General features: G+C 74.7%; 192 protein-coding genes and 2 pseudogenes (1 of these 194 running past the window's edge). 110 read left to right on the top strand and 84 right to left on the bottom strand.

Annotation, left to right across the window (positions count from 1 at the left end; genetic code table 11):
• The 9 genes from HDA31_RS16935 to HDA31_RS33030 all read left to right on the top strand — a co-directional run.
• Nucleotides 1–365, top strand: the end of a protein-coding gene (locus tag HDA31_RS16935; protein WP_219825042.1) for an alcohol dehydrogenase catalytic domain-containing protein. It extends 652 nt beyond the left edge of the window; 365 of the gene's 1,017 nt are visible here — the last part of the coding sequence; its start codon lies beyond the left edge, outside the window; the stop codon is at nucleotides 363–365.
• The gene (locus HDA31_RS16930; protein WP_219825043.1) at nucleotides 362–1,822 is read left to right on the top strand and encodes an amidohydrolase family protein; all 1,461 of its coding nucleotides are present in this window, start codon (nucleotides 362–364) and stop codon (nucleotides 1,820–1,822) included. Before HDA31_RS16935 ends, HDA31_RS16930 begins: the two co-directional genes overlap by 4 nt.
• A 14-nt stretch (nucleotides 1,823–1,836) precedes the next feature.
• The gene (locus tag HDA31_RS16925) at nucleotides 1,837–2,916 is read left to right on the top strand and encodes a BMP family ABC transporter substrate-binding protein (RefSeq protein ID WP_074477765.1); all 1,080 of its coding nucleotides are present in this window, start codon (nucleotides 1,837–1,839) and stop codon (nucleotides 2,914–2,916) included.
• Nucleotides 2,917–2,952: 36 nt separating this feature from the next.
• The gene (locus HDA31_RS16920) at nucleotides 2,953–4,542 is read left to right on the top strand and encodes an ABC transporter ATP-binding protein (RefSeq protein ID WP_178064455.1); all 1,590 of its coding nucleotides are present in this window, start codon (nucleotides 2,953–2,955) and stop codon (nucleotides 4,540–4,542) included.
• Entirely contained in the window at nucleotides 4,542–5,759 is a 1,218-nt protein-coding gene (locus HDA31_RS16915; RefSeq protein ID WP_178064456.1) for an ABC transporter permease, read from the top strand. The genes HDA31_RS16920 and HDA31_RS16915 overlap by 1 nt, the downstream gene beginning before the upstream one ends.
• Nucleotides 5,756–6,670: an ABC transporter permease gene (locus HDA31_RS16910; RefSeq protein ID WP_178064457.1), complete on the top strand. Its 915-nt coding sequence runs from the start codon at nucleotides 5,756–5,758 to the stop codon at nucleotides 6,668–6,670. The genes HDA31_RS16915 and HDA31_RS16910 overlap by 4 nt, the downstream gene beginning before the upstream one ends.
• 237 nt (nucleotides 6,671–6,907) lie before the next feature.
• A complete protein-coding gene (locus HDA31_RS16905) occupies nucleotides 6,908–7,852 on the top strand; it encodes an alpha/beta fold hydrolase (protein WP_178064458.1) in 945 nt (314 codons plus the stop codon).
• 34 nt (nucleotides 7,853–7,886) lie between these two features.
• Entirely contained in the window at nucleotides 7,887–9,119 is a 1,233-nt protein-coding gene (locus HDA31_RS33035) for a sensor histidine kinase (protein ID WP_178064459.1), read from the top strand.
• A complete protein-coding gene (locus HDA31_RS33030) occupies nucleotides 9,116–9,718 on the top strand; it encodes a response regulator transcription factor (protein WP_178064460.1) in 603 nt (200 codons plus the stop codon). Before HDA31_RS33035 ends, HDA31_RS33030 begins: the two co-directional genes overlap by 4 nt.
• 85 nt (nucleotides 9,719–9,803) lie before the next feature.
• Here the strand turns inward: HDA31_RS33030 and HDA31_RS16890 are convergent, their stop codons facing one another.
• From HDA31_RS16890 to HDA31_RS16860, 7 genes are all read right to left on the bottom strand, one after another.
• Complete coding sequence (locus HDA31_RS16890) at nucleotides 9,804–10,028, bottom strand: hypothetical protein (RefSeq protein WP_074477775.1); 225 nt, start codon at nucleotides 10,026–10,028, stop codon at nucleotides 9,804–9,806.
• A gap of 105 nt (nucleotides 10,029–10,133) precedes the next feature.
• Entirely contained in the window at nucleotides 10,134–11,216 is a 1,083-nt protein-coding gene (locus tag HDA31_RS16885; protein WP_178067326.1) for a sporulation protein, read from the bottom strand.
• A gap of 431 nt (nucleotides 11,217–11,647) precedes the next feature.
• Nucleotides 11,648–12,628, bottom strand: a complete 981-nt coding sequence (locus HDA31_RS16880; RefSeq protein ID WP_178064461.1) for a phosphotransferase — start codon at nucleotides 12,626–12,628, stop codon at nucleotides 11,648–11,650.
• A 106-nt stretch (nucleotides 12,629–12,734) separates the two neighbouring features.
• Entirely contained in the window at nucleotides 12,735–14,387 is a 1,653-nt protein-coding gene (locus HDA31_RS16875; protein ID WP_074477779.1) for a glycoside hydrolase family 27 protein, read from the bottom strand.
• Nucleotides 14,388–14,726: 339 nt separating this feature from the next.
• Entirely contained in the window at nucleotides 14,727–16,733 is a 2,007-nt protein-coding gene (locus HDA31_RS16870; protein ID WP_178064462.1) for a beta-galactosidase, read from the bottom strand.
• Nucleotides 16,730–18,256 (bottom strand): alpha-L-fucosidase, encoded by a 1,527-nt coding sequence (locus HDA31_RS16865; protein ID WP_178064463.1) that lies wholly within the window; start codon nucleotides 18,254–18,256, stop codon nucleotides 16,730–16,732. Before HDA31_RS16865 ends, HDA31_RS16870 begins: the two co-directional genes overlap by 4 nt.
• Nucleotides 18,257–18,361: 105 nt before the next feature.
• A complete protein-coding gene (locus HDA31_RS16860; protein WP_178064464.1) occupies nucleotides 18,362–19,387 on the bottom strand; it encodes an aldo/keto reductase in 1,026 nt (341 codons plus the stop codon).
• A gap of 221 nt (nucleotides 19,388–19,608) precedes the next feature.
• Between HDA31_RS16860 and HDA31_RS16855 the strand changes: the two genes are divergently transcribed.
• The 3 genes from HDA31_RS16855 to HDA31_RS16845 all read left to right on the top strand — a co-directional run bounded on the left by HDA31_RS16855 (nucleotide 19,609) and on the right by HDA31_RS16845 (nucleotide 21,321).
• On the top strand, nucleotides 19,609–20,022 hold the full coding sequence (locus HDA31_RS16855) for a VOC family protein (protein WP_246384583.1): 414 nt from the start codon (nucleotides 19,609–19,611) through the stop codon (nucleotides 20,020–20,022).
• Nucleotides 20,010–20,420, top strand: a complete 411-nt coding sequence (locus HDA31_RS16850) for an ester cyclase (RefSeq protein WP_246384584.1) — start codon at nucleotides 20,010–20,012, stop codon at nucleotides 20,418–20,420. Before HDA31_RS16855 ends, HDA31_RS16850 begins: the two co-directional genes overlap by 13 nt.
• A 133-nt stretch (nucleotides 20,421–20,553) precedes the next feature.
• Nucleotides 20,554–21,321, top strand: coding sequence for an IclR family transcriptional regulator (locus HDA31_RS16845; RefSeq protein ID WP_074477788.1), 768 nt, complete (start codon nucleotides 20,554–20,556; stop codon nucleotides 21,319–21,321).
• A 26-nt stretch (nucleotides 21,322–21,347) separates the two neighbouring features.
• On the opposite strand, the gene HDA31_RS16840 is transcribed toward HDA31_RS16845, so the two are convergent.
• Nucleotides 21,348–22,202 carry an IclR family transcriptional regulator gene (locus HDA31_RS16840; protein ID WP_178064466.1) on the bottom strand — a complete coding sequence of 285 codons (855 nt, stop codon included), beginning with the start codon at nucleotides 22,200–22,202 and terminating at the stop codon, nucleotides 21,348–21,350.
• A gap of 49 nt (nucleotides 22,203–22,251) precedes the next feature.
• Complete coding sequence (locus tag HDA31_RS16835) at nucleotides 22,252–23,568, bottom strand: zinc-binding metallopeptidase family protein (protein WP_178064467.1); 1,317 nt, start codon at nucleotides 23,566–23,568, stop codon at nucleotides 22,252–22,254.
• Nucleotides 23,569–23,741: 173 nt separating this feature from the next.
• Between HDA31_RS16835 and fdxA the strand changes: the two genes are divergently transcribed.
• Genes fdxA through HDA31_RS16800 form a run of 7 tightly spaced genes read left to right on the top strand, consistent with a single transcriptional unit; the run spans nucleotide 23,742 to nucleotide 29,319 of the window.
• Nucleotides 23,742–24,053 carry a ferredoxin gene (fdxA, locus tag HDA31_RS16830; protein ID WP_077937509.1) on the top strand — a complete coding sequence of 104 codons (312 nt, stop codon included), beginning with the start codon at nucleotides 23,742–23,744 and terminating at the stop codon, nucleotides 24,051–24,053.
• An 8-nt stretch (nucleotides 24,054–24,061) separates the two neighbouring features.
• The gene (locus HDA31_RS16825) at nucleotides 24,062–25,033 is read left to right on the top strand and encodes an NAD(P)/FAD-dependent oxidoreductase (RefSeq protein WP_219825103.1); all 972 of its coding nucleotides are present in this window, start codon (nucleotides 24,062–24,064) and stop codon (nucleotides 25,031–25,033) included.
• Complete coding sequence (locus HDA31_RS16820; RefSeq protein ID WP_178064469.1) at nucleotides 25,030–26,007, top strand: fumarylacetoacetate hydrolase family protein; 978 nt, start codon at nucleotides 25,030–25,032, stop codon at nucleotides 26,005–26,007. The genes HDA31_RS16825 and HDA31_RS16820 overlap by 4 nt, the downstream gene beginning before the upstream one ends.
• Entirely contained in the window at nucleotides 26,004–27,182 is a 1,179-nt protein-coding gene (locus tag HDA31_RS16815) for an amidohydrolase/deacetylase family metallohydrolase (protein ID WP_178064470.1), read from the top strand. The genes HDA31_RS16820 and HDA31_RS16815 overlap by 4 nt, the downstream gene beginning before the upstream one ends.
• 7 nt (nucleotides 27,183–27,189) lie before the next feature.
• Nucleotides 27,190–28,005 carry an HpcH/HpaI aldolase family protein gene (locus HDA31_RS16810; protein WP_178064471.1) on the top strand — a complete coding sequence of 272 codons (816 nt, stop codon included), beginning with the start codon at nucleotides 27,190–27,192 and terminating at the stop codon, nucleotides 28,003–28,005.
• Nucleotides 28,006–28,031: 26 nt separating this feature from the next.
• Nucleotides 28,032–28,406: a cupin domain-containing protein gene (locus tag HDA31_RS16805; RefSeq protein WP_074477804.1), complete on the top strand. Its 375-nt coding sequence runs from the start codon at nucleotides 28,032–28,034 to the stop codon at nucleotides 28,404–28,406.
• Nucleotides 28,407–28,413: 7 nt separating this feature from the next.
• A complete protein-coding gene (locus tag HDA31_RS16800; RefSeq protein ID WP_178064472.1) occupies nucleotides 28,414–29,319 on the top strand; it encodes a ribokinase in 906 nt (301 codons plus the stop codon).
• 52 nt (nucleotides 29,320–29,371) lie between these two features.
• Here HDA31_RS16800 and HDA31_RS16795 read toward each other — a convergent pair whose 3' ends face one another.
• Nucleotides 29,372–30,478 carry an acetamidase/formamidase family protein gene (locus HDA31_RS16795; protein WP_178064473.1) on the bottom strand — a complete coding sequence of 369 codons (1,107 nt, stop codon included), beginning with the start codon at nucleotides 30,476–30,478 and terminating at the stop codon, nucleotides 29,372–29,374.
• Nucleotides 30,479–30,824: 346 nt separating this feature from the next.
• Here HDA31_RS16795 and HDA31_RS16790 point away from each other — a divergent pair, with 346 nt between their 5' ends.
• From HDA31_RS16790 to HDA31_RS16775, 4 genes are read left to right on the top strand one after another with little or no spacing between them, the layout of a single operon-like run.
• On the top strand, nucleotides 30,825–32,204 hold the full coding sequence (locus HDA31_RS16790) for an aromatic ring-hydroxylating oxygenase subunit alpha (RefSeq protein WP_178064474.1): 1,380 nt from the start codon (nucleotides 30,825–30,827) through the stop codon (nucleotides 32,202–32,204).
• Complete coding sequence (locus tag HDA31_RS16785) at nucleotides 32,201–32,737, top strand: aromatic-ring-hydroxylating dioxygenase subunit beta (protein ID WP_219825044.1); 537 nt, start codon at nucleotides 32,201–32,203, stop codon at nucleotides 32,735–32,737. Before HDA31_RS16790 ends, HDA31_RS16785 begins: the two co-directional genes overlap by 4 nt.
• A gap of 22 nt (nucleotides 32,738–32,759) precedes the next feature.
• Nucleotides 32,760–33,077: a Dabb family protein gene (locus HDA31_RS16780; protein ID WP_178064475.1), complete on the top strand. Its 318-nt coding sequence runs from the start codon at nucleotides 32,760–32,762 to the stop codon at nucleotides 33,075–33,077.
• Nucleotides 33,074–33,967, top strand: coding sequence for a VOC family protein (locus HDA31_RS16775; protein ID WP_178064476.1), 894 nt, complete (start codon nucleotides 33,074–33,076; stop codon nucleotides 33,965–33,967). Before HDA31_RS16780 ends, HDA31_RS16775 begins: the two co-directional genes overlap by 4 nt.
• A gap of 52 nt (nucleotides 33,968–34,019) precedes the next feature.
• On the opposite strand, the gene HDA31_RS16770 is transcribed toward HDA31_RS16775, so the two are convergent.
• The 4 genes from HDA31_RS16770 to HDA31_RS16755 form a co-directional block, all read right to left on the bottom strand.
• Complete coding sequence (locus HDA31_RS16770) at nucleotides 34,020–34,763, bottom strand: YqjF family protein (protein WP_178064477.1); 744 nt, start codon at nucleotides 34,761–34,763, stop codon at nucleotides 34,020–34,022.
• A gap of 84 nt (nucleotides 34,764–34,847) precedes the next feature.
• Nucleotides 34,848–35,996 (bottom strand): RBBP9/YdeN family alpha/beta hydrolase, encoded by a 1,149-nt coding sequence (locus tag HDA31_RS16765; protein ID WP_178064478.1) that lies wholly within the window; start codon nucleotides 35,994–35,996, stop codon nucleotides 34,848–34,850.
• Nucleotides 35,993–37,651, bottom strand: coding sequence for a CHAT domain-containing protein (locus HDA31_RS16760; protein WP_178064479.1), 1,659 nt, complete (start codon nucleotides 37,649–37,651; stop codon nucleotides 35,993–35,995). Before HDA31_RS16760 ends, HDA31_RS16765 begins: the two co-directional genes overlap by 4 nt.
• Nucleotides 37,652–37,654: 3 nt before the next feature.
• Complete coding sequence (locus tag HDA31_RS16755; RefSeq protein ID WP_178064480.1) at nucleotides 37,655–38,968, bottom strand: CHAT domain-containing protein; 1,314 nt, start codon at nucleotides 38,966–38,968, stop codon at nucleotides 37,655–37,657.
• Here HDA31_RS16755 and HDA31_RS16750 point away from each other — a divergent pair.
• Nucleotides 38,939–41,017, top strand: coding sequence for an NACHT domain-containing protein (locus HDA31_RS16750; RefSeq protein ID WP_178064481.1), 2,079 nt, complete (start codon nucleotides 38,939–38,941; stop codon nucleotides 41,015–41,017). The genes HDA31_RS16755 and HDA31_RS16750 overlap by 30 nt on opposite strands.
• Before the next feature lie 7 nt (nucleotides 41,018–41,024).
• On the opposite strand, the gene HDA31_RS16745 is transcribed toward HDA31_RS16750, so the two are convergent.
• The 7 genes from HDA31_RS16745 to HDA31_RS16715 are packed head-to-tail and all read right to left on the bottom strand — an operon-like array spanning nucleotide 41,025 to nucleotide 50,422.
• Nucleotides 41,025–41,780 (bottom strand): PP2C family protein-serine/threonine phosphatase, encoded by a 756-nt coding sequence (locus HDA31_RS16745; RefSeq protein WP_178064482.1) that lies wholly within the window; start codon nucleotides 41,778–41,780, stop codon nucleotides 41,025–41,027.
• Entirely contained in the window at nucleotides 41,777–42,400 is a 624-nt protein-coding gene (locus HDA31_RS16740) for an FHA domain-containing protein (RefSeq protein ID WP_178064483.1), read from the bottom strand. Before HDA31_RS16740 ends, HDA31_RS16745 begins: the two co-directional genes overlap by 4 nt.
• Nucleotides 42,388–43,032 carry a 4Fe-4S single cluster domain-containing protein gene (locus HDA31_RS16735; RefSeq protein ID WP_178064484.1) on the bottom strand — a complete coding sequence of 215 codons (645 nt, stop codon included), beginning with the start codon at nucleotides 43,030–43,032 and terminating at the stop codon, nucleotides 42,388–42,390. Before HDA31_RS16735 ends, HDA31_RS16740 begins: the two co-directional genes overlap by 13 nt.
• Complete coding sequence (locus HDA31_RS33025) at nucleotides 43,029–44,879, bottom strand: AAA family ATPase (RefSeq protein ID WP_178064485.1); 1,851 nt, start codon at nucleotides 44,877–44,879, stop codon at nucleotides 43,029–43,031. The genes HDA31_RS16735 and HDA31_RS33025 overlap by 4 nt, the downstream gene beginning before the upstream one ends.
• Nucleotides 44,876–46,123 carry a hypothetical protein gene (locus HDA31_RS16725; RefSeq protein ID WP_178064486.1) on the bottom strand — a complete coding sequence of 416 codons (1,248 nt, stop codon included), beginning with the start codon at nucleotides 46,121–46,123 and terminating at the stop codon, nucleotides 44,876–44,878. Before HDA31_RS16725 ends, HDA31_RS33025 begins: the two co-directional genes overlap by 4 nt.
• Before the next feature lie 34 nt (nucleotides 46,124–46,157).
• Nucleotides 46,158–48,683 (bottom strand): protein kinase domain-containing protein, encoded by a 2,526-nt coding sequence (locus HDA31_RS16720; protein WP_178064487.1) that lies wholly within the window; start codon nucleotides 48,681–48,683, stop codon nucleotides 46,158–46,160.
• Nucleotides 48,680–50,422 carry an ATP-binding protein gene (locus HDA31_RS16715; protein WP_178064488.1) on the bottom strand — a complete coding sequence of 581 codons (1,743 nt, stop codon included), beginning with the start codon at nucleotides 50,420–50,422 and terminating at the stop codon, nucleotides 48,680–48,682. Before HDA31_RS16715 ends, HDA31_RS16720 begins: the two co-directional genes overlap by 4 nt.
• Before the next feature lie 390 nt (nucleotides 50,423–50,812).
• On the opposite strand from HDA31_RS16715, the gene HDA31_RS16710 reads away from it, so the two are divergent.
• The 10 genes from HDA31_RS16710 (at nucleotide 50,813) to HDA31_RS16665 (ending at nucleotide 67,269) form a co-directional block, all read left to right on the top strand.
• On the top strand, nucleotides 50,813–51,991 hold the full coding sequence (locus HDA31_RS16710) for a sensor histidine kinase (RefSeq protein ID WP_178064489.1): 1,179 nt from the start codon (nucleotides 50,813–50,815) through the stop codon (nucleotides 51,989–51,991).
• Complete coding sequence (locus HDA31_RS16705; RefSeq protein WP_074477844.1) at nucleotides 51,988–52,629, top strand: response regulator transcription factor; 642 nt, start codon at nucleotides 51,988–51,990, stop codon at nucleotides 52,627–52,629. Before HDA31_RS16710 ends, HDA31_RS16705 begins: the two co-directional genes overlap by 4 nt.
• 340 nt (nucleotides 52,630–52,969) lie before the next feature.
• Nucleotides 52,970–55,003, top strand: coding sequence for an amino acid adenylation domain-containing protein (locus HDA31_RS16700; RefSeq protein ID WP_178064490.1), 2,034 nt, complete (start codon nucleotides 52,970–52,972; stop codon nucleotides 55,001–55,003).
• Entirely contained in the window at nucleotides 55,000–57,909 is a 2,910-nt protein-coding gene (locus HDA31_RS16695; protein ID WP_178064491.1) for a hypothetical protein, read from the top strand. The genes HDA31_RS16700 and HDA31_RS16695 overlap by 4 nt, the downstream gene beginning before the upstream one ends.
• A gap of 17 nt (nucleotides 57,910–57,926) precedes the next feature.
• Entirely contained in the window at nucleotides 57,927–59,315 is a 1,389-nt protein-coding gene (locus tag HDA31_RS16690) for a hypothetical protein (RefSeq protein WP_178064492.1), read from the top strand.
• 13 nt (nucleotides 59,316–59,328) lie between these two features.
• Nucleotides 59,329–60,837 (top strand): vWA domain-containing protein, encoded by a 1,509-nt coding sequence (locus HDA31_RS16685; protein ID WP_178064493.1) that lies wholly within the window; start codon nucleotides 59,329–59,331, stop codon nucleotides 60,835–60,837.
• Nucleotides 60,838–60,868: 31 nt separating this feature from the next.
• Entirely contained in the window at nucleotides 60,869–63,958 is a 3,090-nt protein-coding gene (locus HDA31_RS16680; RefSeq protein WP_178064494.1) for a tubulin-like doman-containing protein, read from the top strand.
• A gap of 201 nt (nucleotides 63,959–64,159) precedes the next feature.
• Complete coding sequence (locus HDA31_RS16675) at nucleotides 64,160–65,590, top strand: pectinesterase family protein (protein WP_246384585.1); 1,431 nt, start codon at nucleotides 64,160–64,162, stop codon at nucleotides 65,588–65,590.
• Between the two features lie 97 nt (nucleotides 65,591–65,687).
• Nucleotides 65,688–66,086: a nuclear transport factor 2 family protein gene (locus HDA31_RS16670; RefSeq protein WP_178064495.1), complete on the top strand. Its 399-nt coding sequence runs from the start codon at nucleotides 65,688–65,690 to the stop codon at nucleotides 66,084–66,086.
• Nucleotides 66,087–66,369: 283 nt separating this feature from the next.
• A complete protein-coding gene (locus tag HDA31_RS16665) occupies nucleotides 66,370–67,269 on the top strand; it encodes a hypothetical protein (RefSeq protein ID WP_178064496.1) in 900 nt (299 codons plus the stop codon).
• Nucleotides 67,270–68,349: 1,080 nt separating this feature from the next.
• On the opposite strand, the gene HDA31_RS16660 is transcribed toward HDA31_RS16665, so the two are convergent.
• The 6 genes from HDA31_RS16660 to HDA31_RS33020 form a co-directional block, all read right to left on the bottom strand.
• Nucleotides 68,350–68,823, bottom strand: a complete 474-nt coding sequence (locus HDA31_RS16660; protein ID WP_178064497.1) for a hypothetical protein — start codon at nucleotides 68,821–68,823, stop codon at nucleotides 68,350–68,352.
• 14 nt (nucleotides 68,824–68,837) lie between these two features.
• Nucleotides 68,838–70,139: a WXG100-like domain-containing protein gene (locus HDA31_RS32295; RefSeq protein ID WP_246384586.1), complete on the bottom strand. Its 1,302-nt coding sequence runs from the start codon at nucleotides 70,137–70,139 to the stop codon at nucleotides 68,838–68,840.
• Nucleotides 70,136–70,456 carry a type VII secretion target gene (locus HDA31_RS16650; RefSeq protein ID WP_178064498.1) on the bottom strand — a complete coding sequence of 107 codons (321 nt, stop codon included), beginning with the start codon at nucleotides 70,454–70,456 and terminating at the stop codon, nucleotides 70,136–70,138. Before HDA31_RS16650 ends, HDA31_RS32295 begins: the two co-directional genes overlap by 4 nt.
• Nucleotides 70,443–70,844, bottom strand: a complete 402-nt coding sequence (locus HDA31_RS16645) for a YbaB/EbfC family nucleoid-associated protein (protein WP_178064499.1) — start codon at nucleotides 70,842–70,844, stop codon at nucleotides 70,443–70,445. Before HDA31_RS16645 ends, HDA31_RS16650 begins: the two co-directional genes overlap by 14 nt.
• Before the next feature lie 89 nt (nucleotides 70,845–70,933).
• Nucleotides 70,934–72,007, bottom strand: a complete 1,074-nt coding sequence (locus HDA31_RS16640; RefSeq protein ID WP_246384587.1) for a LacI family DNA-binding transcriptional regulator — start codon at nucleotides 72,005–72,007, stop codon at nucleotides 70,934–70,936.
• Nucleotides 72,008–72,207: 200 nt separating this feature from the next.
• On the bottom strand, nucleotides 72,208–72,408 hold the full coding sequence (locus HDA31_RS33020) for a hypothetical protein (RefSeq protein WP_311774362.1): 201 nt from the start codon (nucleotides 72,406–72,408) through the stop codon (nucleotides 72,208–72,210).
• Between HDA31_RS33020 and HDA31_RS33015 the strand changes: the two are divergent.
• Nucleotides 72,401–73,063 (top strand): annotated as a pseudogene (locus HDA31_RS33015) (glycoside hydrolase); the annotation flags it as partial. The gene HDA31_RS33020 and the pseudogene HDA31_RS33015 sit on opposite strands and share 8 nt — an antisense overlap.
• A gap of 356 nt (nucleotides 73,064–73,419) precedes the next feature.
• On the opposite strand, the gene HDA31_RS33010 reads toward HDA31_RS33015, so the two are convergent.
• Together HDA31_RS33010 and HDA31_RS33005 are read right to left on the bottom strand one after the other, a co-directional pair.
• Nucleotides 73,420–73,854, bottom strand: a complete 435-nt coding sequence (locus HDA31_RS33010; protein WP_311774361.1) for a hypothetical protein — start codon at nucleotides 73,852–73,854, stop codon at nucleotides 73,420–73,422.
• A 51-nt stretch (nucleotides 73,855–73,905) separates the two neighbouring features.
• Complete coding sequence (locus HDA31_RS33005; RefSeq protein WP_311774360.1) at nucleotides 73,906–74,172, bottom strand: hypothetical protein; 267 nt, start codon at nucleotides 74,170–74,172, stop codon at nucleotides 73,906–73,908.
• Here HDA31_RS33005 and HDA31_RS33000 point away from each other — a divergent pair.
• Nucleotides 74,159–74,269, top strand: a pseudogene (locus HDA31_RS33000) (RICIN domain-containing protein); the annotation flags it as partial. The gene HDA31_RS33005 and the pseudogene HDA31_RS33000 sit on opposite strands and share 14 nt — an antisense overlap.
• Before the next feature lie 124 nt (nucleotides 74,270–74,393).
• Nucleotides 74,394–75,197, top strand: coding sequence for a discoidin domain-containing protein (locus HDA31_RS32285; protein WP_311774359.1), 804 nt, complete (start codon nucleotides 74,394–74,396; stop codon nucleotides 75,195–75,197).
• Between the two features lie 57 nt (nucleotides 75,198–75,254).
• Here HDA31_RS32285 and HDA31_RS32280 read toward each other — a convergent pair whose 3' ends face one another.
• Nucleotides 75,255–76,352 (bottom strand): DUF5919 domain-containing protein, encoded by a 1,098-nt coding sequence (locus tag HDA31_RS32280; protein ID WP_178064500.1) that lies wholly within the window; start codon nucleotides 76,350–76,352, stop codon nucleotides 75,255–75,257.
• Between the two features lie 426 nt (nucleotides 76,353–76,778).
• Between HDA31_RS32280 and HDA31_RS16625 the strand changes: the two genes are divergently transcribed.
• From HDA31_RS16625 to HDA31_RS16600, 6 genes are read left to right on the top strand one after another with little or no spacing between them, the layout of a single operon-like run.
• Nucleotides 76,779–77,081, top strand: a complete 303-nt coding sequence (locus HDA31_RS16625) for an urease subunit gamma (protein WP_074477867.1) — start codon at nucleotides 76,779–76,781, stop codon at nucleotides 77,079–77,081.
• Complete coding sequence (locus HDA31_RS16620) at nucleotides 77,078–77,431, top strand: urease subunit beta (protein ID WP_074477868.1); 354 nt, start codon at nucleotides 77,078–77,080, stop codon at nucleotides 77,429–77,431. Before HDA31_RS16625 ends, HDA31_RS16620 begins: the two co-directional genes overlap by 4 nt.
• Nucleotides 77,428–79,131 carry an urease subunit alpha gene (locus tag HDA31_RS16615; protein WP_178064501.1) on the top strand — a complete coding sequence of 568 codons (1,704 nt, stop codon included), beginning with the start codon at nucleotides 77,428–77,430 and terminating at the stop codon, nucleotides 79,129–79,131. The genes HDA31_RS16620 and HDA31_RS16615 overlap by 4 nt, the downstream gene beginning before the upstream one ends.
• A gap of 5 nt (nucleotides 79,132–79,136) precedes the next feature.
• Nucleotides 79,137–79,814: an urease accessory protein UreF gene (locus HDA31_RS16610; RefSeq protein WP_178064502.1), complete on the top strand. Its 678-nt coding sequence runs from the start codon at nucleotides 79,137–79,139 to the stop codon at nucleotides 79,812–79,814.
• Between the two features lie 10 nt (nucleotides 79,815–79,824).
• Nucleotides 79,825–80,529 carry an urease accessory protein UreG gene (gene ureG, locus HDA31_RS16605; protein ID WP_425488122.1) on the top strand — a complete coding sequence of 235 codons (705 nt, stop codon included), beginning with the start codon at nucleotides 79,825–79,827 and terminating at the stop codon, nucleotides 80,527–80,529.
• Nucleotides 80,529–81,329 carry an urease accessory protein UreD gene (locus HDA31_RS16600; RefSeq protein ID WP_178064503.1) on the top strand — a complete coding sequence of 267 codons (801 nt, stop codon included), beginning with the start codon at nucleotides 80,529–80,531 and terminating at the stop codon, nucleotides 81,327–81,329. Before ureG ends, HDA31_RS16600 begins: the two co-directional genes overlap by 1 nt.
• A 45-nt stretch (nucleotides 81,330–81,374) precedes the next feature.
• Here the strand turns inward: HDA31_RS16600 and HDA31_RS16595 are convergent, their stop codons facing one another.
• Nucleotides 81,375–81,848 (bottom strand): MarR family winged helix-turn-helix transcriptional regulator, encoded by a 474-nt coding sequence (locus HDA31_RS16595; protein WP_178064504.1) that lies wholly within the window; start codon nucleotides 81,846–81,848, stop codon nucleotides 81,375–81,377.
• A gap of 97 nt (nucleotides 81,849–81,945) precedes the next feature.
• Between HDA31_RS16595 and HDA31_RS16590 the strand changes: the two genes are divergently transcribed.
• The 6 genes from HDA31_RS16590 (at nucleotide 81,946) to urtE (ending at nucleotide 88,342) form a co-directional block, all read left to right on the top strand.
• Nucleotides 81,946–83,082, top strand: a complete 1,137-nt coding sequence (locus HDA31_RS16590) for a substrate-binding domain-containing protein (protein WP_178064505.1) — start codon at nucleotides 81,946–81,948, stop codon at nucleotides 83,080–83,082.
• A gap of 441 nt (nucleotides 83,083–83,523) precedes the next feature.
• Nucleotides 83,524–84,768, top strand: coding sequence for an urea ABC transporter substrate-binding protein (urtA, locus tag HDA31_RS16585; protein WP_219825046.1), 1,245 nt, complete (start codon nucleotides 83,524–83,526; stop codon nucleotides 84,766–84,768).
• A 55-nt stretch (nucleotides 84,769–84,823) separates the two neighbouring features.
• Nucleotides 84,824–85,711 (top strand): urea ABC transporter permease subunit UrtB, encoded by an 888-nt coding sequence (gene urtB, locus HDA31_RS16580; RefSeq protein ID WP_043963236.1) that lies wholly within the window; start codon nucleotides 84,824–84,826, stop codon nucleotides 85,709–85,711.
• Nucleotides 85,708–86,892: an urea ABC transporter permease subunit UrtC gene (gene urtC, locus HDA31_RS16575; RefSeq protein ID WP_178064506.1), complete on the top strand. Its 1,185-nt coding sequence runs from the start codon at nucleotides 85,708–85,710 to the stop codon at nucleotides 86,890–86,892. Before urtB ends, urtC begins: the two co-directional genes overlap by 4 nt.
• On the top strand, nucleotides 86,889–87,650 hold the full coding sequence (urtD, locus tag HDA31_RS16570) for an urea ABC transporter ATP-binding protein UrtD (RefSeq protein ID WP_074477993.1): 762 nt from the start codon (nucleotides 86,889–86,891) through the stop codon (nucleotides 87,648–87,650). The genes urtC and urtD overlap by 4 nt, the downstream gene beginning before the upstream one ends.
• Nucleotides 87,650–88,342: an urea ABC transporter ATP-binding subunit UrtE gene (gene urtE, locus HDA31_RS16565; protein ID WP_074477882.1), complete on the top strand. Its 693-nt coding sequence runs from the start codon at nucleotides 87,650–87,652 to the stop codon at nucleotides 88,340–88,342. Before urtD ends, urtE begins: the two co-directional genes overlap by 1 nt.
• A 97-nt stretch (nucleotides 88,343–88,439) precedes the next feature.
• Here the strand turns inward: urtE and HDA31_RS16560 are convergent, their stop codons facing one another.
• From HDA31_RS16560 to HDA31_RS16515, 10 genes are all read right to left on the bottom strand, one after another.
• A complete protein-coding gene (locus HDA31_RS16560) occupies nucleotides 88,440–90,440 on the bottom strand; it encodes a GH39 family glycosyl hydrolase (RefSeq protein ID WP_246384588.1) in 2,001 nt (666 codons plus the stop codon).
• The gene (locus HDA31_RS16555; protein ID WP_246384589.1) at nucleotides 90,437–91,990 is read right to left on the bottom strand and encodes a glucoamylase family protein; all 1,554 of its coding nucleotides are present in this window, start codon (nucleotides 91,988–91,990) and stop codon (nucleotides 90,437–90,439) included. Before HDA31_RS16555 ends, HDA31_RS16560 begins: the two co-directional genes overlap by 4 nt.
• 67 nt (nucleotides 91,991–92,057) lie before the next feature.
• Nucleotides 92,058–92,891 carry a carbohydrate ABC transporter permease gene (locus tag HDA31_RS16550; RefSeq protein ID WP_246384590.1) on the bottom strand — a complete coding sequence of 278 codons (834 nt, stop codon included), beginning with the start codon at nucleotides 92,889–92,891 and terminating at the stop codon, nucleotides 92,058–92,060.
• Between the two features lie 10 nt (nucleotides 92,892–92,901).
• Entirely contained in the window at nucleotides 92,902–93,894 is a 993-nt protein-coding gene (locus tag HDA31_RS32995; protein WP_246384591.1) for a carbohydrate ABC transporter permease, read from the bottom strand.
• A gap of 1 nt (nucleotide 93,895) precedes the next feature.
• A complete protein-coding gene (locus HDA31_RS16540; RefSeq protein ID WP_178064507.1) occupies nucleotides 93,896–95,167 on the bottom strand; it encodes a sugar ABC transporter substrate-binding protein in 1,272 nt (423 codons plus the stop codon).
• Between the two features lie 35 nt (nucleotides 95,168–95,202).
• Nucleotides 95,203–96,339, bottom strand: a complete 1,137-nt coding sequence (locus tag HDA31_RS16535) for a LacI family DNA-binding transcriptional regulator (protein ID WP_074477890.1) — start codon at nucleotides 96,337–96,339, stop codon at nucleotides 95,203–95,205.
• 241 nt (nucleotides 96,340–96,580) lie between these two features.
• A complete protein-coding gene (locus HDA31_RS16530) occupies nucleotides 96,581–97,564 on the bottom strand; it encodes a DUF8189 domain-containing protein (protein WP_178064508.1) in 984 nt (327 codons plus the stop codon).
• Nucleotides 97,565–97,731: 167 nt separating this feature from the next.
• Complete coding sequence (locus HDA31_RS16525) at nucleotides 97,732–99,465, bottom strand: ABC transporter ATP-binding protein (protein ID WP_178064509.1); 1,734 nt, start codon at nucleotides 99,463–99,465, stop codon at nucleotides 97,732–97,734.
• Nucleotides 99,462–101,240, bottom strand: a complete 1,779-nt coding sequence (locus HDA31_RS16520; RefSeq protein ID WP_219825106.1) for an ABC transporter transmembrane domain-containing protein — start codon at nucleotides 101,238–101,240, stop codon at nucleotides 99,462–99,464. Before HDA31_RS16520 ends, HDA31_RS16525 begins: the two co-directional genes overlap by 4 nt.
• Nucleotides 101,241–101,365: 125 nt before the next feature.
• Complete coding sequence (locus HDA31_RS16515) at nucleotides 101,366–102,262, bottom strand: NAD(P)-dependent oxidoreductase (RefSeq protein WP_178064511.1); 897 nt, start codon at nucleotides 102,260–102,262, stop codon at nucleotides 101,366–101,368.
• 118 nt (nucleotides 102,263–102,380) lie between these two features.
• Between HDA31_RS16515 and HDA31_RS16510 the strand changes: the two genes are divergently transcribed.
• Nucleotides 102,381–102,776, top strand: a complete 396-nt coding sequence (locus HDA31_RS16510; protein ID WP_311774358.1) for a winged helix-turn-helix transcriptional regulator — start codon at nucleotides 102,381–102,383, stop codon at nucleotides 102,774–102,776.
• Nucleotides 102,777–102,869: 93 nt separating this feature from the next.
• Here HDA31_RS16510 and HDA31_RS16505 read toward each other — a convergent pair whose 3' ends face one another.
• Complete coding sequence (locus tag HDA31_RS16505; RefSeq protein ID WP_178064512.1) at nucleotides 102,870–104,984, bottom strand: cellulose binding domain-containing protein; 2,115 nt, start codon at nucleotides 104,982–104,984, stop codon at nucleotides 102,870–102,872.
• A gap of 311 nt (nucleotides 104,985–105,295) precedes the next feature.
• Nucleotides 105,296–105,901, bottom strand: a complete 606-nt coding sequence (locus HDA31_RS16500) for a TetR/AcrR family transcriptional regulator (RefSeq protein WP_178064513.1) — start codon at nucleotides 105,899–105,901, stop codon at nucleotides 105,296–105,298.
• A gap of 111 nt (nucleotides 105,902–106,012) precedes the next feature.
• Here HDA31_RS16500 and HDA31_RS16495 point away from each other — a divergent pair, with 111 nt between their 5' ends.
• The gene (locus HDA31_RS16495; RefSeq protein ID WP_246384592.1) at nucleotides 106,013–106,507 is read left to right on the top strand and encodes a MarR family transcriptional regulator; all 495 of its coding nucleotides are present in this window, start codon (nucleotides 106,013–106,015) and stop codon (nucleotides 106,505–106,507) included.
• On the top strand, nucleotides 106,504–108,150 hold the full coding sequence (locus HDA31_RS16490; RefSeq protein WP_178064514.1) for an MDR family MFS transporter: 1,647 nt from the start codon (nucleotides 106,504–106,506) through the stop codon (nucleotides 108,148–108,150). The genes HDA31_RS16495 and HDA31_RS16490 overlap by 4 nt, the downstream gene beginning before the upstream one ends.
• A gap of 133 nt (nucleotides 108,151–108,283) precedes the next feature.
• On the opposite strand, the gene HDA31_RS16485 is transcribed toward HDA31_RS16490, so the two are convergent.
• The 6 genes from HDA31_RS16485 to HDA31_RS16460 all read right to left on the bottom strand — a co-directional run bounded on the left by HDA31_RS16485 (nucleotide 108,284) and on the right by HDA31_RS16460 (nucleotide 113,743).
• The gene (locus HDA31_RS16485; protein WP_178064515.1) at nucleotides 108,284–108,916 is read right to left on the bottom strand and encodes a CG0192-related protein; all 633 of its coding nucleotides are present in this window, start codon (nucleotides 108,914–108,916) and stop codon (nucleotides 108,284–108,286) included.
• A gap of 122 nt (nucleotides 108,917–109,038) precedes the next feature.
• The gene (locus HDA31_RS16480) at nucleotides 109,039–109,950 is read right to left on the bottom strand and encodes a hypothetical protein (RefSeq protein ID WP_178064516.1); all 912 of its coding nucleotides are present in this window, start codon (nucleotides 109,948–109,950) and stop codon (nucleotides 109,039–109,041) included.
• Entirely contained in the window at nucleotides 109,947–111,026 is a 1,080-nt protein-coding gene (locus tag HDA31_RS16475) for a hypothetical protein (protein ID WP_178064517.1), read from the bottom strand. Before HDA31_RS16475 ends, HDA31_RS16480 begins: the two co-directional genes overlap by 4 nt.
• A gap of 271 nt (nucleotides 111,027–111,297) precedes the next feature.
• Complete coding sequence (locus HDA31_RS16470; RefSeq protein WP_178064518.1) at nucleotides 111,298–111,948, bottom strand: response regulator; 651 nt, start codon at nucleotides 111,946–111,948, stop codon at nucleotides 111,298–111,300.
• Complete coding sequence (locus HDA31_RS16465) at nucleotides 111,936–113,207, bottom strand: sensor histidine kinase (RefSeq protein ID WP_178064519.1); 1,272 nt, start codon at nucleotides 113,205–113,207, stop codon at nucleotides 111,936–111,938. Before HDA31_RS16465 ends, HDA31_RS16470 begins: the two co-directional genes overlap by 13 nt.
• A gap of 191 nt (nucleotides 113,208–113,398) precedes the next feature.
• Complete coding sequence (locus HDA31_RS16460; protein ID WP_178064520.1) at nucleotides 113,399–113,743, bottom strand: hypothetical protein; 345 nt, start codon at nucleotides 113,741–113,743, stop codon at nucleotides 113,399–113,401.
• A 125-nt stretch (nucleotides 113,744–113,868) separates the two neighbouring features.
• Here HDA31_RS16460 and HDA31_RS16455 point away from each other — a divergent pair, with 125 nt between their 5' ends.
• The 12 genes from HDA31_RS16455 to HDA31_RS16400 all read left to right on the top strand — a co-directional run bounded on the left by HDA31_RS16455 (nucleotide 113,869) and on the right by HDA31_RS16400 (nucleotide 125,043).
• On the top strand, nucleotides 113,869–114,777 hold the full coding sequence (locus HDA31_RS16455; protein ID WP_178064521.1) for a helix-turn-helix domain-containing protein: 909 nt from the start codon (nucleotides 113,869–113,871) through the stop codon (nucleotides 114,775–114,777).
• On the top strand, nucleotides 114,774–114,968 hold the full coding sequence (locus HDA31_RS16450; protein WP_178064522.1) for a DUF397 domain-containing protein: 195 nt from the start codon (nucleotides 114,774–114,776) through the stop codon (nucleotides 114,966–114,968). The genes HDA31_RS16455 and HDA31_RS16450 overlap by 4 nt, the downstream gene beginning before the upstream one ends.
• 198 nt (nucleotides 114,969–115,166) lie before the next feature.
• A complete protein-coding gene (locus HDA31_RS16445; RefSeq protein ID WP_178064523.1) occupies nucleotides 115,167–115,364 on the top strand; it encodes a DUF397 domain-containing protein in 198 nt (65 codons plus the stop codon).
• Nucleotides 115,365–115,497: 133 nt separating this feature from the next.
• On the top strand, nucleotides 115,498–116,121 hold the full coding sequence (locus tag HDA31_RS16440) for a DUF2238 domain-containing protein (protein WP_219825047.1): 624 nt from the start codon (nucleotides 115,498–115,500) through the stop codon (nucleotides 116,119–116,121).
• Nucleotides 116,122–116,750: 629 nt separating this feature from the next.
• Nucleotides 116,751–117,518 (top strand): class I fructose-bisphosphate aldolase, encoded by a 768-nt coding sequence (locus HDA31_RS16435; protein ID WP_178064524.1) that lies wholly within the window; start codon nucleotides 116,751–116,753, stop codon nucleotides 117,516–117,518.
• A gap of 22 nt (nucleotides 117,519–117,540) precedes the next feature.
• Entirely contained in the window at nucleotides 117,541–118,662 is a 1,122-nt protein-coding gene (locus tag HDA31_RS16430) for a 3-dehydroquinate synthase II domain-containing protein (protein WP_184871969.1), read from the top strand.
• Nucleotide 118,663: 1 nt separating this feature from the next.
• Nucleotides 118,664–118,915, top strand: a complete 252-nt coding sequence (locus tag HDA31_RS16425) for an acyl carrier protein (protein ID WP_077937596.1) — start codon at nucleotides 118,664–118,666, stop codon at nucleotides 118,913–118,915.
• The gene (locus HDA31_RS16420; protein ID WP_178064526.1) at nucleotides 118,908–119,960 is read left to right on the top strand and encodes a hypothetical protein; all 1,053 of its coding nucleotides are present in this window, start codon (nucleotides 118,908–118,910) and stop codon (nucleotides 119,958–119,960) included. The genes HDA31_RS16425 and HDA31_RS16420 overlap by 8 nt, the downstream gene beginning before the upstream one ends.
• The gene (locus HDA31_RS16415; protein ID WP_178064527.1) at nucleotides 119,957–121,195 is read left to right on the top strand and encodes an aspartate aminotransferase family protein; all 1,239 of its coding nucleotides are present in this window, start codon (nucleotides 119,957–119,959) and stop codon (nucleotides 121,193–121,195) included. Before HDA31_RS16420 ends, HDA31_RS16415 begins: the two co-directional genes overlap by 4 nt.
• A complete protein-coding gene (locus HDA31_RS16410; RefSeq protein ID WP_178064528.1) occupies nucleotides 121,188–122,582 on the top strand; it encodes a beta-ketoacyl synthase N-terminal-like domain-containing protein in 1,395 nt (464 codons plus the stop codon). The genes HDA31_RS16415 and HDA31_RS16410 overlap by 8 nt, the downstream gene beginning before the upstream one ends.
• Nucleotides 122,579–123,571, top strand: coding sequence for a beta-ketoacyl-[acyl-carrier-protein] synthase family protein (locus HDA31_RS16405; protein ID WP_178064529.1), 993 nt, complete (start codon nucleotides 122,579–122,581; stop codon nucleotides 123,569–123,571). The genes HDA31_RS16410 and HDA31_RS16405 overlap by 4 nt, the downstream gene beginning before the upstream one ends.
• Nucleotides 123,568–125,043 carry a class I adenylate-forming enzyme family protein gene (locus HDA31_RS16400; RefSeq protein WP_178064530.1) on the top strand — a complete coding sequence of 492 codons (1,476 nt, stop codon included), beginning with the start codon at nucleotides 123,568–123,570 and terminating at the stop codon, nucleotides 125,041–125,043. Before HDA31_RS16405 ends, HDA31_RS16400 begins: the two co-directional genes overlap by 4 nt.
• Nucleotides 125,044–125,137: 94 nt before the next feature.
• Here the strand turns inward: HDA31_RS16400 and HDA31_RS16395 are convergent, their stop codons facing one another.
• The 9 genes from HDA31_RS16395 to HDA31_RS16355 all read right to left on the bottom strand — a co-directional run bounded on the left by HDA31_RS16395 (nucleotide 125,138) and on the right by HDA31_RS16355 (nucleotide 134,715).
• Nucleotides 125,138–126,400: a glycosyltransferase gene (locus HDA31_RS16395; RefSeq protein WP_178064531.1), complete on the bottom strand. Its 1,263-nt coding sequence runs from the start codon at nucleotides 126,398–126,400 to the stop codon at nucleotides 125,138–125,140.
• Nucleotides 126,397–127,341 carry an ACP S-malonyltransferase gene (locus HDA31_RS16390; protein WP_178064532.1) on the bottom strand — a complete coding sequence of 315 codons (945 nt, stop codon included), beginning with the start codon at nucleotides 127,339–127,341 and terminating at the stop codon, nucleotides 126,397–126,399. Before HDA31_RS16390 ends, HDA31_RS16395 begins: the two co-directional genes overlap by 4 nt.
• A complete protein-coding gene (locus tag HDA31_RS16385) occupies nucleotides 127,338–128,072 on the bottom strand; it encodes an SDR family oxidoreductase (protein WP_178064533.1) in 735 nt (244 codons plus the stop codon). The genes HDA31_RS16390 and HDA31_RS16385 overlap by 4 nt, the downstream gene beginning before the upstream one ends.
• Nucleotides 128,069–129,214: a hypothetical protein gene (locus HDA31_RS16380; protein WP_178064534.1), complete on the bottom strand. Its 1,146-nt coding sequence runs from the start codon at nucleotides 129,212–129,214 to the stop codon at nucleotides 128,069–128,071. Before HDA31_RS16380 ends, HDA31_RS16385 begins: the two co-directional genes overlap by 4 nt.
• Nucleotides 129,211–129,960 (bottom strand): HAD family hydrolase, encoded by a 750-nt coding sequence (locus HDA31_RS16375; RefSeq protein ID WP_178064535.1) that lies wholly within the window; start codon nucleotides 129,958–129,960, stop codon nucleotides 129,211–129,213. Before HDA31_RS16375 ends, HDA31_RS16380 begins: the two co-directional genes overlap by 4 nt.
• Complete coding sequence (locus HDA31_RS16370) at nucleotides 129,957–130,937, bottom strand: NAD-dependent epimerase/dehydratase family protein (RefSeq protein ID WP_178064536.1); 981 nt, start codon at nucleotides 130,935–130,937, stop codon at nucleotides 129,957–129,959. The genes HDA31_RS16375 and HDA31_RS16370 overlap by 4 nt, the downstream gene beginning before the upstream one ends.
• 109 nt (nucleotides 130,938–131,046) lie before the next feature.
• Nucleotides 131,047–132,063 carry a Gfo/Idh/MocA family protein gene (locus tag HDA31_RS16365; protein ID WP_219825048.1) on the bottom strand — a complete coding sequence of 339 codons (1,017 nt, stop codon included), beginning with the start codon at nucleotides 132,061–132,063 and terminating at the stop codon, nucleotides 131,047–131,049.
• Nucleotides 132,060–133,805, bottom strand: a complete 1,746-nt coding sequence (locus HDA31_RS16360) for an N-acyl-D-amino-acid deacylase family protein (RefSeq protein WP_178064537.1) — start codon at nucleotides 133,803–133,805, stop codon at nucleotides 132,060–132,062. The genes HDA31_RS16365 and HDA31_RS16360 overlap by 4 nt, the downstream gene beginning before the upstream one ends.
• Nucleotides 133,798–134,715 carry an FkbM family methyltransferase gene (locus HDA31_RS16355; protein ID WP_246384593.1) on the bottom strand — a complete coding sequence of 306 codons (918 nt, stop codon included), beginning with the start codon at nucleotides 134,713–134,715 and terminating at the stop codon, nucleotides 133,798–133,800. The genes HDA31_RS16360 and HDA31_RS16355 overlap by 8 nt, the downstream gene beginning before the upstream one ends.
• 285 nt (nucleotides 134,716–135,000) lie before the next feature.
• Between HDA31_RS16355 and HDA31_RS16350 the strand changes: the two genes are divergently transcribed.
• Together HDA31_RS16350 and HDA31_RS16345 are read left to right on the top strand one after the other, a co-directional pair.
• Nucleotides 135,001–135,843 carry a nucleotidyltransferase domain-containing protein gene (locus HDA31_RS16350; protein ID WP_178064538.1) on the top strand — a complete coding sequence of 281 codons (843 nt, stop codon included), beginning with the start codon at nucleotides 135,001–135,003 and terminating at the stop codon, nucleotides 135,841–135,843.
• A complete protein-coding gene (locus HDA31_RS16345) occupies nucleotides 135,830–136,432 on the top strand; it encodes an AAA family ATPase (RefSeq protein WP_178064539.1) in 603 nt (200 codons plus the stop codon). The genes HDA31_RS16350 and HDA31_RS16345 overlap by 14 nt, the downstream gene beginning before the upstream one ends.
• Here HDA31_RS16345 and HDA31_RS16340 read toward each other — a convergent pair.
• The 5 genes from HDA31_RS16340 to HDA31_RS16320 all read right to left on the bottom strand — a co-directional run bounded on the left by HDA31_RS16340 (nucleotide 136,411) and on the right by HDA31_RS16320 (nucleotide 141,156).
• A complete protein-coding gene (locus HDA31_RS16340) occupies nucleotides 136,411–137,199 on the bottom strand; it encodes an ABC transporter permease (RefSeq protein WP_178064540.1) in 789 nt (262 codons plus the stop codon). The two genes, HDA31_RS16345 and HDA31_RS16340, sit on opposite strands and share 22 nt — an antisense overlap.
• Nucleotides 137,200–137,203: 4 nt before the next feature.
• Complete coding sequence (locus HDA31_RS16335) at nucleotides 137,204–137,992, bottom strand: ABC transporter permease (protein ID WP_178064541.1); 789 nt, start codon at nucleotides 137,990–137,992, stop codon at nucleotides 137,204–137,206.
• Nucleotides 137,992–139,020 carry an ABC transporter ATP-binding protein gene (locus HDA31_RS16330; protein ID WP_178064542.1) on the bottom strand — a complete coding sequence of 343 codons (1,029 nt, stop codon included), beginning with the start codon at nucleotides 139,018–139,020 and terminating at the stop codon, nucleotides 137,992–137,994. The genes HDA31_RS16335 and HDA31_RS16330 overlap by 1 nt, the downstream gene beginning before the upstream one ends.
• A gap of 50 nt (nucleotides 139,021–139,070) precedes the next feature.
• Nucleotides 139,071–140,147, bottom strand: a complete 1,077-nt coding sequence (locus HDA31_RS16325; RefSeq protein WP_178064543.1) for a hypothetical protein — start codon at nucleotides 140,145–140,147, stop codon at nucleotides 139,071–139,073.
• A gap of 169 nt (nucleotides 140,148–140,316) precedes the next feature.
• A complete protein-coding gene (locus tag HDA31_RS16320) occupies nucleotides 140,317–141,156 on the bottom strand; it encodes an endonuclease/exonuclease/phosphatase family protein (protein ID WP_178064544.1) in 840 nt (279 codons plus the stop codon).
• Between the two features lie 264 nt (nucleotides 141,157–141,420).
• Here HDA31_RS16320 and HDA31_RS16315 point away from each other — a divergent pair, with 264 nt between their 5' ends.
• The 8 genes from HDA31_RS16315 to HDA31_RS16280 all read left to right on the top strand — a co-directional run bounded on the left by HDA31_RS16315 (nucleotide 141,421) and on the right by HDA31_RS16280 (nucleotide 151,281).
• Entirely contained in the window at nucleotides 141,421–142,737 is a 1,317-nt protein-coding gene (locus tag HDA31_RS16315; RefSeq protein ID WP_178064545.1) for an alkaline phosphatase PhoX, read from the top strand.
• A 199-nt stretch (nucleotides 142,738–142,936) separates the two neighbouring features.
• Nucleotides 142,937–143,968, top strand: coding sequence for a 3-oxoacyl-ACP synthase III family protein (locus HDA31_RS16310; protein WP_178064546.1), 1,032 nt, complete (start codon nucleotides 142,937–142,939; stop codon nucleotides 143,966–143,968).
• Nucleotides 143,965–144,723 (top strand): glycosyltransferase family A protein, encoded by a 759-nt coding sequence (locus HDA31_RS16305; RefSeq protein ID WP_219825050.1) that lies wholly within the window; start codon nucleotides 143,965–143,967, stop codon nucleotides 144,721–144,723. The genes HDA31_RS16310 and HDA31_RS16305 overlap by 4 nt, the downstream gene beginning before the upstream one ends.
• Nucleotides 144,724–144,753: 30 nt before the next feature.
• Nucleotides 144,754–146,247, top strand: coding sequence for a class I adenylate-forming enzyme family protein (locus HDA31_RS16300; protein ID WP_178064547.1), 1,494 nt, complete (start codon nucleotides 144,754–144,756; stop codon nucleotides 146,245–146,247).
• Entirely contained in the window at nucleotides 146,240–147,400 is a 1,161-nt protein-coding gene (locus HDA31_RS16295; protein WP_246384594.1) for a cytochrome P450, read from the top strand. Before HDA31_RS16300 ends, HDA31_RS16295 begins: the two co-directional genes overlap by 8 nt.
• Nucleotides 147,401–147,432: 32 nt before the next feature.
• A complete protein-coding gene (locus HDA31_RS16290) occupies nucleotides 147,433–148,392 on the top strand; it encodes an NAD-dependent epimerase/dehydratase family protein (RefSeq protein ID WP_246384595.1) in 960 nt (319 codons plus the stop codon).
• A gap of 101 nt (nucleotides 148,393–148,493) precedes the next feature.
• On the top strand, nucleotides 148,494–150,494 hold the full coding sequence (locus tag HDA31_RS16285) for a putative bifunctional diguanylate cyclase/phosphodiesterase (RefSeq protein ID WP_246384673.1): 2,001 nt from the start codon (nucleotides 148,494–148,496) through the stop codon (nucleotides 150,492–150,494).
• Nucleotides 150,495–150,549: 55 nt separating this feature from the next.
• The gene (locus HDA31_RS16280; protein WP_178064549.1) at nucleotides 150,550–151,281 is read left to right on the top strand and encodes a VOC family protein; all 732 of its coding nucleotides are present in this window, start codon (nucleotides 150,550–150,552) and stop codon (nucleotides 151,279–151,281) included.
• Between the two features lie 37 nt (nucleotides 151,282–151,318).
• On the opposite strand, the gene HDA31_RS16275 is transcribed toward HDA31_RS16280, so the two are convergent.
• Nucleotides 151,319–152,020, bottom strand: a complete 702-nt coding sequence (locus tag HDA31_RS16275) for an alpha/beta fold hydrolase (protein ID WP_178064550.1) — start codon at nucleotides 152,018–152,020, stop codon at nucleotides 151,319–151,321.
• A 116-nt stretch (nucleotides 152,021–152,136) separates the two neighbouring features.
• On the opposite strand from HDA31_RS16275, the gene HDA31_RS16270 reads away from it, so the two are divergent.
• The 3 genes from HDA31_RS16270 (at nucleotide 152,137) to HDA31_RS33360 (ending at nucleotide 154,786) form a co-directional block, all read left to right on the top strand.
• The gene (locus HDA31_RS16270) at nucleotides 152,137–153,246 is read left to right on the top strand and encodes a PIN domain-containing protein (protein ID WP_178064551.1); all 1,110 of its coding nucleotides are present in this window, start codon (nucleotides 152,137–152,139) and stop codon (nucleotides 153,244–153,246) included.
• A gap of 141 nt (nucleotides 153,247–153,387) precedes the next feature.
• The gene (locus HDA31_RS16265; protein WP_178064552.1) at nucleotides 153,388–153,744 is read left to right on the top strand and encodes a hypothetical protein; all 357 of its coding nucleotides are present in this window, start codon (nucleotides 153,388–153,390) and stop codon (nucleotides 153,742–153,744) included.
• Nucleotides 153,731–154,786 carry a T3SS (YopN, CesT) and YbjN peptide-binding chaperone 1 gene (locus tag HDA31_RS33360; RefSeq protein WP_178064553.1) on the top strand — a complete coding sequence of 352 codons (1,056 nt, stop codon included), beginning with the start codon at nucleotides 153,731–153,733 and terminating at the stop codon, nucleotides 154,784–154,786. The genes HDA31_RS16265 and HDA31_RS33360 overlap by 14 nt, the downstream gene beginning before the upstream one ends.
• A gap of 126 nt (nucleotides 154,787–154,912) precedes the next feature.
• Here HDA31_RS33360 and HDA31_RS16255 read toward each other — a convergent pair whose 3' ends face one another.
• From HDA31_RS16255 to HDA31_RS16200, 12 genes are all read right to left on the bottom strand, one after another.
• Nucleotides 154,913–156,208, bottom strand: coding sequence for a sulfate adenylyltransferase subunit 1 (locus HDA31_RS16255; RefSeq protein WP_178064554.1), 1,296 nt, complete (start codon nucleotides 156,206–156,208; stop codon nucleotides 154,913–154,915).
• The gene (cysD, locus tag HDA31_RS16250; RefSeq protein ID WP_178064555.1) at nucleotides 156,208–157,122 is read right to left on the bottom strand and encodes a sulfate adenylyltransferase subunit CysD; all 915 of its coding nucleotides are present in this window, start codon (nucleotides 157,120–157,122) and stop codon (nucleotides 156,208–156,210) included. Before cysD ends, HDA31_RS16255 begins: the two co-directional genes overlap by 1 nt.
• On the bottom strand, nucleotides 157,119–158,003 hold the full coding sequence (locus HDA31_RS16245; protein WP_178064556.1) for a 3'(2'),5'-bisphosphate nucleotidase CysQ: 885 nt from the start codon (nucleotides 158,001–158,003) through the stop codon (nucleotides 157,119–157,121). Before HDA31_RS16245 ends, cysD begins: the two co-directional genes overlap by 4 nt.
• Before the next feature lie 40 nt (nucleotides 158,004–158,043).
• Nucleotides 158,044–158,868: an ABC transporter permease gene (locus HDA31_RS16240; RefSeq protein ID WP_074479079.1), complete on the bottom strand. Its 825-nt coding sequence runs from the start codon at nucleotides 158,866–158,868 to the stop codon at nucleotides 158,044–158,046.
• Nucleotides 158,865–160,043 carry an ABC transporter ATP-binding protein gene (locus HDA31_RS16235; protein ID WP_178064557.1) on the bottom strand — a complete coding sequence of 393 codons (1,179 nt, stop codon included), beginning with the start codon at nucleotides 160,041–160,043 and terminating at the stop codon, nucleotides 158,865–158,867. Before HDA31_RS16235 ends, HDA31_RS16240 begins: the two co-directional genes overlap by 4 nt.
• Nucleotides 160,044–160,126: 83 nt before the next feature.
• Nucleotides 160,127–161,200 (bottom strand): extracellular catalytic domain type 1 short-chain-length polyhydroxyalkanoate depolymerase, encoded by a 1,074-nt coding sequence (locus tag HDA31_RS16230; protein ID WP_260422045.1) that lies wholly within the window; start codon nucleotides 161,198–161,200, stop codon nucleotides 160,127–160,129.
• A gap of 118 nt (nucleotides 161,201–161,318) precedes the next feature.
• A complete protein-coding gene (locus tag HDA31_RS16225) occupies nucleotides 161,319–163,154 on the bottom strand; it encodes a hypothetical protein (RefSeq protein WP_178067351.1) in 1,836 nt (611 codons plus the stop codon).
• Between the two features lie 105 nt (nucleotides 163,155–163,259).
• Nucleotides 163,260–164,222, bottom strand: coding sequence for a sulfotransferase domain-containing protein (locus HDA31_RS16220; protein ID WP_074479083.1), 963 nt, complete (start codon nucleotides 164,220–164,222; stop codon nucleotides 163,260–163,262).
• Between the two features lie 26 nt (nucleotides 164,223–164,248).
• Nucleotides 164,249–165,073: an alpha/beta fold hydrolase gene (locus tag HDA31_RS16215; RefSeq protein ID WP_221487402.1), complete on the bottom strand. Its 825-nt coding sequence runs from the start codon at nucleotides 165,071–165,073 to the stop codon at nucleotides 164,249–164,251.
• A gap of 2 nt (nucleotides 165,074–165,075) precedes the next feature.
• Nucleotides 165,076–165,381 carry an acyl carrier protein gene (locus tag HDA31_RS16210; RefSeq protein WP_074479085.1) on the bottom strand — a complete coding sequence of 102 codons (306 nt, stop codon included), beginning with the start codon at nucleotides 165,379–165,381 and terminating at the stop codon, nucleotides 165,076–165,078.
• Nucleotides 165,382–165,461: 80 nt separating this feature from the next.
• Nucleotides 165,462–170,411 carry a type I polyketide synthase gene (locus tag HDA31_RS16205; RefSeq protein WP_178064560.1) on the bottom strand — a complete coding sequence of 1,650 codons (4,950 nt, stop codon included), beginning with the start codon at nucleotides 170,409–170,411 and terminating at the stop codon, nucleotides 165,462–165,464.
• 52 nt (nucleotides 170,412–170,463) lie between these two features.
• Nucleotides 170,464–178,236, bottom strand: coding sequence for a type I polyketide synthase (locus HDA31_RS16200; RefSeq protein WP_260422043.1), 7,773 nt, complete (start codon nucleotides 178,234–178,236; stop codon nucleotides 170,464–170,466).
• Nucleotides 178,237–179,081: 845 nt separating this feature from the next.
• On the opposite strand from HDA31_RS16200, the gene HDA31_RS16195 reads away from it, so the two are divergent.
• Complete coding sequence (locus HDA31_RS16195) at nucleotides 179,082–180,005, top strand: sulfite exporter TauE/SafE family protein (protein WP_178064563.1); 924 nt, start codon at nucleotides 179,082–179,084, stop codon at nucleotides 180,003–180,005.
• A 181-nt stretch (nucleotides 180,006–180,186) separates the two neighbouring features.
• Here HDA31_RS16195 and HDA31_RS16190 read toward each other — a convergent pair whose 3' ends face one another.
• On the bottom strand, nucleotides 180,187–181,542 hold the full coding sequence (locus HDA31_RS16190) for an extracellular catalytic domain type 1 short-chain-length polyhydroxyalkanoate depolymerase (RefSeq protein WP_178064564.1): 1,356 nt from the start codon (nucleotides 181,540–181,542) through the stop codon (nucleotides 180,187–180,189).
• Between the two features lie 224 nt (nucleotides 181,543–181,766).
• On the opposite strand from HDA31_RS16190, the gene nhaA reads away from it, so the two are divergent.
• Nucleotides 181,767–183,080, top strand: a complete 1,314-nt coding sequence (gene nhaA / locus HDA31_RS16185) for a Na+/H+ antiporter NhaA (protein ID WP_178064565.1) — start codon at nucleotides 181,767–181,769, stop codon at nucleotides 183,078–183,080.
• 21 nt (nucleotides 183,081–183,101) lie between these two features.
• Here the strand turns inward: nhaA and HDA31_RS16180 are convergent, their stop codons facing one another.
• Nucleotides 183,102–183,671, bottom strand: a complete 570-nt coding sequence (locus HDA31_RS16180; protein WP_178064566.1) for an STAS domain-containing protein — start codon at nucleotides 183,669–183,671, stop codon at nucleotides 183,102–183,104.
• A gap of 237 nt (nucleotides 183,672–183,908) precedes the next feature.
• Between HDA31_RS16180 and HDA31_RS16175 the strand changes: the two genes are divergently transcribed.
• From HDA31_RS16175 to HDA31_RS16155, 5 genes are all read left to right on the top strand, one after another.
• A complete protein-coding gene (locus HDA31_RS16175) occupies nucleotides 183,909–185,447 on the top strand; it encodes an ABC transporter substrate-binding protein (RefSeq protein ID WP_178064567.1) in 1,539 nt (512 codons plus the stop codon).
• A 16-nt stretch (nucleotides 185,448–185,463) separates the two neighbouring features.
• A complete protein-coding gene (locus HDA31_RS16170; protein ID WP_178064568.1) occupies nucleotides 185,464–186,408 on the top strand; it encodes an ABC transporter permease in 945 nt (314 codons plus the stop codon).
• A gap of 101 nt (nucleotides 186,409–186,509) precedes the next feature.
• Complete coding sequence (locus HDA31_RS16165) at nucleotides 186,510–187,367, top strand: ABC transporter permease (RefSeq protein WP_178067353.1); 858 nt, start codon at nucleotides 186,510–186,512, stop codon at nucleotides 187,365–187,367.
• Complete coding sequence (locus HDA31_RS16160; RefSeq protein ID WP_246384596.1) at nucleotides 187,364–188,401, top strand: ABC transporter ATP-binding protein; 1,038 nt, start codon at nucleotides 187,364–187,366, stop codon at nucleotides 188,399–188,401. The genes HDA31_RS16165 and HDA31_RS16160 overlap by 4 nt, the downstream gene beginning before the upstream one ends.
• The gene (locus tag HDA31_RS16155) at nucleotides 188,398–189,432 is read left to right on the top strand and encodes an ABC transporter ATP-binding protein (RefSeq protein ID WP_178064569.1); all 1,035 of its coding nucleotides are present in this window, start codon (nucleotides 188,398–188,400) and stop codon (nucleotides 189,430–189,432) included. Before HDA31_RS16160 ends, HDA31_RS16155 begins: the two co-directional genes overlap by 4 nt.
• Before the next feature lie 49 nt (nucleotides 189,433–189,481).
• On the opposite strand, the gene HDA31_RS16150 is transcribed toward HDA31_RS16155, so the two are convergent.
• Nucleotides 189,482–190,495: a LacI family DNA-binding transcriptional regulator gene (locus HDA31_RS16150; protein WP_074479096.1), complete on the bottom strand. Its 1,014-nt coding sequence runs from the start codon at nucleotides 190,493–190,495 to the stop codon at nucleotides 189,482–189,484.
• Between the two features lie 876 nt (nucleotides 190,496–191,371).
• On the opposite strand from HDA31_RS16150, the gene araB reads away from it, so the two are divergent.
• The 9 genes from araB to HDA31_RS16105 all read left to right on the top strand — a co-directional run bounded on the left by araB (nucleotide 191,372) and on the right by HDA31_RS16105 (nucleotide 206,328).
• Nucleotides 191,372–193,069, top strand: coding sequence for a ribulokinase (araB, locus tag HDA31_RS16145; RefSeq protein ID WP_178064570.1), 1,698 nt, complete (start codon nucleotides 191,372–191,374; stop codon nucleotides 193,067–193,069).
• Nucleotides 193,066–193,755 (top strand): L-ribulose-5-phosphate 4-epimerase, encoded by a 690-nt coding sequence (locus HDA31_RS16140; protein WP_178064571.1) that lies wholly within the window; start codon nucleotides 193,066–193,068, stop codon nucleotides 193,753–193,755. The genes araB and HDA31_RS16140 overlap by 4 nt, the downstream gene beginning before the upstream one ends.
• 158 nt (nucleotides 193,756–193,913) lie before the next feature.
• Nucleotides 193,914–194,921, top strand: a complete 1,008-nt coding sequence (locus HDA31_RS16135; protein ID WP_074479098.1) for an ABC transporter substrate-binding protein — start codon at nucleotides 193,914–193,916, stop codon at nucleotides 194,919–194,921.
• Between the two features lie 72 nt (nucleotides 194,922–194,993).
• Entirely contained in the window at nucleotides 194,994–196,538 is a 1,545-nt protein-coding gene (locus HDA31_RS16130; protein ID WP_178064572.1) for a sugar ABC transporter ATP-binding protein, read from the top strand.
• A complete protein-coding gene (locus HDA31_RS16125; RefSeq protein WP_074479100.1) occupies nucleotides 196,535–197,605 on the top strand; it encodes an ABC transporter permease in 1,071 nt (356 codons plus the stop codon). Before HDA31_RS16130 ends, HDA31_RS16125 begins: the two co-directional genes overlap by 4 nt.
• Nucleotides 197,602–198,594 carry a galactofuranose ABC transporter, permease protein YjfF gene (gene yjfF, locus HDA31_RS16120; RefSeq protein ID WP_074479101.1) on the top strand — a complete coding sequence of 331 codons (993 nt, stop codon included), beginning with the start codon at nucleotides 197,602–197,604 and terminating at the stop codon, nucleotides 198,592–198,594. Before HDA31_RS16125 ends, yjfF begins: the two co-directional genes overlap by 4 nt.
• A 28-nt stretch (nucleotides 198,595–198,622) precedes the next feature.
• Nucleotides 198,623–200,128: an L-arabinose isomerase gene (gene araA, locus HDA31_RS16115; RefSeq protein ID WP_184871967.1), complete on the top strand. Its 1,506-nt coding sequence runs from the start codon at nucleotides 198,623–198,625 to the stop codon at nucleotides 200,126–200,128.
• 142 nt (nucleotides 200,129–200,270) lie between these two features.
• On the top strand, nucleotides 200,271–201,296 hold the full coding sequence (locus HDA31_RS16110; RefSeq protein WP_178064574.1) for a LacI family DNA-binding transcriptional regulator: 1,026 nt from the start codon (nucleotides 200,271–200,273) through the stop codon (nucleotides 201,294–201,296).
• Between the two features lie 220 nt (nucleotides 201,297–201,516).
• The gene (locus HDA31_RS16105) at nucleotides 201,517–206,328 is read left to right on the top strand and encodes a family 43 glycosylhydrolase (protein WP_178064575.1); all 4,812 of its coding nucleotides are present in this window, start codon (nucleotides 201,517–201,519) and stop codon (nucleotides 206,326–206,328) included.
• 97 nt (nucleotides 206,329–206,425) lie between these two features.
• On the opposite strand, the gene HDA31_RS16100 is transcribed toward HDA31_RS16105, so the two are convergent.
• Nucleotides 206,426–207,985 carry a pectate lyase family protein gene (locus HDA31_RS16100; protein WP_178064576.1) on the bottom strand — a complete coding sequence of 520 codons (1,560 nt, stop codon included), beginning with the start codon at nucleotides 207,983–207,985 and terminating at the stop codon, nucleotides 206,426–206,428.
• Nucleotides 207,986–208,326: 341 nt separating this feature from the next.
• Here HDA31_RS16100 and HDA31_RS16095 point away from each other — a divergent pair, with 341 nt between their 5' ends.
• Nucleotides 208,327–209,289 (top strand): ion transporter, encoded by a 963-nt coding sequence (locus HDA31_RS16095; protein WP_178064577.1) that lies wholly within the window; start codon nucleotides 208,327–208,329, stop codon nucleotides 209,287–209,289.
• 75 nt (nucleotides 209,290–209,364) lie between these two features.
• Here HDA31_RS16095 and HDA31_RS16090 read toward each other — a convergent pair whose 3' ends face one another.
• On the bottom strand, nucleotides 209,365–210,384 hold the full coding sequence (locus HDA31_RS16090; protein ID WP_178064578.1) for a DUF1996 domain-containing protein: 1,020 nt from the start codon (nucleotides 210,382–210,384) through the stop codon (nucleotides 209,365–209,367).
• A gap of 321 nt (nucleotides 210,385–210,705) precedes the next feature.
• Between HDA31_RS16090 and HDA31_RS16085 the strand changes: the two genes are divergently transcribed.
• From HDA31_RS16085 to HDA31_RS16075, 3 genes are all read left to right on the top strand, one after another.
• Nucleotides 210,706–211,005: a hypothetical protein gene (locus tag HDA31_RS16085; RefSeq protein WP_074479107.1), complete on the top strand. Its 300-nt coding sequence runs from the start codon at nucleotides 210,706–210,708 to the stop codon at nucleotides 211,003–211,005.
• Nucleotides 211,005–212,663, top strand: a complete 1,659-nt coding sequence (locus HDA31_RS16080; protein ID WP_246384597.1) for an amidase — start codon at nucleotides 211,005–211,007, stop codon at nucleotides 212,661–212,663. The genes HDA31_RS16085 and HDA31_RS16080 overlap by 1 nt, the downstream gene beginning before the upstream one ends.
• Before the next feature lie 154 nt (nucleotides 212,664–212,817).
• Nucleotides 212,818–213,393 carry an NADPH-dependent FMN reductase gene (locus HDA31_RS16075; RefSeq protein ID WP_074479109.1) on the top strand — a complete coding sequence of 192 codons (576 nt, stop codon included), beginning with the start codon at nucleotides 212,818–212,820 and terminating at the stop codon, nucleotides 213,391–213,393.
• Between the two features lie 121 nt (nucleotides 213,394–213,514).
• Here the strand turns inward: HDA31_RS16075 and HDA31_RS16070 are convergent, their stop codons facing one another.
• The gene (locus HDA31_RS16070; RefSeq protein ID WP_178064580.1) at nucleotides 213,515–214,444 is read right to left on the bottom strand and encodes a diacylglycerol/lipid kinase family protein; all 930 of its coding nucleotides are present in this window, start codon (nucleotides 214,442–214,444) and stop codon (nucleotides 213,515–213,517) included.
• Nucleotides 214,445–214,590: 146 nt separating this feature from the next.
• Between HDA31_RS16070 and HDA31_RS16065 the strand changes: the two genes are divergently transcribed.
• The gene (locus tag HDA31_RS16065) at nucleotides 214,591–216,219 is read left to right on the top strand and encodes an alkaline phosphatase D family protein (protein ID WP_178064581.1); all 1,629 of its coding nucleotides are present in this window, start codon (nucleotides 214,591–214,593) and stop codon (nucleotides 216,217–216,219) included.
• 79 nt (nucleotides 216,220–216,298) lie between these two features.
• Here HDA31_RS16065 and HDA31_RS16060 read toward each other — a convergent pair whose 3' ends face one another.
• Nucleotides 216,299–217,126, bottom strand: coding sequence for an amidohydrolase family protein (locus tag HDA31_RS16060; protein ID WP_178064582.1), 828 nt, complete (start codon nucleotides 217,124–217,126; stop codon nucleotides 216,299–216,301).
• A gap of 110 nt (nucleotides 217,127–217,236) precedes the next feature.
• Between HDA31_RS16060 and HDA31_RS16055 the strand changes: the two genes are divergently transcribed.
• Genes HDA31_RS16055 through HDA31_RS16030 form a run of 6 tightly spaced genes read left to right on the top strand, consistent with a single transcriptional unit; the run spans nucleotide 217,237 to nucleotide 223,165 of the window.
• On the top strand, nucleotides 217,237–218,556 hold the full coding sequence (locus tag HDA31_RS16055) for a M20 metallopeptidase family protein (protein WP_178064583.1): 1,320 nt from the start codon (nucleotides 217,237–217,239) through the stop codon (nucleotides 218,554–218,556).
• On the top strand, nucleotides 218,553–219,554 hold the full coding sequence (locus HDA31_RS16050) for a Gfo/Idh/MocA family protein (protein WP_074479114.1): 1,002 nt from the start codon (nucleotides 218,553–218,555) through the stop codon (nucleotides 219,552–219,554). Before HDA31_RS16055 ends, HDA31_RS16050 begins: the two co-directional genes overlap by 4 nt.
• Nucleotides 219,555–219,567: 13 nt before the next feature.
• Nucleotides 219,568–220,869 carry an ABC transporter substrate-binding protein gene (locus tag HDA31_RS16045; protein WP_246384598.1) on the top strand — a complete coding sequence of 434 codons (1,302 nt, stop codon included), beginning with the start codon at nucleotides 219,568–219,570 and terminating at the stop codon, nucleotides 220,867–220,869.
• A gap of 60 nt (nucleotides 220,870–220,929) precedes the next feature.
• Nucleotides 220,930–221,886, top strand: a complete 957-nt coding sequence (locus HDA31_RS16040) for a carbohydrate ABC transporter permease (protein WP_074479115.1) — start codon at nucleotides 220,930–220,932, stop codon at nucleotides 221,884–221,886.
• Nucleotides 221,883–222,716: a carbohydrate ABC transporter permease gene (locus HDA31_RS16035; RefSeq protein WP_178064584.1), complete on the top strand. Its 834-nt coding sequence runs from the start codon at nucleotides 221,883–221,885 to the stop codon at nucleotides 222,714–222,716. The genes HDA31_RS16040 and HDA31_RS16035 overlap by 4 nt, the downstream gene beginning before the upstream one ends.
• A complete protein-coding gene (locus HDA31_RS16030; protein WP_178064585.1) occupies nucleotides 222,713–223,165 on the top strand; it encodes an L-rhamnose mutarotase in 453 nt (150 codons plus the stop codon). The genes HDA31_RS16035 and HDA31_RS16030 overlap by 4 nt, the downstream gene beginning before the upstream one ends.
• 110 nt (nucleotides 223,166–223,275) lie before the next feature.
• Here HDA31_RS16030 and HDA31_RS16025 read toward each other — a convergent pair whose 3' ends face one another.
• Nucleotides 223,276–224,406: a mandelate racemase/muconate lactonizing enzyme family protein gene (locus HDA31_RS16025; RefSeq protein WP_178064586.1), complete on the bottom strand. Its 1,131-nt coding sequence runs from the start codon at nucleotides 224,404–224,406 to the stop codon at nucleotides 223,276–223,278.
• A gap of 130 nt (nucleotides 224,407–224,536) precedes the next feature.
• Between HDA31_RS16025 and HDA31_RS16020 the strand changes: the two genes are divergently transcribed.
• The 6 genes from HDA31_RS16020 to HDA31_RS15995 all read left to right on the top strand — a co-directional run bounded on the left by HDA31_RS16020 (nucleotide 224,537) and on the right by HDA31_RS15995 (nucleotide 230,633).
• Nucleotides 224,537–225,472 (top strand): thiamine pyrophosphate-dependent dehydrogenase E1 component subunit alpha, encoded by a 936-nt coding sequence (locus HDA31_RS16020; protein ID WP_178064587.1) that lies wholly within the window; start codon nucleotides 224,537–224,539, stop codon nucleotides 225,470–225,472.
• Complete coding sequence (locus HDA31_RS16015) at nucleotides 225,465–226,445, top strand: alpha-ketoacid dehydrogenase subunit beta (protein ID WP_178064588.1); 981 nt, start codon at nucleotides 225,465–225,467, stop codon at nucleotides 226,443–226,445. Before HDA31_RS16020 ends, HDA31_RS16015 begins: the two co-directional genes overlap by 8 nt.
• Nucleotides 226,442–227,278 (top strand): SDR family NAD(P)-dependent oxidoreductase, encoded by an 837-nt coding sequence (locus tag HDA31_RS16010; protein WP_178064589.1) that lies wholly within the window; start codon nucleotides 226,442–226,444, stop codon nucleotides 227,276–227,278. Before HDA31_RS16015 ends, HDA31_RS16010 begins: the two co-directional genes overlap by 4 nt.
• Before the next feature lie 46 nt (nucleotides 227,279–227,324).
• Nucleotides 227,325–228,647 (top strand): helix-turn-helix domain-containing protein, encoded by a 1,323-nt coding sequence (locus tag HDA31_RS16005; RefSeq protein WP_178064590.1) that lies wholly within the window; start codon nucleotides 227,325–227,327, stop codon nucleotides 228,645–228,647.
• 73 nt (nucleotides 228,648–228,720) lie between these two features.
• Entirely contained in the window at nucleotides 228,721–229,053 is a 333-nt protein-coding gene (locus HDA31_RS16000) for a YciI family protein (RefSeq protein ID WP_178064591.1), read from the top strand.
• A complete protein-coding gene (locus HDA31_RS15995) occupies nucleotides 229,050–230,633 on the top strand; it encodes a hypothetical protein (RefSeq protein WP_184871965.1) in 1,584 nt (527 codons plus the stop codon). The genes HDA31_RS16000 and HDA31_RS15995 overlap by 4 nt, the downstream gene beginning before the upstream one ends.
• The last annotated feature ends 53 nt before the right edge of the window (nucleotides 230,634–230,686 follow it).

Genomic DNA, 230,686 nt, shown 5'->3' with positions numbered 1-230,686 from the left:
GGACCGTCGCCGAGGTGCGTGAGCGCACCGGCGGCCACGGCGTCGACCTCGTCGTCGACCACGTCGGCACCGCCACCTGGCCGGTCTCCCTGGCCAGCCTGCGCACCGGCGGCCGGCTGGTGCTGCTCGGCAACACCAGCGGCGACCAGGTGACCTTCTCCCTGGCCGACGTCTACCACCGGGGGCTGCGGCTGCTCGGCGCGGGCGCGTACGCACCGGCCGACTTCGCCGCCATGCTCGACGCCTTCTACACCGGTGGGCTGCGGGTGGTGCGGGCCACCGAGTACCCGCTGGCCGACCTGCCCGAGGCGTACGCCCGGCAGGAGTCCCGCGACCTCGTCGGCAAGATCCTGGTGCGGCCGTGACCGGCGGCCCGCCGGTGCCCCCGGCCGCCCCCCGCCCCGCCGACCTGCTGATCGTCGACGCCGAGATCGTCACCATGGCCCCCGGCCGCGAGGTGGTCACCGGCGGCGCGATCGCGGTCGTCGCCGGCCGGATCGCCGCGCTCGGCCCCGCCGACGCGCTGCGCGCCGCGTACCCGGGCAGCCCGGAGCTCGACGCCGCCGGCTGCGTGGTCGTGCCCGGCCTGGTCAACGCGCACCAGCACACCACCGCCGACCCCCTCGTGCGCAGCAGCATCCCCGACGACGTCCCCGCCCAGCAGGCCATCTACGACTGGATCGTGCCGCTGCACGCCGCCGTCACCGGCGACGACGACGAGCTGTCGGCCACCCTCACCGCCGTCGAGGCGCTCAGCTACGGCGTCACCACGCTGCTGGAGCCCGGCACCGTGGCCCACCCGCTGCGGGTCGCCCGGGGGCTGCGCGCCGCCGGCATCCGCGCCCGCGTCGGCGGCTGGGGCTGGGACACCCCCGGCGCGCCCTACGCGCTGCCCGCCGCCGAGGCCCTCGCCGCCCAGGCCGACACGGTCGCCGCGCTCGCCGGCGACGACCTCGTCACCGGCTGGATCACCCTGCTCGGGCACGACCTGGTCAGCGACGAGCTGTTCACCGGCGCCGCCGCGCTGGCCGAGCGCCTCGACGTGCCGATGACCTGGCACATCTCGCCCGGCCCGGACGACGTCGCCGCGTACGCGGCCGCCGGCCGCGCCCGGCCCGTGCTGCACCTGCGCGACCTCGGCGTGCTCGGCCCCCGGCTGCTGCTCGGCCACGCCGTCTGGCTCGACGACGCCGAGCTCGCCGCGCTCGTCGACTCCGGCACCGCCGTCGCCGCCTGCCCCGGCGCGTACCTGCGCCTCGGGCAGGGCGTCAGCCGTGCCGGCCGGCACACCGAGCTGCGCCGCGCCGGCGGCCGGCTCGCGCTGGGCTGCGACTCGCACAACGCGGGGGACACCCCCGACGTGTGGCGCGCCGCCCGGCTCTTCGCCGGCCTGGAGCGGGACCGGGGCACGCCCGACCCGCTGCGCGCCGACGAGGTGTTCGCCCTGGCCACCGTCGACGGCGCGGACGCCGTCGGGCTGGGGCGGCTGACCGGCTCTATCGAGGTCGGCAAGGCCGCCGACCTGGTCGTGCTGGACACCCGGACCATCTCCTGGGCCCCGCGCGGCGACCTGGCCACCCAGCTCGTCTGGGGCGCGGCCGGGCACACCGTCCGCGACGTCCTGGTCGACGGTCGGCTGGTGGTCCGCGACCGGCGGGTCACCACCGTCGACGTCGACGCCCTGCGCGAGGAGGCCACCGCACGCCGGGCCGCCCTGCTGCGCCGGGCCGGCATCGACATCCCCCATCGCTGGCCGACCGTGCCCGCGACCGAACACTGCGCGCGCCCGGCCGAGCCGGCCGCCGCAGCGCCCCCACTGTGAAAGGAAAACGCACCATGACACTTCGTACCGCGAAGGGCCCGGCGGCGGTGCTCGCCGGAGCCCTGGCGTTCGCGCTGGTCGGCTGCGCGAGCAACGACGCGTCCGCGCCCTCGGCGGGGGGAACCGCCAGCGGCGGGACCACCCAGGCCGGGCAGCCCGACGTCAACGGCGACGGCAAGGTCGTCATCGGGGTGCTCAGCCCCGGCGACATCAACGACAACGGCTACTACGAGAGCTTCGTCATCGGTGCCGAGAAGTTCGCCACCAGCAAGGGCTGGCAGGTCATCAAGCGCGGCAGCGTCCCGGCCACCGAGGCGCTCGGCGCCGCGCGGGCGCTGTGCCAGCAGGGCGTGGACATGGTCGCCCTCGGCGCGTCCGAGCTCAAGGACGCCATCCCCGCCTCCGAGGAGCCGGTCTGCGCGAAGACCGCCTGGTACGTGCCGTCGTCGGAGAACGTCCCGCAGACCCCGCGCACCGTCATCTCCAGCGACGACCCCAACCAGAGCATGCTGGCCGCCGGCTACGCCACCGGCCTGCTGATGGAGCAGAAGAAGGCCACCAAGGCCGGCTTCGTCACCGGCATGGAGGCCGACTTCTCCGTCAACGCCGCCAAGGCGTTCAAGGCCGGCATCCGCATGGTCGTGCCGAAGGCCGAGCTGGTCACCACCTACACCGGTGACTTCAACGACTCGGCCAAGGCCCGGGAGGCCGTGCAGGCGCAGCTCAGCCAGGGCGTGAAGGTCATCTACCCGTACCTGGGCGGGGCCACCGACGCCGCCGCCAAGCTCGCCGCCGACGGCGGGGCCATCACCCTGACCCCCGGCACCGACCGCTGCGACTCGACCGACCCGCGCTTCGACGTCTCGGTCATCTTCGACCCGGGCGCGTACTTCGCCGCCGCCCTGGAGCTGTTCGCCAAGGGCGAGATGCAGCTCGGCACCACCAAGGTGTGGCACCTCGGCAAGGACGCGTACCCGACGGTCAAGATCTGCTCCCCCACCGCCGAGCAGACCCAGAAGATGGACGCCTTCATCGCCGACGTGGGCGCCGACAAGATCGACACCAAGGCGGAAGTCGCCAAGCTCGGCTCCTGACCCCTGCCGCTCGACGACCAACGAGGTGGACGGACTGTGAACGTTGACGACCAGCTGACGCCGGCTCTCACCCTGCGCGGGGTCAGCAAGCGTTACGGTCCGGTTGTCGCCTGCGACGCCGTGGATCTCGCCGTACGGCCCGGCGAGATCCACGGCCTCCTCGGCGAGAACGGGGCCGGGAAGTCGACCCTGATGAAGATCCTGCTCGGGCTGGTGCACCGGGACACCGGCACCATCCTGCGCGGCACCGAACCGATCGAGATCGACAGCCCGCAGGTCGCCGCCGACCTCGGGCTGGGCATGGTCCACCAGCACTTCAGCCTGATCGAGCCGCTCACCGTCTGGGAGAACGTCATCCTCGGCGACACCGGGCGGGTCGACCGGGCGGCGGCCTGCGCCCAGGTCGAGCAGGTCGCCAAGCGCTACGGGCTGCCGATCGACCCGCTCGCCCGGGTCGACCGGCTCTCCGCCGGGGAACGGCAGCGCGTCGAGCTGATCAAGTGCCTGCGGCGCGACCCGTCCGTGCTGATCCTCGACGAGCCGACCTCCGTGCTCACCCAGGCCGAGTCGGCCGAGCTGTTCACGGTGCTGCGCCGGGTCGTGCAGGCCGAGAACCGCGCCGTCATCCTGATCAGCCACAAGCTCGCCGAGATCATGGCCGCCACCGACCGGGTCACCGTGCTGCGGCGCGGCGCGGTGGCGTTCCACGGCACGACGGCGGACACCACCGCCCAGGAGCTCGCCCGGCAGATGGTCGGCCGCGACGTGTCGCTGCGCGCCGAGGGCGCGGCCCTGGGCCTGCTGCCCGTCGAGCCCCAGGGTCCGGCCGGCGCGCCGCCCCCCGCCGCCCCCGCCGGGGCGGACCCGGCGGCGGGCCCCGCCACGCCGGCCGCGCTGCGGCTGCGCGGGGTGACCCTGCGCGTCGGCGGCCTGCCCGTCCTCGACGACCTGCACCTCGACGTCGCCCCCGGCGAGATCGTCGGCCTCTATGGCGTCGAGGGCAACGGCCAGGCCACCCTCGGCGAGCTGCTGTCCGGGCTGCTGGTCCCCGACGACGGCGCCGTCGAGGTCGGCGGCCGCCCCGTCGACCTGGCCCGGCCGGGCGCGCTGCACGACGCCGGGCTCGGCATCGTCCCCGAGGACCGGCACCACTCCGGGGTGGTCCTCGACATGAGCGTGGCGGAGAACCTCGTCATGAAGTCCCTCGCCGGGGTCTGCACGCGCGGGGTGCTCAGCCGGCGACGGATGCACCGCATCGCCCGGCGGCAGATGGCCGAGTTCAACATCGTGGCCCCCTCGCCGGACACCCCGCTGCGCAGCCTCTCCGGCGGCAACCAGCAGCGGGTGGTGCTGGCCCGGGAGCTGTCCGCCGGACCGAAGGCGCTGGTCGCCGCCCAGCCCACCCACGGGCTCGACGTCGGCGCGATCGAAGACATGTACGTGCGGCTGCGGCAGGCCGCCGCGGAAGGAGTGGCCGTGTTGCTGATCTCCACCGAGCTGGAGGAGGTGATGGCCCTGGCCGACCGGATCGCGGTGATCTCCTCCGGCCGGATCGTCGGGGTCCTCCCCACCGCCGAGGCCACCGCGGAGCGCCTCGGCATGCTGGTCGGCGGGGTGGCGCACTGATGGCCGCCTCCACCGTCGCCGCGCCGCCCGCCGGCCCGAGCGGCCCCGACGCCACGGGCCGCCGGCTGCTGCGCCGGCTCAACCCGGGCGTCGGCGGCTGGCAGGTGGCCGCCGCCACGGCGGCCACCGTGGCCGTCGCCCTCGCCCTGTCCGCCCTGCTGATCGCCGTCACCGGCGGCTCACCGACGGCCTCCGCCAAGGCCATGTACCAGGGCAGCATGGCCAGCCCCGCCGCCTGGAGCACCTCCCTGCTGTACGTCGCGCCGCTGCTGCTGGTCGCCGTCGGCGCCTGCGTCAGCGCCCGCTCCGGCTTCTTCAACATCGGCCAGGAGGGGCAGGTGCTGATCGGGGCGCTGTTCGGCGCGTGGGCCGGGCTGCGCCTGGCGCTGCCCGGACCGCTGCTCGTCGTCAGCGTGCTCGCCGCCGCGCTGGTCGGCGCGGGCGCGTGGGCCGGGCTCAGCGCCCTGATGTACCGCTTCCGCGGCGTCAACGTCGTGGTCAGCACGATGCTGATGACCTTCCTGGCCCAGCAGCTCGTGTCGTTCGCGGTGAACACCCCGTGGCTGCTCCAGGAGTCCCGGCTGGGCCGGGGCACCCTGTCCCCGCAGTCCAACCCGCTGCCCGAGGGCGCCCGGATCGACTCCCTCGGGGAGTACCCGAACCTCCAGATCAACGGCGGGCTCGTCCTGGCCATCGTCGTCGCGGTCGTGTTCAGCCTCGCGCTGGCGCGTACCCGCTGGGGTTTCCGGCTCACGATGACCGGCCTCAGCCCGGCGGCGGCCCGGCACGCCGGCGTGCGCGTCGGCGCCCTCGGCGGGATGGCGCTGGCCATCTCCGGCGGCCTCGCCGGCCTGGCCGGGGCGCTGCTGCTGGCCAGCCCCGTCGGCACCAACCGGCTCCAGCCCGGCATGTCCCTCAACATCGGCTGGGACGGCCTGCTGGTCGCCCTGGTCGCCCGGAACAACCCGCTGCTGGCCGTCCCCGTCGCGGTGCTGTTCGGCGTGCTCCGGGCCGGGGGCAGCTTCCTGGCCGCCACCGGGGTGCCGCCGTTCCTCGTCGACGTGGTCAAGGCGCTGCTGGTGCTGGCGTTCGTCGCGCCGCCGGTGGTGATCGGCATGCTGCGCAAACGCCGCCGCGCCGGCGAGCCGGCGACCACCACGCCCGCCACCGACCCGGCCGTGAGCAAGCAGGACGCTATGGAAGGCAGTCTGGCATGAGCGCCGCCGACAACATCGCCACCATCCTCTCCAGCGGGGCCCGGCTCACCGTCCCCCTGGCCTTCGCCGCCTGCGGCGAGTACGTGGCCCAGCGCGCCGGCACCCTGAACATCTCCGTCGAGGCGATGATGCTCGGTGCCGCGTTCGGGTCGATCGCCGTGGCCAGCGCCACCGGTAGCGCCACCATCGGCCTGGCCGCCGGCGCGCTCGTCGGCGTGGCCGTGGCGTTCGTGCACGGCAACCTGTCGCACCGGGTGCAGATCAACACGTTCGTCGTCGGCCTGGTCCTCAACGCCCTCGTGCTGGGCCTGACCAGCTACCTGATCACGGTGAGCACCTTCACCGGGCACCAGGTGTGGCAGGTGAGCGTGCCGGTGCTGCGGGACATCCCGATCGTCGGCCCGATGCTGTTCGTCCAACGTTGGCCGGTGTACCTGCTGCTGGCGGTGATCCCGCTGACCTGGTGGCTGGTGCAGCGCAGCCGGTGGGGGCTGGAGCTGCGGGCCGTCGGGGAGAACCCGCAGGCCGCCGACGTGAGCGGGATCCACGTCAACCTCCGCCGCCGGCAGGCGCTGCTGTGGTGCGGGCTGCTCGCCGGGCTCGGCGGCGCGTACCTGGCCGTCGGCGAGGTCGGCTCGTTCAACCAGAACATGACCGCCGGGCGCGGCTACCTGGTCATCGCGGCCGTGATCTTCGGCGCCTGGCGGCTCGGCCGCACGCTGGTCGGCTGCGCCGTCTTCGGCCTCGCCGACGCGATGCGGCTGGCGCTGCCGGCGCTCGGGGTCACCATGAACTCGCAGCTGCTGATCGCCGCGCCGTACCTGCTGGCGCTGCTGGCGATGCTGGTGTTCGCCACCGCGCACCGCGAACCCCGGGCGCTGGCCCAGCCCTTCCAACGCGGCACCACCTGACCCCGGCGTCCGACCCCCCGCGGCGCGGCGGCCGCCCCCGGACCGGGGGCGGCCGCCGCGCCGTCCGTGGGCCCGGGTCGACGCCCGCGCGGGCCCAGGGGAGAGGCGGGCGGGCCATGACGTTTTGTCACGGTCGGCCGTGACAGCGGGTCACTTACGCGGCGTACGGGCGCTTGATTGGCTGGTCGTGCATCACGGGAGCGACCCGGATGCTCCGCCGATCCGAAACGAGAACCCATGCGCAAGCCCGTGCGAGCCGTCCTCACCACCCTCGGTGTCCTGGCCGCGATCCCGGTGCTCCTGCTCGCGACGACCTCGGTGGTGAACGTGGTGGCGACGCACCGGGAGGCCGCCGCCATCACCCCTTACGGGCAGCTCGTGCCCGTGGCCGGCAAGCGGATGAACGTCGTGGTCAGCGGTGCCGGCGCCGAGACGATCGTGCTCCTGCCCGGCCTCGGCACCGCGGCCCCCGCGCTCGACTTCCAGCCGCTGATCGCGCAACTCCGGGACAGCTACCGCGTCGTCGCGGTCGAGCCCTTCGGCACCGGCCTGAGCGACCCCGCCGACACCGAACGCACCGCCGCGAACATCAGCCGGGAGGTGCACGAGGCGCTCCAGCACCTCGGCATCGACCGCTACGTGCTGATGGGCCACTCGATCGCCGGGATCTACGCGCTGACCTACAGCGCCACCTACGCCGACGAACTCGTCGCCTTCGTCGGAATCGACAGCAGCGTGCCCGGCCAGCCCGGCTCGGACGAGCCGATCCCGACCGGGCTGATCGTGGCCCTCAGCAGGCTCGGCGTCACCCGCGTGCTCGGCGCGATCGCCGCCGATCCCTACGCGGACCTGCCCTACGACGAGCGGACCAGGGAACAGCTCAGGCTGCTCGGCAGGAGGAACGCGGCGGCGCCGACGATGGTGGACGAGATGGAGCACGTCCCGTCGAACTTCGCCGCGGTCAGCGGGGCCACCTTCCCGAAGGGGCTGCCGGTGCTGTTGTTCGTGCGGTCGAACGACGCCGACGTGCCGGGCTGGGTCGCGCTCCACGAGCGGCAGGCGGCGAGCGTCGACACCGGCCGGGTCGTCACCCTGGAGGGCGACCACTACCTGCACCACACCCGGTCGGCGGAGATCGCGCGGGAGACCAGGACGTTCCTGACGGCGTCCTCGCTACGCTGAGCCGGTGACGGACACCTGGCAGGGTGCGCCGCGAGTGACCGCAGACCTCAGGGCGGTGCGCCTGTCGACCGCGCTCTCGCTGGGGCTGGGGCTGCTGATCGGTGGCGTGGTGCAGGTGCTGCTCGGGGTGGGTGTGGCCACCGGCCCGCGGGCGGTCGCCCTCGCGGTGGCGACGGCCGCCGCCGTCCTGGCCGGGCTGGCCACCGTCCCCCTGCTGCTCCGGGTCCACGAGGACGCGACGCCACGCCATCCACTCGTCCTCGTGCTCCTGGCGCTGTCCGGCGTGGTGTGGGCCCTGGCCGTCGCGCCGCCGTTCGCGGGCTGGGGCTGGGCGTTCACGCTCGCGATGGCCGGCGGGGTGCTCGGTTGTCTCGTCCGCGGCGGGCGGCGGGCGGCGGTGATCCTCGGCTGCTGGGCGGTGATCGGACTCGGCGGCCTCGCCGGCGTGCAGGCATCGTCGCGCGCCGCCGCCGTGCCGTCGCGGGCCGGTGCGGGCGGGGACGCCGTCGTGATCGGCACCCTCGCGTTGTACACGCTGCTGCCGCTGAGCGCGGTCTGGATGCTTCAGGTGGTGCTGCGACTGGAGCACGCCCGCCGGCTCGCAGCCGACCTGGCGGTGACGCGGGAGCGGCTCCGGTTCGCGGCCGACCTGCACGACATCCAGGGCCACCACCTCCAGGTGATCGCGTTGAAGAGCGAGCTGGCGGAGCGCCTCCTGCCCGGTCAGCCCGAGCGGGCCGGGCGGGAGCTCGCCGAGATCCGCCGGATCGCGCAGGTGGCCCTCGACGACACCCGCGCCGTGGTGAACGACTACCGCACCGTCACCGTGGCGGCGGAGGCGCGCAACGCGGCGGCGGTGCTGCGCTCCGCCGGCATCCGGTGCGCGGCGCGCGTCGAGGCGGCGGACCTGCCCGTGGCGCTCGGCGCGATCTTCGCCGTCGCGATCAGGGAGGCGGTGACCAACGTGCTGCGGCACAGCAGGGCGACCGAGGCCACGATGGAGCTGGTCCGCGTCGCGGCGGAGTACCGGCTGACCGTCACCAACGACGGCGCGGGCGTGGCGCGTCCGGAGGCACGCGACGGCACGGGCCTCGTCGGCCTCGCCCAACGCGTCGCCGCCCAGCGTGGAACGGTCGAGACCACCCACGAGGACGACACCTTCGTGCTGATCGTCCGCGTGCCCACGGCGGACGCCGGCGGGCCGGGGCCCGGGGCCGTTCCGGACGAGCCGGCCCCGCCGGCAGGGCGAAGGGGGATGCGCCGGTGATCCGGATCGTGATCGCCGACGACGAGGAGCTCATCCGGGGCGCGCTCGTGGCGCTGCTCTCCCTCGAACCCGACATCGAGGTCGTCGCGGACGTCGCGGACGGCGAAGCCGCGGTCGCGGCCGCCGTCGCCCACCGACCCGACCTGACCCTGCTCGATCTCGAGATGCCCGGACTCGACGGGGTCGACGCCGCCCGACGACTGCTGCGGCTCGTCGCGACGCAGGTCGTGATCGTCACCCGGCACGCCCGGCCGGGAACGTTGAAGCGCGCGCTGAGCGCCCAGGTGCGCGGCTTCGTGCCGAAGTCCACCCCGGCCGCGGAGCTCGCCAGGATCATTCGGTCGGTCGCCTCGGGTGAACGCTACGTCGACGCGCGCCTCGCGGCGTCGGCGCTCACCGAGCAGGAGTGCCCCCTGACGCCCCGGGAGATCGACGTGCTGAGGCTGACCCGGGACGGCCTGCCCACCAAGCACATCGCGAGGCAGCTCGGCCTCGCCCACGGCACCGTCCGCAACCACGTCTCGTCCGCGATGGCGAAGCTGCACGTGGGTTCGAAGGGCGCAGCCGCCGCGACCGCGTGGGAGCAGGGCTGGATCTGAGCGTGGCGGCCCCGGGCGACGGCGAGACGGACGGGTGCCCGGCGCGCCGCGGATCGTCCTCGGTCGCCGGGCACCCGTCGTGGCGCTACTTCGCGGTGCCGGTCAGCGCGACCAGGGCGTTGGCGGTGCGGAAGTAGGGGTTGCGGCCGAGGTCGCCGACGGTGGTGATGTTGAAGGCGTCCTTGAGCAGCTTCGCGTCGCCGTCGCTGACCCCGGCGAGGGCGGACACCGGGGCGTCGACGATCTCGGTGAGGGTCTTGTCCTGGTAGGCCTTGTCGACCAGCTTGGTGAGGTCGGCGGTGACGGGCATGCACACTCCTTCGGAACACCGGCCGGACAATCCGGCCGGATGCGAACAAACCTGACAAATTAGATCATGAAGCGGCGCGCGGATCCACATGGGACCGCCGGCGGCTCACTCCGCCTCGTCGCCGCCCTCGTCCTCGTCGTCGCCGAAGACCTCGTCGGCGATCATCCCGCCGGCGAAGCCGAGCGCCGCGCCGCCGACCACCCCCGCGACGACGCCGCCCATGCCGGGCCCGTCGTGCCGCTCGTGGTGCTCGTCCTTGTGGTGGCCCCCGGGGTGCCCGTAGCCCGGCGCGCCGTAGGCGGGCTGGCCGTAACCCGGTGCGCCGTAGGCGGGCTGGCCGTAGCCGGGCGGCGGGGGCGGCGGCGGGTAGCCGGGAGCGCCGTAGCCCTGGACGGGCGGGGCGTAGCCGTGGCCGGCGTGCAGGCTCTGGTGGCCGTCGAGGACCTGGCGGACCCAGGCGTCGACCTGCGCGGCCCAGTCGCCGTGCTCGGCGCCGCCGTGGGCGACGTGATGGCGGCCGTACGAGTCGTGGCCGCCACCGAACAGGCCGCCGCGCTTGTCGAACTCCAGCACGACGTCGACGCCGTGCTCGTTGGCGACGAAGGTCAGCTCGACCTCGTTGACGGCGTGGGCGTACTGCGGGGCCGCGAAGTACTCGATCTCCTGGTAGAAGGGCAGCGTCTGGTGCAGCCCGGAGATGTGCCCGCGTTCGAGGTCGGCGGCCTTGAACTGGAAGCCGAGCCGGCCGAACGCCTCCAGGATGCGCTCCTGCGCCGGCAGCGGGTGCACGTACACCGGGTCGAGGTCGCCCTTGTCGACCGCGCCGCGGACGGCCACCTCGGTGCGCAGGCCCATCGTCATGCCGTGCAGGTGCTGCCCGTACAGGTCGGTCACCGGGGTCTCCCACGGCATCGCCACCTGGAACGGCAGGGAGAGGTGCTGCCCCTCCCGCAGGTGCAGGCCCCCGGCGACCTGGACGCGATGGAACTCGACGAGCGCGTCGTACTCCTCCTCCGCGCCGTCGACCTCCACCCGGGTGACCAGGCCGACGGTGATGTGGTCGATCTCCACGTCGTGACTGCCGCCGGTCAGGTTCACCTGGCCGCCGAGCAACAAACCCGGGCGGGTGTTCGGGTTGGACAGGACGGTGTCGACGCTGGGGCCACCCACCCCGAACGCGCCTAGCATCTTCTTGAACACTCCGAGCGTCTCCCTTGACAGTCACCATGCGCGCCACCCGGATTCGGTGGAACCTGCACCGGAAACCCTTGTGCCACAACGGATTCAGCGGCGTCCATGGTGGAAGCCGCTGCGCCGGGGAACGTACCAACCCAGCCTGGGAGGTAGCTGATAGCGCTGGTGCGGCTACCCTTCGGTAGGGTCGCGGGGGCCGGTGTGGCCTGCTCCGACGGCGATCCTGTAGCCCCTGCCATGCGGCGTCCGGCCCCTGCCGAGCGTTGATTCGTGACCGCGTCGAAGATCGTGCTCGATCGCGGAACGAGTGGCCTCCGCCGCGGTGCGACACCCCTCTTCCCCCGAACGAGCGCGATCTTGTCCCCACGGCCGACTGATCGTGCGCCACACCCGATCCGGCCCGGCTCGCCGAGAGCGGACCGTGCTCAGGGGTGCGGCAGCAGGCTCAGCGCGGACGGTCCCCACCCGGTCGGGTCCTCGCCGGGCGGCACCATCGCGAGGGCCTGCCAGAGCAGCAGGACGTCCCACCAGCCCGACTCCGCCGGGGTCAGCGGGCGCACGGACTGGTAGCCGGCGAGGAACCGGGCCTGGACCTCAGGCGGCACCGGCCCCCAGTCGTGGTAGCGGGTGCCGAGCAGGACCGTCGCGCGGGCCAGGTCGACGAGCCGGTGGTCGTGCCGGGCTTCCTCGAAGTCGAGGACCGCCGCGACCTTGCCGTCGGCGCACAGGACGTTGGCGGAGCGGAAGTCTAAGTGGACGAGTTGCCGCGGCAGCCGGTCGGGTGGCACGCCGGCGACCAGTCCGTGCAGCGCGTCGCGGGCCGCCGCGGGCAGCGGCGCGGCGCGGGTGTCGAGCCATGCGGTGATCTGCTGTGTCAACGGTGGGGATGCCACGGCGGGCGTGGTGAACCGCTCGGCGTGCGGGTATGCGGCGAGCGCGTCCTGGAGCCGGGCCAGGACGGCTCCGGCCGCCCGCACCTGACCGGGGTCGGTGGTGTCGAGAAGATCGCCCTCGATCACCCGTTGCAGGCCCAGCGAGACACCGTCGGCCTCGACCTGGAGCCGGCCGTCCCGGGTGGGAACCGGCGCCGAGACCGGCAGGCCCCGGCCGTCGAGCCAACTCGTGAGTCGGGCCACCTCGGCCAGGCGCGGGAAACGGCCGGGCAGCACCGACCACTTCGCGAGCCGCCGACCGGACGGCGTGTCGACCCACGCCAGCGCGTTGCCGTCGCTCAGCACGATCCGCTCGCACGAGTCGACGTGTACGCCCCAGTGCTCGTCCAGGACGTCGGCGACCCAGCGGCCCGCCGACTGCGCGTCGCCGAAGCCGAACCTTCCGTCGAGCACGCGGTGCGGATCGCGCGCCTCCCACAGCATCTCCACCACCGGCGCCTGCGATCCGGTCATGCGGCCCAGTGTGCCGGATTCCCGTACGGGAAGGCGGGCGCCCCGGCTGCCGGGCCGTCTGCTGACGGCGGCGGCCGGGGCGCCCGGTCGAGCGTGGTGTGTCAGGTCAGGCCCGGCTCCACCGCTGGTTGGCGGCGGTGTGGCAGGTCCAGGCGAGCACGGTGGTGCCGTTGGCCGTGCCGGAGTTGTTGACGTCCAGGCAGAGCGACGGGAACCGCACGTTGCTGATGGTGCCGTTGCCGTTGAAGGTCCACTGCTGGTTGGTGCCGCCGGTGCAGTCCCAGATCTGGGCGCGGGTGCCGGCGACGGCGTTCGTGGGCAGCTCCAGGCACTTGCCGAGGACCTGAAGGGCCTGGCCGGACTGGGTGAACTGCTGGTTGGCGTTGCTGTGGCAGTCCCAGATCAGCGTGCCCGTGCCGTTGGCCGTGTTGCCGTTGTCGACGTCCAGGCACCGGCCGCTGGACTCGCTGCGCAGCCGGAACGTGGTGGTGGGCGGCGGGGTGGTGGTGCCGCCGCCGCTGACCCGATAGACGACCGTGCCGTGGGCCGGGACGCTGGCGGAGATGGCGCCCGTGGTGGTGGAGGTGCCGTTCGTCCAGGCGTCGCGCAGGGTGAACGAGGAGCCGGACTTGCCGATCGCGGCGGCGGTGGTGGAGATGGTGGTGGTGGAGCCGCCCTGGTTGAACAGGGCGACGGCCACGTCGCCGTTGGCGAGCCGCTTGGCGAGCACCCGGCGGGTGCCGTCGTTGGAGACCTGGGTGGCCTGGAGGCCGAGGGTGTCCTGGTTGATCGCGATGAGGTTGGCGTTCTTGAGGATGGTCTGCGTGGCGCTGTTCATGTTGCGGATGTCGTTGCCGGCGATCAGCGGCGAGGCCATCATCGCCCACATCGCGAAGTGGCTGCGCATCTCGGTGTCGGTCATGCCGCCCCGGCCGACCTCCATCATGTCGGGGTCGTTGAACGCGCCCGGACGCGCGTAACCGGCCAGTGGCACGGTGACGTTGATGATGTTCTGGATGCCCATCGGGTAGCCGTTGGTCTGGCCGGTGTCCCAGGCGTTGGTGATGTCCTCGGTGGTGCGCCAGATGTTGGCGACGTCACCCCAGTTGCGCATGGGGCCGGTCTTCTCGTGGATGCTGTTGGAGTTGATGCTGTAGAGGATCGGGCGACCGGTGGCGGCGAGCGCGTCGCGCATGATGGCGAACCGGTTGACCTGCTCGTTGATGGTGCCGGTGGGGGAGCACCAGTCGTACTTGAGATAGTCGACGCCCCAGGCGGCGAACTGGCGGGCGTCCTGGGCTTCGTGGCCCATCGCGCCGGTGGCCCCGGGGTAGGAGTTGAAGTACTGGGCGCAGGTCTTGTCCAGCGGGGCCTGGTAGATGCCGAACTTGAGGCCCTTGCTGTGGATGTAGTCACCCAGGGCCTTCATGCCGCTGGGGAACCGCGTCGGGTCGCCCTGGAGGTTGCCGGCCGAGTCGCGGTTGGGGTTCATCCAGCAGTCGTCCACGACGACGTACTGGTAGCCGGCGTCCCGCATCCCGGTGCTGACGATGGCGTCGGCCATCTGCCGGATCAGCGCCTCGTTGATGTTGCAGTAGAACGTGTTCCAGCTGTTCCAGCCCATCGGCGGGGTGCGGCCCACCCCGTTCTCCAATGCCTGAGCTGGTTGCGGGGCGGCAACCGTGTCGACCACGGTCAATCCGACTGCTCCCAGGAGTGCGACGCCAAGGGCGGCGAACCATCTCGTACGTGCGCGCATTGACTCTCCATCTTCGGGACGGTGGACGTCGTCGTGCCGCCTGCCAATTGATAGGCCATTCGGCAGGCATGAGGTGTGCACTGGTGACATCTTGGTGGCGGTCACCTGCGATTACGGGGCGGTAATGCGACCTGTCTTCAGCGCTGCACGGAATTCCCCAATGGCCGCGGCTCGATGCGGTAATGCGCATCGCTCCGAGGCCGACGGGGATCCCGATAAGCTGGTTGGAGCAGCCCGGTAGCTCCTCGGGAAAGTTAACATGTGACCGCTCACACGGGCAAGCAAAGGAGCTGTTGTCGATCGTCTGCCGCCAATGGGGTCACGTTCCGTTCCCGGTCGTCAGCCCAGGCGGGCCGATCTGACCACCCGCACCTCGCCGGCCGGCAGGTGCAACTCTCCGCCGACGGGTCGGTCGGTGAGCATCTCCCGGCCCGTGACCGCGACGACGGCATCCGTGTCGGCGTGGTTGACGAAGAAGGTGAAGACCTCGTCGTCGTTGCGCCGCACCAGCACCTCCACCCCGGCCGGCACGCCGGTGGGGGCGGCCACCAACGAACGCGCGAGGGCGAGCAGCGAGTCGCCGTCGAGGCCGGCGGAGACGTACACCGCGCGGCCCCCGCCCGGCAGCGGACGCGACGTGACCGCGGGACGGCCGTCGAGCTGCCCCCCGGAGTATCCGGCCAGCACCTCCGCCTCGCCGACCCGGAGGAGCTCCGTCCACTCCGTGCCGCGCCAGCCGTTGTCGAGGGTGAACGTCTCGCCCTCCTGCAACGGACGGAACTCCTCACACCGGACACCGAGGAGGTCACGGAACGCGCCCGGGTAGCCGCCCAGCCGCACCTGGTCGTTCTCGTCCACGATCCCCGACAGGAAGCTCACCACGACCGTGCCGCCCGCCCCGGCGAAGGCGGCCACCCGCGCCGCCGTGTCGTCGCCGGTCAGGAACAGCGCCGGCACCACCAGCACCTCGTGCCCGGCGAGGTCGGCCCACGGCGGGAGCACCTCGATGCTCGCGTTCAGCCGCCAGAACGCGTGGTGCCAGTCGCGGACGAGGCGGCCGTAGTCGAGGTGGTTGTTCGGCTTGACCCCCTTCGCCATCGCCCAGCCCGCCTCGTCGTCGAAGAGGATGCCGACCCGGGCCCGGGGAGCGCGCGAGCCCAGGACCGGGGCGAGACTGCGCAGGTACGCGCCCAGCCGGCACACGTCGCGGTAGAGTTCGGTGTCCTCGCCGGCATGCGGGACCATCGCCGAGTGGAACTGCTCCGCGCCGGCCCGCGAGGCGCGCCACTGGAAGAACATCACCCCGTCGGCGCCGTGGCCCACGTGGCTCAGGCTGTTGCGGATCAGCTCCCCCCGCGCCTTGGCCCGGTTGCGCGGCTGCCAGCTCACCGCGCTGGTCGAGTGCTCCATGAGCAGCCACGGCCGGCGCTGCGTCGTCATCGCCCGCATCCGGTCGCCGGAGAAGGCGACGTCCTGCTCGGGGACCGGGTCGGCGGAGCGGGTGTAGTGGTCGTTGGCGACGATGTCCATGTGCGCCGCCCAGCGCGGGTAGTCCACGACGTCGGGCTCGGCGCCCACCATGAAGTTCGTGGTGACGGGAAGCTGCGGGGTGACGGCCTTGAGCACCGCGCGCTCGGCGAGATAGTGCGCGAGCAACTCGTCGGAGGAGAAGCGGTCGAAGTCGAGCACGAGCGAGGGGTTCTTCGCGTTGTTGCCGCGCGGCGGCACGACATGGGCGAAGTCGCGGTACGTGTGGCCCCAGAAGGCGGCGCCCCACGCGTCGTTCAGCGCGTCGAGCGTGCCGTACCTGCGCCGGAGCCAGCCGCGGAACGCCTCCGCCGACACGTCGCAGTAGCAGCGGCCGTTGCCGCCGCCCAGCTCGTTGCTGACGTGCCACATCACGACGTGGTCCCGGTGCCCGTAGCGGTCGGCGAGGGCGCGGACGACGCGCAGCGCGTACTCCCGGAACACCGGGCTGCTCGGGCACCAACCGAGGCGGGCGCCGGGCCAGTGCGGCCGCATGTCGTGGTCGACGGGGCGGATCTCGGGGTGCGCCGCCAGCAACCAGCCCGGGGGCGCGGCGGTCGGCGTGGCGAGGTCGATGGCGATGCCGCCCTCGGCCAGGAGGTCGACGACCTCGTCCAGCCAGCCCCAGTCGAACTCCCCGTCCGCGACCTCGACCAGCCCCCACGAGAAGATGCCGAGCGAGACGAGGTTGACGCCGGCCCGCGTCATCAGCCGCACGTCCTCGGCCCAGGTCGCCCTGTCCCACTGCTCGGGGTTGTAGTCGGCCCCGTAGCTCAGGCCCCTCGTGGGCCAGGCGTCGTCGACGTGCGACCAGCTCATCCGGCGACTCCTCGGTCTCGTGGCAGCCACCCGCCGCCCGCCGCGACCACCGCGACCGTGCGGATCGCCGGCAGGCCCCGGGACGCCTCGATCCGCACCCGCACCTCGCTCACGACGCGCGGGGCGAAGCGCAGGATGCGCCGGTAGCCGACCGCACCCGCCTCGGCCAGCACCTCCTCGCGCCCGTCGGCCACGGCGGTCACGACGATCCGTTCCAGCCGCTGCCCGTACGTGATGTCCTCGCCGACGACCACGGCGGCGACCTCGGTGGGGGCGGGCAGGACGACCGAGACGGCCGGCAGCCCGTCGGACGCCGCCGGTCGCCACACGCAGCCCGCCGCCGCGCCCGCCGCCAGTCGCGCGAGCGCGGCCGGGTCGCCCGCCGGCCCGCCGGCGGCCGGACGCACCGCCCCGGAGGACAGCGCGACGTCGGCCGCCAGCACCGCGCCCCGGAACGCACGGATGCGCTCGCCCAGACCCGTCAGGGCCGCCACGTCGGGGTCGGCCACGAGGCCACGGGAGTCGGGCGGCACGTTGAGCAGCAGGCAGGCGTTGCCGCCGACGGCCGCGCGCCACAGCGCGAACAGCTCGTCGGCGCAGCGGACCGCGTCGTCCTCGCGCCGGTGGTGGAACCACCCCGGCCTGATGGACGTGTTGACCTCGGCCGGATACCACACGAGATCGTCGAGGCGGCCCGCGAGAGCCGCCCGGCTGCCCAGGTCCTCCCCGTCGCTGCGCACGAGGCGGGAGAAGACGCCGTCGTCGACGTGCTGGGAGCCCTCGGCGATGCGCTCGGCATCGCGCAGCCCGGCGGGCACGACGCTCCACTCGTCCGCCCGGGTGTGCCCGGCCTCGTTGCCGCACCACCGCACGTCCGGCCCGCAGACCGAGATCACCGCCCCGGGTTGCCGCCGCCGGACGACGGCGTAGTACCGCTCCCAGTCGTAGTCCTGGTGCGGGCCGTCGGGGCCGTTTCCGTTGGCGCCGTCGAACCACACGGAGAAGACCTCGCCGTAGCCCGACAGCAACTCCTCCAACTGGGCGACGAAGAAATCGTCGTACGCCCTCCCCGAGCCGTACGTGGCCTCGCCGCGGTCCCAGGGCGAGAGGTAGACGCCGAACCGCAGACCGTGCCGCCGCGCCGCATCCGCCACGAGCCGCACGAGGTCGCCCCGCCCGTCGCGCCACGGCGAGGCGGCGACGGAGCGCGTCGTGACCCGCGAGGGCCACAGGCAGAAGCCGTCGTGGTGCTTGGCGGTGAGGATCACGCCGGTCATCTCCGCCGCCGCGAACGCCGTCATCCACTGGTCGACGTCGAGCTCGGCCGGATCGAACAGGGCCGGGTCCTCGTCGCCGAGGCCCCACTCGCGGTCGGTCATCGTGTTCATGCCGAAGTGGACGAAGGCGTAGAGCTCCATCGACTGCCACGCCACCTGCCGCGCGCTGGGACGCACGGCGGTCAGCGCCTCGATCTCGTCGAGGGAACCCGGCGCGCGACGCGGGGGAGTGGGGGCAGGGGTCATCCGAACGTCCCGTCCGTGCCGGGGCCGATGCCGTTCGTCACCCTACTTGACGAATTGACCGCTGTCTTCCCGTGGCCGGTCGGTGCCGCTCTGTCACCCGTGGCGTCAGCGCCGCCGCAGGGCCGGGTCGGTCAGCGCCGGCGGCTGGTAGCCGGCGTCGGCCGGGTTGACGTTGTGGCCGGGCGGCACCAGCGCGTCGATGCGGTCCAGCACGTCGGCCGGCAGCCCGTCGAGCTGACCCGCGCCGAGCTGGCTGCGCAGCTGCTCCAGGGTGCGGGGGCCGATGACGGCGCTGGTCACGGCCGGGTGGCTGAGCACGAAGCCCAGCGCCAGTTCGATCAGCGTCAGGCCGCTCTCCCGGGCCAGCGCGTCCAGCTCGCCGACCAGGTCGAGCTTGCGGTCGCGGGCGGCGGCGTCGCGGAAGTCGAAGTGGTCGCCGTTGCGCCCGGCGCGGGAGTCCGCCGGCACGCTGCCCGCGCGGTACTTGCCCGTCAGCCAGCCGCCGTTGAGCGGGCTGAAGACCATCACCCCGAGCCGGTGCCGCTCGCAGGTCGGCAGCACGCCGGCCTCGGCGCCCCGGGCCAGGATCGAGTACGCGAGCTGCTCGGTGGTGAAGCGCTCCCGCTGGCGCTGCTGCGCGACCCACTGCGCCTCGACGATCTGCTCGGCGGGGAACGCGGAGGTGCCGACGAGGCGTACCTTGCCCTGCCGGACCAGGTCGGACAGGGCGCCGAGGGTCTCGTCGACGTCGGTGCGCGGGTCGGGGCGGTGCACCTGGTAGACGTCGATCCAGTCGGTGCCCAGCCGGCGCAGGCTGTCCTCGACCGCCTGCGTGATCCACCGCCGGGAGTTGCCCCGCCGGTTGCGGTCGGCGCCCATCGGCTCGTGGAACTTGGTGGCCAGCACCACGTCGTCGCGCCGCCCGCGCAGCGCCCGGCCGACGATCTCCTCGGACTCGCCGTGCGCGTACACGTCGGCGGTGTCGACCAGGTTGATCCCGGCGTCGAGCGCCTCGGCGACGATCCGATGGCACTCCTTCTCGTCGGTGTTGCCCCACGCGCCGAACATCATCGTGCCGAGGCAGAGCGTGCTGACCTCGACGCCCGTGCCGCCGAGCCTGCGGTAGCGCATGATCTGACCGTCCTCCTGCTGGTGTGTGTGACCACGCTGGCACGCCGGCCCGGCCCCCGGCACTGTCCCGCCGGGTCGAATCGGCCCGACCGGGTTTGTGTCCCCGGCACATCGCCGCCGCGGCCGGGGGACGAATAGGCTGGTGAAAGCGTAGTTCTGGACATTCCGGCACGGTGGAGGTACTCATGGGGACCGGCCTGACCCAAGCCCGATGGACGCACGTGGCACTGCCCACCGGCGACCTCGACAAGGCGATCGAGTTCTACACGACCCTCACCCCGCTCGTGGTGGTGGAGCGGTTCGCCGACGCCGACGGGGAGAGCGTGTGGCTCTCCAACGACAAGCAGGTCGAGACGCCGTTCGTGCTGGTGCTCGTCTCGTTCAACAAGGACAAGGGCGGCCAGCTCGGCCTGCTCCACCCGTTCGCGCACATCGGCATCGAGGTGCCGCAGCGCTCGGACGTCGACGAGATCGCCGCGCGGGCCCGCGACCTGGGCTGCCTGCACTGGGAGCCGCGTCAGATGCCGCCGCCGGTCGGCTACATCTGCGCGCTGAAGGATCCCGACGGCAACGTCATCGAGATCTCCCACGACCAGCAGGTGTTCGACACCGTACGGCGGCTGTGGGGGAACTGACCGCGGCGCGGACCCGGGAGGCGGTGCTGCGCTACCTGGCCGCGTTGAACGCCCACGACGCCGATGCCGTCGCCGCCTGCGTCAGCGTGGGCTTCGTCAACGAGCACACCGCCGGGCTCGGGCGGGGGGTGGTCGGCCGGGCCGGCTACCGGGACCGGCTCGACGGCTTCCTGGCCGAGTTCGCCGACCTCCGCTACGAGGTGGAGGAGCTGGTCGTCGAGGGGGGCCGGGCCGCGCTGGCGTACCGGATGTCCTTCCGGCTGGTCTCCGCGGGCCGGGCCCCCGTGCGCGTGCGCGGGATGTTCCGGTTCCGGGTCGACGCCGACGGCCTGGTCGCGCACCGGGTCGACTACTGGGACAGCGGCGAGGTGCACCGCCAGCTCGCCGTCGAGCAGTGACCTGGCGCGGCCGTCCGGCCGCGCGGGAGGGGACGGCGGCCACGCCGTCCCCTCCGCCGTTGTCGCGTCCCGGCCGTCGCGCTGGGTAGAGTGCGCATCCTGCGGAGGCGACGGGGATGCGCGAGGTGACACGATGGCGGTCGGGGTCGGGGTCGAGGAACACAGCGGCGACGCGCCGGCGATCCAGACCGTGCAGCGGGCCGCCACCATCCTGAAGGCGTTCTCCGCCGAGCGGCCCCGGCTCACCCTGGCGGAGCTGACCGCCGACCTCGCGATCAGCCGGGCCACCGCGCACCGGTACGCCCGTGCGCTGCGCGCGGCCAACCTGCTGCGCTTCGACACGGCCACCGCCACGTACACGCTGGGGCCGCAGATCCTGGCGATGGAGGCCGCCGCGCGCGCGGCGCTGCCCATCGTCACCGCCGCCGAACCCCACCTGGACCGGCTGACCCGGCTGACCAACCAGACCTCGGTGCTCAGCGTGTGGAACGGCGAGAGCCCGATCGTGGTCCGGTGCATGGACAACGTCAGCGGCGACGTGCGGCTGAGCGTGCGTACGGGATCGCCGCTGGATCTGGTGCGCTCGGCGCAGGGCCGGGTGTTCTGCGCGTTCCTGCCGCCCGCCGAGGCCCCGGTGGTGGCCCGCCAGCTGCGCCTGTCGGCCGGGCTGCGGGCGGTGGTCGAGCAGGTGCGCCGCGACGGGTTCGCGGTCAACTCGCCGGAGGACTTCGGGGTGCGGGTGCTGGCCGCGCCGGTGTTCGAGCGTACCGCGGTGGTGGCCGCGTTGGGTGTGCTCGGCACCGACGCGGTGCTCTCCGGCGCGGCGGAGGCCGCGGCGGCGGACGCCCTGCTGCGCATCGCGCGCGAGCTGTCCGAGGGGCTCGGCGCGGCGGTCGGCTGACCCGGCCCGCGTCCGGCCCGCACCGGTCAGCGGCGGCCCGCGCCCCCGCGCGCCGCCGGGGGACGGGTGCCGTTGCCGTTGTCCGGCGTGGGGTGGTGGCCGTTGCCGGTGCCGGCGGTGCTGCCCAGCTCGGCGGTGACCAGGGCGGCGACCTGTTGCAGGGCGATGGCGAGCGGGGTGTCGGTGCCCTCCGGCACGGAGGTGGTGGTGCCGACGATGGCCATCGCGGCGATCAGCGTGCTGCCGCGGAAGATCGGCGCGGCGATGCTGCGCACGCCGTTGGCCGACGGCGTGTTCGCCGAGATGCCGGTGCGGCGGATCTTGTCGACCTCCCGGCGCAGCTCGGCGGAGGCGGCCAGCTCGTCGGCCAGCCCGACCACGTCGTCCTCGGGCAGGAAGGCGCAGAAGACCCGGCCCTGGGCGGACTCGGTGCGCGAGAGTCGGGAGCCGGTGCGGACGCTGACGCGGATGACCCGGTCGGTGTTGTCGTCGGCGCGGACGACCACGGCCGTGTCGCCGTCCCAGACGCTGAGCACCACGGTTTCGTCGATCTCGCGGACGAGCTGCTGCATGTGCGGGCCGGCGATGCTGATCACCGGCATCGCGGCGCGCGCGGCGGCGGAGAGGGTCAGGATCTGCGGGCCGAGCGAGTAGAGTCCCTCCCGCTCGTCGTAGCGCAGCAGGTTGCTCTCCCGCAGCGCCTTGGTGTAGCGGTGGGCCGTCGCCTTGCTGGTGCCGAGGCTGGCGGTCAGTTCGTTGAGGCTGAGTCGTGGGCGCGCCGCGGTGAACGCGTTGAGGATGACCGCCGCGCGCTGCACGGTCTGGATCGCCGGGGCGCTCTGGTCCGCGTTCTTCCCCGGCGAGGGGCTGTCGTCCGCCATCTGGATCCCTCGTTGCGTGAAGTGAGACAGTATCATGGCATATGGCACATCAGGCTGTCGATATCTGCCGGCTTCGTAGCGCGATGTCGGCATAAATCCGGGCGAAACGCACCAGCTCGGCCACCGCGAAGCGGTCCCGCCGGGGGTCGTCCGGGTCCGCCGGCAGCGGCGGCGGGCCCAGCCGGACGGTCGGCACCCCCCGCCCGCGCAGCACCACCCCGTCGGTCGACCCGGTCCAGCCCCGGATGGGCTGGGGCGCGCGGCCGTGGGCGGCCCGCCAGGCGGCGTCGGCCCAGTGGCAGACCGGGGCGTCGGGGTCGGTGGCCGCGGCCGGGTGGACGGGCCAGCCGGTCACGCTCACCCCGCAGTCGCCCAGCGGGGTGCCGCGCAGCTTCTCGGTCAGCGTCGCGGCCAGGGCGTCGGCGATCTCCGCCGGCTCGTCGCCGGGCACCGTCACCAGGTAGAGGTGGAAGTCCAGCCGCCCGGGCAGCAGGTCGGGCTTGCCCGGCTGGCCGGCCCGCACCGCGCCGACGCCCACCTCCGCCCCGACCTGGCCGCCGCGCCCGGCGCGACTGGCCAGGTGCGCGGCGCGGAACGCCTCCAGCGCCGCGACCACCCGGCCGAGGTGCGCCAGCAGGCCCCCCGGCGGGACGGCGGCGTCGCGGAACAGCGCCGGATGGAACCGGCTGGTCAGCCGTACCCGCAGGAACATGGCCCCCGGCTCGGCGGTGAGCACGCCCGGCGGGCCGCTCTTGGCCACGACGGCGGCGGCCGGCAGCGGGTGCCGGTCGAGGTGGTGGGCCACCCCGCCGGGGGTGGGGCCGGCGTCGGGGTCGGTGCGGTGGGTGCCGGCGGCGGCGAGCAGCAGGGTCAGCCGGTGCGGCCGGCCGGCGGCCCGGCACGCGCCGGCCGCCGCGGCGAAGCCGACCAGGGCGGCCGCGGTCGCCGCGCGGGCCACCCCGAGGCCGAAGCCGCTGACCACCGGCTCGGCGTCCGCCCCGTCGGGCCTGCGCAGCTCGGGCGCGGGGGCGTCCCGGCCGGTGATCGGCGCGTCGAAGTCGGCCCCGCCGGTCAGGGAGGTGTCCAGGTGTGAGTAGACGAGCAGCTCCGGCGCGGTGCCGAGGGCGGAAGAGCCGACCAGGTTGGCGCTGTCGGGCAGCGCCGCCGTCGCCGCCAGGGGGTCGACCCGCCAGGACAGCTCCGGCCACCGCGTGGCGGCCCAGTCGGCGAGCCGGCGGGCGGTGGCCCGTTCCCGACCGTACGGGCTGGGCTCCGCCCCCAGCGCGGCCAGCGCGTCGAGGACGCCCGCCTCGTCGATCGCCTGTTCGGCCGCCCGCCGCAGTGCCGCCGGCACCTCGTCGTCCATCCCCGCACTCCCGCCGCCGTGACTTCATTCAAGATGACGTCTCGTATGTTGACATACTTGGGATGGCTTCTCTAGCGTGACCTGACATCAACGACATCGCCCCGCATCCGCCGACGTCCGCGCGACGGTCAGCGGTGCGGATGCGGACGGCCGACCCAACCGCTGGAGGACCGATGACCTACGTGGTCACCGACGAGTGTGTGGACGTGCAGGATCGGTCCTGCGTCGAGGAGTGCCCCGTGGACTGCATCTACGAGGGCGACCGGATGATGTACATCAACCCGGACGAGTGCGTCGACTGCGGGCGCTGCGAGCCGGTCTGCCCCGTCACGTCGATCTTCCACCTGGAGGATCTGCCGGCCGACCGGGCCCACTTCGGCCCGATCAACGCCGAGTTCTTCGGCGAGATCGGCAGCCCCGGCGGGGCCCGCAAGATCGGTCGGGTCGGCCGCGACCACCCGGCCGTCGCGGGGAGCGCCACCTGATGGGCGAGCTGCACGAGGTCGACCTCGCGATCGTCGGCGCCGGCCCCGCCGGCCTCTACGCCACCTACTACGCAGGCTTCCGGGGGATGAGCGTGGCGGTGATCGACTCGCTGCCGGAGCCCGGCGGCCAGATCGCCGCCCTCTACCCCGAGAAGGCCATCTACGACATAGCCGGCCTGCCCTCCGTGCGCGGCCAGGAGCTCGTCGACGCCCTGCTCGCCCAAGCCGCCACCGCCAAGCCGACCTTCCTGCTCGGGGAGAGCGCGGTCGACCTGACCTGCGCCGAGGACCACGTGGTCGTCGGCACCGAGGTCGGCACCCAGGTACGCGCCAAGGCCGTCCTGCTGACCGCCGGCATCGGCACCTTCACCCCCCGCGAGCTGCCCGTCGGCAGCGACTACCTCGGCCGGGGCCTGCGCTACTTCGTGCCCCGCCTCGACGAGCTCGCCGGCCAGGAGGTCGTCGTGGTCGGCGGCGGCGACTCCGCCGTCGACTGGGCCCTCGCGCTGGAGCCGCACGCCCGCAGCGTCACCCTCGTGCACCGCCGGCCGCAGTTCCGCGCCCACGAGCACAGCGTCGCCCAACTGGAGTCCTCCACCGTGCGGGTGGTCACCCCGTACGAGGTGTGCGGCATCGCCGGGGAGGAGAACGTCACCTCCGTGACGATCGCCGAGGTGCGCGGCGAGGGCCGCGAGGAGCTGCCCGCGCAGGCGGTGGTGGCCGCCCTCGGCTTCATCGCCGACCTCAGCGCCATGGAACGCTGGGGCCTGGAGATGCACCGCCGCTACGTCGCCGTCGACCGGTCGATGCGCACCAACCTGCCGCGCGTCTTCGCCGCCGGCGACATCGCCGACTACGAGGGCAAGGTGCGGCTGATCTCCGTCGGCTTCGGCGAGGCCGCCGCCGCCGTCAACAACCTCGCCCCGCTGGTCAACCCGGCGCTGGGCACGGTGCCCGGACACTCCTCGGACGCGGCATGACCGCCCCCCGCGACGACGCCCGGCACACCGCCGGCGACGGCACGCACCTGGTGGCCACCCGGCACGGGCTGGGCCGGCTCACCGGCGACGGCGACGTCGAGCTGCTCGACCTGCCGTACGCCGACGTGGCCGCGCTGCTGCGCGCCGGCGCCGGGCTCGCCCCGGCCCGCGCCGCGGCCGTGCGCCGCCGGCTGCCGCTGGACGCCCTCGCCGGCGACGTCGTCGCCCCGCTGGGCGGGACGCCGGCCGTGTGGGGGGTGGGCCTCAACTACCACTGCAAGGCGCGCACCACCGGGCGGCCCCTGCCCACCCAGCCCGTGCTCTACCTCAAGTCGCCCAACGCCGGCTCCGGCCCCGACGACACCGTGCCGCTGCCCACCTCGGTCAGCGCGCAGTCCGACTACGAGGGCGAGGTCGCCCTGGTCATCGGCGCGCGGATGCACCACACGCCCGCCGAGCGGGCCTGGGCGCACGTCGCGGGGATCACCGCCGCCAACGACCTGACCTGCCGCGACGTGATGGTCGCCTCCGGCAGCCCCACCCTGGCCAAGAGCTTCCCCGGCTTCGGCGCGCTCGGCGCCTCGGTGCTCGGCCTGGACGCCGTCGCCGACCGCGACGCCATCGGCGTGCGGACCACGGTCAACGGGGAGCTGCGCCAGCAGGCCAGCACCGCCGACCTCATCTTCCCGGTGCCCGACCTGCTCGCCTGGATCTCCCGGTACGTGGTGCTGGAGCCCGGCGACGTGGTGCTCACCGGCACCCCCACCGGCACCGGCCAGGACCGGGGCTGTTTCCTGAGCCCCGGCGACCTGGTCGAGGTCACCGTCGCCGGGGTGCTGCCGCTGCGCACCCGGTTCCGCGCCGAGACCCCGGCCCAGGCAGCCGAGACCCCGGCCGCCACGGCCGAGCCCGACCCCCTTCCCGGCGACGCCCGCCCGTCGCCGCCGCTTCGTACAGAGAGTCTGATGCCATGACTGACGACAGTTCCCCGCGCTACGACCTGGTGCTGGCCGGCGGCGAGGTGTTCGACGCCGCCACCGGCGTCAGCCAGGTGACCGACGTCGCGGTGACCGGCGACCGGGTGGCCCGGATCGCCCCCGGCCTCGCTGCGCAGGGCCGGCAGGTGGTCGACTGCTCCGGGCAGTACGTGCTGCCCGGCCTGGTCGAGGCGCACACCCACATCTTCGCCGACGTCTCCAAGGTCGGCGCGCCGCCCGACGAGGCGCACCTGCGCCGGGGCGTCGTCGCGGCCTGCGACGCCGGCACCGTCGGGGCGTCCACCTTCGCGGCGTTCGAGCGGTACGTCGCCGCCCCGGCCCGGATGCGGCTGGTCAACTTCCTCAACGTCTCGGTCCTCGGCCTGATCGACTTCCGGTTCGGCGAGCTGCTCAACCCGGACACGCTGGTGCCGGAGGACGCCCTGGCGGTCGCCGCCGCCAACCCGCACCGGGTACGCGGCTTCAAGATCCGCCTCTCCGAGGACGTCGTGGGGCTGGAGTGGCGCACGCTGCTCAAGCGGTCCCTGGCGCTGTCGGCCGAGGCCGGGCTCCCGCTGATGATCCACATCGGGGAGACCCCGGAGCCGCTGCCGGTGATCCTCGACCTGCTGCGCCCCGGCGACGTCGTGGCCCACTGCTACACCGGCAAGCCGTACGGCATCCTCGGCGACGGCAAGATCCTGCCCGAGGTGTACGCCGCCCGCGAGCGCGGCGTGCTGTTCGAGTCGGCCCACGGCAAGAGCAACCTCAGCTTCGCCGTGGCCCGCCCGGCCATCGAGCAGGGCTTCCTGCCCGACGTGGTCACCTCCGACACCAGCGGCCGCAACTGGCACGGCCCGGTGTTCGACCTGGTCACCAGCATGGCCAAGCTGCGGGCCATGGGCATGACCATGGAGCAGATCGTGCCCCGGGTGACGTCCGCCCCGGCCCGCCTCACCGGCCTCGACGCCGAGGGCTACGGCAGCCTCGTCGAGGGCGGCCCGGCCCACGTCACGGTCCTCGCCGACGCCGAGGAGGCCGAGCTGCCCGACGCCGCCGGCAACCGGATCGTCGCGCCGCGGCTGGAGCCGAGCCTGGTGCTGCTCGCCGGCGAGCAGGTGCCGACCGTGCCGTGGCGCGGCCTGCCGGCGGCCGGCGTCGCCGGGGCCTGAGCCGCTGATGCCCGCCACCGGTTCCGCGCCGTCCGGCGCCGACGCCCCGCCGCCCGGCGGCGTGCACCGCTCCCGCAGGCGGCTGCGGGCGGCGCTGCGCGGTGGCGGGCGGCTCGTCGGCACGTTCCTCAAGCTGCCCGGCCCCGACGTGGTGGCCCTGGCCACCCAGGCGGGGCTCGACTTCGTCGTGGTCGACCTGGAGCACTCCGCGCTGGACGAGCGCACCGCCGCCGACCAGCTCCGGTTCGCCGCCGCGCTCGGCCTGCCGGCGCTGGTCCGGGTGCCGGCGGTCGACCCGGGCCAGGTCAACCGGCTGCTGGAGGCCGGCGCCGTCGGGGTCCAGCTCTCCACCGTCCGCAGCGGGGCCGAGGTCGGGGCGCTGCGCGCGGCCAGCCGGTACGCCCCGCACGGGCGGCGCAGCATCAGTCTCGCCCACCCGGCGGCCGGCTACGGCGTCGGCGGCCTCGACCGGTACCTCGCGGCGGAGGCCGCCGACCCGCCGCTGCTGGTCGCCCAGATCGAGACGGCGACCACCGAGGATCCCCTGCCCGACCTGCTGGCCGACGCGGACGTCGGGTTCGTCGGCACCACCGACCTGGCGGTCAGCCTCGGCCTCGCCGGCACCGACGACCCGACGCCGCTGCTGCGGCGCACCGGCGACGTCGCCGAGGCGGCCCGGGAGACCGGGGCCGCGCTGGGCGGCTGGGTGGCCGACCGCACGGCCGAGGCACTGGCCCGGCACGGCCTCACCGACGCCGGCTACCTGGTGGTCGGCTCGGACCTGCAACTGCTCGGCGCCGGCCTGCGCCGGCTCGCCGGCTGACCCCCACCCGGAAAGGGAGCGCTGACATGCTCAACCCGCAGCTCTACGGCATCGCGGTGAACTGGGACGACATCCCGGCCACCGACGTGCGGCCCGGGGTGCGCCGCAAGGTGTACGCCACCGACGAGGTCGTGCTGGCCTGGCACGAACTGAGCGTGGGCATGACGCTCAACCCGCACCACCACGACGACTTCGACCAGCTCGTGATGATCCTCGGCGGCCGGTGCAACTACTACGTCGACGGGGTGCCGCACCCGATGGGGGCGGGCTCGATGCTGCTCGTGCCGCGCGGCGCGGAGCACTACGTCGAGCCGACCGAGGGCCCCTGCATCAACCTGGACGTCTTCGCGCCGCCCCGGGCGGACTTCCTGGCGCACGCCTGGCGTCCCGGGCAGGGCTGAGGTCGCCGTGACCGACATCGTGGTGGTGGGCAGCCTCAACGTCGACGTGGTGGTGCCCCTGGCCGAGCTGCCCGCGCCCGGCCAGACCGTGCTCGGCGTCGCCGACCACCGGCGCGCCGGCGGCGGCAAGGGCGCCAACCAGGCGGTCGCCGCCGCCCGGCTGGGCCGCCGCGTCGCCATGGTCGGCGCGGTCGGCGACGACCCGGAGGGGGAGTGGCTCACCGGGCTGCTCGCCGCCGAGGGCGTGGACACGGCCGGGGTGCTGCGCGCGCCCCGCCCGACCGGCCAGGCGATCGTGCTGGTCACCGCCGACGGCGACAGCACCATCGCGGTCAGCTCCGGGGCCAACATGTGGCTCGCGCCGGAGCACCTCGCGCCGTCGTACGACCTGATCGCCTCGGCCCGCGCGGTGCTGTTGCAGCAGGAGGTCGCCGCCGAGGTGGTGGCCGCCGCGGTGGCCGCGGCGGGCGGCCTGGTGGTGCTCAACCCGGCCCCGGCCCGGCCGGTGGACGCGGCGACCCTGGCCCGGGTCGACGTCCTGGTGCCCAACCGGGGCGAGCTGGCGGCCCTGGCCGGGGTCCCGGCCACGGCGGCCCCACCCGGCCCGGCGGAGCTGCCCGCGCTGGCCCGCTCCCTGGGCACGCGAGGGCCGGTGGTGGTGACCCTCGGCGCGGACGGCGCGCTGGTGGTCGGCGCCGACCGGGAGTGGCTGGTGCCGGCCGAGCGCGTCGACGCGGTGGACGCGACCGGCGCGGGCGACAGCTTCTGCGCGGCGCTGGCCGACGCGCTGCTCGACGGCGCGGCGATCGACGAGGCGGCCCGCTGGGCGAGCCGGGTGGCGGCGGTGACCGTGACCCGGCCGGGCGCGATGGCCGCCGCGCCCCGCCGCGCCGAGGTCATCGTCGCTGGTTGACAGGGGTCCCCTGCTATGCGGAATGCGTTAACAGGGGACCCCTCCTTGCACCTCAGACGTGGACCGGGAAGTCCGCCTTGCGGATCAGGCAGTGGATGCCCTTCACCCCGTCGACGACCTGGCTGACCTCGAAGTCGGCGGCGGCGCTCAGGTAGGCCAGGGCGGTCTGCGGCGGCATGCCCTGGGTGCGGGCGAGGAAGGCGACGGCGGCGCGCACGGCCCGGCGCATCGCCTCGTCGAGGTCGCTGTGCAGGCCGACGGGCAGCCAGTGGGTCGCGGTCTCGGCGAAGGGGCCGTCGGCGACGCCCAGGGCCCCCGCCTGCGCCTGCGGGACGACCGACAGCCGCAGGGTGGCCCGCAGCGGCGCCTCCAGGGCGGTCAGCGCCACCTCGCCGTCGCCCTGGGCGTAGTGCGGGTCGCCGGCGTAGAAGCCGGCCCCGGGGAGCTGCACCGGAAGGTAGAGGGCGGAGCCGATCTGGAGCTCGTTGATGTCGAGGTTGCCGCCGAACGCGCCGGGCGGCACGGAGTGCACCGGGTCGTCGGTGTCCACCGCCACGCCCATCAGGCCGAGGAACGGGGCGAGGGGGAAGCGGGCGGCCCGCCCGTCGCCGTACGGCAGCGTGCCGTACAGCCGGCCGCCGCTGCTGACCACTGCGGTGAAGTGGCAGACGCTGCCGTACGCGCGGGGCACGTCGCCGCCCGCGCCGGTGTCGGCCGGGGTGAGCGGGAACTCGCCGGGCAGCGCGCCGTAGCCGTGCCGGCTGCTGACGAAGCCGTACGGGGCCCGGACGAGCAGGTCGAGGACCTCGACGCGGAGCACGTCGCCCGGCTCGGCCCCGTCGACCGCGATGGGCCCGGTGACCACGTGCGGCCCGTCGGCGTCGTAGTCGTGGGCGACGTCCGAGGCGGCCAGGTCGCGGGCGTCGGCGAGGACCCCGTCGGCGGGCACGTCGAACTGCTTGAGGTACGCGACCGGGTCGCGGCCCTGGTCCTCCAGGATGCCCTCGTGGCTGAGCGTGTCGATCGTCACCGTCTCGCCCGAGCGGATCCGCAGCACGGGTTCGTGCCGCCGGGTGGGCAGCCGGCCCCACAGGCAGGTCTCGGGCGTGCTCGGCAGGTAGTGGGTTCCAGCGATCGGGCCTTCGTGCGGCTGGAGCATGGGATCCTCCGGGAGGGGTGACACCGGCTGGCGGTGCGATGGGTGGCGCGGCTGGTGACGCGTGTGCCGCCGGCGCGCGGCGGCGGTGGCGGTGGCGTCCGGTGGGTGTGCGGACCGCGGGTGTGCGGGCCACGACGGAGGGGCCCGTACCCGCGGCGCAGCGGCGTGGCCGCGCCCTGTCGACGTTCGGCATCGTGGCCAACGAAACCGCCGTTGCGTGTTGCGCCCGTATTAACAGCGAGTAACCCGGTGCTGGAGTATGTCCTGCTCTTGACAGGTGGCAGGGCCGGATAGCAGCATCGTGGTGCGAGACGCTGTCTCGCATGACGTAGAAGGCGGTGAGGTGATGGCGCAGCAGACGCCGGTACGCCCGCTCGGTGCACCCGGTGACGGCGCGATGATCGACGAGGACTGGGAGGCGCTGCGGTTCCGCGTGCACCGCTCGGCGTACCGCGAGCCGGGGGTGTTCGCCGAGGAGATCGCGCGGATCTGGGGGCACACCTGGCTCTACCTCGGTCACGAGACGGAGATCCCGAAGGCGGGCGACTTCAAGACCCGCACGCTGGGCGGGCGTCCGCTGATCTTCTGCCGCGACGCCGACGGCGAGGTGCGGGTGTTCTTCAACTCCTGCACCCACCGGGGCACCGTGCTGTGCCGGCACAGCGAGGGCAACACCAAGTTCTTCCAGTGCTTCTACCACGCCTGGGCGTTCAGTAACTCCGGCGAGCTGGCCGCGCTGCCCGGCGACGACGCGTACCCCGACGACCCGGCCTTCCGGGCGTCGATGGCGCTGCGTCAGGTGCCCCGCCTCCAGATCCACGAGGGCTTCGTCTTCATCGCGTTCGACCCCGACGTGCCCGACCTGCTGACCCACCTCGGCCCGGCGGCGCACTACATGTCGCTCACGGCCAAGATCGGCGAGCGCGGCATGACCACCCTGCCCGGGGTGCAGCTCTACAGCGTCAAGGGCAACTGGAAGCTGGCCGTCGAGAACGCCATGGACGGCTACCACTTCGCCCCCACGCACAACACGTTCGTCGGCTACCTGCGCGAGACCGGCTTCGCCGTCACCGACGACGACCAGTACGCCTACGACCTCGGCGGCGGCCACGGCCTGCTCGTCCTCACCGGACACAACGGCCGCATCGGTATGGTCTGGGAGCCCCGCTTCGGCGAGGAGGAGAAGGAGCGCACCGCCGTCAAGCGGCGCGAGCTGGAGGCCCGCCTCGGGCCCGAGCTCGCCGCCGAGGTCGCCGACGCCAGCCGCATCCTGTTCGTCTTCCCCAACCTGCTGCTGTTCGACCTGGAGGCGCTGACCATCCGGCAGCTCGAACCGGTCGCCGCCGACCGCACCGACGTGCGGGCGTGGCAGTTCGTCGAGGTCGGCGAGCCGGAGTCGGTGCGCGCGCTGCGCATCAAGACGATGGTCAGCTTCGTCGGGCCGGGCGGCCTCGCCACCCCCGACGACATCGAGGCGTACGAGGCGGTGCAGCGCGGCATCGTCGCCACCGCCGACGCGGCCGACCCCGCCCACGACTGGAGCGACATGTCGCGGGGCATGGCCAACGAGAAGCAGGGCAACCAGGGGCGCTCGATCGACGAGGGCGCGATGCGCAGCTTCTGGCGGCAGTGGGCGCACGTCGTCGGCGCGTCCACCAGCGTGGCCGGCGCGCCGCCGGCCGGTGCCCCGGCGAGCGGCCCGGCCGCCGCCGAGGCGGGGGAGTGAGCGCCGTGACGGCGGGCAACGGCAGCCGTGGGGGAGTGGTGAAAGTGGAGTCGCGCGAGGTCACCCGCGCCGAGGTGGAGGAGTTCCTCTACCGCGAGGCCCAGCTGCTCGACGAGTGGCGCCTCGACGAGTGGTTCACCCTCTTCGAGCCCGACGGCCGGCTGGAGGTGCCGACGACCGACTGGGCCGGCTGGGACGCCACCACCGCCGGATACTTCGTCGCCGACGACTACGAGCTGATCCGGGCCCGGGTCAAGCGGCTCAAGAGCCGCAAGGCGCACGCGGAGAACCCGCACTCGCGCACCCACCGGATGGTCTCCAACGTGATCCTGCTGGAGGCCGGCGCGGAGACCGTCTGGATCACCGCGAACTTCGTCATCCACCGCTACCGCGACGGCGGCGCCTACACCTACGTGGGCCGCTACGAGCACGTGCTCAAGGTCGAGCCCGACGGGCTGCGGTTCCGGGTGCGGCGGGCCGTGCCGGTGATGGAGTCCATGGACCCCGGCGCCCGACTCAGCTTCATCCTCTGAGCCGGCCGCCATGATCACCCACATGCTCGTGTTCCGCTTCCGCGACGACCTGCCGCCCGGCGCGGCCGAGTCCGTCCTGGCCGAGCTGGAGACGTTCCCGTCGCGGTACCCGGCGATGCGCAACTGGCGCAGCGGGGCCAACGTCAGCACCCGCGACGACACCATGAGCCACGGCTTCGTCGTGGAGTTCCCCACCGAGCAGGACCTGCTCGACTACCTGCACAGCGACTCGCACGAGCGGTTCGTCCGGGAACGCTGGCGTCCGGTCGTCGAGCGCCAGGCCATCGTCAGCTTCCCCACCGTGGGGGACCACCAGCACACCGAGAGGGGTAGCAGATGACCACCGAGGCCGCCGCCCGCCGCCGCGGGCCGTACGGCATGGAGTACGCCCGGATCGAGGTGCCGGACCTGGCCGCCTCCATCGAGTTCCTCCAGTACCACGTCGGCCTGCAACTGGAGCAGCACGACGACGAGTACGCCTTCCTGCGCGCCGACATCGAGCACCACAGCATCGAGCTGGTCGCCGCGCCGCAGCGGGAGGTCTCCTGGACCACCGCGGTCGGCTTCAGCGTCGAGTCCGACGCGGTCCTCGACGACCTGCGGGAGCGGGTCACCGCGGCCGGGCACGAGGTGTTCGAGCTGGCCGACCGGGTCAAGGGCCTCGTCCAGCGCGGCTTCGCCGTCAAGGACCCCAACGGCCTGATCGTCGAGCTGTTCACCGAGTTCGCCGAGTACGCCGAGCCGCCGCTGATCGAGCTGCGCCCGCTGGACCTGGTGCACCCGTTCCTCGCCACCGAGAAGTACGAGGAGACCCTGCGCTTCTACACCGAGGTGCTCGGCTTCCTCGTCTCCGACTACGTCGGCGACGTGACGGCCTTCCTGCGCAGCGAGGACCGCTACCACCACAGCCTGGCGATCCAGCGCAACAAGGAGTTCTACGTCGCGCACCTGTGCTTCATGATGAAGAGCTTCGACCACGTGATGCGCGGCCGGGCGCGCGCCCAGTACAAGCAGGTGCCCATCGCCTCGGACCTGGTCAACCACTCCGCGTCGACGTCGATCGCCTTCTACATGCACGACCCGGTGCACGGGCCGCGCTACGAGCTGTGCGACCGGCACCGGGTCTTCACGCCCGAGGAGCACGAGACCCACCGGGCCCGCCGCATGTCGGTGGACCCGCGCAACATCGACGTGTGGCGGCCCGCCGCCGACGACTGGGGCCGGTTCTGACCCCACCGCCTCTCCTCGCGCGCCGGCCCGGCGGCGGGCCCTCGTCGGCCCGTCAGCCGGGCCGGCGCGCGACGGCGGGCAGGCCGAACACGACCGGCACGCCGGGGGAGTAGAGCACGCTCACCGGCTCTCCGGCGGGCGCGGGCAGCCCCGCGGCGGCGACCAGCTCGTCGTCCAGGCTCAGCAGCTCGGCCCGGTGCAGCGGCCAGCGCGGGTGCCAGTTCGGCAGGTGCAGCGTGCGCCCGTACGCCCGGGTGTGCAGCCCCCAGCGGGCGGTGAGGAAGTGCTCCAGCGGCGTCGGGTCGGCGATCGGGTCGCCGACCCGGACCACCAGGCGGCTCGCCGCGCCGGCCGGGCCGGGCCAGCGCCGCCGGCAGCGGTACGTCACCGTGTCGCCGTCGCGGTCCAGCCGCATCCTCGACCACAGGTACGGCAGCCGCAGGCTCGCCCGCGCGACGAGCACCGGGACCAGCCGGGAGGCGTCGAGCGACCGGAACACCACGGCCCGCCGCCCGGCGTCGTCGACGGAGTAGAGCCGGACGTTGGTCTCCCAGAAGGTGCCGAAGTACGGCACCCCCGGGCCCCGGCCGAGGCCCAGCCCGACCATCCGGAAGCCGACGAGGCCGACGTGGGCGGCCCCGTCGAGGGTGTCGGGGCGGGTGCCGGCGGGCAGCAGCGGCGCGACGAGCTCCGGCGCGACCGCCCAGTGCACGAAGGTCAGGTCCGTCCAGCGTTGCCGCAGGCTCGCCCGGGGGAACGCCCGGGCGGGGGCGGCGTCGACGGGCTCGATGTCCACGCCCCCATCCTGCCCGACCCCACCCAGGCCATCCTCCTAGGACGCTCCGCGCGGCGTGTGCCGCCCCGCCCGACCGGCCGGGACTCACCGGTCCGTCGGTTCCGCGAACGTCTCGTGCAGCACCGACACCAGGCGCGGGTTCGTCCAGTACGCCGAGTGCGTGTAGAGCTGGTCCGACAGCAGGTGCTCCACCCGCACGTCCCGGGGCGTGGAGCCGTCCGCCCAGCGGAACAACCGGCTCGCGACGAAGCCCAGCGGGTCCAGCGGATGCCACAGGTTCGCCCACCGGCCCACCGAGTCCGGCAGCAGCACCGGCCCGCTGCCGTCGTACGGGGCGAGCTGGCCGCCGCGCGGGTCGAACAGGTGGAACAGCGGCCACTGGCAGCCGAACGTCACCAGCCCCGCCGTGCGTACCGGGTCCTCGCCGGTGGCCAGGTCCAGCGCGACGACCGCGCCGAGGCTGTGCCCGATCAGGTGCACCGGCTCCTCCCGCCCGGCACGTTCCCCGGCGACGGCGGTGATCTGCTCGCGGATGCGGGCCCGGATCCGCTCGCCGTGGCGCTGGTAGACCAGCACGTCGCCGAGGGTGAGGGCGACGTACCGGGCGCGGGCGATGCGGGCCCAGGTGTAGAAGCGCTCCCCGGCGGCGCCGACGGCCGCGCCGGCCACCCGGTCCAGTTCGGGCAGGCGGCGGCGGATGACGCGGCGGACCGCCCCCGGGTCGCGTACCTCGTGGCCGGCGTCGCCCACGGCGTCCAGCGCCGCCGCCGCGAGCGCCGCGCCCACCTCGGCCAGCAGCGTCGGGTCGTCGGCGTGGCGCAGCCACCGGGTCCGCGGCCACTCCTGCGCGATCGCGTCCAGCACCTCGTCGGTGACGTCCGGCGGGGCGCCCCGCGACTCGACCGGCGGCGGGTCCAACGTCTGCCGGGCCCGCGCCCGGACCAGCTCCAGCCGCTGCGCGGTGGTCAACGGGACCGGGCCGGCGAGCCCCAGGCCGGCGTCGTCGGCGACCGGCGGCGGCCCGCCGTCGCGGACGTCCCAGGACTGCCCGGGGCCGGGCGGCATGGCCAGCTCCACCCCGAGGGTGGACGAGCCGAGGTCACCCCAGTAGGCGGAGTGCATCGTCCACCGGCCGAGGGCGGCGGCGCTCAGCTCCGCCACCCGGCCGGCGACCACCTGCGGGTCCCGGTTGGCGATGCCGTGGATCACGAAGACGGGCCGGTCGTCGCTCATGCGGTCGCTCCTGTCAGGATCGTGGCCTGTGGATCGCCGTAGACGGCGTAGGCCAGGCCGGTCGGGTCGCCGGGGTCGGCGAGCAGCTCGCGGCGGGCGGCGAAGGACGCGGCGGCCAGCGGCGCGCCCCCGCGCAGTTCGGCGTAGAACCGGTCGGCGTAGCGGTGCGCCGATTCGGTGCGGACGGCCCAGGTGGAGCCGACGAACGCGCCCGCGCCGGCGCGGACGAACTCGTTGGCCCAGCCGCCCATGAGCGTGTCGTAGGAGCCGCCGTCGACGCTGCGGCAGGCGTTGAAGAACACCAGCGGGCAGCGGGCGCGCAGGCTGCCCCGGGCGGCGGCGCGGGCCAGCGCGACGGGGCGGAACCGGCCGTCGTCCATCGCCACGCCGCCGTCGGAGTCCGCGCCGGGCTGGTCCTGGTGGCAGGCGAGGTGCAGCAGACCGAAGTCGCCCCGGTCGATGCGGCGCAGCAGCTCCTGCGCCGAGGTGACCAGGGCGCCGGGGACGTCGAGACCGGCGTTGACCTGCCGGATCTCGGCCACGGCGCCGGTGGGCGGGTTGCGGCCGTGCACGAAGACCGCGTCGCTCAGCGCCAGCGACCGGGCGGGGGAGTGGCCGCTGGTCTGCCGCATGACCGCCAGCCGCTCGGCGGGGAACTCGTCCCAGGTGGGTGGCAGGAGCAGCTCCCACGGCAGCTCGCTGACGTCGCTGCAGATGGTCAGGCCGGTGGCGGTGGCCAGCCGGGCCTCGACCTCGCGGCCGATCTCGGGCGGCAGCGCCCGCCACAGCAGCGTGCCGTACCCGGCGAGCTCGCCCCGCACGGCGGCGGGCTGCCCGCCGGTGCCCCGGGCCGCCGCGTTGACGGTGCGCAGCAGGTCCGCGAGCAGCCCGCGGGGGACCGACCCGGCCGTCGCCGTGGGGCCGTCGCGGCCGACGAGCCGGAAGGCGTAGCCGTCGCGGTGCCGGTCGACCTGGAGGGCCACCTCGCCGGGCCGGGGGGCGAGGCGCTCGACGCGGGCGGTCAGCCGGTGCGGCGGCGCGTACGATGCCGAGTCGGTGACCAGGACCGTGCGGACGATCGCCGCGATCTGGCTGCCGCCGCCGTCGACGAAAGCCCGGACGGTGACCTCGTGCCGGCCCTCCTCGGCGGCGCCGAGCACGAACACGACGCCGTCGGGGTCGTCGCCGGGGTGGACCCGCACGACGTGGACGGCGTCCGACTCGATCGACAGCGTCGGCGAGGCGACCGTGACCAGCACGTCGACCCCCCGCTCGGGGACGGGGAACGGCCGGGTGGGGACGCTGCCGGGGCCGCCGTCGCGGCTGATCGTCACGTGCAGCGGGAACCGGGTGCCGGGGCGGGCCTGGCGGGGCAGGGACGTGGTCAGGTAGCGCACCGGCGGGGCGCTGCCGGGTTCCGCGCGGGGCCGGCTCTCGGCGGCGCGTACCGTCTCCATCGCCCACCGTTCCAGCGCGGGGTCGCCGCGCAGGGCGCGGGCGATCGCCAGGTCCGCCAGCGGCCCCGGCGGCCGGGCCAGGGCCTCGGCGAGCAGCTTGTCGATGCGCGCGGCCGTCTCCGCGTCGGCGACGAGGTCGCCGAGGCGGGCGCGGACCTGCTCGGCGACCCAGCGCAGGGTCCAGGTGTCGTCGCGCACCGCTCACGCCCCCGTGAACGCGAAGGCCGCCCACACCGACGGCGCGGACCACGGGCGGGAGTCGCCGCTGCCGCTGCGGAACACCTGCGGCAGCAGCGCCTCGGCGACATCGACCGGCAGCCACGCCTCGCCCGCGTCGAGGGCCAGGGCCCAGTGGTCCTCCAGCTCCGCCGGGGTCACGTCGCGCAGCCACCGCTGGGTGCCGGCCAGCGCCTCGCCGGGCGAGGTGGTGTCGTCGGCCCGCCAGCGCCGGTAGAACTCGGTCATGAGCAGGGCGGTGGCGTGGTCGTCGACGGGCCACATCGACGCCAGCACGCCCGCGACCCCCGCCTGCACCAGGCCCGCCGGCAGCGAGATCACCTCGTCGGGCAGGTCGAGGCCGGGCAGGAACGTCTCGCACGCCGACAGCACCGCCAGGCGCGTGCGCAGCCGCAGCGGCAGCACGTCGGCCAGCCGCAGGCGGGCCTCGCCGGCCAGCCGCAGGGCGCTGCGCAGCGGGTCCCGCTGGTCGGCGGCCCCGTGGCAGCCGAAGTGGGCGACCCGGGCGGCGGGCAGCTCCGCGCGGACCCGCGCGACGGTCGCGTCGGCCCAGGCGAGCGTGGTGACGGGGCCGCCGAAGGTGGCGGCGGCCGCGGCCCCCTCCCACCGGGCGTAGGACAGCTCCGGGTCGGTGACGACGAGCAGGCCCCCGTCGGGCGCGGCGGCGGCCCGCCGCCGGCTCGCGGCCAGGGCCCGGGCGTTCGGCACGTAGCTGAGGGCGAGCGTGTCGGCGAGGTAGCCGAAACCCGTCGGCCGGGCGGCGTCGGCGTACCGGGCGGCGTGCAGGGGCAGCAGGCCGACCAGGCCGCACGGTACGACCGACGCCCGCGCCTCGCCGGCCAGCTCGGCCAGCAGGGGCCCGGCGACGGCCTCCCACAGCCAGTCGCACAGCTGCGCCAGGTGCCGGTCCCAGGCGGCCCGGCGGGAGGCGGGCGCGGCGGCGGTGGGGAAGTGCTCGCGGTGCCGCTCGGCCCACTCGTGCACCCGGGCCGCGCGCAGGTGCGGCAGCGGCACGTCCACGATGTCCTCGCCCCGCACGACGAGCGCGAGGCCGGTGTCGTCGGCCGGTGTCACGTACACCAGGGGGTGATCGGCCGCGCCCGTGACGTCGCCGATCTCGACGGGGGCGAGGAACTGCTCGTAGCCGGGGATCCGCTGGATCTCCCCGATGGCGGCCCGCAGTTCGGTGTGCGCGGCCCGCAACTCGTCGTAGAGCGCGTCTGGACGCGGCCCGCCATCATGAACCGCGTGCGGCGAATTCTGTCGAAGGTCCGTCATCAACCCCTCGTTCCGTACGTCGTCACGGCTGCCGTCGTCGCTGCCGGGTGGGTCATCTGGCGGTCCGACCTGGAGACCGCGGACCGGGTGGCGAGCGTCGGCAGCTTCACGGTCGCGGCGGCGACCCTGCTCCTCGCCGTGTGGGGCGGCCGCGCCCGCCGGCCCGCGCGGTCCCTCGACGAGCACCAGGGCGCGCTGCGGGCGGCCGTGCGCCAGCAGTGGCGGGTGGAGGAGGCGCTGCGTCGGGTGCAGGACCCGATGCCGATCCCGGTGCGGTGGGAGGCGCTTCCCGCCGGGCTGGGCGGCCAGGACCACTGGGCGAACGTCGGGCTGGCGGCGGCGGGCGCGACGGCCGTGGAGATGGCCGTCGCCGGGCGGCTTCCGGAGGCCGCCGCGGTGTTCCGGCGGATCCCGTCGCGGCGGCTGGTGGTGCTGGGGCCGGCCGGCGGCGGCAAGTCGGTGCTGCTGATCCGGCTGGTGCTGGACCTGATCGCCGCCGGTGGGCCGGGCGAGCCGGTGCCGGTGCTGCTGTCGGTGACGTCCTGGGACCCGGGCCGGGCGGGCTTCGCCGACTGGCTGGTGGCCCGGTTGGCCGCCGACTACCCGGCGTTGGCCGCCGGGCATCCGGACTTCGGCACCGTCGCGGCGGCCCTGCTGGCCGAGGAGCGGGTCCTGCCGGTGCTGGACGGTCTCGACGAGTTGCCGGCGGCGGCGCGCCCGGCGGCGCTGCTCGCCCTCAACGCCGCGTCGCCCGGGCTGCCGGGCGTCGTCGTGGCGAGCCGGACCGCGCAGTACCTGGACGCGGTGCGCGGCGGCGACGTGCTCACCGGCGCGGCCGTGGTGCGGCTGCTGCCGCTGGGGGTGGCGGACCTGGCGGCGTATCTGCCGCGTACCGCCCGTCCCACCGGTCGCGCCTCGGCGACCGCGTGGGAGCCGGTGCTGGCCCGGCTCGCCGGCGCGCCCGCCGACGATCGGGCCCGGCTCGTCGGTGGGGTGCTCGCCACGCCGCTGATGACGTCGCTGGCCCGCGCGGCCTACAGCGACACCGGGGCAGACCCGGCGGCGCTGCTGGACGCGGGCCGGTTCGGCACGGCCGACGACCTGGCCGGGCACCTGCTGGACCGGGCGGTCCCGGTCGCCTACACCGAGCACGCGGGCGGGGCGGCGGCCCGGACGGCGGCCCGGGTCGTGCCCTGGCTGGCCTGGCTCGCCGCGCACGCTGGGCCGGACATCGCCTGGTGGCGGCTGTCCGCCGTGGTGCCGCGCGCCGTGCCGGCCGTCGCCGGCGGGGTGTTCGGCGCGGTGGCCCTGGGCGTGGTGGCCGGGGCGGCCGGCGGCGGCGTCGCGGCTGTCCTCGGCGCGGTGGTGGGCGCGGTCGTCAGCGGGTTCGTGATGGTCCGTCAGCCGCTGGTGCCCACCGGGCTGCCGGCCGACGACGGCGGCGGGGCCGGGTGGCACCGGCAGGCGGCCCGCCTGCTGCGCACCGGCGGCGTCGCGTCGGGTCCGCCGGCTCCCGGTCGCGGCGTGGTCACGCCCGGGCTGGTCGGCTGGGTGACCGGTGGGGCGGCGATCGTCGCCGCCGGGTGGCTGTCCGGCGGGGGCGCGGCGGCCGTCGCGGCGGCCGGGGCGCTGCTGCTGGCGTTGTTCCTGGACGCCTGGCTGGACGTGCCGACCGACGTGACGGCCGCGGCGGGCCCGCTGGCGGTGCTGCGCGCCGACCGCCGCACGGCGCTGGCGAAGGCCGTCGTGCGCGGTGGCATCCTCGGCGTCACCACGGCGGCCCTGATCGACGCGGGCACCGGTCTCGCGGTCGCCGCCGCGACCGCCGGGGCGAGCGTGCTGTTCACGGCGTGGGGCCGCTTCGGGGTGGCGCGGGCCTGGTTCGCGGTGCGGGGGGAGCTGCCGTGGCGGCTGCTGGCGTTCCTGGACGACGCGCACCGGCGGGGCGTCCTGCGCCAGATCGGCGGCGTCTACCAGTTCCGCCACGCCCGCCTGCGGGAACGCCTGCTCGTCCCGAGGCCGGAGCCGGTGTCCAGCCGGGGGGCGTGACGTGTGCTCACCCACCGGGCAGGACGTCGACGACGACGGCGGTGAGGTTGTCGGCGGCCCCGGCGGCGTAGACCTCGTCGCGCAGCGTCTCGACCAGCGCCCGGGGATCGGGGGTGCGGCAGATGGCGCGCAGGCGCCGTTCGTCGAGCTGGCCGTGCACGCCGTCGGTGCACAGCAGGAAGCGGGCGCCTGCCGGGTCCAGCGAGGCGAGGGCGACGTGCGGCGCGAGGGGGGCGGCGGGCGGGTCGCCGAGGCACTGGGTGACGGTGGCCCCGTCCGGGCCGGAGTCGTCGACGCTGAGCTGTTCCAGGTAGCCGTCGGTGATCCGGTAGGCGCGGCTGTCGCCGACGTTGAACACGTACGCGCCGTCGCCGGTGAGCAGGACGCCCGCGATGGTGGTCCGCATGCCGGCGGTGCCGGGTTGGCGGGCGGCCGTGTCATGCAGGGCGTGGCCGACGGCGACGATCCCGTCGTGCACGGCGCGGGGGGAGTCCCAGGCGATGTAGCGGTTGGCGAGGTCGGCGGCGGCGAGCCGGCTGGCCAGCTCGCCGGCGCGGTGCCCGCCGAGGCCGTCGGCGACGGCGCAGACCAGGGGCGGGGTCCAGGCGGTGGTGAGGTCGGTGACGCGGGCGCGCGGGGACTGGCTGATCCAGTCGAGGACGAGGACGGCGTCCTCGTTGCCGGTGCGGACGGCGCCGCGGGCGGTGACGGCGCAGACCCGCACCGCCGCGAAGGCGTGTGGGGCCGGTGTGGACGCGGTCATCGGTTTCCTCCGGTGCGGCGTACCCGGGCCCGTACGGTGCTGGCCAGGCGCAGCTCGTCGCCGTCGAAGAGGCGCTGGCGGGTGTGCGGGTCCAGGCGGCGGTCGTTGACGTAGGTGCCGTTGGTGGAGCCGAGGTCCTGCACGTACAGCTCGCCGTGCTCGACCCAGAGCAGCGCGTGCTGCCGGGACACGTTGTGGTGCGCGGCCAGCCGGGCGGCGATGTCGCCGAGGTCGTCGGCGCGGCCGAGGCGGACCTCGGCGCGGCCGACGCCGACCGGCCCGAACGGGAACTCCAGCCGGTACGCTGTGGTGTCCGGGGGCGCGTCGCGGGTGGTGGCGGGCGCGCCGCCCGGTCCGGGGCCGGCGGACCGGTCCGCCGGCCCCGGACCGGGCGGGGGCTCGCCGGCCCAGGTGCCGGCCTCGGTGGCCATCCCGCCCAGGTCGTGCACCGGGCACCGGCCGTCGGCGTCGAGCTGGTTGCCGCAGCCGGGGACGGGGCACACCTTGCCGACGCCCGGGTCCGGTGCCGCGGACTCCGGCACGAGGAACTCCATGCAGATGGGGCAGAACGCGCCGCCGGCCGGCTGCGGCCCGTGGTTCGGGCAGGTCAGGGCCGCCATGACACTCCTTCCAGCCGGATGCCCTGGGCTTCCAGGGCGCGCTGGACGCGGGCGAGGTCGCCGCGTCCGGGGATGCCGACGAGCCAGACCCGGTCGTCGTCGACCTGGAGTTGCAGCTCGGGGCGGTCGCGGCGGGCGTCGACCCACGGCGCGTAGCGGCGTCGGCCGAGCGGCGAGCACGGCACCAGGCGCTGGTTGGCCGAGCCGCGCCAGACGAGGTCCGTCGGTTCCCCGGCGCGGTAGGGGCCCGTGATCAGCGCGTCGATCAGGGGGTACGCCCCGGGGCAGCGGGCCCGGAACTCGTCGAGCTCGACGCCGGTGTAGCACAGCACGTCCCAGTCGTGCCCGGCGCCGAGCGCGCGGAGCCCGGTGAGCAGGGCGGCGAGCGCCTCCGGCTGCTCCGACGGTTCGCCGCCGGTGACGGTGACGCCGGTGAGGGCGGCCGGGTCGAGGGCGGCGACCCGGTCGAGCACGTCGTCGACGTCGGCGTCGTGCCGGGGCTCGGCGACCCAGGTGTCGCGGGAGACGCAGCCGGGACAGCCGATGGCGCAGCCCTGCACCCAGATGCCGACGCGGCGGCCCGGCCCGAGGGTGGTGACCGGGTGGTGCAGCCGGGACAGTCGCAGCCTCACTCCATCACCAGCTCGCGGTTCTGGCCGTCCTCGGCGATCGCGGCGACGCGCAGCGTCTGCCCGGGCGCGGGCGGGTTGGCGAAGACCTCCCGGGCGAGCGGGTTGACCAGGATGCTCTCGATCGCCGCCACGATGCCCCGGCCGCCGTTGGACAGGTCGAAGGTGGCCTCCTTGCGCAGCTCGTCGCGGGCGTCGTCGCTGAACTCCAGCGTCGCCCCGTACGTGCGGTGCACGGCCTCGGCGACGCGGCCGATCGCCCGGTCGGCGATCTCCACGGCCACCTCGGGGCGCAGGAAGTCGAAGACGACGATGCTCTGCTGCACCCGGTTGAACAGCTCGGGCCGGCGCAGCAGGTGGCGGAAGAACACCTCGATGTAGCGGCGCACGCCCTGTTCGATGTCGGGCAGCTCCTGGGCGGGGGTGACGTTCTCCTTCGGCTTGCCGTCCTCGTCCTGGACGACGATGCCCAGGTTGGTGGTGAAGACGATGAGCGCCTCGGTGAAGTAGACGGTGCCGCCCCGGCCGTCGGTGAGCCGGCCGTCGTCGAGGATCTGGAGGAACTTGTCGAGCAGGCGGGGGTGCGCCTTCTCGATCTCGTCGAACAGCACCACCCGGAACGGCTGCTGCCGGATGCCGTTGGTCAGCTCGCCGCCCGCGTCGTGGCCGATGAAACCGGGTGGCGCGCCGATCAGCCGGGCCTCGGTGTGTTCGGCGGCGAACTCGCTCATGTCGAAGCGCAGGTAGGCGTTCTCGTCGCCGAACAGCAGCGCGGCCAGCGCCTTGGCCAGTTCGGTCTTGCCCACGCCGGTGGGGCCGGCGAAGAACAGCACGCCGCGGGGTTTGCTGCGTCCGCCGGTGTGCGCGCCGGACAGCCCGGTGGCCGAGCGGGCCAGGATGTCCAGCACCCGGCGTACGGCGTCGGGCTGCCCCAGCACCCGGTGGCTCAGCTCCTCCTGCGCGGTCCTGAGCCGTTCCCGCAGCCCGGCGCTCTGCCACGGGTTGTCCGGCACGCCCACCCGGAACGCGCGGACGGCGTCGTCGACGCGGGGGCCGGGGATGCCGGCGGCGGTGGCGAGGCGCACCACGTCGCGCATGCTGCGCAGCCGCATGCCGTGGCTGGCCTCGGCGAACCGGCGGGCGACCGCCCACCGCTCGTCGGTGTCCTGCGGCATCCCGGGCAGCGTCGCCACCAGGTCGTTGGCCGTCTGGAGGCGGGCCGCCAGGTCGGGCTCGGGGATCGCGGTGATCCGCAGGGTGTGGTTGCCGGTGGCGAACCACGAGGGCAGGTCGTGCTCGCGGTCGAGCACCCAGAAGACGGTGTTGTAGCCGCTGCCCACCGGGGTGGCGCGGTAGGCGAGCCGGTCGGCGGTGGCGAGGAAGAGGCGTTCCTCGGGGGAGAGCAGCTCGCCGGTGAACAGCCGGGCCGCGTCGACCAGGGCCAGCGCCACGGGTGGGCCGGCGGCGCGCCGCCGGGGCACGTCCACCACCGCGCCGAGCAGGTCGCGCACCTGGGCCAGGTGCAGCGGGCGGTTCGGTTCGACGTCGGCGTCGCGCAGCACGGCCTGGGCGGCCGCCGCGCCGCCGTCGGGCAGCTGCGCGGCGATCTCCACGCCGACGCCGCTGGAGTACGTCAGCAGCGCGGCGTAGTCCCTCGCCCGGGCGACGCTCCACAGCGCCTCGACCAGGCCCATGAACCGGACGGCGCCCGCGCGTTCCGGGTCGGGGAGCCGGTAGAGGTCGCGGACGTTGCCGGTGAGCAGGACCTGCGGGTGCGCGCAGAGGGCGAGGCTCACCTCGCGCAGCCACGCCGGCTGCTGGGTCGTCTCGTCGGTCGGCGGTGTGGTCACAGCCCCTGCCTCCTCTGCTGCCCGGCGGCACGGTGGGCCTGGGCCGGGATCATCTCGTCGGCGACGACCTGCACGGCCTGCCGGCCCGGGTCGACCTGCCCGAACTGGTCGATGGGGATGCCGGCGCGGCGCACCCGCCGTTTGATCACCTCGTAGTCGTCGCAGAACTTCTGCTCGGCGGCGGCGTCCTCGGTGCGCTCGGCCCGGGCGCTGCCGGCGCGGACCACCTGGGTGCGGATCACCGGGTCGTCCCGGTCGAGCAGCACCTTCACGCCGTAGCCGGTGTCACCGTCCATCGCCGCGTACGCCACCCCGGCGCCGGCCAGGGCCGTGTCGAAGCCGTCGCCGACGCGGTAGCCGAGGTCGGTCAGCCCGACCCGGACGGCGTCGGCCACGGCCTTGCGGCGGCGGGCCCGGTCGGCCTGCGCGACGACCTCGTCGGCCTCGGCCCGCAGCCCGTCGGGGACGTGGTCGACGCGGTCGGCGACGAGCCGGGCCACCCGCTTGCGCAGCCGGGCCGCCGCGTCGCCGGGCACCGTCTCCAGCGGGGCGGCGATGGTGAGCAGGTCGCGGCGGGCGAGGGCCACGCGTTCCTCGGCCCGCTGCTGGGCGGTCACCCGCTCCGCCAGGTCCCGCAGCAGCAGGTGGGCGCGGCTGGGCGGGGCCCCGGCGGCGATCTCGGCGACCGCCGCGGCGCACGGCGCGCGGACCTCCTCGGGCGTGGCGGCGGGCAGCCGGGACAGCAGCTCGGCGGCCCGGGTGGCGCGGGCCCGGTGCTGTTCCTGCGCCGCCGCGTCGTCGCGCGCCGGGGCGGCCCGGGTCGCGGTGTCGTCGCGCTGCCGGGTGGCCGGCTCGGCGACGGTGCGCTCGTCCCACTGCCGGCGCGGCCGCGCGGCGGGCCGCGCCGCCCCGGCGGCCGGGGCGGCGAGCAGGCCGCTGACGTCCTGCCGGGAGGCGGCGAGGACCTCGGTGCGCAGCCGTTCCCGTTCGCGGCCGACCAGCAGGGCGACGTCGGCGGTGGCGGCGGCGATCCGACGCGGGGAGTGCTGGGGGCGGGCCCGGGCACCGGCGACGACCCGGCTGATCCGGCTGCCGTAGACCGACCGGTACGCCTCGGCCTCGGCGCGCAGCGCCTCCAGCTCGCCCCGGACCTGCACGAACTGCTGCCACTGGGCCCGCTGCTCGCGGGCGAGGCGCTCGGCGGCCGTCTCCACGACGTACCGGGCGCCGGTGATCCCGCTCATCGCGGCCTCCTCACCATCGCGACCTCACTGACGTTCACAGCAACCACCACACCCGGGTGGGTTCGGGCAGCAGCGGCACCGCCCACCCCTGCCACACGTAGACCGGTTGCAGCAGGTACAGCACCGCCACCAGCGCGATCACCGCGCCGCGCACGCCCCTCGGTACCCGGCCGGACAGCCGCCCGCCCTCGGTGCCGTACGCGCGGGCGGCCAGCCGCCGGCCGAGCCACACCGCCAGGAGCAGGCCGCCGCCCGCGACGTACGGGTAGGCCTCGCCGTAGCCGGTGGCCAGGTCGGTCAGCCACGTCCGTACGCCGGTGTCGAGCACCACCGGGAACTGGAGGAACATCGCGTACGTGCCGTCGTCGGCGGTGAGCAGCGCCCAGACCACCGCCCCGGCGGCCCAGCAGAGCCGGCGGGCCCGGCGCAGCCCGGCCTCCGCGTCGGCGGGGCAGATCACCAGACAGGCGAGCAGCGCCAGCAGGGGCAGCGCGACCGCGGTCTGCACGGCGGCGACGCGGGTGAGCATCACCGCCGGCCGCGCCCACGCGTCGGGGAACTCGCCCAGGGTCCAGAACGCGGCGGCGGCGAACGTGGTGAGATACCCGATCGCGACCGCGAGCAGGTAGTTCACGGCGTCCCGCCAGACGTTGCGCAGCGTGGCCCGGGCCGGCGGCACCCAGCCGGCACGGGCCGCGTCGGCGTTGCGTTCCCGCTGCCTGGCCTCGGCGGCGGCGGCCTTCTCCGCGGCCATCCGCGCGGTGGCGAACGGGATCAGCGCGGCGGCGAGCGCGGCGGCGGCGACCTGCCGGTCGTCGCCGCCGGAGCCGGCCTCCTCGCGCAGCCGCTCCCACCAGTCGCAGCGGCCCGCGGCCCTCTTCTGCCTGGCGAGCGTCGCGCGCAGCCGGCCGCCGTGGTCGGGGTCGACGAGCAGCCGCAGCGCGAGGGCCCGGGCGACCGGCAGCGCCTGGTCCAGCTCCGGCGGCGTCCCGCGCGGCCAGCCGCCCGTGGCCCCGGCGGCCAGCTCGCCGCCGAGCTGCCCGGCGCGGGCGTCGACGGCCGAGGTGACCCGGGCGAGCCGCTCGGCGGTGTCGGCGAGGACCGCGCAGGGGCCGTCCGCGCAGCCGGGGTGCGCCCGGCAGCGGTGCCGGGCCAGGGCCCGCAGGAGCTGGGCGTCGAGCCGGGCGACGATGCCGGCGGCGGCCGGCTCACCGGCGACGGCGCGCGCGGCCAGGCCGGCGAGGCCCGGCCCGTCGGCGGGTTCGTCCTCGAAGACGGGGGGCAGCTCCGGCGCGACGTGGGAGACGAAGCGGACGACCCGGGCGGCGGCGTCGTCGCGCCCGGCGGCCTTCGACTTCATCAGGTTGGTCGGCAGGTCGAGCCGGGGGAAGTTGTCGCGCAGCCAGTCGTCGAGGTCGAGCTGGCTCTCCCGGCGGCGGAACAGCCCCACGGCGGCCTGCCAGTTCTCGGACATCGCCACGCCCACCTCGGCCGGGTTCCGGCAGAGGCGCCCGGCCAGCTCGAACGGGGGCACCGGCCGCTGCTCGGGTTCCGGCGCGGGGTCGGGGTCGTCGACGGCGGGTGTCTCGCCGGCCAGCCAGGCCCGCACCTGGTCCGCGCCCCAGCGCAGCGCGGGCGCCCGGGTCAGCAGCCCCCGGCACAGCAGCAGCCAGCCCAGGTCGGTGACGCCGCTGAGGTCGACGCCGTAGGTGGCGATGTGTTCGAAGATGGTCCGTTCGTTGGCGGTGTCGCCGCCCACGCCGCTGTTGGGGTTGCGGCCGGTGAGCAGCTCGACGACGAGGACCCCGAGCGACCACCAGTCCTGCGCGGGCTCCTGGCTCTTCTGCCACCACGTCTCCGGGGCCTGGTAGGCGGGGGTGCCCGCCCGGCCGGTGCTGCGCCGGGTGGCCCGCAGCTCGGCGACCAGGCCGAAGTCGCAGAGCACCAGCTCCAGCGGGTCCACCGAGCGGACCAGCACGTTCTCCGGCTTGATGTCGCGGTGGGCGATGCCGGTGGCGTCGCCGTGGCGCAGCTGCCCGTGCAGGTAGGCCAGGGCGTCGGTGACCTCCGCGACGACCCGGCGCACCTGCTGCGGCGGGAGCGGGCCGCCGTGGGCGCGGGCCAGCGCGGCGAGCGAGCCGTGCGGCAGGTATTCCAGCACCTCCCAGCTGGTGGGGGTGCCGTACCGGTTGACCTCGGTGCCGTAGTCGAGCATGCGGACCACGTGGCGCTCGTCGGCGGTGCGCAGCGCGTCGAGCAGCCGTGGGTCGGGCCGCACCGAGGTGGGGTAGACCTTCGCCACCCGGGTCAGGCCGGTGGCCCGCTCCTCGACCAGCATGACCAGGTGCGCCTCCCCGCCGGTGGCCAGGTGGCGCACCGGGCTGAACCGCGCCGACACGCCCTGCGGCAGGCCGCTGTCGTCGCCGCCGGTCGCCGGGGCGGCCGGGCCCGGCGGCGGCGTCTCCCGGGTGGTGGCCGGCGCGGTGCCCGGCGTCGGGTCGGCGGTGGTGGGTGCGGCCTGCCGGCCGGGGCCCTCCCGCCGGGTGGGTACGTCGCTCACGCCTGTTCCTCCCCCGTCAGTTCCTCCTCCGTGGCCGCCTCGTCGGACGGAAGGCCCTCCTGCGTCGACGCCTCGCGTTGCGCCCGGTCCTCCAGCTCGGTCAGCCGGTCCACCGCCCGGCGGTAGCGCTCGCGCACCGGGGCGTGCTCCGCGCCGGTGAGGCCGACGAGGTCCCGTTCCAGCGCGGCCGACAGCAGCACGGCCCGGCCCGACTCCAGGGCCACGGCGGCCTCCGGCAGCCGGCGGCGGCGGGTCAGCGCGTGCGCGGCCCGGCCGACCAGCCCGCGCGTGCGCCGGCGCAGGACCAGTTCGCCGTACGCGCGGCTGAGCTGGGCGCGGGCCATCTGGTTGAGCGTCCGCAGGGTCAGCAGGTACGCCTCGGCGGCGTCACCCGTGCGCCCGTGCCGCCAGGACCACTCGGCCCAGTACAGGGCGGTGTCGTACGCCCACACCAGGCTCAGTTCCCCGATCGCCGCCGTCGCCCGGCGCGACGCGTCGGCGGCGTGCAGCAGGTCCTCGGTGGACCCGGTCCCCTCGGCGCGCACGTGCAGGGCGGCGGCGACCCGGGAACTGGCCACCGCGTGCTGCAACGACGCCGGCGGCAGCCGGTCGCGGTGCGCGGTGAGCAGCGCCAGCGCCTCGTCGACCTCGTCCCCGTCGCCGGCGAGCATGCCCCGCGCGAGCAGCGCCTCGGCCAGCGGGACGCGGGCGGCGTTGCGCATCGCCGGGCTGAGGCTGGTGCCGCCGGCGCCCCTGCGCAGCAGTCGGACCGCCTCGTCGAGCACCTGCGGGTCGGGCCGCTCGGGGTGGAGGGAGTCCAGCTTGCAGACGCCCAGCACCAGCCGGGCCTGGTCCTGGCTGCCGCCGCCCGCGGCGAGCGCCTCGGTCGCCAGCTCCTGCGCCCGCAGCCGGTCGGCGCCCGCCGAGGGGTCCTCGGACAGGCCCTTCGTCCTGGCCCGGAGCTGGTAGCACTGGGCCAGCGTGACGAGCTGCGTCGCCGGGTCGGGCTCGTACCGGTCGGGGGCGGCGAGCTCGGCCTCCAACGTGGCGATCTGCGCGTCGAGCGCCTGGAGGTCGCCGGAGGAGCCGAGCCGCCCGCCGGCCCGGATCGCGCCGGCCGTGCTCCCGAGCAGCCCGGTCGCCACGGGGAAGGGCACGTCGTCGCCGATCGAGACCTGCTCGGCCATGGCCATCGGGTCCGCCGACTCGCCCTGGACGAGGCCCCGCTGCAACGCGCGGACCTGGTGCAGCATGCCCGCCATGGACGTGGTCTGCGGCGACAGCCGCTCCGCCTCGGCGAGCAGGGCGACGATCCGCTGCTCGGCCTCCTCGTCGGCGGGGCCGCCACTCTGCCGGCTGTGGTGAGCGAGCGCCAGGTGGAAGCGCGCCATGCCGGCCATGGTGGCCATGACCGCCGTGTGCTGCGGGTTCGCCCGGTCCCGGGCGGCCTCCCCGTCGAGGACGGGCATCGCCCGTTCCAGCCGCTCGACGGCCGCCGTCAGGTCCTCCTCCCGCCGGTGGCGCAGGTAGTGGGGGAGCAGCAGGGCGGCGGTCATGAAGTCGATGGCGGCGTGTTCCACGCTGCCCGGGCGGACGGTCCGCTGGGCGGCGACGAGCACCGCGGACGCCTCCTGTTCGTCGTCGGGCCGGCTGCGCATGCCGAGCAGCGAGGCGAGCCGGATCGCGAGCAGCCGGGCCTCCGGCCGGGCCTTCGGCACCAGCTCCCGCGCGGTCCGCACCGTGTCGATCGCGCTATTCAGGTCGGCGGCGGAATTGGTGCACAGGAATCGGCCCTGCAATGCGTCGCAAAGCCTCCACAGCAACGCGACTCGTTCGGCGGGGGAACGCCTTGCGGCAGTCGCTAGTTGATCTTCGGCGGCGCGAACTGCGGCATCGACCTGATGGCAGGGAATGTGCCCCATCGGTTGCAGCATGAATCATCCGAACGGTTGGCATGGTGAGAGCACTGCGGCACTTCGGCCGTGCCAGCGTGGCAGTCGCCTATTCGATTCGTCAATGCCCGTGCGGCGGCGGATCTGACGAAATCCGCATCGGGTGTCGCGGGCGGTCGTTCGTGTCCGCCGATATGCCGACTGTCCGACGAGGACGCGACATGCCATCGTCGGGACGTGGGGCAGACAGGGGCGCTGACGCGACAGAAGGCGGCGGCACGGGTGAACGTGCTGCTGATCTGGGCGGCCGGCTGCCTGCGGGCGGTGCAGCTCGCCGTCTGGATCCCGGTGCCGCTCATCGGCGGCCTGCGGATGTACCGGCTGCCGGCCCTGGTCCTGGCCGGCTACCTGCTGACGGTCGCCTGGACGGTGCTGCTGTTCGTCCGCGCCGGCCGGGCCGGCCGGATGGGCCACGGCTGGGTCTACGCCGACGTGCTGGTGGCGCTGCTCGGGCTGCTGCTGGTCCCGGCCGCCTGCGTCGCCTCGTGCGACACGGGCTGGCAGCACTGGGTCCTGCCGCCGGCGATGGGCGCGGCGATCGTGGCCGCCGCGTTCGTGCCGCGCTGGCCCGCGACGGCGGCCGTCGCCCTGCTCGTGGCCGGCTACCTGGCCGGCTCCCTGCGCGAGCTGCTCGCCGGCCCGGACGGATTCGGCGCGACCACCGTCAACGCGGTGTCGCTGCTGGGCTTCGCGGTGCTGGCCGCCGTGGTCGCCGGCTACCTGCGCGGCAGCGCCGCCCAACTGGACGCCGCCACCGAGGCGGCGCTGGCCGCCGGGGCCCGGGAGGCCGCGGCGCAGGCCCGCTTCGACGAACGGACCCGCCAGTACGACGCGCTGCACCGGACCGTGCTCACGACGCTGAGCATGATCGCCCGGGGCCGGCTGGACCACCGCCGGGAGGAGGTGCGGGCGCTCGCCCAGCGCGACGCCGACTACCTGCGCGGGCTGGTCACCGCCGGCAGCGGCGGCCCGACGGGGAACCTGGCCAGCGCGCTGGCCGGCGTGGTGCGCGACAAGCAGGCGCTGGGCCTGCAGGTGCACTCGCAGTTCCACGACCTGTCCGAACGCCTGCCCCCGGACGTCGAGCAGGCGTTGACCAACGCGGTCAGCGAGGCGCTGACCAACGTCACCAAGCACGCCGGCACCGACGAGGCCTGGCTGACCGCCGTCGGCGGCGACGGCGGGATCACCCTCACCGTCGTCGACCGGGGGCGGGGCTTCCGGCCGGAGGCGGTCGCCCCCGGCCGGGGGCTCGTGCGCGAGCTGCGGCACTGCGTCGTGGAGGTGGGCGGCCGGGTCGCCATCGACTCCGCGCCGGACCAGGGAACGATGGTGGAGGTCTCATGGCGGCAATGATCGAGATCGGTGCGATCGACAACGACCAGATGCTGCTGGAGGGCATGTCCGCCTGGATGAGCCGCCTGCCGGACATCACGCTCACGGCCCTCGCCGTCTCGGTCGACGAGTTCCTCGCGGCGACGCGGCGGCCCAGGATCGTGATCCTCGACCTCAACCTGGAGAACTTCACCGACCCCGCCGACAACGTCCGCCGGCTGGTCGCCGTCGGGCACACGGTCGTGGTGGTGTCGGTGATCCCCGACCCGGTCTACATCGCGGCGACCACCGAGGCCGGCGCCTCGGCGTACGTGCTGAAGGCCAACAACCTCGGCGTCCTGGCCGACGTGGTCCGGCAGGTCGCCGCCGGGGAGACGCCGATGACCACCGAGCACGCGTTCTGGCTGGGCCGCGACGCCCGGCCCGAACGCCCGCAGCTGTCGGCCCGGGAACGCGAGGTGCTGGTCTCCTACGGCAGCGGGTGCACCGTCGAGGCGGTCGGCCGGGTGCTGGGGATAGCACCCGGAACGGTGCGGACGTACCTCGATCGTATCAAGGAGAAATACGCGCGGGCGGGCCGGCCGATCGAGCACCGGGTGCAGTTTCTCGACCGCGCCCGCGAGGACGGATTCGGCCGCGGCCGGCTGCCGCCGAAGTAGGAGGTCGATGCCGATCACAACTCGTTCGAAACGATCGACAGCGTTCGACCCCGGGCACCTTCCGACGATTACGTCCAGCCATTCGGACGGCGGGACCGGGGCCGTGCGGCTTTTCCTCGACAGCGGCGAAAAAGTGTCCGAAGGCTGACACTGACAATTCCCGGTGCCCGACTACAGTCGGGCCACGCCGACGCCGAGGCGCGGCAATTCCCCTCGCCACCTCCCGATCGTCCCGCGCCCTCTCCCGATCGCCGGTGGCCCGACGCTGGCCGGACGACGGCTGGTCGACCGTACCCCTGACCGGAGGACACCCGTGCCGACACACCGCACAGACCCCGCGGTGCGGACCCGCGAGCGCGCCGAGCGCCTGCTCGCCGCGGTCACCGCGGCCCTGCCGGGCGGCCCGCACGCCGACGCCGCCCGGGCGGCGTCGGAGCGGGTCGTGCGCGTCGCGCAGGCGCCCGTCTCCGTCGCCCTGCTGGCCGAGGGCGACGACGACCACGTCGTCAGCCACCACCTGTGGCCGCCGCTGCTCGGCGGGGGCGCGCCGGCGCTCACCCCGCGGCGGTCCACCCTCGGGTACGTCACGGCGGTGCGCCTGCGCGCCGTCGCCCGGGAACGGGCGGCGGTCCGTGCCGTCTCGGTGTCCTTCCTGGACCGCGCCGGGATCGCGCGCTGCCGGTCCCGGCTGCTCGACCGGCTCGGCGACGGGCCCGCGTCGGCCGCCGACTGGCCGCAGGCGCTGGCGCAGGCCCGGCGGCTCTGGCCCGCCGCCGACGCGCGGTGCCGCGCCGGCCTGACCGAACTCGTCGCGCTGCACCGGGCCGAGGTCTTCGCCGAACACCTGCTCGGCGTCGAGGGGGTCCCGGCGCGACTCGACGCCGTCCACCAGGCGACGATGCCGTTCCACGTCGGCGGGGCGGCCGGCGGCGTCGCGCCGTTCCCCGACGCCACCGCGCCCGGCCCGTACGAGCCCGGCACCGAACTCACCGAGAGCGTCCTGCACCGGGTCTTCCCGGTGGTGCGGCGGGTGACCGTCGAGGTGGACGTGCCGCACGACCGGTGGCCGCTGGCCGACGAGCCCCTGGACCTGATCGACCTGCCGGTGCTCGCCCCCCACCTGCGCACCGGCCGCGCCGACCTGCTGATCGAGGACGAACTCGGCGCGGCCAGCGCGGCCGTGCTCCTGTCGGGGGCGCGGGGCGACGCCGTGCGGGCCGTGCGGGGGTACCCCCAGCTGACCGTCCTGACCGGGCCGGGCAGCGCGGCGCTGCGCGCCGGACCGCCCGCCCCCGCGCCCGCCGACGACCTGCGTGCCGCCCTGCTCGGCGCGGGCCGCGACGCCGGCCGGGCGGCGCGCGCCACCCGGGCCCACGCGGCCCACCTGGACCTGCGCCGGGTGCTGCGCGCCACCGTCGCCGCGCTCGACGAGGAGCCCCCCGCCGCCCCACCGCCGCCCCCGGCCGCGCAGGAGCGGCTGCGCGACCTGGTGGGCCGCATCGGCACGGAACTCACCGCGCTGATCGACGACGTGGGGCGCGGCGTCGCCGGCCCCGAAGCCCGGCTCGACGGGGGGATGACCCCGCAGGACGCCGTCACCCAGCGGGTGGTGGCCCGGGTCCACGCGTGGCCGCAGTGGGCGGTCCTGTTCGCGGCCGTCGCCGAGCAGCACGTGCAGCCCGGCGACGGGTTCGACCGGGAGGAGCCGCCCGCGCGCCCCGACGTGTTCGAGGCGACGTTCCGCGCGACCCTGCGGGAACTGCCGTCGGTGGTCGGCGAGGTCGTCGACGCGACCGTCGCCGCCTGGCGGCAGCGCCGCTCCCCACGGCTCGGCCCGCTGAAGGCCGTGCTGCTCGACGACGTCGAACCGGCCCGCGAGCGGGGGGACGGGGACGGCCGCGACGCGGCGCTGACCACGCTGCGGCGTGCCGTGCAGCTCGACTGGCTGACCCACGCCGGCCCGGCCGACGGGGCGTCGCCCGTCGACGCCGACGCCGCGCGCCAGGCGTTCCCCCTCGCGCCGGACCGGCCCCTGCCCTGGCACGACCCGCACGGGCCCGGCCGGCACCAGGCGACCGTCATGCGGGTGCGCCGCGAACTGGTCGAGGCCGTCCGGCGGCTGGCCGTCGAGGGCCTCGCCGTGGAACAGGCCCGCCGGGTCGACGCCATCCGCCACGCGCTGCGGGAGCTGCGCGCCGCCCTGCCCCGCACCGACGCGGAGATCCGGGCCCTGGCCGGCGTCGACCCCGGCGTCGAGCCGGACCCCCCGCAGGTCCTCGCCCGGCGGGTGGAGGCCCTGCTGGAGGAGGACGACCTGTCGTCGCGCGCCGAGGAGGGCAACCGGATGTCCCGCACCGCCGAGGAGGGCAGATGAGCAGCGAGGACCCCCGCCCGCCCGGCGTCGGGCGACGGATCCGGCCGGGTGTGCGCCGCTTCCCCGACCGGCACGGCGGGCTGGCCGCCGTCGACTTTGGCACCACCAACTCCACCGTCACCCTCTACGACCCGTACCGGCCGCCGCCGCAGTTGCCGATGCCGGCCGACCAGCGGGCCGTCCTGTGCCGGGAGACCGTGGCCCTGCTGCGCGCCGAGCCCGCCGACGACGAGCTCGCCACGCCCCGCGCCGGGGCGTGCCGCGCCGAGTGGGCCGCCCTGCGCGACCGGATCGCCGGCGACCTGACCGGCACCGACGTCGAGGGTCTCGTCGAGGCCGTCGAGAGCGACGAGGCCGCCGGAGGCGGCCTCCTGCACCGGGTGCTGCTGGCGCTCGACCTGGCCCAGCCCGGCGGCACCGCCCCCTTCTCGGCCTGGCTCGCCGGGCGCCTGCACCACTGCTACGACACCGCCTTCGCCACCCCGGCCCTGGAACACCACTGCCTGTTCCCGGTGCGGCTGGACAGCGCGATCGAGGCCGAGGAGGTCCCGAGCCGGCTCGACGTCACCGCCGTCGACCCGGAGCTGCGCGTGCGCCTCGGGCCGCCACTGGGCGACGGCACCCCGCTGGCCTCCGTACGGGGCCTCAAGCACCACCTGGACGACCCCGCCTTCCGCGTCGCGCTGCGCGACGACGACCGCACCGTCGACGTGGAGGCGCTGCTCGGCGGGGCCTTCGGCTTCCTGCTCGACCGCACCGACGAGTTCACCCGGGCCCACCCGGACCGGCTGGAGAGCGGCCACGTCGATCAGGTCGTGGCCACCTACCCGACGATGGCCCCGCCGTCGGCCCGGCAACGCCTGGCGCGGGTCCTCACCGACGTGCTCGGCGTCGGCGAGGCCGACCTGCGCTACGACGAGGCGATCTCCGCCGCGCTCTTCTTCCTGATGCGCGACCTCGGCGCCAACTACGCCATCGGCATCGAGGCCCTGCGGGCCCGGTTCCGCCCGGTCCCCGGCGGGCAGCGGCACTGGATCGAGAACTCCCTCGTCGTCGACATCGGCGGCGGCACCACCGACATCGCGCTCGTCACCGTCCACCTGCGCGACGAGACGCCGCAGCTGCCGGGGGCCGAACCGGGCACCACGGGCCGCTACTACCGGCTGCTGCCCCAGCTGCGCGGCACCAGCGGGCGGGCCCGGCGGGGCGGGGACTTCCTCACCCTCCAGGTCTTCCACCTGCTCAAGGCGATCATCGCCGACCACCTGCTCACCACCGGGCACACCGGCGCCGACCAGCTCGGCGAGGCCGGGGCCTGGCGCGAGTGGCAGGACACCGTAACCGCCGGTCTCGACGCGTCCTGCCGCGAGGACGGCCGGTACGTGCCGGGCCGGCTCGTCCGTCAGGCGCTGGGCGCCCTGCGCCGGGACACCGCCGTCCCCGAGGGGCCCGCCGGCCGGCGGTTCCGCGACAACGTGGAGCGGGTGCTCGGCACCCGCACCGCCGGCGTCGCCGGCAGCCCGCAGGGCCGGGAGCGGACCTTCGGCGACCTGTGGGACCTCGCCGAACGCGCGAAGATCGACGTCGCGCCCGGCCGCCCGTTCCGGCTGCCCGCCGACGTGGTGCAGGACATCGTCAGCCGGGCCGACGGCGTGCCGGCGAAGCTGCCCCCCGGCATCGGCGGCGGGCCGCTCGAACTGTCCTACGCGCACTTCGTCGAGGTGACCGAGCCGATGCTGGTGGAGGTCAGCCGGCTCGCCGCCGGTCTCGCCCGCGCCCGCCTGGACGGGGCGGACCGGCTCGACCGGGTCATCCTCACCGGCAAGGCGAGTCAGCTCGCCCTCGCCGCCGACGTCGTCGGCCGGGAACTGGCCGCCGGCAGCCGGCGCGGCGAGCCGCCGGTGCGGGTCGTGGTGGAGCGGACGTACGCGAAGAACGCGGCGTCGATGGGCGCGGCGTGGGCGGCGTCGCTGGCCTCCCTGGGCGCCCCGGACGCCGACGAGGAACTGCTGCGCCAGGGCGCCACGGAGGTCGCCGTCGAGGTCGACAACATGCTCCAGGCGTTGCCCTGCGCGCTGAGCATGGCCGGGCGCGCCGACCAGGGGCGGGTGCTCCTGCCCGCCGGCACCCCGCTGCGCGAGCAGGCCGACGGCAGCCTGCGCGCCTTCGCCACGATCGGCCCGCTCGGCGACCGGTGCATCATCCGGCGGGAGGTCGACGGCGGGCAGCCCGTGCCGTGGGGGGTGTTCCGGTGGAGCGAGCTCGACTCCCGGCTCGCGGAGTCGGGCGCGTCCCGGCGGCTCGACCGGCGGCTCTGGCCGCGCCAGATCCGGGCCGGCATCGAGGTCGACGCGGCCGGGAACCTCGACCTGCTGCTGTGGCGCGGGGAACGGCCGTACCTGCGGATCGACCGCGCGGAGCCGGCCCCGCGGCTGCCCGCGGAGCTGCGGGGCGACGTCGCCGACGCCACGGCGCACGCCGACCGCCTGCACGTGGCCGGCGCGCGGGAGACGCCGCCGCGCCCCGCGCTGCGGGGCGCCGACGCGGCCCCGGCCTCCCGGGAGACGTTCGTCGACGAGCATGGCGAGACCCGCGCCGGGGTGCTCGGCGTCGGGGCGTTGCCGCCGCCGGGCGACGACGGCCGGTGGGGCCTGCTCTACCGCACCGACGACGGCCGGGACCACCTCGTCGGGACGCTGTCGGCGGTGCCCGGGGCGCGGGGCCCGCACCTGGTGAGCCTGGACGCCGACGGTGTCGTCCGGGTGCACGCCGGCGACCCGCCCCGGTGGACCACCGACGACCCGCTCGACGTGGAGACCCACCCCGGCGTGGTGCTCCGGGTGCGCCTCGGCGCGCCGCAGCTGGACGCCGACGACCACGACAACCCGTTCGACGGGACCCACTGATGGACGGACGAGACCCAGTGACCGACAGCGGAACCCACCTCACCGACGTGCCCTTCGAGGAGCTGCTCGCCACCGTGCTGTGCGCCGAGGGCCGCTACGCCGAGCTGTTCCGGGAACACGTGACCCGGCTCGGTGGGGTCATGCAGGAGGGGCTCCTGCGGGCCGCGATGGACCGGGCCCGCCGCGGCGTCCCCGGCGAGGAGGACGAGATGTGGCAGTGTGTCGCCGAGTTGTACCGCCGCCTGGTGTCCCGTCTGGACCGCCGGCCGGCCCCGGCCCCGCTGACGGAGCCGGCGCCGGCGACGGCGGGGGCGGCGGAGGCCGCGGCGGCGCAGGTGGCGCGGCAGGCCGATCCGGCCGTCGGCACCGTCACCGGCCGGGCCGTCCCGCCCGGTGACGACGGGGCCGTGGCCGGCGCGCCGGCCACCGGCGGGGGCACGCCGCACCGACCGGACGTGGACGGCTGGGCGGTGCCGGGAGCCCGGCCCGTCGCCCCCGAGGTCCGCGAGGCCGGCGAACAGGTACGCCGGGCCATCGAGCAGGTCTTCGTGGAGTTCGCCGACGAGGCGGAGGTGCGCCGCTGGACCGGCGGCCGGCCCGTCCCCGCGGGCTTCGAGCTCGTCGACCGGTGGCGGGCGTTCCACCTGAGCCTGCTGCGGCTGCCCCCGGCGCTGGAGGCGTTCTGGACGGCCCGGATGCGCTCCGCCGCCCCGGCGTACTGGCTGGAGCCGGCCGAGAACTGGCAGCGGGTCCCCGCGCCGGCCACGGTGCCCGGCCGGGTCCTCGTGCCGGCGTGCGGGCGCTACCCCGGCGTCCTGGCCGACCCGCGGGCGTCGAAGGCCGGCGGCGTCGCCGCGCCGCTGTCCGGCAACGAGCCGGGCCACGACCTCGCCGCCGGGCTCGCCCACCAGATGAGCTGGCTGGCCGCGGCCGACGAGGCCGCGCACAGCGCCCGGACCTGGCAGCTCACGCCGCTGCGGGACCCGCACGAGGGCGTCGGCTACACCGAGCTGCTCACCGAGCGGCTGGCGAAGTTCAGCCAGGCGGTCGCCTGGGGCGAGACGGAGCGGTGCGTGCTGCGGGCCGCCCAACTCGCCGAGGGGCTGCGCATGGTCGTGCACCGTCCGCTCGTCGCGCCGGACAGCTGGTGGCACCGGCTGCGCGACGAGACGGTCCGGTTCGTGCGGGAGGTCGCCGCCGAACACGCGCCCCACGTGGTGATCACCGAGATCGCCGGCCGGTACGCCGAGGCCAAGAACAACGGGCTGACCGACGGCCGCGACGACGTGCGGCTCACCAGCGCGTCCGAGTCGGACGGCCTGGTCCTCGACTGCCTACGGCCCCACCTGCGCGGCACCGAGCTCGGCGACAAGCCCGGCCGGGTCGTGTACGGCGCCACGCACTAGAAGGAGGAGCCCCATGCCGAGACGTGCCGTCCGGTCCGCGCTCGCGGCCTGCCTGCTGGCGCTGCTCACGGTCGTCGGCGCGCCCGCCCGCGCCGGCTCCGCCCCCGACCAGGCCACCCTGCCGGAGGTCCTGCGCGGCCTGCGCGTCGACACCCTGCCCGCCGACTACGTCGTCCTGCTCGACGTCTCGGCGTCCATGCAGGAGGGCCGGCGCGACCTGTACGCCGACGCGCGGGCGGCGCTGCGCCCGCTGCTCGACGGCCTGGCCCCGGTGGACCGGCTGCACCTGATCGCGTTCGCCGAGCGCCCCGATCCCGTGTTCAGCGGCGACATCGGCGCGAACGGCGCGGGCGTCCTGGACCGCCTGCCGCGCCGAGCCGAGGGGCAGCGGACCGACATCGGCGCGGCGATCGAGGCCGCGTTGCAGATCGTGGAGCAGCCCGGCGAGGCCGCCCCGGCGACGGTCATCATGCTCACCGACGGCGTCCAGGACCCGCCGCCGGGGTCGAGGTACGCGCGCTCGGGCGACGGCGCCTTCGCCGACCTGCGCAAGCGGGCGCGGGCGGTGGAGGAGCGCCGCTCGGTGCGCGCCCTCGGCGTCCCGCTGACCGGCCGGACCGACGTGCGCCTGCTCGACGAGGTCTTCGACGACACGGTGCTGATGGACCTGCCCCCGGCGCAGGTGGGCGACTACCTCGGCCGGGTGCGGGACCGGATCGCCGTGGAGAAGGCCGCCGCGTACGTGTCCCGGGACCGGCTCGCCGCGACGATCACCCTGGAGCCGCCGTCGGTCGTGGTCGGCGACGCGCCGGTCGACGTGGTGGCCCGCATCCGCAGCGCCGCCACCCGGGTCCCGCTGACCGTCCGCGACCTGACCGTCGAGGTGGACGGCCTGCGGGTCACGGGAATGGCCGAACCGGCGCAGGTCACCCTCGACCCGGGCGCGCCCGAGCAGCGGGTCACCGTCCGGCTCCGGCCGCAGGCGCTGCCCGGCACCTGGGTCGGCGGCGAACGCACCACCGACGGCGAGGTCCGCCTGGTGGGCACCGTCGACTCGCCGTGGCGGGACGTGATCGACCGCGACCTGGGCCTGGAGTTCGGCCCGCAGCCGGTGACCGCGCGGGCGGCCGGGGCCAGGACGGCGAGCGGGATCCCCATCTGGCTGGTGGTCGTGGCCGGGCTCGCGCTGGTGGCGCTGGCCGTGCTGGTGGTGACGCTGCGTCGGCGGCGCTGGAAGCCGATGGGCGGCGGACACCTGCTGGTGGCCGAGCCGGGCGCGGCGGCGCCGTACCGGCAACTGCTCAGCGGCCGGAGGGTGCGCTTCCCGGCGGCCCACGGCCGGGGCGGCACGCAGGGCACGGGCACGGTCCGGGCGCAGCGGCGACGCCGGACGGTGGGCAGCGGCACCGAGCTGGTGCTGCACATCGACTACCGCCGGGCGGGCCGCCGGCAGCGCGTGGTGTGCCGGCCCCGGCAGCCGGTGTCGGCTGCGGACGGCACGACCTTCACCTACCAACCCTGACCACAGCCTCACGGCGGACATGGAGGACATCGTGCTCCCAGCACTGGTGATCGGGCTCGGCGGCACCGGGAGCATCGCCGCCGCCCACCTGAAGCACCGGCTCGCGGTCGAGCAGCGCTGGCAGGACCTGCGCCTCGACCCGGGCGCGTCGGAGCGGACGGCGGGCCGCCCCTACGACTGGCCCGTCCTGCTGCGCGCCCTCGACGTGGACCGGCGCACGCGCCCCCAGGTCGACGGCGTGAGCCTCGACGTCGACACCGAGGACCTGTACCTGGACGGCTCGGTCCGCTCCATGATCGACAAGGTGCGGCAGGGGCGGGACGTCGCGCAGGAGTTCTACCCCACCGTCGTGCCGTGGTTCGGCCCGCAGGACGCGCGGGAGATCCGCGACGACGAGGCCCTGTCCTTCCTGGTGGAGGGCGCCGGGCAGATCCGGTCGTTCGGCCGGCTGGCGTTCTTCTCCGACGTGCTGGGCGCGACGCCGGTGACGAAGCGGCTGGAGGACGCGCTCGACCAGCTCACCCTCGTCGACGCCGACAGCATGCCGAACATCTACGTGGTCAGCTCGACGGCGGGCGGCACCGGCGCGGGCATCCTGCTCGACGTGCTGGCGTACCTCCAGAAGCTGCGCCAGGAGCACGGCGGCGGGTTCACGGTGACGCTGTTCTGCGTGCTCTCGGGCGCGTTCCGGCGGCGGCTCGACGGGCCGCAGCGCACCCGCAGCGAGGCCAACGGGTACGCGCTGCTGCGCGAACTGGACCGCCTGATGAACAGCGACCGCGCCCACCCGGCGGAGTTCCGCTGGTCGGCGCGGAACCGGCACGAGATGACCGCCGCGCCGGCGCAGTACACGTACTTCATCGACGGCCGCCGGTCGCGCTCGTCGGGCCGGCACCTGCCGGCGTACGACACGGAGGCCGTCTGCCCCGTCGCGGTCGCCGACGCCGTCTACGCGCACCTGCTGCCGACGGTCGGGCCCGCGTTCAGCAGCTACCGGGTCAACGCGAAGAAGTACACGCGCGGCGCGACGGACCTCTACTCCACCTTCGGCGTCTACCTCGTCGAGTACGCCTGGGAGCCGGTGATCCGTGGCCTGGTCGACCGGGCCGCCGCCGACGTGCTGGCCGCGCTGCCCACCGCCGTCGGCGACCTGGGCCCGGAGGTGGACCAGTTCCTCTCCGGGGCCACCGACGAGCGGGACGCCGAGGGCGCGCAGCCGCCGCCGGTGCTCCAGGAGCTCGACAGCGAGCCGGCGCGGGAGGGGCTGCTGGCACCGTCGTCGGGCTGGCTGACCGCCCCCGGCGGCGGCCCCCGCCTGCCGGACCTGCCCAACCTGCGCCTGCCCTTCGAGGACATCCGGCCGATGCGGACCGACCACCGGGGGCAGGTCGTCGTCGACGCCACCCAGGAGACGCTGCGGGTGTTCTGGGGCGAGCAGAACGTGCCGCTGACCCTCAAGACGCAGCAGCAGTGGCACCCGGTGGCCGACCACCACGCCCGGGAGACCGACCGGCAGTGGGGGATCGCCCTGCGCGGCGCGGTGGCCCGGATCATGTCCCGGCGCGACGGCGGCCCGCGCGGCGGGCTGGCCTTCCTGGACCGGGTGCAGCAGCGCCTCGACCTGTTCCGCAGCCGGGTCGAGCAGGCCCCCCGCGCGGATCCCGGCGTCGCCAAGGCCGCGCGGGACGAGGCCGAGGAGCGGGTCCGCGAGGACCGGGGCCTGCGCCGTGGCCGGCACCAGCTCGACTACCTGGCGGCCGAGCAGGCGCTGCTGACCGCCCACTACCAGCACGACTGCCAGCTGCGGACGCTGCTGATGCTGGAGCGCATGATGCAGACCGTCGCGGTCGTCCGCAAGGAGGCGCAGGGCTGGCGGGACGCGGTGGACGACGCGACGCGCGTCGTGCGCCTGGCCATGGAGGACGTCCGCAACGAGCGGCGGCAGGCCGAGCGCTTCCCGCTGCGCCGGGTCGTGCCCGCCGTCGACGACCACCACACCGAGGACTGGCTGTACGACCGGTCGGTGGGCGGCGCCGACCGGGAGGGCCGGCGGCCCCGGCTGGCCGACGTGGCCTCGGCGCTGGCCTGGCGGGTGTCGCTCGCCGAGGGCGGGGCGACGCTGGCGCTGGCGTCGACGTCGAGGACCGGGAGCCCGGCGGCGGCGGTGGTGCGGGCGCTGCGCGACCGGGCCCGCCCGCTGATCGCGCCGCTGCGCCAGATCTCGGTGTTCGAGCTGCTGGAGCGGTCCCGGGTGCCGGCCGACGAGTTGGGCCGCGAGCTGCTCGACGGCAGCGACTGGCTGGTCAACTACGACGACGAGGAGCACCGCCGGCTGGTCAACCTGGCCCGGGACGACGACGGCGAGCCGCAGCAGCAGGTGTACGCCTTCGCGGCGCTGCCGCCGACCGGCGCGCCGGGTGAAGCGCTCAGCCGCGACCTGTGGGCGTTCCTGCGTCAGCAGCGGGTCGACCTGAACGACATCGTCCCCTCCAACGAGGCCGAGGAACGGCCGGTCACCGACAAGATCGTGCTGTTCGCCTCCCGGCACTCGCTGCGGCTGGCGGCCTTCGACGGCTTCACCGACCTACGCCGCTCCTACGAGCAGCGGCGGGCCAGCCCGCCGTCGCCGCACGTGCTCGCCGAGGAGAAGAACGCGGCGGTGCTGGAGGCGTACTCGGAGAAGCTGGTCGGCGACGGCGTCCTGGCCCGGCCGCTGGGCCGCCTCGGCGGGGAACTGCTGCTGCTGTGCCGCGACGCCGACCTGCTGCGGGCGGCGGCCGTGGCCCTGGCCAACGAGCGGCTGTCGCCGATCCTCGCCTCCGACGGCGGCGATCACGTTCTGGGCTGGACGACCCGGTCGCAGCGCGGCCTGCCCCACCAGCAGGTCGGCGACGAGGCACGGTTGGGGCTGATCCTGCGGGACCTGGTGGCGCAGTCCACGCGCCTGGCCGAGATCCGCCGGGACGCCGTGCTCGCCGCCGCCGACGAGGCCCGCCGCGACCTCGACTGGGAGTACGGGACCCGGCGCTTCTACGGCCTGCCGTCGGCGCACCGGATCGAACCGGAGCTGTGGCACCTGCTCACCGTCGCGGCCCACCTCGCGATCGACGACCGGCCCTGACGGCCCGGTCCGGTGGCGTCCCCGGCGGGGCGGTCGTCGCGCGGGTCGCGGCGACCGCCCCGGCGGCTCTCCCGGGATACCGCGAAGAGGCTGGGAAAGCGCTTTACAGCTCGTCCGCGACGTGCCACGATATGCCCCCGTAACATAGGCAAGGCTCGATGGCTGGCCCGCCCGCAGGCCAGGACCCCGGGGAGAGTCAGCGTGAACGTTCTGTCGAGGCGGCGGCGAGTCCTGTCGGTGGCCGCCGCAGCCCTCACCACCGCCACCACGGTCGTCGCGGGTGTCGCGACCACCGGCTCCGCGCAGGCCGCGGCCGGCTGCCAGGTCACCTACGCGGTGGCCAGCCAGTGGGACGGCGGTTTCAGCGCCACCATCAAGATCAAGAATCTCGGGGACGCCGTCAACGGGTGGCGGCTGGGCTGGACGTTCACCGCCGGTCAGGCCGTGACCCAGTCCTGGGGCTTCACCGCGAGCCCGGCCAGCGGCAACGTGGTCGCGACGAACGCGGACTACACCGCGTCGATCCCGACCAACGGCACGGTGGACGTCGGCTTCAACGGGTCCTGGAACAACTCCAGCAATCCCGCGCCGACCGTCTTCACCCTCAACGGCACCGCCTGCACCGGCACGACCACGCCCACCACCGCACCCCCGACGACCCCGCCGCCGACCACTGCGCCCCCGACGCCGCCGCCGCCGACCACCCCACCGCCGACCACCCCGCCCGCGACGACCCCGCCGCCGGCCGGGACGCCGACCGTGGCGGCCGACGGCACCGGCACCTACCGCACCGTCCAGGCCGCGATCAACGCGGTGCCGACGAACAACAGCTCCCGGGTCACGATCACCATCAAGCCGGGCACCTACCGCGAGGTCGTCACGGTGCCGGCCAACAAGCCCCACATCACCCTGCGGGGCCTGGGCTCGTCGCCGTCGAACACCGTGCTCGTCTACAACAACTACGCCGCCACCCACGGCACCTTCAACAGCGCCAGCATGTTCGTCTACGGGGCCAACTTCGTCGCGGAGAACCTGACGATCTCCAACGACTACGTCGAGAACTGGAACAACAGCGACCAGCAGGCGGTCGCGCTGCACCTCAACGCCGACCGCGCGGTGCTGCGCAACGTGCGGCTGCTCGGCGACCAGGACACCTTCCTGGTCAACGACAACACCCGCGCCTACGTGGTCGACTCCTACGTGGAGGGCACCGTCGACTTCATCTTCGGCGGCGGCACCGTCGTGCTCGACCGGGCCTCGATCTACGAGAAGCGGTCCACCGGCGGGCCGATCACCGCCGCCCGCACGCCCGCCACCAAGACGTACGGGATGCTGATCTACCGCTCGACGATCACCGGCGCGACCGGCAACACCACCAACCTCGGCCGGCCGTGGGGCCCCACCGCCCAGGTGCTGTACCGGGAGTCGTCGCTCAGTGGCACCATCAAGACGGCCCAGCCCTGGACCGACATGTCCGGCAACGCCTGGCAGAACGCCCGGTTCCTGGAATACCGCAACACGGGTGCCGGCGCGGGCGTCAACAGCAACCGTCCGCAGCTCAGCGACGCGCAGGCGGCCAACTACACGCCGCAGAAGTATCTTGCGGGCTCCGACGGCTGGAACCCGATGTGACCCGCTTCCCCGAGGCCGAAAGGCCGCACCGGAAACGTGAAATCGGCCGATAATGCGATTCACTTGATCTGCCGGATTTGGCTGCCAGACTCGGGGCATGACGACCGATCTGGAACCGGGGGTGACGGAACTGCTCCGCCGCCTGTACGCCTCGTTCAACGCCCGCGACATCGACGACATCGTCACCGTTCTCAGCCCAGAGGTCGACTGGCCCAACATGATCGACGGCGTACGCGCCACCGGCCCGGCGGCGGTGCGCGAGTACTGGCGGCGTCAGTTCGACTCGATCGACCCCCGGGTCGAACCGCGCGCCATCACCCCGGAGCCCGACGGGCGGATCTGCGTCGAGGTGCACCAGGTCGTCAGGACCCTCGACGGGGAGGTGCTGGCCGACCAGATGGTGCACCACCTGTACACCATCCGGGGTGGGCTGGTGGAACGCATGGACGTCCGCGCTCCCGGCGGGCCGTGGCCCACCCCTACTTCGCTTCAGTAATCTGCGTCACACTTCGAACTGCTCGCTCGGCGGGACGGCTCCCACCGTCCACCGGGCGGTGTTTCCCGCTCCCGAAACCCGCAACCGGCGGCCAAAGGGCCCATTCCCCCATCGGAGGCGAATCGCCAGCGCAGCGTGCCACACACGGAAAGTCATGACTCCTGACGTGGCGTGATCGACGTCGGTCACCCACCCCGATCGGGAGGGCGACAATTTGCGCCGCTCACTACCCTGTTTCATGATCCCGTGCCGTGGCACCCGCCGATAGCGATAAGGGCTTCAGATGAGCAACAATCACCCTCCGTACGGAGGGCAGCCGGATCCGAACGTCACCCCATGGAGTGGGCCGCCCGCCCCCGCCCAGCCCGCCGGGTACCCCGCGTACGGCCAGCCGGGCTACGGCCAGCCCGGTTACGGCCAGCCGGGGCCGCCGCAGTTCGGCGCTCCCATCCCGCCGCCGCAGAAGTCGAACCGGGGCCTGATCATCGGCCTGGCCGCCGGTGCCGTGGTCGTCGTCCTCGCGATCTGCGGTGCCGGCATCGGGCTCGCCCTCGTCGGCGACGACGAGGACCCCACCCCGATCGCGTCCGGCCCCGCGACGGCGGGCCCGACCACCGGCAACCCCCAGCCCGGCACGGAGCCCTCGGCCGCCCCCGAGCCGACCGAGTCCCCGGATCAGCCGAACAACAACAACGCGGTGACGGCGCGCTACTCCAGCGACCTGTCGGGCGTCTGCGACGGCAGCCCGATCCTCAACGCGGCGACCTACAGCGGCCCGTCCGGCGCGAAGGCGTACACCTTTGCGAACTCCATCGAACGGCCCACGTTCTGGTCGACGAAGTCGGTCAGTTCCGCGAAGCCGTACTACGCGAAGTCGGCCGACTTCACGTCGGTGTCGGTGGTCGCCTGCCTGAAGGTCGACGAGGGTAGTGAGGGCGCGCCCAAGAAGTGCGACTACAAGGACAACTCCGGCAAGCAGGTCACGATCTCCTACATCTCGTCGCGCTACACCATGACCTTCTACGCGGCGAAGACCGCGGAGAAGATCGGCGACGGCGGCACCGTGAACGCCCCGGCCAACCGGTGCCCGAGCTTCATCTCGTACAACAAGGTCACCATGAAGTCGTACGCCTCGCCGGACAGCGGCACCATCGAGGCGGCCCTGGACAAGTTCCTGTCCTGAGGCGGTGCACCGCAGCGCGGGAAGGGGCGGCACGCCGCCCCTTCCCGCTTTTCGACTCCCGCCACCGGTGCCGTGCACCCGCCAGAAGACCACCGGGAGGCGCTCGGCCCGGCGCGCAGCCCGCGTACGACTTGGACGTCAGTTCGACGTCGGCCCGCCCCCGGGTGTCCTCCAGCGCCTTGGACGGCGACGTGCGGGCCATGAGCGAGCTGTACGGCCTTCGTGGAGCGGGGCACCCAGCCCGTTCCTGCTGCCGGTGGCCTGGTCGGACCGGCGTCGACCTGGGTGGTGCGACCGGTGCAACCGGGAGCCGTGACGGCTGATGCGGTGAACCGGCCCCTATGGAGCTGAGTCGTCTACGACATCACCGGCCAACCCGGCCACGCCACGCCCGCCCCCCGCTGCACCCCGCCCCCGCCCGGCTCGGCCCAGCGAGGCCGGTGCTCAAGAGATCCGGGTCATTGTCGAGATCGACTTTGATGCTCTTTTCTTGATCACCGGACCGGGCTGGGGCGTGGCCGGGCCGGCTGGGGCGGGTTGGGTTGAGACGGGGCGGCCGATCAGGCGGATGCGTCGTTCCTGCCTGCGTGGTCGTCCCCTGGGCCGAGAGCGCGGGGGCATGGTGATGTCGTAGACGGCTCAGCTCCCTATTCGACGGGAGGCAGTCACCCCGCCAGGCGGCTCCCAGGTGGGTACGGATGAACACATGCTCAAAGCTCGTCATGTTTCGCCGACCTGAACGTGCGAACGTCACCTGCGCTGGGAAGTCGCCGGTGGAGCGCCGAATCTGAGCTGTCCGACGCCATCCGCCGCCCGGCCCCGAAGCTCATGCGCATCGCTTCCTTGCCCGCCGTGCGAAGATCCTTGATCCGAAGGTCAGGAACGTGATAGCCGCTCGCGCGAGCGGCCACCATCATGCCCGCGGCACTTTTTGCCCGAACCTTGAACGTCTAACTCCGCGCTTACCGCGTCGATCGGGTTGGGGTCCAACGCAGGCTAGACAATTGAACGCGTTGGCTCCGGGTCGCCGCCCAGTCGACGCCAGGGCTTCAAGACGATGAGGCCAGCCATCTGGCGGGGTCAGGCCTGAGGAGGCTGACGATAAGGCGCCCACAGCGCTCGATGGTCCACGTCGGGGGACGTCCCTGGCGGGAACTCCTGGTAGCCACTGCGAGCGTCCCAGCAGGCAAGGAGAAGATCCAGTCCTTGCAGTAGGACGACCGGCCAGCAGCCCTTCGCCGTCACTTCCTCGAACAACCGCCGCGCCTCGTCGAGCTGCACGTCCCCGTCGCGGCGGCTGTAACCGATGTCCCAGACGAGGTCGTATCCGTCGATGAGCGACTCCTCTTCGGGATCGTTGAGCGGGTACCCGTAGCGGTTGCCGTACAGCTCTCCGCCGACGATGCCCGGCCGGCCGGCCGATGCCGGCCTGTTGAGGTAGACCCTGCCCTCGTCGTCACGGGTGAGTTCAAGGTCCAAGAGCGCAGAGAGTTCCGCCGCAAGGTCTGAGGCTCCCAGCTGGGTGCGGATGAAGACATGCTCAAAGGTCGACATTGCCCGCTCTCCTCCTAGGGGAGATCGAGGATGCGATTGTCGCCGAGGATGATCCGGACCATTGCCGGCATCTGCTGGCCATGTGTCCGAGCTTGTCCGGCGGCGCGTCCATAGCCACGGCGTGCGTCCTCCTCCGTCAAGCCGACGTTGCGTCCGTCGAGCACCGCGACCCCATCGGACCCTGTCTGCTCCGCAGCCTCAAGGATATTGCGGCGGACGCTTGCGCTGCCGCTGCCCACGAGAGTCTTGAACTCCGTGATCACACCCGGATCGTCAGGACCGGACCGCACCATGGCATCCGGGTTCTTCAACTTCTGCACATCGTCGATGCGTTCCCGGGGGTGCACCATATCGCCATCGTCGGCGATGCGGTCGGCGATCGCCCGTTCCTTCGATTCGAACAACCCACGGGGGTCAGCCACTCCAGGGCTAAAGTCGTCGCCGAGGGGGCCACGGTGGCTGCCAGGATCGAAGCCGGGAGACCTTGGCGTGTGCTTGCTGTCGTAGGAGCGGGGTGACCCGGCCGACGGCCGTCCCGGAGTGCCCTGCCGGTTGTGGGAGAACAACCGTCCTAGCGCCTGCTTGAGCTTCTCGATGAGCTCGCCGAGGCGGCGGATCTGCGGCATCAGCCGCCGGAGGCTGGCCAGCAGGCCGCGGAGTAGCCGGGCGATCCGTGCCGCCCACGATGCCACCGTGGTCGTGACCTGTTCCACGACCACGGGCGTGGCGAGGCCGGCGGTGGCGACGAGTTCTCCCGCGTACACGATGAGGCGGGAGACGCAGGTGGCGACGGCGTCGCGGACGAGGAGCCGGACGGCGGCGACGAGGCCGGCGGCGCCCTCGGTGATGGCGGCCAGGGTGTCGGCGGCCTGGGCGAGGCCGCCGATCGCCTGGTGCTGCCCGGTGGCCCAGGCGCGGTAGGCGGGGCCGGCGTCGCCGCCCCAGCCGGCGACCTCGGTGCGTGCGGCGTGGGCCAGCTCGGCGGCGTCGTCGCGCAGCGAGGCGGCGACGTTGCGCCAGGTCTGCGCGTGCGCGGTGATCTGCGCGGGGTCGCCGGCGAGCCAGTCCAGCGCCTCGCTGAGGGGCTTGACGTGCTCGATGAGCCAGGCGATGCCGTATTGCAGCAGGGCGCCGACGGGGTCGGAGACGAAGGCGAGGGCGTCGAGGCCGGCGCTGACCACGCCGAGACTGCCGTCGATCCAGCTGCCGTCGCGGACGCCCTGCGCGATGAGTTCGATGTCCTCGCAGATCCAGATGCCGGCCCAGGCGCTGGGGGCGGCACCATGCGGGGCGGCGACGAGCGGGTTGCCGGTCACCGCGCGTCTCGTACCCGCTGGAGCCGCTGCTCGGCGCGGGCGTCGGCGGCCCGGTAGCCGTCGGCGCCGGAGCGCAGCCGTGCGGCGGTGTCGCGCACCGACCGGGCCGCGGCGTCGACGCCGCCGACCAGGGTCTGCTGGAGGCCGTCGAGCAGCGCCGGCATGATCGCGCACAGTTGGCCGTACGCGTCGGCGCCCAACCGGACGTGCTGGCCGGCCTGCCGGGCGGTGTCGAGGCTGTCGGCGCGGCGTTCCAGGTGGGCGGCGTGGGTGGTCAGGTCGCCGGGGTCGACCCGGATGCCGTCACCGGCGGCCATCGGGCGGGCCCTGGCCGGGGTCGAGCCGCCGCCGGTAGCCGTCGACGATCGCCCGCCCGGCGGGGTCGTCGTCGCCGAGGGTCTGCGTGGTCGCCTCGGTGAGCTGCCGCAGCAGGTCGGCGTGCGCGGCCCGGGTGGTGGCGACGATCTGCCGGGCGGTGTGTGCCGCCGGGTGCTGCCGGGTCTGCTCGTCGAGCCGCAGGTCGACCAGCAGGCCCGTGGCGTCGACGGTGACCTCGACCGTGCGGTCGGGGCTGCGGGCGGTGCCGGTCAGGGCCCGTGTCCGCGCCGACAGCGCCTGCGCGCGGGCGGCCCGGTCGGCGATGGACGACTCCCACTCGTCGAGCCGACGGGTCGCCGCGTCCAGCGCGGCCTCGTCCGCCCACATGCCGACCCTCCCCAGGGGACACACCGGTGACCGTCCCGCACACCGTAGCAACCCGTCACGCACCGCCGCCGGCCGGTCACGCGGCCGGCTCAGCCGCCCGGCGGGGGCGCGGTGCTGTCGCGTACCACGAGGCGGGTGGAGACGAGGGTGGTGCCGGTCTCGGGCACGCCGGTGCGGACCTGGCGCAGCACCGCCTCGACGCAGCGGCGGCCGACCTCGGCGAAGTCCTGGTGGACGGTGGTCAGGGGCGGGATGAACGCCCCCGCGTCGGCGATGTCGTCGAAGCCCACGACGCTGACGGCTCGGGGCGCCGGCCGGCCCCGGTCGTGCAGCGCGCGCAGCACGCCGAGGGCCATCTGGTCGTTGGCGACGAAGACCGCCGTGCAGTCTGCCTCGTCGGCCAGGTCGAGGCCGGCGCGGTAGCCGGACTCCGCCGACCAGTCGCCGCGGCGCACCGGCGGCACCGGGCGGCCGTGCTCCTGCAGCGTCGCACGCCAGGCCAGCGCGCGTCGCTGCGCGGCGAACGACTCGCGGGGCCCCGCCACGTGCCACACGGTGCGGTGCCCGAGGTCGAGCAGGTGGTGCACGGCCTGGCGGGCCCCGTCGGCCTGGTCGGTGTCGACGACCCGGTAGCGGTCGCCGGCGTCGGAGTCGACCACGACGACGTGCACGCCCGGTGGGACGGCGACGGTCGCCGCGTCCAGCAGGTGCACCTCCATGATGACGATGACCGCGTCGACGGCGAGTTCGCCGAGCCGGGTGAAGGCCCCGAGCAGGCGGTCCTGGGTGGGGACCCCGACGGGGATGAGGGTGATCACGTAGCCGGCGTCGGCGGCGTGGGTGGCGATCGCCTCCAGGGTGCGGCTGTTGCCGGTGCTCGACAGGGTGAACAGGATGACGCCGATGGTGCGGAACTCGCCGTACTTGAGCGCGCGGGCGGCGCTGTTGGGACGGTAGCCGAGCTGCCGCATGGCGGCGAGGACCTGTTCGCGCGTGCTGTCGACGACGCCGGGGTGGCCGGTCGAGACGCGGGAGACGGTCTGCGCGGAGACGCCCGCGAGCCGCGCCACGTCGGCCATCGAGACGCCGCGCCGGCGGCCGGCGCGGGGTCGGCCCCCGCCGGCCGGCTCCCGGGTCGCCCCGTCGGGCCCGGACGGACTCATCCCGCCTCGCTCCTCCCGCCCCCGCCTGCGGCCGGTGCCTCGCGGCCCGAGCCACCTCCGCCGCGTGTGGTCGGGGCGCAGCCCAGTATGCCGGGCGTGCTTGACGGGCCACGGGCCGACTGGGAGCATCGCAACCCTCGATGTTTACGTAAACATCGAGGTAGCGCGCCCGCCGCAGGAACGCGGCGCGATCCACCGGCTCACCACCACCCGTCGGAGGAGACCGTCCACATGAGCAGACACCCGTCCCGCCGGGGGCTGGCCGCCACGATCACGGCGGCCGTCGTCACCCTCGGCGTCGCCGCCGCGCCCGCCTCCGCCGCGCCGGGAGCCGGAGCCGCCGCCGGCGCGTCCGCGTCCGCCCCCGCGCCGGCCGCCGGGGCCGCGCCCCCGGTGGTCACCGTCCGCCCCGACCCGTCCTACCAGGGACAGGAGTTCCAGGGCTGGGGCACCAGCCTCGTCTGGTTCGCCAACGCCACCGGCGGTTACCCGGAGGAGATCCGGCAGCGCCTGGCCGACCTCGTCTTCGGCGAGCAGGGCCTCAACCTCAACATCGCCCGCTACAACATCGGCGGCGGCAACGCCCCCGACGTGCCCGACTACCTGCGCCCCGGCGGCGCGGTGCCCGGCTGGTGGCGGGCCCCCGAGGGCACCAACCGCGCCGACACCGACTGGTGGGACCCGGACAACCCGCAGCACTGGAACCCGGACGCCGACCGCGCGCAGCGCTGGTGGGTCGACCGGATCAAGGGCGACGTCACCCGGTGGGAGACCTTCAGCAACTCGCCGCCGTGGTTCCAGACCGTCAGCGGGTACGTCTCCGGCGGCTTCGACCCCGCAGCCGACCAGATCCGCGCCGACCGGGTCGACGACTTCGCCACCTACCTCGTGCGGGTCACCCAGCGCCTCGAGGCCGCGCACGGCATCACCGTCGACACGATCGACCCGCTCAACGAGCCGAACACCACCTACTGGGGCACCCGGCTCGGCGCCGACGGCAACCCGGTCGGCGGCCGGCAGGAGGGCGCGCACGCCGGCCCGGCCCTCCAGCAGCAGGTCCTCCGGGCGGTCGCCGCCGAGCTGCGCGCCGCCGGCAGCGGGACCCGGGTGTCCGCCATGGACGAGACCAACCCGGGCACGTTCGCGACGAACTGGAACGCCTACCCCGACGACGTACGCGGCCTGGTCGACCAGCTCAACGTGCACACCTACGGCACGGGCCAGCGCACCACCGCCCGCGACATCGCCAAGGGCGAGGACAGGCCGCTGTGGATGAGCGAGGTGGAGGGCTCCTGGGGCGACGGGCACAGCCTCACCAGCATGGCCCCCGGCCTCGGGATGGCCCGGCACATGGTCGACGACCTGCGCGAGCTGGAGCCGTCGGCGTGGGTGTTCTGGCAGCCGGTCGAGGACTACGACAACATGAAACCCGGCGGCGAGTTCCCGCAGGGCGCCAACTGGGGCAGCATCCAGCTCCCGTTCGACTGCACCGCCGCCGACACCCTGCGGACCTGCCCGATCCACACGAACACCAAGTTCGACACCGTCCGCAACTTCACCCACCACATCCGCCCCGGCGACCGGCTCGTCGCCGTCGCCGACACCTCCAGCGTCGCCGCCGTGGCCCCCGGCGGGCGGGCCACCGTCGTGCACGTCAACGACGGCGCCGCCGCCCGTACCGTCGCGCTCGACCTGTCGGCGTTCGGCGTCGTCGCCGCGAACGCGACGGTGACCCCCGTCGTCACCAGCGCGGACGGGGCGCTGCGGCGCGGTGCCCCCGTCGCCGTGCGCGACCGCGCCGCCCGGGTGGACGTGCCCGCCCAGTCGGTGACGACGTTCCTCGTCACCGGCGTCTCCGGGGTCGCCCCCGGCGCGGCGCTGGTGCGCGACGGCCACGTCTACCGCCTCACCGGCGTGCAGAGCGGCCGTTCCCTCGCCCCGGCCGGCGGCGTCGCCTCCGGCGCGGTCATCCGCACCACCGACCCGGCGAGCGCGGACCAGCTGTGGCGGCTCACCCGGCTCGCCGGGGGCACCAGCAACCGGGCCCGGTACGCCGTCGCCACCGCCGACGGCGCCCGCCAGCTCGCCGTCGTCGACCAGGCCGTCACCCTCGTCCCCGCCGTCGCCGCGCCCGCCCCGCAGGCACAGTGGATCCTGTCCACCACCGGCGACGGCACCTACACCCTCGTCAACGTCGGCTCCCGCCGCCTGCTGGAGGTCGGCGGCCAGGCCACCGGCGACGGCGCGGCGGTCACCTCCTGGCCGGCCAACTCGGGGGCCAACCAGCGCTGGCGGGTCACCGACGAGACGGTCCTGCGGATCGCGCCCACCGACGCGTTCACGGTCCCCGGGGTCGCCCCGGCGGGGCGCGACGGCGCAGCGCCCGGTGCGCTGGCAGCCGCCGCCCGCCGGCGCGTTCGACGCCCCCGGCGTCGTCACCCTCACCGGGCAGGCCGACGCCGGCGACGGGCGCGCCCTCGCGGCGAGCGTGCGGGTGCAGGTGACCCCGCCGGTGCAGGAGCGGGCCACCCCGGCCGGCGTCACCGCCACCTTCACCGAGCCCGGCTACTCGCCGGACGGCCTGGCCAACGGCGTGCTGACGGACAAGGCATGGTCGAACTGGCGGTCGGGGCCGAAGAACCCCTCCGACACCCTCACGGTCACCCTGCCGGAGCGCCGGACGCTCACCCAAGTCGTCGTCCACTTCTACCGCGACGGCTCCGACAGCTATCCGCAGCGCCTGCGCGCCCAGGTCCGCGACCCGCAGGGCGGCTGGGTCGACGCCGGCGCGCCGGTGGACGTCCCGACGGGCACGGCGGGCGCCCCCGTCGTCGAGGTGCCGGTGCCCGCCGCCACGGACGCGGTGCGGGTCGTGCTCACGGCGTACCCGGACCGGCACATCACGGCCAGCGAGATCGAGGTCTTCGCCGCCGCGCCCGGGACGTCGTCGGACGCCTCCGCCGCCGGCATCTCCCTCGACGGGGTGCCGCTGGCCGGCTTCGACCCGGAGAAGCTGTCCTACACGGTGGCCCGCCGGGGCAAGCTGCCGTGCGTCACCGCGGTGGCCGCCGACCCGTACGCCACCGTCGTCGTGGGCCAGCCGAAGGCCGGCAGCCGCACGGCGACCGTGAAGGTGACCAGCGAGGACGGCTCGCAGTCGCGCACCTACACGATCCGCCTGCGGCGCTGACGCCCGCGTCGGCCGTCGGCGGGTCGACGGGGCGGCGGCCGGCGGTCGCCCTGCTCGTCAGGCGCCGGCGGGGGAGCGGGCGCCGGGCACCCGCCCGTCGTCCGCCCCCTGCGGGGCCAGGCGCAGGATCGTCCGCCCGCCGTCGCGGGGGCCGTATTTCTGGTCGAACAGCCGGGCCACCCGCGCCACCGGGGTGCGGTCGCCGTCGGCCGGCTCCACCAGCGCGTACTCGCGGGGGGCCGCCGTGCGGGCGCGCTCGGGAAGCTGCGCCCGGACGGTGAGCGGGCCGGCCATGCGCAGCGCCCGGCAGTCGACGTAGTGCTGGCCGTCGACCGTCACGAAGTCCGCCGGCAGCTCCACGACGTCGGAGTCCTCGTGGCGTAGCGTGATCGTCGTCGACCAGTACCGCTCCAGGTCCAGGGTGGCCTGCGGCTGCCCCCACAGCTCCTCGAACCGGGCGTGCACGAACCCGCCCCACGGGCTGTCCATGTCGACCTCCAGCTGCGGGACGTTGAACGACAGCTTGCCGATCGGGAAGAACGAGATCAGCGCCCGCGCGTCCCACTGGTAGAGCTGGATCGACGGCGACGCGTCGTAGACCCGGACCTGGAGGCGGTCGCGCAGCGCGGGCTCCAGCGACCGCCGGAAGGCGGCCAGGTGCCGCAGGTTGGCCCGGATCTGCCGGGGGACGTCGATCCGCTGCCGCTCCAGCTCCTCGCCGCGCTGCTGGGCGGCCGTGCAGTCGGGGTCGAGCAGCAGCAGTTGCACCTTCGCGCCCTTGGCCAGCGCCGCCCGCACCGCCGCGAGGGTCTCGTCACGGTTGCGGTGCTCCAGCAGGATCGTCCAGGTGTCGAGGATGCGCACCAGCCGGCCGCTGCGCTCCAGCCGGGCCACGAACGCCGCCCGGTCGAAGCTCAGGTGTTCCTGCACCCGGGCCCGGCGGGCCTCCTCGAAGAGCGGGTCGAAGACCACGTAGGAGATCGCGGCGAGCACCACGCTCGCGCCGAGGTTGAGCAGCAGGTCGCTGAGGAAGCCGGTGCTGCGCCACGCGGCCAGCAGCATGACGACGGCGGCCCCGAGCAGCGCCCCGCCGACGAGGAAGGACCGTCGTTGCCGCCCGGCCCGGCCGGGCCGCCCGCCGCTCGTCCGCCGCATCCCCACCTCCCGATCCCTGCCTTCCCGGTCGCTGCCCTCCGGGTCAGGTCGCCCGCGCCCGCCCCGTCGATCGGCCGGAGAACGAGAGGATACGTGCCCGCTTTGCCGCCCGCTGTCCCGTTCGTGACCGTGGCGGCGGCGGGCCGGTGGCCGAGGGGACCGGGCCGCGGTGACCCGCGCCGCATCGCCGGGACGGCCGTTGCCACCGTCCGGGCGATCCTCTACGGTCTGGTCAGCGGTTGGCGGTGCGGTCCGTTCCCAGCCCCCACACCGCTGCGCGGCCGTAGGATCGGGCCGGGGCCGGTGGGGTCCCGGGGCGAACCGCCGACGGCCGGCGGCGGTCACGTGTGACCCCCTCTCGTCCGGCGCCCGTCGACGCGCGCCGCGACGGCGGGAGCGTGCACGCCGGACCGCCCGGAGGTTTCCGTGTTCCTCAGCCCCCACGAGCAGGATCGCCTGCTCGTGCACGTCGCGGCGGACGTCGCCCGCCGCCGCCGCGAACGCGGCCTGCGCCTCAACTATCCCGAAGCCGTCGCCATCGTCACCGCCTTCCTGCTGGAGGGCGCGCGCGACGGCCGGTCGGTCGTGGACCTGATGTCGGCCGGTCGCGGCGTGCTCACCCGCGACGACGTCCTCGACGGGGTCCCCGAGCTGCTGAAGGAGGTGCAGGTGGAGGCGACGTTCCCGGACGGCACCAAGTTGGTGACGGTGCACCACCCGATCCCGTGATCCCCGGGGAGGTGCTGCCCGGCGACGGCCCGGTCGAGATCAACGCCGGCCTGCCGGTGACCACCCTGCTGGTGGTCAACACCGCCGACCGGCCGGTGCAGGTCGGCTCGCACTACCACTTCGCCGAGGCCAACCCCGGCCTGCGCTTCGACCGCGCCGCCGCGTACGGCCAGCGGCTCGCGGTGCCCGCCGGGACGTCCGTGCGGTTCGAGCCGGGGGTCAGCCGCCGGGTGGAGCTGGTGCCGCTGGGCGGCGCGCGCATCGTCGCCGGCCTGCGCGGCGAGGTCGCCGGCCCGCTCGGCGCGGGCCCGGGCGTCGTCGACCGGGCGGACGGGGGGTCGGACCGGTGAGCGAACTCGACCGGCGGCGCTACCTCGACCTATACGGGCCCACCACGGGCGACCGGATCCGGCTCGCCGACACCGACCTGCTCATCGAGGTGGAGGCCGACCACTGCGTCGGCGGCGACGAGATGGTCTTCGGCGGCGGCAAGGTGATCCGGGAGTCGATGGGCCAGTCCCGGGCCACCCGCGCCGAGGGCGCCCTCGACACGGTGATCACCGGCGCGGTGGTGCTCGACCACTGGGGCGTGGTCAAGGCCGACGTGGGGCTGCGCGACGGCCGCATCGTCGCGCTCGGCCGGGCCGGCAACCCGGACACGATGCCGGGCGTCCACCCGGACCTGGTGATCGGCCCGGCGACCGAGGTGATCGCCGGCAACGGGCGTATCCTCACCGCCGGGGCCGTCGACACCCACGTGCACTTCATCTGCCCGCAGCTCGTGCACGAGGCGCTGGCCAGCGGCGTCACCACCCTCGTGGGCGGGGGCACCGGCCCGGCCGAGGGCACCCGCGCCACCACGGTCACCCCGAACGCCTGGCACCTGGCCCGGATGCACGAGGCGCTCGACGCGTTCCCGGTGAACGTGCTGCTGCTCGGCAAGGGCAACACCGTCTCCGAGGAGGCGATGTGGGAGCAGTTGCGGGCCGGCGCGGGCGGCTTCAAGCTGCACGAGGACTGGGGGACCACCCCGGCGGCGATCGACGCCTGCCTGCGGGTGGCCGACGCCTCCGGCGTGCAGGTCTCCATCCACACCGACACCCTCAACGAGGCCGGGTTCGTCGCCGACACGCTGCGCGCGATCGCCGGCCGGGCGATCCACTCGTACCACACGGAGGGGGCGGGCGGCGGCCACGCGCCGGACATCATCACCGTCGCCAGCGAGCCGAACGTGCTGCCGTCGTCGACGAACCCGACCCGCCCGTACACCCGCAACACCCTCGCCGAGCACCTCGACATGCTGATGGTCTGCCACCACCTCAACCCGGCGGTGCCGGAGGACCTCGCGTTCGCCGAGAGCCGCATCCGCCCGTCGACGATGGCCGCCGAGGACCTGCTGCACGACCTCGGCGCGATCTCCATCATCGGCTCCGACTCGCAGGCGATGGGGCGGATCGGCGAGGTGATCACCCGCACCTGGCAGAGCGCCCACGTGATGAAGCGGCGGGTGGGCGCGCTGCCCGGCGACGGGCGCGCCGACAACCACCGGGCCCGCCGCTACGTGGCGAAGTACACCGTCTGCGCGGCGATGGCCAACGGCCTGGAACGCGAGATCGGGTCGGTGGAGCCGGGCAAGCTCGCCGACCTGGTGCTGTGGGACCCGGCGTTCTTCGGCGTACGCCCGCACCTGGTGCTCAAGGGCGGCATGATCGCGTACGCGCAGATGGGTGACGCGAACGCGTCGATCCCGACGCCGCAGCCGGTGCTGCCCCGGCCGATGTTCGGCGCGCACGGCGTCGCGGCGGCGGCGACCAGCGTCGCGTTCGTGGCCCCGGCGGCGCTGGAGGCCGGGCTGCGCCTCGACGTGCGCCGGCCGCTGGTCCCCGTCGCGGACGTGCGGTCGCGGGGCAAGGCCGACCTGCCCGAGAACGGGGCCATGCCGCGCATCGAGGTCGACCCGGACACCTTCACCGTCCGCATCGACGGCGAGGTGGTCGAGCCGGACCCGGTGTCGGAGCTGCCGATGGCCCAGCTCTACCACCTGTTCTGACGACGATGACGAGCATGCTGCTGCTGCTCGCCGACGGGCGGTTCCCGGCCGGCGCGCACGCCCACTCCGCCGGGCTGGAGGCCGCCGTCGCCGTCGGGCTGGTCACCGACCTGGCGTCGCTGCGCGGCTTCCTGGTCGGCCGGCTGGCCACCGGCGGGCTGGTCGCCGCCGCGTTCGCGGTGGCGGCGCACCGGGCGGCGGCGGCCGGTGACCCCGGCCCCGCGCTGGCCCGGCTCGACGTCGAGCTGGACGCCCGCACGGCCGCCCCGGCGCTGCGCGCGGTCTCCCGCCGGCAGGGCCGGGCCCTGCTGCGGGCCGGGCGGTCGCTGTGGCCGGGCGGGCCGTTCGCCGCCCTGCCCGCCGACCCGACCGGGCCGCACCAGCCGCTGGTGCTCGGGCTGGTCGGGTCGGCCGCCGGCCTCGACCCGGCCGAGCTGGCGACCGCCGCCGCGTACGGGTCGGTGACCGGCCCGGCGAGCGCGGCGGTGCGGCTGCTCGGCCTCGACCCGTACCGCGTGCACGGGCTGCTCGCCGACCTGACGGCCGACGTCGACGCCACGGCGGCGCGGGCGGCGGCCGCCGCCGACGGGCCGCCGGAGTGGCTGCCGGACGGCGCGGCCCCCCTCACCGACATCCATGCCGAAGTCCACACCACCTGGGAGGTGCGTCTCTTTGCGTCCTGAATCCGTTCCCGTGACCTCGTCGCACGACGAGGACGTTCCCCACACCCACCCCGAGCCCGGGGTCGACCCGCACGCCCCGCTGCCGCCGGCCGCCCGGCCGCTGCGCATCGGCATCGGCGGGCCGGTCGGCTCGGGCAAGACCGCCCTGGTCGCCGCGCTGTGCCGGGCGTTCGCCACCGAGCTGCGCCTCGGCGTGGTCACCAACGACATCTACACCACCGAGGACGCGGACTTCCTGCGCCGGGCCGGGGTGCTCGACCCGGCCCGGATCCGGGCGGTGGAGACGGGCTGCTGCCCGCACACGGCGATCCGCGACGACATCGGTGCGAACCTCGACGCGATCGACGAGCTGTGCGACGCGGTCGGCCCGCTGGACCTGGTGCTGGTGGAGAGCGGCGGGGACAACCTGACGGCCACGTTCAGCCGGGGCCTGATCGACCGGCAGATCTTCGTGGTCGACGTGGCCGGCGGCGACAAGGTGCCGCGTAAGGGCGGGCCCGGGGTCACCGCCGCCGACCTCCTGGTGATCAACAAGACGGACCTCGCGCCGATGGTCGGCGCGGACCTCGACGTGATGGACCGCGACGCGCGGGCCCGGCGCGGCGACCTGCCGACGGTCTTCCTGTCCATCGTCGGCGACCCGGAGGCGACCCGGGTGGCCGGGTGGATCCGGCACGAGCTGGCCCACCACCGGGCCGCCGTGGCCGTCGCCTGATGCGCGCGCGGGCCCGGGTGGTGGCGCGGGCCGACGGCCGCGGCGGCACGCGCCTCACGGAGCTGCGCGGCGAGTCGCCGCTGCTGCTGCGGTCCACCACCGCCGAGGGCGGGGTCGCCACGGTGTACGTGGTGGGCGGCGCGGCGGGCCCGCTCGGCGGCGACGACCTGCTGCTGGAGGTGGAGGTGGGCCCCGGGGCGGCGCTGCGCGTCGGCAGCGTCGCCGCCTCGGTGGCGCTGCCCGGCCGCCCCGGCGCGGCGGCGTCCCGGATGCGGGTGCACGCGGTGGTGCACGCCGGGGCCGCCCTGCACTGGCTGCCGGAGCAGCTCGTCGCGGCGGCCGGCTGCGACCACGTCGCCGAGGCGCGGGTCGAGCTGGCCGCCGGGGCCCGGCTGACCTGGCGCGACGAGCTGATCTGCGGCCGGTACGGCGAGTCGCCGGGCGACGCCGTCGTGCGCACGTCGGTCGACCACGGCGGCCGGCCGCTGCTGCGCCAGTCGACGGCGGTGGGCCCGTCCGCGCCCGGCTGGGCGGGGGCCGCCGTGCTCGGCGGGGCCCCGGCGACGGGCTCGCTGCTGCTGGTGGGCCCCGACGTCCCGCCGGGCCCCGCCGCGCAGCCGGGTCTCGGGGCGGCGCCCGGCGTCGGGTTGCCGCCGGGCGGCCTGCCCGTCCCCCGGGCGCGGCCGGCGGGCGACGGCGGCGCGGTGGCCTGGCTGCCGCTGGCCGGCGGCCCGGCGGCGCTGCTCACCGCCACCGCCGCCGACGCGCACACCCTGCGCGAGCGGCTCACCCCGGCCTGAGCGCACCGGCGCGGTGTGTCCGGCCCGGGGCGGCGGCTCCGGGCGTCAGCGGGCCGCGACGCGGACGCGGGCCCCGGCCGCCGCGCCGACCGGGCGGCCGGCGCCCAGCCGGTCGGCCAGCGCGGCGAGCGCCCCGGCCAGGTCGGCGTCGTCGCCGGTGATCAGGTCGGCCAGGTCCGCCCGGACCAGGGCGTCGACGCGTTCCTGCTCGCGGCGGCCCCGGGCGGTCAGGTACGCGCGGATGCGCCGCCGGTCGTGCGGGTCGATCCGCCGGTAGACCAGGTTCTGGTCGACGAGCTGGTCGACCAGCTTGGTCAGCGTCCCCGGCGGCAGGGACTCCTCGGCGGCGACCTCGCTCATCGGGTGCCCCTGCCCGTCGGCGAGCAGGCACAGCACCCGCCAGGCCTCGACGGTGAGGCCCTCGGCGGCCAGGACACCGCCGACCCGCCGCGCGAGCAGCCGCTCGGCACGGGTCAGCACACGCAGCAGATCGACGGGCGTCGCGGGCACCTCGGGCATGACCCTCCCCCGTTCGGTGGGGCTGCCATCGTACCGAAAAGGTCCCGCATCGTGACCGGGTCTGGTGTGGGCACCGGCCGGCGGCAATCATGTCGTCATGTCCGTGCCGGCAGGGCGTTCGGCTGGTGCGCCGCATCCCCAGCCGGGGCAGACGCTCCACCTTCCCGCGCCCTGGCTCACCGTGGACCGGTCGGTGGTCAGCGTCGCGCTGGTCTACCCGATGCGGGGGCCCGCCGGGATGTTCGGCCCGACCTGTGAGCTCTGCGCCCAGCTCGCGGTGGAGGAGATCAACCGTGCCGGCGGGGTGCTCGGCCGCGAGCTGCGGCTGGTGCCCGTCGACGGCGGCGCACCGCCGGCCGAGGTGGCCGCCGAGGTGGAGGCGCTGGTGTCGACCGGCGCGGTGCAGGGGGTGACCGGCTGGCACATCTCGTCGGTGCGGCAGGCGGTGGCCCCGCGCGTCGCGCACCGGGTGCCGTACGTCTACACCGCGCTCTACGAGGGCGGCGAGCGCACCGAGGGGGTCTTCCTCACCAGCGAGACGCCCGACGCGCAGCTCTGGCCGGCGATGCGGCTGCTGGCCCGTGAGCAGGGCGTGCGCCGGTGGTACGTGGTGGGCAACGACTACGTGTGGCCGCGCCGCACGGCCCGCGCCGCCCAGCGGTACGCCCTGCGCAGCGGGGCGCGGGTGTGCGGGCAGCGGTTCCTGCCGTTGGGCGTCCACGACTTCGGTCCCGTCCTGCGCGCCGTCGAGCAGTCCGAGGCGGACGGGGTGCTGATGCTGCTGGTCGGCGCGGACGCGGTGCGGTTCAACCGGGCGTTCGCCCGCAGCGGGCTGGACCAGCGCTGCCTGCGGCTGAGCACCCTGATGGACGAGAACATGCTGCTGGCCAGCGGGGCGGGCGCGACCCGCCGGTTGTACAGCACGGCCGGGTTCTTCGCCGGCCTGGTCACCCGGGAGAACCTCGACTTCCACGGCGCGTTCGCCCGCCGGTTCGGGGTGGAGGCGCCGCCGCTGGGCAGCCTGGGGGAGTCCTGCTACGAGGGTGTGATGCTGCTGGCGGCGCTGATCGCGCGGGCCCGCACGCTGGACGTGCGGGCGATCGGGGCCGCCGCCGACGCGGTGTCCTACCAGGGGCCACGGGGGGAGCTGCGGCTGCGCGGGCGGCACGTGCGCCAGCGGATCTACCTGGCCGAGGCCGACGGGCTCGACTTCGCGGTGCTGGCGGAGCTGTAGGGGCGCTTGACAGCCGGCCGGGGGAGCCCGCTAAAATCCTTCACGCAGGAAGTAACTGGCTCGCCGCCCGATTAGTCGAAATGCGATTCCGGCGCTGGGGCGACCGTTCTTCCGAATGTCTGTCGTGGGCCGTCCCCATTATCCGTGAGTCCTCCGGAGATGGTGGCGGCTTTCGCTGCTTTCCCCCACTGAGCTGGCCTTACCGGCCGTTCGGGAAACAGGCAATTAAGGGCCGGGAAACGTGGCCGCAACGAATCGAGTCGAGGCTTTGCCCTGCCCGAAGTCCACTGCGGATGGTGTGCCGGCGTCCCACCCGCCGGCCGGTCTTTCCGCCCGACGCGACACCCGTGACCGCACCGCTTCACCAATCACCAATGGCAATGCAGCCCGGCCCGGCAGGGCCGGTGGTCGTCGCTCCACGCATACCGCAGGGGAGATTGCATGTCACTGTTCCGGGGCCGCCGCATCCTGGCCGGCACCATGGCCTTCGTCGTCGCGGCCGCGCTGGCCGCGTGCGGCAGCAAGACCTCCGACAGCACGTCGGGCAAGGGCGTCAGCGCCGACGTCTCGGGCGACACCGTCAAGGTGGGCCTGCTCAACTCGCTCTCCGGCACCATGGCCATCAGCGAGGTCACCGTCCGCGACTCGATCATGCTCGCCGTGGAGGAGATCAACGCGGCCGGCGGCGTCCTGGGCAAGAAGATCGTGCCGGTCGGCGAGGACGGCGCGTCGGACTGGCCGACCTTCGCCGAGAAGGCCGAGAAGCTCATCTCCGAGGACCGCGTCGCCGCCGTCTTCGGCTGCTGGACCTCCGCCAGCCGCAAGGCCGTCAAGCCGGTGTTCGAGAAGAACAAGGCGCTGCTGTTCTATCCGGTGCAGTACGAGGGCCTGGAGCAGTCGCCGTACATCTTCTACACCGGGGCGACGACCAACCAGCAGATCGTCCCCGGCCTGGACTACCTCAAGGCGCAGGGCAAGAAGTCGGTCTACCTCGTGGGCAGCGACTACGTCTTCCCCCGCACCGCCAACAAGATCATCAAGGCGTACGCGAAGGCCAACGGGATGACCGTCCTCGGCGAGGACTACGCCCCGCTCGGCTCCACCGAGTTCGGCACCATCGTCAACAAGGTGAAGTCGGCGAAGGCCGACGCGGTGTTCAACACCCTCAACGGCGACAGCAACGTGGCGTTCTTCAAGGAATACACGTCGGCCGGGCTCAACGCGACGAGCATGCCCGTGGTGTCCGTGTCGATCGCCGAGGAGGAGGTCAAGGGCATCGGCACGCAATATCTCAAGGACCAGCTCACCGCCTGGAACTACTACCAGACCACGCCGGGCGGGGCGAACGCGAAGTTCGTTGCCGCCTACAAGGCGAAGTACGGCGCGGACAAGCCCACCAGCGACCCGATGGAGGCCGCGTACGTGGCCGTGTACCTGTGGAAGGAGATGGTCACCAAGGCCGGCTCCTTCGAGGTGGAGAAGGTCCGCACCGCCGCCGGCGGCATCACCTACGAGGCGCCCGAGGGCCTGGTCACCGTGGACGGCCCGACGCAGCACATCGCCAAGACCGCCCGGATCGGCAAGGTCGGCGCGGACGGGCTGATCACCGAGGTGTGGAACTCCGGCCAGCCGATCAAGCCCGACCCGTACCTCAAGAGCTACCCCTGGGCGACCGGCCTGAGCTGACCACCCGGCCCGGGCGGCCCGCGCCGCCCGGGCCCCACCCCTCCTCGGAGCAACCGTGACAGTCCTGTTCGGACAGCTCTTCACCGGCGTCAGCATCGGCGCGGTCCTGCTGCTCGTCGCGCTCGGGCTCGCGCTCACCTTCGGCCAGATGAACGTCATCAACATGGCCCACGGCGAGTTCATCATGGCCGGCGCCTACACCACCTACGTGCTCCAGCAGACGATCACCTCGGCCGGGTGGTCGCTGCTGGTCGCCCTGCCCGTCGCCTTCGCGGTGGCCGGCGCGCTGGGGGTGCTGCTGGAGGTGCTGCTCATCCGCCGCCTCTACGCCCGGCCCCTGGACACCCTGCTCGTCACCTGGGGCGTGTCGCTGATGCTCCAGCAGGCGGCCCGGGACATCTTCGGCAGCCCCAACGTGCAGACCCGCGCGCCCGCGCTGCTCACCGGCAACGTGGCGCTGCCCGGCGGCGTCACCGTCGCCAACAACCGGCTGTTCATCCTCGGCCTCGCCGTGGCGGCCGTGGTGGCGCTGACCCTCGCCCTGCGGCTCACCCCGCTGGGCCGCCGCATCCGCGCCGTCGTGCAGAACCGCGACCTCGCCGCCGTCTCCGGCATCGCCACCGCCCGGGTCGACCGCACCACCTTCTTCGTCGGCTCCGGCCTGGCGGGCGTCGCCGGGGTGGCGCTGACCCTGCTCGGGCCGATCGGCCCGACGATGGGCACCAACCTCATCATCGACGCCTTCCTGGTGGTCGTGGTCGGCGGGATCGGCCAGCTCAAGGGCAGCGTGATCGTCGCCTTCGCCCTCGGCGTGCTCCAGGCCACCGGTGAATACCTCACCACCCTCAGCGTCGCCAAGGTGATCGTCTTCGTGGCGATCGTCGCGTTCCTCCAGTGGCGGCCACAGGGCCTGTTCACCCTGCGTACCAGGAGCCTCGCATGACCACCGTGACCGGCCCGGCCACCGCCGCCGACGAGCCCGCCGCACCGGCACCGCCGCCGCCCGCCCGCCGCACCGGCGGCCGGGCCCGCGCGGCGCTCGGCTTCGCCGCCGGCGCGGCGCTGCTGTACGGCGCGGCCCCCCTGCTGCTGTCGGACTTCCGGCTGGCGCTGCTGGCCAAATACCTCTGCGTCGCGATGGTCGCCGTCGGCATCGGCATCGCCTGGGGCCGCGGCGGCATGCTCACCCTCGGCCAGGGCGTCTTCTTCGGCCTCGGCGGCTACGCGATGGCCATGCACCTCAAGCTCGCCGACGCGGGCCCCGGCGCGCTGCCCGACTTCATGCAGCTGTACGGGCAGCTCGACGAGCTGCCGTGGTGGTGGCGGCCGTTCGCGAGCCCCTGGTTCGCCCTGCCCGCCACCGTGCTGCTGCCCATGGTCGTCGCCTTCGGGCTCGGCTCGCTGGTCTTCCGCCGCCGGGTGCGGGGCGCCTACTTCGCCATCCTCAGCCAGGCCCTCGCCGCCGCGATGGTGATCCTGCTGGTCGGCCAGCAGGGCACCACCGGCGGCACCAACGGCCTGACCGACATCCAGGGCTTCTTCGGCTACGACCTCGACGACCCGGTCAACCAGCGCACCGTCTACTTCCTGATCGCCGCCGCCCTGCTGGGGCTGCTCGCGCTGGCCCGCCAGCTCATTGAGAGCCGCTACGGCGAGCTGCTGGTGGCCGTGCGCGACGGCGAGGAACGGGTCCGCTTCCTCGGCTACGACCCGGCCACCGTCAAGGTCGTCGCCTACGTGGTGGCCGCCGGGATGGCCGGGCTCGCCGGGGCGCTGTTCGTCCCCGCCGTCGGCATCATCTCGCCCGCCCTGATCGGCATCGTGCCGTCCATCGAGTTCGTCATCGGCGTCGCCGTCGGCGGCCGGGCCACCCTGCTCGGCCCGGTGCTCGGCGCGGTGGCGGTGGCCTGGGCGCGTACCGCGCTGTCCGAGCGGTTCCCGGGCACCTGGACGTACCTGCAAGGGCTGTTGTTCGTGCTGGTGGTCGCGTTCCTGCCCGGCGGCCTGGCGTCGCTGTGGGCGCTGCGACGCACCCGGCGCGCGGCAGCCGACCGGCCGCCCTGGTGGCGGCGCATCCCACCCGCCCGCAGCGGCCGGACCCGGACGGAGGCGCCGGCGGCATGACCGACGAACGAACCGACGGCCTGTGCGTGCGGGGCCTGCGGGTCAGCTTCGACGGCTTCACCGCCGTCGACGGCGTCGACCTGGACGTGCCCGCCGGTGACCTGCGCTTCCTCATCGGGCCCAACGGGGCCGGCAAGACCACCCTCGTCGACGCCGTCACCGGGCTGGTCCGGGCCACCGGCTCGGTCCGCTTCGGCGACCGGGAGCTGCTCGGCCGGGACGTGCACCGCATCGCCCGGCTCGGCGTGGGCCGCACCTTCCAGACCGCCGCCGTGTTCGAGGAGCTGACCGTCGCGCAGAACCTCGACATCGCCGCCGGGGCCGGGCGGAGCTGGTGGGCGTTGGCCCGCCGCCGGCGGCGGCTGCCCGACGAGGTCGTCGCCGCCCTCGACACCATCGGCCTCGCCGACCGGGCCGACCACCTCGCCGGCACCCTCGCCCACGGGCAGAAGCAGTGGCTGGAGATCGGCATGCTGCTCGTCTCCGACGCCCGGCTGCTGCTGCTGGACGAGCCCGTCGCCGGGATGAGCCACGACGAGCGCGACGCCACCGGCGCCCTGCTGGAGACCGTCAGCCGGGACCGCACCGTCGTGGTCATCGAACACGACATGGACTTCCTGCGCCGCTTCGCCCGCACCGTGACCGTGCTGCACGCCGGGCGCGTGCTCAGCGAGGGCACCGTCGCCCAGGTCCAGGCCGACCCCCGGGTGCAGGAGGTCTACCTCGGCCACCCCGTCGACGCTCCCACGGAGGCGTGATGTTGACACTGCGCGGCGTGCGCGCCGGGTACGGACGCAGCGAGGTGCTGCACGGCGTGGACCTCGCCGTGCCCGCCGACGGCGTCGCCGCCGTGCTGGGCCACAACGGGGCCGGCAAGAGCACCCTGCTGCGGGTCGCGGTGGGCCTGCTGCGGCCCCGCGCCGGCACCGTCGAGCTGGCCGGGGAGGACGTCACCCGGCTCGCCCCGCACCAGCGGGTCGCCCGCGGCATGGCGTACGTGCCGCAGGGCCAGCAGTGCTTCCCGCACCTGACGGCGGGGGAGAACCTGCGGCTGGTCGCCGACGGCCGGCGCGACGGCGCGGCGGCCACCGCCGAGGCGCTCGACCTGTTCCCGGCGCTGCGCCCGCTGCTGCGCCGCCGGGCCGGGCTGCTCTCCGGCGGCCAACGCCAGCAGCTCGCCATCGCCCGGGCGCTGGTCACCCGGCCGAAGCTGCTGCTGCTCGACGAGCCCACCGAGGGCATCCAGCCCTCGGTGGTCGCCGAGATCCAGGACCGCGTCGTCGAGCTGACCGCCCGCGCCGGCATCCAGGTGCTCCTCGTGGAGCAGCACCTCGGCTTCGCCCTGCGGGTCGCCCAGCGCTACTACGTGCTGGAGTCCGGCCGGGTCACCTCGACCGGCGACGGCGGGGCCGCCGCCGAGCACGCCGTCCGGGCCGCGCTCGCCGTGTGACCCCGCCCCGCCCCCAAGCCGCCGGCCCGGCCCGCCTCGGCCCGGCGTCGCGGGTCGACGGCTCGGCCGCCTCAGCCCGAGGCCACGGGCGGACGGCTCAGCCCGTCTGCTCAGGCGGCGCGAACTCGACGAGCACGACGCCCGGCTGGGGCACCAGCAGCTCCACCGTCGTCACCCCGCCGGCCACGGCCGGCTCGACGGGCTCCGCCGGCAGCGTGTCGGCGGCCCGCAGCGCGTCCCACTGCCCGTCGGTCGGCCAGTCGCCGACGCCGAGCCGGCCCGCGAGGGTGGTGACGTCGCCGTGCTCGCGGTCGAGCCGGGTCACCGTCACGCCGCCGCCCGGCCCGCCGGCCACGCTCAACCGGACCCGGCGGGCCAGCGCCGGGTCGCCGTCGCGCTTCGACTGGTCGAGCGTCGACACCCAGACCAGCACGGCGAGGCCGCCGTCGGCGTGCCGGCTCGCCCACGCCTGCACCAGGCCGTCCGCGCCGTCGCCGGACGCCCGCACCGGCAGTTCCGTGTCGCCGAGCCGGGCGAGCATCCGCAGGGCGTGGTAACGGGGCTTGGCGATGCCGCCGACGGTGATCAGGCCGAACCCGCCGTGCAGCAGCCGGGGCGGCCGGCCCAGCTCCTCGAAGTGGTCGCTGGCCACCCAGTAGGAGAGGGCGTCGACCCGCCCGGCGGCCGACCGCATGCCGCCGAGCAGGAACGTGGCCGCCGACGCGCCGTCGTTGACCGGGTGGAAGTGGGTGGGCGTGACGCCCCACTCCGTCCACAGCAGCCGGGCGTGCGGGAAGCCGAGCCGGCGCAGGGTGGGCCGCAGGTCCAGCGGCGGGCTGCCGTACGTGTGGGTGGAGACGAAGTCGACCGGCGCGCCCGTGCGACTGGCGTGTTCCAGCAGGGCGTCGACCCAGCCGGCGGCGGCCGACGACGGCCCGCCCACCGCGATGCGGTCGTCGACGTCCTTGACCGCGCGGGCGGTGACCTCGTATAGCCGCATCCACTCCTCGCGGGTGCCGGCCCAGAACACCTCCAGGTTCGCCTCGTTCCACACCTCGATGTCCCAGCCGAGCACCGCCTCGCCGTACCGGTCGAGCAGGTGCGCGACGAGCGCGCGGACCAGCTCCGCCCAGCGGTCCCAGTCCTTCGGCGGCGAGATGACCCCCCGGTAGGCGAACACCGTCCGCTCCGGGTCGCGGGCCAGGTCGCGGGGCATGAAGCCGATCTCCACGACCGGCCGCAGCCCGGCCGAGAGCAGCAGGTCGTAGACGCGGTCCACGCGGGTGAAGTCGTGCACCGGCCGGCCGTCGACCTCCCGGTAGACGCCCAGGTCGTCGTGCAGGATCGCGTGCGCCCGCACGGCCTCGACGCCCACCTCCGCGCGGACCCGGCGCAGCGCCGCCAGCAGCTCCGCCCCGATCTCCCGGCCGCCGCTGGTGTCGGCGCACAGCAGCTGCGACAGCCGCTCGCTGCCGATCATCGGCTGCCAGGGACGGTGCAGCGGCGTGCCCGGCGCGGCGGCGTCGACGCGCACGTCCACCGTCGGCGGCGGGCCGCCGGCGGCCGGCGGCGCGGCGGCGACGACCGGGTCGCCCAGCTCGCCGGTGACGGTCACCTCGGGCACGGCGGCCACGGCGTACGCGTAGGGCCGGCCGGGCTCGCCGGTGGTGTCGACGTACCAGGTGTCGGGCACGGCGAGCACGTCGCCGCCCTGGTGGTCGACCGGGGCGAACGGGCCGGCGGGCCGCCCGTCGCGCAGCGGGGCCCGGTGCACCAGGTAGCCGACGGCGTCGGGCACCGGCGACCAGGACAGCCGCACGTGGCCCACCCCGGCGACCGCCGTCAGCCCGGCCGGCGGCGGCAGGTCCGGGATGCCGCCCGTCGCCCCCTGCTCGTCGCTGCGCCGCGCGATGCGCCGCGTCCAGTCGCCCCGGGCGTCGTCGCCGGCGGCCGGGACGGTGCCCGCGTCGTGGTCCCCGCCGGCCTCGCGGCCCGCGCCGCGGTGGCCCGCGGCCTCGTGGCGGCCCGCGGCCTCGTGGCCCGCGGCCTCGTGGCGGCCCGCGGCCTCGTGGCCCGCGGCCTCGTGGCGGCCCGTCACCGCTGCGCCCCACCGCGCGGGAGGGAGAACTCCTCCATCCGCATCAGCGGCGCGACCCGCTGCTGCATCGGCCCCTGCGCGAACGGCCGGCGCAGCACGTCGTGGGCCAGGGCGTTGCCCAGCGCCGCCATCGCCATGCCCTGGTCCAGCGCCAGGTAGCGCTTCGACACCCGCCCGGTGGTCACGTCGACCGAGTCGTAGAACCCGCCCGGCCCGTACGCGTCGAAGTCCCGCCGCAGGTTCGCCAGGTTGCGCAGGGCGTCGTCCGGCGCGTAGCGCAGCGCCAGGAAGGACGCGTGCGGGGTGACCACGCCCCGGCCGTAGCCCGACGGCGGCGGCTGGGCGGGCCGGCACTCGCCGTACCCGGGGTCGACCGAGGTGCGCTCCTGGTCGGAGGTGTAGCCCGGCCCGTCCATGCCGAGCTGGTCCACGCCGTACTCCCGGTAGCCGCCGTCGGGGTCGTTGGCGGGGGAGAAGCCCCAGTAGCCGTAGCCGGCCTCCCGCAGCCCGTGCTCGATCTGCGCCCGCACGTACGCCGGGTGGTTGACCGCCCAGCTACGCGGGCCCCACCGCTCCTCGGGCACGAACAGCGGCACCATCAGCGCCTCGAACATCGACCCGCCCCAGCTCGGCACGAGCTGCAACCCCCGGTAGCGGTAGGCGCCCTCGAACACCCGCACGCCCAGGTACGTGCGCCACTGGCCGACGGCCCGCTGCTCCGTCCACGCCCAGTCGCAGCCCTCCGGGTCGAACGTGCGGTAGGTGCCGAAGTAGTGCTCCGGCGGGATCTGCCCGGCCGCGATGCCGAGGTAGCTGGCGATGCGCGGCTCCGTGTTGAACGCGCCGTAGTGGTGGCAGGTGTAGAACACGTCCGGCCCGGTGCGGTAGTTGCCGGCCAGCGAGCAGCCCGGCGGCGGCTCGACCCAGAAGCCGCCGCGGATCTGCCGCTGCGCCGGGTCGTAGTAGTAGCCGAAGTCCATCCGGCGCAGCAGCGCGTCGGCGCGGCCCGCCAGCTCCGGCACCGCCTGCCGCACCACCGTCAGCGCCGTGGCGAGCCAGCCGTTGTCCACGCTGGACAGGAACGGGTGCACGGCGCTGCCGTCGACCGGCCAGGTGGTCAGCTTCGCCCCGGTCGCCGGGTCGTACCAGTTGTAGTACATGCCGGACGGCTCGTGGACCTCCAGCCGGCCCAGCGTGGCGAGGGTGCGGGCGATGCGGTCGCGGGCCTGGTCGGCGCTGACCAGGCCGGTCTCCCGGGCCGCCACGGTGCTCCACAGGTACGCGCCGACGTTGGTCGGCGACGTGTACCCGGCGCGGTCGGCCGGGTCGAGGTCGCCGCCGACGTTGTCGGCCGCCAGCCCGGTGCCCGGGTCGACCATGGCGGCCATCGACCGCCAGGTGTCGGCGGCGTACTGCCGCAGCGTGGCGGCCGGGGACCCGGCGGGCGCGGCTGTCGGCGGCGCGGCCGCGGCCGGCGGGGCGACGGCGGCGGTCAGCCCGAGGGCCAGCAGCACCGTCGCGGCGCGGAACGGATGGGACCTTGATCGCACGGGGAGACTCCTCACCTGAGGCCGGTCGGTCACTTGCGGTCATGTCTCTCGGGCGGTTCGGGCGGGCTCACTTCAGGCCGGTCGTGGCGATGCCCCGGACGAAGTGCCGTTGCAGCGCGACGAACACCAGCAGGACCGGCACGATGACGGCCACCGAGCCCGCCATCAGCAGCCCGTAGCGGGTGTTGTTCTCGCCGATGGCGTACAGGGCGAGCGCCACCGGCAGGGTGTACCGGTCCTCCGACTGCGCGACGACCAGCGGCCAGAGGAAGTTGTTCCACGACGACAGGAACGTCAGGATGCCGAGGGTGGCCAGGGCCGGCCCGCACAGCGGCAGCACGACCCGGGCGAAGATCCGCAGCTCGCCCGCGCCGTCGACCCGGGCCGCCTGGATCAGGTCGTCGGGCAGCCCGGTGATGAACTGGCGCATCAGGAACACCCCGAAGGGGCTGGCCAGCCACGGCAGGATCAGCCCGGCGTAGCTGTCCACCAGCCCCAGCCGGCTCACGAGCATGAACAGCGGCACGAAGGTGACCATGCCCGGCACCATCAGCATCCCGAGCACCAGCGCGAACACCACGCGCCGGCCGGGGAACTCCAGCTTCGCCAGGGCGTAGCCGAGCATCGAGCAGAACACGAGGTTGCCCACGGTGACGGCGCCGGCCACCAGGACGCTGTTGAGGAAGAACGCCGGGAAGTCCAGCTCGGTGAACAGGTGCCGGTAGTTGTCGAGCGTGGGCGCCTCCGGCAGCCAGGTCGGCGGCGTCCGGCGGATCTCCGCGTCCGGCTTGACCGAGCCGAGCAGCATCCACACGAACGGGCCGACCAGGACGACGAGGCCGCCGGCCAGCACCCCGTACACCCAGGGCTGGCCCCGTCTGCGTCTCACGGTCGTCGGCACGGCGTCCTCCTCACGTCTTCGACCGCATCAGCCGGAACTGCGCGGCGGTGAGCCCGACGACGGCGACGAACAGCACGTACGCGATCGCCGCCGCGTAGCTGTAGTTGCCGAAGCCGAACTGCTGGTAGATGTAGAAGGCCACCGACAGGGTGCTGTCGAGCGGCCCGCCGCCCGTCATCACGAACGGCTCCTCGAAGAACTGGAGGTAGCCGATCCCGGTCACCACCCCGCCGAAGAGCAGCGTGGGCCGCAGCAGGGGCAGGGTGACGTGCCGGAACCGCGCCCAGGCCCCGCAGCCGTCGATGGCCGCCGCCTCGTGCAGCTCGCCGGGGATCGCCTGGAGGCCGGCGAGGAAGACCACCATCAGGAAGCCCATGTTCCGCCAGGCCGCCATCACCACCAGCGACGGCAGCGCCGTGCGGGTGTCGGACAGCCACGCCGGGCCGTCGACGCCGAGGCGGGCGAGCGCGGTGTTGACCAGCCCGCTGTCGGGTTCGAGCAGGAACCGCCAGACCACGGCGACGGCGACGATGCTGGTGACCACCGGCAGGTAGTAGCCGACCCGGAAGAACGTGCGGAACCGGCTGATCCCCGCGTCGAGGGCGACGGCCGCGGCCAGCCCCAGCACCATCGTCAGCGGCACGCCGAGCAGCACGAACCACGCCGTGTTGGCGGCGGCCCGCCGCAGCGTCTCGTCGCCGAGCAGCCGCACGTAGTTGTCCACGCCCACCGGATCGACCGCGAGCGGGTCCCGCAGGTCGGCGCTGCGCAGGTCGGTGAAGCTCATGGCGGCCGAGGCCAGCACGGGGCCCGCCATGAACACGGCGAAGATCAGCAGGAACGGCAGCGCCAGGCCCCACCCCGCGACCCGCTGGCGACGGGTGACACCGCGCCGGCCGGGCCGCCTGCCGGTGACGCCACGCCGGCCGGGCCACCCGGCGTCGCGCCGGCCGGGCCGCGCGCCGCCGGTGGGGGCGGCCTGCCGCGCGAGGGCGGACGCCACCTCAGCTCCCGGTGCCGATGGCCGACGCCTTCGCCTGCATCTCCCGGGTGGCGGTGGCCGGGTCGGTCACGCCCCGCACCACCCGCTCGATGCCGTCGTCGATGACGTCGGCGACCTGCTCCCAGGTGGCCATCGCCGGCGGCGACTTGGCGTCGGCGAGCTGCGCGCCGAACGCCTTGAGCAGCGGGTCGTCGGCGAGCTTGCCCGACTGCCAGGTCGCCGTCACCGCCGGGAGGCTGCCCACCAGGTCGTAGAGCTTCTGCTGGGCGGCCGGCGAGGTGAGGTACCGGACGAACTTCCAGGCCGTGTCGCGGTTGTCGGTGTCCCGGTAGACCACCAGGTCCGCGCCGCCGATGAACGAGGTGCCGGCCTGCTCGCGGGGCATCGGGGCGACGTCCCACTTGCCCTCCAGCGCCGCGCCGCCCTGCTCGCGCAGGATGCTCATGTGCCAGGGGCCGGAGACGAACGCCCCGATGTCGCCGGAGATGAAGCCGCTCTCCTGCGCGCCCGGCGCGACCTGGCCCGGGGCGAGCCCCTGCCGGAAGAACGACGCGTAGTATTCCAGCGCCGTGCGCATCTGCGGGGTGTCCAGGGTGAACTTCCCGTCGGCCAGCACGTCGGCCCCCGCCTGCCAGGCGAACGGCAGGAACGACTGCCACGCGCCGGTGCCACCCGGTTGCAGCGAGATGCCCCACTTCGCCCCGCCGGTCTGCTTGAGCCCCTTGGCGAACGCGGTCAGCTCCTGCCAGTTGGCCGGCTTGCCGACCCCGGCCTTCGCCGCGAGGTCCGTGCGGTGGTAGATCAGCCGCGTCTCGACGTACCAGGGGACGCCGTAGGACGTGTCGTCGACCACCGTCGTGTCCCACGCGCCCGGGAAGAACGCGGCCCGGTCGAACAGCCCGGGGGGCGTCGGGTCCAGGGCCCCGGTCTTGGCGAACTCGCCCATCCAGGTGGAGCCCATCATGCTCACGTCCGGCGTCTGCCGGCCCGCGATCGCGGTGGCGAGCTTGTCGTGGGCGGCGTCGAACGGGAACGCGGTGACGGTGACCTTGGCCCCCGGGTTGTCCCGGGTGAAGTCGTCGGCCAGGGCCTTCAGCTTCTCCCCCTCCGCACCCATCGCCCAGACCGTGATCTCGCCGGTGGCCTTGCCCTCGGCGACCGCCCCGCCGGCCGCCGGCCCGCCGGGACCCGGCCCGCCGTCGTCCCGGCCGCAGCCGGTCACGCCCAGCGCGAGCGCGGCCACGAGCGCCGTCGCCTGTCTCCAGTGCCTCATTGCGCCTCCTGAGGGGATGGGTCGCCACGGCCGGGTCACCGCGTGCTGCGGGCACCCGCCGCCGGACGGCGTCCGGCGGCCGTGGGGTCGTGCTCGGTGGTGGTGTGGTCGGTGGTGGGCCGGTGCCCGGTGGCGGGGCGGCGGGCGGTGGCGGTGCCGGCCCCGGTGGGCGCGGGGCAGCCGCAGCTGCGCCGCACGACGAGGTCGGTCGGGAGCACCAGGGCGGCGTCGGGGCCTCCGGCCTCGCCGGCCGCGGCCCGCAGCAGCAGCCGCGCGGTCCGCCCCGCCAGCTCGCGCACCGGCTGCCGGACGGTGGTCAGGGCCGGGCTGACGAGCGCGGCCATCGGGATGTCGTCGAAGCCGGTGACGACCAGGTCGGCGGGCACCCGCACGCCCCGGGCCGCCGCCCCGACGAGCATCCCGAGCGCGGTCTCGTCGTTGGCGCAGACCACGCCCCGGGGCGGGGCCGCCCGGCTGAGCAGCTGCTCGGCGGCGAACACCCCGTCGTGCTGTTCGAGGCCGACCCGCAGCGGCGCGCGGGGCGCCGGCAGGCCGAGCTGCCGGTGCGCGGCGCGGAACCCCTCCCACCGGCCGGTGACGTCGGGCGAGTTGCGCGGGTCGCCGACGAAGACCAGCCCGCGCAGCCCGTGGTCGGCCAGCAGGTGCCGCGTCAGGGCCGTCGCCGCGGCGACGTTCTCCGCGCGTACGGACGGCATGCCGGGCGGCCCCTCGCCGGCGAGCACCACGACGGGCACGAGTTTCGCCAGCTCCCGCAGCGTGTCGGGGGAGACGGTGCCGCCGAAGACGGCCAGCCCGTCGACCCGGCGGGCCATCTCCACGACCTCGGCGTCGGAGTCGTCGCGCAGGTGGGTGCAGAGGATGTGCACGCTGGTGCGGGTGTGCACCGCCTCGGCCTCGAAGCCCTGGATCAGCTCCGAGAAGTACGGGCCGGACAGCCCGGGGAACACCAGGCCGACCGCGCCGTGCCGGCCGGCGGCGAGGGCCCGGCCGAGGTGGTCGGGACGGTAGCCGTGCTCCTCGATGGCCCGCTGCACCCGCCGCCGGGTCTCCTCCGACACCTGACCGACGCCGTTGGACACCCGGGAGACGGTGGCGACCGACACCCCGGCCAGCCGGGCGATCTCCCGGACCGTCAGCCGATCGCTGCCCATGGACTCCCTCGCTCCGCCGCACGCTCCTCGGTAACCGGTTTCAGAAACCGGTTACCGAGAACCATAGGCAACCGCCGATGACTCCACAACCCGGGCCGGCCACTTCCTAGCAGACGACCGGCCCGGATGGACGCTGTCCACAGCCCGACGGTTGGCCACACCGAACGGGCGCCGCCGAAACGCGCAGCGGGCCGGGGAGGAACGATCGGTCCTCCCCGGCCCGGGAAACGCGCCGGACGGGCTACAGCCCGAACCGCGCCTGGTGGATCCGGTGCTGCGCGGCACGGACGAAGAGCCGCAGCTCGCCGCCGTAGACGACCACCGCCGGCACCGAGCGCGCCCCGGCGGGGCCGGGCACGGTGGTCCAGCCGGCCCAGTCGCCGGTGCCGAGGTTGTAGCGGTTGGTGCGGACGGTGTTGCCGGTGCCCTGGGTGAACAGGTGCAGGTCGCCGCCGTAGATGGTGGTGGCGGGTGCGGACCTGGCCCCGGCGGTGCCGGGCACCGTGGCCCAGCCGGCCCAGGCGTTGGTGTCGAGGTTGTAGCGGTTGGTGCGGACGGTGTTGCCGGTGCCCTGGGTGAACAGGTGCAGGTCGCCGCCGTAGATGGTGGTGGCGGGTGCGGAGGTGGCTCCGGCGGTGCCGGGGACGGTGGTCCAGCCGGCCCAGGTGTTGGTGGAGGCGTTGTAGCGGTTGGTGCGGACCGTGCCGCCGGTGCCCTGGGTGAACAGGTGCAGGCTGCCGCCGTAGATGGTGGTGGCGGGTGCGGAGGTGGCTCCGGCGGTGCCGGGGACGGTGGTCCAGCCGGCCCAGGTGTTGGTGGAGGCGTTGTAGCGGTTGGTGCGGACCGTGCCGCCGGTGCCCTGGGTGAACAGGTGCAGGTCGCCGCCGTAGATGGTGGCGGCGGGCGCGGACCTGGCCCCGGCGGTGCCGGGCACCGTGGCCCAACCCGACCACGTGTCGGTGGTGAGGTTGTAGCGGTCGACCCGGACGGCGTCGCCCGCACCCCGGGCGAACAGGTGCAGGTCGCCGCCGTAGACGGTGGCGGCGGGCCCCGACTTCGCCCCGGCGTCGCCGGGGACCGGGGCCCAGCCGGAGGCCGGCGGGAGCTGCGGTCGCCCCCAGTTCTGCGCCGGGGCCGCCGAGGCCGGTGCCGCGACCAGCGCGGTGGCCCCCACGACGGACACCAGCAGACGGCCCAGCGTTCTCGCTGGATGGGTCAGATGCACTCGGGCTCCTTCGTGGACGATGGTTGCTGGACGATACCCACCCCGTCGGGATCGCCGGACGGTGCCGCCGGACGGTGTCCCGCCCGGGTGTGACGCGCCACGCCGCCCTCAGGTTTCACCCGGCGCGCAGGTGTTCCGGCTTCAGCGGGCGCGCCGGCGGTCGGGGCTCACGAGCCGTGCCAGGAGCGCCACAGGGAGGCGTACACGCCGTCGGCGGCGACCAGCTCGTCGTGGCCGCCGATCTCGGTGATCCGGCCGTCCTCCAGCACCGCCACCCGGTCGGCGTCGTGCGCGGTGTTGAGCCGGTGCGCGATGGCGATGACGGTCCGCCCGGCGAGCACCGCCGCGAGCGCCCGTTCGGTGCGCCGGGCCGTCGTCGGGTCCAGCGCGGCGGTCGCCTCGTCGAGGATCAGCGTGTCGGGGTCGGCCAGCACCAGCCGGGCCAGCGCCAACTGCTGGGCCTCCGCTGCGCCGAGGCCCCGGGCGCCGTCGCCGAGCTGGGTGTCGAGGCCGTCGGGCAGGTCGGCGTGCCAGTCCGCGCCGACCGTGTCCAGGGCGGCGCGCATGCGCTCGTCGGTGGCGTCCGGCGCGGCGAACGCGAGGTTGTCGCGCAGCGAGCCGAGGAAGACGTGGTGCTCCTGGGTGACGAGCGCGATCCGGCGACGCCGCTCGGCCGGGTCCAGGTCGGTGACCGCGACGCCGCCGAGGCTCACCACCCCCTCCTGCGGGGCGTCGATCCCGGCGAGCAGCCGGGCCAGGGTGGACTTCCCGGCCCCCGAGGGGCCGACGACGGCGAGGCGTTCCCCGGGCTCGACCGCCAGGTCGATGCCGTGCAGCACCTCGTGCCCCTCGGCGTACGAGAACCGCGCGCCCCGCACCACGAGCCGCCGCCCGTGCGGCGCGTCGGCCCGGCCGCGCGGCTCCGGCGGCACCAGCCCCACCCCGAGGACCCGGGCGAGCGAGGCGATGCCGCGCTGCGCCTGCTCGACCCATTGCAACAGCCGGTCCAGCGGGTCGATCGCCTGCTGGAGGTAGAGCGCGGCGGCGACCACCTCGCCGAGGCTGACCGTGCCGCGCGCCAGGAACACCCCGCCGACACCGAGCACGGCGGCGATCGGCAGCGCGTAGCTGCCCTCCACCCCGGGGAAGAACACCGACCGTAGCGCGAGCGTGGCCCGCCGCGCCGCCCACACCCCGGCGACGCGCCCGGTGCCGTGCGCGACGCGGTCGGCGCTCAGCCGCAGCGCCTCGGTCGTGCGCGCGCCCTCCGCCGTGGTGGTCAGCGCCTCGGTCAGCTCCGCCGTCGCCGCCCCCTCGGCGAGGTAGGCGGGCCCGGCCCGGCGCAGGTACCAGCGGGTGACCGCCCAGATCGACGGCAACCCGGCCAGCGCGACGAGCCCGAGCAGCGGATCGAGCAGGAACACCGCCGCGAACAGCAGCAGCAGGTGCGTCCCGGCGATGACGACCGTCGGCACGACCTCGCGCACGGTGGTGCCGACGGTCGTCACGTCGACCGAGCTGCGGGTGGCCAGGTCGCCGGTGCCGGCGCGCTCGACCACCGACACGGGCAGCGCGAGCATCCGGGTGACGAACTCCTCGCGCAGCCGGGCGACGGCCCGCTCGCCGAACCGGTGCCCCGCGTACTGCGCGTAGCGGGAGAGCAGGCCCTGGGCCAGCACGCAGGCGGCGATGGCCAGCGCCAGCCGGTCCACGGCGGCGACGCCCGCGCCGGTGGTGACCGCGTCGACGATCCGGCCGAGCAGCCACGGCACGCCGAGCCCGGCGACCGTCGCGGCGACGTGCAGCGCCAGCACGACCGTCACGGCCCGCCGGTCGCGCGCGATCAGGTCGAGGGCGGCCCGGCGTACGGCGGCCCGGCCCGCCACCGGGAGCTTCGTCACCGCCGTGCCCGCCCGGCCTCGACGGGCCCGTCGCCGGCGGCCCGGCCCCCGCCGGTCCTGTCCTCGACGGCCCCGGCGGGCCCGCTGTCGGCGTCGCCGTCGGCGCGGGACACCAGCGCGCGGTAGCCCCGGTCGGTGGCGAGCAGGTCGGCGTGGGTGCCGGTGGCGACGACCCGGCCGGCGCTCAGGTGCGCGACCGTGTCGGCGTGCCCGAGCAGCAGCGGGGACGTGGCCAGCACGATCGTGGTGCGCCCGGCCCGGGCCGCGCGCAGGCGCTGCGCGATGCGCGCCTCGGTGTGGGCGTCCACGGCGGACGTCGGGTCGACGAGGATCAGCACCTCCGGCTCGGCCAGCAGGGCCCGGGCGAGGCGCACCCGCTGCCGCTGGCCGCCCGAGAGCGTGCGGGCCCGGGCCCCGACCGGGGTGTCGAGGCCGGCGGGCAGCGCGTCGGCCACGTCCTGCGCCGACGCGGCGTGCAGCGCGGCCCGGACGTCGGCGTCGCCGCGGGCTGCCTTGTCGCGGGCAGGTCCGGTGCCGGCCGCGTTGTCGCTGGCCGTGGCGGGGCGCGCGGGGCCGCCCGCCGCCCGGCCGCGCAGGATCTCCCGCAGGGTGCCCGCGAAGAGGTACGCGTCGTGGTCGGCGACCAGGATCCGGGCGCGCACCTCGTCGAGGTCTACCCCGGCCAACGGCGCGTCGCCCCAGGTCACGTCGCTGGCGACGTACCGGCCGAGCCGGTCGGCCAGGGCCGCGGCGTCGGCGGGGTCGTCGGCGGCGACTCCCACCAGCCGGCCCGGCGGCACCACCAGCCCGGTGGCCGGGTCGCGCAGCTCGGCCGGCTGGCGCGGCGCGGTCGCGGTCACCGGCCCGCCCGCCCGGTCGGGGGCCAGCCGCAGCAGGCCGACGATGCGGCGGGCCGCGACGCGCCCCTGGATGAGCAGGTAGCCGCCCTCCAGCAGGAACCAGACCGGCACGACGAGGATGGCCGTGTAGCCGTAGACGGCGACGAGCTGCCCGACGGTGATGTCGCCGTGCGCCGCCGTCCGCGCGGCGAGCCACACCACGGCCGCGAGGAAGAGCCCCGGGATGGTGAGGGTCAGCGCGTCGATCCAGCTCGCCACCGCGCCCACCCGGTAGCCCTCGCCGAGCAGGGCCCGGGAACGGGCCGCGTACCGGCGGGCGAACAGGTGGCGACCGCCGACCCCGGCGAGCACCCGCAGGCCGGCGACGATGTCGTCGGCCCGGGTGGTCAGCTCGCCCTGCTGCTGCCGGTAGGCCGACTCCGCGCGTTCGAGCCGGCGCAGCAGCGGCCCGACGGACACCGCGATGGCCGGCACGCCCAGCAGCACCAGCACGGCGAGCGGCGGATCCACCGACCAGAGCAGCACGGCGACGACCCCGTACGCGATGACCGCGCCCACCCCGGGGCCGCTGAGCGTCAGCACGTGCGAGGTGCGCACGATGTCGTACCCGCCGACGGTGGCGACGTCGCCCGCGGCCAGCCGGCGGGGGAGCACCGCGCCGACGTGGGCGAGCGCGCGCAGCAGCACCTCGGCGGAGCGGGCGCTGGCGTCCTCCCGGATGAACGTCATCGTGCGGTGCCGCATGATGCCCAGCCAGGCCAGCGCGAACCCGGCCGCCACGATCGCGGCGATCCACCACAGCAGCGCCCGGTGGTCGCCGGCGCGCAGGCCGTCGTCGATGGCGCGGGCGACCAGGTAGGGGCGGACCGACAGCCCGACCATCCACACCGTCCCGAACAGGCTGCCGCGCAGCACCCGCCACGGCTGGCAGCGGATCAGCCACCAGATGTAGCGCAGCGGCCCCGACGTGTCGGGGACACCGGGCTCGGGGTGGGGGATCCGGAGAGGCACCGACCCAGGCTAACGACCGCTCTGCCCGATTACCGCCCCGTTTCGGGGCCCCGCCGGATGACCTCGATCATGCTGGCGAGCGCCTCGTCGCCGTGCCCGCCCTCGGCGCGTTCCCGCAGCAGGTCGCGGATCGGGATCATCACGTCGGGCCGGATCCCCTGGCTCTCGCTGGCCTGCACCATCTTGGCCAGGCCGAGCGCGTTGAGCGCGACGGTGGACACGTCGGTCGCGTAGCGGCCCGCGTCGACGTGCCGGGCCGCCTGCCCGATGCCGGGCACCACCACGTGGGTGAGCCAGGACTCGGCGAACGGCGCGAGCGCCCCGGCCGGGACGCCCGCGCTGGCGAGCAACGCGAAGCCGTGCAGCGCCCCGGCGAACGACGACCACAGGATGCCGAGCAGCGCCAGGTCGTACAGGCTCGCCGTGCCCGGGTCCTCGCCGATGAAGACGCTGTTGCCGCCGAGGACCCGCAGCGTCGGCCCGTGCGCGTCGAACGCCGCCCGGGAGCCGCCGTAGAACAGCAGGGTCTGGGGCAGGCCGACGCCCGGCGGCACGGCCATGACGTACCCGTCGAGGTACTCCGCGCCCAGCGAGCGTGCCCACCGCTGGGCGGCGCGGGCGTCGTCGGGCACGCCGGAGGTGAGGTTGACGATCACCCGGCCGCGCAGCGCGGCGCCCACCGGCTCCAGGATCTCGTACAGGGCCTGGTAGTCGGTCACGCAGACCACCAGGACGTCGCTCGCGGCGACCGCGTCCGCGACCGCCTCCGCGCGGCTCGCGCCCCGCCCGACGAGCGCGTCCGCCCGGACCGCCGAGCGGTTCCACACCGTCGTGCGGTGGCCGGCCCTGAGGTACGCGTCGGCCAGCGCCGAACCCATCATTCCGAGGCCGATCACCGAGACGGGCACACAGTTTTCGTCGGTCATGTCTGTTCCCCCTCGCATTTTCGAGGGAAGCGTAGGACCGCTTTTCCGTGCGCCTCAAGCACTTACCGCAAAGTGCGTGGCCGCGCCGGTCATCCATTGTGGTTAGACTCGTCGGCGTGTGTGGATTCACGGGGAGAACGTCGTCGACCGGCCGCGGAACGGCCGGATGAGCGTCCGGGTGCGGCCCACCCACTGCGGGCTGGACGCCGCGGTCGAGGTGATCAGCGGCAAGTGGAAGGTGGTCATCCTGTGGGCCCTCAGCGACCGGCACCGACGTTTCGGTGAGCTGAGAAGGCTCATTCCCGGGGTGAGCGAAAAGGTGCTCTTCCAGCACCTGCGCGAGCTGGAGACCGACGGCATCGTGCGGCGGGAGACGTTCGACGACCTGCCGCTGCGGGTGGAATATTCCCTCACGGCGGGTGGGCGGGCGCTCAACGAGGCGCTCAAACCCCTCGGCGCCTGGGGGCGGGAGCACCTGCCGGTCGGCGACGTGCCGGCGCGGGCGGTCCCGTAACGTCCAACCGGGTGCCGCCGGCGGGGGCCCGGGGGCTCCCACCGGCGGCGACGGCCGGTCAGCCGACCCCGGCGTGACGGGTCGGCGGGCGCGTCACAGCACGGCGCACGGGGTGCCGTTGAGGGTGAACGCGGTGGGCCAGACGTTCGGGCCGCTGTACGCGCCGACGAAGCCGGCGCTCGTGCTCCCCCCGCCGCCGGCGATCTTCGCGTTGTCGGCGGTGTTGGTGACCGTCACGGTCCGGCCGCTCTGCGCCCAGGTGGCGCTCCAGCCGCTGTCCACCCGCTGCCAGGTGGTCGGCCAGGTGAACGTGAGCGTCCAGCCGTCGATCTGGTGCGTGCCGTCGTTGACGATGTCGAGGCTGCCGACGAATCCGTTGCCCCAGTCGTTGGTGTCGCGCAGGCGCACGCCGCACGTGCTCTCCGCCGGGCCGGCGGTGGTGAAGGTCACCGGCGGCGACGACCAGGAGAGCCGGCCCGCGCCGTCGCGGGCCAGCACGTTGAGGGTGTACCGGGTGCCCGGCACGAGGTTGCCGAGCGCGAGCGAGCTGGCGGTGGTCTCGCCGAGCTGCTCGCTGACCGTGCCGTTCTGCCGGTACACCTCGTACTTGAGGGGCCCGCCGGCCGCCGGGGGCAGCGCGGGCCAGGAGACCGTCGCGGCCCGGTCGGTGACGTCGGCGACGGTGGGCTGGGCGGGCGCGCCCGGCGCGCCGGTGACCACCGTGTCCGGGCGCAGCACCAGCGTGGTCAGCGAGTACGGCGGCAGGGTGCGGCTGGTCGCGTTGCCGGACTGGCTGGTGGCGATGGCGGTCGCGCCGTTGGTGAGGGTGTGCACGGTCGGCGCGGCGGCCGACGGGGCGAACCCGGCGTAGTCGATGGTGACCGGGCGGGCGTCGTCCGGGTCCTTGTTGACCAGCATGACCGCGAGGCTGCCGTCGGGCCGGCGCACGGCGTGCGCGGTGACCAGCGCCTCGTCGGTGCCGGCCCGGACGAACTGGCCGCCGGCCCCGGCGAGCAGGTTCATCATGGACAGCCCGTGGTACGGGGCGAACGGCGTGTTCAGCGGGGGCTCGCAGACGGTGCCGTCGGAGGTGCAGGTGCCGCTGGAGAGCAGCCCGAAGTCGCCGTAGTCGGTGTGGCCGGCCACCTGCGACACCTTGTCGATGCCGTTGTGCACGTTCCACCACTGGACGGTGAACACCCCGTTCTCCAGCAGCTCGCTGTACGCGTCGGCGAGGAACAGCGCGCCGGGCTGGGTGGTGCGGCCGGTGTCGACGTTCAGCTCGGTGAAGCTGACGCCGATGCGGGCGGCGTTCGGCCCCGCGTACCTGGCGATCTGCTGGCGCAGCAGGTGGGCCGCCTCGTCGACGTGCGCGGTGCGGGCCAGGGACTCGGCGGCGCTGCCGCCCGGGTACCAGTGCACGTCCACGAAGTCGATCTTCGGGCCGGCGATCGACAGCACCGCCTGGTTCCACGGGCCGGGGTCGCTGGCGGCGGTGATCCCGTCGGGCCAGTTGCCCGGCATGGTCAGCACCGCGCCGACCTTGATCGTCGGGTCGACGGCCTTCATCGCGTCGGCGTAGTCGACGACCAGGTTCGCGTAGTAGGTCGCGCTCTTGTCCGGGTGGTCGTCGGCCTCCCAGGCGGAGCCGTAGAGCCCGTTGCCGTAGTTCTCGTTGCCGATCGTCCAGTACTTCGCGCCGTACTGCTTGGTGACGTTGGCGTAGCGCACCCAGTCGGCGGCCTCGGCGGGGGTGCCCGTGCCGTAGTTCGCGATGATCATCGGTTGCGCGCCGACCCGCCTCGCGCCGGCCATGAAGGTGTCGAAGTCGGTGTTCGGGGCCACGTACCCGCCGGGCGCGGTGTGGTCCTTCCAGTGGTAGATGTCGGCGTACGAGCCGCCCGGGTAGCGCAGCATCTGGACGCCGGCCGCGCGCAGCAGGTCCGACGTCTCGTTCGTGCCCAGGTTCGTGTCCCAGATGGCCTGGTTGACGCCCAGGGCGGTGTTCGGCACGCCGGCCAGCCCCGCCTTGGCGTTGACGGTGACGACGACCGGGTCGGCGGCCGCGCCGATGGCCGGGGGAGTGATCGCGGTGAGGGCACCGGTGGCGAGCAGGGCGCCCGCGGCGAGGGCCGTCCAGCGGCGTCGACCAGGCCGGCGGGGCGGCGGGGTGTGGCGTGGGTACCCGTACGTGCTCGGGTTGTTCATGCTGTTCCTTCGTGGACCACGGGCAGAGCGCCGCCGGATCGGCGGGCGGCTCTGGACGGACTGATCTGGCGTTGGTCGCAGATGTCGCCGTCCCCCGGGAGGCCGCGCCGGCCACCGGTTGCCCATTGGACGACGGTCAGCCCCGCGCGTGGCTGGTCATCGACGCACAAGAATCTCACGGCCGCGCCCGGATGCTCAAGGCGGTGCGGCCCGGCGGGGCGGGCCGGGGCCGGCACGCCGCTGCCGGTCGCGGCGGGGCGGCAGTGCCGGTCGTGGCGGGCGTCGCCATCGGTCGCGCCGGGCGCCCGCCGTCAGTCGTGGCGGGGCGGCGCGGCGGCGGGCTCCGCCTCGGCGAGCGCGGTGCGGATCGTGTCGGGCAGCGGGCCGTCCGGGTGGTCGATCCAGTGCTGGATGGCGACCCGCAGCGCCGCGAGGAAGCTCGCGGCCAGGACCCGGGAGCGCAGCGCGGCGTCCGGGCCGGCGAGCCGGGAGGTGAGCTCCGCGGCCACCTCCCGCTCGACCGTCGTGTACGCCGCGAGGTGGTGGGCGAGCAGGCTCGGGTGCGCCCGTAGCTGCCGGCGGTGCGCCAGCCAGGCCGGGTCGGCGTCGCCGTACACCTCGGCGGTGAGTCGTTCGGCCGCCCGGCTCAGCACCGTCCAGGGCCGATCGCCGGGGGGCTGGTCGCGGATCAGCTCCCGCATCCGGCGCAGCCGCTCGGTGTCGCCGTGGAAGAACGCCTCCTCCTTGCTGGAGAAGTAGTTGGAGAACGTGCGGCGGGAGACGTTGGCCGCGTCGGCGATCGCCTCGACGGTCACCCGGTCGGGCCCCTCGGTGGCGGCGAGGCGCAGGGCGGCCTCGTGCAGGGCGAGCCGGGTGGCCGCCTTCTTGCGTTCGCGCAGCCCGGTGGCCTCGTCCATGGGCGTCACGATACGCGGCCGGTGATTTACTTCTCAACGTGCAAACTTGCTCGGTGCGCACGTTCGGTGGATAGTTGCTTGCAGCAACCATCACGGCGGGAGGGGGGCGGCGTGGAGACCACCCGGGAGCTGAGCGTGCGGATGTACGACCTGCTCAAGAGCGTGCGGCTGATCAAGCAGCGGCGTGCCGACGACCGGCCGTCCGTGCCGCTCGGGCTGGTCGGCATGCTCACCCAGATCGAGCAGCTCGCCGTCGGGGCGCACGCCCGCGAGCTGGCCGAGCACACCGGGCTCGACCCGTCCACCGTCAGCCGGGCCGTCGCCGCGCTCGTCGCACACGGCCTCGTCGAGCGGCGGGCCGACCCCACCGACCGGCGGGCGAGCTGCCTGACCGTCACCCCCGCCGGCCGGGCGGCCCTCGCGGACGCCTACGGCTGGTACGGCGACCTGCTCGACCGGGCGCTCGCCGACTGGACCCCCGACGAGGTGGCGGCGCTGTGCTCGGCGCTGGGCCGGTTCACCCGCGACCTGGGGGCCGCCCTCGGCGGCAAGGCCGACCCGGGAGCCGACCCCGCAGACAACGACAACCTGGAGGCCGCGCGATGAGCGCACCCACCACGACGGCCGAAGCCGCGCCGATGACCCATCGGCAGACCCTCGAAGCGCTCAGCGGCCTGCTGCTGGTGCTCTTCGTCGCCATGCTCAGCAGCACCGTCGTGTCGACGGCGCTGCCGAAGATCATCGGGGCGCTGGACGGCTCGCAGACCCAGTACACCTGGGTGGTCACCGCCACCCTGCTCACCGCGACGGCCACCACCCCGATCTGGGGCAAGCTGGCCGACCTGTTCAACAAGAAGACGCTGGTGCAGGTCGCCATCGTCGTCTTCCTCGCCGGCTCCGTGGTCGCCGGCTTCTCCCAGACCGCCGGCCAGCTCATCGCCGCCCGCGCGTTCCAGGGCATCGGCGTCGGCGGCCTCCAGGCCCTCGTCCAGGTCGCCATCGCGGCGATGATCCCGCCGCGCGAGCGCGGCCGCTACAACGGCTACCTCGGCGGCGTGATGGCCGTCGCGACGGTCGGCGGCCCCCTGCTCGGCGGCCTCATCGTCGACACGTCCTGGCTCGGCTGGCGCTGGTGCTTCTTCGTCGGGGTGCCCGTCGCCCTGGTCGCGCTCGTCCTGCTCCAGCTCACCCTGCGCCTGCCCACGGTGCGCCGCGACAACGTCAGGATCGACTACCTGGGCGCGGCCCTGATCGCCGCCGGCGTCAGCGTGCTGCTGATCTGGATCTCGTTCGTCGACGACTCGTTCGCCTGGCTGTCCTGGCAGACCGCCGCCATGGTCGGCGGCGCGGTGCTCCTGCTGGCCCTGGCCACCTGGGTCGAGTCCCGGGCCGCCGAGCCGGTCGTCCCGCTCGGCATCGTCCGCGAGCGCACCACCGCCCTGGCCATCCTCGGCAGCCTCGCCGTCGGCATGGCCATGTTCGGCGGCGCGGTCTTCCTCGGCCAGTACTTCCAGATCGGGCGCGGCTACAGCCCCACCGAGGCCGGCCTGCTCACCATCCCGATGATGGCCGGCGTGCTCGGCTCGTCGATCGTCGCCGGCCGGATGATCACCCGGACCGGGCGGATCAAGCCCTACATCGTCGTCGGCGCGATCCTCCTCGTCGCCGGGTTCGCCCTGCTCGGCACCATCGACCACGAGACGTCGCTCGTCCTGGTCGGCGTGGCCATGTTCATCGTCGGCACCGGCGTCGGCATGACGATGCAGAACCTCGTCCTCGCGGTGCAGAACACCGTGTCGCTGCGCGACATCGGCGCGGCCAGCTCCACCGTCGCGTTCTTCCGCTCACTCGGCGGCACCATCGGGGTCTCCGTGCTCGGCGCGGTCCTCGCCCGCCGGGTCGGCGACCGGATCACCCACGACTTCGCCGCCGCCGGCATCCCCGTCTCCGGAAGCTCCGGTGGCGGCAGCCTCAACCTCGACGTCCTGCCCGCGCCCGTGCGCGAGATCATCCGGGCCGCGTACGGCGACGCCACCGGGCACATCTTCCTGATCTCCGCGGCCATCGCCGTCGTCGGCGTCGTCGCGGCGCTCCTGCTCCGGCCGGTCACCCTGCGCACCAGCCTCGACCTGCCCGACGCAGCCAGGTCGGTCGCCGTGGCCGCCGACGCCGTCGACGGCGCGCCCGCCCTCGACCAGGTGGCCGTCGACGCCGGTCGCGGCGGCGGCCCGCCCGTCGGCAGGCCCTGACCCGTCCCGATGCCGGGGCCACCGTCACCGCCCGGTGACGGTGGCCCCGCCGGCTGTCCGGGCCGGCGTCGGCGCGGCGGGCGGGGCCGGGGTCGGCGCGGGCGGATCGGCTCGGCGCGGCCGGCGGCCGGGGTCAGCGCGGCGACACGTACGCCAGCGGCAGCGGCGTCGGCTGCCCCTCCCACGTGCCCGTCAGCCGGGCGCCGGGCAGGCCGGGATCGTCGCCGACCCGCCGAAGGACGGCCAGCTCGACGGAACCGGCGAGGATCCGGGTCGGATCCCCGTCGTCGACCGGGTCGATCGCGTCGATCCCCGGCGCGCCGGCCAGGCCCGCCCCGTCCACCGCGATCCCCATGCTCGGCGCCCGCTCCTCGCGCCGACCGTCCACCTCGAAGTACTCCTGCGCCTGGCCGGTGCCGGCGAGGATCGCCCCGGCCAGGGCCGCCGCGTAGACGGGGTCGCCGCAGGCGTCGTACACCCAACGCGGCCCCAGCACCGAGTGCTCGCAGGTGCCGACGAGCCACGCGTCGGCCCCGCCCAGCGGCGCGCCCCGGTAGGTCAGCGGCAGCTGGTGCACCGGCCCGTCGCCGGCCCGCACCAGCAGCGTCTCGATCCCCACCTCCCCGGCGGGGTCGTCGAAGCGGTACGCCGCGACGCGCTCGACGCCGGCGGCGGCGTCCCCCTCGAACCACGGACGACGGGGCAGCCAGGCCGACAACAGTTCGAGCTTCGTGGGGCGGATCTCCGCCCGGTGCAGCAGCGCCATCACCGGATCATAGGAACCCGCCCGGAGCCGGCCGCCGCGTGCCTCGCCCGGCCGGCGGGTGCCCTCGCCCCGCCGCCGCGTGCCTCGCCCGGCCGGCGTGCGCCCGTCCCGCGCCGCCCCGGTCAGGCCGGCGCGCGGGGCCCGCACGTGCGCGGCGGCGGCTTGCCGGTGTACCGCAGCTCGGCGCAGTACCGCAGCGCGCGGGCGGGGGCGAGGGTCCACTCGTACCGGGCGGCCTGGTAGCCCATGTAGGTGATGCGCCCGCAGCACCGGAAATCCCGGTCCCCGTCGCGCAGGTCGTAGGTCTGCGGCACCCCGTCGACCTCCAACTCGACCCGCAGCCGGTAGTCGGACACGCCGCCCGGGAACGGGTCGACGGGGCCGCCCGACTCGTCGAGCCCGTCGAGCTCGACCGGGACCTCCAGGGTCTGCCCGGCGGCGAGGGGGTGCGGCATCCCGCCGCCGCGCCACCGGCCGGGCGGGGACGCGGCGGGGGAGGCGACGCCATCGCGGCAGGCCAGCTCGACCCACGGCCCCTGCTCCCGGGCGCGGTCCACCCGCGTGACCGGCACCGCCCGGACGGCGGCGACCTGCACGTCCACGCTGCGCCGGGCCCGCAGCGTCAGCGTGTGGACGGGCTCGGGGCCGACCGGTACGCCACCGTTGTCCCGCGCCCATGCCGCGAACCGGCCGCAGTCGCGCACCCACTCCGGCGGGCTGACCCGCGCCCGCGCCTCCGGCACCTCGAACGTCAGCTCGGTGCTGTACGTGGTGCCGGAGAGCGTGGCGGCCAGCTCGACGGCCCCGGCCGGACCTGCGGAGGCGGCCGGCTGCCCGCCCGCGCCCGCCCGAGCCGGCGGAGCGCCGCCGCTGGCCGTGGTGCGGGCCGACCCGGCCCGGTCGCCGCTGTCGCTGTCGCTGTCGCTGTCGCTGTCGCTGTCGCCGGAGCGCAGCGCGTAGACGGCGGCGAAGGCCAGCACCGCCGGCAGCACCCCGATGGCGACGACCCGGAGCAGCCGCCGACCGGCGCTCACGACCGGCCCTCGAAGGCCCCGGGGCCGTCGGCCCCCCAGCCGCCCGTGATCTTCGCGTAGTACCGCTCCTGGTAGTTGCGGGCGAGGCTGCTGCTGCGGAACGGCCGGCCGTCGTCGTCGACGGTGAGCACCCGCCGCTCGCCGCCGAGGTCGACGTCCAGCTCGATGACCCACTCGCAGTACGACCGGTCCGTCTGCGCCTGCACGTCCACGGTGAGCGGCTCGCCCGGCGACAGCGTCAGCGAGTGCCCGTCCACGTACGCCGCACCGAGTTCGAGCTTCTCCGTGACGACCCGCGCGATGCTGTCCGGCTCGTCCAGGTCGAAGCCGATCTTCAGCGGCTCCCCGCCGCCCTGGCTCCCCTCGAACACGTACGCGCCGGACAGCGGCGCGGAGCGCCGCTGCACCCGGGCCCGGATCTGGGTCACGAACACCGGGCCGGTCCACTGGCCGACCACCGACAGCCGGACCCGGGTGAACAGCCGGTACGGGTGCCGCTGGTCGCCCGGGTACACGGTGTCGACGCCGTCGCCCGCGGCGGCCAGGTCGGTCACGGTGGTCGGGGTCCTCGGCAGGTCGAGCAGGCGGTGCCGCTGCTCGCCGGTCAGCGGCACCGGAAACAGGCAGACGGAGGCGTCGTCGGAACGGTCGTAGTAGTAGGCGTTGACGGACAGGGGCGGCTTCTGCTGCGCGGCCGACTGCTTCGCCGCCTCGACCGCCCGGTCGTCGCGCACCGCCTGGTCGGGGGAGGTGAGCCGGCTGGCCACCTCGGCGACCACCGCGCCGACGACCGCGCTGGCCAGGCCGCCGCCGGCCGCCCACAGCACGGCACGGCGGGAGAACTGGGCCGGCGGCCCCCCGGTCTGCTCCGTGGCGCGCTCCGGCGGCCCCCCGGTCTGCTCCCTGGCGCGCTCCGGCGTGGCCCCGGGCGTCGTCGGGCCGCTCTCGGGGGCCGCCCGCCCGGCCCCGGAGGCCGGTGTCGGCGGCGGCTGCGGCGGGCTGGCCGGGCCGGGCTCCCGGGGGCCCGGCGGCGTGCCCGCCGGCGAGCCTTTCGGCGTGTCCGTCGGCGGTGGCACCCGTGGCCTGCGCCGGCCCCGCCTTCCTCCGGATCCGGAAGATGACACGCGAATCCCCCCGAAGCGCGATATCGACGAGCACTCATCGTAATAACCGCGACAACCCACCCCCACGCCGCCCACGAACACCCACCGCCGACCGCGCCGACCGCGCCAACGGCGGTGATCAAGAGGTTCGCATCAACTTTGATCTTCGGCGTGACGCGAACCTCTTGATCACCAGGGCGGGGGTGGGGGTGGGGCGGGGTAGGAGGGGGAAGGGTGGTGGGGGTCAGGTGGGGGTGTTGAGGTAGTGCAGGACGGCGGCGACGCGGCGGTCCGTGCGGTCCGTGGGCGGGAGGTCGAGCTTGGCGAAGATGCTGCGGATGTGCTTGTGCACGGCCCCGTCGGTGACGAAGAGCCGCTCCGCGATGGCCGCGTTGCCCAGCCCCTCGGCCATCAGCGCCAGCACGTCGCGCTCGCGGGGGCTGAGCCGGTCCAGCCGGGTGTCGGGGCGGCTGCGGACCAGCAACTGCGCGACCACGTCCGGGTCGATGGCCGTGCCGCCGCCGGCCACCCGGCGCAGGGCGACCAGGAACTCCTCGACCCGGCCCACCCGCTCCTTGAGCAGGTAGCCGAGCCCGGCCCCGCCCCGGGCGAGCAGGTCGGTGGCGAACGCCTGCTCGACGTACGCGGAGAGCACCAGGACGGCGAGGCCGGGCTGCCGGCGGCGGGCCTCGACGGCGGCGACGATCCCCTCGTCGGTGTGGGTCGGCGGCATCCGCACGTCGACGATCGCCACGTCGGGGGAGTGCGCGTCGATGGCGGCGAGGAACGTGGTCGGGTTGTCGGCGGTGGCGACGACGTCCAGGGACTCGGCGCGCAGCAGCAGCGCCAGCCCTTCGCGCAGCAGCGCGTCGTCCTCGGCGATCACGATCCGCACGGCAGGTCCACCTCCACGGTGGTCGGACCGCCCGGCGGGCTGGTCAGGGTCAGTTTCCCGTCGTGTGCCTCGGCGCGCCGCCGGATGCCGGACAGCCCCGAACCGGCGTGCTCGTCCGCGCCGCCGCGACCGTCGTCGACGATCGTGACGCGCAGCCGGTCGGCGACGCGGCGTACGGTCACCGTGGCCCGTCGCGCCCCGCTGTGCCGGGCGACGTTGGTCAGCGCCTCGGCGGCCACGAAGTATGCCGTGGCCTCGACGGAGGCGGCGCACCGGCCGGGCACGTCCGCGTCGACGCGGGCCGGGACGGGGCAGGTGGCGGCCAGCGACAGCAGCGCGTCGGGCAGGCTGCGGTCGGTGAGCACGGGCGGCAGGATGCCACGGACGACCGCGCGCAGCTCGGCGAGGGCGTCCTCGGCGGCGCGTTGCGCCCGTTCCAGGAGGGCGTCGGCGTCGGCGGGGTCGCGGGTCACCGCCCGGCGGGCCGCGCCGAGCAGCACGGTGACGCCGACGATGCGGTTCTGCGTGCCGTCGTGCAGGGCCCGCTCGATGCGCCGCAGCTCGGCGGCGTGGGCGTCGAGCGCGGCGGCCCGGGTCGCGGTCAGCTCGGCGACGCGCAGCACCAGGTCGGCGTCGGGATCGGGCGGGAGCAGTCGGCGGCCGGGCAGCTCCTGGAGGCGGGCCAGGGTGGGCGTGGCGTAGCCGACGAGGGCCAGCCAGCCGAGGCCGAACAGGCCGACCCCGAGCGCCCCGGCGGTGTCGGTCACGACGGGGAAGCCCAGCGCCGAGGTCGCCTCGCCCGCCGGCAGCAGCCGCCACCAGAGCGGAAACGTGCCGTCGCGCAGCACATTGATCGGCAGCGTCAGCCCGAGCAGGCCGAGGAACAGCCCCAGGGTGGCGTGCGTGACCAGCCAGCGCGCCTCCCGCCGGACGGTCGGGTCGGCCACGGCGGACCGCAGGGTCTGCGGCGTCGGCAGCCCGGCGGCGATGACCGGGCCGGTACGGGACAGCCTGTCGCGTTCCCGGTCGGCGACGGCGCGCAGCGCCCGCAGCGCGTACGGCACCGCCGGCAGGCCCACGCCGACCAGGCAGGCCAGCGCCGTGACGGTCAGCAGGGCCAGGGTGGACAGGGCCAGGACGGCGGTGCCGAGCCCGCCGACGAGGCGTTCCAGGGCGTCGACGCTGAGGCGGACCCGGGCGGCGGGCGCCCACCGGCGGGCCGCGGCCCCGCCGGGCGGGTCGTGCTCGTCCGGCGGCATCCTCGCCTCCTTCCGTGGAACGGCAGCGACAGCACTGCCCCCGGGGGAGGGCAGCGGTGCCCCGTGGCACGGCCGTGACAGCAGGGCGTCCCGGTGGGACAGCAGCGACAGTAGGGCACGGCGGCGGGCCGGCGGCACCGTCGGGGCCGGAAAGTAGTGCCTGCTGTACCGGAGCCGCCCGCCCGGCGGGATCAGGCCGGCCCGGCGGCGTCCGGCTGCGCCGGGGCGAGGACGCCGGTGCCGGACCAGTCGATGTACTCCTCGGCGAGGGCCCGGTCGGGCTCGCCGTCGTCGTCGAGGGTGCTGTACGCGGCGTAGAAGCGGCCGAAGCCGTATCCGCCGGTGGCGAGGGTGGCCAACGCCCACGGCCGCAGGTTGGCGGGTAGCTGCTGCGGGTACCGCCGGTCCACGGTGACCTGGACGACGCCGAGCAGGTCGTAGGACTGCTCGAAGGTGCCGGCGTCGAGCACCCGGCACAGCGAGAACGCGTGCGGAACCTTCTCCTCCTGGTGGACCCACCGACCCGCGTACGACATGGTGCTGCTCCCTCGCCATCGACGGCCTGACTGATGTTCCTGAGAATGCACGGCGGGTAGCTTGATATCAAGCGTGTCGGGCTGAATACTCGTGGTCGATGTTGGTGGTCGGCGAAGGAGGAAGCATGGCCGCAGGATCCCCGGGGCCGTCCGGTCCGCGCGCGGCACTGTCGCAGTTGGAGTCGTCGCCGGTCGTGCAGGCGTGGGAGCTGGGCATCCGGCTGCGCCAGCGCCGCGAGGAGGTCGGCTTCACCGCGGCGGCGGCCGGTCGCGCCATCGGCATCATCCAGGCGTACGTCTCCGGGGTGGAGTCGGGCCGGGTCAAGCTGCCCGCCCGCCGGCTGGCGCAGATGATCGAGGCGTACGAGTTCGAGCCCGACGACGCGGCCGAGCTGGAGCAGCTCCGGGCGGGCGCGGCCCGGCGCGGCTGGTGGCACGAGTACGCGCAGCTCTTTCCGGCGGAGTTCCTGCGCTTCCTCGGCTACGAGGCCGGCGCGGAGCACATCCGCAGCTTCCACCCCGAGGCGATCCACGGCCTGTTGCAGACCGAGGAGTACGCCCGCGCGGTGATCCGGGGCGGCACCACCACGATCCGGCTGACCGAGGTCGAGCGGCGGGTGGCCGTGCGGATGGCCCGGCAGGCGCGCCTCGACGGCGCGCACCCGCTGCGGGTGTCCGCCCTGCTCAGCGAGGGCGCGTTGCGCCAGCAGGTCGGCGGCCCGCAGGTGATGCGCCGCCAGCTCGACCACCTCGTCCGGCTGGCCACCGAGCGGCCGGAGCAGATCGAGGTGCGGGTGCTGCCGTTCAGCGCCGGGGCGCACCCCGCGTTCGGCGGGCCGTTCGAGATCCTGTCGTTTCCCTCGCCCCGGCTGCCCGACCTGGTCTGGCAGGAGATCCTGACCTCCATCGACATCGTCGACCAGTCGGTGCGGGTGACCGACTACCTCGTCACCTTCGCCGAGACCCGGGAACTCGCGTTAGGCTCGGACGCGTCGGTCGACCTGATCCGCCGCATCGCCAAGGAGATGACGTGAGCGCTTCTCGTCGTGACTGGTTCAAGTCGTCCCGCAGCTCCAGCAACGCCAACTGCGTGGAGGTGCGGCTCGGCGGCGACGCGGTCGACGTGCGTGACTCCAAGGACCCCAGCGGCCCCACCCTGGCCTTCGTCGCCGCTTCCTGGGCCAGCTTCACCCTCGCGATCAAGCTGGGCGGGCCCCGCCTCTAACGGACTGTGCGTGGTCGTTGCCACACTTCGGCGAGCCGATGTCAGGTTTCGGATAGTGGGTGTGTAGCGCCTGATCAGTTACCTTGGCGGTCCGCCACTCTTGCGGAAGGGCAGACCGTGGAACCGGGCTCACTCGCAACTGATTCATCGCCTGCTGGCCGCACTTTCTCAAGGGACGTTCCCTTGTCGGTAGATGACGTGAGCGCCCCTCGTCGTGACTGGTTCAAGTCGTCCCGCAGCTCCGACAATGCCAACTGCGTGGAGGTGCGGCTCGGCGGCGACGCGGTCGGCGTACGCGATTCCAAGGACGTGGCGGGCCCGGCCCTGGCCTTCGGCCCGGCGGCGTGGGGCGGCTTCGTGGCCGCCGTGAAGGCGGGCTCCGCCTTGGGCCGCTGACCCCGGCGCTCGCCAGCCCTGCCGCCGACCCCGGCGCCCCGCTGCCCTGCCGCTGAGTGACCGATCAGCAGGGGATATCGTCGGCGACCGACCGGCGGCTGCCGGCCTGGCCCAACCGAACAGGCGGTCGTCGGTGTCCCGAGCGCGTGCGGTCCTTCCCCCGGCACTGCTGGCCCTCGTCCTGGTGGCGCTGGTGGCGTCCGGCATCCGGCCGTACGACCGGCTCACCTGGCTGCTGGAGACGGTGTGGGTGATCGTCGGCGTGCCGGTGGTGCTGCTCACCTGGCGGCGCTTCCCGCTGAGCACGCTGCTGTGCTGCCTGCTCGCGGCCCACGCGCTGATCCTCATCGCGGGCGGGCACTGGACGTACGCGCGCACCCCGCTGGGCGACTGGGCGCGCGACCTGTTCGACCTGTCCCGCAACCCGTACGACCGGCTCGGGCACTTCGCGCAGGGCTTCGTGCCGGCCATCCTGGTCCGGGAGATCCTGGTCCGCCGCTCGCCGCTGCGGGGCAGCCGCTGGCTCGCCCCGCTCGTGGTCTGCGCCTGCCTGGCCTTCAGCGCCTTCTTCGAGATGATCGAGTGGTGGGCGGCGGTGGCCGGCGGCTCGGCCGCCGACGACTTCCTCGCCACCCAGGGTGACGTCTGGGACACCCAGTGGGACATGTTCCTGGCGCTGCTCGGCGCGATCACGTCGCTGACCCTGCTCAGCCGGCTGCACGACCGGCAGCTTCCGCCACCGGCGGCGCGCGGCTGAACCCCGCCGCCGGTGTGCGGCCGAATGGTTTACCGGCATTGCTCAGACTACCGCTGTCATTGACGGGCGTCATGTCGACAAATGTCGCCGGCCCGGCTGCTCGGGTGCTCCCGGCAGCGCTGGCGGCCGGCGGGGGCGTGCGGCTCAGGCCAGCATCTGAGCACGTGGGGCGCGTTCTGGCCCATCGGCCGGGAGTCGTCCTGCGTGATCGGCGTCGATCTGTTGGCTGGTGTGTCGCGGCGCGGCGGCTGCGCCGATGTTAGGGGTCGAGACTAAGGGGTGTCGCGCGTCCTGATCCTCGCTACACTGACGCCGGCAAATGTCCCGCAATGCTTGGCGGGCTTTGCGGATGTGGCGGCGACTCGAATCGGATACGACGGGCGGTTGGCTACCCACCATGCTGACTCACACGGGGGAACGGCGAGGCCGCGGCCCGCGCCGGCTGCCGGCAGCCCCGGCCCCGACACCTGACCCGGCCGTGCCGGCCCCCTGAGCGGGCGTCCCCGGGCGGGTGAGGCCCCCGCCCCCCACCAGTGCGTCCACGGCCGGCCGTCCACGCACGTCCTGGCCCACCACGCGAGTCCGCGGTCGCCCGGGTCCGGGCCATCGGCCGCCTGAAGGAGGCACACATGGAGTCAACGGGTCGTGAGCGGCGGCTGCGGCGGCTGTGGGGTCCGACCAGCGGACGCACCGTGCTCATGCCGATCGACCAGCCGGTGACGATGGGCCCGATCGCCGGGCTGGACGCGATCGACTCCCAACTCGGCCGGCTGCTGGCGGGCGCGCCGAACGGCATCATCGGGCACCGGGGGGTGCTGCGGCGGGTGCCGGCGGAGGCGGCCCGGTCCACGGGCGTCGTCATGCACCTCTCCGCCGGCACCGCCCTGTCGGGCCGGGGCCACGTCAAGAAGCTCACCGGCGACGTCGTCGAGGCCGTCCGGACGGGTGCCGACGCCGTGTCGGCGCAGGTCACCTTCGGCGTGCCCGAGGAGACCGACATGCTGCACGACCTCGCCCAGCTCGCCGGAGCGTGCGCCCAGTGGGGCATGCCGCTGCTGGCGATGGTGTATGTCGCCGGCGTCGACCCGGCCGCCGCCCCGGAGAAGATCGCCCACGCCGCCCGCGCGGCGGCCGAGCTGGGCAGCGACATCGTCAAGGTCCCCTACACCGGCTCCGCCGACTCGTTCGCCACGGTCGTCGACGGCTGCTTCGCCCCGGTCGTCATGGCCGGCGGCGAGCCGTCCGACTCCTGGGAGGACGTCCTGCTCGACGTGAAGGACGCCCTGTCGGCGGGCGCGGCCGGCGTCTGCATCGGGCGCAAGGTGCAGCAGCACGCCGCGCCCGAGCGGGCCCTCGCGGACCTGCACGCGCTGGTGCACGCCAACAACCCCGGCTGACCCCGACGAAGGAGGCACGACCGTGTCCGACAGTGACGCGTTGATCCCGCTCTGGTGCGACCTGTCGCACCTGCGCGAGGGCCTGCCCGACATGGTGGCGGCGGTCGTCCAGGCGCCCGTCCGGGGCGTCATGGTCCCGCCGGACGCGGTGCCCGACAGCGCCCTGCCCGACCGGGTCGAGGTGGCGGTGCTCGTCACCGAGCCGGCCCAGCTCGACAAGCTCGACCCAGCCCGGGCGCTGACCGTCATCGCCGCCGACCAGGCCACCCTCGCCGCCGTGCCGCACGGGGGCCGCTGGCGGCGGGGGCGCTGGATCGACGTCACCGACGCCGAGACGATGCAGGAGGCCGTGGCGGCCCTCGGCCACGTCGACGTGCTGCTGGTCAGCTTCGCCGACGAGACGAACATCCCGCTGGAGCTCATCGTCGCCGAGGCCCAGTCGCAGCGCACCACGGTCGTCAAGCGCGTGCACAACTCCGTGGACGCCCTGGTCACCCGCGGGGTGCTCCAGCACGGCCCGGACGCGATGCTGCTGCGCGTCTCCACCCCCGGCGAGGTGGTGCGGCTGGCCCGGGAGCTGCTGGAGCGCCGCACGGAGCAGCTCGACCTGGTCGAGGCCGAGGTGACGGCGGTGCGGTCCATCGGCATGGGCATGCGCGGCTGCGTCGACACGACCGACCTGTTCGAGCCCGACGAGGGGATCCTGGTCGGCTCGACCTCCTCGGGCGGGCTGCTGGTCTGCGCCGAGGTGCACTACCTGCCGTACATGAACCTGCGGCCCTTCCGGGTCAACGCCGGCGCGGTGCACTCCTATGTGTGGACGCCCGCCGGGCGCACCGCGTGCATCACCGACCTCAGCGCCGGCGAGCAGGTCCTCGCCGTGAACACCGCCGGGCGCGCCCGTCCCGTCCTGGTCGGCCGGATCAAGACCGAGATGCGCCCGCTGCGCCTCATCGAGTGCCGCATCGGCGACTCGACGATCAACACCATCGTGCAGGACGACTGGCACGTGCGGCTGTTCGACGCGGCCGGCGCGGTGACCAACTGCACCGCCATCGCCGTCGGCGACCGGATGCTGGCGATCGCCGCCGTGCCCGGCCGCCACGTGGGCATCCCGGTCAGCGAATCGATCAAGGAGAACTGAGATGACCGACGCCGACAGCACCCTCGACCAGCTCGTCGCGCTGCTGCTGCGCCGCCAGGGCAACCCGGTCGACTCGATCGGCCCCGACGACCGGCTGCTCGACCTGGCGGTCGACTCGATCGACATGGCGTACCTGATGTCGCACTTCGAGCGCCAGCACGACGCCGACTTCGCCGACGAGGACTTCGAGCTGAGCCGGTACGTCACCGTGGGCGACCTGGCCAAGGCGATCGACGCGCGGATCAATGGCTGAGGGCGCGACGCGGACCCGCCGCCCCCCGGTGCTGGACCCGGGGCTGTCGCTGGGCTGGGACGACGGCCCCCTGGACGGGCTGAGCTGCCTGCTGCGTTGCGTCGAGTCGGCGCTGCGCGCCGAGGGCTTCGACAACCGGGAGATCGCCCAGGCCCTCGCCGTGCCGCTGGACCTGCGCGGCGACCGGCACAAGTCCTCGTGGTTCCGGCACGGCCGGCTGGACTGGCGCAACGCGGTCGACGGCCACGAACACTGGGACGAGTTCACCGCGCTGGTCGCCGCCGGCACCCCGTGCGTGCTGATGCCGGACCGCTACTACTGGCCGGGCGACGAGTTCGAGGGGGTCGCGCACTTCCTCGACCACATGGTGCTCGCCGTGGCGTACGACGGCGAGGTGCTGGAGGTGCTGGACACCGACGCGCCGCCGGCCGACGGGTACCGCCGCCGGATCCCGGTCACCCCCGACGTGGTCCGGGGCTGCTGCCGGTTCGCCACCGTGCACTTCACCCCGCCCCGCGACGACGCCGCCGCGCTGCGCGCCACGCTGCTGGAGCCGACCGCCGTGGCGCTGGCCGAGGACCTGCCGGCGCTGCGCGCCGTCGCCGGGCGCTGGCGGCGCGACGGCCTGACCGGGCCCGCCGCCCGGGCCCTGCACGTGGTCGTGCTGGGCGCGGTCCAACCGTCGCTGTTCCTCAGCGGCCTGGCCGTCGAGCAGGCGTATCCGGCGCTGGCCGCCGAGCTGCTCGCCGCGTCCCGCGCGGCGCAGAAGCTCGGCCGGACCCTCATCGGCGCGCACCGCTGGGCGGGCGCGCAGGCCGACGACACCTCCGTGTACGCCCCGGTGCTCGGCGTCTTCGAGGCGTGCGAGGCGGCCCTGGCCCGGCTCAGCGACGAGCTGCACCGCCAGCTCGACCTGCCGACGCCGGACCCCGGGGCCGGCGACGACGAGGGGGTCTGGCGGCGGATCCTGCGCAACCAGGCGTGGTGCTACGCCGACCGGGTCGCGCCTGCCGACCAGCACCGGGACGAGGAGAGGAACCGATGACCGGAGAAGGCCCACTCGACCTGAGCCAGTCGCAGGCGCTGCGGCGGCGCGCCGTGGCCGTCGACGCGACCCTCGCCTACGAGGGCTACGTGCTGGCCCGCGACCGCCTCGTCGACGGGGCGTACCCGCTGTACGGCGAGCGCGCCAGCGGCGCGCACATCTGGGACGTCGACGGCAACCGTTACCTCGACCTGATCCTGGCCTACGGCACGATCATCCTCGGGCACGCCGACCCGGTGGTCTCCGAGGCGGTCCTGCGGGAGATCCGCGACGGCTTCGCCATCACGCTGCGCAAGCGGGTCCAGGTGGAGCTGGCGGAGCTGCTGACGGCGGTGATCCCGCACGCCGAGAAGGTCTTCCTGCTCAAGACCGGCTCGGACGCCACCAGCGCCGCCGTGCGGCTCAGCCGCGTGCACACCGCGCGGACCAGGGTGATCCGCTGGGGCTACAACGGCTGGCACGACTGGTGCGCCACCCGCCCCGGCGGCGTGCCCACCGAGGCGCAGGCCGTGGTGGACAGCTTCGACTACAACGACCTGGACAGCCTGCGGGCCGCCTTCGAACGCCACCCCGGCGAGGTCGCCTGCCTGCTGATGATGCCCTTCGAGGTGGACCCGCCGGCCCCCGGCTTCCTGGCCGGCGCGGCGGAGCTGGCCCACGAGCACGGCGCGCTGTTCGTCCTCGACGAGATGCGCTCCGGCTTCCGGACGGCCCCCGGCGGCGCGCAGGAGCGCTACGGCGTGCGGGCCGACCTGGTGACGTTCAGCAAGGCCATGGCCAACGGCTACCCGATCTCCGCCTTGGTGGGCCGCGAGGAGGTCATGCGGGCCGTCGGCGAGGTGCACATCAGCTCGACGTTCCACGTCAACGGCGCCGAGATGGCGGCGGCGGTCGCCACCATCGGCCAGCTACGCGACGGCGCGATCCTCACGCACGTCGAGCGCCTCGGCGAGCGGCTCCAGGCGGGGCTGGCCAAGCAGCTCGCCGAGCACGGCCTGCCCGGCCGGGTGCTGGGGGTGCCGCAGATGCCGTTCCTGCGCTTCACCGACCCCGACGAGGCGGCGCGGGGCCGGGCGCACGACGCGTTCTACACCGAGACGACCCGGCGGGGCCTGCTGCTGCACCCCAACCACCACTGGTACGTCTGCGGCGCGATGACCGACGAGGACGTGGACGCCGCGCTGGAGGCGACCGCGTCCGGCTTCCGCGCCGCCGAGGCGGCCGCCCATGGCTGAACCGGGCCGGCAGGAGGTCGTCCGCCGCGTCCGCGAGCTGCTGGCCCGCTACCGCGATCCGGCGCAGGTCGACGGCCTCGGCGACGACGAGCCGCTGGCCGTCCTGGGCATCGACTCGGTCACCCTGATCACCGTCGCCGCCGAGCTGCACCAGCGGTGGGACGTCACGATCGCCGACGACGCCGTGCTCGACCCGGAAGCGTCGGTGGCGTCCCTCGCCGCCGCGGCCGTCGCCCCCGGCGGCGCGGGCGACCGCCCCGGCGGCCGGCTCGACGTGGTCGGGATGGGCGTGGTGGCCCCCACCGGCCACGGCGTGCCGGCCCTGTGGGACGGCCTGCTGGCCGAGCGGGCGCACCGGCTGCCCATGCCGTACGACGCCGCGCGCGGCCACCGGGCCGGCGCGGTGGCCGGCGCGTCCGCCGCCGAGGTGGTGGCCCCGGACCGCCTGCTCGACCTGGTCTGCCTGGCCGCCGGGGAGGCGCTCGGCGGGCTGGACCCGGGCCGGCGGGCCGGCGTCACGCTCGTCGTCGGCACCACCGACACCGGCGGCAACGCCCTCGGCCACGCCCTAGCCGGCGCGGGCGACGACCAGTCGGCGCTGGCCGGGTGGGTCGCCGAGCGCGCCGCCGAGAAGCTCGGCCTCGGCGCGGCCGTCACCGTGGGCAGCGCGTCGGCCTCCGGGGCGGTGGCGCTCGGCTACGCCCGCGACCTGCTGCTCGCCGGCGACGCCGAGGAAGCGCTGGTCGTCGGCGCGGACACGGTGTCGAAGTCCGCTTTCCACGGCCTGGCCGCCCTGCGCACGCTCGGCGTGGACGGCTGCCAGCCGTTCCACGAGGCCCGGCGGGGCATCGCGCTGTCCGAGGCCGCCGCCGCCTGCCTGCTGCGCCGGCCGGTGCCCGGCGACGACGCCGTGCTCGGCCGGCTGGCCGGCTACGGGGCGAGCAGCTTCACCACCCACATGGCGGCCCCCGAGTCCGCCGGGATCGAGCTGGCGCTGCGCCGCGCGCTGGCCGCCGCCGCCCTCGCGCCGGGCGACGTCTCGTTCGTCAACGCGCACGGCCCCGGCACCAAGCTCGGTGACGTGGCCGAGATGCGGGCGCTCGCGGACGTCTTCGGCGACCGGGTCCGGACGCTGCCGATCAACAGCGTGAAGGGCCTGCTCTGGCACTGCCAGGGCGCGGCCGGGGTCATCGAGTCGCTGGCGTGCCTGCTGTCGCTGCGCCACGGGACGCTGACCCCGACGACCGCGGCCGAGCCCGTCGACCCACAGTGGAGGGAGTTCGACATCGTGACGAAGCCCCGGGAGCTGGCCGACGCCCGGTCGGCCGTCTCCGTCTCCTGTGGCCTGGGCGGCGTCAACACGGCGGTCGTCTGGGAGCGGGCATGAGCACGGGCGCGGGCACGGCGGCCGGGGTGGGCATGGCGGCGGTCGGCGCGGCGACCGTGACGACGGTGCGGCTGGCCGCTGGCGGCAGCGACCGGTTCGCCCTCGACGAGGCGGCGCGCAACCGGGCCCGGGGGCGCGCCGGCTGGTCCGCCGAGCCCGAGCTGACCCGGGTCGTGGTCGACCGGTTCACCGACGTCGTCGGCCGGGTCGTGGCGGCTGCCGGGCTGGACGCCGCCGCCCGCCGGGAGACCGAGATCGCGGTGGGCACCCTCTACGGCATGGCCCGCGTCGGCGAGGTCATGCACGAGCAGCTCGACGAGGCCGGGCCGAAGTGGCTCGCGCCGGAGATGTTCGTCTACTACTCGCCGCACTCGCTGGTGTCGGCGGCGGCGGTGGCGCACGGGCTGGGCGGCGCGGCGACGACGCTGCTCGGGCGCGACGGCGGGATGCAGGCACTCCTGCACGCGGTGCGTCGGCTGGCCACCGGCCAGGCCGACGCGGTGCTGGTCGGGGCGTACGAGGCGCTGACCCCGTTCGCGGACGCGGCGCTGGACCGGCTCGGCGTGCCGCACCACGCGCAGTTCGGCGACGTGGCGGCCGTGCTGCTCGGCCGGGAGGCGGCCGGGGCCGCCGGTGACGGCCGCCGGTTGTCGCTGGCCCGGGGCGTGGCGTCCGGCCGGGCGCTGCCCGACGTGCTGGACGCGGCCGGCGTCGACCCGGCCGCCGTCGCCGACGTGCGGCTGTGCGGCGCGACCGTCGCCGTCCAGCAGGCCGCCCGCGCCGAGTTCGGCGCGGCGTTCCCCCGCGCCCGGACGTGGGTCGGCGGGGCGTCCTCGCCCGCCGTCGGGCCGGTGTGCGCGCTCGCCGAGGCGGTCGCCCCGACCGCCGCCGCGACGGAGCCGGCAGCCGCCGAGGGGGAGGCGGCCGGCCGGGCCGTGGCCGTCGTGGCCGGCCGGCCCGGCGCGTGGGACGTGGTGCTCGCCCGATGAGCGGCCCGCCCACCCTCGCCGCCGCGCTCGCCGAGGTGGCGGGCCCGCATCCGCACCGCCCGGCGGTCGTCGTCGGCGACCGGACGCTGACCTACGCCGAGCTGCTGCGGCGCGCGGAGCGGCTCGCGGCGGGGCTGACCGGCCGGGCCGCCACCGTCGCGCGGTGCGCCGCCGACGTCGCGGTGACGGTCGTGGCGGCCACGATCGCGGACGTGCCGCTGCTCGTCGGCGACGCCCGGGCCGCCGACGACGAGCGGGACCGGGCCCGGTCGCTGTTCCGCGCCGACCGGCTCGTCACCGGCGATGGCGACCGGCTCACGGTCGAGGCGCTCACGGTCGCCGGGTTCGACGGGTCGGCAGGGCTCGACGGATCCGCCGCCGGGGCTGCCGGGCGGCCCGTCGTGCCCCGCGACGGCGGGCCGCCCGCTCACCCCGGCGGGGACGGGCCCGCCGGGCTGGGACTGTCCACCTCGGGCAGCGAGGGCTGGCCGAAGTGCGTGGAACGGCCCTGGCCGGCGGTGACGGCCAACGCGCGGGCGTTCGCCGCCGCGCTGGAGCTGTCCCCCGGCGAGGTGGTCGCCTGCACGACCCCGCCGCACCACAGCTACGCCCTGTGCGGCGGCATCCTCACGACGCTGGTCGCCGGCGGCACGTACGTGGCGCTGGACCAGCGGCCGGGCCCCCGCACGGTGGCCGACGCCGTCGACGGGCACCGGGTGGCGGTGCTGCTGTCCGTCCCGCTGCTGTACCGGTGGTTCTCGACCGCCGGCCTCGCCACCCGGCACCGGCCCCGGCTCTGCGTCTCGGCGGGCGCGCCGCTGCCGCCGGAGGACCGTCGGCGGTGGGCGGAGTCGGTGGGCTGGCGCGTCGGCGAGCACTACGGCACCTCCGAGCACGGCATGCTGACCCTCGACACCGAGTCGGTCGCCGGCTCCGTCGGCCGGCCGGTCGCCGGGGTGACGCTGACCGTCGACCCCGCGCCCGGCCCCGGGGACGTCCTCGTGTCCTGCGCCGGCCCGCCGACCCGCGTCCACCACGCCGGCCCGCCGGCCGACCGGGCCGGCGACACGTCCCGGCCGGCAGGCGACGGGCCGCAGCCGACCGGCGACGTGGGCCGGCTCGACGCCGACGGGCGGCTGCACCTGCTCGGCCGCCGGGGCGGCACGCTCAACGTCGCCGGCAACAAGGTGCCGGCCGCCGAGGTCGAGGACGCGCTGCGGGCGTTCCCGGCCGTGCGGGACTGCGCGGTCGTCGGCGCGCCGGGACCCGACGGCGGGCAGGAGGTCGTGGCGTTCGCCGAGACCGTCGGCGAGCTGGACCACCGGGCGCTGTACGCGTTCCTGCACGGGCGGCTGGCCGCCCACAAGGTGCCCGCCCGGGTGGTCGTCGTCGACCGGCTGCCCCGCAACGTCAACGGCAAGCTGCTGCGCTCCGAGCTGCTGCGCGGGCTGGCCGCCGGCACCTGGCGCTGACCCGCGCGGGTGGGCCGGCAGCGGGCGTCGGCGGCGTGCCGTGGCACGCGGGCCGCTCCGCACGCAGGTGAGCGGCCAGCGCGGAGCGGCCCGCTCAGCGCAGCAGCGCCGCGAACGACTCCGCGAGGTCGGACTCGGCGCGCAGCCGGGCGAGGCTGTCCCGGGCGTAGCCCGCCCGCTGCGCCAACGTGGCGTCGGCGAGCGCCTCCTCGATCGTGGCCGCCAGGTCGGCCGCCGGCACGACCGGGTCGTCGGTGGCCCCCGAGTGCCGGTTGACGTAGCGGATCCGGCCGTCCTTCTCCACCTCGGTGGTGCGCGCCACCAGGCCCGCGCCGTGGTCGGCCAGGAACTGCCGGCCGTTGGCCTCCTGCTCGCTCATGAACGGCAGGACCACCTGCGGCTTGCCGTGCAGCAGGCCGGCGAGCACCGTGGAGTAGCCGCCGTGGTTGACCACCAGGTCCGCCCAGCCGATCGGGCCGGTGATGCCGGTGAAGCCGCCCAGCTCCACGTTCGGGTAGCGGTGCAGCCACTCGCGGGCCGCGAACCCGGCCGACAGGAACACCGACAGGTCGGGCCGGTCGCACGCGGCCAGCACCTCCCGCAGCGCCGTGTCGGCCACCATCCCGCCGCTGCCGATGGAGACGTACACCCGGCGGGTGCCGGCGGTGGCGCGCGGCACGTACGGCGCGCCGGGCGGGTCCCAGTACAGCGGGCCGACGTACGCCGGGCCCGACCGGCCGGATGGGGCGGGCGGCGGCGGCTCCACCTCCGGCGCGCTCGGCACCACCGTCAGGTCGCCCCACAGCAGCTCGGGGACGCTGCCGACCGGGTCGAGCCCGTGCTCGGTGGTGACCGCGTCGAGGGCGTCCAGGGCGCTCGGGTGCGGCAGCAGCGTCGTCGGGTCGGCGGCGCTCCACGGCATCCACGCCAGCGGGTCGGGGCTGAGGAAGTCGGTGTCGGCGATCGACACCAGCGGCAGGCCCCGCAGCCGGGCGGCGAGCACCGCCGTGGGCTGCATGTCGGTGACCACCACGTCGGGCCGGTACTCGTCGATCGCGGCCAGGTCCCGCCGCAGGTGCTCGGCCAGCACCGACCGGCGGTAGTAGCGCGCGGTCACCGCGTAGACGCGTTCCACGTTGGCGAACGGCAGGAACGCCGGGACGCGCTTCGGCGCGCCGTCCGGGGCCGGCTCCCCGATCATCCGGTAGCCGCCCTCGGCGACCATCCGGGGCACCCCGGACGGGCCGAAGGCGCACTCGAAGCGCCCGTGCAGCCGGGCGGCGGCGGCGAGCGCCCGGCCGGTGTACCCGGCGCCGCCGCCGGCCGACCAGGGGCAGAAGAGGACCTTGCGGGTCATGGGAGCAGCGCCTCCAGTCCACGGGGATGGTCGAGGGAGTGCACGGCGTCGGCGGGCAGGTCCCGGCGCAGCACCTTGCTCAGCGTGCGGCCCGGCCCCGCGTCGACCAGCAGGTCGGCCCCCGCGTCCCGGGCGGTGGCCAGGCACTGCCACCAGCGCACCGGGGCCAGCATGTGCCGGTGCAGGTCGGCCCGGATCTCCGCGACGTCGTGGCTGGCCCGCCCGGTGGTGTTCAGCACCACCGGGACGCGGGGCTCCCGCAGGTCGGCGGCGGCCACCAGCGGGGCGAACCCGGCGTCGGCCGGGGCCATCAGGGGCGAGTGCGCGGCCAGGGCGATCGCGAGGGGCACCACCCGCTCCGCGCCCGCCGCCACGGCCCGCCGCGAGACGGCGGCGACGGCCGGGGCCGCGCCGGAGACGACCACCTGGTCGGGGCCGTTCACCGCCGCGACCGACACGGCGTCGTCCCCGGCCGCGCGGACCAGGTCGGCGACGGTGGGCTCGGACAGCCCGATCAGGGTCGCCATCGCGCCGTCGGCGGCCAGGCTGGCCCGGTGCATCAGCTCGCCGCGCCGGGCCACCAGGTCCAGCGCGGCGGGCGCGGACAGCGCCCCGGCCGCCGCGAGGGCGGTGAAGTGGCCGAGGCTGTGCCCGGCCACGCACACCGGCGGGTGTTCCGCGCCGCGCCGCGCCGCCTGTTCGACCAGGGCGTACCAGCCGGCGAGGCCGGCGAGGAACACCGCCGGCTGGTTCCAGTCCGTCCGTGCCTGGTCGGTGCGCTCGGTGTGGAAGCAGATCTCGCGCAGCGGCAGGCCGGTGCGGGACTCCGCCAGGTCGAACAGGTCCCGCACGGCGGGGGAGGCGTCGTGGAAGCGCTGGGCCATGCCGGGGAACTGCGCGCCCTGGCCGGGGAAGAGCAGCGCGTACCGGGGGGCCGTCACGCGCTCATCCCCCCGTCGACGGCGAGGACCTGCCCGGTGACGTAGGAGGCCCCGGGGGAGGCGAGGAACGCGATGGCGGCGGCCACCTCGGCGGGCGTGCCGGCCCGGCCCATCGGCGTCTGCGCCAGGATCGCCGCGCGGGCCGGGTCTCCGCCCTGCGCGCTCATCGCCGACGGCACGTAGCCCGGGGCGACCGCGTTGGCGGTGACCCCGAACCGGGCGGTCTCCCGGGCCACCGACTTGACCAGCCCCACCAGCCCCGCCTTCGCGCTGGCGTACGCCGCCTGGAACGGCCAGCCGCGCAGCCCCGCCACGGACGTGGTCACCACGATCCGGCCGTGTCCCCGGCCGGTCATGTCGGGCAGCACGCCCCGGATGAGCAGCATCGCGGCGGTCAGGTTGACCGCGAGGGTGGCCGACCAGTCGTCGGCGCGCACCCGGGCCACCGGGGCGGGGCGCAGCACCGCCGCGTTGCTGACCAGCACGTCCACCGGCCCGGCCCGGCGCGCCGCCGACAGCACGGCGGCGACCCCCGCGTCGGTGCCGACGTCGGCCCGCACGGTGGCGACGCCGGCCGCGTGCGGCGTCAGCTCGGCCGCGAGGCGCTCGGCGGCGGCCTCGTCGCGGTGGTAGTGCAGCACCAGCGTCACGTCGGGACCGGCCAGCGCGTGCGCCACCGCCTGCCCGATCGCCCCGGTCGCGCCGGTGACGAGGACGGTGCGCCGGGTCATGCCGACGGTCCGCCGTGGCAGCGCCGGAGCACGCCGACCCACTGCCGCATCAGGTGGGCCATCTGGTGGACGAAGCCGCGCAGCTCGTGGGTCCACACCCGGCCGGTCATCGCCTCGACGGCGTCCTGGAGCTGGTACGACAGCGACACGTACGCCTCGGCGTAGGTGTCGCCGTCGAGCTTGGCGTCGTGCAGCCAGCCGAGCACGTCCTCCAGGACCGCGATCGCGGTGAGCTCCTGTTGCAGGTCCCGCAGCAGCAGGTGCTCGTTGCGGGTGTGCCGGGCCAGCGGGTCGCCGAACCGCACGGCGTGCCCGAGCCGCTTCGCGCACGCCTGCACGAAGTAGCCGCTGAAGATGTCGGCGTACCGGTCGATCTCCTGGCCGTGGTGGCGGTAGCCCATGCGCGGGAAGTAGTAGGCGGGGATGGCGTCGCGGTGCACGGCGGTGTTCTGCGAGTTGACCGGCGCCCAGGTGTCGGTGTCGCAGACCAGGGCCGGCGCGGGCATGTCGGTCACCTCGGGCCGCACGGCGATCCGGGTGATCGCGTCGACGTCGGGGTCGCCCAGCCACAGCCCGGCGTTGATCCGCACGTCGACCGTCTCGGTGCGCTCCGAGGTCGGGGTGGGGTTGCGGTGCGCGTACGGGAAGCCGCGCGGGTAGACCGGCATCGGCGCGACGGTGAGCTGCCCGCACGGGTTCCACCAGCCGGAGGCGGCGGTGACGACCCGCGCGGGCCGGGGGCCGGCGGCCACGATCGCGTGGGCGGTGAGGAAGTCGCCGTCGATGGGGAAGTTGTCGTCGTCGACGGAGACGAGGAAGTCGGCGTCGGACTGCCAGGACAGCAGGTAGCCGACGTTGCGCCGGTTGTCGGAGTCGTAGGGCACCAGGGTGGGCGCGCCCAGGTCGGCCAGGAGGGCGTCCTGCTCGGCGACGGTGGGGCAGACGACGTGCAGGCCGTCGCGGCGGGCCCGCTCGACGTTGCCGAACAGGGCGGCGGGCGTCTTGCGGTCGGGGATGACGACGATCCGCACCCGCTGGTGCGCGTCGGCCGCGCCGAGCAGCGTCCGGTACGCCGACAGGAACGCCTCGCCGTCGCCGATGGTCGTCATCACGACGTCGACGCGGGGCAGTGTCTCGTTCATCGGACTCCTTCTGTGGAGGCAACGGGGGTGAGCAGCCGCAGCACCGCGTCGAGGGCGGCGCTGCCGCCGAGGTCCGCCACGACCGCGTCCGCACCCGCCGCGCGCAGCTCGTCGGGCGGGGTGGCCCCGGTGGCGACGGCGAGGCAGGGCAGACCCGAGGCGTGCGCCGCCGTGACGTCCTTGGCGGTGTCGCCGACCAGCACGCCGGGCCCGTGGCCGCCGAGCGCGGCGACCCCGGCGGCCACCACGTCGTCGCGGTCGCGGGCGGCGTCACCGAAGCCGCCGTCGCGCAGCAGGTCCGCCAGGCCGGTGCGCCGCATCTTCCAGCGGGCCACCGACCGGGCGTTGCCGGTGCTCATGCCCAGCGGGCAGCCGTGGCCGCGCAGCGCCTCCAGCAGGGCCCGGCAGCCGGGGAGCAGGTCCCCGGTGCCCGTGCCCCCGTCGGCCGTGGACCCGCCGATGCGCGCGGCGAGGGCGTCCATGACCTGCCGGGTGAGCTGCGGGAGCCGGCCGGCGGGGACGCCGTGGTGACGCAGCGCCGCGTGCACCGTGCCGGCGTCGGTGAAGCCCGCCAGATCGATGTCGGCGTAGAAGAGCTGGCCGCCCTCGTAGCGGAACTCCTCGGCGACGCCGCAGACGTCGGCGATGGCGGCGGCCATCGTGGCCATGTGGAGGCGCTGCACCGGCGCGCCGGGCCGGATGAGCGTGCCGTCGAGGTCGAACAGGACGAAGCCCGGGTGCGTCATGCCGGCGTCGCGGCGCCCCGCGCGGCCGCGACCTCGCCCGCGATCCACCGGTACGTGACGGCGAGGCCCTCCTCGAGGGTGATGCGGGGGGTCCAGCCCAGCACCTGCCGCGCCAGCGTGTTGTCGGAGTTGCGCCCGCGCACCCCCTGCGGGCCGGCGACGTGGCGCAGGCGCAGGTCGTCGCGGCCGGCCGCCGTCATCACCAGGGCGGCCAGCTCGTCGATGGTCACCAGGCGGTCGGAGCCGATGTTCACCGGCTCGCCGTGGTCGCTGCGCATCAGCCGGTAGGTGCCCTCGACGCAGTCGTCGACGTAGCAGAACGACCGGGTCTGCCGGCCGTCGCCCCAGATCTCCACCTCGCCGCCGGGGGCCGCCTCGGCGACCTTGCGGCACAGCGCGGCGGGGGCCTTCTCCCGCCCGCCGTCCCAGGTGCCGTAGGGACCGTACACGTTGTGGTAGCGGGCGATGCGGACGTCCAGGCCGTACTGCTCGGCGTAGTACACGCAGAGCCGCTCCGCCATCAGCTTCTCCCAGCCGTAGGAGTCCTGCGGGCCGGCGGGGAAGGCGTCCGTCTCGCGCAGCGGCCGCACGTCCGTCTTCGTCTGCGCGTACTCCGGGTAGATGCAGGCGGACGAGGCGAGGAAGTAGCGCTGCGCGCCGGCCAGCCGGGCCGCCTCGACGGTGTGCAGGTTGATCAGCGCGTTGTTGCGCAGGATCGTCGCCGGGTCCTTCGAGATGAAGCCCATGCCGCCCATGTCGGCCGCGAGGGCGTACACCTCGGTGACGCCGTCGCAGGCCCGCCGGCAGACCTCCGGGTCGCGCAGGTCACCCACGACGAAGTCGTCGGCGGTCGTGGCGCGGAACTCCGGCGGCCGCAGGTCGGCGCCGCGGACCCACCAGCCCTGGGCCTGGAGGTACGTCACCAGGTGGCCGCCGATGAAGCCGCCGGCTCCGGTGACGAGTGCGCGTCTGGTCATGGGACAACCCTTCAGTCAGGTGGCGGTACGTCGCCGGGGCCGGTGCAGCCCCGCCCGACGGGTCGGTGCGTCGGTGCGCTTCCCGGGCCGGAGCCCGGCGGGCCGCGCGTTACGGCGTCGCCTCGACCGGCGGTTCGAAGGACCGGGTGCGTACGGACCGCTCCGCCGCCATGGCCAGCGCCAGCGCCGCGTACGAGTCGCGCCAGGTGCCCGCCCGGTGATCCGGTTCGGCGCCCCGGGCGGCGGCGACGAACGCGTCGATCTGGGCGCGGTACGCGGCGGCGAAGCGGTCCCGGTAGTCGCGGTGGCGGGCGTGCCGGTCGGGGCCCTGCTCGGTGACCTGCCGCATCGGGGTCCGCTCGTCGAGCCCCACGGTCAGGCAGTCCCGCGAGCCGAGCACCTCGATGCGGACGTCGTAGCCGAGCGGGCTGTGCCGTCCCGCCGTGAGCACGGCGACCCCGCCGCCCTCGACGCCCAGCGTCGCCGCCACCGCGTCGTAGTCGTGCAGCTCGGCCAGCTCGGGCACGGCCAGCACGTCCCCGATCGCGGCGACGCCGCTGACCTCCCGGCCGGTGAGCCACCGCACCATGTCGAAGTCGTGCAGCATCAGGTCGCGGAAGATGCTGCCCGAGGCGGCGAGGCGTTCCAGCGGCGGCCAGGCGGCGTCGTGGGAGAACATTCGCACCGTGTAGACGGTGCCGAGGCCGCCGTCGGCGATCCGGTCGCGCAGCGCGCTGAACCCGGCGTCGAAGTGGCGCTGGAAGCCGATCCACAGCGGGGTGCCGCCGTGGTCGGCGGCGAGGCCCAGCTCCCGGGTCCGGTGCAGGTCCAGCGTCAGCGGCTTCTCGCAGAACGTGGGCAGCTTGCGTTCCAGCGCCAGCGCGACCAGCGCGTCGTGGCTCTCCGTCGAGGAGGTCACCACCACCGCCTCCGCGCCGTCGAGGAGCCGCTCGACGTCGTCGCACGCCTCGCCGTCGACCTGCGCCGCCAGCGCCGCCGCCTGCCCGGCGCGCACGTCGTGGCAGGTCAGCGCCACGTCGTCGGACGCGGCCAGGTGCCCGGCGTACATCCGGCCGATCTGGCCGCACCCGACGAGGCCCACCCGCAGCCGCCGCGCCCGGCTCACGGCCGCGCCCCGGCGGTGTCGCGCGCGCCCCGGACCAGCCGGCCCGGCTGCGCGCCGGTGTGCTCGCCGTCGACGAACGTCACCTCGCCGGAGACCAGCGTGGCCCGGTAGCCGTCGGCCCGCTGGATCAGCCGGCCGCCGCCGGCCGGCAGGTCGTGCACGAACTGCGGGGGCCGCAGCGCGAGGTTGTCGAAGTCGATGACGTTGACGTCGGCCTTGAACCCGGGCCGCAGCAGCCCCCGGTCGCGCAGCCCGTACAGGGCGGCCGTCTGCCAGGTCTGCTTGTGCACGACGAACTCCAGCCCGAGCCGTTCGCCGCGCGAGCGGTCCCGGGCCCAGTGGGTGAGCTGCGACGTCGGGGTGCTCGCGTCGCAGATCAGCCGGCAGTGCGCGCCGGCGTCGCTGAGCCCGACCACGCAGTGCGGTTCGCGGAGCATCTGGTGGATCGGGTCGAGGCTGAACTCGCTGTAGCCGAGCAGCGGCCGCAGGAAGGTCTGCGTGCCGTCCCCGGCGACGAGCAGGTCGTACATGACCTCCTCGCAGTCGCGGCCCGCGCGGGCCGCGATGGCGGCCACGCTGTCCTCACGGCCGGGCTCGTAGTCGGGCTGCCGGCCGAACGGGAAGTACTTCCCGTAGTCCTCCGGGAAGAGGTGCGCCCGGGGGTTGACGCTGGCCGGGGCCTCGGCCAAGATCCGTCGCCGGATCTCGGGGTCGCGCATCCGGGCCACCCGCTCGGCCAGCGGCAGGTGCGCCAGCTGCTCCTGGTAGGTGGGGCGGCGCTTGAACGGGTGGGTGCTCTCCAGGCCCACGATGACGCTGAACGGCCGCCCGGCGATCTGCGGGCGCAGCTGCGCGCCCTCGGTCTCGTTGGCCCGGCGGGCCATGTCGACGATCTCCCGCCACAGGTGCGGCTCGTGGTCGTTCTGGAACAGGCCGAACGTGATCGGCCGGCCGACCTGCGCGGAGAGCCGCCGCATCCACTTGACCTCGCGGAACTGGTCCTCCATCGGCTCGCCGCCGGCCCCGGCGGGCACCAGCTGGAACACGCCGGTGCCCAGCTCGCCGAGCACCCCGCCGAGGGCGAACAACTCGTCCTCGGCCGCGAACGTGCCGGGCACCGGCTCGCCGCTGATCGCCAGGTGGGTGGTCGTGCGGGAGGTGGAGAACCCGAGCGCCCCGGCGTGCATCGCCTCCCGGACGATGGCCGTCATCGCGGCGATGTCATCCGGCGTGGCCGGCTCGTTGGCGGCGCCCCGCTCGCCCATCACGTACGCCCGGACGGCGCCGTGCGGCACCTGGGCGCCGACGTCCATCACCCGGGACAGGCCGGCGACCGCCTCCAGGTATTCCGGGAAGCTCTCCCACGCCCACCGGATGCCCTCGGACAGCGACGCGCCGGGGATGTCCTCGACGCCCTCCATCAGGCCGATCAGCCACTCCCGGTTGGGCTCGGTCACCGGGGCGAAACCGACGCCGCAGTTGCCCATCACCACCGTGGTCACGCCGTGCCAGCAGGACGGCGTCAACAACGGGTCCCAGGTCACCTGGCCGTCGAAGTGCGTATGGATGTCGACGAATCCGGGAGTGACGATGCACCCGTCCGCGTCGATCTCGCGCCGGCCCCGGCCGGAAACCCTGCCGACCGCCACGATCCGGCCGTCGGAAATGGCGACGTCACCGGTCCGGGCGGCGTCTCCGGTGCCGTCCACGACCGTGCCGGACCGAACGACGACGTCATACATCGAGCAGGTGTCCTTTCTCGGCGGCGACGAAGACGAGGTTGTCGTATTCATACGATGACCTCGGTCGATGCGGTCGCGGCATTCCGTCGGACAGCTCGTAGGCCCGGTAGTCGTGGCCGACCATGAACTCGACGAGTTCCGCGCTGCGCGGCGCGCCCGGCACGTCGAGGTCGCCGACCTCCAGCGAGACCACCGGGCGCACCGTGCCCAGCAGGCGGCCCATGCCCTCCAGGACGTTCTTCTCGGCGCTCTCGGCGTCGATCTTCACCACGTCGGGGGTCAGCGCCCGCGCCGCGACGAACTCGTCGAGGGCGACCGCGGCGACCTCGTGCACGGTGGTGGCCACCCGCTGCCGGACCGCCGCGGGCAGCCGGGAGCGGTAGGCCGAGTTGTAGGGGCTGTAGCCGACGCCGTGGTCGGTCAGCGACACCTTCCCCGGCGACGACCAGACCGCCGCCGGCACCGCCGTGACGTTGCCGAGGCCGGCCACGTTCTGCGCCAGCAGCGCGTACGTCCCGGGCGTGGGCTCGAACGACACCACCCGGCCGGACCCGCCGACGCAGCGCGCCGCCAGCACCGTGAAGTAGCCGAGGTGGGCGCCGACGTCGAGGAACGTCGCCCCGGTGCGCAGGTGGCGCAGCAGGAAGGCGCTCAGCTCGTACTCGATGAAGCCGTGCCGGCGGATCGCGATGGAGATCTCGTCGGGCAGCCGCACCCGCAGCCGGTCGCCCCAGAACGTGCGGCCGTGGGCCAGCCGGGCGTGACCGCGGTGCCGCCAGCGGCGCAGCCGCGCCGTGGACGGGAACGCGGTGGGGTACGGCCGGCGCAGGAAGGACCGCACCGGCCGGCCGGCCGCCGCCGCGTGGCGACGCAGTTTCTCGGCGAGCGCCCGGCGTTGCGCATCCGTCACGGCAAAGGCCGAATCATGAGAGCCCCCGCAATGGTTCGTGGTTCGGTCGTGGCCTTCGATCGTCCTCGATGTCATGGCGAGGCCACCGTGTCGTCAGACCGCAGCGTACGTCAATGTCTTCGACCGGTCCAGAATTGATTTCCCAGTGCCGATGCGAGGCCCTTATACGACACGCGGAGAACGACTGGAAACCCCTATTGCCGGCCCCTGAGGACGGCCGGGCGCGCGCCCGGGATGTGCTACGTTGGCACGCGGCCGGTGACGGTACAGAAAGGGTGGCGGCCCGTGGGCGACGCCGAACAGGACGCGATCCTCACCAAGGTCCGTGACGCGCTCTCGGGGCTGCCCGGCATCGCGGGCCTCGCCCTCGGCGGATCCCGCGCCCGGGGCACCGCCGACCGCAGGTCCGACGTGGACGTCGGCGTCTACTACCACCGCGACGGCCGGCCCGACGTCCGGGAGCTGAGCGCCGCCTTCGCCCGCATCGACGACAGCGGCGACGCCGGGTGCACCGACTACGGCGAGTGGGGGCCGTGGATCAACGGCGGCGGCTGGCTCGTCGTCGACGGGGTGAAGACCGACGTCCTGCTGCGGGAGGTCGACCGCGTCCGCGCCGTCGTGCGGGCGTGCGCCGCCGGGCGGCCCGAGATCCACTACCAGCCCGGCCACCCGCACGGGTTCTGCACCGTGATCTACGCCGGGGAGCTGCACCACAACGTCGCGTTCCACGACCCGCAGGGCGTGCTCGCGCAGCTGCGCGAGCTCACCGACCCCTACCCCGAGCCGCTGGCGAAGGCCCTCGTCGGGCAGTTCGGCTGGGAGTCGCAGTTCGCCCTCGACACGGCGGTCACCGCCGCCGGCCGGGGCGACGTCGCGTACGTCACCGGCTGCGCCTACCGGGCCGTCGCCTGCCTCACCCAGGTGCTCTTCGCCACCGCCGGCCGCTACCTGGTCAACGAGAAGGGCGCGGTGGCGGAGGCGGCGACCTTCCCGACCACCCCGGCCGGGTTCCGCGGCGGCGTCGAGGCGGCGCTCGCCGCCCTCTCCGCCGACCCGGGCGACCTGACCCGCGCCCTGCGGCTGCTGCGCGACGTGCGCGAGGAGGTCATGGCCGGTGCCGGGGGATGAGGCCGGGCCCCGGGTCTGGATGGTCACCGGCGTGCCGGGGGCCGGCAAGTCGACGACCGCCCGCGCGCTGGCCCGCTCCGTGCCCCGGGGCGTGCACGTCGAGGGCGACGCGCTGCAACGGCTCATCGTCGCCGGCAGCCGGCCGCCGCAGCCGCAGCACGACGAGGAGGCCGAGCGGCAGATCCTGCTCAACGTCGGCAACCAGTGCCTGCTGGCGCGCTCGTTCCTCGCCGCCGACTTCCTGGTCGTCCTCGACTACGTGGTGACGTCCCGGCAGCGGCTGCGGCGCTACCTGGAGCTGCTGCGCCCCGCGCCGCTGGGCTTCGTGATGCTCCGCCCCGACCTGGCCGTCGCGGCGGCGCGCGACGAGCTCCGCCCACACAAGACGGTCCTGCACGGCTGGCTGCACCTGGCCGACGAGATGGCCGGGGAGCTGGCCGGCGTCGGCCTCTGGCTGGACAACGGCGACCTGACGGTCGACGAGGCGATCGCGGCGATCCGCGCGCGGGCCGGCGAGGCCACCCTCACCCTCGACGCGCTCGACGCGTTCGACGGCCCCCGGGCGTCTCAGTTCCCGGCGCTCTCGTAGCGGCGCAGGCCCCGGCGGAACACGGCGACGGCGAGCAGCACGCACCAGGCCGCCACCACCGGCGTCAGCAGGCCCACCCACGCCAGCCGCCCGTGGTCGAGGAACGCCGACACCGGGAAGAAGCCGATGAACGCGAACGGCAGGGCGGTCGCCAGCACCGCCTGCAACCCCACCGAGTAGATGCTCAGCGGATATTTCGTCAGCTCACCGAGCTGGTCCAGGCCGGCGGCGAAGGTGTTGATCGCCCCCCGCAGCCAGAACGACGTGGAGTTGGCCACCACGGTCAGCGACACCTTGATCAGCAGCGCGCTCGGCAGCAGCACCGCCGCGAGCGCCACCCGCCCCGGCGTCCACGCCACGTCCAGGTGCGCCAGCGCGGAGACGAGCAGCCCGCCGCCGACGGTCAGGTTGCCGAACGCGTTCATGCCCACCCGGCTGCTGCACACCTGCAACAGGCACGGGTACGGCCGCAGCAGCATCCGGTCCAGCTCGCCGCGGTTGATCAGACCCGCCAGCCCCCACGTGCCCTCGGCGAGCAGCTCGCTGGCCCCCTGGGCGAGCACCATCATCCCGAAGATCAACACGACCTCCCACACCCCCCAGCCGTGGATGCGGGGGACCCGGGCGAAGATCGTCGCGATGAGCAGCAGGCCCGCGCCCTGGGTCAGCACGGCGGCGACCACCAGGATCCAGAAGTCGGCCTGGTATTCCAGGGTGGCCCGCAGGTGCGCGCCGAGGCAGCGCCGGTAGACGCGCAGGGTGTGCACCGGCTCAGCCCCCGTGCACGGTGAGCCGGCGGACCGCGACGTGCCACAGCCGCCGGGCCAGCCACCACAGCGCGACGATCCACAGCAGCTGCACCGCCACCGCCAGCACGCCCGGCAACCCGGGGGAGCGGCCCAGGAACAGCATCGCCGGGGTGTTGGTGACGGCCTGGAACGGCAGCACCTCGGCGACGTGCCGCAGCCACGCCGGGAAGAACGCCAGCGGCACCGTGGCCCCGGACAGGATCCCGGAGACCGCCACCCGGGCCAGGCTGATGCCCAGGTAGTTCTGCGTCCAGAAGCAGAGCAGGCCGCACATGTAGACGATGAGGAACTTCAGCGGCACCACGGCGGCGAGGCTCGCCACGAACAGCGCGAGCCGCCCCGGCGGCGGCAGCGGCACCCCGCCGAAGGCCACCAGGACCACGGCGCACACGGTCGCCGCCGCCGCCGTCTCCAGCAGCGCGAAGCCCAGCGCCTCGGCGAACCGGCCCTTCTGGTAGTCCACCGGCTTGACCAGGTCGACGGCCACCGCCCCGCTGCGGATCCGCGAGGCCATCGCGAAGTCGGTGAACGTCGAGACCAGGCAGTTGGTGAAGAACGACACCAGCAGGTACGCCTTCATCTGCGGCCAGGTGAAGCCGGCCAGCGAGTTGCCGTCGCCCAGCAGCGCCCGCCACAGCGCGAACATGGCGACCAGGTTGAACACCAGCATGGACAGGCTCATCAGGAACGGCACCCGGTAGGCCAGGGCGTTGCGCCAGGCGATCCGCGCCATGGCCCGGTAGGGCCGCATCAGCCGGCGCCGGTCAGGGCGGCCGGGGAGTCGCGCTCGTGCAGCCGGCGGATCAGGTCGGCGACCCCCTCGTCGTCGATGCGCAGGTCCCGCACCTCCACCAGCGCCATCACGGCGGCCGCGACCGCCCCCGCCGGGCGCAGCGTCCGGTCGAAGCGGACCACCAGGTCGCGCTCGCCGGCCCCGGTGTCCACCTCGGCGTCAGGCAGGCGCTCCCGGATCAGCTCCAGCGGCGCGGGCGCGGCCAGTTGGAAGCGCACCGTCGAGTGGCCCGCCAGGGTGTCGCGCAGGACGTCGACCGGGCCGTCGTGCCGGATCCGCCCCTCGTCGACGACGACGATGCGCCGGCACACCTCCTCGATGTCGCCCACGTCGTGCGTGGTCAGCAGGACGGTCGTGCCGTCGGCGACGAGCTGCCGCAGGAAGGCGCGCACCCGGTCCTTGACCGGGACGTCCAGCCCGATGGTCGGCTCGTCGAGGTAGACGATGCGCGGCTCGTGCAGCAGCGCGGCGGCGAGGTCCGCCCGCATCCGCTGCCCGAGCGACAGCTTGCGGGCCAGCACCGGCAGCAGCGGGCCGAGCTCCAGCACCTCGCAGAGCCGGTCCATCGACCGGCGGTAGTCGGCCGCCGGGATGCGGTACATGTCGCGCAGCAGCTCGAACGTGTCCTGCACCGGCAGGTCCCACCACAGTTGCGTGCGCTGGCCGAAGACCACCCCCACGTTGCGCGCGTTGGCGACCCGGTCCCGGTGCGGCACGACCCCGGCGACGCGCACCTCGCCGGCGGTGGGCACCAGGATGCCCGTCAGCAGCTTCACGGTGGTCGACTTGCCCGCGCCGTTCGGGCCGACGTACGCCACGGACTCGCCCTCGTCGACGCGCAGGTCGATGCCGTCGACGGCGCGGTGGACGTCGAACCGCCGGGTGACCAGGTGCCGGAGCGCGCCGGCCAGGCCCGGCGCCTTGCGTGGGCGGCGGAACTCCTTGACGAGGCCGGTGGCCTCGACCAGTGCGGCCGTGGGGGCCATGGCGCTGTGCTCCGATCTGACGGACGACAGGGGGCGTGGGCGACCGGCGGTCAGTCACGCCCCCAGGCGTCGCCGGCGGCCAGCCCCAGCGCGGCCAGCCGCGCCGGCGCCGTGCCGAGCCGCTCCACCTCGGGGTGCGTCACCCGGGGGAACATCCCGCCGAGGGCGAGCGTGGCCAGGACCCGTTCGCGCAGCACCGGCTCGACCGGCCGGCCCCACGAGTCCCACTGCGACCGGAACGGCTCCACCCGCGTGCGGGCCAGGCCCATCAGGCACGCCGTCACCCACAGCGACCAGAGCTGGTCGGCCGGCACGCGGGCCGCGAGGTCGGCCAGCCAGGGCTGCGGGTCCGCCACGTCACGGGCGTAGCGCCCGCGCAGCGCCGGCACGTCGACGCCGAACCGGTCGACGGCGGCCTCCAGCGGCACCGGGCTCCAGTTGTTGGTGGGCCTGTCGTTCTCGACCACGATGCGCGGCTCGCCGTGCTTGAAGTAGGGCAGGCAGTCGAACCCGTCGAGCGTGCGCGCCGGATCGGGCGACCAGCCCGGCGGCGGCTCGCCCACGTAGCAGGACGCCTCGCGGCGGCCCCGGTCGTTGTTGCCGACCACGCTCGGCACGTCGTGGTGCGCCGCCAGGTTCGGCACCGCGAGGTGGACGGGCAGCCCCACCTCCCGCGCGAAGTGGGCCACGGCGACGTCGTCGGCCTCGTCCGGATCCTGCGCCGCCATGTAGTCGACGAGCCCCTTGGCCGCCGTGGCCGGCAGGGCCAGCGCGATGGTCGGCACGTAGTCGCAGACGGCGCGCACCCAGCGCGCGCCCAGCAGCGCGGCCATCCGGACGGCGGCGCCGTTGCGCGACCCCCAGTCGCTGTGCAGGGCGACCGCGCCGTCCGGCCGGGCCTGCACGGCCCGGAAGGCGTGCTCCAGGAAGCCGGGGGGCACCACCGCATCGTCCTGCAACACGAGGTGGTGGGTGCAGCCGGGCCCGACGGCGGCCCACGCCGCGCTGGCGGTGCGCAGCGTCCGCGGCGGGCCGTCGGGCTCCGGGTCGACGACGACCTCGACCGGGTAGGGAGCCAGCCGTCGCGCGAGGTCCTCCGCAAGGTGCCGCCGGGACGGATGCGTCATGACGGCAACGGACACGCCACCATGAGACAACTCCTGCTCCTTCCGGCCGGCGGTGTCACGATCGGGCATCGGCGTGGATCGCGGTCAACGTACCAGCGTTGCCGATCGGTGGCGACCCCTGACACCGTTTCCGCCGCGCGTGTCGACGGCCCACTTGCTTTGTCGTCGGTCAATGCGAGGCGAGATCGGAAGGACCCGGCGCGGGCGCGCCGAGGTCGAGCGACAGCGCCACCCCGAAATGGTCCGAGGGATACTGGCCGCTGTCGTCGCAGGCGGTGCCGAGCAGCGCCGGGCGGGTCGCGCGGACCGGGTCGGTGGCCCGCACGAGGACGTGGTCGAGCCGCCAGGTCGGCGTCGGCACGGGCATGGTCAGCGCGGCCGGTGGGCCGCCTGCGGCCGCCCAGGCGTCGACCAGCGCGCCCCGGTCGCGCAGCCGGCCCATCAGCGCGCCGTCCGCCGGGCAGTTCAGGTCGCCGCAGACCAGCAGCGGGCGCTCCGGCGGGGCCGCGGCGGCCGCCGCCTCCAGGCCCCGCAGGCACGCCTCCTTCGCCTCGTCGGGCCCGACCGGCAGGTGCGTCACCCAGACCGTGACGGCGGGCGTCGACACCTCCAGCACGTCCGGGTGCCCGCCGAAGCCGCCGAAGCCGGGCACGGGGAAGACCCGGCACGAGTCGACGGGCCCGCGGCTGAGCACGGCCAGGCCGGGCGTCGGACCGGGTTCGGAGTGGGCCACCTCCCACCGCCCGGGCAGCGCGTCGGCCAGCTCCCGCGCCCGCCCGCCGCCCGACCCGGCCGGCGCGGGCACCTCCTGGAGGGCGACCAGGTCGGCGTCGGCGTCGGCCAGCGCCCGGGTCAACAGCGCGGCCCGCCGCCGCCACACCCGGGGCTCGTCGGCCTCCGCGAGGGCCGGGCTGCCCGCCCGGGCCCCGCGCAGGACGGCCCGGTCGCGCCAGTACCGGTGGGGCGTCCCGACGCCCCAGATGTTGTACGTGACGACGCGCAGCGGCATCCCGGCCCCGTCCCTCCCCGTGCGCCGGCCCGTCCGCTCCGGGGCCGCGACGCCCGCACCGTAGCAGCGCGGGGTACGCGCCGGACGCCCGCCGGCGCGCCGGGACAGGGGGTCCGGAAAACAAATAGGGGCATCGGCGCGGACGATGTACGGGTAACGCGCAACGACAGCCACGGTATTGAGCGGTTACGATTGCTCGCCTTCTCGCACTAAGGAGCTGTCTTGGGTCTCGACCGGCGAAGTTTCCTCGCGCAAACAGGAATCATGGGCGCGGGTGTCGCGCTCTCGGGCACAATTGACGCGCTCTTCACGGCGGCTCCCGCGCTCGCGGGCCACGGGGGCGGATACGGCGCGCTCGTGTCCGACCCGGCCGGGCTGCTGGACCTGCCCCGCGGATTCCGTTACCGGGTCCTCTCCCGGGAGCGTGGCACCGCGCCGGCCGGCGTCGCGCCCAGCAGTTTCGACGGCATGGCCGCGTTCGCCGGCCCCGGCCGGGACGTCCGGCTCGTCCGCAACCACGAGAACCGGGTGGGCGCTTTCGCGCCGGTGGTCGCGCCCGCCGAGCTGACCTACGACCCCGTCGCCGTCGGCGGGACCACGACGCTGGTCGTCGGGCCCCGCGGGGTGGCCGAACAGATCAGCCTGGGTGGCACCTCCACCAACTGCGCGGGCGGGGTGACCCCCTGGCGGACGTGGCTGACCTGTGAGGAGACGGAGATCCGCCGGGGCGAGGACGGCCATGAGAAGGACCACGGCTTCATCTTCGAGGTCGACCCGTGGCGCACCGACCGCAACGTGGACCCGACGCCACTCACGGCCATGGGCCGCTTCGCGCACGAGGCGATCTGCGTCGACCCCCGCACCGGCGTCGTGTACGAGACCGAGGACGCCTACGGCGAGAAGTTCGGCTGCTTCTACCGCTTCCTGCCCCGCCGGCCGCTCGGCGGCCACGGCAGCCTGCGGGCCGGCGGGCGGCTCCAGGTGATGCGGGTGCCCGGCGTCGCCGACCTGTCCACCGTTGGAGAGCCCGGGGCCGTCTTCGGCGGCGTCGAGTGGCTCGACGTGCCGGACCCCCTCGCCACGAGCGTGCCCGTGCGATTGCAGGACTACGGCCCCGGCGGCGTGACCCACGCGCAGAAGCTGGAGGGCGCGTGGTGGGGCGCCGACGGCGCGGCCTACTTCGTCTCCTCCTTCGCGGTGCGCGAGCACGGCTCCCAGGCCGACCACCAGGGCCAGGTGTGGCGGTACGTTCCGGCGGCCAACACGCTGACGCTGGTCGTCGTGTTCCGCAGCACCGACCCGGAGGCGGACCTCTACAAGACGCCCGACAACATCTGCATGACCCCGGCCGGCGGCCTGATGCTCTGCCAGGACGGCGACGGGGACAGCTACCTGATGGGCACCACGGTCGACGGCGAGCCGTACCTGTTCGCCCGCAACCGGCAGAACCTCGGCACCGAGTCCGCGCCGTCGTACGGCGAGTTCGCCGGGGCCTGCTTCGCCGACGACCGGCGGACCATGTACGTCAACTGCTACGCCCCCGGCACGACGTTCGAGATCACCGGCCCCTTCCGCAGGTAGCGGGCCGGGGACGCGCCGCGCGGCGGCCCCGCGACCCCGCCGGGCCGCCGCGGCGCGTGATTCCCGTCACGCCGGCTCGTCGTCGGCGGCGGATCCGCCGCCGCGCCGCGCGCCCGTGAGCGTGCGCCACCGGGGCCGCCGGGCGAACATGAGCACCCCTACTCATCCGCTGGCCGGGTGCGTTGGGCAAGCTCAACGCATGATCGACCCCACACCACCACTGAGCCCGGCCCGGGGGCGGGTGGGCATCACCGCCGTCGGGGCCAGCCTCCCCGGGCAGGCCGTCCCCACCGCCGAGGTGCAGCGGCGGCTCGCCGAGGCCAGCGGGCTGACCCTGCCGGACGGCCTGCTCGCGCGAATGACCGGCATCTCCTCCCGCCGGCTCGCCGCCGACGGAGAGTATGCCTCCACCCTCGCCGTGCGCGCCGCCCGGCGGGCGCTCGCCGCCGCCGGCCGGGAACCCGAGGAGGTCGACCTGCTGCTGTTCGCCTCCGCCACCCGCGACGTCGCCGAGCCCGCCACGGCCCACATCGTGCAGGCCGAACTCGGCAGCCGCGCCCACGCCCTCGACGTCACCAACGCCTGCAACAGCTTCCTCAACGGCATCGACCTGGCCCGCTCGGCGATCCTCGCCGGCCGCGCCCGCCGCGCCCTGGTCGTGACGGGGGAGACCCCCACCCGGGCGATGCGCTGGCAGGTCACCGACCTCGACCAGGCCCGGGGCGCGTTCGCCGGCTACACCTTCGGCGACGCCGGGGCCGCCGTCCTCGTCGAGCCGGTCGCGCGCGGCGGGATCGTCGACGTCGACACCGAGACCTGGTCGGAGCACTGGACGGTCGGCGGCATCCCCGGCGGCGGGTCCCGCCACCCCCGCGGCGACGAACACACCTACTTCACCGGCGACGGCCGCGCCCTGCGCGACGTGTTCGAGAAGATCGGCGGCGACATCCTGCACCGGGTCCGGGGCCGCACCGGCCTCGACTGGGCCGACTACGCCCGGGTCCTCGTCCACCAGGTCACCCTGCCCTACCTCGACCGGTTCGTCGAGGTCACCGGCGTCCCCCGGGACAAGCTGGAGATCACCGTCGGCGAGCTGGGCAACCTGGCCAGCGCCACCCTCGGCGTGCAGCTCGCCCGCGTCGACGCCACGCTGCGCCCCGGCGACCGGGTGCTCTTCGTCGGCCTCGGCGGCGGCGTCAGCCTCATGACGATGGTCTGGGAGAAGTCGTGACCGGCCCGGGGGACGGCGCGACCGCCCTGTGGGTGGTGGTGCCCGCGTACAACGAGGTCGCCCGCGTCGGCGGCACCCTCGACGCCCTCGCCGCGCAGACCGACCGGGACTTCACCCTGCTGGTGGTCGACAACGGCTCCACCGACGGCACCCGGGACGCGGTGCGCCGGTTCGCCGTGCACGCGCCGGTGCCGACCCGGCTGCTGCGCGAGGAGCAACGGGGCGTCGGCGCGGCCGTCGACACCGGCTTCCGGCACGCGATCGCGCAGGGCGCCACGTTGCTGGCCCGCACCGACGCCGACTGTCTGCCCCACCCCGGCTGGGTGGCCGCCGCCCGCCGCGCCCTCACCGGCGGGGCGGCCATGGCGTGCGGCCGGATCGAGGCCCGCCGCGACGAGCACGGCCCGCTGGGCCGGGCCGGGTTCCGCTGCCTGGTCGCCGCCGCCACCACCTTCGGCCGGCTGCGCCCCGCCCACCGCGGCCCCGGCTACCGGGCCCCCTACCGGATGCACGCGGGCAACAACATGGCGATCACCGCCGAGGCGTACCTCGCCGCCGGGGGCATGCCCCGCCGCCCGTCGCCGACCGACCGCGAGTTCCTCAACCGGGTACGCCGGCACACCGACGCCATCGTCCACGAGCGCACCATGGTGGTGGAGAACTCCACCCGGCGGCTGCGGGCGTACGGGCTGCGCCGGACCGCCGCCTGGTACCTGGACCGGGGCAGCGACCGGCTCTCCCCGGACCCGCGCTGACCGCACCCCCGCCCGGAAACGAGTCCCACCATGCTCAACGAACTGGCCGCCGTGCTGCGCCGCCACCCCGACCGGCCCGCCGTGCTCGCCGCCGGCCCCACCGGCCGCACCCGCACCCGGGCCACCCGGGGCGAGCTGGCCGCCCTCGCCGACGGGTACGCCGCCGCCCTGCACCACCACGGCCTCGCCGCCGGGGACACCCTCGGGGTGGCGGTGCGCCCCGGCCCCCTGGCACTGTCGGTGCTGCTCGCCGCGCACCGGCTCGGGCTGCGGGTGGCGGTGCTCGACCCCAGCGCCGGCCCGGACGTGCTCACCGCGCGCCTGGCCCTGGCCCGCCCGGCCCTGGTCGTCGCCGACGCGGCGGCGCAGGCCGTCGCCGGGTGGGCGCGCCCGCTGGCCGACCGGGCGCGGCTGGCCCTGCCCCGGCTGGCCGAGCTGGGGCCGGTGCGTACGGTCGGCCGCCGGCTGCCCGGCTGCGCCCCGGCGCTGCGCCCCCGCCCCGGCCCGGCCCCCGACCGGGGCGGACCCGACGACGACGCGGTGATCATCTTCACCTCGGGCACGACCAGCCGGCCCCGGGCGGTCGTGCACCGCCGTGCCGGCCTGGACGCCGGGATGCGCGCCGTCGCCGACCTGGTCCGCCCGCGCGCGGGCGCGCCGGTACTCGGCGGCACGTTCTTCGTCCTCGTCCCGGCCCTGGCCAGCGGCGCGCCGGTGGCCCTGCCGGCCCGCTCGCCCCGGGTCCTGGCCCGGCAGGTGGCCCGGCTGCGCCCGCAGGCCAGCTACCTCACCCCGCCGCAGCTGCGCGCCCTGCTGGCGCAGCGGCCCCGGCTGTCCGGCCGGTTCTACAGCGGCTCCGCGCCGGTCAGCGCCACCCTGCTCAACCGGGCCCGCCGGGCCGGCGCCGAGCAGGCGTGGGGGGTGTACGCGCTCACCGAGCTCTTCCCGGCCGCCGCCGTCGAGGCGACCGAGAAGGCCGCCTTCACCGGCGACGGCGACCTCGTCGGCGCGCCCCTGCCCGGGGTGGACGCCCGGGTCGGGCCCGACGGGCGGCTGCTGCTCGCCGGGCCGGGGCAGGCGCACCGCTATCTCGGCGAGCCGCCGCACGACCTGGTCGACACCGGCGACGTCGCCCGGCTCGACGGCGACCGCATCGTCCTCGCCGGCCGCAGCAAGGACATGATCCTGCGCGGCGCGGAGAACATCTACCCCGGCCTGTACGAGCCGGCCCTGCACGTGCCCGGGGTCAACCTGGCGGTGCTCGTCGGCGTGCCCGCCGACGACGGCGACGAACGGCTCGTCGCCGTCGTCGAGCCGGAGCCCGGCGTCGACCCCGGCCGGCTGCGCGGGGCCCTCGACCCGGTGCTCGCGCGGATGGGCGCCGCCCGCCCCGACGCGCTGCTCATCGCCCCGGTGCCGACGAGCGGACGGTCCCGCAAGCCCGATCGGGCCGCCACGGCCGCCCTGGCCGCCGCCGCGACGGGCCGGCCCGTCCCGAGCCCGCGGCGGGGCGGCCGTGGCTGAGCGCCCCGCCGCCGACGCGGCCCCGGTCGACGCGGCCCCCGCCGGGCCCGGTCGGCCGGTCGGGCCCGGGCGGTCCGGCCGGGGCCGCCGCCGCGACCGCCGCGTCTACCTGCGGCGCTATCCGCTGCTGTTCGGCCTGCTCGTCGCCACCCGGCACCGGCCGGCGCTGCGGCTGGGCCGCACCGTGCTCGTGCACGACCCGCAGGCGTACCTCGACGCGCTGACCCGGCTGCCCCTGGACCGGGCCGCCGCCGGCACCGTCGGCGGGACCGCCCACCGGCTCGGCGCCGACGGGCTCCTGTTCGACCAGGAGGGCCCCGCGCACCGGCGGCTGCGCCGCGCCCTGCACGACGGGCTGGGGGCCGCCGGGGTGGCCCGGCTGCGCCCGGCCTGGACGGCGGTGCTGCGGCGGCGGCTCGCCCCGCTGGCCGCCGGGGAGCCGGTGGACCTGGTGCCGGTCGCCGCGGAACTGGCCGGCGTCACCACGGCGGCGCTGCTGGGCGTCGACGCCGACCCTGTCGCCCTGGCCGCCGCCGCCCGCCGCGCCGCCGCCACGGCCGCCGCCGCCCAGCTTCCCGGCCCGCGCCCGCCCGGCCGGGCCCGCGCCGCCCGCCGCGCCGTGGCCGACCTCGCCGACCTGCTCGGCGTGTCGCCGGAGGCCGCCGGCCTGGCCGGCATGCTCGCCGTCGCCGCCGTCAACACCACCGTCTCCGGCCTGCCCCGGGCGGTCGCCTGGTGCGCCGACGACCGGCTGTGGGCCGCCGCCGCCGACCCGGCCGGCCGGGAGGCCCTGGTCGACGAGTTGCTGCGGGTGACCGCGCCGAGCCCGCTGCTGCCCCGGGTCGCCGCGGCGGCGGGCACCGCCGGCGGCTGCCCCATCCGGGCCGGGGACCGGCTGCTGCTGGTCGCCCGGCACGCCGCCGGGGCACACCGCGCCGGGCCCGACCCGGCCGACCCGGCCCCGACCCGGACCGCGCGGCTGGTCTTCGGCGCCGGCCCGCACTCCTGCCCCGGGGCCCGGCTGGCCCGCGCGCAGCTCGCCGACACCCTCGCCGCGCTCGCCCCGCACCGGCCGGTCGTGACCCGGGCCCGCGCCGACGGGCGCGCCGCGCTGCCCGGCTGGGCGCGCCTGGTGATCCGGGCCGGCGCGTGAGCCCCGCCGGGGCCGACGCCCGGGGCCGGCGCGTGGACCTCCACGGGGCCGAGGTGGCGGTCACCGGGGCGAGTGGCTTCTGCGGCGCCGCCGTGGCCCGCGCGGCGGCGGCCGCCGGGGCCCGGGTGCGCTGCCTCGGCCGCCGCCCCGGCCCGGTCGGCCGGCACGTCCCGTGGGACGCCGCCCGCACGGCCCCCGACCTCGCCGGGGCCGACGTGGTCGTGCACCTCGCCGCGGCGGTCGGTGACCCGCCGCCCGGCCGGGCCGCCGAACGCGCCTACCGGGCCGTCAACGTCGACGGGGCGGCCCGGGTGCTCGACGCCGCCGCCGGCCGCCCCCTGGTCTGGGTGAGCAGCGCCAGCGTCTACCGGCCGCAGGGCGCGACCCTGGTCACCGAGGACCACCCCACCGACGGGCAGCTCTCCGCGTACGGGCGCACCAAGGCCGAAGGCGAGCGCCTCGCCCTCGCCGCCGGCGCGGTCGTGCTGCGGCCCCGGGCGGTCTACGGCCCCGGCGACCCGCACCTGCTGCCCCGGCTGCTGCGGGCCCGCCGGGGCGGGTGGCTGCCGGTGCCCGGCCCCGACGTGCGGCTCAGCCTCACCGCCGTGGAGAACCTGGCCGACGCCTGCCTGGCCGCCCCCGCCTGGCCGGGCGGGGCGTACAACATCGCCGACGCCCGGCCGTACTCGCGCGACGCCGTGCTGCGCGCGGTGCTCGCCGCGGTCGGCGAGCCCGCGCGGCTGGCCCACCTGCCGGCCGGCGTGGCCCACGCCGCCGCGTCGGCGGCGACCGCGTGGTCGGGCCTCACCCGCCGCCCGCCGCCGCTGACCCGGTACGCCGTCGACCAGCTCGCCCGCGACATGGTGCTCGACCTCGGCCGGGCCTGCGCCCAGGGGTACCGGCCGCGCCGCGACCTCGCCGACTACCTGGCCGCGCCGGACGGACCAGGGCGGGCGGCGCGCGGGACACGCGGCGGCCGGGACCGTGGGTAGACTCCGCGTCGCGGCCGGATGACCATGCGTCGGGGTCCCTCGTGCGAGGGCGCCCTCGTGCGATCCGAGCCCGGGGAGAGGGATGGGGTGCCCGCCAGGTGATGACTCTTGCGGCGGTCGCGGCCGACGTCTCCTGCACGGCCCTGCTGGTGCTCGCCCCCGACGGCCGTTGCCTCTGGTCGAACGTGGCCGCCGGCCGGCTCGGGGTGCGGCCGGACGAGCTGCCGCTGGCGCGGGTGGAGCCGGGCGGCCCGGCCGTCGAGGTCCCCTGGCCCGCCGCCGAGCAGGCGACCCGGTGGTTGCAGGTGTGCTGCCACGGCGTCGACTCCGACGGCGAACCCCTGCGCGTGTACGAGGTGCGCGACGTCAGCGCCGAACGCCGCGAACGCGAGCGGGGCCGCAACCACCGGTGGCGCCTGGCCCGCATCGAGCAGCTCGCCAAGGTCGGCACCTGGGAGTGGCACGTGGCGACCGGCGAGGTCGTCTGGTCCGACGTGCTGCTGCAGATGTTCGGCCTGCCGCCGGGCACCACGTTGGACTATCCGTCCTACCGCCAGCTCGTGCACCCCGACGACATCGGCCTCATCGAGCGGACCCTGGAGTCGGCGCTGGCCACCGCGTCGCCGTTCGCCTACACCCACCGCATGTACCTGCCCGACCGCGCGACGATCCGCGTCTTCGAGTGCTACGGCGAGGTCGTCACCGACGCCACCGGCGCGCCGGAACGCGTCCTGGGCACGGCCCACGACATCACGGCCATGCGGCGCGCCCAGGACGAGCTGACCCGGCTGGCCGAGCGCGACCCGCTGACCGACCTGCCGAACCGGCGCGCCCTGCTCGCCCGCCTCGACCACCTGCTCGCCTCCGGCGACGGGCGCAGCGGCGCGCTGCTGCTGATCGACATCGACAACTTCAAGGACATCAACGACGTGCACGGGCACGCCGTCGGCGACGACGTGCTGCGCGTGCTGGCCCGCCTCCTCGTCCGGCACCTGCCGGCGGGCACCCTCCTGGGCCGCCTCGGCGGCGACGAGTTCGCGGTCGTGCTGCCCGAGGCCACGGCCGGCGGGGCCCTCGCCGTCGCCGAGGGCCTGTGCAACGCCGTCGTCCGCAGCCCCGTGCCGCTGGTCGACGCCGGCCTGCGGGTCACCCTGAGCATCGGGGCCGCGTCGCTGGCCCCCGGCGACACCCGCGACGTGGCGCTCGCCCACGCCGACCTCGCGCTCTACGAGGCGAAGAACGCCGGGCGCAACCGGGCCCGGCTCTACCTGCCCGAGCAGTACCGGCACGCCGTGCAGCGGGTCAACGTGGTGGCCCGGGTCCGCAACGCCCTCGACGAGCGCCGGATGCGCCTCGACGCCCAACCGATCATCGACCTGCTGACCGGCGAGGTGGTCAGCCACGAGCTGCTGATCCGGCTGCGCGACGGCCGGGAGCCGGAGCTGGCGCCGGGCGACTTCCTGCCCACGGTGGAGCGCGACGACCTCATCCGGGAGCTGGACCGGTGGGTGGTGGCCACCGCCACGGCGGCGCTGGCCGACCCGGCCGCCGCGGCGGCCGGGACCCGCTTCGACGTGAACATCTCCGCCCGGTCGCTGGAGTCGCCCGGCTTCGGCGACTGGGTGGTGGGGCGGCTGCGCGCGGCCGGCGTCGAGGCCCGCCGGCTGGGCCTGGAGGTCACGGAGACGGCGGCGATCACCAACGTCGCCGCCGTGCGCAACCTCGCCGGCACGCTGCGCGACGCCGGCTGCCGGCTGAGCCTGGACGACTTCGGGGCCGGCTTCGGCTCGTTCGCCTACCTCAAGCACCTGCCGTTCAGCACCGTCAAGATCGCCGGGGACTTCGTCCGGCAGGCCGACCGGGGCGGCGCCGACCCGGTGCTCATCGACGCGGTCGTGCGCGCCGCGCACGGGCTGGGCATGCGCACCGTCGCCGAGTCGGTCGACCGTGACGCGCTGGTGCCCGCGCTGCGCCGGCTGGGCGTCGACGCCGGCCAGGGCTACCACCTGGGCCGCCCCGTGCCCCTGGACGTCCTGCTCAACCGGGAGCCCGACGACCGTCCCGCCGTCGTGGACGCCCCGTCCCGCCGCCCCGACCACTGACCGCCGCCCCGACCCGGCGCCCCGACCACCGCCCCGCCGTTCCCCGGAGACCCAGGTGACCGCACCCCCCGCGCCGGCGCTGCCCGGCGGCGTCACGCTCGCTACCCCCGACCCCGACGCCGCCCGCGCCTTCTACACCGACCTGCTCGGCTGGGCGTACGCCGCACCGTCCGGCCCGCACGCCGGGCGGACCGGGGCGACCGTCGCGTACGCCGGGGGGACGCCCGCCGCCGGGCTGGAGCCGGGCACCGGGCCGGCCCGCTGGTGGACGGTGCTCGCCGCCGGCGACGTCGACGCCGTCCGGGCCGCCGCCGGCCGGGCCGGGGCGCGCGTCGACGGCGACGACGTGCACGACCCGCTCGGCGGGTCCTTCCGACTGCGCGCCGGCACCGACGTCGTCGCCCCCGGCCCGGGGCGGCCGAGCTGGTACGAGTACATGACGACCGCCCCCGCCGCCGCCGACCGGTTCCACGCCGACGCCCTGGGGTTGCGGGCGAGCGTGCCGCCGGGCGCGCCCGACGACTCGTATGCCCTGCTGCTGGCCGACGGGCGGCCCGTCGCCGGCCGGCTGGCGCTGCCCCCGCCGTTGGCGGGCCTGCTGCCGACCGGCTGGATGGTCTACTTCGCCGTCGCCGACCCCGACGACGTGGCCGGGCGGGCGCAGGCGCTGGGCGGGCGGCTGCTGGTGCCGCCGCGCGACGTGCCGACCGGCCGGGTGGCCGCGCTCGCCGACCCGGCGGGGGCGGTGTTCACCGTCGTCCGCCTGGCCCCCACCCCGGCGGCGTAGCCCCGGCGCGCCGCCGCCCCGCGGCCCGGCCGCCGTCTCACCGCCGGTCGACCGCCGCGAGGATCGCCTGCGCCAGCTCCGCCGGCCTCGTGAACTGCGGCCAGTGGCCGGTGGGCAGGTCGACGTAGTCGACGTCGCGCACGGCGGCCAGCTCGGCCACGTAGGGGTGCCCCTCGTCGATCCACTCTCGCAGCTGGGCGGCCGGGTATTCGCAGGTGATCACCGTGGCGGGCACGTCGTAGCGGCGCTCGTCGGTGAGCACCTGCGGGTCGTAGGCGACCGCCGCGGGCAGCGGCACCGCCTGGGCCCGGAACGCCGCCCGCAGCTCGTCGTCGAGGTCGCGCAGGCTCTCCTCGCCGAACGCCGACCAGTCGGGCAGCGGGATCATCCCGTCGACCACCGGCAACCGGTCGGTGAGGGCGTCACCGTCGCCCGACGGCACGGCGTCCACGTGGACGACCCGGGCGACCCGCCCGGGCCGCGCGTCGGCGGCGGCGTGCGCGATCGCCCCGCCGGCGGAGTGCCCGACGAGCACGACCGGCCCGTCGGCCTCGTCGACGGCGGCGACGACCGCGGCGACGTGGTCGCGCAGCCGGACGGTGGCGCGGTCGGCGTCGGCCGGGTCGAGGCCGGGCAGGGTGAGCGCCCGCACGCGGTGGCCCGCCCCTTCGAGGGCCGGCGTGACGTCGCGCCAGGACGCGCCGTCGAGCCAGAAGCCGGGGATCAGGATCAGGTGCATGCGGGCACGGTAGCCGCCCCCTCCGACAAACCGTGCCGCCCTCGGGCGGGGCGGGGCCGGCCGCCGTCCGGCGCGTGCGCCGCGGGTGGGCCGGTGCCGGGCGTACGCTGGCCTGCGTGGATCACGAAGACCGCATCGCCCTGTTCCTCGACTACGAGAACCTCGCGCTGGGGGCGCGCGAACACCTCGGCGGCATGGTCTTCGACCTGCGTCCCCTCGCCGACGCCCTCGCCGAGCGGGGGCGGGTGGTGGTGCGCCGGGCGTACGCCGACTGGTCCTACTTCGACGAGGACCGGCGGATGCTCACCCGCTCCCACGTCGAGCTGATCGAGATGCCGCAGCGCATGGGCGCCTCGCGCAAGAACGCGGCCGACATCAAGATGGCCGTCGACGCCGTGGAGCTGGCCTTCGAGCGGGCGTACGTCTCGACGTTCGTGATCTGCACCGGCGACAGCGACTTCACGCCGCTGGTGCACAAGCTGCGGGAGCTCAACAAGCGGGTCATCGGCGTGGGCGTGGAGAAGTCCACCTCGGCGCTGCTGCCGCCGGCCTGCGACGAGTTCCTCTACTACGACCGCCTCGAGGGTGTCGACGTCCCGCCGGCGCGCGCCCGGCGCGGCCGTCCGGCCCGGCTGCCCAGCCCGGAGGCCGGGCAGGTCGAGCAGGCCGGGCAGGTCGAGGCGGGGGAGGCGGCGGAGCCCGAGGCGCAGCCGGTGGGCGCGGAGCCGGCCCGCGACGTCGACACGCTCAGCGTGCTGGTGGCGCAGACCGTCGCCGGTCTCCAGGGCAGCTCCAGCGGGGAGGTCACCGCCTCGACGCTCAAGCGCACCCTGCTGCGCAAGGACCCGACGTTCAGCGAGTCCGACTACGGCTTCCGCACCTTCGGCGAGCTGCTGCGCCACCTCGCCGGGCGGACGGTGATCGAGCTGGCCGAGGGGCCGGCGAAGGGCGACCCGGAGGTGTCCCTGCCCGAGCACGGCGACCGGGAGGTGGCCTTCGGGCTGCTCCGGTCCGTGGTCGCCGACCTGGCCGGCGGCGGGGGCGACGTCGCCCTGTCCGGGCTGAAGAACCAGCTGCGCCGGGCGCGCCCCGACTTCAGCGAGAAGAAGCTCGGCTATCGCAGCTTCCTCCAGTTCTGCAAGGCGGCCGCCACCAGCGGGGTCGTCGACCTGCGGTGGAGCGCCGACGCCGACGACTACCTGCTGACCGTGCCGGCGGCCTCCTGACCGCGCTCCGGCGGCCCCCGCCACCGTCGACGGTCGGGATCGGACGGTCCGTTGTGGCGTCCGGCTACCGTGGGCAGTGGCGTCGCCACCCACCCGCGGGGTGGTGCCGGTGGCGGTTCCCTCGATCGCTAGGGTTGGGACGTGTCTCTATGGATGGCCGCGATGTGGGGAATGGTCGGCAGCGCCGTCGCGGAGGCACTGAACCTCTCCGCCATGATGCGCCCGACCAGCGAGTCCGGGGGCCGGTGGCAGTGGCCGTGGCGCGACCAACGGGACCGGCCGATCGTCGTCTTCGCCGTCCTGTTGCGGGCGGCGGCCGGCACCGGCCTGGCCGCCGCGGCCGGCGCGGGTGGCCTGGCCGACACCGCGTTCGCCAGCTTCACCTTCGGGGTGGCCGCGCCGCTGGTGATCGCCAAGATGTTCGACCAGGTCCGGGTGGAGCCGCCGGCCGAGCCGCCCGCCGACACACCGGACGGTGAGCACGATGACGGCGCGTGACACCCGGTGGCAGCGGTGGGTCGCCGCGCTGGCCGCCCGCCCGACGACGACCACGACCGCCGCGCCGGTTCCCGGGCGCACCCGGCTGGCCGCCGCGCTGGCCGCGCGGCCGGTCGTCGGCCCGCGCCGCCCGCCGCCGCCCGTGTTCGACGGCGGGGACGCCGAGGGCGGCAAGCTCACCGAGCGGGTGAAGGGGATCCTGGCCGCGGTCCTCGGCGTGACCGCCGACCAGCTCCGGGTCGACGCCGACGGCGACGTGGGCATCCGCGCCGGCTCCGCCATGATCTTCGTACGGGTCCAGGACGACCCGCCCCTGGTGGACGTCTTCTCGCCGCTGCTCACCGGCGTCGAGCCGACCCAGACGCTCTACCAGCGCCTCTCCGACCTGACCAACGGGCTGGTCGTCGGCCGGGTCTACTGCACCGGCGGCACGGTGTGGGCCTCCATCCCCGTCTTCGGGCAGGACTTCGTCCCCACCCACCTGCTGCTGGCCGTACGCGGGATGATCGCCCTGGCCGACGACCTCGACGACCGGCTGCGCCTGGAGTTCGGCGGCAGCCGGTTCTTCGGGTCGGAGGCGACCGGGGGGCTGACCCCGGTGCCCGACCCGACCGGCTACCTGCGCGACCTCGCCGACTCGGGTGCCTCGGGGGCGCGGGGCGCGGGCAGCGTCCTCGTCGACCTGCTGGCCGACCGGGGGCACACCGACGAGCTGCAGCTGCGCGCCGACCACGGCGACGGGCACGCCGCCGCCCGGTTGGCGGCCCTGCTGGCGGAGCGGGGGGAGGCGGAGGACGCCGAACGCTACTGGCGCGTCGCCGCCGACCTCGGCGATCCCGGTGCGCACGTCGAGCTGGCCGCCCTGCTGGCCGCCGGTGGCCGCCCGGACGAGGCGATCGACCTGCTGCGGCGCGCCGTCGAGCAGGGCGACCGCCGGTCCCTGCCGCTGCTGATCACGCTGCTGACCGAGCACGGGCAGCTCGACGAGGGCATCGACCTGCTGCGCCGCTGGGCGGCCGGGGCCTACCCGCCCGGGGCCTGAGCGCGGCGGCGCGCCCGGCGGTCCGGCCGCGTTCCCGGCGCTGCCGGTGGTCGGCCCGCCGGTCCCGGCGGCTGCACGAGGAACGGGGGCCGGCGACCGCCGACCCCCGTTCCGCCGTGGGTGGTGTCAGTCCCGTTGCACGACCATGCCCGCGCCCACCGTGCGGTTGGTGGCCTCGTCGATGATCACGAAGCCGCCCGTCGTGCGGTTGCGGTGGTAGTCGTCGACGAGCAGCGGAACGGTGGTGCGGATGCGGATCCGGCCGATCTCGTTGAGTTTGAGTTCGGTGGCGGTTTCGTCGCGGTGCAGGGAGTTGATGTCGAGGCGGTAGTGCAGGCCCCGCACGATGGCCCGCGCGGAGCGGGTGGTGTGCTTGATGGCGTAGCGGCCGCCGACGGTCAAGGGACGGGTCTCGTCCATCCAGCAGACCATCGCCTCGATGTCCTGCGCCACCGCCGGGGCGTTGTGCGGCCGGCAGATCATGTCTCCACGGGAGATGTCGATCTCGTCTTCCAGCCGCACGGTGACCGACATCGGGGGGAACGCCTCCTCCACCGGCCCGTCGGCGGTCTCCACCGCGGCGATGCGCGAGGTGAACCCCGACGGCAACACCATCACCTCGTCACCGGCCTTGAGCACGCCCGAGGCGACCTGACCGGCATACCCCCGGTAGTCGGTCACCGTGGTGGACTGCGGCCGGATCACGTACTGCACCGGGAACCGCACGTCCTGCAGGTTCCGGTCCGAGGCGATGTGCACCCGCTCCAGATGGTGCAGCAACGACGGCCCCTCATACCACGGCATGTCCTCCGACCGGGACACGATGTTGTCCCCCCGCAGCGCCGACACCGGCACCACCGTCAGGTCCGGCACGTCCAGCTTCGCCGCGAACGCCGTGAACTCGTCCGCGATCGCCTCGAACACCTCCCGGTCGAAGTCGACCAGGTCCATCTTGTTCACACACAACACCAGGTGCGGCACCCGCAACAACGAACACAGGAACGCGTGCCGCCGCGACTGCTCCACCAGGCCCTTACGCGCGTCCACCAGGATCAACGCCAGGTCCGCCGTCGACGCCCCCGTCACCATGTTCCGCGTGTACTGGATGTGACCCGGCGTGTCCGCGATGATGAACTTCCGCCGCGGCGTCGCGAAGTACCGGTACGCCACGTCGATCGTGATGCCCTGCTCCCGCTCCGCCCGCAACCCGTCGGTCAACAACGCCAGGTTCGTGTACTCGTCCCCCCGCGCCGCCGACACCGCCTCCACCGCCGCCAACTGATCGGTGAACAACGACTTCGTGTCATACAACAACCGGCCGATCAACGTCGACTTACCGTCGTCCACACTCCCGGCCGTGGCGAACCGCAACAGGTCCATCGGCCGCGCCTCCACCTCGACCGGCGCCATGTCGATGCTCATCAGAAGTACCCCTCCCGCTTACGGTCCTCCATGGCGGCCTCACTGACCCGGTCGTCGCCCCGCGTCGCACCCCGCTCGGTGACCCGCGTCGCGGCCACCTCCTCGATCACCGCCACCACACTCGCCGCGTCCGACCGCACCGCCGCCGTACACGACGCATCCCCCACCGTCCGGTACCGCACCACCTCCACGAACCGTTCCTCACCCGCCCGCGGGGTGAAGAACTCGTTCACCGCATACAACATCCCGTCCCGCTCCACCACCTCACGCTCATGCGCGAAATAGATCGACGGCAACGGAATCCGCTCCCGCGCGATGTAGTGCCACACATCCAACTCGGTCCAGTTCGACAACGGGAACACCCGGATCGACTCACCCGGATGATGCCGACCGTTGTACAACGACCACAACTCCGGCCGCTGGTTCTTCGGATCCCACTGCCCGAACTCGTCCCGGAACGAGAACACCCGCTCCTTCGCCCGCGCCTTCTCCTCATCCCGACGCGCCCCACCAAACAACGCGTCGAACCGGTGCTTCTCCACCGCGTCCAACAACACCGGCGTCTGGATCCGGTTCCGCATCCCGTCCCCGGACTCCCGCACCAACCCCCGCGCCAACGCCTCCGGCACCGACGCCACGATCAACTGCAACCCCAACTCCGCCACCCGACGATCCCGATACTCCAACACCTCGGGAAAGTTGTGCCCCGTATCCACATGCATCACCGGAAACGGCACACTCGCCGGCGCAAACGCCTTCTGCGCCAACCGCAACATCACGATCGAATCCTTACCACCCGAGAAGAGCAGCACCGGCCGCTCCATCTCCGCAACCACCTCACGCATCACGAAGATGCTCTCCGCCTCCAACTCGTCGAGCTGGGAGACCTGGTACGCAGCCGATCCGCTGCTCATCGCGTGTCCTTTCCGGTCGAGGGGACGCCTCCGGTCGAGGGGACGCCGGAGCCGCCGGGGGCCGCCGCGCCGGAGAGCTGCCGCGCGAGGGCGGCGAGCAGCGGCGCGGCGAGCTCCTGACGGCACACCAGCAGGTCGGGCAGGCGCGGGTCGGCCTGGTTGTAGGCCAGTGGGGAGCCGTCGACCCGCGAGGCGTGGAAGCCGGCGGCGGTGGCCACGGCCACCGGGGCGGCCGAGTCCCACTCGTACTGGCCGCCCGCGTGGACGTACGCGTCGACCTCACCGGCCACCACAGCGGCGATCTTCGCCCCCGCCGAGCCCATCGGCACCAGCTCGGCGCCGATCTCGGCGGCCAGGTCCGCCAGGAAGGCCGGGGGACGGCTGCGGCTGGCCGCCAGCCGCAGCGGCGCGGCGGCGTCGGCGGAGGGGGCCGGCGGCGTCGGCGGCACGTCGGTGGCCAGCACCCGCCCCTGCGCGGGCAGGCCCACGGCCCCCGCCACCAGGCGGTGCGGCGTCGACGCGCCGCGCGCCCACAGCGCCACGTGCACCGCCCAGTCCGAACGGCCCTCCTCGGAGAACTCCCGGGTCCCGTCCAACGGGTCGATGATCCACACCCGGTCGGCGGTCAGCCGGCCGCCGGCGTCGACGTGCCCGACCGCGCGGGAGTCCTTGTCCTCCTCGGACAGGACCGCGTCGTCCGGTCGGTGGGACGCCAGCTCGGCGAGCAGGAGGTCGTGGGAGGCCCGGTCGCCGGCGGCCTTCAGCGCGGCCGGGTCACCGTGGCCGTGCGCGGAGCGTACCCGCAGCAGCAGCTCGCCGGCGTGGGCCGCGAGCCGGCGGGCGAGCGCCGCGTCGGATTCCGGAGGGGTCAGGGTCGGCATGGCAGCTCCTCGCAGGGGCCGGTGGGTAACGCCCGGGCGGTCACTGGACCGCCCGTCGACTGAAGCAGCGGACGCTGAGCCAGGTCAGCGCCACGGCCACCCCGGTGAGCACGCTCAGGCACACCCACGCCGGGATGTGCGGCACCTCGGGCAGCAGCGCCCCGCGCACCCCCTCCGAGACGTACGTCATCGGGTTGAGCGCGGTGACCACCTGGTACCAGGGCAGCGACAGCCTCGGCCAGGGGTAGTGGATGCACCCGGTCCAGATGATCGGGGTGAGGATCACCGAGAAGGTGACGTTGATCCGCTGCACCGGCAGGGTGGTGGCCAGGCTCATCCCGATGGCCCCGCCGATCCACGCGCCGAGCAGCGCCACCACGAACGCCAGGGGCAGCCCCTCCGGACGCCACGGCGCGGAGCCGACCACCAGCGCGCCGAGCGGATAGATCAGCAGGGCCGCGATCAGCCCGCGGACGGTGGCGATGACCAGCTTGCCGATCGCGACGAGGCTGGTCGGCAGCGGGGCCATCAGCCGGTCCTCGATCTCCATGGTGAAGCCGAACTCCTTCACCAGCGGCAGGGCCACGCTCTGCAACGCGGTGGTGAGGGCGGCCAGCGCGATGATGCCGGGCAGGAAGAGGTCGGCGAAGTTGCGCCCGACGATGCCCTGCCCGCCGAGGATCGTGTCGAACACGAAGAGCATGAACAGCGGGGTCAGCCCGACCTGCACCAGGATGACCCACAGCTCCCGGCCGGTGACCATGAGGTCGCGGCGCAGCACGGCGGCGAACACCCGGCCGGCGCCGGGCCGCGGGCGTGGGGTGACCGCCGGTCGCAGCGGGGTCGGCGTGTCTACAGCGGTCACCGTGGTTCCCTTCCGGTCAGTTCGATGAAGACGTCCTCCAGGCTCGGCTCCCCGATGTCGATGGCGTTGAGCGCCGCCGACCGCGTGGTGAGCACGGTGACCGCCGCGCCGAGCAGCGCGGCGGGGTCGGTGGCCAGGTGCAGGCGCACGCGCAGCCGGCCGCGCCCGGCCGGGCCCCCGCCGTTGCGGCCCGCCGCGCCGCCGCGCCCGAGGAGGCCCGCGCCGGCCAGGGCGGCCAGGCCGCCGCCACCGGGCCGCGCCCCGCCGCCGGCCCGCGCGGCCAGGGCCGCCAGCGCCGCGCCGCCGCCGGCTCCGCCGGGCAGCCCCGCGCCGCCCCGCAGACCGGCCGGCACGGTGGGCGACGCGAGCCGCTCCGCCTTGCGTACGCCGTCCAGCTCGCCCAGGGCGGCGCACAGCGCCTCCGGGTCGTCGCCGGGGGCCGGGGTGAGCGTGAGGTCGAGCAGCGCGTCGCCGGCCAGGCCCCGGACCAGGTTGTCCGGGGTGTCGCAGGTGAGCAGCCTGCCGTGGTCGACGATGCCGACCCGGTCGACGATCCGGGCCGCCTCGTTCATCGCGTGGGTGGTGAGCACGATCGCGACGCCGCGCTCGCGCAGCTGGCGGATCTGGCCCCAGATCAGCAGCCGGGTCTGCGGGTCGAGGGCGTTGGTCGGCTCGTCGAGGAAGAGCACCATCGGGTCGTGGGTGAGTGCCCGGGCGATCATCAGCCGCTGGGCCATCCCGCCGGAGTACGCCTCGATGCGCCGGTCGGCCCGCTCGGTGAGGCCGAAGCGTTCCAGCAGCTCCCCGGCCCGGCTCTCGGCCTCCCGCCGGGGCAGCCCGTGGTAGGTCGCGTGGTAGACCAGGTTCTGCCGGGGGGTCAGGGCACGGTCCAGGTTGTTGTGCTGGGGCACCACGGCCAGTTGGGCGCGGGCGGCCGCGGGGTCGCGCCCGACGTCGACGCCGCCGACCAGCACCCGGCCGCCGGTGGCCCGCAGCCGGGTGGTGAGGATGCCGACGGTGGTGGACTTGCCGGCGCCGTTGGGCCCGAACAGTCCGAAGATCTCGCCCGGCGCGACGGCGAACGACAGCCCGTCCACGGCGTTGGTGTCGCTGCGGGGGTAGCGCTTGACGAGGTCGGCGACCTCGACCACGGCCGGCCCGTCTCTGCTGGGCATCTGCTCTCCTGTCTGGGGGTGCGGGGTGCCGCCGTCCGCCGCCGGCACGAGGGGTGCCTGGCGGCGGACGGCGCGGGGCGGCGTCAGCCGCCGGCGGGCTTGGGGTGGGCGCTGAAGAACTGCCAGATGGTCTCGGTGGCGTTCAGCGCGGTGGAGGGCGGGTCGAGGTTGAGCAGCCGCTGCGCGCGGGGCGGGTTCGGCTTGCCGCCGGGCCACTGGTGGCCGGCGTCGGTGATGGTGATCAGCTCGACGGCGCGCCCCTCGGGGCAGGTGGCGGCGGTGCGGACGACCGGGCCGTCGGTGGTGTCCTTCGGCTCGCCGCAGTCGTCGACGGCGCGCCACCGGGCGGCCAGCTCGGGGGCGGGCGGGCCGTCGATCTTCACCGGGTTGCGGCCGGTGCCGCCGTTGTCGCGCCGGCCGGGGCCGCCGCCGTAGGGCATGGTCTTGTCGAGCTTGCCCTGGATGTGCAGCACCGACACCGGCTTGGGGTCGTCGCACTGCCCGGTGAGGGTGGTCGCCACCGCGCCGACGGCGGCGAAGACCGTGGTGTCGCAGACCAGCCGGAACGCCAGCAGCCCGCCGTTGGAGATCCCGGAGACGTACGTGCGGGCCGGGTCGACCGGGACCGTCTCGCCGACGGTGCGGACCAGCTCCGTGATGAACTTGACGTCGTCGACGCCCTCGCGGGCCGGCGCGCCGCAGCACTCGCGCCCGACCGCCCAGGCGCGGTTGATGCCGTCGGGGAAGACGGCCACGAAGCCGTTGCGGTCGGCCTCCTCCGTCCAGCCGTACGCCTCCTCGGCCTGTTCGCCGGTGCCGGCCGCGCCGTGCAGCATGACCACGAGCGGGACCGGCTCGGTCAGCTTCGCCGAGGCGGGCCGGTACAGCCGGTAGGTGCGTTCGCGCCCGTCGACGGTCAGGGTGCGCTGGGACGAGCCGACGGGCACGTCCGCCGTCGACGCGCCGTCGGAGGCCCGGTCGGCCCCCGGCCCGCCGTCACCGATCCCGCCGCCGCCGCGGGTGCAGCCGGCGAGCAGGGTCAGCCCGACGAGGAGCGCGAGCGCCCCGGCGAGTCGGGTGGCGGCGGGGGAGGGCGACGGTCGGTGCGACCGACCGCCGGGCGTCCCGGCGGCAGGGCGAAAATCGGAAAAAGTCATCATATGAACACTTTCGCCCGCGAATGTTCGAGGAATGTCAGGAACGGGCCAGGGTTCGGCAAGGGCTGCCGGCCGCCGGCCCGGCGCAGGAGGGGACGCCGGGCCGGCGGCACGGGGATCAGCAGCCGGCCTTGAGCTTGATCAGCTCCCAGCCGCCCTCGGGCACGTCGTCGTTCGGGTCGGTCCGCAGGTTCATCGGGTTCGCCATGCCCAGGTAGAGGTTGGGACCGTCGACGACCATGTTGCGCACCCCGTAGTTGAGGTAGTTGCCCACCCCGGTGTCGCTGATCGTCGTCGCCGCCTTGCGGGTCGAGGAGAACGCGTACAGGTCGCCGCCGTACACCGCCTCGGGGATCTCGGCGGTGGCCCGCATTCCGGGCGGTGCCGCCGCCACGGCCGGCGCCTTGGCCAGCACGTCACCCATCTGCGGCGACAGGCCGAGCTGGGCGGCGGTCTGCTGGCCGAACTCCTTGGCCAGGTAGCTCCAGTCCATGGTGCCGACGTAGAGCTTCCCGGCGGCCACCGCCATCTTCCAGGTGTAGTTGTTGTACGGGTTGCCGAAGCCTGCGGCGCCGTACTTCGGGGTGTAGTTGGTCGACTTCGTGGTCCACGCCCCGACCCCGTTGTTGGCCTCCGGGTCGAACGCGGGCAGCTCGGTCGCGCCGTAGAGCAGGTCCACCTTCTGCTTCGAGGAGCCGAAGCCCTTGCCCCGGTAGATGCTGATCGCCCGCTGGGTGTTCTGGGCCGTCGCGGTGATCCCGGCCTCGTCGACCGGCGGGTAGATGCTCAGGTGCAGGCTGGTGGCCTTCATCGGCACGTGCATGGTGCCCCAGTAGAGGTAGCCGCCGTAGGAGGCCAGGCCGCCGAGACCGTAGGAGTAGGCGACCACCGGGTCGGGCTCGTAGCTGGCCACGTTCCACACCTGCTGCCAGGCGGCGTCGTCGGACGGGGTGAGCCCCGGCTCGCCGTCGGAGAGCTTCGGGCTCATCCACACCGAGGCGATGCTCGCCGGCGGCTCCGTCGGCTCCGCCGCCTCCGTCGCCTCCTCACCGAACTCCTCGGTCGCCCCCGGCCAGGTGGTGACGAAGATCCGGCCCTCGTGGACGGTCAGGTCGGCGGCCTGCGCCGGCAGGGTCGCCACCTGGACGAAGTTGAACGGGTCGGTCTTGCTGCCCATCCAGCGCAGCACGTGGCCGCGGTTGCCGCCGTTGTTGCCCACGCCCACGCCGGCGTAGAGCGCGCCGTCGGCGACGGTGAAGTGCCGGATGTTGCCGTACGCGGTGAAGTTGTGCGAGCCCAGGAAGGCCCCGGTGTCGGTGTCGAAGGCGAAGAGGTTGATGCTCTCGCCCAGCGCCGGTCCGCCCAGCAGGGCCACGCCGCCGTAGTTGCCGGCGGCCCGGATGCCGACCGTGTTCTGCAGCCGGGTCGCGTCGTCGGGCGAGGCGGCCTTCACCAACTCGGTCTTCTCGGTGAGCTGGTTCGACTTGGTGTCGTACGTGTACAGCCGCGGGATGCGGTGGTCGCCCAGCTTGACCGGCAACTGGGGGTTGCGCTTGGCGATCTGGCTCTCGCCGTACTCGCAGACCCAGTCGGCGTTCTGCGTCGGCACGGTGTTCTCCAGCGTCCGGCCGCTGGTCAGGCAGTTGACGTTCGCTCCGGTGCCGAAGAACAGCGTCCGGCCGGCGCGGGTCATTCCCCACAGGTACGCCTGGTTGACCTTCGCCTGCCCCGTCTCGCAGGGCGGACCCGCCGGGTACGGCTGCCCGATCCCGGCGAAGCACTCGTCCGGCGGGGCCTTGGCGAGGAGCTGCGTGGTCGGCGGCTGGCCGCCGGCCGCCCCGGCGGCGTCGAGCGGCGCGCCGAGCGCCGCCGCGGGGACCGCCAGCACGGGCCCGAGCCCGAGCACGGCAACGGCGGCTAACAGCCGCCGAGTGGAGATCCGGAGTGGATTCACCAACTGCCTCTCTTTCCAGCAAAAAGGGTGGGACACCGGCGGCCGGGCCCGGTGGTCCGGGCCCCGGCGCGCAGGAGAATTGGGTGCGGTGTGGGGTGGGGCGGCTCAGACGGCGGCGGGCGCGGGCTTGCGGGCCGGGGCGACGACCCGCCCGGCGACCTGCTCCGCCCACTTCCCGGCCTCGGGGAACTCCAGGTACTCGCCGAGCTGCGTCAGCTCGCCGACCGGGTCGGCGACCAGGTCCTCGTAGCGCATCCGCAGCAGGTGCTCCGGCGGTACGTCGGACAGCGCCTGATCGGCCTGGCTGGTCATGAACGCGCACAGCCCGAGGTAGCGGCGCATGTCCTCGCCGCGCTCGCGCAGCGCCTCGGCGGTCAGCCGGTGCGGCAGGAACGGCTGGAGGTCCGCCGGCACGTCGTCGGCGTCGGTGACCCGGAACGGGTCCAGGCCGCAGCGGCCCAGGAACTCCACCCGGAGCTGGATGAGCTGGAACGACGAGTGCCGGCTCATCGACTTCGCCGTGTCCTCACGGTTCCGGGTCAGGTAGACGATCTTGCAGTCCGGGAAGCCCTTGAGCAGGTGCGGGGCCAGGTGGCTGGAGCCGCCGGAGCGCTCCACCCAGCGCTTCTTGCCGGTGAGGGTGGCCACCAGGTCCAGGAAGTCGCTGTGGTGCCGGGCGACCGACTGGGTGCCGAAGCTCGGCACCCGCTCGGCGAGCTGGTCGAACAGGGCGTCCGGGTCGTCGGTGAGCTTCGACAGGGTGATCGCCAGGATCCGGGGCAGCTCGGTCATCCGGCCGGCCCAGCGGCCCGTGGCCGGGTAGCGGACCTCCTTCGGCGGCAGCCCGATCCGGAACAGCGTGGCCAGCTCCGGCTTGGGGCTGGCCAGCACCGCCCAGTACTCCGCCCCGGTGATCACCTCGGCGCTGCGCGCCCACGGCGTCACCGACATGAAGAACTCCTGGGCCGACAGCGTGTCGGGCTCCTCGTGGATCAGGTCGGACAGCAGCGTCGAGCCGCAGCGTCCGTTGCTGATGATGATCGACCGACCCGTGATCGGGGTGTCCATCGGGATTCCTCCTGGAAGTCGCGCTGTCATGTGGTGACGGGTGGGGCCACGTCGAGCCCGCACTCCTCGCCCAGCCAGGCGAGGACGTGCCGGCGCACCGAGTCGGGCCGGTCGATCAGGACGGAGTGCTTCTGGTCGGGCAGGACGACGACCCGGGTCTGCGGCAGGAGCCCGCGTACGGCCGGGGCCAGCTCGCCCACCGCCGAGTCGCCGCCGTAGAGGCACAGCACCGGGCAGGCGATCGCCGCGAGGGCGTCGCGCGCCGGCAGCCGGCTCGCCGGCAGCTCCGCCGTCATGGTGGTCTCGGCGAGCATCCGGCCGGTGTCGGCGGCCCGACGGGCGGCGATGCGCCCCCGGGCCGCGCCGATCTCGGCCAGCGCCCCCTCGCGGGGCAGCCGGGCGGCGACCCGCTCCAGCCGCATTCGCACCCGGCCCATCCACTCCGGCGTCGGCGGGGACGACTCCACGGCCACGATGCCGGCCACCCGGTCCGGGTGGCGCGCGGCGAAGCCGAAGGCGATCGTCCCGCCGAAGGAGTTGCCGAACAGCAGCAGCGGGCCCGTGACGTCCAGCTCGACCAGCAGCGCCGCCAGGTCGTCGACGAAGTCGTCGAGGGCGTACCCGGTGGCCGGGCGGTCGCTGCGGCCGTGGCCGCGCAGGTCGTACAGGACGGTCGGGAAGCCGGCCCGGGTCAGCGGCTCGGCCATGGTGAAGTACCAGCTCGCCATGGTGTCCGAGGCCATGCCGTGGATCAGCACCGCCGTCGGCGTCGGCCCGGTCCCGCCCGCCTGGGCCGGACCGGCGGGATCGAGCCGCTGCACGTGCAGCTCGATCCCGTTCGCCCGTACCATCGTCACCGGCTGCCCGCCGTGACCCCGTCGCCCTCCAGGGAGGTGGCGATGTGCTCGACGAGCTGACCGACCCGCAGCTCGCCCACCGTCTCCAGGTCCAGCTTCGCCACGAAGTGGGCGAAGTTGACGGTGTCGCCGTAGCGGGCCTGGAGCCGGCCGGCGAGCGAGACGACGTCGATGCTCTCCATGCCCAGGTCGTCGCGGAACGTGGTGTCCATGGTGATGACCTGGTCGGTCGCGAAGTCGCCCAGTACGGCGTTGATCATCTCGGTGAGGTCGGCGAGGATGCTGTCCTGGGCCGCGGCCATGATGCGTGCTCCTTCTGCTGTTCCGGTGGGGTGACCTGCTGTCGGGGTGGGCCGGCCGGTCGGCCGGCCCGGTCTGTCGTTCACGGTCGGGACACCCCGGGCGGGGTGGCGGGGGCCGGCTCGGGGCCCCAGGTCCAGGCGACGACGTAGCGCCGGGGCCGCAGGTCCTCGGGGTTGTCGACCTCCCGGTAGCCGACCCGGTAGCCGCGCCCGCCGACCTCGACGGTCAGCACGCCGTCGGCGGCCTCGCGCACCTGGAACAGGCGCGGCTTGCCGTCCAGCCCCGTGCCCTCCGCCTTGCCGACGGCCTCCTTCGCCGCCCGGAACCGGGTGGACCACAGCCGGCGCGCGGCGGCGTCCCCGCCGGCCAGCGACGCCAGCAGCGCCGCCTCGCCGTCGGTGAGGGCGGAGCCGACCGTGCCGTCCGGGTCGTCGGTGACCTCGGCGACGTCGATGCCGACGCCCGGCGTCGCGGCCGGCGACCCGGCGGGACGCAACCGGGCCATCGCCACCCCGATGTCGCCGCAGTGCGCGAGCGAGACGTCGCAGTCGTCGAGGCCGCGGCCGGGCCGACCGCGCACCCACGGCCGCCCGTCGGGGTCGTTGCCGACGGTCAGCTCGATCGGGTAGATGTCGGTGTGGCCCTGCTCCCACAGCCGGGAGCGCACCGCGTCCTTGGCCGCGATTCGGCCGAGCAGCCACTGCTTGCGGGTCTTGGCCGGCTGCCGCTCGTACTCGGCGTTGGCCGCGCCGCCGAGGATGCCCCGGGCCGCCATGCCCAGGGTGACCAGGTCGGTCCAGCAGTCGAAGGCCATCGTCCAGCCCTCCGGCTGGAAGTGCGACATCGGGTACCGCTCGGGGAAGCGCTCCGCGACGCGGGCCTGCGGGTGGCTGTCGAACCGCCGGTCGACCGCCCCCTCGATCTGCGCCCACACCCGTCCCTGGTAGCTGAGCTGGGTGTCGGCGACGAGCTTCCCGTCGTCGATGGTCTGCACCCGGGCGACGCAGACGAACGCCCGGCCGGCCGGCGGGGGCGGCCCGAAGAACCGCACCCGGCCCAGCCCCACCGGCAGGGCCACCGTCCGGAACGGCTGCGTGGTGATCAGCCAGTTGCCGATGAGCTGCAACGCGTTGTCCAGCAGGGCGCCGGGCGGCACCGGGGCGGTGACGATGCCCCGCACGTGCATGTCGCCGAGCGCGTGCACCTCGGTCACGCCCTGGAACTGCGGGCCGTGGAACATCAGGCGCTCCGCGTACATCTCGGCGGCGCCGAGGGTGGGCGGGCGCTCGGTGGCCGGATCGTGCGTCCAGACCTCCGGCGGGGCCGGGTACGCGGTGCCGACCTCGATCGTGGCCCGGGCGTAGCCGGCGAAGACGACCGAGTAGAGGTTCGGCCCGGCGGTCTTCACCACGATCTCGACGTCCGTGGCCGGCTCGGCGATCAGCCACTTGTTGAACTTGGCGTCGTGCACCTGGACCACCCGGGTGCCGGGCACCAGCTGCTCCACCGCGTCCATCATGTGCGCGACCAGCGCCGTCGCCGGCACCACCGGCCACCGGTCCTCCGGGTTCGGCCAGTCGTCCGGCTGCACGAAGAAGCAGTGGTCCAGCAGGTACGGCATGGTCTCCAGGGAGACCCGCAGGGTGATCCGGCCGATCTCGCCGGGATTGACGCCGGGGCGCGCGACCGGGGTCGGGGCCTTGAAGGCGGCCGGCGCGGTGGCCGGCGCGGTGGCGGGTCGCGGCGGCTGGGACCGGACCGGGCCGGCGGGCGTCGCCGGGCGGGCCGGAGCCAGGGTGCCGCTGCCGCCGGTGGCGTCCAGCACGCTGGCCGCGCTCTGCGCGGTGTCCTGGAGCAGGGCCGCGAACTCGGCCGCCGCGCTGGACTGCCCGGCGAGCCGGTTCACCGCGGTCATCGCGGCGCTGGCCTCCTTGGACAGCGCCGCGCCGGCCTGCTGCGCGACGGTGCCCTGGGGCACGGCCGGCGGCGTCGCCGGTGCGGCGGCGCGGGCCGGCGTGGCCACCGGCGCGCCGTGGCCCGTGGCCGGGCGGGCGACGGGGGCCGCCGGCGCGGCCGGCGTGCCGTTGCCGGCGGCCCGGACCGGCACGGCGGCCGGGCTGCCGTTGCCGGCGGCCGGGCGGGGGCCCGGGGTGCCGTTGCCCACCACCGGCCGGGCGGCGGACGCCCCGTTGCCGGCGGACCGCACCGGCGTCGGCGCGGCGGTGGCGGCCGGCATGGCGTCCAGCCCGAGCAGGCCGGCCGCGTCCGCGCCGAGGCGGACCAGCGGGCCGCCGAGGTCGAGCTTCACCCGGGGCCCGCGCCGACCGGTGCTGCTGGTGGGCTTCGCCGGGGCGGTGCTCGCCGGCGCGGCCGGCGCGGTGCGCCGCGGGGTCGACAGGGCCCCCAGGTCCGGGGCCGCCCCCTCCACCCACAGCGCGGTGGCGACCCGGCGGAGCTGGTTCAGCCCGGTACGGTGCGCCGTGTTCACCGGCATCGCGAGGTGGTCGCGCCCGCGCAGGTTGTCGCCGATTAGCGAGGCGAGCTGCCCCGCGCCGACCTGGAGGAAGACGCGGAACCCGTCGGCGTACATCGCCTCGACGGTCTGCCGGAACCAGACCGGCTCCATCATGTGCCGGACGAAGATGTGGTTGACCTGGTCCTCGTCGGGCGGGAACGGCGCGTGCAGGGTCGCCGACCACACCGGCATCCGGGTCGGGTGCACCTCCCACCGGCCCAGCGCCGCGCCGATCGAGGTGAGCCCCTCGGCGAACGCGGGGGTGTGGAACGCCGAGCGGAACGGCAGCTTCTGGCACAGGATGTTGCGGCCCCGCAGCGCCTCCACCAGGCGGTCCACCTGGGTCTCCGGCCCGTTCACCACCGACTGCGCCGGCGCGTTGTCGTGCGAGAGCACCACCCCGGGGAAGTCACCGAGCAGCGGGGTGACCCGGTCGGCGCCCGCGCCGACGGCGGCGAAGACGTAGCCGGAGACCTCCACCGAGTCGGCATTGAACAGCTCCAGGAACTCGTCCATCGCGGCGGTGCTGATCTGGCCGCTGACGGCGGCCGCGGTCCACTCGCCGATGCTGTGCCCGGAGACGGCGTCCGGGCGCACGTTGATGCGTTCCAGCGCCTCGTTGAACAGCTTGCCGACCTCGATCAGGCCGGCGCCGTGCCGGCCCAGGTCGGCGGCGGACCACTCCCGGTCGGGCAGCCCGAAGTGGGCGGCCAGGTCGGTGGTGCGCGGCGAGAACTCCGCCTCCAGGCCGGGGAAGACGAACGCGAGCTTGCCCGCCCCGTCGGCCAGCAGCGGCTGCGGGCTGAACCAGATGTCCCGCCCGCCCCGCCACGCCTGCCCCCGGGCCACCGTCTTGCGGGCCACGGCGAGCAGCTTGTCGGTGGGGTTGACGATGCCGAGGCGGGCCCGCCCCGGCGCGTCGCCGCCCGAGCGCGCGGCCAGGTCGGCGCCGAGGCGGCGGACCGTCTCGTCGTCGCGGTCCAGCAGCTCGGCGAGCCCGGCCGGGCTCGACGCGGCCAGCCACAGCACCTGGTCGGCCTCGTCGACCGTGACCGACCCGGCTCCGGCGGCCGGCGCGGTGAACCCGACGAGCGGCTCGCCGGCCGACGCGGGCGCCTGCTCGATGACCAGGTGGGCGTTGATCCCGCCGAAGCCGAACGCGTTGACCCCGGCCCGGCGCGGCCCGTCGCTCTCCCACGGCTGCGCGGTGGCGATCGGGGCGAACCGGGTCGCCGCCATCTCCGCCCGGGGGGACTCGCAGTGCAGGGTGGGCGGCAGCACGCCCCGGTGGACCGCCATCGCGGCCTTGATCAGGCCGGCGACGCCGGCGGCCGGCATGGTGTGCCCGATCATCGACTTGACCGACCCGATGACCGGGCGGGGGCCGCCGGTGTACGGGCCGAACACCTGGGCCACGGTGGTCAGCTCGGCGGCGTCCCCGGTCGGGGTGCCGGTGCCGTGCGCCTCCAGCAGCCCCAGCGCGTCCGGGGCGGTCGGGTCGAGCCCGGCGGCCTCCCAGGCCCGCTTGATGGCCAGCACCTGCCCGGAGACCGCCGGGTTGAACATGCTGGCGGACTTGCCGTCGCTGGACACCCCGCTGCCCCGGATCACCGCGTAGATCCGGTCGCCGTCGCGGACCGCGTCGGCGTACCGCTTGAGCACCACCACGCCGGTGCCCTCGCCGATCAGCAGCCCGTCGGCGGCGGCGTCGAACGGCCGGATCTCGCCCTGCCGCGACAACGCCCGGAGCTGGTTGAACACCGACCAGAAGCTGATGTCGTGCACGTGGTGCACGCCGCCGGCGAGCACCGCGTCGAGCCGGCCGTTGAGCAGCTCCGTGATGCCCTGGTCCACGGCGATCAGCGAGGAGGCGCAGGCCGCGTCGATGGTGTACGCGGGGCCGCGCAGGTTGAGCCGGTTGGCCACCCGGGAGGCGGCCAGGTTCGGCACCAGGCCGATGGTCCCCTCCGGCTGGTACGGGCCGAGCCGCTCGTCGAACTTCTTGCGCAGCAGCTCCAGCCGGGCCGGGTCGACGTCCGGGATCAGCTCCCGCAGGATCCCGATGACCTGGCTGGACATCCGCACCCGCTGGGCGTAGCGGGCCTGGGCGGGGCTGAGGATGCCGCCCCGGCCGAGGATGACGCCGACTCGCTCGCCGTCGGGCATCTTGTCGGCGCCGCCCGCGTCGTCGATCGCGGCGGCGGCCACCTCCAGCGTGATCAGCTGGTCGGGCTCGATGTCGCCGATGGAGGCGGGCATCACCCCGAACCGCAGCGGCTCGAACGTGGCGAACTCGTCGACGAAGCCGCCGCGCTTGCAGTACATCCGGTCCGGGCGGTGCGCCTGCTCCGGGTCGTAGAACTCCTCGTCCCACCGGTGCGGCGGCACGTCGGTGATCGCGTCGACCCCGTTGATCAGGTTGCGCCAGTAGCTCTCCAGGTCACCGGCGGAGGGCATCAGGGCGGCCATCCCGACGATCGCGATCTGGCCGGGCGCGGGTGCGCCGTTGCTCATCGGTTCCTCCGTCGTGCGGTGTGGGCGGGGGCGTTGCGGGGCATCGGCGCGCTCACCAGCCCGAGGCGGTGTAGACGACCGAGGTGACCGCCGCGTCGGCCCAGGCCAGCTCGCGCAGCAGGGCCAGCGCGCCCTCCTCCGGGTCGATCAGGCCGATGCCGCGGCGGGCGTACTCCCGGCTCAGCTCGGCGGTGACCATGCCGCCGTGGCCGGCGCCGGGCGCCCACGGCCCCCAGTGGACGGTCACGGTGCGGACCCCGGTGCGGGCCGCGTAGCGGGTGCCGATCGTGTCCAGGGCGTCGTTGGCGGCCGCGTAGTCGGACTGCCCCCGGTTGCCGTAGGCGGCGGCGATGCTGCCGAAGAAGACCACGAAGCGCGGCTTGGCGGGCAGCTCGTCCAGGGCGGTCAGCAGCCCGCGCGCCCCGTCGACCTTCGTGTCGAAGACCCGGGTGAACGAGGCCGGGTCCTTCTCGGCGATCAGCTTGTCCTCGATGATCCCGGCGGCGTACACCAGGCCGTCGAGCCGGCCGTGCTCGGCGTGGATGCGGCCCAGCAGGTGCCGGGTCGCGGCCGTGTCGCGGACGTCGAGGGTGTGGTAGCGGACCTCGCCACCGAGCTCGGTCAGCTCGGCGATGGTCGCGTTGACCTCCCGGGCGGCCAGGATGCGCTGGGCGGTGCGGTCGATCTCGGCGGGGTTGCGCAGGCCCTGCCGGGCCAGCGCCGCGACCAGGGCCTGCTTGTCGCCGGCCGCGGCCAGCGCCGGGTCCTCCGGGCCCTCGGGCAGCGCGGTGCGGCCGACCAGCTCGATGCGGCACCGGCTGGCCGAGGCGAGCGTCCGGGCGAACCACGGGGTGATGCCCCGCGCCCCGCCGATCAGGACGATCACCGAGTCGGGCTCCAGGCCGATCGCGGCGGCCTCGGCCACCCCGTCGCCGGCCGGGCCGGCCCCGCCGGCGGCCAGCGCGCCCAGCTCCACCGGCACCAGGTCGGCGACGTAACGGTCGTCGCCCCGGAGGTACACCACCGGCGCCTCGCTGCTGGTGAGCACCTCGTCCAGGAGCTGCCGGGCGAGCACGTCCGCCGCGGCGGCCGGGTCCACCTCGACGAAGCGGGCGGTCAGCTGCGGGTACTCGCGGGCGATGGTGCGGAACAGGCCGGGCATGCCGTCGGCGGCCCCGGCGGCGTCGCGGGCCCCGGCGGCCAGCAGCCAGCGCGGGCCGGTCGCGAGCGCCCGCTGCAACAGCGGGAACACGTCGGGCAGCAGCGGCTCGTCGAGGTTGGTGAGCCCGTCGAGGACGAGCACCCCGTCGAAGCCCTCGCCGGCCTGCTGGCTGTCGAGCACGCCGAGCTGGCCGCTGGCGCCGTACTCGCCGAGCAGCTCCGCCAGGTACGCCGCGATCGCGCCGCCGCCGGTGATCAGGAACCGGGTGCCGGCGAGCACGGTGGCCGGGTCGCCGACCGGCTCGGTGCGGACGCTCTCCTGCGCCACCAGCCGCTTCGGGGCGATCCCGACGCCGACCCCGGCGTCGGCCGGCTCCGGCGCGGCCGGGGCCACGGCGGGGGCGGTCTGCACGGGGGCGGCCGGGGCGGCGATGCTCGCCGTGGCGGTGAGGGTCGCCGTCGCGGTGACCGCGCCGTTGAGCTTCTCGTCGAGCCAGGTGACCATGGCGCGGACGGTGCGGGCCTTGACGAGGTCTTCCAGCTCGCTCTCGTCGCCTTCGACGGCGAGTTCGAGGCGTTGGGCGACCTCGCCGGCGACCTCGGCGCGCTTGATGGAGTCGATGGAGAGGTCGGCTTCGAGGTCGAGGTCGAGTTCGATGAGGTCGACCGGGTAGCCGGTGCGCTCGCTGATCACCGTGAGGATGGCGTTCTGGAACTCGGCGAGCGAGGCCCCGGGCGCGGCGGCGGCGGGGACGGGGGCGGTCGGCAGGGCGACCGGGCCGGTGGTGGACACCGACACGTGGACGCTGCCGCCCATCTTCTCGTCGAGCCAGGTGACCATGGCGCGGACGGTGCGGGCCTTGACGAGGTCTTCCAGCTCGCTCTCGTCGCCTTCGACGGCGAGTTCGAGGCGTTGGGCGACCTCGCCGGCGACCTCGGCGCGCTTGATGGAGTCGATGGAGAGGTCGGCTTCGAGGTCGAGGTCGAGTTCGATGAGGTCGACCGGGTAGCCGGTGCGCTCGCTGATGACGCTGAGGATCGCCTGCTGGAAGTCGGCCGTGGTGACGCCGACCGGCGTGCCGGCGGGCGGGACGACGACCGGCCCGGCCGCCGGGGCGGCGACGGGCGCCGAGCCCATCTTCTCGTCGAGCCAGGTGACCATGGCGCGGACGGTGCGGGCCTTGACGAGGTCTTCCAGCTCGGACTCGTCGCCTTCGACGGCGAGTTCGAGGCGTTGGGCGACCTCGCCGGCGACCTCGGCGCGCTTGATGGAGTCGATGGAGAGGTCGGCTTCGAGGTCGAGGTCGAGTTCGATGAGGTCGACCGGGTAGCCGGTGCGCTCGCTGATCACCGCGAGGATGGCGTTCTGGAAGTCGGCGACGCTCGGCCCGGTGGCCACCGGGGCCGCAGCCGGCACCGGGGCAGGGGCGGGGGTGATGGGCCCGACGGCGGGCGAGACCGGGACGACGGCCGGGGCCACCGGCCGCGCCGGCGCGATGGTCGTGGCCAGGGCCGACCCGCCGTTGGTCGCCAGCGCCACGGCCGGCACGGGGGCCGCGGCGGGCGCGGCGGCCGGGGGCCGGGGGGCGGCGGGCGCGGGTGCCGGCGGGGCGATGGCGGGTGCCGCCGCTGCCTGCGGCAGCGCGGCCGGCGTGTGGCCCTCGACCCGGTACGTCTCGGCGGGCTGCCAGACGAGCCGGCCGCCGCCGCCCGGCCCGCCGTTGCCGGGCTCACCGAGGAAGGCGAGCATCACGTCACGCTGGGAGGCGATCATGTCCCGGGTGGCGCGCAGGTACTCGTTGAGCAGCTCGCCACGGATGTCCTGGCCGCCGGCGTCGGGGCCGGTGCCGGTGGGGGTACCGGTGACGGCACCGTTCGCTGGGGTCATCGACAACTCCTTGATCCGTCGGGGAGGGGTCATGCCACCGGGAAGACAGTTGCCGTGCTGGTCCCGGACGAGCAGCCCGTCGACCGTCCAGATCGGACGACGGGTCGGTGCGGTGGCGGGCGCGTCGGCGGCGACGCGGCCGTGGAAGAGCCAGTCGGGGCGCACCGGCGCACCGGCGCAGGCGAGCTCCCCGACCGAGATCAGGAAGCCGCGCAGCCCCTCCTCGGGCCCGCGCTCGCAGGCGATCGCGCGGTGCGGCCGGTCGCCGAGCACGGCCTTGACCAGGCGGGTGAGCACCTGGCCGGGTCCCACCTCGACGAAGAGGCGGGCCCCGGCGGCGTACATCGCCTCGACCTGCTCGACGAAGCGGACCGGGGCCCCGATCTGCTCGGCGAGGTGGTGGCGCACCTGGCCGGCGTCGCCGGAGTAGCGCGCGGCGGTCAGGTTGGACCAGACCGGGATGCGCGGCTCGGCGATCCGGTGGGCGGCGAGCACCTCGGCGAAGGTCTCCACCGCGCCGGCCACCACGGGGCTGTGGAAGGCGCAGGCGACGGAGAGAGCCTTGGCCGACAGCCCGGCCTCCTTGAGCGCGACCACCGCCGACTGCACCTTCGCGGTCGGCCCGGAGACCACCACCTGCTTCGGGGAATTGCGGTTGGCCAGCACGACCTCGCTGGTCAGCCCGGCGCTGGCGAGGACCTGGGCGACGTCGTCGGCGGAGGCGTTGACGGCCGCCATGGTGCCCGGGTCCTCGCCGGCGGCGCCCAGGATGGACGCCGCCCGCTCCCGGCTCAGCGCCATGAGCGTGGGCGCGTCGAACGCGCCGGCCACGCAGAGCCCGACCAGCTCGCCGTAGCTGTGGCCGGCGGTCATGTCCGGGCGTACGCCGAGGCGGCGCAGCAGGTGGTCGACGGCGAGCCCGCCGATGCCGAGCACGGGCTGGGCGACCCGGGTGTCGCGGACCCGCTCCTCCTGCTCGCGCCGCGACGACTGGTCGAAGGCGGCGGCGGGGAAGAGCAGCTCGGCCGCGTCGCGGTCGAGTTCGAGGTAGTGCCGCAGCTCCGGGAAGGCGACGAAGAGCTCCGCGAGGGCGCCGGGGCGCTGGCTGCCCTGGCCGGGGAAGAGGAACGCCACCTGGCCGGGCCCGACCGGCTCGACCTCGTCCGGCTGCACCAGGCCCCGGGCCGGGTCGTGCTCGCCGGCCAGCGCCCGGTGCAGCAGCGCCTCCAGCTCGGTCAGGTCCCGGGCGACGATCGCCACCCGGGTGGGGCCGGACCGGCCGGCGGCCTTCGCGGCCACGGCGGCGGCCAGCTCGGCGAGGCGTCCCGGGCGGTCCCGCCCGGCATCGCCGGCGAGGCCGTCCAGCAGCTGCCGGACCGACTGGTGGGCCGCGGCCCGGTCGAGGCCCCGGAAGCAGAACAGCTCCGCCGGCCAGAGCCGCCGGCCGTGCCGGGGCTCGGGGGCGCCGGCGTGCGCGCTGAGCACGACGTGGAAGTTGGTGCCGCCGAAGCCGAACGCGCTCACCCCGGCGATCCGCTCCTCGGCGGGGGCCGGCCAGGGGCGGGCCTCGGTGTAGAAGGCGAACGGGCTCTGCTGCGGGTGCCAGGCCGGGTTGGGGCGCTTCAGGTGGATCGTCGGCGGCCGGACGCCGTGGTACAGCGACAGGGCCGCCTTGATCACGCCGGCCAGCCCGGCGGCGCACTTGGTGTGCCCGATCTGCGACTTCACCGACCCGAGCGCGCAGCCGCCCGGCTCCGCGCCGGCATCGACGAACATCCGGGTCAGGGTCTCCAGCTCGGTGCGGTCGCCGACGACGGTGCCGGTGCCGTGCGCCTCCACGAGGCCGACGTCGCGCGGGGAGACGCCGCTGCGTCGGTACGCCCGGTCCAGCGCCCGCCGCTGCCCGTCGGGGCGGGGGGCGGTCAGGCCGAGGGCGCGGCCGTCGCTGGCCCCGCCGAGTCCCTTGATCACGCCGTAGATCCGGTCGCCGTCGCGCTCGGCGTCGGCCAGCCGCTTGAGGACGACGCAGGCCACGCCCTCGCCGAGGGCGATGCCGTCGCCGGTGCTGTCGAAGGGCCGCGACCGGCCGGTGGGGGACAGCGCGTGCGCCGAGGTGAACATCAGGTAGTCGTTGACGCCGTTGTGCAGGTCGGCGCCGCCGCAGATCATCATGTCGCTGTCGCCGCTGGCCAGTTCCTTGCAGGCGGCGTCCATGGCGGCCAGCGAGGAGGCGCAGGCGGCGTCGATGGTGTAGTTCGGCCCGCCCAGGTCGAGCCGGTTGGCGACCCGGCCGGCGATGACGTTGGCCAGCACCCCGGGGAAGCTGTCCTCGGTGACCGTGGGCAGCAGGTCCTGCATCTCGTCGGGCACCTCGCCGAAGTACGCCGGCAGCATGGTGCGCAGGGTCTGCGCGTGGCCCATGTCGCTGCCGGCCTCCGCGCCGAAGACGACACCGGTGCGGGAGTGGTCGACCCCGGCGGCGTCGTGCGGGTAACCGGCGTCGATCAGCGCCCGGTGCGAGACCTCCAGGGCGAGCAGCTGGGTCGGGTCGATGCTGCCCAGCGCCGTCGGCGGGATGCCGTAGCCGATGGCGTCGAAGGGCACCGGCTTGATGAAGCCGCCCCACTTGGAGACGCTGATCCGGCCGGTCTGGCCCGGCCCGACCTCGGGGGCGTAGTAGAGGTCGGTGTCCCAGCGCTCGGCGGGGACCTCGGTCACCGCGTCGGCGCCGGTGAGCACGGTGCGCCAGAAGCTGTCCAGGTCGGGGGAGCCGGGCAGCATGCAGGCCATCCCGACGATGGCGATGTCCAGCGGCGCGGGACGCTCCTCGATCTCGGCGGGCGGGGCGAGCCGGTCGCGCAGCGCGGCGAGCCGGGCGGCGTGCAGGTCGCGGGCCTCGGTGCTGACGGCGTCGTGCAGGCCCGCCACGGTCGTGGCGGCGTCGCGCAGCACGGCGACCTGCCCGGCCATGAACAGCCCCTCGGCGGCCTGGACGCCCTCGTCCACCGCCTCGATGACCTCGCCGTTGCGCTTGAGGCCCTTGCTGGCGATCCGCAGCCGGCCGACGTTGAGCAGTTCGAGCTGCTCCCACACCTCGCGGTTCTCCGCGCCGGCCTGCTCCAGCTGGGCGCGCAGCGCGTGGAAGTCGTCGACGAACGGGGTGTGCAGGCAGCGGGTGACGTGGCCCGGCGCGGTCTCCAGCAGGGCGGTCCGCTCGGCGGTGAGGGCCTCACGCTGGAAGAGCGGCTGGACCGCGCCGTGCTCCACCGCCTCGGCGGTGAACAGGTAGGCGGTGCCCATGAGCACGCCGATGCGGGCGCCCCGGCGCGCCAGCGGCGCGGCCATCGTGGCGACCATCGCCGCCGAGCGGGCGTCGTGGACGCCACCGGCGAAGAAGACCTGGAGCTGCGCGCCCGCGTCCGGTTGGGCGTCGAGGTACTCCTCCAGCACCAGCAGCTGCGCCTCCCACAGGGGGAAGCTGAACCGGGGGCCGATGTGCCCGCCGCACTCGGCGCCCTCGAAGATGAACTTCCGTGCGCCGGAGCGCAGGAACTGCCGCAGCAGGCCCGGGGAGGGCACGTGCAGGAAGGTGCTGATCCCCTGCTCCTCCAGCGCCTTGGCCTGCGGCGGCCGCCCGCCCGCGATGATCGCGAAGCCGGGGCGGATCTCCTCGATGACGGCCAGCTGCGCGGCGCGCAGCTCCTCGGGGGCGAAGCCGAGCACCCCGACGCCCCAGGGCCGGTCGCCGAGCCGCTCGGCGGTCTCGGTGAGCATCCGGCGGCACTGGTCCGCGGAGTTCAGGGCGAGCGCGATGAAGGGCAGCGCGCCGCCGTCGGCGACCGCGGCGGCGAAGCCCGCCTCGTCGCTGACCCGGGTCATCGGGCCCTGGGCGACGGGCACCCGCACGCCGAGCGCCTGGGCCAGCGGCGAGCCGGGCAGCAGCAGCGTGCCCGCCTCGGGGTCGTCGGCGGCGTCGAGCATGATGGCCCGCATGGCCCGCACGGCGCTGGCGGTGTCGGCCCAGCGGTCGGCGAAGACGGCGGCGAGCCAGCCGTCCTGACCGATCGGCAGCAGCTCCGAGCGCACGTCGTGCTGGCCGCCCCGGCGCATCCCCCGGGCACCGTCGGCCAGCACCGTCTCGGAGCCGTCCATGCGCCGGATCGCGGCCTTGACGTCGGCCGGCAGCTCGGACTCGGGCATCAGGGCGAGCTGGGTGTCCAGGACGATCCCGGTGGCCCCGCCGACGAGGCAGGCCCCGGCGGTGCGCGGCCCGATCCCGCCGGCCACCCAGACCGGCAGGTCGACGGTGGCGTCGGTGACGAGCTGCTGGAGCAGGACGAAGGAGCTGAGGTCGCTGACCCGGCCCCCGCCCTCCAGGCCCCGGGCGATCAGCCCGTGCGCGCCGCCCGCCGCGGCTGCGCGGGCCTCCTCCCGGCTCGTGACCTCCACGATCACCCGGTACCGCGGGGTGATCTCGGCCAGCGACCAGGGGCTGTCGGCGGTGACCACCACCAGGTCGACCCGGCCGCGGGCGGCGTGGTCGACCTCGTCGGGGGTGGCCAGGCAGCCGGCCGGCACCCGGACCCCGATCGGCCCGGGTGACCAGGAGGCGGCCTGGGTCAGCGCGCGCAGCGACCAGTCGTCGCCGCCGGCCAGGTCGAGCACGCCCAGCCCGCCACCGGCGCAGGCGGCGGCCGTGATCCGTGGGCCGGGCTCCAGTGCGCCGGCAGGGTTGACAACCATGATCAGGTCGCGCGTGTGCGGTGCAGTACTCATCAGGCTCCCACTTCGGTCGCGAGAAGATCGCGGGGCGACGGGCTGGACCGGCCGGCCGTACCACCGGCGCTCGGGCCCTAATTTGCGGCAGTCAATGTCGCGCTGGGTCATAACGTAGCGTCGCCCAGTTACGGCCCGGTTAAATCTGACCAACCTGATCGGGGAGGTGAAGATTTCCTACTAAGGCGGCGGGATTTGCCGGTGAGGTGGCCAGGCAAAATGGCCGCGAACTCGGACGGCGGGGGGTGCGAACGGCACCGCTCGCCGCGGTGCGGCGATTGTCGAGTTCATTACGAAATTGTTTTACGCTCTCCGGACATTCCCTGGCAGTGGGTGATTCTAGTCGTTCTGTCTCACGATGTGGAACGGGTCTTGCCAGGGGTTGCGGACTACCTCAACGATCCCTGTCAATGTCGTCATCGCTATTACCCATCGATTAACTTCGACATTCACCGAAAGTGAGGTGAGCTTCGCCGGGCGATCAGCGAAGGCCCTGGTAGACGGCGTGTTGTGACCCACGTCACGCTAGCTGCGGTAACGACGCGGACCGCATCGAGTGCGGTTCACCACAGGCGGTGAGTTCAGCGACGGTCTTGCCGGCGGTCGCGCTGGGCGAGCCGATACCGCGACCGGGCGGCGGCACCGTAGCCCCGCTTAACGAGCGTTTTACCCAATCTGTCGGAATGATTAGTACGCGGTCGCCCGTCAATGGGGCGGCCGGCGTCGCCTACGACAATCCCTGTACCTGCACAGACTCGGCTCGCCGGGGCGGTGCGGTCCGCCTCGACCGCCGTCCCCGCCCGGCGCTGCCAGACCCCCTTTTGTCTTTCGGATCGGCGGATATTGTGCGTAAACTCCTTCTCCTCGCCCTTGTGGGACTCGGTGCGCAACTGGTAGACGGCAGCCTCGGCATGGCGTACGGCGTGACGTCGACAACACTGCTGCTGGCCATCAACACCAGCGCCGCGAGTGCTTCCGCAACTGTTCACCTGGCCGAGATCGGCACCACCCTCGTCTCCGGCGCCGCCCACTGGCGCTTCGGCAACGTCGACTGGACGGTGGTCCGCAGGGTCGGCGTGCCGGGCGCCCTCGGCGCCTTCGCCGGCGCCACGTTCCTGTCCAGCCTCTCCACCGCGACCGCGGCCCCGATCATGTCGTTGATCCTGCTCACCCTCGGGGTCTACGTGCTGGTCCGGTTCACCGTCTCCGGGCTGCCCCGCGACCGGGTCGGGCTGCCCCTGCGCAAGCGCTTTCTGGGCCCGCTGGGCCTCGTCGCCGGCTTCGTCGACGCGACCGGCGGCGGCGGCTGGGGCCCGGTCGGCACCCCCGCCATCCTCGCCAGCGGCCGGATGGAGCCGCGTCGGGTGATCGGCTCCATCGACACCAGCGAGTTCCTGGTGGCGATCGCCGCCAGCGCCGGGTTCCTGGTCGGGATCGGGTCGGAGAGCATCAACTTCGGCTGGGTGGGCGCGCTGCTGCTCGGCGGCATGATCGCCGCGCCGATCGCCGCCTGGCTGGTGCGGATGGTGCCGCCGCGGGTCCTCGGCTCCGCCGTCGGCGGCGTCATCATCCTCACCAACGTGCGGACCCTGCTGCTCAGCGACTGGATCGACGCCTCCGCCGGCATCCGGTACGCCAGCTACCTGGTCATCGTCGCCGCCTGGGCGGCCGCCGTGGCCTGGTCGGTGCGCCAGCACCTGGCGGACCGGACCGTCGAGCCGGTCGTGGCCGGGGACGGTCCCGGGGAGCCCGCCACCGCGACGAACTGACCGCCCGCCGGGCCCGCCGTAGCCGGCGCGCGGGCCGGTGTGGGCCGCCGGCACGGGAGTCCCGCCCGGACCCCCGTGCCGGCGGTCGGCATGTCGGATTCGTGACGAGGGCGCGCACCGGAAGCGGTGCGCGCCCTCGCCGGCGACGGTGGTGGCGGAGCGCACCGCCACCGGGTTGCACTCAGGAGACCGAGCAGGCCGCCCCGTTGAGGGTGAACGAGGCCGGCTTGGCGGTGTTGCCGGTGTGGTCGGCCTGGAAGCCGATGCTGACCGACGAGTTCGGCGCGATCGTGCCGTTGTACGAGACGTTACGGGCGGTCACCGCGCCGCTGGCGGGGGAGTAGGTGGCGTTCCAGCCGCCGGTGATGCTCTGCCCGGCCGGCAGCGTGAACGCCAGGCTCCAGCCGTTGATCGTCGTGCCGCCGGTGTTGGTGATCGTGACGGCGGCGGTCAGGCCGGTGTTCCAGGCGTTGACGGTGTACCCGACGGCGCAGCCCCCGCCGGCCGGCGGCGTGGTCGGCGGCGGCGTCGTGGGCGGTGGGGTGGTCGGCGGCGGCGTGGTCGGCGGTGGGGTGGTCGGCGGGGCAGTGGTGGGCGGCGGCGTCGTGGGCGGGGTGGCGTTGTCCAGGCCGAAGAACCGGATGGCCTGCGCGGCGTCCACGGGCAGGTTGTGCGAGACCCCGGCCATGCTGATCGCCTCGACCGGCGCCATGGTGCCGTTGCCGCCGTAGCGGGTGCGGGTGTAGCCGGACTGCGGGGTGTCCGTGTACGTCGGGGTCTGGCTCAGCCCGTGCACGTTCGTCCACTGCTTGACCTCTTCGCCGAAGTTCGGGTAGCGCAGGGTCTCGTCGTTGGTGCCGTGCCACAGCTGCATCCGGGGCCGCTTGCCCGTGTACCCCGGGTAGGCGTTGCGGACCAGGTCGCCCCACTGCTGGGCGGTCTTGGTGACCTGCCCGTTGGCGCAGTCGCTGTTCCACTCCGAGCCGTTCGTGGTGGCGAAGCAGCCGAACGGGACGCCGGCGAAGGCCGCGCCGGCGGCGAACACGTCGGGGTAGAGCCCGAGCAGGACGTTGGTCATCATCGCCCCGGAGGAGACGCCGGTGGCGAAGATCCGGTCCGCGTCGACGGGGTACCGCGCCCGGACGTAGTCGATCATCGACTTGATGCCCACCGGGTCGCTGCCGCCGTCCCGGCGCAACGCCTGCGGCGAGGAGACGTCGAAGCACTGGCTGCTGCGGGTCACCGACGGGTAGACGACGATGTAGCCGTACTGGTTGGCCAGCTCGTCGAACTGGGCGCCGTTGAAGAACGCCGGGCCGGTCCCGGTGCAGTAGTGCACCGCGACCAGCAGGCCCGGCCGGGGCGCGACCCGGTCGGGCACGTACAGGTACATGCGCAGGTTGCTGGGGTTCGCACCGAAGTTGGTGACCTCGGTCAGCGCCGCCGCCGACGCGGGCGCGGGTGCCGTGACAGCCGCGAGCGCGGCCACTGCGGCGGCCACCAGGGCGGCGCCCAGCAGCTTCGTCCTTGATCTCATGGGGCAGGTTCCTCCGGAGAGTGCCGATGGGGCGAGGTTCCGATCGGGGCTGCCCGGCCTCCGACCACGTCCGGCTCAGGAACGTTCATCAGTATGGATAGCTGGAGTGAGGGTGGCAACCAGCGGAAGTTTCGGGCCCGGAAAGCGGCTAGGGTAGGGCTTCGGTGTGCCGGGAAGTCTGGTCGGCGACGAGACGACGCTGCCCAGCCGACGAGGAGTTCCCCGTGACCGACGCCCCCCGGCGCCGCCCCAGCCTGCTCGCCCGACGCTCGTGGGGTGAGACCAGCCGCATCTTCGGCATCCTGCGCAGGGAGACCGTGGGCGGGGCGCTCCTGCTGGTCGGCGCGTTGCTGGCCCTGATCTGGTCCAACTCCCCCTGGGCCGACGGCTACCAGGCGCTGCGGGACCTCAGGCTGGGTCCGGCGGCGCTGCACCTGGACCTCAGCCTGGCCACCTGGGCCGCCGACGGCCTGTTGGCGATCTTCTTCTTCGTCGCCGGGCTGGAGCTCAAGCGCGAGTTCGTCGCCGGGGACCTGCGGGACCCGCGCCGCGCGGCGGTGCCGGTGGCCGCCGCCATGGGCGGCGTGCTCGTGCCCGCCCTCCTCTACCACCTCATCGCCGGCGGCGACGCTCCGCGGGGCTGGGCGATCCCCACCGCGACCGACATCGCCTTCGCCCTGGCGGTGCTCGCCGTCGTCGGCCGCTTCCTGCCCGCGGCGCTGCGCACCTTCCTGCTCACCCTCGCGGTGGTCGACGACCTGCTCGCCATCGTGATCATCGCCGTCTTCTACACCTCCGACCTGGCCGTCGGCCCGCTGCTGGGCGCGCTGGTCCCGCTGGCGGTCTTCGGGCTGCTGGTGCAGCGCCGGGTCCGGTCCTGGTGGCTGCTGCTGCCGCTGGCCGCCGTGACCTGGGTGCTGATGCACGAGTCCGGGGTGCACGCCACCGTCGCCGGCGTGCTGCTGGCGTTCACCGTTCCGGTGGTCCGCAGCCGGGCCGCGGGCGGCCCGGACGCCGGTCCCGGCCTCGCCGAGCACTTCGAGCACCGGTTCCGGCCCCTCTCCGCCGGGGTCGCGGTGCCGGTCTTCGCGTTCCTCTCCGCCGGTGTCACCGTCGGCGGCCTCGCCGGCCTGGCCACCGCCCTGACCGACCGGGTCGCCGTCGGGATCGTGGTCGGCCTGGTGCTCGGCAAGCCGATCGGCATCATGGCGGCGACCTGGCTGGTGTCCCGGTTCACCCGCGCCGACCTCGACGAGGGGTTGAACTGGCTCGACGTGTTCGGCCTGGCGCTGCTGGGCGGCATCGGGTTCACCGTCTCCCTGCTCATCGGCGAGCTCGCCTTCGGCCTGGGCAGCGAGCGCGACGACCACGTCAAGGTCGCCGTGCTCACCGGATCCCTGCTCGCCGCCGGCCTGGCCACCGTCATCCTGCGCGTCCGCAGCCGGGCCTACCGGCGGGTGCACGAGGCCGAGACCGTCGACCGCGACCGGGACGGGGTGCCCGACGTCTACCAGGCGCAGCCCGACCGGTCGGCCTGAGCCGCCGCGCCCCGCGCCGGGTCAGCGGGCCGGCGCGGGGCCGGTCGCCGTCAGGGCGGGGCCGGTCGCCGTCAGCGCGGGGCCGGTCGCCGCCAGGGCCTCCTGCCGGGTCGCGAAGGTCGGGAAGAGGCCGTCGAGCCGCATGGTGTGCAGGACGGTGCGGACGAACCGGGAGGGCGCGGCGAGGCACAGGACGACGCCCCGCTGCCGGGCCTCCTGGTGGGCCCGCACCAGCAGACCCAGCCCGGCCGGGTCGATCTGCTCCATGTCGTGCAGGTCCACCACGGCCCGCCCGTCGAACTCGACCGCGTCGCGCAGGGCGGCGCGCAGCCGGTCCTCGCCGTGGCCGGGCGCGTCGTCGCAGCCGTCGACCTGGTCGAGCCCGAGGAGTTGGCTCGGCGCGGGGCCGGCGATGCTGCACGGCGGGCACCGGTGCGGGCCGACGGCGAACGGCGAGCCGCTCCAGCCGTGCTCGGACACCAGCGTCCAGACGACCTCGGCGTCGGGCAGCACGCACGCGTTGCCGGTCGTCGTGTCGCCGCAGTCGTCGCAGATCAGCGTCATCAGGCGATCGTCCGGTACGACCGTCATCCGGCCTCCTCTCCTCGGCGGCGGCAGCCCCCACCCTGGTACGCGGTTTTGGAGGGCACCCCCCGGTTCCATGACGGTTGTGTGACGAAACCGCCCTCACCTGGGCCGGTACCGCCGTGGCCGCGCCCGGCGGCGGGCCGGGGCGGCGACGCAGGTTTCGTCCGCCGGACACCGCGGGCAAGGAGGTCGGGAGGCGGGAGCACTCCCGCGCCTCGCTGACGGAGGGGGACCGGGTCCATGACCAGATCCAGAATGGTCGGCGCCGTGCTCGCGCTCGCACTCGCCGCCGCCGGGTGCGGCGCCGGCGACAGCGTCGACGTGGACGGGGCCGGCGACACCGGCGGCAAGGGCGCCGGCGGCACGCTGAACGCCGCGATCGGCGGGGAACCCGACCAGCTCGACCCGCACCGGACCTCGGCCTACTACAGCTTCCAGGTGCTGGAGAACGTCTACGACACCCTCGTCGAGCCGGGCCCCGACCTGCGGATGGGTCCCTCGCTGGCGACGAAGTGGACCACCAGCGCCGACCAGCTCACCTGGACCTTCACCCTCCGCGAGGGCGTGCGCTTCTCCGACGGGTCGCCGCTGACCTCCGAGGACGTCGTCTACTCGTACGAGCGGATCATCTCGGAGAAGCTCAACCAGTCCTACCGGTTCGAGACCGTGAAGTCCGTGACCGCGCCCGACCCGACGACCGTGGTGGTCGCGCTCACCAAGCCCACCCCGAACCTGCTGGCCAGCCTCGGCGGGTTCAAGGGCGTCGCGATCGTCGAGAAGTCCAACGTGGAGTCCGGGGCGATCAAGACCAGGCCGGTGGGCAGCGGGCCGTTCGCCGTCGCCGGCTACACCTCCGGCGACAGCATCCAGCTCACCCGCAACGACAACTACTGGGGCCCGAAGCCCACGCTCGACGGGGTCCGCTTCACCTTCGTCAAGGACCCCACGGTCGCCCTCCAGAACCTGCGCGGCGGCGAGGTCCAGTGGACCGACAACCTGCCGCCCCAGCAGGTCGCCGCGCTGAAGGAGAACGGCGGCGACGTCACCGTCGAGTCGCGGTCGTCGACCGACTACTGGTACCTCGCGCTCAACGAGGGCCGCAAGCCGTACGACGACGTGAACGTGCGCCGTGCGATCGCGTTCGCCCTGGACCGGGAGGCGATCGCGAAGGCGGCCAAGTTCGGGCAGGCCACGGTCAACCAGACCGCGATCCCGAAGGGCAGCTCCTGGCACTTCGAGTACGCGCCGTACCGGCACGACCCGGCGCAGGCCCGGCAGCTGCTCGGCCAGGCCGGCGTCAGCGGGCTGACCCTGGACCTGATGGTGACCACCGAGTACCCGGAGACGGTCAGCGCGGCCCAGGTCATCGCCGCCCAGCTCAAAGACGTCGGGATCACCGTGAAGATCCGCACCCTCGACTTCGCCCAGTGGCTCGACGAGCAGGGCCGGGGGGCCTTCGACGCGTTCCTGCTCGGCTGGCTCGGCAACATCGACCCGGACGAGTTCTACTACGCCCAGCACCGCACCGGCGCGACGTTCAACTTCCACAAGTACAGCAACCCCGCCGTCGACAGGCTCCTCGACGCCGGCCGCACGGAGACCGACCCGGCGGCCCGCAAGCGGACGTACGACCAGGCGGCCAAGCAGATCGTCGACGACGCCAGCTACATCTACCTCTACAACCCCGACGTGGTGCAGGGCTGGTCGAAGCAGGTGACCGGTTACCAGGTCCGCTCCGACCGGGCCATCCGGTTCCGCGACGTCGCCCTCGACAGGTGAGCTGACGGGGGCAGACATGACACGCTTCGTCCTACGCCGGCTGCTCCAGTCGGTCGTCGTCCTGTTCGGGGTGACGCTCGTCGTCTTCCTGCTGCTCCAGCTCGTCCCCGGCGACCCCGTCCGGGTCGCCCTCGGGACCCGCTTCGACCAGCAGACCTACGACGCGCTGCGGGAGCGCTCCGGCCTCGACCGGCCGCTGGTCGCGCAGTACCTCAGCTACGTCGGCCACGCGCTCACCGGCGACCTCGGGGTGAGCTTCCGCAGCGGCCAGCCGGTCACCACGATCGTGCTGGAGCGGTTGCCGGCGACGCTGTCGCTGGCGGTCACCGCCGTGCTGCTGGCCCTGCTCGTGGCCTTCCCGCTGGGCGTGCTCTCCGCCGTGCGCAGCGGGTCCGCCCTCGACCACGCCGCCCGGGTGTTCAGCCAGTTCGGCGTGTCGGTGCCCGACTTCTGGATGGGCATCATGGGCATCCTGCTCTTCGCCGGGGTGCTCGGCTGGCTGCCGCCGTCGGGCTACGTGGCCCTGACCGAGGACCCGGCGCGGTGGGCGTCGCACGTGGTCCTGCCGGCCACGGCCGTGGGGCTGGTCACCGCCTCGATCCTCACCCGGTTCATCCGCTCCTCGGTGCTGGAGGTGCTCGCCGAGGACTACGTGCGCACCGCCGAGGCAAAGGGGCTGCGTGCCCGGATCGTGGTCGTCCGGCACGTGCTGCGCAACGCGCTGATCCCCGTGGTCACCGTCGTGGCGGTGCAGTTGGCCAGCCTCGTCGGCGGGGTGATCGTGATCGAGGTGCTGTTCGCCTGGCCGGGCGTCGGCCGGCTCACCTACGACGCCGTCCAGGCCCGCGACTACCCGGTGCTCCAGGGCGCGGTGCTCTTCGTCGCCGCCCTGTTCCTGCTGATGAACCTGCTGGTGGACGTCCTCTACGCCCGCCTCGACCCGCGGATCGGGCTGCGGTGAGCGGCGGCGAGGACCGGGCTGCGGTGAGCGGCGGCGAGGACCGGGCTGCGGTCAGCGGCGGAGCGGACCGGGCCGCGGCGCGCGGCGGGTCCGACGGCACGCTGCGCCGCACGCTGTCCGCCTTGCGCCACGACCCGCCGGCCGTCGCCGGCGCCGTCGTGCTGCTCCTGCTGCTCGTCGTCGGGGTGGCCGGCCGGTGGCTGGCGCCGGCCGGGGTCAACGACGTCGACGTCGAGCGGATGCTGCGCCCGCCCAGCCTCGACCACCCGTTCGGCACCGACGAGCTGGGCCGCGACGTGCTCAGCCGCGTCCTCGTCGCCGCCCGGGTCTCCCTGGAGGTGGGCCTGGTCAGCGTCGGCATCGCGCTGCTGGTCGGGGTCACCGTGGGCCTGCTCGCCGGCTGGTACCGGGGCTGGGTGGACAACGTCCTCATGCGCGGCATGGACGTGCTGTTCGCGTTCCCGGTGCTGCTGCTCGCCGTCGCGATCGTGGCGGTGCTCGGGCCGGGCCTGGTCACCGCGATGGTCGCGATCGGAGTGGTCTACACACCGATCTTCGCCCGGGTCACCCGCGCGGGCGTGCTCTCCGTACGCGAGCAGGTCTTCGTCCGCGCGGCGGTGTCCATCGGCGCGTCGGACGCGCGGATCATCCGCCGCCACGTGCTGCCCAACGTCGCGGCCCCGCTGATCGTGCAGACGTCGCTGTCGCTGGCGTTCGCCATCCTCTCCGAGGCGGCCCTGTCCTTCCTGGGCCTCGGCGTGCAGCCGCCGGACCCCGCCTGGGGCCGGATGCTCTACGACGGGCGCGGGTTCGTCACCGAGGCGTGGTGGCTCGGCGTCTTCCCCGGCGCCGCGATCTTCCTCACCGTGCTCGCCTTCAACCTCGTCGGCGACGCGCTGCGCGACGTGCTGGACCCGCGCCAGCTCACCGTCAGCGAGGCGAACAGGAGCAGGACATGAGCACACCACCCCCCGCCGCCCGCGACGACGCCGGGCCTGGCCCCGCCGCCCGCGACGACGACGCGCCGGTGCTGGCCATCGAGGACCTGACGGTGACGATCGGCACCCGACGTGGCCCGGCCCGCGCCGTCGCGGGCGTCGACTGGTCGGTGCGGGCCGGGCAGACCCTCGCCCTGGTCGGCGAGTCCGGCAGCGGCAAGAGCATGACCGTGCTCGCCGCCACCGGCCTGGCCCCCCGCGCGGCCACGGTCACCGGCCGGGTCCGGCTGCTCGGCGAGGAGCTGACCGCGCTGCCCGAGCCGCGCCGCCGGCGGCTGCGCGGACGGCACGTCGGCTTCGTCTTCCAGGACCCGATGACCTCGCTCAACCCGGTGCTCACCGTGGGCCGGCAGGTGTCCGAGGCGTGCGAGGAGCACCTCGGCATGACCCGCCGGCAGGCCCGGGACCGGGCCGTGGAGCTGCTCGACCTGGTCGGCATCCCGTCGCCGGGCCGGCGCGTCGACGAGTACCCGCACCAGTTCTCCGGCGGGATGCGGCAGCGGGTGGTCATCGCGATGGCCCTGGCCTGCGAACCGGCCCTGCTCATCGCCGACGAGCCGACCACCGCGCTCGACGTCACCACCCAGGCGCAGATCGTCGAGCTGGTCGCCGACCTGCGCCGCCGGCTCGGCACCGCCGTCGTCTGGATCACCCACGACCTCGGCGTGGTCGCCGGGGTCGCCGACACGGTGGCCGTCATGTACGGCGGCCGGATCGTCGAGCGGGGCGACGTCGACGCCGTCTTCGACGCGCCCGCGCACCCGTACACCCGGGCCCTGCTGGCGGCCCGCCCGGACCCGCAGCATGCCGGCGGCGACCTCCCGGCGATCCACGGCGCGCCGCCGAGCCCGCTGGACCTGCCGCCCGGCTGCGCGTTCTGGCCCCGCTGCCCGGTGCGCGGCGACGCCCGGTGCGCGCACGAGCTGCCGCCGCTGGTCCCGGTGGCCCCCGGTCACGACGTACGCACCTTCTATCCCGGCGGGGAGGACGCATGAGCACCGACACCGTCCCGGCCGCGCCGACGCCGCAGGCCGGGCCGCCGGAGCCCCTCGCCGAGCTCGACGACCTGCGGGTGTGGTTCCCGGCCGGGGGCGGCGCGCAGGTGCGGGCCGTCGACGGGGTGTCGCTGACCGTCCGGCGGGGCGAGACGCTCGGGCTGGTCGGCGAGTCGGGCAGCGGGAAGTCCACCACCGGCCTGGCGCTGCTGCGCCTGGTCGACCCGACCTCCGGACGCGTGCGGGTCGGCGGCCGGGACGTCACCCGGTGGTCCCGCCGCCGGCTGCGCGGCCTGCGTCGACGGGTGGCCATGGTGTTCCAGGACCCGCAGGCGTCGCTGGACCCCCGGCGCACGATCGGGGCCAGCGTCGCCGAGCCGCTGGTGGTGCACCGCCTCGCCGGCTCCGCCCAGGCCCGCGGCCGCCGGGTCGCCGAGCTGCTGGAACTGGTCGGCCTCCGCCCCGACCTCGCCGGCCGGCACCCGCACGAGCTCTCCGGCGGGCAACGCCAGCGGGTCGGCATCGCCCGCGCGCTGGCCGGGGAGCCCGACCTGATCGTCCTCGACGAGCCCATCGCCTCGCTCGACCTGAGCGTGCAGGCGCAGATCATGAACCTGCTGCGGGCGCTGCAACGGGACCTGGGACTGACGTACCTGTTCATCGCCCACGACCTCGCGGCCGTCGAGCACATGAGTGACCGGATCGCCGTGATGTACCTGGGCCGGATCGTGGAGACCGGCACCCCGGCGCAGCTCTACCGGCAGCCGGCGCACCCGTACACCGCCGCGCTGTTGTCGGCCGTCCCGGTGGCGGACCCGAAGGTGGAGCGGCGCCGGCGGCGGATCATCCTGCGCGGCGACGTGCCGAGCCCGGTCGACCCGCCCGCCGGCTGCCGGTTCCGGACCCGGTGCCCCCAGGCCCGGCCGGACTGCGCCGAGGTCGACCCGGCGCTGGTCGAGGTGGCCCCCGGTCAGCGGGCCGCCTGTCTGTACGCGGGCGAGGCGGTGCGCGCCATGCGGGACGGGGCCTGACCCCGGCGGCGTCCCGTCCACGTGGACGGGACGCCAGCGGTCGGGGCGGTCAGCAGGGCCGGGTGCTGTGCCGGACGATCAGCGGGGTGGCCAGCTCGATGCGGTCGCTCGCCAGCTCCTCGTCGTTGACCAGGCTGAGCAGCATCCGGGTGGCCATCGCGGCCATCTCCGTCAGCGGCTGCCGCACGGTGGTCAGCGGTGGCACGGCCCACCGGGCGGCGTCCAGGTCGTCGAAGCCGACGACGCTCATGTCGTCGGGCGCCCGTAGTCCCCGCTCGTAGAGCGCCTCGTAGGCGCCCAGGGCCATCTCGTCGGAGCAGGCGAAGATCGCCGTCGGCGGCCGGGCCAGGTCGAGCAGGGCGTGCGTCTCCCGGTAGCCCGAGGGCGCCAGGAAGTCGCCGGCGCGGACGTGGCCGGTGGGGACCCGCTGCCCGGCGGCGTCCATGGCGGCCCGGTAGCCGTCGACGCGGGCGCGGCTGCACGGCACGGTGGGTGGTCCGCCGATGACGGCGATCCGGCGGTGTCCGAGGTCGAGCAGGTGCTCGGTGGCCGCCCGCCCGCCGGCCCAGTTGGTCGCCCCGACGGAGGGGATGTCGGCGGGGGGCTGCCCGGCGGGATCGATGATCACCGCCGGGATGCCCAGGTCCTCCAGTTGGCCGCGCTGGGCGGGGGAGAGGTCGGAGAGGACGAGCAGCACCCCGTTGCAGCGTCGGGCGGCGAGCTGCTCGGTCCAGCGCCGGTCGGGGCGGGTGCGGTGCCGGCCGTGGACGGCGGAGACGACGACGCCGAAGCCGGCCTGGTAGGCCAGCTCCTCCACGCCGTCGATGATCTGCATGGCCCACGGGCTGCCGAGATCCCGCAGCACCAGGTCGATCAGGCCCGCCCGGTTGGCCGGGCGGGCGGTGCCCCGGGCGGTGTACCCCCGCGCGTCGAGCAGCGTCTGCACCCGGTGCCGCGTCGCGGGTGCGACGTCCGGTCGGCCGTTGAGGACCTTCGAGACGGTGGGGATCGAGACCCCGGCCGCCTGCGCGATCTCCGCCAGCGTCGCCCGCTGTTGTTCCATGCCATCTCCCTCGTTCCCGGCCCGCCGCAGCATATCCCGAAACTTTCGACGCTTGGGGGCGGGTGGGGGCGAAATCGGGGTCTGGCCTCGATGCATCGACAGGTGACGCTTGACTCGCCTTCGCTCGAAAGCTTAGTCTGCACGGGTCCGAAACAAGCTCGAAACTTTCGGGCGCGGGTTGCTGCCGCGTCTGCTGTCGGCCGGGTCGGCGCCGCCGGACGGGGCGGCGTCGGCCCGGTGCCCGACGGGGGTTCCCCGGGCCGGCATGGCCGCCCGGGGTACGGCTTTGGCGGGGCTGCGAGCCTGGGTGCTTCGGTCGCGCTCCGTGACGAAGGGGAGCTGGCCACATCAGGACGATCGTCCTTACCCTGCGTTGTCATTCTCCGGGGGTCTCCGTGATGCCGCTGCGCGCTCTGCTGCGTGCCCAGCGCCGCGACGCCCTTGTCGAGCGGTGCGCATCCGGCTCCGCGAGGAACTGCGAAGGATCCCGCACGGTGGCGGAGTGTGAGTGTTGCGTCCTCTGGCGCGGAGCGGGTCGGGCGGGTGGCGTGGTGCGCCGGGGGGCCGGCTCTCACTCCCCGTCACGGCCGGGCGGCGGGTCGGTGGGCCCGGCGGGGGCCGGCGGGCGGCGGTGGGGCGTCTCCCGCGCCGTGCGGCCGGCTCGCCCTCTCCTTGTGAACGCGCACATCCCCGGCCTCGGGCCGCCTCCGCCGTGGGTCGCGCCCCGTGACCGAATCGTCGCCGACGTGGCCATCTGGAGAGACTCCAGGCTGGGGGCCGTGTCGGGGACCGGACTGAAAGATCTTGGCGGGAAGCATCTTGACGGCACGACATGTGAGCGCTAACACTGTTGCCAGCAAGTGAGCGGAGGATGTCATGAGCGTTTCGGCAGGGCCGGGCGACCGGTACGTTGTCGGCGTCGACTACGGCACGTTGTCGGGTCGAGCGCTGGTGGTACGGGTCGGTGACGGTGCCGAACTGGGCACGGCGGTGCACGAGTACCGACACGCCGTGATGGACACGGTACTCGCCGTCGACGGCCAGGCGCTACCCGCGGACTGGGCCCTCCAGGACCCGGACGACTACCGCGAGGTGCTGCGGCAGGCGGTGCCGGCGGCCCTGGCCGCCAGCGGCGTCGACCCCCGCCAGGTCATCGGCATCGGCATCGACTTCACCGCCTGCACCGTGCTGCCCACCCGCGCCGACGGCACGCCGCTGTGCGAGCTGCCCGACCTGCGTACCCGGCCGCACGCCTGGGTCAAGCTGTGGAAGCACCACGCGGCCCAGCCCCAGGCGGACCGGATCAACGAGCTAGCCCACGCCCGCAACGAGCCGTGGATCGGCCGCTACGGCGGCAAGATCTCCGCCGAGTGGCAGTACGCCAAGGGCCTGCAACTGCTGGAGGAGGATCCGGAGGTCTACGACCGCGCCGAGCGGTGGATCGAGGCCGCCGACTGGATCGTCTGGCAGCTCTGCGGCGTCGAGACCCGCAACGTGTGCACCGCCGGCTACAAGGGCATCCGCCAGGACGGCCGGTACCCGTCGCGGGAGTACCTGGCCGCGCTGAACCCGGGCTTCGCCGACTTCGTCGCCAAGATCGACGGCCCGCTCGCGCCGCTGGGCGCCCGGGCCGGCGGGCTGACCGCCGAGGCCGCGGCCTGGACCGGCCTGCCCGAGGGGATCGCCGTGGCGGTCGGCAACGTCGACGCGCACGTCACCTCCGCCGCCGCCCAGGCCCTCGACCCGGGCCGGCTGGTCGCCATCATGGGCACCTCCACCTGCCACGTCGTCAACGGCACCGAGCTGGCCGAGGTGGCCGGCATGTGCGGCGTCGTGGACGGCGGGATCAGCTCCGGGCACTGGGGCTACGAGGCGGGCCAGAGCGGCGTCGGCGACATCTTCGGCTGGTACGTCCAGCACGCCGCCCCCGCCGGCTTCGCCTCGCACGAGGCGCTGACGGCCGCCGCCGCGGCCCAGCCGGTCGGCGCGCACGGCCTGGTGGCGCTGGACTGGTGGAACGGCAACCGGTCCCTGCTGGTCAACCACGACCTCAGCGGGGTGATCGTCGGGCTGACCCTGGCCACCCGGCCGCCGGACGTCTACCGCGCGCTGCTGGAGTCCACCGCGTTCGGCACCCGCATGATCATCGAGGCGTTCGCCGAGGCGGGGGTGCCGGTCGACGAGATCATCGTCGCGGGCGGGCTGACCAACAACGCGCTGCTCATGCAGATCTACGCCGACGTCACGAAGCGGCCGCTGGGCATCATCGGCTCGACGCAGGGCCCGGCGCTCGGCTCGGCGATCCACGCGGCGGTGGCCGCGGGCGCGTACCCCGACGTGCCGGCCGCCTCGGCCGTGATGGGCCGGGTCGACCGCGACGTCTACCGGCCCGACCCGCAGCGGGCGCTCGCCTACGACGCGCTCTACGCGGAGTACCGGCGGCTGCACGACCACTTCGGCCGGGGCGGCGACGAGGCCCTGCTGCGGCTGCGCACCATCCGCAACGCCGCCCGCCGGGCGGCCGACCACTCCCCGGCCGGCGAGGCCGCAGTCCCCCTGGAGGTGTTGGCATGAGCCCCGACCTGGGCGCCGAGGTGACGCGCCTGCGTGAGCAGGTCGCGTCCCTGCACGGCGAGCTGGTGCGCTACAACCTGGTGGCCTGGACGGCCGGCAACGTCTCCGCCCGGGTGCCGGGCGCGGACCTGATGGTCATCAAGCCCAGCGGCGTCTCCTACGACGACCTGCGGCCCGACAACATGATCGTCTGCGACCTCGACGGCGTCGTGGTGGAGGGTGACCTGTCGCCGTCGAGTGACACCGCCGCGCACGCCTACGTCTACCGGGCGATGCCGGAGGTCGGCGGCGTGGTGCACACCCACAGCTCCTACGCCACCGCCTGGGCGGCCTGCGGCGAGTCGATCCCGTGCCACCTCACCGCCCAGGCCGACGAGTTCGGCGGCGAGATCCCGGTCGGCCCGTTCGCGCTCATCGGCGGCGACGACATCGGCAAGGGCATCGTGGCCACCCTGTCCGGGCACCGCTCGCCGGCGGTGCTCATGCGCAACCACGGCGTCTTCACCATCGGCAAGGACGCCCGCGCGGCGGTCAAGGCGGCGGTGATGTGCGAGGACGTCGCCCGCACCGCCCACCTGGCCCGCACGCTCGGCCGACCGGTGCCGATGGCCCGCGAGGACATCGACTCCCTCTACGACCGTTACCAGAACGTCTACGGGCAGCCCGGGGTCTCCGCCACCCCCTGACCGCCGCCCGACCCCGTCCCGGCCGGTCCGGCACCCCGAGGGCCCGGCCCGTTCCACCGCACCTCACCACAGCACCACCGGTTGGCCGTGCCGTCCGGCACGCCGAGGCGGCCCCGGCCCATGTAGGTACCCCACCCACCCCCGCAAGGAGTCATCACATGCGCAAGTCCGGCACGACCATCACCCGCCGCGGGTTCGGCGCGATCCTGGCCGCCGGCCTGATGGCCACCAGCCTGGCCGCGTGCGGCAACAGCGACACCGGCTCGGAGTCCGGCGGCAACGGCGACGGCCAGATCGTCCTCGGCTTCTCGCAGGTCGGCGCGGAGAGCGGCTGGCGGACGGCGAACACCAACTCCATCAAGGAGTCCGCCGACAAGGCCGGGATCAAGCTGCAGTTCGACGACGCCCAGCAGAAGCAGGAGAACCAGATCAAGGCGATCCGCAACTTCATCCAGCAGAAGGTCGACGTGATCGCCTTCTCGCCGGTGGTGGAGTCGGGCTGGGACACCGTGCTCAAGGAGGCCAAGGACGCCAAGATCCCGGTCATCCTGACCGACCGGGCCGTCGACTCGGCCGACAAGAGCCTCTACAAGACCTTCATCGGCTCGGACTTCGTCAAGGAGGGCCGGCTCTCCGGCGAGTGGCTGGTCGAGCAGAAGAAGGACGCCACGGGCCCGGTGAACATCGTCGAGCTCCAGGGCACCACCGGCTCGGCGCCGGCCAACGACCGCAAGAAGGGCTTCGCGGAGGCCATCGCCGCCAACCCCAACCTGAAGATCGTCGCGTCGCAGAGCGGTGACTTCACCCGGGCCGGCGGCAAGCAGGTCATGGAGCAGTTCCTCAAGGCCAACCCGAAGATCGACGTCCTGTTCGCCCACAACGACGACATGGGCCTCGGCGCGCTGGAGGCGATCACCGCGGCCGGCAAGGTGCCGGGCAAGGACATCACCATCATCACGATCGACGCGGTCAAGGACGGCATGCAGGCCCTGGCCGACGGCAAGTTCAACTTCATCGCCGAGTGCAGCCCGCTGCTGGGCGACCAGCTGATGGACCTGGTGAAGAAGGTCAAGGCCGGCGAGGAGGTCCCCGCCCGGGTCGAGACCCAGGAGACCACCTTCACCCAGGAGCAGGCCAAGGCCGCTCTGCCGACCCGGAAGTACTGACCGGAGGGGGCCGCCGCGCCACGCGCGGCGGCCCCGCCGCTCGCTTCCGCGACACACGAAAGGCCTGGTGGGATGTCGCAGAGGCATCCGGTCCTGACGATGACCGCGATCAGCAAGATCTTCCCGGGAGTACGCGCCCTCGACGGCGTCGACTTCCGTCTCTTCCCCGGTGAGGTCCACGCCCTGATGGGCGAGAACGGCGCCGGCAAGTCCACCCTCATCAAGGTGCTGACCGGCGTCTACAGCACGGACGCCGGCACGATCACCCTCGACGGTCAGCAGGTCTCCTTCGCCGGGCCGATGCAGGCCACCGCGGCCGGGGTGAGCACCGTCTACCAGGAGGTCAACCTCCTGCCCAACCTGTCGGTGGCGGAGAACATCTTCATCGGCCGGGAGCCGCGCCGGCTCGGGGCCGTCAACTGGCGCGAGATGCGCCGCCGGGCCAAGGAGCTGCTGGCCCGCATCGACCTGCACATCGACGTCACCGAGCTGCTCGGCAGCTATTCCCTCGCGGTGCAGCAGATGGTGGCCATCGCCCGCGCCGTCGACGTGAACGCCCGGGTGCTGATCCTCGACGAGCCCACCTCCAGCCTCGACGCCGACGAGGTGGCCCAGCTGATGCGGATCATGCGCCAGCTGCGCGACGACGGCATCGCGATCGTCTTCGTCACCCACTTCCTCGACCAGGTGTACGGCATCGCCGACCGGATCACCGTGCTACGCAACGGCCGCCTCGTGGGCGAGTACCCGACGGCAGAGCTGCCGCAGATCGCCCTCGTGGAGAAGATGATCGGCAAGGAGCTCGACGCACTGGAGCGCCTCGACTCCGAGACCGACCGGGACCGCGCGGCGGTCACGCAGGGGGAGCCCCTCGTGGCGGCGGACGGGCTGGGCCGCTCCGGCTCGGTCGCGCCGTTCAGCCTCACCATCCACGCCGGCGAGGTCGTCGGGCTGGCCGGGCTGCTGGGGTCGGGGCGCACCGAGGTCGCCCGCCTGTTCTTCGGCGCGGACCGCGCCGACCAGGGCCGGCTCGCGGTCGACGGCGCGCCCGCCGCGATCCGCAACCCGGTGGCCGCGATCGACCGGGGCGTCGCCTTCTGCTCCGAGAACCGTCGCACCGAGGGCCTGGTGGGCGAGCTGTCGGTGCGGGAGAACATCATCCTGGCCATGCAGGCCGCCCGCGGCTGGCTGCGGCCGGTGCCCCGGCGCAAGCAGGACGAGCTGGTCGAGCGCTACATCAAGGCGCTGAGCATCCGGCCGGCCAACCCCGACATGCCGGTGCGCAACCTCTCCGGCGGCAACCAGCAGAAGGTGCTGCTCGCCCGGTGGCTGATCACCGAGCCGCGGCTGCTGATCCTGGACGAGCCGACCCGGGGCATCGACATCGGCGCGAAGACCGAGATCCAGCGCCTCGTGGCGCAGCTCTCCGACGGCGGGATGGCGGTGCTGTTCATCTCCGCCGAGCTGGAGGAGGTGCTGCGGCTCAGCCACAAGGTCGTCGTGATGCGCGACCGGCGGCTGGTCGCCCAGCTCGACAACGACGACACCCTCGACGCCGACCGCGTGATGCAGGCCATCGCCAGCGGCGCGGCGCAGGAAGGGTTGGAGAAGGTATGAGCACAGCGCGTACCCGCCTCGCGGGCGTCACCGGCCACCGGCTGTTCTGGCCCCTGGTCGTGCTGGTGGTGCTGCTGGCGGCGAACACCGTCTATCGGCCGAGCTTCCTGTCGGTCGAGCTGAAGAACGGCCACCTCTACGGCAGCCTCGTCGACATCGTCCGGCTCAGCGCCCCGCTGATCCTGGTCGCGCTGGGCATGTCCCTGGTGATCGCCACGGGCGGCATCGACCTGTCCGTGGGTTCCGTGGCCGCCGTCTGCGGCGCGATAGCCTGCCTCTACATCAGCGAGCAGCCCGACCAGAACAGCCTCGGCGCCGTGCTCACGGCGGTGGCGATCGCGTTCGGCGTGGCCCTGGTGCTCGGCGCGTGGAACGGGATCCTGGTCGCCGGGATAGGCATCCAACCGATCATCGCCACGCTGATCCTGATGGTCGCCGGCCGGGGCCTGGCCCAGCTGGTCACCTCCGGGCAGATCATCACGATCAACAGCGAGCCGTACAAGACGATCGGGGTCGGGCACCTGCTCACGCTGCCGTTCGCGATCATCATCGCCCTCGCGGTGACGCTGGTCGTGGCGGTGCTGACCCGCCGCACCGCCCTCGGCATGATCATCGAGGCGGTCGGCGGCAACGCCGAGGCCAGCCGCCTGGCGGGCGTGCGCTCGCGGCGGATCACCTTCCTGGTCTACGTGGTGAGCGCCGCCTGCGCCGCCGTGGCCGGGTTCATGATGACGGCGAACGTCTCCAGCGCCGACGGCAACGCGGTCGGCCTCTGGGTCGAGCTGGACGCCATCCTCGCCGTGGTCATCGGCGGCACGTCGCTGGCCGGCGGCCGGTTCTACCTCAGCGGCACCATCGTCGGCGCGCTGATCATCCAGACCCTGACCACCTCGGTGTACGCCATGAACATCGACCCGCAGACGGCCCTGCTGTTCAAGGCGGTCGTGGTGATCGCGGTCTGCCTCATCCAGGCGCCGGCGTTCCGCGCCCGGTTCCGGCGTCGGCACGCGCCGACGGCAGCCCCGGCGACGCCCGCCGAGAAGCAGAAGGAGCAGGTTCCGGCATGACCACGACCCCCCTGGCCGCGCGCGGCCCACGGGCCTGGTGGCGGGTGCCGCAGCGGCAGGTGCCGGTGCTGGCCACCCTGGCCCTGCTGCTGGTGATGTACGGCATCGGCGTCTCGCAGTACCGGGCCTTCTCCAACATCCAGGTCGTCTTCAACATCTTCATCGACAACGGTTTCCTGCTCGTCGTCGCGGTCGGCATGACCTTCGTCATCCTGACCGGCGGCATCGACCTGTCGGTCGGCTCCGTGGTGGCGATGACCGCGATGGTGTCGGCGTCGCTGCTCGGCGACGGCGTGCACCCCGCGGTGGTGCTGCTGATCGCGCTGCTCATCGGCCCCGCCCTCGGGTTCGCGATGGGCTGCGTCATCCACTTCTTCGACATCCAGCCGTTCATCGTCACCCTCGCCGGGATGTTCTTCGCCCGGGGCATGTGCACCTGGATCAGCTCGACGTCCATCCCGATCACCGACGGGTTCTGGACCTCGGCGGCGCAGGAGCGCATCCGCATCGGCGAGAACTTCGTGACCGTGAGCGTCCTGGTCGCCCTCGTCGTGGTGGCGGTCGCGGCGTACACGCTGGCCTACACCCGGCTGGGCCGCAACGTGTACGCCATCGGCGGCAACCAGCAGTCGGCGCTGCTCATGGGCCTGCCCGTGGGGCGTACGAAGATCGCCGTCTACACGATCAGCGGGCTCTGCTCGGCCATCGGCGGCATCCTGCTGTCGTTCTACACGCTGTCGGGCGCCCCGCTGATCGCGATCGGCATGGAGCTGGACACGATCGCCGCCGTCGTCATCGGCGGGACCCTGCTCACGGGCGGCTCCGGCTACGTGTTCGGCACGGTGCTGGGTGTCCTCGTGCTGGGGGTGATCCAGACGCTGATCACCTTCGACGGCAGCCTCAGCTCCTGGTGGACCAAGATCGTGATCGGTGGCCTGCTGTTCGCGTTCATCCTCCTCCAGCGCCTCGTCGGCATCCGCAAGAAGTGACCACCCCAGTACACCGGAAGGCAACCCCATGACCAACCCACCCCCGGCCGCCGAGGTCTGGTTCCTCACCGGCAGCCAGGGCCTGTACGGCCCGGAGACCCTGCGTCAGGTGGCCGACCAGTCCCGGCAGATCGCGGAGCAGCTCGACGCCGATCCGGCCATCCCCGCCCGGGTGGTCTGGAAGCCGGTGCTCACCTCCAGCGCCGACATCCTGGCCGTCTGCCGTGACGCCGCCGTCCAGGGCGCGGTCGGGGTGATCGCCTGGATGCACACCTTCTCTCCCGCGAAGATGTGGATCTCCGGCCTGGACGCCCTGCGCACCCCGCTGCTGCACCTGCACACGCAGGCCAACGTGGCGCTGCCCTGGTCCGAGATCGACATGGACTTCATGAACCTCAACCAGGCCGCCCACGGCGACCGGGAGTTCGGGTTCGTGCAGACCCGGCTGGGGGTGGCCCGCAAGACCGTCGCCGGGCACGTGAGCAACCCGAGCGTCACCGCCCGCATCGCGGCGTGGACCCGGGCGGCGATCGGGCACGCGGAGCTGCGGTCGCTGCGGCTGGCCCGCTTCGGCGACAACATGCGCAACGTGGCCGTGACCGAGGGCGACAAGGTCGAGGCGGAGCTGCGCTTCGGCGTCTCGGTCAACACCTACGGCGTGAACGACCTGGTGGCGGCCGTGGACGCGGTGGCGGACACGCGCATCGACGAGCTGGTCAAGGAGTACGACGACAGTTACCGGCTCGTCGCCGAGCTGCGGGCCGGCGGCGACCGGCACGACTCCCTGCGCTACGCCGCCCGGATCGAGGCGGGCCTGCGCGACTTCCTCGACGCGGGCGGGTTCCGGGCGTTCACCACCAACTTCGAGGACCTCGGCGGGCTGCGGCAGCTGCCGGGGATCGCGGTGCAGCGGCTGATGGCCGACGGCTACGGTTTCGGCGGCGAGGGCGACTGGAAGACCTCGGTGCTGGTGCGCACGCTCAAGGCGATGTCGGTGGGCACCACCGGCGGCACCTCCTTCATGGAGGACTACACCTACGACCTCACGCCCGGGCAGGAGGTCGTCCTCGGCGCGCACATGCTGGAGGTCTGCCCGACCATCGCCGCCGACACGCCCGCCGTGGAGATCCACCCGCTGGGCATCGGCGGCCGCGAGGACCCCGTGCGCCTGGTGTTCGACGCCCAGGCGGGGCCCGCCGTGGTGCTGGGGCTGGCCGACATGGGGGAGCGGTTCCGGCTGGTGGCCAACGAGATCGACGTGATCGTCCCGCCGCAGCCGCTGCCGAAGCTGCCCGTGGCCCGCGCGGTGTGGCGGCCCCGGCCGGACCTGGCCGGCTCGGCGGAGGCGTGGCTCACGGCCGGCGCGCCGCACCACACGGTGCTGTCGCAGGCCGTCGGGGTCGAGGAACTGCACGACCTGGCCGAGATGGTCGCCACCGAGCTGGTCGTCATCGACGCGGAGACGACCACCCGCCGGCTGACGAACGAGTTGCGGTGGAACCAGGCCTACTACCGGTTGGCCAGGGGATTCTGAGGCTCGACCGGTCGACCGTACGACAGGGCCATCCGGCGTGCTCCCCGAGGTGGGGGCACGCCGGACACGCCCTCCGCGCAGCGAGCCTGACCGCCCGTCTTGTTGATCACGACGGGCTACGATGGCCACGAGGGGAGTTGCCATGGGTCAGCAGCCGGCCGCACGCGCGGCGGTGATGAACGACGTCGCCCGGCTCGCCGGTGTCTCGCACCAGACGGTGTCGCGGGTGCTCAACAACCACCCCAGCGTCCGGCAGGAGACCCGCGAGCGGGTGATGCGCGCGGTGCACCAGCTCAACTACCGGCCCAACGCCCTGGCCCGGGGCCTGGCCGGGCGGCGCTCCCGGGTCATCGGTGTGGTCAGCTTCGACACCATCCTCTACGGCCCGGCGGCGACCCTGCTCGGCATCGAGCGTGCCGCCCGCGCCGCAGGGTACGGCATCAGCATCGTCACCCTGGAGCAGCTCGACCGGGCCGGGATGCGGTCGGCCATCGACGCCCTCACCGAGCAGTCGGTCGCGGGGGTCGTCGTCATCGCCCCGATGATGACGGCGGCGGTGGCCGTGCACGGCCTGCCCACCGGCGTGCCCGCCGTGGTGGTCGAGTCGAGCGGCGGCGCCCGGGAGCTGCCGAGCATCTCCGTCGACCAGGTCGCCGGGGCCCGGCTGGCCGTGGAGCACCTGCTCTCCCTCGGGCACGAGACGGTGTGGCACATCGCCGGCCCCCGGGACTGGCTGGAGGCCCGCGACCGCGTCGACGGGTGGCGGCTGGCGCTGGAGCAGGCCGGGCGGTCCGTCCCGCCGGTCCTCGTCGGCGACTGGAGCCCCCGCGCGGGCTACGAGATCGGGCAGACGCTTGTCGACCGCCCGGACGTGACGGCCGTGTTCTGCGCCAACGACCACCAGGCGCTCGGCCTGCTGCGGGCGCTGCACCAGCGCGGCGTGCGGGTTCCGGAGGACGTCAGCGTGGTCGGGTTCGACGACATCCCCGAGGCCGAATACCTCTCGCCGCCGCTGACCACCGTGCGGCAGGACTTCGACGAGGTCGGCCGCCGCTGCGTGGCGGCCCTGTTGGAGCTGTTCGACGCCGACGGCCCGGCGGGGCGCTTCCCGCACCCGCAGGTCGAGCCGCAGCTCGTCGTGCGCGCGAGCAGCGGCCGGAGGGGCTGACCGCACGCCGCCGCACCCGGCGCGCCGCCAGGGCCGTGCAGTCCGGCCGCCCGGGCCCGCCGGTCGTGGCCCGGCGGCCGAACCCGTCCGGCCGCAGTGATCTCTGTTAGCGCGCACATACCTAGCGTCGTGCCTGGTGGGGCCCTTGACTGCGGGGTTTCGTAGCGCCGAGAATTCGGGCTTGTTAACGCTCACACCCCCGCCACCACGAGGGAACCCCATGCGCCAAGCAGCTCCCCCGGAAACGCCATCCTCCGCCCCGCCCCGCTCCCGACGCCGCGCCCGGCCACTCGTCGCCGGGATCCTCCTCGCCCTGGTCGCCGGGCTGCTGCCCGCCACCGCCGCGCCGGCCGCCGCGGCCGACGTGACCGACGGCCTGCTGGTGCGCTACGACCTGACCCAGACCACCGGCACCACCGTCACCGACAGCTCCGGCCGGGGCAACGACGGCACGCTCACCGGCGGCGGCACCTGGACCGGCCAGGGGGGCCTCGTCCTCGACGGGGTCGACGACCACGTCAGGCTGCCCGACGACATCATGGCCGGGCTGTCGTCGATCACCGTCGCCGTCGACGTGCTCGTCGACCCCGCGCAGCAGACGCCGTACTTCATCTGGGGCCTCGGCAACCCGGCGACGTCGAACTCCGGCACCGGCTACCTGTTCACCAGCGGCGACGCCTTCCGCACCGCCATCACCACCACCAACTGGTCCGGCGAGAAGGTGACCGGCAAGGGCGCGAACCTCGCCCGGGGCGTGTGGAAGTCCGTCACCTACACGCAGACCGGCACCACCGGCACCCTCTACGAGGACGGCGTGCAGGTCGCGCAGAACACCGGCGTCACCGTGCTGCCCGGCGCGGTCGGCAACGGCGTCACGACCAACAACAACCTCGGCCGGTCCAACTACGCCGCCGACCGGTTCCTCAAGGGCCGGGTGGCCAACTTCCGCATCTACGACCGCGCGCTGCCCGCCGACGAGGTGGCCGCCATCGCGCTGCCCGACGCCACCCGCGTCGCCGCCGACACCGCCGCCCTCGACCTGGGCGACCTGTCGGCCGTGACCGGCAGGCTCACCCTGCCCGGCACCGGCACGTACGGCTCGGCGATCGCCTGGTCCTCCAGCGCGCCGGGCACCGTCAGCGCGACCGGCGAGGTGACCCGCCCGGCCCCCGCCGACGGGCCCGCCACGGTCACCCTCACCGCGACCGTGAGCCGGGGCGGCAGCAGCGACACCAAGGCGTTCACCGCCACCGTCCTGCCCAACGAGACCGACCAGACGCGGGCCGCCGCGGCTGCCGCCGCCCTCTCGCTCGTGAACGCCGGCGACGTGCGCGGCAACCTGACCATGCCGAGCACCGGGAGCAACGGCGCGACCGTCGCCTGGCGCTCCGCCCGCCCGGACGTCGTCAGCCCCGACGGTGTCGTCAAGCGCCCCGCGCACGGGGCCGGCGACGTCAGGGTCACCGTGACCGCGACCGTCACCGTCGGCACGGCCACCGCCGAGCGGGCCATCGAGCTGACCGTCCGCGAGCTGCCCGAGGCCGCCCCCTACGCCGGCTACGCCTTCAGCTACTTCACCGGCAACTCCATCGCGGGGGAGAAGATCTACTTCGCGGCCAGCCAGGGCAACAACGCGCTGCGGTGGACCGAGGTCAACGGCGGCCAGCCGAAGCTGGAGTCGACGTTCGGCACGCTGGGCCTGCGGGACCCGTTCCTGATCCGCAGCCCGGAGGGGGACCGGTTCTTCCTCATCGCCACCGACCTGTCCATCGGCCGCAACGGCAACTGGGACGTCGCCCAGCGCCAGGGCAGCCGCTACCTGGAGGTCTGGGAGTCCACCGACCTGGTGAACTGGTCGGAGCAGCGGCACGTCCTGGTCTCCCCGCCCGCCGCCGGCAACACCTGGGCGCCGGAGGCGTACTGGGACGCCGCCCGGGGCGAGTACCTCGTCTTCTGGGCCTCGAAGCTCTACGCCGAGAACGACCCGAACCACACCGGCAACACGTACAACCGGATGCTCGCCGCGACGACCCGCGACTTCGTCACGTTCAGCCAGCCGACGATCTGGCAGGACCCGGGCGACTCGCGCATCGACTCCACGGTGATCCGGGAGGGCGACACCTACTACCGGTTCACCAAGGACGAGGGCGGCGGCGGCACCGGCTGCTCCGACATCATCCAGGAGAAGTCGCCCTCGCTGACCGCCGTCGACCTGCCCGGCAAGCCCTCCTGGGCGGTGCTCGACTCGTGCATCGGCCGCGACGCCGGCACCTCCGCCGTCGAGGGTCCCACGGTCTTCAAGGCCAACCCCGGCGACACCTCCGGCTCGAAGTACTACCTGTTCGTCGACGAGTACGGCGGCCGGGGCTACATCCCGCTGGGCGCCGACGACCTGGAGCACCCGGACTGGAAGGTGCCGGCCTCCTACGACCTGCCCGCCAGCCCCCGGCACGGCACCGTCATCCCGGTCACGAAGAAGGAGCTGGACGCCCTCAACGACGCGCCGCCGCCGGTGCGCGCCAACGCCGATGGCGTCGTCGCCCACTACGCGCTCGACCAGGCCGGCGGCACCACCGTCACCGACGACTCCGGTAACGGCTACGACGCGAAGCTGGCCGGCGACGCGAGCTGGCGGGACGGCAGCCTCGCCCTCGGCGGCACCAACGGCCACGTGGCCCTGCCCGACGACATCATGGCGGGCCTCGACGAGATCACCGTGTCGATGGACGTCAACATGGCCACCGACCAGGCGACGCCGTACTTCGTCTGGGGTCTGGGCAACACCGACTCCGCAGGCGTCGGCAACGGCTACCTGTTCACCACCGGCAACAACTACCGGACCTCGATCAGCCTCGGCAACTGGACCGGCGAGCAGACCGTCACCGGGGGCAGCGCCGTCCCCCGGGGCGTGTGGAAGACCCTCACGTACACCCTGAACTCGGCCGGCACCGCCCGGATCTACCTCGACGGGGTGCGGGTCGCCGAGAAGACCGGCCTGACCCACCGCCCCGGCGACATCGGCGGCGGCCGGACCACGGCCAACTACATCGGCCGCTCCCAGTACGCCGCCGACAGGTACCTCAAGGGCCGGGTGCGCGACTTCTCCCTCTACAACCGGGCGCTCACCGACGGCGAGGTCGCCGCGCTGGGCTCCAACGGCACCAGCGTCGTGTCGGTGCAGCTCGACAGCCTCAAGGTCCCCGCGATCGTCGACGCCGCCAGCAGCACCATCACGCTGCCGGTCAAGCCGGGCACCGACGTGACGGCCCTCGCCCCGACGTACGTGGTCGCGCCGACCTCGACGGTGACGCCCACCGGGGCGCGGGACCACTCGCAGCCGGTGACGGTCACCGTGACCAGCGCGGCCGGGGCGACCCGCGAGTGGACCGTGCGCACGGTGCAGATGCGCTCGCCGGTGCTGCCCGGCTTCAACGCCGACCCGAACATCGTGCGGTTCGGCGACACCTACTACATCTACGCCACCACCGACGGCTTCCCCGGCTGGGGCAGCTCGAAGTTCACCGTCTGGTCGAGCCGCAACCTGGTCGACTGGACCGGGCACGACACGATCCTCGACCTCGGGCCGGACATCACCTGGGCCGACAGCAACGCCTGGGCGCCCGCCGCGATCGAGAAGAACGGCAGGTACTACTTCTACTTCTCGGCACAGCAGAACATCGGCGTCGCCGTCGCCGACTCGCCGCTCGGGCCGTTCGTCGACCCCATCGGCAAGCCGCTGGTGAGCAAGGCCGACTACGACGGCGCCCAGCAGATCGACCCGGCGGTCTTCACCGACGACGACGGGCAGAGCTACCTCTACTGGGGCAACGGCACCCCGTACGTGGTCCCGCTCAACGACGACATGGTCTCCTACGACGTCGCCAAGCGGGTGCGGCTGACCGGCCTCACGGACTTCCGCGAGGGCCTGTTCCTGCACAAGCGCGCCGGGACCTACTACCTGTCCTGGTCCATCGACGACACCGGCAGCGAGAACTACCGGGTCGGCTACGGCACGGGCACGAGCCCGCTGGGGCCGTTCACCGCCAGGGGGGAGATCCTCACCAAGGACCCGAGCCAGGGCATCCTCGGCACCGGCCACCACTCGATCCTCCAGGTGCCGGGCACCGACGACTGGTACATCGCGTACCACCGGTTCGGGATCCCGGGCGGGGACGGCACGCACCGGGAGACCACGATCGACCGGCTGTACTTCGACACCGACGGCGGCATCAGGAAGGTCGTCCCGACGCTGGGCGGCATCGACCCGCTGCGCTACGAGGGCGGGCAGCCGAAGGCGACGGTCTCCGACGCGGGGGCCGACGGGTGGTACGGCGCGGACGCCGCCCTGACCGTCACCGCCGGCGACCAGGTGAGGCTGGTCGAGTACCAGCTCGACGGCGGCGGCTGGTTCCCGTACCGCGAGCCGGTGGACCTGCCGGCGGGCGGCCACCGCGTCGACTACCGGGCCCAGGGCGTCAACCTCTTCTGGAGCGACGTGTGGTCGCTGTCGGTCAAGGTGGACGAGACCGCCCCGACAGTGCAGGCGTACCTGGTGGAGCGCAAGTTCGTGGTCAACGCCAGCGACGTCGACTCCGGCGTGGCCCGCATCGAGTACCGGATCGACAAGGGCGCCTGGCAGCCGTACCTGGCCCCGGCCCGGATCGACAGCTGCGCCCACGTGATCCGCTACCGGGCGTACGACGTGGCCGGCAACGTCAGCCGCGAGCGGGCCCTCAACGTGCCGGCGCTGGGCGACCCCGCCGAGGCCACCACGCTCCCGTCGATCAGCGGGACGGCCAAGGTCGGCAGGACCCTCACCGCCGACCCGGGCCGGTGGGACGAGAAGAAGCTCACCTTCTCCTACCAGTGGCTGCGCGGCGGCAAGGTCATCGCCGGGGCCACCGGCAGGACGTACGTGCCGAAGGCCGCCGACGTCGGGTACCGGCTCTCCGTGCGGGTGACGGCCACCCGCTCGGACCTGCAACCCGGCACGGCCACGTCGAAGGAGACGGCGAAGGTCGTCAAGAAGTAGCGACCGGGGCCGACCGGCCACCGCCGAAGGCCACCTCCCCCGGGACGGGAGGTGGCCTTCGGCGCGCGTGCCGCCGTCGCCGCCGCGCGGCGCGGCGTCAGCCGGCGTACGTCTCGAACTCGGCGACCCGCGGCGTGCCGGTCGCGCCGGTGATCTCCAGGTTGATCTTTTTCAGCGAGGTGGGGCTGAAGGACACGACGCCCACCCCGTTGCTGCCCGAGGCGAGGACCGCCCCGGTGTCGTTGTTGACCAGCCGCCAGGAACGGATGACGCCGGTCGCGCCGGAGGCCTCGCGGATGTTCACCGAGCCGACCCGGACGGCGGCGTCCCACTTGACCGAGATCCGGCCGGTGGAGCCGGACGGCGACCAGTAGGTGCCCAGGTTGCCGTCCAGCACGTTGCCGTAGCTGCTGCCGTCGGCCTTGCTGGAGCCGTCCGCGCCGGCCCCGAGGCTGAGGTTCGTCCCGCCCGGGTTGGTCGGCCCCGGCGTCGGGGTGGTCGGCCCGGGGGTCGGGGTGGTCGGCGCGGGCGTGGTCGGGGCCGGGGTCTGCGGCGTGCAGCTGCCGTCGGACACCTGGAGGCCCTTGTTGGCCCCGGCCGTCTGGCGCACCAGGTTGGGCACGCAGCTGGCCCCGTCGAGGCGGTAGGAGTAGGGGATGGTGACGGTGGTGGTGGAGGTCGGGTTCGGCCCGGCGGGGTAGTTCTCGTTGCCGGGGCTGGACCAGGTCACGTTGTCGAAGATGTTGCCGGCGACCTGCCAGGTGCCGCGCTCGTTGGTGTAGAAGGTGCCCAGGACGTCCTTGGAGTCCTTGAAGTAGTTGTTCTCCACCTTGGCCTTCGCGCCGGCCCGGGAGTTGATGCCGGACTCGCGCAGGTTGACGTACGAGTTGTTGTACATGTGGGCCGTGGCGCCGCGCAGCAGCGGCGCGCGCGAGTCGAGGTTCTCGTACAGGTTGTGGTGGAACGTGATGTAGTTGTTCCCCAGGTCGCTCTCGCTGGAGCCGACCAGGCCACCACGGCCGGAGTTGCGCAGGATGCTGTAGGACAGCGTCACGTACTGCACGTTGTCCTTCATGTCGAACAGGCCGTCGAAGCCCTCCGCCTCACCGCCGGAGGCCTCCAGGGTGACGTGGTCGACCCAGACGTTGCGGACGGTGCTCTCCATGCCGATGGCGTCGCCGCCATTGGAGGTGGGCGAGCCCGACTTCTTGACGTTCCGGACGGTCACGTTCTGGATGATGATGTTGCTGGAGTCGCGGATGTGGATGCCGAGCTGGTCGAAGACGGCCCCGCTGCCGACGCCGACGATCGTGACGTTGCTGATCTGCTTGAGCTCGATCAGGCCGGCGTTGGTGTTGCAGCTGTTGCCGGAGACCTTGGCGGTGTTGCCGTGGTTGATGGTCCCCTCGACCTGGATGATGATCGGGGTGCTGCTGCTGGCCCGGGTGCACAGCGCCGTGTGGATCGCGGTCCCGGTGGTGGCCCGCACCGTCTGCCCGCCCGCGCCGCCGGTGGTCCCGCCGTTCTGGGTCGCGTAGCCGGTCACGCCGCCGGTCGCTGCCGACGCCTGGGGCGTCGGCAGCGCCACGCAGATCGCGGCACCGATGACCGTCGCGGCCACGGCCGCGTGGAGTCGCAGTGGGACTGGTCGTCTCATCCTCGCCTCGCCTTCGATGTGTTCCTGGAGGTGGTACGCCCGGCGACTGCCGGAGGCGACGAGGAGGCCCCCGCCCTGGGACGTGGTCTACGGGAGCCCATCGCCGCCGACCTGTCGACGGGCGGCGTGCTGCGTCTTCGTCATGGCATTGGGAAAGCGCTTTCCGACACCGAGGATAGGGATCGGTGAATGGGTATGGCAAGGACGTGTCCGCTTTGCGCACTAAAGCTCCCAGTGCCCACCGCCACCACGTCGCCGGTCGTCGAACGTGGACACTTCGGGTCACCGGCCGACCACGACCGTCCAAGATCGCGTCGGGGTCGGCCCGGTAGGGTGGGGGAATGCTCGATGCGCCTCCGCCGGTGGCCGGCGGGGGGTCGTCGTCCCGAGGGGCAGACGCGTCCGGCGGGGGTGGCGCGTCCGGCGGGGGGTCGGCGCCGGGCCGGGGCGCGGCGGGGCTGGCCGGGCGGTGCGCCCGGGTCGCCCGGTCCCGGCCCTTCGAGATCGCCATCGTCGTGCTCATCCTGGCCAACGGGGCGGTGCTCGGCATCGAGACGTACCCGCACCTGGGGTCGGCGCGGCCGGTGCTGCGCGGGCTGGAGTGGGCCTTCCGGCTCGCCTTCGTCGCCGAGATCGGCGTGCGGGTGCTGGCCTACGGCCGTCGGCCGCAGGACTTCTTCCGCCACGGCTGGAACGTCTTCGACTTCCTGGTGACCGCCGCGATCTTCGTGCCCGGCCTGCACGGCGACTCCGCGCTGCTGCGCGTCGTCCGGGTTGCCCGGATGCTGCGGCTGGTGCGCTTCTCACCCGGCCTGCGGACGATCGTGGCGGCGCTGTGGCGCAGCCTGCCGGGCGTCGCCGGCTTCCTCGCGCTCGCCGGCGTGACGCTCTACGTGTACGGCATGGCCGGCTGGCTGATCTTCGGCCGGTCCCAGCCGGAGGAGTACGGCGACATCGGACGGTCGCTGCTGACCCTGTTCGTGCTGCTGTCGCTGGAGACCCTGCCCGATCTCGTGGCGCAGGGGATGGCCCTGTCGCCGTGGACGCTGGTCTACTACGTCAGCTTCGTGATCATCACCGTCAACCTGCTGCTCAACATCCTGATCGCCGTCATCGTCAACTCCATGGAGGAGGCTCGCCGGCTGGAGATGACCGAGCGGCTGGCCCCGGACTACGACGCCGACGGCGACGGCGTGCCCGACGAGGTGGACCGGATCGCGCTCACCCAGCGGCTCGACGACCTGCGGGCCGTCATCGCCGAACTGGAGCGGGAGCTGCGCATCGACCGCGACGACAGGTCGTAGGCCCGCCGGGCCGGCAGGCGACGACGCGGCGGCGCGCGCCGGCCGGTGGGTCGACGCGCGCCGCCGCCGGGAGCGTCACTGCTGGATCGGCTGCCCGTCGTTGCCGCAGATGTAGCCGTCGACGATGCAGTTCTTCACCCGCCGGGCGAGCTCCGCCTCGTCCCAGGCGTTGAAGAAGTCGCCGTGGAAGGTGTAGCCGGGGGCGGTGGTGACGTTGGCCCCGTCGCGGATGCCGGCCAGGCTGAGCCCGGTGCCACGCACGTCGTACGTGATGAGGAACTCCAGCCGGGGCACGGGCACCGGGTGGCTGGCCGGGCAGGTGCCGCCCACGCCGCCCAGGCCGAACGCCATGTGGCTCTTGTGGTCGGGGCTGTCCAGGTTCTTCCCGTCCCAGCAGGTCGGGAAGTCCAGGTACGTCTCCAGCTTGGACCCGGCGGGGCAGACCGGGAAGTCGCCGCTGGCGGCCGGGATGCCGACGCAGTTCCACCGGGCGGCGGGGTTCTGGCCGGCGCTGGTGGCGAGCGGGTTGCCCACCACGATCCGCAGGCCCTGGGGGTGGGGCTTGACGTTCGCCCGGTCGGTGAGGCCCTGGTAGTAGATCCGCACGCTCTGCGGCTTCTGTGCCACCCCGTTCTGGTAGAGCGTCGGCACCCAGTACGCGGACTTGTCGGCCACCGGGTTGCAGGTCGTCCCGCCGGCCCGCAGCGAGGCCAGGTCGGTGTACGCGTTGGTCGTCGTGTTGCCGAAGAACTCGTGCGTGTGCGAGGCGCCCGGGCGGCCCCACATGACGATCGGGTCGTCGCCTGCCCGGCCCTTGCTCGGGCAGTCGGCCCGGAACTCGGAGCCGCGCACCGGAGCGAGCTGGAGCTCCAGCGCGGCGGCCTCCTGCTCGGGGCTCAGCGCGTACGCGTGGCCGGCGTGGCCGCCGACGGCGGCCGAACCGCCGCTCGCCGCCCGCGCGTCGACGGCGTCCCGGTCGGCCAGCACCCCGCCCGCGACCAGGGTCACCAGCGCCACGGTCAGCGCGCCCGCGCGGCGCAGGCGCGGTGGGCGGGGGGCCGGGTCGGCGGCGCGGCGCTCTCGGATGAACCGCATGCTTCCTCCTCGCCCGGCGCACCGGGCACCGGCCCGGGATCGCCGGGCCGTAGACGGGATGGGTGGGAGAGCGCTCTCTGACTCATTGATAACCGAACGCAGTTATGCCTGTCAATGCGAGTGACGGCGGCTCCGGTCCACTCCGGACAGTCGGCCGCCGGGTGGGCCCGGCGGCCGGGCGGGCCGGGGCGGACCGTAGCCGCGCAGGTCAGCGGGCATAGACCCCCGTGGGTTCACCGCGTCGAGATCGACTTGACACGCCGGCGACACGGCCCGGTCCGACAGTGGGCGCATCATCTCCCACCCCAGGAGGAGCACCCCTTGGCGCCAACCCCACCGACCGACGCCGAACTGGACGTCCTCATCCGCGCCCGGCTCGCGTCCCTCGGCATCGACCTCGACCAGCTCCCGCCCGGCACCACCGCCGACCCGCAGACCGGTTCCCCCGGCGTCGACTCCGTGCTGGCGTCCCTGCGGTCCTTCGTCCGCAGCACCGTCGGCGCGCTCGCCGCCTACCAGCTGCCCGCCCCGGCCGGCACCGAAGCCGCCGTCGCCATGGCGCTGTCCCAGCAGCCCGCGCCGATGCTCTACCCCTCGATCAGCACGGAATGGCGGAAGTGATGAGCGCAGCCCCCGTCGACCGTGGCGTCGACCGTCGAGCCTTCCTCGCCCGCACCGCCGCCCTGGCCGCCGCGTCGGCGGTCGGCGGCGCCGTCGGGCTGCCCGCCGTGGCCTCGGCGGCCGGTCCCGCCCGAACACCCCTGCTCGCCGCCGCCAAGTGGAACCCGGCGCTGGACGTGCCCAACGCCTACGTCAAGCCCCGCCCGGAGGCCGTGGCCGACCCCACCGAGCTCACCGTCGCCGAGGCGGCCTGGCTGATCCGCGCCGGCAAGCTCACCCCCGCCAAGCTGGTCGAGGCGTACCTGGCCCGCATCTCCACGTACGACGGCACCTACCAGGCGTTCAACCTGGTGCTCGCCGAGGCGGCGGCCAAGGCGGCGGCCGCCCTGGCCAAGAAGCCCCGGCGCGGCGCCCTGCACGGCATCCCGCTGGCGATCAAGGACAACTACTACACCGCCGGGGTGCCCACCACCGCCAACTCCTACCTGTTCGCCGACTTCCGGCCGCCGTACGACGCCACGGCGGTGTCCCGGCTGCTCGCCGGCGGGGCCATCGTGCTCGGCAAGACCCAGATGGGGCCGCTGGCCACCACCCGGGCCACCACCCCCAGCGGGGTGGTCACCACCGTCAACGCGTGGACCCCGACCGACAGCCGCACCGACCCCGGCGGCTCGTCCACCGGCACCGCCACCGCCGTCGCCGGGCGGCTCGCCGCCTCCGGCACCGGCACCCAGACCGGCGGCTCGATCACCGCGCCGTCCAACGCGCAGAACCTCACCGGCCTCAAGCCGACGATGGGCCGCGTCTCGCTGCACGGCATCATCCCGCTCAGCTACACCCGCGACCACCCCGGCCCGCTGGCCCGCGACGCCAAGGACGCGGCCATCATGCTCACCGCGATGGCCGGCGAGGACCCCGCCGACCCGCGCACGCAGGGGCTGCCCGGGGTGCCGAAGCTGATCGACGCGGCCACCCCGGCGTACTCCGGCGGCAAGCTGAAGCTGCGCTGGAAGACCCGCATCGGCGTGCTGCCGGGCTTCACCGCCGGCACCACCGAGACGGCGGCGGCGCGGGCCGCGTACCTGGCGAAGCTCGCCGCGATCCCCGGCGCGACCGTGGTGGACGTGCCGCTGCCCGACGAGTGGGACCTGCTCACCGGCAGCGCGTTCAACAACGTGCGGCTGCCGGAGCGCAGCGAGCCGTTCATGCCGTACCTGCGCACGGACCTGCGCGGCTTCGGCGTGTCCGTGACGGGCTGGCTGCAGGGCGCGCTGCTGGGCGCCGGCGAGTTCATCACCGGCCAACGGGCGAAGCTGCTGCTCATGGAGCGGGTGCTCGACCAGCTCTTCGCCTCCTGCGACGTGGTGGTGCAGACCAGCCCGGTGCCGTTCGACATCCTCGGCCTGCCGGAGATCGCCTTCCCGATCGGGTTCACCGCCGCGGGCGTGCCGATCGGCACCATCCTCGGCGGCCTGCCGTATGGGGAGGACCGGCTGTTGTCGGTGGCGGCGGCGTACCAGGCGGTCACCGACTGGCACCGGCGGCGGCCCGCCGACCCGCCGGCGGCCCCGGCCGCCGCGGCGCGCGGCCTGGCGTCGCCCGCGGCCCCCGCCGCCCTGCGGCTGACCGCCGAGGAGGTCGCCGAGCTGGCCCAGTGAACCCGTCGTCGCCGGCCCGCCCGCTCGGGGCGGGCCGGCGACGACGGCCCCGGGCGGCCCCGCCCGCGCCCCGATTGACCTCAACCCTGGTTGAAGTCGTACGGTCGGCGGGTGGCCGTCGAGGGACGGCCCGTTGTCCCCTGTGGAGGATGCGTTGTCCGAGTCCCCGTACCAGTTGGCCGTCATCGTCGGGAGCGTCCGCGACGGCCGCTTCGGCCCCGTCGTGGCGAACTGGTTCTGCCGGCAGGCGAGGCAGCGCGCCGACCTCGTCGTCGACCTGATCGACCTCGCGCACGTCCCGGCGGCGCTCGGCGGCGCGCCCGGGGCCGTGGCCCCGGACGAGGCGTCCTTCGCGGAGCGGATCGCCGCGGCCGACGCCGTCGTGGTGGTGACGCCGGAGTACAACCACAGCTACCCCGGGCCGCTGAAGGCTGCGATCGACTCGGTGGGCGCCCCGTGGCACGCCAAGCCCGTCGGCTTCGTCTCGTACGGGGGGATCTCCGGCGGCCTGCGGGCGGTGGAGCCGCTGCGGGTGGTCTTCGCCGAGCTGCACGCCGTCACCATCCGCGAGACGGTCAGCTTCGCCGGGGCCCACGCCTGCTTCGACGCGGCCGGCGAGCCGGTCGACGCCGGCCAGGTCGACCGCGCCGCCAGCGCCATGCTCGACCAGTTGGGCTGGTGGGCCGAGGCGCTGCGCACGGCGCGGGCGGCCCGACCGTACGGGTCCTGACCCCGGTCGGTGGCGCGCCCCGTCCGGCGCGCCACCGACCGGCTGCCGTGGGTTCCCCCCGGCCGTGAGAAGGGAACCCTTCTCGACCGTATGCGTTAACAGGGGGCCCTTCCTTGCCCGCTCAGCGGTCGTGGGCGTCGGCGGGGGCCATCACCCGTAGCGCGTTGGCGGCCAGCCCGACCCGGATCGGGGTCTGGCCGCACAGCTCGCCGTCCACCTCGACCCGCGCCGGTCGGTCGGTCTCCAGCCACAGCTCGCCGACGGCGAGGAACGGCGTCTCGGCGAGGGTGCGCCGGGCCCCCGTGGCGGCGTTGCGGGCGGTGTCCCGCAGCAGGCCGCGCCGGGTCGGACCGCCGACCGGGTACGCCACCAGCAGCCGGTCGTCGGCGTCGGTGTCGGCGGTGATCGGCCGGCCGGCGTGGAAGCCGCCGTTGGCCACGTAGAGCTGGTGGGTGTGGAACTCGTGCGTCGCGTCCCCGGCCCGCACCGTCGCCCGCAGCGCCCGGTGCCGGGCCAGCAGCGCCAGGGCGGTCGCCGGGTACGCGAGCCGGCCGGTGACCCGCTTGAGCGCGGGCGGCGTCCGCAGCATGATGTCGGCCGACATGCCCACCCCGACGTGGTTGGCGAACGGCACGTCGCCGGCCAGCCCCAGGTCGACGTCGATCACCTTGCCGTCGGCGAGGACCGCCACCGCGGCGGCCAGGTCCAGCGGCAGGCCGAGGGTGCGGGCGAAGTTGTTGGTGGTGCCCAGCGGCAGCAGGCCCAGCGCCACGTCGCGGTGCGCGAGCAGCCGGGCGGCGGCGCTCTGCGTGCCGTCGCCGCCGCCCGCGACGAGCAGGTCGGGCCCGAGCGCCAGGGCGTCGGCGAGGCTGCGCTCCAGCTCGCCGGGGCGGTCGGCCGGATATTCCCCGAGCAGCTCGAAGCCCGCGCCGGTCAGCAGCGCCCGGGCGTGCTCGTAGAGGCGGCGACCCCGGCGGGAGCGGGCGTTGACCACCAGCGCCGCCCGCCGGTCGCGCCGGATGGCCGCGCCCAACTCCTGCTTCGTCCGCATGGCTGCCGACCCTATCTCCGCCGGCCGGAGTTCGCGGTGGCCAGGCCGCCGCGTGGCGCGGGAACGGCCGACAGCCGGTGAAGGATCGGCGAACAGTGCCGAGCGGGGCAGCGGGCGGGACGGTGAAGACGGTAGATACGTGAGGCATGACGAACACCATCGACCGTCGTACCCTCCTGCGGCTGGCCGGCGCATCCGCCGGGACGGCCGTGCTCGCCGGCGCCACCCTGGCCGGCGCGGCCCCCGCCGGCGCGGCCGGCGGCGCGTTCCGGCACGGGGTGGCCTCCGGCGACCCGCTGCCCGACGGGGTCCTGATCTGGACCCGGCTCACCCCCACCGACGAGGCGCAGCCGGGCTCCGGCGTCGGCCCGCAGGCGGAGGTGACCTGGCAGGTCGCCGCCGACCCCGACTTCGTGACCGTGACGGCCCAGGGCGCCCTGACCACCGGACCGGCCCGCGACCACACCGTCAAGGTGGCGGTCACCGGCCTCGCCCCGGCGACGACCTGGTGGTACAGGTTCGGGTACGCGGGGGCGTGGTCGGCGACCGGGCGCACCATGACCGCGCCGCCCGCCGACGCCGACATCGACCGGCTCCGCCTCGGCGTGGTCTCCTGCGCCAACTGGGAGGCGGGCTACTTCTCGGCGTACCGGAACCTGGCCGACCGGGGCGACCTCAACCTCGTCGTGCACCTCGGCGACTACCTCTACGAGTACGGCACCGGCGAGTTCGACGCCGGCGGGTCGGTGGTGCGGCCGGTGCTCCCGGCGCACGAGGTGCTGACGCTGGCCGACTACCGGATCCGGCACGCGCTCTACAAGACGGACCCGGACCTGCAGGCGCTGCATGCCTCGGTGCCCTGGGTGATCACCTGGGACGATCACGAGGTGGCCAACGACCAGTGGTCCGGCGGCGCGGAGAACCACACCCCGGCCACCGAGGGCGCCTTCGCCGACCGGGTGGCCGCCGCCCGGCAGGCGTACGCCGAGTGGATGCCGGTGCGCACCGGCGCGGACGGGGCGATCTACCGCCGCCTGCGGTTCGGGCGGCTCGCCGAGCTGTCCATGCTGGACCTGCGTAGCTACCGGTCGCAGCAGGCGTCGGGCTCCGCCGTCGACGACCCGGCCCGGACGATCACCGGCGACGCGCAGATGTCCTGGCTCAAGAGCGGCCTGGCCGCCTCCACCGCCCGGTGGAAGCTGGTCGGCAACCCGGTGATGATCGCCCGGGTCGACCTCGCCACGCTGCCCGCCTGGCTGCTGGGCCCGATCGGCCGGCTGCTGGGCGTCCCCGAGAACGGCGTGGTGCTCAACCCCGACCAGTGGGACGGCTACAACGCCGACCGCAACGAACTGGTCGACCACCTGCGCGCCACGGGCACCCGCGACGTCGTCTTCCTGACCGGCGACATCCACACCTCGTGGGCCAACGAGGTGACCACCCGGGCCACGGGCACGTCCGACCCGGCCGCCGCGGAGTTCGTGGTCCCCTCGGTGACCAGCGACAACGTCAACGACTTCCTCGGCCTGCGGGAGGGCAACGCGCTCAGTGTCCTCGGCGCGGACCTGCTCCGGGCGACCAACACGCACGTGCGCTGGACGGAGCTGGACGGCCACGGCTACGGCGTGCTGGAGGTGACCCGGCAGCGGTGCCGGATGGACTGGTACCACCTGGCGGACCGGACCCGGCCGGGCAGCGCCAGCCGGTGGGTGGCCGGCTGGTCGGTGGCGGCCGGGTCGTCGACGCTGCGCCGGGAGACCGCGCCGCAGGCGTGACCCGGCCCGGGGCGGGCGGGCGGCGGTCCGCCCGTCCCGCCCCGGCGCCGGTCACCGGGGCGGTCCGCCGGCCCCGGCGTCAGCGCCCGCGCAGGGCGCGGCGGAGGTTGCCGCCGAACACGTCGGCCGCCTCGGCGGCGGAGAGCCCGTCGAGCCCGACCGGCCGCAGGGCCTGGGCGAACGACACGTGGTCCAGGCTGGGGGAGAAGTCCGAGCCCCAGTAGAGCCGGCGCGCGCCGAAGCGGTCCAGCAGCAGGTCGACGAAGGGCCGGGCGGCGTCGTGCGGGTACGCCTCGGCCGGGTCGCTCACGGCGTACAGTCCGGAGACCTTGACCCCGACGTGCGGCAGGCGGGCCAGGTCGGTCAGCGGGGCGAGCCGGTCGGCGGCGGCCCGGGGAGCCGGCGCGGCGGGCTGCCGGCCGGGCAGGCCGAGGTGGCTGAACAGCACCGGGCACCCGTCGAGCGCGGCCAGTGCCCGCCCGAGCCGGCCGGTCGCCTCGGGGGTGGCGTTGAGGCTGACCACCGCACGCGCGTCGTTGAGCGGCCCGGCGACGCTGTGGGCCCAGCCGGCGAACGCGTCGGCCGCGTCCGGGTCCGGCAGGTACGCGGCGAGGCCCGCGAACCCGGCCGCGCGCAGGCGGTCCAGGCCGGGCCGGTCCGTGCCGGTGACCGGAACGTAGGCCAGCGGCGCGATCCAGTCGTGGGCGGCCGCGAGCACGGCGAGGTGCCGGTTGTTGCCGGCGAACTCCGGCGCGCCCTCGTAGCCGACCACGAGCGCCCGGCCGATGCCGTGTTCGTGGCGCAAAGTCCGGTAGACGGCGAGTTCGTCGCCCCCGGCCGGGGACCTTCCGTAGCGGCCCGGATACCCGTCGGCGAAGAGGTGCAGGTGTGCGTCGGCGCGTTCCATGGCCGGACCCTAACCGATTCCGAGCTGCCCATTGACGTGGGAGGACCCCTCGCTTAGGTTCTTGTCTCAATTAGGTCCGGATTATCGGACGCAGGCGAGGGGTGGTCCGCGTGGTGCAGGCGTACGAGGGTGTTGATGATCTGGTGCGGCTGCGACGGCAGCTTCACCAGCACCCTGAGCTGCGGTTCACCGAACAGCAGACGGCGGCGGTCCTCGCCGACCGCCTCGCCCCGATCGCCCGGGTTCGCTCCGGTGTCGCCGGCACCGGTCTCGTCGCCGAGATCGAAGGGCGTGCGCCGGGACCCTCGGTCTTGCTTCGGGCCGATATGGACGCCTATCCGGTCCAGGACGCCAAGGAGGTGCCCTGGGCGTCGGGCAACCCCGGGGTCTGCCACGCCTGCGGGCACGACGTGCACATGAGCGTCGTCGCCGGCGTCGCGGCCCGGCTCGCGGCCGACCCGCCCGAGCGGGGCACGGTGACCGTGCTGTTCCAGCCGGCCGAGGAGATCCCCTTCGGCGAGGACTCCGGCGCCGCCGCCGTGCTCGCCGACGACGCCCTGCGCGGCCGGCGCTTCGACGCCGTCCTCGGCCTGCACTGCTGGCCCGACCTGCCGGTCGGCGCGGTCGGCGTCGACCGGGAGACCGCCATGGCGGCCAAGGACGCCTTCCGGGTCGAGGTGCTCGGCCGCGCCGCGCACGCCGCCACCCCCGCCCTGGGCCGCGACGCCATCCTCGGCCTCGCCGGCATCGTCAACCTCCTGCACGCCGGGGTCGCCCGCTCCCGCAACCCGCACGAGCTGGTCGCCTTCAACATCGGCACGATCGCGGGTGGGGCCAGCCAGAGCCAGGTCGCCGAGCGGGCGGAGGCGACCGGCACCCTGCGCACCCACGACGAGGGCACCCGCGCGCGGCTCAAGGAGGTCGTCGAGCGCATCGCCCGGCAGCAGGCCGCCGCGCTCGACCTGGGCCTGCGGTTCACCTGGGCCAACGAGATGCCCCCGGTGCGCAACGCCGCGCCGCTGGTGGCCCTCGCGCACGCCGAGCTGCCCGCCGTGGTCGACGTCGTCGACCTGACCGAGCCGCCGCTGACCACCGACGACTTCGCCCTGCTGGGCGCGCTCGGCCCCAGCCTGTACGTCAAGCTCGGGGTGACCGGCGACCGCGGCGGCGCGCCGCTGCACTCCGGCGCCTTCGACGTCGACGAGCGGTGCATCGGGGCGGGCGTGGCCGCCCTGGACCGCCTCACCCGGGCCGTCCTCGCCGGCCGGCTCGCCGGGCCGGAGGCGGCCGACGGCCCCGCCCGGCCGGAGGCCGCCGACGCCCCCGGCGCGCGGGAGCTCCCCGGCGCGCGGCGCGCCACCGACGCCGACCCCGGCGGCCCGACCGTCGCCGCAGGCCCGGCCGCCGCCTCCGGGGCGGTCGGGGCATGAGCCGCCCGTCCGTGGCCGTGGTCGGCGCGGGGGCGTTCGGCGTGCGGCACCTGGCCGCGTACCGGTCGCTCGGGGTGGCCGTGTCCGCCCTGGTCGAGCCGGACGCCGCGACCCGGGCGCGGGTGGCCGCGGAGCACGACGTGCCGCGGACGTACGCCTCCGTGGCCGAGCTGCTGGCCGCCGCGGGGCCGGACGCCGCGTCGGTGTGCGTCCCCGGCCCGGCGCACCGCGCGGTCGCCGTGGACCTGCTCGCCGCCGGGGTGCCCGTGCTGGTGGAGAAGCCGCTCGCCGCCACCGCCGCCGACGCCGCCGCCATCGTGGCCGCCGCCGAGCGCGCCGGCGTGCTCTGCCAGCCGGGGCACATCCTGCGGCACAGCGCCCCGCACCGGGCCCTGCACGACGCGGTCCGCGCCGGCCGGATCGGCGACGTGCTCGCCGTGTCGTCGCGCCGGGACCGGCCCCGTACCCTCAGCCGGCTCTTTCCGCGCGAGCACCCCGCGCTGCTCACCGCCGTGCACGACATCGACCTCGCCCTCTGGTACGCCGGAGCGCCCGTGGTCGAGGTGCGCGCGGCGGCCCGGACCCGACCCGGATCGGCCACCCCGGTCCTGGTGTGGGCGGAGCTGCGGCACGCCAACGACGTCGTGTCGTCGATCCGCAACAGCTACCTGCTGCCCGAACACACCCCGAACCACACCTCGGACCTGGTCGAGGTGTACGGCACCGACGGGGTCGCGCACGTCGACCTCGGCCACCCCACGCTGCTCGTCCAGGGCGAGCCGACCGAGGCGCCGGACTGGCTCCTCTCCCCGGTCGACGGCGGCGGCGCGCTCGCCGCCGAGCTGCGGCACTTCCTCGGCCGGATCGACGGCACCGAGCCGACGGCGGTCGTCCCGCTCGCCGACGGCCTGCACGTCGTCCGGGTCGCCGAGGCCGTGGTCGACAGCGCCTCCGCCGGCGGGTCGGCCCGCCGCGTCCCTCAGAGCCCCCACTTGTGACAGGAGCTACCCGATGTTTCGACGGAGTTTGGCCGGCGCCCTCGCCGCCGGCATGGCGGCCGCCGCGCTGCTGACCGGATGCGGCGGTGGCGGTGACGACGCCACCGACGGCCCGGTCACCCTGAAGGTGCTGACCTGGGAGCCCGGCGGCACCGAGTACTGGAAGCAGGTCAAGACCAGCTTCGAGGCCGGCCACCCGAACATCAAGCTGGAGATGCAGTCCGTCCCCTTCGACAAGTACCCCGAGGTGCAGGGCCCGTACATCACCTCGCAGTCCGGGCCGGACGTGATGGCCAACAACGCCGGCCTGGAGCTGTTCGACCGGCGCGGCGCGTACGTGCCGCTGGGCGACAAGGCCGCCGAGATCACCAAGGACCTGGTCACCTACAGCGGCGCCTGCGAGGGCTTCGACACCAGCAAGACCTGCTACGGCGTGCCGTTCTCCTACCAGGGCAACGTCCTCTACTACAACAAGGCCGTCCTGACCGCCGCCGGCCTGGACCCGGAGAAGCCCCCGGCGACCTGGGACGAGTTCGGCGCGGCCTGCGACGCGGTGAAGAAGGCCGGCAAGACCTGCCTCGCGCTCGGGCTCTCCGGCACCTTCCCGGCGTACTGGGACTTCCCGGAGATCGCCCGCAACTATCTCACCGAGGACGACATCCGGGCGCTGCTCGCCGGCAAGCTGTCCTGGAAGGACCCGAAGCTCGTCGCGGTGCTCGAGAAGCTCGCCGAGATCACCACCAAGGGCTGGGCGAACAAGAACGCCCCGTCGATCACCATGCTCCCCGACGGCGCGGACATCTTCCAGCGCGGCGACGCCGCGTTCGCCGGCACCATCATCTCCGACGCGGTGAACTGGGAGGCGTTCGGCAAGGCCCTCGGCGACGACAAGCTCGGCGTCACCCGGTGGCCGGCGATCGACCCGGCGGCCCCGCTGGCCCAGAAGTTCTCCGGCATCGAGGGCGCCGTCTACGGCGTCACCCAGTGGAGCCAGAAGAAGCAGGCCGGCCTGGAGTTCATCACCTGGCTCGCCGGCAAGGAGAACGGCGAGCTGTGGGTCAAGTACGGCAAGGGCCAGCCGCTGAACAAGAACGTCGACAAGGCCCTGCTGCCCTCCTCGCCGGCCTTCCTGAAGATCCAGGAGCTGGTGGCCCAGCCGACCCTGCACGCCGGCGTGATGCTCTCCGGCCCCGAGGCCGACGCCCTGGCCCGCGGCTGGCAGCAGGTCACCCTCGGCCAGCTCACCGTCGACAAGTGGGCCGAGCAGATGCAGCAGGCGTTGGAGCGCAGCCCCACGAAGAAGCAGACCAAGTAGCCACCCCGGGCGGGGCGAGCCTCGTCGCCCCGCCCGGCCAGCCCCGGGGGAGGAACCCTGATGACGATCTCCACCGCGCCGGAGCCGGTGGCCGCCGACGCTCCGCCCGCGCCGCGCCGCCGCCGGGCCCACCGGCCGGGCCAGGCCCGGGAATGGTGGCTCGGCGCGGCGCTGGTGCTGCCCGCGCTCGTGCTGGTCGTGCTGTTCAAGCTGGTGCCCCTCGTCCGGGGCGTGCTCACCAGCTTCGAGGCGTCCAGCGGGTTCGGCGGCAGCGAGTTCGCCGGGGCCGACAACTACACCCGGATGCTCGACGACCCGATGGTGCGCACCAGCTTCCGCAACGCCCTGCTGGTGGTGGCCACCCTGCCGGTGTGGATCGTGATCCCGCTGGTGCTGGCGCTGCTCATCCACCAGCGCTCGCCGGGCTGGAAGTTCTTCCGCGCCGTCTACTTCGTGCCGTACACCATCGCGCCCATCGTCGTCGGCATCATGTTCCGGCAGATCCTCGCCCCCGACGGGCCGCTCAACGCCCTGCTGCGCGGCGTCGGCCTCCAGCCGCTGGCGATCGAGTGGCTCAACGGCCGGTACAGCGCGTTGTTCTCGCTGGTCGCGGTCGCCCTGTGGAGCTTCTTCGGCCTCGGCGTGATGACCTACCTCGCCGGCCTGGCCACCATCCCCGAGGAGACGCTGGAGGCGGCGTACCTCGACGGGGCGGGCTTCTGGCGGCGGCTGTTCTCGGTGGTCGTGCCGATGCTGCGACCGACCGTGGCGTACTGGAGCGTGCTCTGCGCCTCCGGCGTGCTGATCTGGCTGTTCCCGCTGATCTACGCGCTGACCCAGGGCGGGCCGGGCGACGCCACCATGCTCCCCGAGTACCTGGTCTTCCTGACCACCTTCCAGTTCCTCGACCGCGGCTACGGCTCGGCCATCGGCATCGCCCTGTTCGTCTTCGTCGCCGTGCTGTCGATCTTCAGCGTGCGGCACATGTTCACAGAGGGGACCCGCAAGCCGCGATGAACGCGCGCCACTCCGCCCGCATCGGGCGCTACCTGCTGACGTTCGCGTTGGTCGTCGTCGCCGTCGCGGCGATCTACCCGCTGCTGTTCACCGTGGTCAGCTCGGTGAAGACGCAGGCCGGCTTCGCCGACGACCCGCTGGGCCTGCCCGCCGGGATCACCCTGGACAACTACCTCGAGGCGTTCCGCCGGATGAACATGCCCCGGCTGCTGCTCAACTCGCTGATCACCACCGTCGGCGGGCTGGTGCTGTCGGTGCTCGCCGCGCTGCTGGTCGCGTACGCGGTGACGAAGCTGCGCTTCCGCGGCGGCAAGATCGTCTTCCTGCTGATCATCGTGTCCCTGACCATCCCCAGCCAGGCGATCATCTACCCGCTCTACCAGACCGTGCTCGACCTGGGCATGTCCGGCGAATACCAGGGCCTGATCCTGGCGTACGCGGCGTTCGGGCTGCCCCTGGGCACGTACCAGCTCGCCGGCTACTTCCAGCAGGTGCCCGACGAGCTGATCGAGGCGGCCCGGGTCGACGGCGCGGGGCACCTGACCATCCTGTTCCGGCTGCTCGCCCCCATCGCCACCCCGGCCCTGGCGGCGCTGGCCATCTTCAACTTCGTCTGGATGTGGAACGACCTGCTGCTGCCCCTGGTCATCATGGGCGGCTCGGACAGCAAGACGCTGATGGTCGGCGTCTCCCTGCTCAGCGGCCAGTACGACGTGTCGGTGCCGCTGGTCAGCGCCGGCCTGATCGTCGCGCTGCTGCCGGTGCTGATCATCTACCTGGTCTTCCAGCGGCAGCTCGTCTCCGGCGCGCTGGCCGGCTCCGGCAAGTGACCGCCCCGGCGGGCGCCGGCCCCGACCGTCCGCCGGCCGGGGACACGGGCCCGGCCCGGCGCGCGACGGGAGACGCCGGCCCGGCCCGGCGCGCGACGGGCGCGGCGGCCGGGCCGGGGGAGCAGGTGTGCCACCTGTACCGGCTGCGCCCCGGCGCCGAGGCCGAGTACGAGCGCCGGCACGCCGAGGTGTGGCCGGAGCTGTCCGCGCTGCTCGACGAGGCGGGGATCTACGAGTACGCCATCTACCGGCGCGACCTGCTGCTGATCTGCGTGCTGCGCACCCGCGCGGGATTCGCCCACGCCGGCGCGGTCACCGCCGCCTCGCCGGTGCAGGCCCGGTGGACGGCGTCGCTCGCCCACCTCTTCGCCGAGATCGCCGACGCCGACGGCGAGCCGCTGTGGGCGCACCGGGTGTTCCACCACCCCGGCCACCCACCGCCCGCCTAGCGGGTCGGCGCACGCCGCCCCCACCGCACCCCGCGCCGCGCCGCCCCCACCTGCGCCTGCGGTGAGAAGGGCTCCCTTCTCTACCGCAGGCGTTAACAGGGGGCCCTTCCTTACACCGCGTACGCGACGGAGCCGTCGGCGCGCAGCGGGATGCGGGTCAGCGGCCGGCCGGTGAGGTCCAGCGGCGTCGGGTCGGACAGGTCGAGGGTGACGCCCAGCCCGGGGTCCTGCGGCACCGGCAGGAAACCGCCCTCGCGGCGCACGCAGGCGCGGGCGGGGCCGTCGGCGAGCGCGTCGTCCAGCGGCGAGTACTCCTGGGTGACGAAGTTCGGGATGACCGTGTCCAGGTGCACGGAGGCCATGGTGAGCAGCGGGCCGAGGCAGTTGTGGGTGACCACGGCCGCGTGGTGCGCCTCGGCCAGCGCGGCGATCTTGCGGGCGTGGCTGAGGCCGCCGGCGAGCCCGACGTCGGGCCGGACGTACTGCGCGCCGCCCTGGGCGAGCAGCTCCTTGAACTCCCAGATGGTGTGCAGCCGCTCCCCGTTGGCCATCGGCACGCCCGGGGCCCGTCGGAGCACCCCGGCCTGGCTGCTCACGCTGTCGATCTGGATCGCGTCCTCCACCATCAGCGGGTGGTGCCGGGCCAGCGCCGGCACGACCGCCTCGGCCTGCAACGGGGTGAGCTTGCGGTGCAGCTCGATCAGCAGGTCGACGTCCGCGCCGACGGTGTCGCGCACCGCCGCCGTGGTGGCCTCGGTCTCGGCCACCAGGCGGGCCTGGGACAGGTCGCCGTAGTTCGCCGGCAGCGGGTCGAACTTCACGGCGGTGAAGCCGTCGGCGACGGCGGCGGCGGCCTCGGCGGCGAGGGCCGGTGCGCCGGTGCCGCCCAGCAGCAGGTGCAGCCGGATCCGATCGCGCACCCGCCCGCCGAGCAGCTGCCACACGGGCACGCCGAGCCGCTTGCCGAGCAGGTCCCACAGGGCCAGGTCGACGGCGGAGACGGCGGCGGTGAGCACCGAGCCGCGGAACGGGCCCATCCGGTACAGGTGGTGCCAGTGGTGCTCGATCCGGCCGGCGTCCGCCCCGATCAGGTAGGGCCGGAACGCCTCCACCACGGCGTGCACCGCCGTCGGGTAGCCCCAGCAGGCGGACTGGCCGACCCCGGTCAGCCCGTCCGCCGTGTGCACCTGGACGAAGTGCGCGTCGCCGCGCACCGCCGACTCGACCTCGACGATCTCCATGCCCGCTCCCAAATTAGAGACCAATAACGGCCACAAACTTGCTTCAGCACTCTTCCATAGCCCTGGACTGCTGGTCTAGGCTCCTCAACCAACGAGTCGGAATAAGGCTCAATTATCTCTGGGGGATGTGATGGGGCTGCCGGACGACTATCGGCTCATGGCCCGGATCCGCCGGTTCGAGGAGCGGCTGACCGCCCTCAAGGACGCCGGCGAGATCCCGGGATCGATCCACCTGTGCAACGGCCAGGAGGCCGTCCCGGTCGGCGCCTGCCGGGCGCTGCGCGACGGCGACCACGTCACCGCGACCTACCGGGGGCACGGCTGGGCGATCGCCCGGGGCGTCGACCTCACCGGCCTGTTCGCCGAGATGATGGGCCGCGACTCGGCGCTGTGCGGCGGGCGCGCCGCCTCGCCGTACCTGTCGGACCCGGGTCGCTGGTTCGTCGGCGAGAACTCCATCGTGGGCGCCGGGGTGCCGATCGCGACGGGCGCGGCGCTCACCGCCCAGCGCACCGCCAGCGGCGCGGTGTCGGTGGTCAGCATCGGCGACGGCGCGATGAACCAGGGCAACGTGCACGAGGCGCTCAACCTCGCCGCCGTGCTCGACCTGCCCCTGGTGCTGGTGGTGGAGAACAACGTCTACTCCGAGATGTCGCGCATCTCCGACATGGTGCGGGTGAAGCAGCTCGCCGAGCGGGCCGCGGGCTACGGCCTGCCCGGCCGGGTGGTCGACGGCAACGACCCCGACGCCGTGTACGACGCGGTCGCCGAGGCCGTGGACCGGGCCCGCGAGGGCTCCGGCCCGTCCATCGTGGAGGCCATGACCGAGCGCCTGGTCGGCCACTACAGCGGCGACGCGCAGCACTACCGCCCGGCCGGCGAGATCGCCGCCGCCCGGCTACGCGAGCCGCTGGCCCGCATCCGCGCCGCCGCCGACGCGGACCTCACCGCCCGGCTCGACGCGATCGACGCCGAGGTCGACGCCGAGATCGAGGCCGCCGTCACCGCCGCCCGCGCCGTCCCCCACCCGGACCCGGCGACCGCGAGGGAGCACGTCTATGTCTGAGTCGCTGCGCTACATCCAGGCCGTCAACGCGGCCCTCACCTGGGCCCTGGACAGCCGGACCGACACCGTCTACTTCGGCGAGGACGTGGCCCTGCCCGGCGGGCCGTTCGGCGCCACGAAGGGACTGCACAAGAGGTTCGGCTCCGACCGGATCTTCGACACCCCGATCTCCGAGACCGGCTTCCTCGGCATGGCCCTCGGCGCGGCCATGACCGGGCTGCGGCCGATCGCCGAGATCATGTACGCCGACTTCTCGTTCGTGGCGATGGACCAGATCGTCAACCAGATCGCCACCATCCGCTACTCCAGCGCCGGGCGGTGGAAGGCCCCGCTGGTGATCCGGATGCAGCAGGGCTACTCGCCCGGGGCGTGTGCCCAGCACTCGCACTCCCCGGAGGCGTACTTCGCGCACACCCCCGGCCTGCGGGTCGCGCTGCCGGCCACCCCCGACGACGCGTACCAGATGCTGCGCACCGCAGTCGTCAGCGACGACCCGGTGGTCGTCGCCGAGGCCCGGATGCTCTACCCGACCCGGGGCCCGGTGCGCACCGACGCCCCGGTGGAGCCGGTCGGCGGGGCCCGGGTCGTCCGGTCCGGCGCCGACGTCACCGTCGTCGCCTGGTCCCGCATGGTGTCGGCGGCCCTCGACGCCGCCACCACCCTGGCCGGGGAGGGCATCGACGTCGAGGTGGTCGACCTGCGCTGGCTCAACCCCCTCGACTTCGACACGGTCGCCGCGTCGGTGGCGCGCACCGGCCGGTTGGTCGTGGCGCACGAGGCCAACCTCACCGGCGGGTTCGGCGCGGAGATCGCCGCCCGGGCCGCCGCCGAGTGCTTCGCCGACCTGCGCGCGCCGATCGCCCGGGTGGCCGCCCCGGACGTGCCGATGCCCGCCGCGCCGGCCCTGCAGGCCGTCGTGGTGCCCGAGGCCGCGACCGTGGCCGACGCGGTGCGCCGGACGGTCCGGCCGTGAGCGACGCCCCGGCCGGCGCGCCGGTGGGCGGCGACCGCCCACCGGCCGACGGCGGCGACCGCGCCGGTCTGCTGGCCGACGGCGGCGACCGCGCCGGTCTGCTGGCGGGCCGGCGGGTGGTCGTCGTCGGCGGCGCGTCCGGCATCGGCCTGGCCACCGTGGCCGCCGCCGCCGACGCCGGCGCGGCCGTCGCCGTGCTCGACGCCGACGCCGCCGGCGCGGCCCGCGCCGCCGCGCAGGCCCGCGCCGCCGGGGCGACGGCCTGCTCCCGGGGCGCGGACGTCACCGTGGAGGAGGAGGTCGCCGGGGCGCTCGACGCCGTGGCCGCCGAGCTGGGCGGGGTCGACGCCGTGCTGCACGTCGCCGGGGTGATGCGCGGCCAGGGCCTCGACGTGCGCGACGTGCCCGTCGAGCTGTGGGCGCGGGTCATCGCCGTCAACCTCACCGGCCCGTTCCTGGTCGCCAAGCACGCCGCCCGGCACCTGAGCGCCCGCGACGGGGTGCTCGTGCTGGTCGGGTCGAAGGCGGGCGTGCAGACCGGCTCCGGCTCGGTACCCTACGGCGCGAGTAAGGGAGGGTTGCACGGACTGGCGCTCACGCTGGCCCGTCAGCTCGGTCCACAGGGGATCCGTGTGCACGCGCTCTGCCCGGGGGACATCGACACGCCGCTGATGCGGCGGTCGCTGGACGAGGCGCGGGCCAACGGCACCGACGGCGGGCGGATCGCCGCGGTCGAGGCCGCGCTGGGTCGCCCCGAGGACGTCGCCTCGGTGCTGGTCCTGCTGGCGTCGCCGGTCAGCGCCGGCCTCGCCGGCACGGTCTGCACCGGCTGAGCACCCCGCCCACCTGGCCAGCGGCGCACGACATGGAGGCAGCATCGTGATCGGGATCATCGGCCCGGAGGACTCGATCCGGCTCGTGCAGGAGGTGGCGGCCGGGGAGGGCCGCGCGGACAGCGTCACCGCGCGCGCCTACACCCGGCCCGAGCAGGCCCCCGAGCTCGCCCGCGAGCTGGACGAGGTGTGCCAGGTGCTGCTGTTCACCGGCCGCATCCCGTACGCCTTCGCCAGCGCGGCCGGCGACCTGCGGGCCGAGATCGACTACGTCCCGCACGCCGGCATCGACCTCTACCGGACCCTGTCGCGGATGCTGCTGGCCACCGGCGGGAAGCTGCCCCGGGTCAGCGTGGACACCATCGAGGCCGAGATCGTCCGGGAGACGTACCACGACATCGAGGTCGCCCCGCCGACGGAGATCCTGCCAATCGCCGACTCCTCCGGGCTGCTCTTCTCCGGCCTCGACGAGATCACCGCCTACCACCGCGAGCGCTACGCCTCCGGCGCGGTCGAGGCGTGCCTGACCTGCCTCGGCGCGGTGCACCGCGACCTGGCCGACAGCGGGGTGCCGGTGTGGCGCGTGGAGCACACCCGCGCCTCGGTGCGCGACGCGCTGCGCCGGGCCTGGCTCGCCGCCGAGGTGCGCCAGTCCCGGGCCACCCAGATCGCCGTGATGATGGTCGACCTCGGCGCGTCGACGCACCGGGCGCAGGACCCGTACCAGGCCGAGCGGCAGCGGCTGCGGGTGCGGGAGGCGCTGCTGGAGCACGCCGAGCGGATGCGCGGCCGGCTCGCCACCGTCGACGACCGGACCATGGTGATCACCACCACGCGGGGGACCGTGGAGAGCGCCATCGCCCGGCACCGCGACGGGCACGCCTCCCTGCTCACCCTGCGCGGCGTCGACGTGGGGCACGCCGTCGGCTTCGGCGCGGGCACCACCATCGCCGCGGCCGAGGACAACGCCCGCAAGGCCCTCGCGCTGGGCCGGCACAGCGGCGACACCCACGTGGTCTTCCCCGACGGCGAGGTCTACTCCAGCCGGGAGACCGCCGTGCGTCCCCGGCTGCGGGAGACCGCCCCGGGCGTGCTGCGCGTCTCCGAGCAGCTGCACATCGGGCCGCTGTCGACCCGGCGGCTGCTGGAGGCCCTGCACCAGATGGACCCCGACCAGGTCACCGCCCGCGGGCTGGCCGACGCGTACGGGGTGGAGGCGCGCTCGGCCCGCCGCCTGCTCAAGGCCCTGCGGGCGGCCGGCTTCGCCGAGGAGGTCGGCGTGCACGTGAGCACCGGCGCGGGCCGCCCGCAGGCCGTCTACCGGGTCGCCATGCGGCGGCTCCTCGGCGCGATCGGGGCCGAGCCGTGAGCGGGGCCGAGCCGGGAGCGGGCCGGGCGCGAACGGGGGCCGCGGCGTGAGCGGCGGCAGCGGGACCGGGCCCGTGAGCGGGCCGACCCCCGACGCGGGCGCGCCGCTGCGGTTCGAGCCGACGTACCTCGTCACCGCCGTCTTCGCCGCCGACGCCGCCGTCCGGCGCGAACCGCACCGGGCCGCACACCTGGCGCACGTGCGCGCCCTGCTCGCCGACGGCGCCGCCCTGGTCGCCGGTGCGCGCGCCGACCTGACCGCCTCCGTGCTGGTGCTGCGGGCCGCCGACGCGGCCGCCGCCCGCGCCCTCGTCGCACAGGACCCCTACTGGCGGCACGGGGTGTGGACCACGCTCGACGTGGTCGACTTCCTCGCCGCCACCAGCCACACCCTCGGGAGGACATGATGTCGTCGTACCGCCAGGTTCCCGGCGTGCGGGTGCTCGGGGCCGAGCACGCGCCGTACGCCGCCGCCCTGCTGCGCGCGGCGTGGGGCGACGGCGGCCCGGACGCCGTGCCGGTGCGCCTCGCCGTCGACCCGGCGCTGCCCGAGGGCGGCCACCGCGTCGACGTGCCGGAGTCCGGCGAGATCCGGCTCACCGGCGACCCGTTCGCCGGCCTGGTCTACGCCGCCCGCGACCTCGTCGGCCGGGCCACCGGAGCCGGCCTGCCCGTCGGCGCGTCCGCCGCCGCGCCCGGGCTGCCGCTGCGCACCCTGTGGACCTGGGACCACTCGACCAACTGGGACACCCGGCAGCTCGGCCAGCAGGAGATCGGCGCGCTCAACCCGTACGCGAAGTCCGCCGACGCGTTCGGTGCCGACTACCGGCGGCTCGTCGACTTCTGTAGCCGCGAACGGATCGGCGGCATCGTCGTGTACGGGCTCCTGCGCGACGCCCACGGCGGCGTCGAGGCGGCCCGCGACCTGTGCGAGTACGCCAACGCCCGGGGCGTGCGGATCATCGCCGGGATCGGCGTCAACGCCTACGGCGGCATCTACTTCGACGGTCGGCACCGCTACAACCTGGCGACCTGGCTGCGGCAGCGCCCCGACCTGGCCGCCGAGCTGCCGAAGAAGGTCGGCTTCGACATCGACGAGTTCGGCGACCTGCACTTCCCGGCCAGCGAGTACATGATGGCCGCCTGCCCCTCGCAGCCGGACAACCTCGCCTGGCACCGCGACGCGATCGACTGGCTGCTGGACACCCTGCCCGTCGGCGGGATCAACTTCGAGACCGGCGACTACGGCAGCTGCGCCTGCGCCCGCTGCGGCGAGCGCACCGGCGGCGAGCGCACCTCCTGGTCCTACGAGGCGATGCGGGCGGTCTACCCGACCCTGCTGGAGACCGCCCGCCGCCCCGGCCCGGCCGGAGTGCCGCTGCGCCACCTCGTCGAGGTCTACTGGGACAACATCTTCGACCTCGACGCGCAGCAGCCCCTGGCCGACCTGCCCGACGACGTCGCCTACCAGTACTGCGTGAACCGGGGCTTCTGGTACGACCAGCGCGACCGGCTCACCGCCGCCCACGTCGACCGGCTGCCGCACACCACGAACGTGCTGCGCACCCACGCCGGGTCGCAGTGGAACCGGCAGCGCCACTCCTGGGTGCCCGAGATGTACGCCGACATGGCGGCCCGCTCCGGGGCGGCCGGGATGCGGGGGCTGACCATCTTCGCCGAGGCGGCGGCCTACCACCCGACCAACGAGATCAGCTATCTGGCGTACGCCCGGTTCACCTGGAACCCCGAGCTGGCCTGGGCGGACTTCTGGCGCGACGAGGTCGCCCCCCGCTTCGGCGGTTCGGCCGAGGCCGAGGCGTTCCGCGACGGCGCGGCCCTGCTCGACGACCCGGCGGCCGACGCCGCGGCCCTGACCGCCGTGCGCGGCGACGCCCTCGCCATGGTCGCGGCCACCGGCGGGGAGGTGCAGCGCCGCTGGCTGTGGCTCGCCGAGCGGGCCGCCCGGCACGCCCACTCGGCCGGCTGACCGCGCCCGGCGGGCGGCATGACGGTTGCCGGGCGGGACCATGACAGTCGTGT

The sequence above is a fragment of the Micromonospora carbonacea genome (assembly GCF_014205165.1).
GTDB classification, from domain to species: Bacteria; Actinomycetota; Actinomycetes; order Mycobacteriales; family Micromonosporaceae; genus Micromonospora; species Micromonospora carbonacea.
Note: the sequence above shows the minus strand (reverse complement) of the source record. Positions and strands in the feature narration are given on the sequence as shown.

Bases quoted from the DNA above. Each gene is read 5' to 3' on its own strand.
- HDA31_RS16925 (WP_074477765.1), top strand. From the start codon at position 1,837: ATGACACTTCGTACCGCGAAGGGCCCGGCGGCGGTGCTCGCCGGAGCC.
- HDA31_RS16915 (WP_178064456.1), top strand. From the start codon at position 4,542: ATGGCCGCCTCCACCGTCGCCGCGCCGCCCGCCGGCCCGAGCGGCCCC.
- HDA31_RS16910 (WP_178064457.1), top strand. From the start codon at position 5,756: ATGAGCGCCGCCGACAACATCGCCACCATCCTCTCCAGCGGGGCCCGG.
- HDA31_RS16905 (WP_178064458.1), top strand. From the start codon at position 6,908: ATGCGCAAGCCCGTGCGAGCCGTCCTCACCACCCTCGGTGTCCTGGCC.
- HDA31_RS16890 (WP_074477775.1), bottom strand. From the start codon at position 10,028: ATGCCCGTCACCGCCGACCTCACCAAGCTGGTCGACAAGGCCTACCAG.
- HDA31_RS16885 (WP_178067326.1), bottom strand. From the start codon at position 11,216: ATGCTAGGCGCGTTCGGGGTGGGTGGCCCCAGCGTCGACACCGTCCTG.
- HDA31_RS16880 (WP_178064461.1), bottom strand. From the start codon at position 12,628: ATGACCGGATCGCAGGCGCCGGTGGTGGAGATGCTGTGGGAGGCGCGC.
- HDA31_RS16875 (WP_074477779.1), bottom strand. From the start codon at position 14,387: ATGCGCGCACGTACGAGATGGTTCGCCGCCCTTGGCGTCGCACTCCTG.
- HDA31_RS16870 (WP_178064462.1), bottom strand. From the start codon at position 16,733: ATGAGCTGGTCGCACGTCGACGACGCCTGGCCCACGAGGGGCCTGAGC.
- HDA31_RS16865 (WP_178064463.1), bottom strand. From the start codon at position 18,256: ATGACCCCTGCCCCCACTCCCCCGCGTCGCGCGCCGGGTTCCCTCGAC.
- HDA31_RS16860 (WP_178064464.1), bottom strand. From the start codon at position 19,387: ATGCGCTACCGCAGGCTCGGCGGCACGGGCGTCGAGGTCAGCACGCTC.
- HDA31_RS16845 (WP_074477788.1), top strand. From the start codon at position 20,554: ATGGCGGTCGGGGTCGGGGTCGAGGAACACAGCGGCGACGCGCCGGCG.
- HDA31_RS16840 (WP_178064466.1), bottom strand. From the start codon at position 22,202: ATGGCGGACGACAGCCCCTCGCCGGGGAAGAACGCGGACCAGAGCGCC.
- HDA31_RS16835 (WP_178064467.1), bottom strand. From the start codon at position 23,568: ATGGACGACGAGGTGCCGGCGGCACTGCGGCGGGCGGCCGAACAGGCG.
- fdxA (WP_077937509.1), top strand. From the start codon at position 23,742: ATGACCTACGTGGTCACCGACGAGTGTGTGGACGTGCAGGATCGGTCC.
- HDA31_RS16820 (WP_178064469.1), top strand. From the start codon at position 25,030: ATGACCGCCCCCCGCGACGACGCCCGGCACACCGCCGGCGACGGCACG.
- HDA31_RS16815 (WP_178064470.1), top strand. From the start codon at position 26,004: ATGACTGACGACAGTTCCCCGCGCTACGACCTGGTGCTGGCCGGCGGC.
- HDA31_RS16810 (WP_178064471.1), top strand. From the start codon at position 27,190: ATGCCCGCCACCGGTTCCGCGCCGTCCGGCGCCGACGCCCCGCCGCCC.
- HDA31_RS16805 (WP_074477804.1), top strand. From the start codon at position 28,032: ATGCTCAACCCGCAGCTCTACGGCATCGCGGTGAACTGGGACGACATC.
- HDA31_RS16795 (WP_178064473.1), bottom strand. From the start codon at position 30,478: ATGCTCCAGCCGCACGAAGGCCCGATCGCTGGAACCCACTACCTGCCG.
- HDA31_RS16790 (WP_178064474.1), top strand. From the start codon at position 30,825: ATGGCGCAGCAGACGCCGGTACGCCCGCTCGGTGCACCCGGTGACGGC.
- HDA31_RS16780 (WP_178064475.1), top strand. From the start codon at position 32,760: ATGCTCGTGTTCCGCTTCCGCGACGACCTGCCGCCCGGCGCGGCCGAG.
- HDA31_RS16775 (WP_178064476.1), top strand. From the start codon at position 33,074: ATGACCACCGAGGCCGCCGCCCGCCGCCGCGGGCCGTACGGCATGGAG.
- HDA31_RS16765 (WP_178064478.1), bottom strand. From the start codon at position 35,996: ATGAGCGACGACCGGCCCGTCTTCGTGATCCACGGCATCGCCAACCGG.
- HDA31_RS16755 (WP_178064480.1), bottom strand. From the start codon at position 38,968: ATGACGGACCTTCGACAGAATTCGCCGCACGCGGTTCATGATGGCGGG.
- HDA31_RS16745 (WP_178064482.1), bottom strand. From the start codon at position 41,780: ATGACCGCGTCCACACCGGCCCCACACGCCTTCGCGGCGGTGCGGGTC.
- HDA31_RS16740 (WP_178064483.1), bottom strand. From the start codon at position 42,400: ATGGCGGCCCTGACCTGCCCGAACCACGGGCCGCAGCCGGCCGGCGGC.
- HDA31_RS16725 (WP_178064486.1), bottom strand. From the start codon at position 46,123: ATGAGCGGGATCACCGGCGCCCGGTACGTCGTGGAGACGGCCGCCGAG.
- HDA31_RS16705 (WP_074477844.1), top strand. From the start codon at position 51,988: ATGATCGAGATCGGTGCGATCGACAACGACCAGATGCTGCTGGAGGGC.
- HDA31_RS16695 (WP_178064491.1), top strand. From the start codon at position 55,000: ATGAGCAGCGAGGACCCCCGCCCGCCCGGCGTCGGGCGACGGATCCGG.
- HDA31_RS16685 (WP_178064493.1), top strand. From the start codon at position 59,329: ATGCCGAGACGTGCCGTCCGGTCCGCGCTCGCGGCCTGCCTGCTGGCG.
- HDA31_RS16670 (WP_178064495.1), top strand. From the start codon at position 65,688: ATGACGACCGATCTGGAACCGGGGGTGACGGAACTGCTCCGCCGCCTG.
- HDA31_RS16665 (WP_178064496.1), top strand. From the start codon at position 66,370: ATGAGCAACAATCACCCTCCGTACGGAGGGCAGCCGGATCCGAACGTC.
- HDA31_RS16660 (WP_178064497.1), bottom strand. From the start codon at position 68,823: ATGTCGACCTTTGAGCATGTCTTCATCCGCACCCAGCTGGGAGCCTCA.
- HDA31_RS16650 (WP_178064498.1), bottom strand. From the start codon at position 70,456: ATGGCCGCCGGTGACGGCATCCGGGTCGACCCCGGCGACCTGACCACC.
- HDA31_RS16645 (WP_178064499.1), bottom strand. From the start codon at position 70,844: ATGTGGGCGGACGAGGCCGCGCTGGACGCGGCGACCCGTCGGCTCGAC.
- HDA31_RS16640 (WP_246384587.1), bottom strand. From the start codon at position 72,007: ATGAGTCCGTCCGGGCCCGACGGGGCGACCCGGGAGCCGGCCGGCGGG.
- HDA31_RS32280 (WP_178064500.1), bottom strand. From the start codon at position 76,352: ATGCGGCGGACGAGCGGCGGGCGGCCCGGCCGGGCCGGGCGGCAACGA.
- HDA31_RS16610 (WP_178064502.1), top strand. From the start codon at position 79,137: ATGACGAGCATGCTGCTGCTGCTCGCCGACGGGCGGTTCCCGGCCGGC.
- HDA31_RS16600 (WP_178064503.1), top strand. From the start codon at position 80,529: ATGCGCGCGCGGGCCCGGGTGGTGGCGCGGGCCGACGGCCGCGGCGGC.
- HDA31_RS16595 (WP_178064504.1), bottom strand. From the start codon at position 81,848: ATGCCCGAGGTGCCCGCGACGCCCGTCGATCTGCTGCGTGTGCTGACC.
- HDA31_RS16590 (WP_178064505.1), top strand. From the start codon at position 81,946: ATGTCCGTGCCGGCAGGGCGTTCGGCTGGTGCGCCGCATCCCCAGCCG.
- urtA (WP_219825046.1), top strand. From the start codon at position 83,524: ATGTCACTGTTCCGGGGCCGCCGCATCCTGGCCGGCACCATGGCCTTC.
- urtC (WP_178064506.1), top strand. From the start codon at position 85,708: ATGACCACCGTGACCGGCCCGGCCACCGCCGCCGACGAGCCCGCCGCA.
- urtD (WP_074477993.1), top strand. From the start codon at position 86,889: ATGACCGACGAACGAACCGACGGCCTGTGCGTGCGGGGCCTGCGGGTC.
- urtE (WP_074477882.1), top strand. From the start codon at position 87,650: ATGTTGACACTGCGCGGCGTGCGCGCCGGGTACGGACGCAGCGAGGTG.
- HDA31_RS16540 (WP_178064507.1), bottom strand. From the start codon at position 95,167: ATGAGGCACTGGAGACAGGCGACGGCGCTCGTGGCCGCGCTCGCGCTG.
- HDA31_RS16535 (WP_074477890.1), bottom strand. From the start codon at position 96,339: ATGGGCAGCGATCGGCTGACGGTCCGGGAGATCGCCCGGCTGGCCGGG.
- HDA31_RS16515 (WP_178064511.1), bottom strand. From the start codon at position 102,262: ATGACCGACGAAAACTGTGTGCCCGTCTCGGTGATCGGCCTCGGAATG.
- HDA31_RS16505 (WP_178064512.1), bottom strand. From the start codon at position 104,984: ATGAACAACCCGAGCACGTACGGGTACCCACGCCACACCCCGCCGCCC.
- HDA31_RS16500 (WP_178064513.1), bottom strand. From the start codon at position 105,901: ATGGACGAGGCCACCGGGCTGCGCGAACGCAAGAAGGCGGCCACCCGG.
- HDA31_RS16490 (WP_178064514.1), top strand. From the start codon at position 106,504: ATGAGCGCACCCACCACGACGGCCGAAGCCGCGCCGATGACCCATCGG.
- HDA31_RS16485 (WP_178064515.1), bottom strand. From the start codon at position 108,916: ATGGCGCTGCTGCACCGGGCGGAGATCCGCCCCACGAAGCTCGAACTG.
- HDA31_RS16465 (WP_178064519.1), bottom strand. From the start codon at position 113,207: ATGCCGCCGGACGAGCACGACCCGCCCGGCGGGGCCGCGGCCCGCCGG.
- HDA31_RS16460 (WP_178064520.1), bottom strand. From the start codon at position 113,743: ATGTCGTACGCGGGTCGGTGGGTCCACCAGGAGGAGAAGGTTCCGCAC.
- HDA31_RS16455 (WP_178064521.1), top strand. From the start codon at position 113,869: ATGGCCGCAGGATCCCCGGGGCCGTCCGGTCCGCGCGCGGCACTGTCG.
- HDA31_RS16435 (WP_178064524.1), top strand. From the start codon at position 116,751: ATGGAGTCAACGGGTCGTGAGCGGCGGCTGCGGCGGCTGTGGGGTCCG.
- HDA31_RS16425 (WP_077937596.1), top strand. From the start codon at position 118,664: ATGACCGACGCCGACAGCACCCTCGACCAGCTCGTCGCGCTGCTGCTG.
- HDA31_RS16420 (WP_178064526.1), top strand. From the start codon at position 118,908: ATGGCTGAGGGCGCGACGCGGACCCGCCGCCCCCCGGTGCTGGACCCG.
- HDA31_RS16415 (WP_178064527.1), top strand. From the start codon at position 119,957: ATGACCGGAGAAGGCCCACTCGACCTGAGCCAGTCGCAGGCGCTGCGG.
- HDA31_RS16410 (WP_178064528.1), top strand. From the start codon at position 121,188: ATGGCTGAACCGGGCCGGCAGGAGGTCGTCCGCCGCGTCCGCGAGCTG.
- HDA31_RS16405 (WP_178064529.1), top strand. From the start codon at position 122,579: ATGAGCACGGGCGCGGGCACGGCGGCCGGGGTGGGCATGGCGGCGGTC.
- HDA31_RS16400 (WP_178064530.1), top strand. From the start codon at position 123,568: ATGAGCGGCCCGCCCACCCTCGCCGCCGCGCTCGCCGAGGTGGCGGGC.
- HDA31_RS16395 (WP_178064531.1), bottom strand. From the start codon at position 126,400: ATGACCCGCAAGGTCCTCTTCTGCCCCTGGTCGGCCGGCGGCGGCGCC.
- HDA31_RS16385 (WP_178064533.1), bottom strand. From the start codon at position 128,072: ATGACCCGGCGCACCGTCCTCGTCACCGGCGCGACCGGGGCGATCGGG.
- HDA31_RS16380 (WP_178064534.1), bottom strand. From the start codon at position 129,214: ATGAACGAGACACTGCCCCGCGTCGACGTCGTGATGACGACCATCGGC.
- HDA31_RS16375 (WP_178064535.1), bottom strand. From the start codon at position 129,960: ATGACGCACCCGGGCTTCGTCCTGTTCGACCTCGACGGCACGCTCATC.
- HDA31_RS16370 (WP_178064536.1), bottom strand. From the start codon at position 130,937: ATGACCAGACGCGCACTCGTCACCGGAGCCGGCGGCTTCATCGGCGGC.
- HDA31_RS16360 (WP_178064537.1), bottom strand. From the start codon at position 133,805: ATGTATGACGTCGTCGTTCGGTCCGGCACGGTCGTGGACGGCACCGGA.
- HDA31_RS16335 (WP_178064541.1), bottom strand. From the start codon at position 137,992: ATGCGGCCCTACCGGGCCATGGCGCGGATCGCCTGGCGCAACGCCCTG.
- HDA31_RS16330 (WP_178064542.1), bottom strand. From the start codon at position 139,020: ATGGCCCCCACGGCCGCACTGGTCGAGGCCACCGGCCTCGTCAAGGAG.
- HDA31_RS16325 (WP_178064543.1), bottom strand. From the start codon at position 140,147: ATGACGCATCCGTCCCGGCGGCACCTTGCGGAGGACCTCGCGCGACGG.
- HDA31_RS16320 (WP_178064544.1), bottom strand. From the start codon at position 141,156: ATGCCGCTGCGCGTCGTCACGTACAACATCTGGGGCGTCGGGACGCCC.
- HDA31_RS16315 (WP_178064545.1), top strand. From the start codon at position 141,421: ATGGGCGCGGGTGTCGCGCTCTCGGGCACAATTGACGCGCTCTTCACG.
- HDA31_RS16310 (WP_178064546.1), top strand. From the start codon at position 142,937: ATGATCGACCCCACACCACCACTGAGCCCGGCCCGGGGGCGGGTGGGC.
- HDA31_RS16300 (WP_178064547.1), top strand. From the start codon at position 144,754: ATGCTCAACGAACTGGCCGCCGTGCTGCGCCGCCACCCCGACCGGCCC.
- HDA31_RS16285 (WP_246384673.1), top strand. From the start codon at position 148,494: ATGACTCTTGCGGCGGTCGCGGCCGACGTCTCCTGCACGGCCCTGCTG.
- HDA31_RS16275 (WP_178064550.1), bottom strand. From the start codon at position 152,020: ATGCACCTGATCCTGATCCCCGGCTTCTGGCTCGACGGCGCGTCCTGG.
- HDA31_RS33360 (WP_178064553.1), top strand. From the start codon at position 153,731: ATGACGGCGCGTGACACCCGGTGGCAGCGGTGGGTCGCCGCGCTGGCC.
- HDA31_RS16255 (WP_178064554.1), bottom strand. From the start codon at position 156,208: ATGAGCATCGACATGGCGCCGGTCGAGGTGGAGGCGCGGCCGATGGAC.
- cysD (WP_178064555.1), bottom strand. From the start codon at position 157,122: ATGAGCAGCGGATCGGCTGCGTACCAGGTCTCCCAGCTCGACGAGTTG.
- HDA31_RS16245 (WP_178064556.1), bottom strand. From the start codon at position 158,003: ATGCCGACCCTGACCCCTCCGGAATCCGACGCGGCGCTCGCCCGCCGG.
- HDA31_RS16235 (WP_178064557.1), bottom strand. From the start codon at position 160,043: ATGCCCAGCAGAGACGGGCCGGCCGTGGTCGAGGTCGCCGACCTCGTC.
- HDA31_RS16230 (WP_260422045.1), bottom strand. From the start codon at position 161,200: ATGACTTTTTCCGATTTTCGCCCTGCCGCCGGGACGCCCGGCGGTCGG.
- HDA31_RS16220 (WP_074479083.1), bottom strand. From the start codon at position 164,222: ATGGACACCCCGATCACGGGTCGGTCGATCATCATCAGCAACGGACGC.
- HDA31_RS16215 (WP_221487402.1), bottom strand. From the start codon at position 165,073: ATGGTACGGGCGAACGGGATCGAGCTGCACGTGCAGCGGCTCGATCCC.
- HDA31_RS16210 (WP_074479085.1), bottom strand. From the start codon at position 165,381: ATGGCCGCGGCCCAGGACAGCATCCTCGCCGACCTCACCGAGATGATC.
- HDA31_RS16205 (WP_178064560.1), bottom strand. From the start codon at position 170,411: ATGAGCAACGGCGCACCCGCGCCCGGCCAGATCGCGATCGTCGGGATG.
- HDA31_RS16200 (WP_260422043.1), bottom strand. From the start codon at position 178,236: ATGAGTACTGCACCGCACACGCGCGACCTGATCATGGTTGTCAACCCT.
- HDA31_RS16190 (WP_178064564.1), bottom strand. From the start codon at position 181,542: ATGAGATCAAGGACGAAGCTGCTGGGCGCCGCCCTGGTGGCCGCCGCA.
- HDA31_RS16180 (WP_178064566.1), bottom strand. From the start codon at position 183,671: ATGACGGTCGTACCGGACGATCGCCTGATGACGCTGATCTGCGACGAC.
- HDA31_RS16175 (WP_178064567.1), top strand. From the start codon at position 183,909: ATGACCAGATCCAGAATGGTCGGCGCCGTGCTCGCGCTCGCACTCGCC.
- HDA31_RS16170 (WP_178064568.1), top strand. From the start codon at position 185,464: ATGACACGCTTCGTCCTACGCCGGCTGCTCCAGTCGGTCGTCGTCCTG.
- HDA31_RS16160 (WP_246384596.1), top strand. From the start codon at position 187,364: ATGAGCACACCACCCCCCGCCGCCCGCGACGACGCCGGGCCTGGCCCC.
- HDA31_RS16155 (WP_178064569.1), top strand. From the start codon at position 188,398: ATGAGCACCGACACCGTCCCGGCCGCGCCGACGCCGCAGGCCGGGCCG.
- HDA31_RS16150 (WP_074479096.1), bottom strand. From the start codon at position 190,495: ATGGAACAACAGCGGGCGACGCTGGCGGAGATCGCGCAGGCGGCCGGG.
- araB (WP_178064570.1), top strand. From the start codon at position 191,372: ATGAGCGTTTCGGCAGGGCCGGGCGACCGGTACGTTGTCGGCGTCGAC.
- HDA31_RS16140 (WP_178064571.1), top strand. From the start codon at position 193,066: ATGAGCCCCGACCTGGGCGCCGAGGTGACGCGCCTGCGTGAGCAGGTC.
- HDA31_RS16135 (WP_074479098.1), top strand. From the start codon at position 193,914: ATGCGCAAGTCCGGCACGACCATCACCCGCCGCGGGTTCGGCGCGATC.
- HDA31_RS16130 (WP_178064572.1), top strand. From the start codon at position 194,994: ATGTCGCAGAGGCATCCGGTCCTGACGATGACCGCGATCAGCAAGATC.
- HDA31_RS16125 (WP_074479100.1), top strand. From the start codon at position 196,535: ATGAGCACAGCGCGTACCCGCCTCGCGGGCGTCACCGGCCACCGGCTG.
- yjfF (WP_074479101.1), top strand. From the start codon at position 197,602: ATGACCACGACCCCCCTGGCCGCGCGCGGCCCACGGGCCTGGTGGCGG.
- araA (WP_184871967.1), top strand. From the start codon at position 198,623: ATGACCAACCCACCCCCGGCCGCCGAGGTCTGGTTCCTCACCGGCAGC.
- HDA31_RS16110 (WP_178064574.1), top strand. From the start codon at position 200,271: ATGGGTCAGCAGCCGGCCGCACGCGCGGCGGTGATGAACGACGTCGCC.
- HDA31_RS16105 (WP_178064575.1), top strand. From the start codon at position 201,517: ATGCGCCAAGCAGCTCCCCCGGAAACGCCATCCTCCGCCCCGCCCCGC.
- HDA31_RS16100 (WP_178064576.1), bottom strand. From the start codon at position 207,985: ATGAGACGACCAGTCCCACTGCGACTCCACGCGGCCGTGGCCGCGACG.
- HDA31_RS16095 (WP_178064577.1), top strand. From the start codon at position 208,327: ATGCTCGATGCGCCTCCGCCGGTGGCCGGCGGGGGGTCGTCGTCCCGA.
- HDA31_RS16090 (WP_178064578.1), bottom strand. From the start codon at position 210,384: ATGCGGTTCATCCGAGAGCGCCGCGCCGCCGACCCGGCCCCCCGCCCA.
- HDA31_RS16080 (WP_246384597.1), top strand. From the start codon at position 211,005: ATGAGCGCAGCCCCCGTCGACCGTGGCGTCGACCGTCGAGCCTTCCTC.
- HDA31_RS16070 (WP_178064580.1), bottom strand. From the start codon at position 214,444: ATGCGGACGAAGCAGGAGTTGGGCGCGGCCATCCGGCGCGACCGGCGG.
- HDA31_RS16065 (WP_178064581.1), top strand. From the start codon at position 214,591: ATGACGAACACCATCGACCGTCGTACCCTCCTGCGGCTGGCCGGCGCA.
- HDA31_RS16060 (WP_178064582.1), bottom strand. From the start codon at position 217,126: ATGGAACGCGCCGACGCACACCTGCACCTCTTCGCCGACGGGTATCCG.
- HDA31_RS16050 (WP_074479114.1), top strand. From the start codon at position 218,553: ATGAGCCGCCCGTCCGTGGCCGTGGTCGGCGCGGGGGCGTTCGGCGTG.
- HDA31_RS16045 (WP_246384598.1), top strand. From the start codon at position 219,568: ATGTTTCGACGGAGTTTGGCCGGCGCCCTCGCCGCCGGCATGGCGGCC.
- HDA31_RS16040 (WP_074479115.1), top strand. From the start codon at position 220,930: ATGACGATCTCCACCGCGCCGGAGCCGGTGGCCGCCGACGCTCCGCCC.
- HDA31_RS16035 (WP_178064584.1), top strand. From the start codon at position 221,883: ATGAACGCGCGCCACTCCGCCCGCATCGGGCGCTACCTGCTGACGTTC.
- HDA31_RS16025 (WP_178064586.1), bottom strand. From the start codon at position 224,406: ATGGAGATCGTCGAGGTCGAGTCGGCGGTGCGCGGCGACGCGCACTTC.
- HDA31_RS16020 (WP_178064587.1), top strand. From the start codon at position 224,537: ATGGGGCTGCCGGACGACTATCGGCTCATGGCCCGGATCCGCCGGTTC.
- HDA31_RS16015 (WP_178064588.1), top strand. From the start codon at position 225,465: ATGTCTGAGTCGCTGCGCTACATCCAGGCCGTCAACGCGGCCCTCACC.
- HDA31_RS15995 (WP_184871965.1), top strand. From the start codon at position 229,050: ATGATGTCGTCGTACCGCCAGGTTCCCGGCGTGCGGGTGCTCGGGGCC.